195 protein-coding genes, 5 tRNA genes, 2 rRNA genes, 1 other RNA gene, 2 pseudogenes and 1 riboswitch (2 of these 206 cut by a window edge) are annotated in these 230,686 nt (G+C 51.8%); of the genes and pseudogenes, 103 read left to right on the forward strand and 102 right to left on the reverse strand.

Translation table 11 applies throughout. From position 1 onward, the window contains the following. From FCN51_RS22080 to FCN51_RS22105, 6 genes are all read left to right on the forward strand, one after another. Positions 1-1,586: ribosomal RNA gene (locus FCN51_RS22080) — 23S ribosomal RNA — on the forward strand; it begins 1,157 nt to the left of the window's first position. A gap of 108 nt (positions 1,587-1,694) precedes the next feature. Next, positions 1,695-1,810, forward strand: a 5S ribosomal RNA gene (gene rrf, locus FCN51_RS22085). 55 nt (positions 1,811-1,865) lie between these two features. After that, a tRNA-Met gene (locus tag FCN51_RS22090) sits at positions 1,866-1,942 on the forward strand. Positions 1,943-2,072: 130 nt separating this feature from the next. Beyond that, positions 2,073-4,733, forward strand: coding sequence for a Hint domain-containing protein (locus tag FCN51_RS22095; protein WP_160256877.1), 2,661 nt, complete (start codon positions 2,073-2,075; stop codon positions 4,731-4,733). Positions 4,734-4,806: 73 nt separating this feature from the next. Continuing rightward, positions 4,807-5,196 (forward strand): hypothetical protein, encoded by a 390-nt coding sequence (locus tag FCN51_RS22100; RefSeq protein ID WP_035362384.1) that lies wholly within the window; start codon positions 4,807-4,809, stop codon positions 5,194-5,196. Positions 5,197-5,220: 24 nt separating this feature from the next. Continuing rightward, the gene (locus FCN51_RS22105) at positions 5,221-7,596 is read left to right on the forward strand and encodes a TonB-dependent receptor family protein (protein ID WP_201762566.1); all 2,376 of its coding nucleotides are present in this window, start codon (positions 5,221-5,223) and stop codon (positions 7,594-7,596) included. 18 nt (positions 7,597-7,614) lie between these two features. Here FCN51_RS22105 and FCN51_RS22110 read toward each other — a convergent pair whose 3' ends face one another. Further along, on the reverse strand, positions 7,615-8,136 hold the full coding sequence (locus FCN51_RS22110) for an SCO family protein (RefSeq protein WP_236661230.1): 522 nt from the start codon (positions 8,134-8,136) through the stop codon (positions 7,615-7,617). 323 nt (positions 8,137-8,459) lie between these two features. Between FCN51_RS22110 and FCN51_RS22115 the strand changes: the two genes are divergently transcribed. Both FCN51_RS22115 and FCN51_RS22120 read left to right on the forward strand, forming a co-directional pair. Beyond that, entirely contained in the window at positions 8,460-9,929 is a 1,470-nt protein-coding gene (locus FCN51_RS22115) for an FAD-dependent monooxygenase (RefSeq protein WP_160256880.1), read from the forward strand. A 121-nt stretch (positions 9,930-10,050) separates the two neighbouring features. Beyond that, the gene (locus tag FCN51_RS22120) at positions 10,051-11,838 is read left to right on the forward strand and encodes a thiamine pyrophosphate-requiring protein (RefSeq protein WP_160256881.1); all 1,788 of its coding nucleotides are present in this window, start codon (positions 10,051-10,053) and stop codon (positions 11,836-11,838) included. A 48-nt stretch (positions 11,839-11,886) separates the two neighbouring features. Here the strand turns inward: FCN51_RS22120 and FCN51_RS22125 are convergent, their stop codons facing one another. From FCN51_RS22125 to glgX, 3 genes are all read right to left on the reverse strand, one after another. After that, positions 11,887-12,741, reverse strand: coding sequence for a glucose 1-dehydrogenase (locus FCN51_RS22125; RefSeq protein WP_160256882.1), 855 nt, complete (start codon positions 12,739-12,741; stop codon positions 11,887-11,889). A 119-nt stretch (positions 12,742-12,860) separates the two neighbouring features. After that, positions 12,861-13,163 (reverse strand): plasmid stabilization protein, encoded by a 303-nt coding sequence (locus FCN51_RS22130; protein WP_160256883.1) that lies wholly within the window; start codon positions 13,161-13,163, stop codon positions 12,861-12,863. 98 nt (positions 13,164-13,261) lie between these two features. Next, entirely contained in the window at positions 13,262-15,448 is a 2,187-nt protein-coding gene (glgX, locus tag FCN51_RS22135) for a glycogen debranching protein GlgX (protein WP_201762567.1), read from the reverse strand. A 162-nt stretch (positions 15,449-15,610) separates the two neighbouring features. Here glgX and glgA point away from each other — a divergent pair, with 162 nt between their 5' ends. The 5 genes from glgA (at position 15,611) to FCN51_RS22160 (ending at position 24,882) form a co-directional block, all read left to right on the forward strand. Next, positions 15,611-17,239 carry a glycogen synthase GlgA gene (gene glgA, locus FCN51_RS22140; RefSeq protein ID WP_160256885.1) on the forward strand — a complete coding sequence of 543 codons (1,629 nt, stop codon included), beginning with the start codon at positions 15,611-15,613 and terminating at the stop codon, positions 17,237-17,239. A 49-nt stretch (positions 17,240-17,288) separates the two neighbouring features. Next, the gene (gene glgB / locus FCN51_RS22145; RefSeq protein ID WP_160256886.1) at positions 17,289-19,517 is read left to right on the forward strand and encodes a 1,4-alpha-glucan branching protein GlgB; all 2,229 of its coding nucleotides are present in this window, start codon (positions 17,289-17,291) and stop codon (positions 19,515-19,517) included. A 32-nt stretch (positions 19,518-19,549) separates the two neighbouring features. Then, entirely contained in the window at positions 19,550-21,307 is a 1,758-nt protein-coding gene (treZ, locus tag FCN51_RS22150) for a malto-oligosyltrehalose trehalohydrolase (protein WP_160256887.1), read from the forward strand. Beyond that, complete coding sequence (gene treY / locus FCN51_RS22155; protein ID WP_310255647.1) at positions 21,304-23,931, forward strand: malto-oligosyltrehalose synthase; 2,628 nt, start codon at positions 21,304-21,306, stop codon at positions 23,929-23,931. The genes treZ and treY overlap by 4 nt, the downstream gene beginning before the upstream one ends. A 105-nt stretch (positions 23,932-24,036) precedes the next feature. After that, positions 24,037-24,882: an SDR family oxidoreductase gene (locus FCN51_RS22160; RefSeq protein WP_160256888.1), complete on the forward strand. Its 846-nt coding sequence runs from the start codon at positions 24,037-24,039 to the stop codon at positions 24,880-24,882. 56 nt (positions 24,883-24,938) lie between these two features. On the opposite strand, the gene FCN51_RS22165 is transcribed toward FCN51_RS22160, so the two are convergent. Next, positions 24,939-26,300 (reverse strand): amidase, encoded by a 1,362-nt coding sequence (locus FCN51_RS22165; protein ID WP_160256889.1) that lies wholly within the window; start codon positions 26,298-26,300, stop codon positions 24,939-24,941. A gap of 154 nt (positions 26,301-26,454) precedes the next feature. Continuing rightward, positions 26,455-27,396, reverse strand: coding sequence for a nitrogen assimilation transcriptional regulator NAC (gene nac / locus FCN51_RS22170; RefSeq protein WP_160256890.1), 942 nt, complete (start codon positions 27,394-27,396; stop codon positions 26,455-26,457). Positions 27,397-27,747: 351 nt separating this feature from the next. Here nac and FCN51_RS22175 point away from each other — a divergent pair, with 351 nt between their 5' ends. Next, complete coding sequence (locus FCN51_RS22175; RefSeq protein WP_160256891.1) at positions 27,748-28,950, forward strand: pyridoxal phosphate-dependent aminotransferase; 1,203 nt, start codon at positions 27,748-27,750, stop codon at positions 28,948-28,950. A 97-nt stretch (positions 28,951-29,047) separates the two neighbouring features. On the opposite strand, the gene FCN51_RS22180 is transcribed toward FCN51_RS22175, so the two are convergent. Genes FCN51_RS22180 through FCN51_RS22195 form a run of 4 tightly spaced genes read right to left on the reverse strand, consistent with a single transcriptional unit; the run spans position 29,048 to position 32,089 of the window. Beyond that, on the reverse strand, positions 29,048-29,455 hold the full coding sequence (locus FCN51_RS22180) for an acetyl-CoA carboxylase biotin carboxyl carrier protein (RefSeq protein ID WP_160257181.1): 408 nt from the start codon (positions 29,453-29,455) through the stop codon (positions 29,048-29,050). 25 nt (positions 29,456-29,480) lie between these two features. Beyond that, positions 29,481-30,878 carry an acetyl-CoA carboxylase biotin carboxylase subunit gene (gene accC, locus FCN51_RS22185; protein ID WP_160256892.1) on the reverse strand — a complete coding sequence of 466 codons (1,398 nt, stop codon included), beginning with the start codon at positions 30,876-30,878 and terminating at the stop codon, positions 29,481-29,483. Next, a complete protein-coding gene (locus FCN51_RS22190; protein WP_003625243.1) occupies positions 30,875-31,324 on the reverse strand; it encodes an acetyl-CoA carboxylase biotin carboxyl carrier protein in 450 nt (149 codons plus the stop codon). Before FCN51_RS22190 ends, accC begins: the two co-directional genes overlap by 4 nt. 12 nt (positions 31,325-31,336) lie before the next feature. Beyond that, complete coding sequence (locus tag FCN51_RS22195) at positions 31,337-32,089, reverse strand: SDR family oxidoreductase (protein WP_003625245.1); 753 nt, start codon at positions 32,087-32,089, stop codon at positions 31,337-31,339. Between the two features lie 336 nt (positions 32,090-32,425). Between FCN51_RS22195 and pxpB the strand changes: the two genes are divergently transcribed. From pxpB to FCN51_RS22245, 10 genes are all read left to right on the forward strand, one after another. Further along, positions 32,426-33,127: a 5-oxoprolinase subunit PxpB gene (pxpB, locus tag FCN51_RS22200; RefSeq protein WP_035362387.1), complete on the forward strand. Its 702-nt coding sequence runs from the start codon at positions 32,426-32,428 to the stop codon at positions 33,125-33,127. Next, complete coding sequence (locus tag FCN51_RS22205) at positions 33,124-34,125, forward strand: 5-oxoprolinase subunit C family protein (protein WP_160256893.1); 1,002 nt, start codon at positions 33,124-33,126, stop codon at positions 34,123-34,125. Before pxpB ends, FCN51_RS22205 begins: the two co-directional genes overlap by 4 nt. Continuing rightward, a complete protein-coding gene (locus FCN51_RS22210) occupies positions 34,122-34,883 on the forward strand; it encodes a LamB/YcsF family protein (protein ID WP_003630189.1) in 762 nt (253 codons plus the stop codon). Before FCN51_RS22205 ends, FCN51_RS22210 begins: the two co-directional genes overlap by 4 nt. Before the next feature lie 95 nt (positions 34,884-34,978). Beyond that, a complete protein-coding gene (locus FCN51_RS22215) occupies positions 34,979-35,992 on the forward strand; it encodes a DMT family transporter (RefSeq protein WP_173402424.1) in 1,014 nt (337 codons plus the stop codon). 130 nt (positions 35,993-36,122) lie between these two features. Further along, positions 36,123-37,343: an MFS transporter gene (locus FCN51_RS22220; protein WP_020944340.1), complete on the forward strand. Its 1,221-nt coding sequence runs from the start codon at positions 36,123-36,125 to the stop codon at positions 37,341-37,343. Positions 37,344-37,593: 250 nt separating this feature from the next. Continuing rightward, positions 37,594-40,065 carry a TonB-dependent receptor plug domain-containing protein gene (locus tag FCN51_RS22225; RefSeq protein WP_160256894.1) on the forward strand — a complete coding sequence of 824 codons (2,472 nt, stop codon included), beginning with the start codon at positions 37,594-37,596 and terminating at the stop codon, positions 40,063-40,065. A 104-nt stretch (positions 40,066-40,169) separates the two neighbouring features. Then, on the forward strand, positions 40,170-40,913 hold the full coding sequence (locus tag FCN51_RS22230) for an energy transducer TonB (RefSeq protein WP_160256895.1): 744 nt from the start codon (positions 40,170-40,172) through the stop codon (positions 40,911-40,913). A gap of 69 nt (positions 40,914-40,982) precedes the next feature. Then, entirely contained in the window at positions 40,983-41,996 is a 1,014-nt protein-coding gene (locus FCN51_RS22235) for a MotA/TolQ/ExbB proton channel family protein (protein ID WP_374727184.1), read from the forward strand. 33 nt (positions 41,997-42,029) lie between these two features. Then, the gene (locus tag FCN51_RS22240; protein ID WP_003627566.1) at positions 42,030-42,449 is read left to right on the forward strand and encodes an ExbD/TolR family protein; all 420 of its coding nucleotides are present in this window, start codon (positions 42,030-42,032) and stop codon (positions 42,447-42,449) included. Between the two features lie 54 nt (positions 42,450-42,503). After that, on the forward strand, positions 42,504-42,944 hold the full coding sequence (locus FCN51_RS22245; protein ID WP_012812288.1) for an ExbD/TolR family protein: 441 nt from the start codon (positions 42,504-42,506) through the stop codon (positions 42,942-42,944). Positions 42,945-43,018: 74 nt separating this feature from the next. Here FCN51_RS22245 and FCN51_RS22250 read toward each other — a convergent pair whose 3' ends face one another. Both FCN51_RS22250 and FCN51_RS22255 read right to left on the reverse strand, forming a co-directional pair. Beyond that, the gene (locus tag FCN51_RS22250; protein ID WP_162010038.1) at positions 43,019-43,180 is read right to left on the reverse strand and encodes a hypothetical protein; all 162 of its coding nucleotides are present in this window, start codon (positions 43,178-43,180) and stop codon (positions 43,019-43,021) included. Between the two features lie 175 nt (positions 43,181-43,355). After that, entirely contained in the window at positions 43,356-44,282 is a 927-nt protein-coding gene (locus FCN51_RS22255) for a LysR substrate-binding domain-containing protein (RefSeq protein ID WP_160256897.1), read from the reverse strand. Between the two features lie 120 nt (positions 44,283-44,402). On the opposite strand from FCN51_RS22255, the gene FCN51_RS22260 reads away from it, so the two are divergent. The 6 genes from FCN51_RS22260 to FCN51_RS22285 all read left to right on the forward strand — a co-directional run bounded on the left by FCN51_RS22260 (position 44,403) and on the right by FCN51_RS22285 (position 51,088). After that, entirely contained in the window at positions 44,403-45,272 is an 870-nt protein-coding gene (locus tag FCN51_RS22260) for a pirin family protein (protein WP_160256898.1), read from the forward strand. A gap of 61 nt (positions 45,273-45,333) precedes the next feature. After that, positions 45,334-45,906, forward strand: coding sequence for an NADPH-dependent FMN reductase (locus FCN51_RS22265; RefSeq protein WP_003625843.1), 573 nt, complete (start codon positions 45,334-45,336; stop codon positions 45,904-45,906). Between the two features lie 175 nt (positions 45,907-46,081). Beyond that, on the forward strand, positions 46,082-46,483 hold the full coding sequence (locus FCN51_RS22270) for a GlcG/HbpS family heme-binding protein (protein ID WP_041632539.1): 402 nt from the start codon (positions 46,082-46,084) through the stop codon (positions 46,481-46,483). Positions 46,484-46,508: 25 nt separating this feature from the next. Continuing rightward, complete coding sequence (locus FCN51_RS22275) at positions 46,509-47,744, forward strand: MFS transporter (protein WP_003625840.1); 1,236 nt, start codon at positions 46,509-46,511, stop codon at positions 47,742-47,744. 479 nt (positions 47,745-48,223) lie between these two features. Further along, positions 48,224-49,615 carry an NAD-dependent succinate-semialdehyde dehydrogenase gene (locus FCN51_RS22280; RefSeq protein WP_160256899.1) on the forward strand — a complete coding sequence of 464 codons (1,392 nt, stop codon included), beginning with the start codon at positions 48,224-48,226 and terminating at the stop codon, positions 49,613-49,615. 180 nt (positions 49,616-49,795) lie between these two features. Then, the gene (locus FCN51_RS22285) at positions 49,796-51,088 is read left to right on the forward strand and encodes an NAD(P)/FAD-dependent oxidoreductase (RefSeq protein ID WP_014457245.1); all 1,293 of its coding nucleotides are present in this window, start codon (positions 49,796-49,798) and stop codon (positions 51,086-51,088) included. Here the strand turns inward: FCN51_RS22285 and FCN51_RS22290 are convergent. Further along, a complete protein-coding gene (locus FCN51_RS22290) occupies positions 51,060-51,692 on the reverse strand; it encodes a TetR/AcrR family transcriptional regulator (protein ID WP_020944335.1) in 633 nt (210 codons plus the stop codon). The two genes, FCN51_RS22285 and FCN51_RS22290, sit on opposite strands and share 29 nt — an antisense overlap. A 258-nt stretch (positions 51,693-51,950) precedes the next feature. Here FCN51_RS22290 and FCN51_RS22295 point away from each other — a divergent pair, with 258 nt between their 5' ends. The 3 genes from FCN51_RS22295 (at position 51,951) to nadC (ending at position 54,779) form a co-directional block, all read left to right on the forward strand. Continuing rightward, on the forward strand, positions 51,951-52,835 hold the full coding sequence (locus tag FCN51_RS22295) for an NUDIX hydrolase (RefSeq protein WP_160256900.1): 885 nt from the start codon (positions 51,951-51,953) through the stop codon (positions 52,833-52,835). Positions 52,836-52,915: 80 nt separating this feature from the next. Continuing rightward, a complete protein-coding gene (nadA, locus tag FCN51_RS22300; RefSeq protein WP_160256901.1) occupies positions 52,916-53,896 on the forward strand; it encodes a quinolinate synthase NadA in 981 nt (326 codons plus the stop codon). A gap of 25 nt (positions 53,897-53,921) precedes the next feature. Next, positions 53,922-54,779 carry a carboxylating nicotinate-nucleotide diphosphorylase gene (gene nadC, locus FCN51_RS22305; protein WP_014457241.1) on the forward strand — a complete coding sequence of 286 codons (858 nt, stop codon included), beginning with the start codon at positions 53,922-53,924 and terminating at the stop codon, positions 54,777-54,779. A 47-nt stretch (positions 54,780-54,826) separates the two neighbouring features. Here nadC and FCN51_RS22310 read toward each other — a convergent pair whose 3' ends face one another. Together FCN51_RS22310 and FCN51_RS22315 are read right to left on the reverse strand one after the other, a co-directional pair. Beyond that, the gene (locus FCN51_RS22310) at positions 54,827-55,831 is read right to left on the reverse strand and encodes an alpha-E domain-containing protein (RefSeq protein WP_174714346.1); all 1,005 of its coding nucleotides are present in this window, start codon (positions 55,829-55,831) and stop codon (positions 54,827-54,829) included. Next, on the reverse strand, positions 55,831-57,309 hold the full coding sequence (locus FCN51_RS22315) for a circularly permuted type 2 ATP-grasp protein (protein ID WP_160256902.1): 1,479 nt from the start codon (positions 57,307-57,309) through the stop codon (positions 55,831-55,833). The genes FCN51_RS22310 and FCN51_RS22315 overlap by 1 nt, the downstream gene beginning before the upstream one ends. 247 nt (positions 57,310-57,556) lie before the next feature. Here FCN51_RS22315 and FCN51_RS22320 point away from each other — a divergent pair, with 247 nt between their 5' ends. Together FCN51_RS22320 and FCN51_RS22325 are read left to right on the forward strand one after the other, a co-directional pair. After that, a complete protein-coding gene (locus tag FCN51_RS22320) occupies positions 57,557-58,393 on the forward strand; it encodes a transglutaminase family protein (RefSeq protein WP_160256903.1) in 837 nt (278 codons plus the stop codon). After that, positions 58,390-59,466: a zinc-binding metallopeptidase family protein gene (locus FCN51_RS22325; protein WP_124295907.1), complete on the forward strand. Its 1,077-nt coding sequence runs from the start codon at positions 58,390-58,392 to the stop codon at positions 59,464-59,466. Before FCN51_RS22320 ends, FCN51_RS22325 begins: the two co-directional genes overlap by 4 nt. A 112-nt stretch (positions 59,467-59,578) precedes the next feature. Here FCN51_RS22325 and dld read toward each other — a convergent pair whose 3' ends face one another. Continuing rightward, entirely contained in the window at positions 59,579-61,294 is a 1,716-nt protein-coding gene (gene dld / locus FCN51_RS22330; RefSeq protein WP_003625810.1) for a D-lactate dehydrogenase, read from the reverse strand. A gap of 198 nt (positions 61,295-61,492) precedes the next feature. Here dld and FCN51_RS22335 point away from each other — a divergent pair, with 198 nt between their 5' ends. From FCN51_RS22335 to FCN51_RS22345, 3 genes are all read left to right on the forward strand, one after another. Then, complete coding sequence (locus FCN51_RS22335; protein WP_160256904.1) at positions 61,493-63,001, forward strand: aldehyde dehydrogenase family protein; 1,509 nt, start codon at positions 61,493-61,495, stop codon at positions 62,999-63,001. Positions 63,002-63,192: 191 nt separating this feature from the next. Next, a complete protein-coding gene (locus tag FCN51_RS22340) occupies positions 63,193-63,954 on the forward strand; it encodes a glucose 1-dehydrogenase (protein ID WP_020944327.1) in 762 nt (253 codons plus the stop codon). A 28-nt stretch (positions 63,955-63,982) separates the two neighbouring features. Continuing rightward, positions 63,983-64,201 carry a hypothetical protein gene (locus FCN51_RS22345; RefSeq protein ID WP_020944326.1) on the forward strand — a complete coding sequence of 73 codons (219 nt, stop codon included), beginning with the start codon at positions 63,983-63,985 and terminating at the stop codon, positions 64,199-64,201. Positions 64,202-64,271: 70 nt separating this feature from the next. Here FCN51_RS22345 and FCN51_RS22350 read toward each other — a convergent pair whose 3' ends face one another. The 9 genes from FCN51_RS22350 to FCN51_RS22390 all read right to left on the reverse strand — a co-directional run bounded on the left by FCN51_RS22350 (position 64,272) and on the right by FCN51_RS22390 (position 72,535). Continuing rightward, on the reverse strand, positions 64,272-64,742 hold the full coding sequence (locus FCN51_RS22350) for a c-type cytochrome (RefSeq protein ID WP_003625799.1): 471 nt from the start codon (positions 64,740-64,742) through the stop codon (positions 64,272-64,274). Positions 64,743-65,134: 392 nt separating this feature from the next. After that, positions 65,135-65,210: transfer RNA gene (locus tag FCN51_RS22355), tRNA-Phe, on the reverse strand. Positions 65,211-65,265: 55 nt separating this feature from the next. After that, positions 65,266-65,451 (reverse strand): DNA gyrase inhibitor YacG, encoded by a 186-nt coding sequence (locus FCN51_RS22360; RefSeq protein WP_003628614.1) that lies wholly within the window; start codon positions 65,449-65,451, stop codon positions 65,266-65,268. Further along, positions 65,448-66,533, reverse strand: coding sequence for a ribonuclease E/G (locus FCN51_RS22365; RefSeq protein WP_124306360.1), 1,086 nt, complete (start codon positions 66,531-66,533; stop codon positions 65,448-65,450). The genes FCN51_RS22360 and FCN51_RS22365 overlap by 4 nt, the downstream gene beginning before the upstream one ends. Next, the gene (locus FCN51_RS22370; RefSeq protein WP_160256905.1) at positions 66,530-67,162 is read right to left on the reverse strand and encodes a Maf family protein; all 633 of its coding nucleotides are present in this window, start codon (positions 67,160-67,162) and stop codon (positions 66,530-66,532) included. Before FCN51_RS22370 ends, FCN51_RS22365 begins: the two co-directional genes overlap by 4 nt. Positions 67,163-67,166: 4 nt before the next feature. Continuing rightward, positions 67,167-67,385: a translation initiation factor IF-1 gene (gene infA / locus FCN51_RS22375; RefSeq protein ID WP_003623225.1), complete on the reverse strand. Its 219-nt coding sequence runs from the start codon at positions 67,383-67,385 to the stop codon at positions 67,167-67,169. 74 nt (positions 67,386-67,459) lie between these two features. Next, positions 67,460-68,773, reverse strand: a complete 1,314-nt coding sequence (hisD, locus tag FCN51_RS22380) for a histidinol dehydrogenase (protein ID WP_160256906.1) — start codon at positions 68,771-68,773, stop codon at positions 67,460-67,462. A 14-nt stretch (positions 68,774-68,787) separates the two neighbouring features. Continuing rightward, on the reverse strand, positions 68,788-69,519 hold the full coding sequence (gene hisG / locus FCN51_RS22385) for an ATP phosphoribosyltransferase (protein WP_003623223.1): 732 nt from the start codon (positions 69,517-69,519) through the stop codon (positions 68,788-68,790). Between the two features lie 175 nt (positions 69,520-69,694). Next, the gene (locus tag FCN51_RS22390; protein WP_456304871.1) at positions 69,695-72,535 is read right to left on the reverse strand and encodes an Rne/Rng family ribonuclease; all 2,841 of its coding nucleotides are present in this window, start codon (positions 72,533-72,535) and stop codon (positions 69,695-69,697) included. A 493-nt stretch (positions 72,536-73,028) separates the two neighbouring features. On the opposite strand from FCN51_RS22390, the gene FCN51_RS22395 reads away from it, so the two are divergent. Next, positions 73,029-73,928, forward strand: coding sequence for an N-acetylmuramoyl-L-alanine amidase family protein (locus FCN51_RS22395; protein ID WP_160256908.1), 900 nt, complete (start codon positions 73,029-73,031; stop codon positions 73,926-73,928). On the opposite strand, the gene FCN51_RS22400 is transcribed toward FCN51_RS22395, so the two are convergent. Both FCN51_RS22400 and FCN51_RS22405 read right to left on the reverse strand, forming a co-directional pair. After that, entirely contained in the window at positions 73,892-74,830 is a 939-nt protein-coding gene (locus FCN51_RS22400) for a DMT family transporter (RefSeq protein ID WP_003623218.1), read from the reverse strand. The genes FCN51_RS22395 and FCN51_RS22400 overlap by 37 nt on opposite strands. Positions 74,831-74,970: 140 nt before the next feature. After that, a tRNA-Leu gene (locus tag FCN51_RS22405) sits at positions 74,971-75,057 on the reverse strand. A gap of 181 nt (positions 75,058-75,238) precedes the next feature. Here FCN51_RS22405 and FCN51_RS22410 point away from each other — a divergent pair. The 5 genes from FCN51_RS22410 (at position 75,239) to FCN51_RS22430 (ending at position 85,757) form a co-directional block, all read left to right on the forward strand. Next, on the forward strand, positions 75,239-76,192 hold the full coding sequence (locus FCN51_RS22410; RefSeq protein WP_003623217.1) for a complex I NDUFA9 subunit family protein: 954 nt from the start codon (positions 75,239-75,241) through the stop codon (positions 76,190-76,192). A 194-nt stretch (positions 76,193-76,386) separates the two neighbouring features. After that, positions 76,387-77,835, forward strand: a complete 1,449-nt coding sequence (locus tag FCN51_RS22415) for an NAD(P)-dependent oxidoreductase (protein WP_014457180.1) — start codon at positions 76,387-76,389, stop codon at positions 77,833-77,835. Further along, positions 77,835-82,391: a glutamate synthase large subunit gene (gene gltB, locus FCN51_RS22420; protein WP_160256909.1), complete on the forward strand. Its 4,557-nt coding sequence runs from the start codon at positions 77,835-77,837 to the stop codon at positions 82,389-82,391. Before FCN51_RS22415 ends, gltB begins: the two co-directional genes overlap by 1 nt. 61 nt (positions 82,392-82,452) lie before the next feature. Continuing rightward, positions 82,453-84,390 (forward strand): M3 family oligoendopeptidase, encoded by a 1,938-nt coding sequence (locus FCN51_RS22425; protein ID WP_160256910.1) that lies wholly within the window; start codon positions 82,453-82,455, stop codon positions 84,388-84,390. A gap of 2 nt (positions 84,391-84,392) precedes the next feature. After that, positions 84,393-85,757 (forward strand): ABC1 kinase family protein, encoded by a 1,365-nt coding sequence (locus tag FCN51_RS22430; RefSeq protein WP_160256911.1) that lies wholly within the window; start codon positions 84,393-84,395, stop codon positions 85,755-85,757. Between the two features lie 57 nt (positions 85,758-85,814). On the opposite strand, the gene FCN51_RS22435 is transcribed toward FCN51_RS22430, so the two are convergent. Further along, positions 85,815-86,420: a hypothetical protein gene (locus FCN51_RS22435; RefSeq protein ID WP_014457176.1), complete on the reverse strand. Its 606-nt coding sequence runs from the start codon at positions 86,418-86,420 to the stop codon at positions 85,815-85,817. 221 nt (positions 86,421-86,641) lie between these two features. On the opposite strand from FCN51_RS22435, the gene ispH reads away from it, so the two are divergent. From ispH to FCN51_RS22455, 4 genes are read left to right on the forward strand one after another with little or no spacing between them, the layout of a single operon-like run. After that, positions 86,642-87,643: a 4-hydroxy-3-methylbut-2-enyl diphosphate reductase gene (gene ispH / locus FCN51_RS22440; RefSeq protein ID WP_026019375.1), complete on the forward strand. Its 1,002-nt coding sequence runs from the start codon at positions 86,642-86,644 to the stop codon at positions 87,641-87,643. A 9-nt stretch (positions 87,644-87,652) separates the two neighbouring features. Beyond that, entirely contained in the window at positions 87,653-88,627 is a 975-nt protein-coding gene (locus FCN51_RS22445) for a homoserine kinase (protein WP_003623208.1), read from the forward strand. Next, on the forward strand, positions 88,611-89,105 hold the full coding sequence (rnhA, locus tag FCN51_RS22450) for a ribonuclease HI (protein WP_003628598.1): 495 nt from the start codon (positions 88,611-88,613) through the stop codon (positions 89,103-89,105). The genes FCN51_RS22445 and rnhA overlap by 17 nt, the downstream gene beginning before the upstream one ends. A 30-nt stretch (positions 89,106-89,135) precedes the next feature. Continuing rightward, positions 89,136-90,653, forward strand: coding sequence for a hypothetical protein (locus FCN51_RS22455; protein WP_160256912.1), 1,518 nt, complete (start codon positions 89,136-89,138; stop codon positions 90,651-90,653). A gap of 11 nt (positions 90,654-90,664) precedes the next feature. Here FCN51_RS22455 and FCN51_RS22460 read toward each other — a convergent pair whose 3' ends face one another. Genes FCN51_RS22460 through FCN51_RS22470 form a run of 3 tightly spaced genes read right to left on the reverse strand, consistent with a single transcriptional unit; the run spans position 90,665 to position 93,799 of the window. Then, on the reverse strand, positions 90,665-91,708 hold the full coding sequence (locus tag FCN51_RS22460) for an OmpA family protein (protein ID WP_160256913.1): 1,044 nt from the start codon (positions 91,706-91,708) through the stop codon (positions 90,665-90,667). Continuing rightward, positions 91,705-92,520 carry an NAD kinase gene (locus FCN51_RS22465; RefSeq protein WP_014457173.1) on the reverse strand — a complete coding sequence of 272 codons (816 nt, stop codon included), beginning with the start codon at positions 92,518-92,520 and terminating at the stop codon, positions 91,705-91,707. Before FCN51_RS22465 ends, FCN51_RS22460 begins: the two co-directional genes overlap by 4 nt. Before the next feature lie 49 nt (positions 92,521-92,569). Then, the gene (locus FCN51_RS22470; protein ID WP_003623198.1) at positions 92,570-93,799 is read right to left on the reverse strand and encodes a glycosyltransferase family 4 protein; all 1,230 of its coding nucleotides are present in this window, start codon (positions 93,797-93,799) and stop codon (positions 92,570-92,572) included. Between the two features lie 88 nt (positions 93,800-93,887). On the opposite strand from FCN51_RS22470, the gene FCN51_RS22475 reads away from it, so the two are divergent. From FCN51_RS22475 to infC, 4 genes are all read left to right on the forward strand, one after another. Continuing rightward, on the forward strand, positions 93,888-94,751 hold the full coding sequence (locus FCN51_RS22475; protein WP_160256914.1) for a tetratricopeptide repeat protein: 864 nt from the start codon (positions 93,888-93,890) through the stop codon (positions 94,749-94,751). Continuing rightward, positions 94,748-95,704: a glycosyltransferase family 9 protein gene (locus FCN51_RS22480; RefSeq protein WP_201762569.1), complete on the forward strand. Its 957-nt coding sequence runs from the start codon at positions 94,748-94,750 to the stop codon at positions 95,702-95,704. Before FCN51_RS22475 ends, FCN51_RS22480 begins: the two co-directional genes overlap by 4 nt. A gap of 45 nt (positions 95,705-95,749) precedes the next feature. Beyond that, on the forward strand, positions 95,750-97,681 hold the full coding sequence (thrS, locus tag FCN51_RS22485; protein ID WP_020424196.1) for a threonine--tRNA ligase: 1,932 nt from the start codon (positions 95,750-95,752) through the stop codon (positions 97,679-97,681). A gap of 156 nt (positions 97,682-97,837) precedes the next feature. Next, positions 97,838-98,374, forward strand: a complete 537-nt coding sequence (infC, locus tag FCN51_RS22490) for a translation initiation factor IF-3 (RefSeq protein ID WP_035351884.1) — start codon at positions 97,838-97,840, stop codon at positions 98,372-98,374. Between the two features lie 69 nt (positions 98,375-98,443). Here the strand turns inward: infC and FCN51_RS22495 are convergent, their stop codons facing one another. The 5 genes from FCN51_RS22495 to FCN51_RS22515 form a co-directional block, all read right to left on the reverse strand. After that, entirely contained in the window at positions 98,444-99,259 is an 816-nt protein-coding gene (locus FCN51_RS22495) for an SIMPL domain-containing protein (protein WP_003628590.1), read from the reverse strand. A gap of 76 nt (positions 99,260-99,335) precedes the next feature. Then, a complete protein-coding gene (locus FCN51_RS22500; RefSeq protein WP_160256915.1) occupies positions 99,336-100,268 on the reverse strand; it encodes a sensor histidine kinase in 933 nt (310 codons plus the stop codon). A gap of 55 nt (positions 100,269-100,323) precedes the next feature. Beyond that, positions 100,324-101,001 (reverse strand): response regulator transcription factor, encoded by a 678-nt coding sequence (locus tag FCN51_RS22505; protein ID WP_003623182.1) that lies wholly within the window; start codon positions 100,999-101,001, stop codon positions 100,324-100,326. Between the two features lie 75 nt (positions 101,002-101,076). Beyond that, positions 101,077-102,198: an AI-2E family transporter gene (locus FCN51_RS22510; RefSeq protein WP_160256916.1), complete on the reverse strand. Its 1,122-nt coding sequence runs from the start codon at positions 102,196-102,198 to the stop codon at positions 101,077-101,079. 183 nt (positions 102,199-102,381) lie between these two features. Beyond that, the gene (locus FCN51_RS22515) at positions 102,382-104,271 is read right to left on the reverse strand and encodes an ABC-F family ATP-binding cassette domain-containing protein (RefSeq protein WP_160256917.1); all 1,890 of its coding nucleotides are present in this window, start codon (positions 104,269-104,271) and stop codon (positions 102,382-102,384) included. 135 nt (positions 104,272-104,406) lie between these two features. Between FCN51_RS22515 and ndk the strand changes: the two genes are divergently transcribed. Together ndk and hpnR are read left to right on the forward strand one after the other, a co-directional pair. Then, positions 104,407-104,829: a nucleoside-diphosphate kinase gene (ndk, locus tag FCN51_RS22520; protein WP_035362113.1), complete on the forward strand. Its 423-nt coding sequence runs from the start codon at positions 104,407-104,409 to the stop codon at positions 104,827-104,829. 263 nt (positions 104,830-105,092) lie between these two features. After that, positions 105,093-106,652: a hopanoid C-3 methylase HpnR gene (gene hpnR, locus FCN51_RS22525; RefSeq protein WP_014457164.1), complete on the forward strand. Its 1,560-nt coding sequence runs from the start codon at positions 105,093-105,095 to the stop codon at positions 106,650-106,652. Between the two features lie 21 nt (positions 106,653-106,673). Here the strand turns inward: hpnR and FCN51_RS22530 are convergent, their stop codons facing one another. Then, complete coding sequence (locus FCN51_RS22530) at positions 106,674-107,336, reverse strand: hypothetical protein (protein WP_160256918.1); 663 nt, start codon at positions 107,334-107,336, stop codon at positions 106,674-106,676. Between the two features lie 132 nt (positions 107,337-107,468). Between FCN51_RS22530 and FCN51_RS22535 the strand changes: the two genes are divergently transcribed. Next, positions 107,469-107,681: a heavy-metal-associated domain-containing protein gene (locus FCN51_RS22535; RefSeq protein WP_003623174.1), complete on the forward strand. Its 213-nt coding sequence runs from the start codon at positions 107,469-107,471 to the stop codon at positions 107,679-107,681. A gap of 173 nt (positions 107,682-107,854) precedes the next feature. Then, entirely contained in the window at positions 107,855-108,154 is a 300-nt protein-coding gene (locus FCN51_RS22540) for a hypothetical protein (protein ID WP_003623170.1), read from the forward strand. Positions 108,155-108,169: 15 nt separating this feature from the next. Here the strand turns inward: FCN51_RS22540 and FCN51_RS22545 are convergent, their stop codons facing one another. Further along, on the reverse strand, positions 108,170-108,733 hold the full coding sequence (locus FCN51_RS22545) for an HNH endonuclease (protein ID WP_014457162.1): 564 nt from the start codon (positions 108,731-108,733) through the stop codon (positions 108,170-108,172). Positions 108,734-108,925: 192 nt separating this feature from the next. Between FCN51_RS22545 and gluQRS the strand changes: the two genes are divergently transcribed. Genes gluQRS through FCN51_RS22560 form a run of 3 tightly spaced genes read left to right on the forward strand, consistent with a single transcriptional unit; the run spans position 108,926 to position 112,413 of the window. Beyond that, positions 108,926-109,837 carry a tRNA glutamyl-Q(34) synthetase GluQRS gene (gene gluQRS, locus FCN51_RS22550; RefSeq protein ID WP_160256919.1) on the forward strand — a complete coding sequence of 304 codons (912 nt, stop codon included), beginning with the start codon at positions 108,926-108,928 and terminating at the stop codon, positions 109,835-109,837. 8 nt (positions 109,838-109,845) lie between these two features. Next, positions 109,846-111,204: a pyridoxal phosphate-dependent aminotransferase gene (locus FCN51_RS22555; protein WP_003623165.1), complete on the forward strand. Its 1,359-nt coding sequence runs from the start codon at positions 109,846-109,848 to the stop codon at positions 111,202-111,204. 3 nt (positions 111,205-111,207) lie between these two features. Continuing rightward, positions 111,208-112,413: a pyridoxal phosphate-dependent aminotransferase gene (locus tag FCN51_RS22560; RefSeq protein ID WP_160256920.1), complete on the forward strand. Its 1,206-nt coding sequence runs from the start codon at positions 111,208-111,210 to the stop codon at positions 112,411-112,413. Positions 112,414-112,461: 48 nt separating this feature from the next. Here the strand turns inward: FCN51_RS22560 and FCN51_RS22565 are convergent, their stop codons facing one another. Continuing rightward, entirely contained in the window at positions 112,462-113,496 is a 1,035-nt protein-coding gene (locus FCN51_RS22565) for an ABC transporter substrate-binding protein (protein ID WP_003623160.1), read from the reverse strand. 121 nt (positions 113,497-113,617) lie between these two features. Between FCN51_RS22565 and FCN51_RS22570 the strand changes: the two genes are divergently transcribed. Then, positions 113,618-113,693, forward strand: a tRNA-Asn gene (locus tag FCN51_RS22570). A gap of 111 nt (positions 113,694-113,804) precedes the next feature. On the opposite strand, the gene FCN51_RS22575 is transcribed toward FCN51_RS22570, so the two are convergent. After that, positions 113,805-114,161 (reverse strand): RidA family protein, encoded by a 357-nt coding sequence (locus tag FCN51_RS22575; RefSeq protein WP_003628562.1) that lies wholly within the window; start codon positions 114,159-114,161, stop codon positions 113,805-113,807. 49 nt (positions 114,162-114,210) lie between these two features. Beyond that, complete coding sequence (panC, locus tag FCN51_RS22580) at positions 114,211-115,050, reverse strand: pantoate--beta-alanine ligase (RefSeq protein WP_160256921.1); 840 nt, start codon at positions 115,048-115,050, stop codon at positions 114,211-114,213. A 188-nt stretch (positions 115,051-115,238) separates the two neighbouring features. Between panC and dnaE the strand changes: the two genes are divergently transcribed. The 9 genes from dnaE to parC all read left to right on the forward strand — a co-directional run bounded on the left by dnaE (position 115,239) and on the right by parC (position 127,851). After that, positions 115,239-118,658 (forward strand): DNA polymerase III subunit alpha, encoded by a 3,420-nt coding sequence (dnaE, locus tag FCN51_RS22585; RefSeq protein WP_160256922.1) that lies wholly within the window; start codon positions 115,239-115,241, stop codon positions 118,656-118,658. A 2-nt stretch (positions 118,659-118,660) separates the two neighbouring features. Next, positions 118,661-120,040, forward strand: a complete 1,380-nt coding sequence (locus FCN51_RS22590; protein WP_160256923.1) for an anthranilate synthase component I family protein — start codon at positions 118,661-118,663, stop codon at positions 120,038-120,040. 2 nt (positions 120,041-120,042) lie between these two features. Next, complete coding sequence (locus FCN51_RS22595; protein WP_160256924.1) at positions 120,043-120,843, forward strand: aminotransferase class IV; 801 nt, start codon at positions 120,043-120,045, stop codon at positions 120,841-120,843. Between the two features lie 52 nt (positions 120,844-120,895). Further along, positions 120,896-121,312, forward strand: coding sequence for a hypothetical protein (locus FCN51_RS22600; protein WP_014457153.1), 417 nt, complete (start codon positions 120,896-120,898; stop codon positions 121,310-121,312). Between the two features lie 309 nt (positions 121,313-121,621). Continuing rightward, positions 121,622-122,749 carry an aromatic ring-hydroxylating oxygenase subunit alpha gene (locus tag FCN51_RS22605; protein WP_160256925.1) on the forward strand — a complete coding sequence of 376 codons (1,128 nt, stop codon included), beginning with the start codon at positions 121,622-121,624 and terminating at the stop codon, positions 122,747-122,749. 166 nt (positions 122,750-122,915) lie between these two features. Continuing rightward, positions 122,916-123,722, forward strand: coding sequence for a 30S ribosomal protein S2 (gene rpsB / locus FCN51_RS22610; RefSeq protein ID WP_014457152.1), 807 nt, complete (start codon positions 122,916-122,918; stop codon positions 123,720-123,722). A gap of 134 nt (positions 123,723-123,856) precedes the next feature. After that, entirely contained in the window at positions 123,857-124,762 is a 906-nt protein-coding gene (tsf, locus tag FCN51_RS22615) for a translation elongation factor Ts (RefSeq protein WP_003623141.1), read from the forward strand. 15 nt (positions 124,763-124,777) lie between these two features. Next, positions 124,778-125,569 (forward strand): DNA repair protein RecO, encoded by a 792-nt coding sequence (gene recO, locus FCN51_RS22620; protein WP_160256926.1) that lies wholly within the window; start codon positions 124,778-124,780, stop codon positions 125,567-125,569. 77 nt (positions 125,570-125,646) lie between these two features. Beyond that, on the forward strand, positions 125,647-127,851 hold the full coding sequence (gene parC / locus FCN51_RS22625) for a DNA topoisomerase IV subunit A (protein WP_160256927.1): 2,205 nt from the start codon (positions 125,647-125,649) through the stop codon (positions 127,849-127,851). A gap of 10 nt (positions 127,852-127,861) precedes the next feature. Here parC and FCN51_RS22630 read toward each other — a convergent pair whose 3' ends face one another. The 3 genes from FCN51_RS22630 to FCN51_RS22640 all read right to left on the reverse strand — a co-directional run bounded on the left by FCN51_RS22630 (position 127,862) and on the right by FCN51_RS22640 (position 131,312). Further along, the gene (locus tag FCN51_RS22630) at positions 127,862-128,635 is read right to left on the reverse strand and encodes an arginyltransferase (RefSeq protein ID WP_160256928.1); all 774 of its coding nucleotides are present in this window, start codon (positions 128,633-128,635) and stop codon (positions 127,862-127,864) included. A gap of 74 nt (positions 128,636-128,709) precedes the next feature. Continuing rightward, entirely contained in the window at positions 128,710-129,714 is a 1,005-nt protein-coding gene (gene hemB / locus FCN51_RS22635; protein ID WP_003628543.1) for a porphobilinogen synthase, read from the reverse strand. Between the two features lie 116 nt (positions 129,715-129,830). Continuing rightward, positions 129,831-131,312: an amino acid permease gene (locus tag FCN51_RS22640; protein WP_160256929.1), complete on the reverse strand. Its 1,482-nt coding sequence runs from the start codon at positions 131,310-131,312 to the stop codon at positions 129,831-129,833. Between the two features lie 181 nt (positions 131,313-131,493). Between FCN51_RS22640 and glyA the strand changes: the two genes are divergently transcribed. Further along, entirely contained in the window at positions 131,494-132,786 is a 1,293-nt protein-coding gene (glyA, locus tag FCN51_RS22645; protein WP_003623132.1) for a serine hydroxymethyltransferase, read from the forward strand. A 39-nt stretch (positions 132,787-132,825) separates the two neighbouring features. On the opposite strand, the gene FCN51_RS22650 is transcribed toward glyA, so the two are convergent. After that, positions 132,826-133,884: a M14 family metallopeptidase gene (locus FCN51_RS22650; RefSeq protein ID WP_236661245.1), complete on the reverse strand. Its 1,059-nt coding sequence runs from the start codon at positions 133,882-133,884 to the stop codon at positions 132,826-132,828. A gap of 164 nt (positions 133,885-134,048) precedes the next feature. On the opposite strand from FCN51_RS22650, the gene FCN51_RS22655 reads away from it, so the two are divergent. After that, positions 134,049-135,257: a glycosyltransferase family 4 protein gene (locus FCN51_RS22655; RefSeq protein WP_160256931.1), complete on the forward strand. Its 1,209-nt coding sequence runs from the start codon at positions 134,049-134,051 to the stop codon at positions 135,255-135,257. A gap of 15 nt (positions 135,258-135,272) precedes the next feature. Further along, positions 135,273-136,382: a glycosyltransferase family 4 protein gene (locus FCN51_RS22660; protein ID WP_160256932.1), complete on the forward strand. Its 1,110-nt coding sequence runs from the start codon at positions 135,273-135,275 to the stop codon at positions 136,380-136,382. Here FCN51_RS22660 and FCN51_RS22665 read toward each other — a convergent pair. Further along, positions 136,333-137,535: a DEAD/DEAH box helicase gene (locus FCN51_RS22665; RefSeq protein WP_160256933.1), complete on the reverse strand. Its 1,203-nt coding sequence runs from the start codon at positions 137,533-137,535 to the stop codon at positions 136,333-136,335. The genes FCN51_RS22660 and FCN51_RS22665 overlap by 50 nt on opposite strands. A 129-nt stretch (positions 137,536-137,664) precedes the next feature. Between FCN51_RS22665 and FCN51_RS22670 the strand changes: the two genes are divergently transcribed. After that, a complete protein-coding gene (locus tag FCN51_RS22670; RefSeq protein WP_160256934.1) occupies positions 137,665-138,696 on the forward strand; it encodes a mitochondrial fission ELM1 family protein in 1,032 nt (343 codons plus the stop codon). Positions 138,697-138,720: 24 nt separating this feature from the next. On the opposite strand, the gene FCN51_RS22675 is transcribed toward FCN51_RS22670, so the two are convergent. After that, positions 138,721-138,915, reverse strand: coding sequence for a hypothetical protein (locus FCN51_RS22675; RefSeq protein ID WP_003623125.1), 195 nt, complete (start codon positions 138,913-138,915; stop codon positions 138,721-138,723). Positions 138,916-138,951: 36 nt separating this feature from the next. Further along, positions 138,952-139,842, reverse strand: a complete 891-nt coding sequence (gene serB, locus FCN51_RS22680) for a phosphoserine phosphatase SerB (protein ID WP_160257183.1) — start codon at positions 139,840-139,842, stop codon at positions 138,952-138,954. A 30-nt stretch (positions 139,843-139,872) separates the two neighbouring features. On the opposite strand from serB, the gene miaA reads away from it, so the two are divergent. From miaA to ilvC, 4 genes are all read left to right on the forward strand, one after another. Continuing rightward, positions 139,873-140,886, forward strand: coding sequence for a tRNA (adenosine(37)-N6)-dimethylallyltransferase MiaA (gene miaA, locus FCN51_RS22685; protein WP_160256935.1), 1,014 nt, complete (start codon positions 139,873-139,875; stop codon positions 140,884-140,886). Positions 140,887-140,900: 14 nt separating this feature from the next. After that, entirely contained in the window at positions 140,901-142,751 is a 1,851-nt protein-coding gene (ilvB, locus tag FCN51_RS22690) for a biosynthetic-type acetolactate synthase large subunit (RefSeq protein WP_201762572.1), read from the forward strand. A 67-nt stretch (positions 142,752-142,818) separates the two neighbouring features. After that, positions 142,819-143,337 (forward strand): acetolactate synthase small subunit, encoded by a 519-nt coding sequence (ilvN, locus tag FCN51_RS22695; RefSeq protein ID WP_003628530.1) that lies wholly within the window; start codon positions 142,819-142,821, stop codon positions 143,335-143,337. Positions 143,338-143,396: 59 nt separating this feature from the next. Further along, the gene (gene ilvC, locus FCN51_RS22700; protein ID WP_035362122.1) at positions 143,397-144,416 is read left to right on the forward strand and encodes a ketol-acid reductoisomerase; all 1,020 of its coding nucleotides are present in this window, start codon (positions 143,397-143,399) and stop codon (positions 144,414-144,416) included. Positions 144,417-144,499: 83 nt separating this feature from the next. Here the strand turns inward: ilvC and FCN51_RS22705 are convergent, their stop codons facing one another. Then, on the reverse strand, positions 144,500-145,495 hold the full coding sequence (locus tag FCN51_RS22705; RefSeq protein ID WP_160256937.1) for a copper resistance protein B: 996 nt from the start codon (positions 145,493-145,495) through the stop codon (positions 144,500-144,502). Further along, positions 145,492-147,237 carry a copper resistance system multicopper oxidase gene (locus tag FCN51_RS22710; RefSeq protein ID WP_160256938.1) on the reverse strand — a complete coding sequence of 582 codons (1,746 nt, stop codon included), beginning with the start codon at positions 147,235-147,237 and terminating at the stop codon, positions 145,492-145,494. The genes FCN51_RS22705 and FCN51_RS22710 overlap by 4 nt, the downstream gene beginning before the upstream one ends. Before the next feature lie 64 nt (positions 147,238-147,301). Between FCN51_RS22710 and FCN51_RS22715 the strand changes: the two genes are divergently transcribed. Both FCN51_RS22715 and FCN51_RS22720 read left to right on the forward strand, forming a co-directional pair. Then, positions 147,302-147,685, forward strand: a complete 384-nt coding sequence (locus FCN51_RS22715; RefSeq protein WP_003628524.1) for a hypothetical protein — start codon at positions 147,302-147,304, stop codon at positions 147,683-147,685. Positions 147,686-147,830: 145 nt separating this feature from the next. Then, entirely contained in the window at positions 147,831-150,203 is a 2,373-nt protein-coding gene (locus FCN51_RS22720) for a heavy metal translocating P-type ATPase (protein WP_160256939.1), read from the forward strand. A gap of 5 nt (positions 150,204-150,208) precedes the next feature. Here FCN51_RS22720 and FCN51_RS22725 read toward each other — a convergent pair whose 3' ends face one another. The 6 genes from FCN51_RS22725 to FCN51_RS22750 all read right to left on the reverse strand — a co-directional run bounded on the left by FCN51_RS22725 (position 150,209) and on the right by FCN51_RS22750 (position 156,698). Beyond that, a complete protein-coding gene (locus tag FCN51_RS22725) occupies positions 150,209-151,513 on the reverse strand; it encodes a lipoprotein pyruvate-formate lyase (RefSeq protein WP_160256940.1) in 1,305 nt (434 codons plus the stop codon). 34 nt (positions 151,514-151,547) lie between these two features. Next, positions 151,548-152,177 (reverse strand): isochorismatase family protein, encoded by a 630-nt coding sequence (locus FCN51_RS22730; protein ID WP_160256941.1) that lies wholly within the window; start codon positions 152,175-152,177, stop codon positions 151,548-151,550. Between the two features lie 12 nt (positions 152,178-152,189). Continuing rightward, a complete protein-coding gene (gltX, locus tag FCN51_RS22735; protein ID WP_160256942.1) occupies positions 152,190-153,518 on the reverse strand; it encodes a glutamate--tRNA ligase in 1,329 nt (442 codons plus the stop codon). Positions 153,519-153,574: 56 nt separating this feature from the next. Further along, on the reverse strand, positions 153,575-153,994 hold the full coding sequence (locus FCN51_RS22740; protein WP_003623102.1) for a hypothetical protein: 420 nt from the start codon (positions 153,992-153,994) through the stop codon (positions 153,575-153,577). After that, on the reverse strand, positions 153,991-155,238 hold the full coding sequence (locus FCN51_RS22745; protein WP_080986698.1) for a nicotinate phosphoribosyltransferase: 1,248 nt from the start codon (positions 155,236-155,238) through the stop codon (positions 153,991-153,993). The genes FCN51_RS22740 and FCN51_RS22745 overlap by 4 nt, the downstream gene beginning before the upstream one ends. An 80-nt stretch (positions 155,239-155,318) precedes the next feature. Continuing rightward, positions 155,319-156,698 (reverse strand): class II 3-deoxy-7-phosphoheptulonate synthase, encoded by a 1,380-nt coding sequence (locus tag FCN51_RS22750; RefSeq protein ID WP_014457128.1) that lies wholly within the window; start codon positions 156,696-156,698, stop codon positions 155,319-155,321. 291 nt (positions 156,699-156,989) lie between these two features. Here FCN51_RS22750 and FCN51_RS22755 point away from each other — a divergent pair, with 291 nt between their 5' ends. Further along, a complete protein-coding gene (locus FCN51_RS22755; RefSeq protein WP_003623098.1) occupies positions 156,990-157,394 on the forward strand; it encodes a hypothetical protein in 405 nt (134 codons plus the stop codon). On the opposite strand, the gene FCN51_RS22760 is transcribed toward FCN51_RS22755, so the two are convergent. Further along, complete coding sequence (locus FCN51_RS22760) at positions 157,391-157,990, reverse strand: IMPACT family protein (protein WP_160256943.1); 600 nt, start codon at positions 157,988-157,990, stop codon at positions 157,391-157,393. The genes FCN51_RS22755 and FCN51_RS22760 overlap by 4 nt on opposite strands. Before the next feature lie 172 nt (positions 157,991-158,162). On the opposite strand from FCN51_RS22760, the gene FCN51_RS22765 reads away from it, so the two are divergent. Beyond that, positions 158,163-158,621, forward strand: coding sequence for a hypothetical protein (locus FCN51_RS22765; protein ID WP_124306313.1), 459 nt, complete (start codon positions 158,163-158,165; stop codon positions 158,619-158,621). Positions 158,622-158,672: 51 nt separating this feature from the next. Here the strand turns inward: FCN51_RS22765 and FCN51_RS22770 are convergent, their stop codons facing one another. From FCN51_RS22770 to rnpB, 23 genes are all read right to left on the reverse strand, one after another. Then, positions 158,673-159,497 carry a pyruvate, water dikinase regulatory protein gene (locus FCN51_RS22770; protein WP_003623092.1) on the reverse strand — a complete coding sequence of 275 codons (825 nt, stop codon included), beginning with the start codon at positions 159,495-159,497 and terminating at the stop codon, positions 158,673-158,675. A 50-nt stretch (positions 159,498-159,547) separates the two neighbouring features. Next, positions 159,548-162,223 (reverse strand): pyruvate, phosphate dikinase, encoded by a 2,676-nt coding sequence (gene ppdK / locus FCN51_RS22775; protein ID WP_003623090.1) that lies wholly within the window; start codon positions 162,221-162,223, stop codon positions 159,548-159,550. A gap of 223 nt (positions 162,224-162,446) precedes the next feature. Then, positions 162,447-164,534, reverse strand: a complete 2,088-nt coding sequence (gene ligA / locus FCN51_RS22780; RefSeq protein ID WP_160256944.1) for an NAD-dependent DNA ligase LigA — start codon at positions 164,532-164,534, stop codon at positions 162,447-162,449. Then, complete coding sequence (recN, locus tag FCN51_RS22785) at positions 164,527-166,311, reverse strand: DNA repair protein RecN (protein WP_160256945.1); 1,785 nt, start codon at positions 166,309-166,311, stop codon at positions 164,527-164,529. The genes ligA and recN overlap by 8 nt, the downstream gene beginning before the upstream one ends. Positions 166,312-166,417: 106 nt before the next feature. Further along, entirely contained in the window at positions 166,418-167,455 is a 1,038-nt protein-coding gene (locus FCN51_RS22790) for an outer membrane protein assembly factor BamD (RefSeq protein ID WP_160256946.1), read from the reverse strand. 96 nt (positions 167,456-167,551) lie between these two features. Then, positions 167,552-168,532: a UDP-3-O-acyl-N-acetylglucosamine deacetylase gene (gene lpxC / locus FCN51_RS22795; protein ID WP_160256947.1), complete on the reverse strand. Its 981-nt coding sequence runs from the start codon at positions 168,530-168,532 to the stop codon at positions 167,552-167,554. A gap of 153 nt (positions 168,533-168,685) precedes the next feature. Next, on the reverse strand, positions 168,686-170,200 hold the full coding sequence (gene ftsZ, locus FCN51_RS22800) for a cell division protein FtsZ (RefSeq protein ID WP_003623079.1): 1,515 nt from the start codon (positions 170,198-170,200) through the stop codon (positions 168,686-168,688). An 86-nt stretch (positions 170,201-170,286) separates the two neighbouring features. Next, positions 170,287-171,723 carry a cell division protein FtsA gene (gene ftsA, locus FCN51_RS22805; protein ID WP_003623078.1) on the reverse strand — a complete coding sequence of 479 codons (1,437 nt, stop codon included), beginning with the start codon at positions 171,721-171,723 and terminating at the stop codon, positions 170,287-170,289. Beyond that, entirely contained in the window at positions 171,716-172,678 is a 963-nt protein-coding gene (locus FCN51_RS22810) for a cell division protein FtsQ/DivIB (protein ID WP_160256948.1), read from the reverse strand. The genes ftsA and FCN51_RS22810 overlap by 8 nt, the downstream gene beginning before the upstream one ends. Further along, positions 172,675-173,613: a D-alanine--D-alanine ligase gene (locus tag FCN51_RS22815; RefSeq protein WP_160256949.1), complete on the reverse strand. Its 939-nt coding sequence runs from the start codon at positions 173,611-173,613 to the stop codon at positions 172,675-172,677. The genes FCN51_RS22810 and FCN51_RS22815 overlap by 4 nt, the downstream gene beginning before the upstream one ends. After that, positions 173,610-174,554: a UDP-N-acetylmuramate dehydrogenase gene (murB, locus tag FCN51_RS22820; RefSeq protein ID WP_160256950.1), complete on the reverse strand. Its 945-nt coding sequence runs from the start codon at positions 174,552-174,554 to the stop codon at positions 173,610-173,612. The genes FCN51_RS22815 and murB overlap by 4 nt, the downstream gene beginning before the upstream one ends. Further along, on the reverse strand, positions 174,551-175,984 hold the full coding sequence (gene murC / locus FCN51_RS22825) for a UDP-N-acetylmuramate--L-alanine ligase (RefSeq protein ID WP_003623074.1): 1,434 nt from the start codon (positions 175,982-175,984) through the stop codon (positions 174,551-174,553). Before murC ends, murB begins: the two co-directional genes overlap by 4 nt. Next, a complete protein-coding gene (gene murG, locus FCN51_RS22830; protein WP_014457120.1) occupies positions 175,981-177,129 on the reverse strand; it encodes an undecaprenyldiphospho-muramoylpentapeptide beta-N-acetylglucosaminyltransferase in 1,149 nt (382 codons plus the stop codon). Before murG ends, murC begins: the two co-directional genes overlap by 4 nt. Then, a complete protein-coding gene (locus FCN51_RS22835; protein WP_003623071.1) occupies positions 177,126-178,289 on the reverse strand; it encodes an FtsW/RodA/SpoVE family cell cycle protein in 1,164 nt (387 codons plus the stop codon). Before FCN51_RS22835 ends, murG begins: the two co-directional genes overlap by 4 nt. A gap of 7 nt (positions 178,290-178,296) precedes the next feature. Beyond that, entirely contained in the window at positions 178,297-179,712 is a 1,416-nt protein-coding gene (murD, locus tag FCN51_RS22840; RefSeq protein WP_160256951.1) for a UDP-N-acetylmuramoyl-L-alanine--D-glutamate ligase, read from the reverse strand. Then, positions 179,709-180,803, reverse strand: a complete 1,095-nt coding sequence (mraY, locus tag FCN51_RS22845; protein ID WP_035362099.1) for a phospho-N-acetylmuramoyl-pentapeptide-transferase — start codon at positions 180,801-180,803, stop codon at positions 179,709-179,711. Before mraY ends, murD begins: the two co-directional genes overlap by 4 nt. Next, positions 180,803-182,188, reverse strand: coding sequence for a UDP-N-acetylmuramoyl-tripeptide--D-alanyl-D-alanine ligase (locus tag FCN51_RS22850; RefSeq protein ID WP_160256952.1), 1,386 nt, complete (start codon positions 182,186-182,188; stop codon positions 180,803-180,805). Before FCN51_RS22850 ends, mraY begins: the two co-directional genes overlap by 1 nt. Continuing rightward, positions 182,185-183,654 (reverse strand): UDP-N-acetylmuramoyl-L-alanyl-D-glutamate--2,6-diaminopimelate ligase, encoded by a 1,470-nt coding sequence (locus tag FCN51_RS22855; protein ID WP_160256953.1) that lies wholly within the window; start codon positions 183,652-183,654, stop codon positions 182,185-182,187. Before FCN51_RS22855 ends, FCN51_RS22850 begins: the two co-directional genes overlap by 4 nt. Further along, positions 183,651-185,669 (reverse strand): peptidoglycan D,D-transpeptidase FtsI family protein, encoded by a 2,019-nt coding sequence (locus FCN51_RS22860; RefSeq protein WP_003628485.1) that lies wholly within the window; start codon positions 185,667-185,669, stop codon positions 183,651-183,653. The genes FCN51_RS22855 and FCN51_RS22860 overlap by 4 nt, the downstream gene beginning before the upstream one ends. Before the next feature lie 32 nt (positions 185,670-185,701). Continuing rightward, complete coding sequence (gene ftsL / locus FCN51_RS22865; protein ID WP_160256954.1) at positions 185,702-186,691, reverse strand: cell division protein FtsL; 990 nt, start codon at positions 186,689-186,691, stop codon at positions 185,702-185,704. A 4-nt stretch (positions 186,692-186,695) separates the two neighbouring features. Beyond that, positions 186,696-187,703, reverse strand: a complete 1,008-nt coding sequence (gene rsmH / locus FCN51_RS22870) for a 16S rRNA (cytosine(1402)-N(4))-methyltransferase RsmH (protein ID WP_160256955.1) — start codon at positions 187,701-187,703, stop codon at positions 186,696-186,698. Beyond that, the gene (mraZ, locus tag FCN51_RS22875; protein WP_035365556.1) at positions 187,700-188,185 is read right to left on the reverse strand and encodes a division/cell wall cluster transcriptional repressor MraZ; all 486 of its coding nucleotides are present in this window, start codon (positions 188,183-188,185) and stop codon (positions 187,700-187,702) included. Before mraZ ends, rsmH begins: the two co-directional genes overlap by 4 nt. Positions 188,186-188,473: 288 nt before the next feature. After that, positions 188,474-188,901: RNase P RNA component class A (gene rnpB, locus FCN51_RS22880), an RNA gene on the reverse strand. A gap of 60 nt (positions 188,902-188,961) precedes the next feature. Here rnpB and FCN51_RS22885 point away from each other — a divergent pair. Next, complete coding sequence (locus tag FCN51_RS22885) at positions 188,962-190,020, forward strand: alpha/beta hydrolase (RefSeq protein ID WP_160256956.1); 1,059 nt, start codon at positions 188,962-188,964, stop codon at positions 190,018-190,020. A 16-nt stretch (positions 190,021-190,036) separates the two neighbouring features. Here the strand turns inward: FCN51_RS22885 and FCN51_RS22890 are convergent, their stop codons facing one another. Next, positions 190,037-190,483, reverse strand: a complete 447-nt coding sequence (locus FCN51_RS22890) for a hypothetical protein (RefSeq protein ID WP_003628480.1) — start codon at positions 190,481-190,483, stop codon at positions 190,037-190,039. Further along, positions 190,480-192,114 carry a glucose-6-phosphate dehydrogenase gene (gene zwf / locus FCN51_RS22895; protein WP_160256957.1) on the reverse strand — a complete coding sequence of 545 codons (1,635 nt, stop codon included), beginning with the start codon at positions 192,112-192,114 and terminating at the stop codon, positions 190,480-190,482. The genes FCN51_RS22890 and zwf overlap by 4 nt, the downstream gene beginning before the upstream one ends. A 95-nt stretch (positions 192,115-192,209) precedes the next feature. Here zwf and FCN51_RS22900 point away from each other — a divergent pair, with 95 nt between their 5' ends. Beyond that, positions 192,210-192,482: a DUF2312 domain-containing protein gene (locus FCN51_RS22900; RefSeq protein WP_003623048.1), complete on the forward strand. Its 273-nt coding sequence runs from the start codon at positions 192,210-192,212 to the stop codon at positions 192,480-192,482. A 23-nt stretch (positions 192,483-192,505) separates the two neighbouring features. Beyond that, positions 192,506-193,159 carry a hypothetical protein gene (locus FCN51_RS22905; protein WP_160256958.1) on the forward strand — a complete coding sequence of 218 codons (654 nt, stop codon included), beginning with the start codon at positions 192,506-192,508 and terminating at the stop codon, positions 193,157-193,159. Between the two features lie 3 nt (positions 193,160-193,162). Here the strand turns inward: FCN51_RS22905 and proB are convergent, their stop codons facing one another. The 4 genes from proB to rplU form a co-directional block, all read right to left on the reverse strand. Then, positions 193,163-194,290: a glutamate 5-kinase gene (gene proB / locus FCN51_RS22910; protein ID WP_160256959.1), complete on the reverse strand. Its 1,128-nt coding sequence runs from the start codon at positions 194,288-194,290 to the stop codon at positions 193,163-193,165. Between the two features lie 54 nt (positions 194,291-194,344). Continuing rightward, on the reverse strand, positions 194,345-195,364 hold the full coding sequence (obgE, locus tag FCN51_RS22915) for a GTPase ObgE (protein WP_050818284.1): 1,020 nt from the start codon (positions 195,362-195,364) through the stop codon (positions 194,345-194,347). 108 nt (positions 195,365-195,472) lie between these two features. Further along, a complete protein-coding gene (rpmA, locus tag FCN51_RS22920) occupies positions 195,473-195,742 on the reverse strand; it encodes a 50S ribosomal protein L27 (protein WP_003623041.1) in 270 nt (89 codons plus the stop codon). Between the two features lie 46 nt (positions 195,743-195,788). Continuing rightward, a complete protein-coding gene (gene rplU / locus FCN51_RS22925; RefSeq protein WP_003623027.1) occupies positions 195,789-196,103 on the reverse strand; it encodes a 50S ribosomal protein L21 in 315 nt (104 codons plus the stop codon). Positions 196,104-196,323: 220 nt separating this feature from the next. Between rplU and FCN51_RS22930 the strand changes: the two genes are divergently transcribed. Both FCN51_RS22930 and FCN51_RS22935 read left to right on the forward strand, forming a co-directional pair. Beyond that, positions 196,324-196,413 (forward strand) — tRNA-Ser (locus tag FCN51_RS22930). Positions 196,414-196,754: 341 nt separating this feature from the next. Further along, a complete protein-coding gene (locus FCN51_RS22935) occupies positions 196,755-197,093 on the forward strand; it encodes a helix-turn-helix domain-containing protein (RefSeq protein WP_201762573.1) in 339 nt (112 codons plus the stop codon). Between the two features lie 66 nt (positions 197,094-197,159). Here FCN51_RS22935 and FCN51_RS22940 read toward each other — a convergent pair whose 3' ends face one another. Further along, positions 197,160-197,783, reverse strand: coding sequence for a hypothetical protein (locus FCN51_RS22940; RefSeq protein WP_236661248.1), 624 nt, complete (start codon positions 197,781-197,783; stop codon positions 197,160-197,162). Between the two features lie 127 nt (positions 197,784-197,910). Here FCN51_RS22940 and FCN51_RS22945 point away from each other — a divergent pair, with 127 nt between their 5' ends. Continuing rightward, the gene (locus FCN51_RS22945; RefSeq protein ID WP_160256960.1) at positions 197,911-198,105 is read left to right on the forward strand and encodes a hypothetical protein; all 195 of its coding nucleotides are present in this window, start codon (positions 197,911-197,913) and stop codon (positions 198,103-198,105) included. Positions 198,106-198,316: 211 nt separating this feature from the next. On the opposite strand, the gene FCN51_RS22950 is transcribed toward FCN51_RS22945, so the two are convergent. Beyond that, the gene (locus FCN51_RS22950) at positions 198,317-199,654 is read right to left on the reverse strand and encodes a MobA/MobL family protein (protein WP_160256961.1); all 1,338 of its coding nucleotides are present in this window, start codon (positions 199,652-199,654) and stop codon (positions 198,317-198,319) included. A 210-nt stretch (positions 199,655-199,864) separates the two neighbouring features. Here FCN51_RS22950 and FCN51_RS22955 point away from each other — a divergent pair, with 210 nt between their 5' ends. The 5 genes and pseudogenes from FCN51_RS22955 (at position 199,865) to FCN51_RS22965 (ending at position 202,149) form a co-directional block, all read left to right on the forward strand. Continuing rightward, complete coding sequence (locus tag FCN51_RS22955; RefSeq protein WP_160256962.1) at positions 199,865-200,347, forward strand: conjugal transfer protein TraD; 483 nt, start codon at positions 199,865-199,867, stop codon at positions 200,345-200,347. Continuing rightward, positions 200,344-200,613, forward strand: a complete 270-nt coding sequence (locus FCN51_RS22960) for a hypothetical protein (protein WP_160256963.1) — start codon at positions 200,344-200,346, stop codon at positions 200,611-200,613. The genes FCN51_RS22955 and FCN51_RS22960 overlap by 4 nt, the downstream gene beginning before the upstream one ends. Positions 200,614-201,436: 823 nt before the next feature. Then, a pseudogene (locus FCN51_RS27135) lies at positions 201,437-201,502 on the forward strand (hypothetical protein); the annotation flags it as partial. Between the two features lie 55 nt (positions 201,503-201,557). Next, positions 201,558-201,670 (forward strand): annotated as a pseudogene (locus tag FCN51_RS27140) (IS5/IS1182 family transposase); the annotation flags it as partial. 110 nt (positions 201,671-201,780) lie between these two features. After that, the gene (locus tag FCN51_RS22965) at positions 201,781-202,149 is read left to right on the forward strand and encodes a hypothetical protein (RefSeq protein WP_160256965.1); all 369 of its coding nucleotides are present in this window, start codon (positions 201,781-201,783) and stop codon (positions 202,147-202,149) included. 12 nt (positions 202,150-202,161) lie between these two features. Here FCN51_RS22965 and FCN51_RS22970 read toward each other — a convergent pair whose 3' ends face one another. Beyond that, positions 202,162-202,578 carry a hypothetical protein gene (locus tag FCN51_RS22970; RefSeq protein ID WP_160256966.1) on the reverse strand — a complete coding sequence of 139 codons (417 nt, stop codon included), beginning with the start codon at positions 202,576-202,578 and terminating at the stop codon, positions 202,162-202,164. 19 nt (positions 202,579-202,597) lie between these two features. Here FCN51_RS22970 and FCN51_RS22975 point away from each other — a divergent pair, with 19 nt between their 5' ends. Then, positions 202,598-203,104: a hypothetical protein gene (locus FCN51_RS22975; RefSeq protein ID WP_160256967.1), complete on the forward strand. Its 507-nt coding sequence runs from the start codon at positions 202,598-202,600 to the stop codon at positions 203,102-203,104. Between the two features lie 10 nt (positions 203,105-203,114). Here the strand turns inward: FCN51_RS22975 and FCN51_RS22980 are convergent, their stop codons facing one another. After that, positions 203,115-203,456 (reverse strand): FAD-dependent monooxygenase, encoded by a 342-nt coding sequence (locus FCN51_RS22980; protein ID WP_236661251.1) that lies wholly within the window; start codon positions 203,454-203,456, stop codon positions 203,115-203,117. A gap of 67 nt (positions 203,457-203,523) precedes the next feature. Here FCN51_RS22980 and FCN51_RS22985 point away from each other — a divergent pair, with 67 nt between their 5' ends. From FCN51_RS22985 to FCN51_RS22995, 3 genes are all read left to right on the forward strand, one after another. Then, positions 203,524-203,733 carry a hypothetical protein gene (locus FCN51_RS22985; protein ID WP_236661254.1) on the forward strand — a complete coding sequence of 70 codons (210 nt, stop codon included), beginning with the start codon at positions 203,524-203,526 and terminating at the stop codon, positions 203,731-203,733. 22 nt (positions 203,734-203,755) lie between these two features. Next, on the forward strand, positions 203,756-203,977 hold the full coding sequence (locus FCN51_RS22990) for a MarR family winged helix-turn-helix transcriptional regulator (RefSeq protein ID WP_236661256.1): 222 nt from the start codon (positions 203,756-203,758) through the stop codon (positions 203,975-203,977). A gap of 232 nt (positions 203,978-204,209) precedes the next feature. Beyond that, on the forward strand, positions 204,210-205,847 hold the full coding sequence (locus FCN51_RS22995; RefSeq protein ID WP_160256968.1) for an AAA family ATPase: 1,638 nt from the start codon (positions 204,210-204,212) through the stop codon (positions 205,845-205,847). 94 nt (positions 205,848-205,941) lie between these two features. On the opposite strand, the gene FCN51_RS23000 is transcribed toward FCN51_RS22995, so the two are convergent. The 4 genes from FCN51_RS23000 to FCN51_RS23015 form a co-directional block, all read right to left on the reverse strand. Then, complete coding sequence (locus tag FCN51_RS23000) at positions 205,942-207,147, reverse strand: GIY-YIG nuclease family protein (RefSeq protein WP_160256969.1); 1,206 nt, start codon at positions 207,145-207,147, stop codon at positions 205,942-205,944. After that, positions 207,147-209,240 carry a DEAD/DEAH box helicase gene (locus tag FCN51_RS23005; protein ID WP_160256970.1) on the reverse strand — a complete coding sequence of 698 codons (2,094 nt, stop codon included), beginning with the start codon at positions 209,238-209,240 and terminating at the stop codon, positions 207,147-207,149. Before FCN51_RS23005 ends, FCN51_RS23000 begins: the two co-directional genes overlap by 1 nt. A gap of 3 nt (positions 209,241-209,243) precedes the next feature. Beyond that, a complete protein-coding gene (locus FCN51_RS23010; RefSeq protein WP_160256971.1) occupies positions 209,244-211,946 on the reverse strand; it encodes a class I SAM-dependent DNA methyltransferase in 2,703 nt (900 codons plus the stop codon). Positions 211,947-212,119: 173 nt separating this feature from the next. Beyond that, positions 212,120-213,322 carry a tyrosine-type recombinase/integrase gene (locus FCN51_RS23015; RefSeq protein WP_160256972.1) on the reverse strand — a complete coding sequence of 401 codons (1,203 nt, stop codon included), beginning with the start codon at positions 213,320-213,322 and terminating at the stop codon, positions 212,120-212,122. Between the two features lie 142 nt (positions 213,323-213,464). Between FCN51_RS23015 and FCN51_RS23020 the strand changes: the two genes are divergently transcribed. The 3 genes from FCN51_RS23020 to FCN51_RS23030 all read left to right on the forward strand — a co-directional run bounded on the left by FCN51_RS23020 (position 213,465) and on the right by FCN51_RS23030 (position 219,323). After that, entirely contained in the window at positions 213,465-213,689 is a 225-nt protein-coding gene (locus FCN51_RS23020) for a hypothetical protein (protein WP_160256973.1), read from the forward strand. Positions 213,690-214,105: 416 nt separating this feature from the next. Beyond that, on the forward strand, positions 214,106-218,014 hold the full coding sequence (locus tag FCN51_RS23025; protein WP_160256974.1) for a Hint domain-containing protein: 3,909 nt from the start codon (positions 214,106-214,108) through the stop codon (positions 218,012-218,014). A gap of 352 nt (positions 218,015-218,366) precedes the next feature. Beyond that, positions 218,367-219,323, forward strand: coding sequence for an alpha/beta hydrolase (locus tag FCN51_RS23030; protein WP_003624578.1), 957 nt, complete (start codon positions 218,367-218,369; stop codon positions 219,321-219,323). Between the two features lie 51 nt (positions 219,324-219,374). Here the strand turns inward: FCN51_RS23030 and FCN51_RS23035 are convergent, their stop codons facing one another. After that, positions 219,375-220,079 (reverse strand): hypothetical protein, encoded by a 705-nt coding sequence (locus FCN51_RS23035; protein ID WP_124297160.1) that lies wholly within the window; start codon positions 220,077-220,079, stop codon positions 219,375-219,377. 101 nt (positions 220,080-220,180) lie between these two features. Further along, positions 220,181-220,423 carry a hypothetical protein gene (locus FCN51_RS23040; protein ID WP_003624576.1) on the reverse strand — a complete coding sequence of 81 codons (243 nt, stop codon included), beginning with the start codon at positions 220,421-220,423 and terminating at the stop codon, positions 220,181-220,183. A gap of 225 nt (positions 220,424-220,648) precedes the next feature. Between FCN51_RS23040 and FCN51_RS23045 the strand changes: the two genes are divergently transcribed. Then, positions 220,649-222,007 carry an NCS2 family permease gene (locus FCN51_RS23045; RefSeq protein ID WP_035362344.1) on the forward strand — a complete coding sequence of 453 codons (1,359 nt, stop codon included), beginning with the start codon at positions 220,649-220,651 and terminating at the stop codon, positions 222,005-222,007. Positions 222,008-222,055: 48 nt separating this feature from the next. On the opposite strand, the gene FCN51_RS23050 is transcribed toward FCN51_RS23045, so the two are convergent. The 6 genes from FCN51_RS23050 to FCN51_RS23075 form a co-directional block, all read right to left on the reverse strand. Next, entirely contained in the window at positions 222,056-223,372 is a 1,317-nt protein-coding gene (locus tag FCN51_RS23050) for an outer membrane beta-barrel protein (RefSeq protein WP_160256975.1), read from the reverse strand. A gap of 128 nt (positions 223,373-223,500) precedes the next feature. Then, positions 223,501-224,088 (reverse strand): hypothetical protein, encoded by a 588-nt coding sequence (locus FCN51_RS23055; protein ID WP_014457092.1) that lies wholly within the window; start codon positions 224,086-224,088, stop codon positions 223,501-223,503. Between the two features lie 42 nt (positions 224,089-224,130). Then, positions 224,131-224,682, reverse strand: a complete 552-nt coding sequence (locus tag FCN51_RS23060) for a flavodoxin family protein (protein ID WP_003624572.1) — start codon at positions 224,680-224,682, stop codon at positions 224,131-224,133. A gap of 184 nt (positions 224,683-224,866) precedes the next feature. After that, positions 224,867-225,505, reverse strand: coding sequence for a ubiquinol-cytochrome c reductase iron-sulfur subunit (gene petA / locus FCN51_RS23065; RefSeq protein ID WP_003624571.1), 639 nt, complete (start codon positions 225,503-225,505; stop codon positions 224,867-224,869). 18 nt (positions 225,506-225,523) lie between these two features. Continuing rightward, a complete protein-coding gene (locus tag FCN51_RS23070; RefSeq protein WP_160256976.1) occupies positions 225,524-226,297 on the reverse strand; it encodes a cytochrome c1 in 774 nt (257 codons plus the stop codon). Then, the gene (locus FCN51_RS23075; protein ID WP_160256977.1) at positions 226,297-227,715 is read right to left on the reverse strand and encodes a cytochrome b; all 1,419 of its coding nucleotides are present in this window, start codon (positions 227,713-227,715) and stop codon (positions 226,297-226,299) included. Before FCN51_RS23075 ends, FCN51_RS23070 begins: the two co-directional genes overlap by 1 nt. Positions 227,716-227,945: 230 nt before the next feature. Further along, positions 227,946-228,092, forward strand: a riboswitch (FMN riboswitch). A gap of 99 nt (positions 228,093-228,191) precedes the next feature. Here FCN51_RS23075 and ribD point away from each other — a divergent pair. The 3 genes in view from ribD to ribB are tightly spaced (at most 14 nt apart) and all read left to right on the forward strand, a layout consistent with a single transcriptional unit that may run on beyond the window. Beyond that, positions 228,192-229,244, forward strand: coding sequence for a bifunctional diaminohydroxyphosphoribosylaminopyrimidine deaminase/5-amino-6-(5-phosphoribosylamino)uracil reductase RibD (gene ribD, locus FCN51_RS23080; RefSeq protein ID WP_160256978.1), 1,053 nt, complete (start codon positions 228,192-228,194; stop codon positions 229,242-229,244). Next, the gene (locus FCN51_RS23085; RefSeq protein WP_160256979.1) at positions 229,226-229,828 is read left to right on the forward strand and encodes a riboflavin synthase; all 603 of its coding nucleotides are present in this window, start codon (positions 229,226-229,228) and stop codon (positions 229,826-229,828) included. Before ribD ends, FCN51_RS23085 begins: the two co-directional genes overlap by 19 nt. 14 nt (positions 229,829-229,842) lie before the next feature. Continuing rightward, positions 229,843-230,686, forward strand: partial view of a 3,4-dihydroxy-2-butanone-4-phosphate synthase gene (gene ribB, locus FCN51_RS23090; RefSeq protein ID WP_038506681.1) — the 5' portion only. Its footprint extends 470 nt past the window's final position; 844 of the gene's 1,314 nt are visible here — the first part of the coding sequence; its start codon is at positions 229,843-229,845; the stop codon falls past the right edge of the window.

Genomic DNA, 230,686 nt, shown 5'->3' on the forward strand with positions numbered 1-230,686 from the left:
CTATGATATGCGCGGTAGCGGAGCGTTCCGTAAGTCAGTGAAGGAGACGGGGTGACCCTCTCTGGAGATATCGGAAGTGCGAATGCTGACATGAGTAGCGACAAACAGTGCGAGAAACACTGTCGCCGAAAGTCCAAGGGTTCCTGCGCAAGGTTAATCCACGCAGGGTTAGTCGGCCCCTAAGGCGAGGGCGAGAGCCGTAGTCGATGGGAAACAGGTGAATATTCCTGTACCTGCCAGAAGTGACGAATGCGATATGTTGTCAGGTCTTAACGGATTGATCTGGCTTTTGGAGCATTCCAGGAAATAGCTCTGGCGTATAGACCGTACCCGAAACCGACACAGGTGGACTGGTAGAGAATACCAAGGCGCTTGAGAGAACGATGCTGAAGGAACTAGGCAAATTGCTCGTGTAACTTCGGGATAAGCGAGACCCGTTGGTGGGCAACCATTGGCGGGTGGCACAGACCAGGGGGTAGCGACTGTTTATTAAAAACACAGGACTCTGCGAAGTCGAAAGACGACGTATAGGGTCTGACGCCTGCCCGGTGCCGGAAGGTTAAGAGGAGGTGTGAGAGCACTGAATTGAAGCCCCGGTAAACGGCGGCCGTAACTATAACGGTCCTAAGGTAGCGAAATTCCTTGTCGGGTAAGTTCCGACCTGCACGAATGGCGTAACGACTTCCCCGCTGTCTCCAGCATCGGCTCAGCGAAATTGAATTCCCCGTGAAGATGCGGGGTATCCGCGGTCAGACGGAAAGACCCTATGAACCTTTACTGCAGCTTTACAGTGGCATCAGAGACATTCTGTGTAGGATAGGTGGGAGGCTTTGAAGCAGGGGCGCCAGTTCCTGTGGAGCCATCCTTGAAATACCACCCTGAATTTTTCTGATGTCTAACCGTGGTCAGTTAGCCTGATCCGGGACCCTGTATGGTGGGCAGTTTGACTGGGGCGGTCGCCTCCCAAAGTGTAACGGAGGCGCGCGATGGTGGGCTCAGGCCGGTCGGAAACCGGCTGTTGAGTGCAATGGCATAAGCCCGCCTGACTGCGAGAGTGACAGCTCGAGCAGAGACGAAAGTCGGCCATAGTGATCCGGTGGTCCCGCGTGGAAGGGCCATCGCTCAACGGATAAAAGGTACTCTAGGGATAACAGGCTGATCTCCCCCAAGAGTCCACATCGACGGGGAGGTTTGGCACCTCGATGTCGGCTCATCACATCCTGGGGCTGGAGCAGGTCCCAAGGGTTCGGCTGTTCGCCGATTAAAGTGGTACGTGAGCTGGGTTTAGAACGTCGTGAGACAGTTCGGTCCCTATCTGCCGTGGATGTTGGAGACTTGAGAGGATTTGTCCCTAGTACGAGAGGACCGGGATGAACATACCTCTGGTGCACCGGTTGTCGCGCCAGCGGCACCGCCGGGTAGCTAAGTATGGAAGGGATAACCGCTGAAAGCATCTAAGCGGGAAACCCACCTCAAAACTAGGTCTCCCTGAGGGTCGTGGTAGACCACCACGTTAATAGGCCAGGTGTGAAAGCGCGGTAACGCGTGCAGCTAACTGGTCCTAATCACCCAATAGGCTCACTCTCTTACTGTCCCCTTAAAAGGACAGCCCGTGCACAGAAATCATCCATATATCGCCTACTTCTTCATAACCAACCGTCCTCCACACACCCCTTACAGGGTGGACTGGATGACCTGGTGGCCATGGCGGGGAGAGATCCACCCGATCCCATCCCGAACTCGGCCGTGAAAACCCCCAGCGCCTATGATACTGTGGCTTAAGCCACGGGAAAGTCGGTCGCCGCCAGGTCTTCCAATCCACCCTACCCAAATCTTACCCATACAAATTTCAACACACTTACAACCGCGGGGTGGAGCAGCCCGGTAGCTCGTCAGGCTCATAACCTGAAGGCCGCAGGTTCAAATCCTGCCCCCGCAACCAAGCACAGTTTCTAAAACCCCGCTCAACCAATCGGTTGGCGGGGTTTTTTGTGTGTATGATGGGGAATTTATAGATTTATATTATGAATGTTCAGTTAAACTAAGCATAGGTGTATTAACAATTTATAAAAATGTATCTCTCATGTCGGTCAGTTATAGACCTAATGTTGAGAATACAGCTTATGAGCAGTCAGATTGATCTGGATAGTGACCAGACTTATACGAATACGTCCTCAGTTACGTCATCCAAGACGGCATTAACCATAGAACTTGATGATGTTGATGCCATAACTGTTCAGAACAATGGAACACTTTCCTCAACAGGTAAGCGTGGGATTGATACATCTGGCATAGCCGCGTCAGGTACATCAGTTACTATTAACAATACGGGCACTATTTCCGGATCTGATGATGGTATCCGCATTGATGATGCACTGATTAATGGCACGTTATTGTTAGATAATAGTGGCACTATTGAATCTACAGATGATGGTCAGGCTGTAGATTTCAATTCTGTCAGTTCAGCATCTTCTATTACAATCATCAATGAGAGTAATGGCATTGTTAAGTCTACAGATGCAGATGCACTGCGTCCGGGGGCAAATGCATCTATTAAAAATGCAGGCACAATTTATGCAGATGGTGCCAATGGTGCGACAAAAAATGATGGGATCGATTTTCAGGATTACAGCGGAACAGTTGATAATTCGGGTTCTATTTCCGGCGCGCGTCACGGCATCACCAGTAGTACCGATGTTACGGTCATAAATGAAGCAGGGGGTACGATTACAGGCCGCGATGGGTCAGGTGTTGGATCAGACGGGAATGGAACTGTTACCAATTACGGAACTATCACCGGAGCCTATGATAATTCCGGTACAGGTGATGGAGACGGCGTTGACATAGATGGTTATGCAACCATTACCAACTATGGAACCATTCAAGGAACGGGCGCAGGCGGAAACGGAAGTGATGGCTACCCCAATACGAGTGAAGGGGTTTCAATTGGTGGTGGAGATATTGTTAACGAAAGCGGCGCTCTTATAAGCGGAGCTGCAAATGGTATTCTGGTTGATAACAGCAGCCAGGGAAATGCACCTTATGCAACGACTATTACCAACAATGGCACCATCCAAGGGCTAGATGGTTACGGTATTCATATCACCGATACGTTTGGAGATACGATTACAAATGCCGGCACAATTTCTGGAACAACAGATGCAATTCTGCTTGGTGATGGTGATGATACATTAAATATCCAGACAGGTTCGGTTATTTCGGGAACAGTCGATGGCGGAGCAGGTAATAATACTGTCAATCTGTCCGGCTCGGGTACATTCGATGGTGCCATTAATTTTCAGACAATGACGGTTTCCGGAAGTTGGATCCTTTCAGGAGATCAGTCCTATTCCACAATATCTCTGGCTGACAATGCAGCTCTGACACTTCAGGGGAGTGCGCCTTCCACGGAAACAATTACTTTTAGTGGAGGTGCAGCACTTATTTTAGGAAGTTCTTCATCTTTTAACGCAACACTTTCAAATTTTGCAGTCGGCAATACTTTAGATTTTTCTACAGTAACGTATGATACGGAAGCGACCGTTAGTGTATCGGACAATCAGGTTGTTATCAGAAGTAATGGCATTACTTATACACTGACGATTTCTCCAGCGGATACATCAGAGCAGTTCCAGCTAGCGAAAGATTCAGACGGCTCTCTTATGCTGGAAGCTGTTGTATGTTTCCTTCCAGGAGGCATGATTGCCACCCCCGATGGTGAACGTGCAGTGGAAACATTGCGCCCAGGTATGTCTATCCTGACTTTTGACAACGGTGAAATCACCCCCAAAGATATCGTGTGGGTGGGTTGCCAGCACGTTACGGTGCAGAGGGATTGTCCGCCTGATATTGCCGGTGTGCCCATCCGTATTTCCAAAGATGCCCTTGCGGCTGGTGTTCCGCATCATGACCTGTTGGTGACGCCCGAACATTGTCTTTATCTTGATGGATGCTTTGTGCCCGTTCGAATGCTCGTAAATGGCATGACAATTTCTTATGCGCACGAGATACGTTCCTATAAATGTTACCACATAGAAACGCGAGATCATGCCGTAATCCGTGCCAATGGTCTTTTCACAGAAAGCTATCTTGATACCGGAAATCGTCGCAACTTTAGCCCGTTAGCAGAGGGCACCGTGGTATCTGCTTTTAATGGGCCTGCGCGCAACTGGGATGAACATGCGGCCACAAAGCTTTTTACAGATCGTTCTTTTGTTGAACCGCTTTATTCTCAGATAGTCCAACGTGCTTCTGAAATGGAAGATATTACTGCCAAAGTAGACAAAGAATACGTGCAGGATCCAGCGCTTAGGCTTGTTCTGCCCAACGGTTCAAAAATGGTGCCACTGCGTATTATTGGCCAGCGTTATGTGTTTGCGTTGCCTGCCAATGTTGATGTTGTTCGGGTCATGTCTCGTTCAGCGCGCCCATGCGATACAATTGGTCCATATGTGGATGATAGACGTAACCTTGGGGTGTTGATTAGCCGCGTGACGGTTTGTGATGCACACCAAGGGGGTGACATTACCGCTCACCTTACAGATGATCTTCCGGGCTGGAATGCGCGGGAGGAAGGAACATGCCGTTGGACGCAAGGGAATGCAGTTTTGCCCTTAGGTGCATGTAAATCAAACCATCACACTGTTCTGGTTCTACATGTAGAAGCTGCGGGTCCATATCTGGTGGATAAAGAACCAATGAACATAGAGCCGCAAGTTGCCATGATAGTCTGATTGGTGCTGAGAGCTATCTCTGATGACGAAATCTGTTCTGGTTTGTCAGGATAAACTAAGGTAGTCATTATGGATGTCAGCGCGTGCTCACAGTTTGACTCATTTGGTGGTCTTCTGGCCACTGGTGCTGCTTGCTCTGGTTGCGCGTCTGACATTTGGTGGCGTTGTTTCACCAACGGCTCTAGTTGAGGATCCGCTTAAAGATCTCATAAAACTCAGTATTCTTTGCGAAGACCAAACACCCCTTTCTGATCCTGATGGATCGCATCACCACGCGACAGACCCGCAGGACGACAGTTTTCTTCTTTCCGAAGCTCTTGAGTTTTTCTTGCTCAGTGTTGCGTTCTGTATTTTTGCAGGGCTGCTTGCAGCAAGCATGTATCGAACATGGATGTTTGCTCCCATCCGTGGTCCACCAGCGCCAAAACGTACATCTCTCTGTCCGCAAGGTCCTCCCGTCTGACCTGAAGTTACAAGCGCCGCTCGCGTGTTTTTGCACGCGGGCTTTTCGTGTTGTTTATTCAGGTTCACAATCATGCTTTCTATTTATGGCACTCCTCTCCGGTTGTCCGGAGTGATGGCGGTCATGACTCTTTTATCCGCAGCCAACACGCATGCTGCCACAGCCCAGATGGCGCGTTCGCGCTACCAGACACACCGTGGTAAACTGGTATCTTCAGCTAAGCATCAGGCGAAAACGGAACACGTTACGGTAACAGGAAATAGTCGCGCATCTGCAATGGCACATCCGGCTGGGCAAACAACTTACAGTTCTGAGCGAAGTAGTTTTGGTAATCAGGTCGGACAAAGCGTGGCAGATATGGTTGTCACTATTCCCGGCGTTAGTTTCACTCAAGGGAATGGCCCACGGGATACGGTGGTTTCTGTCAGAGGTTCAGGGGATCGTCAGTCCTATGGGCTGAAGAATCTACAAGTGCTGGAAGATGGTTTCCCGATGACACAGCCTGACGGAACCGCCCGCGCTGATCTTATTGACCCACATGCTTATGAGGGTGTGGATGTGTTTGAAGGCCCAGCTTCAACTCTGTACGGCAATTACGCCATCAACGGTGCGATCAATTTTCGCACCCGAAAAGGTGCCGATATTCATGGTCTTGAGGTTGGTTCGGATTTCGGCAGCTTCGGGATGTTCAATAATTACGCAACGTTGGGGCTTGGCAATAAGCATTACGATCTAATGATTTTCGGGAGCGATGTGCGAGGGAATGGGTTTATTGCCAATAGCCGTTACAATACCTCAACAGAAAATGTGCGGCTGCGCGTTAATCTCACATCATCGGACAGGCTCATCCTGAAGTTTGTGAACAACGTTACGGATGCTTTTTTACCTGTGCGGCTTTCGCTCAACCAGTATCGGGCCAATCCGTATCAGCGCGGGTGTTATAATGCTGCAGATGCAGCAACAGGATGTGCAACTGTTAATCTGCTGGTGAATGGGCGCTACGGAACAAAGGAAGCCATAAGCCCGCAAGCTGCTGGTTTGGGCCGTTTTGACCGTCGGACGGTTGTTGGTTTGCGTTGGGAACATGATTTTAACGCACGCACAATCTGGCGGAATCAGTTTACGTACGATCAGCGCCATATTGATCAGCCAACCTCACCAGTAGCATATGTTGGCCCATACAATTCCTACAATGCCAGTTCCGATATAACAAACCATGCACGCCTTGCGGGTAAGTCACTGGAAACTTTTGGTGGGATCAGCTTCGATTATCTCGATTTTGGTTCTCAGATCTACAATATCATGCCACTTGGTGGAGCTACCCGTGGCGCGATGAATTCGGAATCATACGGTCATCAGTGGAATCTGGGTGCAAGGTTTCAGGAAGACTGGCATTTTGCACCCAACTGGCACGTGGTGGTGGGGCTTGGCGGAACATATTCCGATATTGGCGCTACTGAAACACTTTACAGCTATTCTGCCATGGGCCAGAATCAGCGTTACATTACAGCCAACCGGTTCTACTTCAATCTGGCTCCAGAAGGCGCGTTGATTTACACACCATCAAAGAAATGGACATTTCATACGCGTATCGGCACGGCTTATGGCACACCGTCCTCTTCCAATTTGTTTATTACGCCGCAGGGGCAATACGGCAACAACACACAATTAAAAAGCCAGACAAGTGTTGGGATAGACCTTGGTGCAGATTGGCATCCATCTTCCAACATAACTATGCAGGCAACAGGATTTTACGAATTCTACAATAATGAACTTGTAAGCCAATCTGCCGGTGTGAATACCGTGGGGGCCTACACATTTAATGCGCCAGCTTCCCAGCATAGGGGGATTGTTCTGGGGCTGGAGTGGAAACCGCTTCCTGCAATGCTACCGGGTGGGCGGATCAAGCTCAGTTATACGTATGATAATCAGGTTTATACAAATTACACCGAGGTCCTCTCAAATAGTGACCTTTCGCGCAGTTTCAGTCGTAAAGGAAAATATATTCCGGGTGTTATTCCCAATTTTCTCAATGCACGTTTTTTATACGATCAGCCAGATGGTGTTCTGGAAGGGTTAGGCGGATACGCCGAGGTAACGTGGCGAGATTCTTACTGGCTGGATAATGCCAACCGTCTGAAAGCTCCTGGTTATGCGTTGTTGAATCTGGAAGTGCATTATGATCCGCCAGCCCGGCTTGGGTGGGCGCATCGGTTGCACTGGTATTTTGAAGTGCAGAATGTCGCAAACCAAACCTATATTGCTGGGGCCACGAATGTCAGTGACAGCTTGCAGGCTAACGGACAACAGGCAACGGCCCGGACGCTTATGAACAGCACAGGCTCTATCTACGCAGGTTCACCCAGAGCGTATTTTGGTGGTATGCGTATCCGGTTTTGATGAGAGGCTGATCAAAACTCATGATGGATGATTTTTAGATGGTGGTAAAAGCTGTTTAAGCTCTACTGCAATTTGATGGGCGCTGGAATCAACCGGGATCATACCAGCCAGATGGTTCTGGCCGTCCATCAGGTACAGAAGCGAGCTATGATCCATAAGATAACCATTACCTGTTATTGCGCGACGCCGTGCTGAAACATGAAATGCGGTCATTATAGGCTGAAGTTGTGCTTCGGTGCCGGTTAGACCCACAATGCGTGAGGAAAAACGTTGGATGTATTCCTTTACAACGGCAGGAGTATCTCGCGCAGGGTCAACCGAGATGAAAATGGGCGTAATGTTCTTTCCTTGCGATCCCAGTTCATCCAACGCAGCCGATACGGTTGCAAGTGTAAGCGGGCAGACATCTACGCAATGCGTGTAACCAAAGTAGATAAGCGTATAACGGCCTTGAAAAGCTGCCTGTGAGACGATATGCCCATTTTCATCTGTCAGGGCATAAGGCCCCCCAATCTGGGTGTGGGACCGGGATGTCAGCACTACTCGTAGCCCAGTTGCCCCTATGAGTAGAGCAAAGAGAATACCCACTACAGGCAAAACTGTTTTCCAATTTTGTTTGTGTGGAGAACGGGATTTTCTCCTGTCAGATATGGTTGTGCGTGAGCTTTTCTGGGTCATGGGCATATTATAGCAAACAGCACATATGCTTGCAGCAATGCATTGTCGTTTCATTATATATGAACGGTTGGGTGTAAAGCAGTATGTATATTTTGGAATTGGAGAGGAACAGGTCTTATCCATTCAGCGTTAATAAGCAGGCGAGATTAAGTATACCGGAATAATTGTTTCTTCGGACAAAAAGTATGTCGAAGCCTGTTCTTGTTATTGGTGCAGGGCCTGTGGGGTTGACCATGGCCGTAGAACTGGCCCGATATGGAGTGCCAGTCAGAATTGTCGATAAATTGCCAACACGCACAATGCAATCCCGGGCGTTGGCTATATGGCCCCGCACTATGGAGTTGTTGCAGGCTGCTGGTTATGTGGAGGCTTTTATAGCCAATGGGCTGCATGCAAAAGCTCTTGGTATCTATTGGGGCAATAAGCCTCTTGCCCGTATTCCATTCAAGACAATTTCTTCTTGCTTCAAATATGTGTTGATGCTGCCTCAATCTGAAACTGAAAGATTGCTGGAAGAACACCTCAAAACTCTTGGTGGCACTGTAGAGCGTGAAACGGAACTAACAGACTTTGTTGATAAAAAGGATGGTGTTTTCTGCACTCTCACGCATAAGGAAGGTGAGAGTGAGACATTGGAAGCAGCATGGCTTATTGGTTGCGATGGTGCCCATTCTTTTGTGCGCAGTCAACTTGGTCTGGCATTTGAAGGAAACACTTTTCCCGTAAGTTTTGTGCTTGCTGATGTGCATGTATCGGGCCTTTCTATTCCATCCGATGAACCAGCTATTTTTTGGCATCATGATGGTGCAGTCATGCTCTTTCCAATATCTGAAGGCCGCTACCGTGTCATAGCTGATCTTGGTTTGGCTCCATTGCGTATGCCAAATCTGGAAGAAATGCAGGCGATTATAGACCAACGCGGCCCGGGCGGCGTTACTCTGTCCGATCCCGTATGGTTGTCAGATTTTGGTGTCAATGAACGTAAAGTTCGAGAGTATCGTAAGGGGCGTGTATTTTTGGCGGGAGATGCGGCCCATATCCATAGTCCTGCAGGTGGCCAAGGTATGAATATGGGCATGCAAGATGCCTTCAACCTTGCATGGAAGTTAGCACTTGTAGAACAGCAAAAAGTTAAACCCTTCCTGCTAGATAGTTACAGTATCGAGCGTAGCGCTGTTGCACGGCAGATATTTTCAGATTCCAGACGTATGACCAAAGTTGTTCTGCTTAAAAATCGTCAGTTGCAGAGAGTGCGTAACTTTATTGTAAAATCGATTTTCAGTATTTCAATGGCCCGTCATAAGATTGCCAACAGGCTCGCCGGGATCACGATCAGTTATCCAGATAGTCCACTTAATGCGGGTGTAACACGCGGGCGGTGTGGCCCACGGCCTGGGCAACGGTTGATTGTGAGGCATGACTCTCAGGACAGTCATGTTCCCCATTTTTCGCTTATGGCTAAAGATGATGTGAAAGCACAAAATATGATTTTACGTTATCCATACTTGTTAAAATCAGAAATATGCTCACCATCTCGTAAAAACGGTATCTGGCTTGTAAGGCCTGATGGTTACGTTGCAGCTACTGCACGTGACGGAGAATGGACAGTTATTGAAGAATTTTTATCTAACATAGTAGTAGAGCATGATTGTTAATATGAAATATAAATATGACCTTATTTTTATTGATTTTAAATTGTAAAGTTCTCTTACATTTAAAAGAAACTTTTCCAAATTCTGGGCGTTTATGAGCTTCATTCTAAAGGAGATTCCCCCAATGAATGTAAGCGAATTCTTATGGAAACGCCTTCAGGAGTGGGGGCTTAAGCGCGCCTATGGTTACCCGGGAGATGGGGTGGGCGGTATTGATGTAGCCCTTCAAAACGAAATTGACGCTGGGCATCTTGAATATGTTCAAGTACGCCATGAAGAAATGGCAGCATTTATGGCTACAGCTCATGCCAAGTTTACAGGGCAGGTGGGGCTTTGCTTTGCCACATCCGGGCCCGGTGCTATCCACCTTCTAAATGGTCTTTATGATGCCAAGCTAGATCATGTTGGCGTTGTGGCTATTATGGGCCAGCAGGCACGGGTGGCTCTTGGTTCAAATTACCAGCAGGAAGTTGATCTGCAATCACTCTGCAAAGATGTTGCGAGTGAATATGTTATAACGGTAACTGAACCATCGCAGATCAGGCACGCTGTTGATCGTGCAGTGCGTATTGCACGGGATAAACGCGCCCCTACGGTTATTATCGTTCCCAATGATTTGCAGTTACTACCCTATGCAGAACCGCCGATGGCACATAGTTTCACACATACAGGCATTGGCATAACAATAGGTAGTAAAGTTCCAGCAGAAGAAGGTTTGCGTGCTGCGGCCGAGGTTCTGAATGCAGGAAAAAAAGTGGCTATTCTTGCTGGAGCCGGTGCTCTGGATGCAACTGATGAAATTCTGGATGTTGCAGAAATACTTGGAGCAGGTATTGCCAAAGCCCTTTTGGGTAAAGCTGCAGTTCCTGATGAATTGCCGTATGTAACAGGTTCCATCGGCTTGTTAGGCACAAAACCATCTTGGGATTTAATGAAGGAATGCGATACCTTTTTGATGGTTGGCTCTGCCTTTCCTTATAGTGAGTTTCTGCCAAAACCGGGACAGGCACGAGGGGTGCAAATTGATATCAACAGTGCCAATCTTTCTCTCCGTTATCCTATGGATGTGAACCTTCAAGGTGATAGTGCAGCAACATTGCAGGCTCTTATTCCACTGCTGAGGCGTAATCATGATCGTTCATGGCGTAAGCAGATTGAGAAAGAGGTTGAGAAATGGTGGAAGGTTTTGGAAAAGCGCGCCATGGCCAGTGCGCAACCACTTAATCCTCAACGTGTGTTTTGGGAGCTTTCATCGCGTTTGCCGGAGAATGCTATTATTACCGCAGATTCCGGTTCTGTTGCGAATTGGTATGCGCGAGACCTTAAAATGCGACGAGGGATGAAAGCATCTCTTTCGGGTGGTTTGGCATCTTTGGGGGCGGGAACTCCATATGCAATGGCTGGCAAAATGGCTTTTCCAGAACGTACAGTTATTGCCTGTATGGGAGATGGTGCCATGCAGATGAATGGCCTGAATGTTATGATCACAATTTCCAAATACTGGAAGCAATGGTCTAATCCAAAATTGATTGTTCTTGTATTAAACAATCAGGATCTTAATCAGGTTACTTGGGAGGAGCGTATTCAACTGGGAAAAGGAAAGACGGAATCAACCCAATCCATTCCAGATTTTCCTTATCATAAGTATGCTGAGCTTCTAGGGCTTAAGGGGATTTATGTTGATGACCCAGAAAAAGTAGCTGCCGCATGGGAGGAAGCCTTAAGCGCAGATAGACCGGTTATTCTCGAAGCGCGCACGGATCCTAATGTGCCACCATTGCCACCTCATATTACTTTGCAGCAAGCCAAAGCGTTTCTTTCCTCGTTGCCAACAGAAGCTGAGCGTTCCAGCGTTGTGCGTAGGTCAGCGAAGCAAATACTGGCATCTCTGATGCCATCACGTAAATCATAACCTTTGCCGCCTTTGAAATGAGGCGGCTTTGGTAACTCTTGTTTCTGCTTAAAGCATTGGCCGGCCACCAGTTATAGGCAGAACAGCACCAGTTGTGTAACTTGCTTGATCTGAAGCAAACATTACGTAAGCAGAAGCAAGTTCTGCTGGCTGTGCTGGCCGGCCAATAGGTGTGTTTTTACCAAAATTGGCAACATCTTCTTGTGGCATTGTAGAAGGAATAAGGGGTGTCCAGACCGGCCCCGGCGCAACAGCATTTACACGTATATCTTTCTTACCCAGCATTTGCGCAAGGCCAGCTGTAAAGTTGGAAATGGCTGCCTTTGTAGCGGCATAGACAGGCAGGTGAGGGGAGGGTTGCACAGCATTGATTGAAGTTGTGTTGATAATAGAAGATCCACTACTTAAATATGGCAAGGCTGCCTGGCACAGGAAGAACATGCCGTAAAAATTTGTGCGGAATGTTGTATCCAGTTCTTCTTCATCAATTTCTGAAATATCTGTTACAGATTTTTGATGTGCAGCATTATTTACCAGAATATCAAGCTGCCCGAATGCATCAATTGTGCGCTTTATTATTTCGTTACAGTGTGATCGTTGCCGGATATCTCCCGGAAGCAAAATAGCACGGCGCCCGGCTTTTTCTATCCAATCGGCCGTGGTTTGGGCATCGTTATCTTCTGTATAATAAGCAATTGCGATATCTGCACCTTCACGCGCAAAAGCAATGGCAACTGCTCGGCCTATTCCGGAATCTGCACCTGTTATTAAAGCAACTTTTCCAGAAAGTTTTCCAGATCCTTGATAACTTTTTTCTCCATGATCTGGAATGGGATTCATCTTGTCCGTTTCACCAGGAACAGTCTGATGTTGAGATGGAATTTTTTCTTCATGTGCCATCATGTCATCTCCTAAGGAATGTCGCTTATTTTGTAGGGGGCAAAATTTACCGCTTTACATGGCAATGTCTTTTTCAGCGTATAGGCTTGCCATATATCTTTTAGATAGATCTGAAAGGCATGTTATTTTGCGTTTTTCTTGCGAGTTTCAGCGGCTTTTCGTGCTGAAGCAGAGCGTTCCTCTGCTGTCCGCTGTGCGGAAGCTTCTCCACCAGCTTTACCTCCTTTGCGTGAAGGTTCATGCGTGATGGCATGACCTCTTCCAGATCCATTTTTCTTGCCACCACCCGTTTCCTTATTGACAGTGGCCCACGCACGGCGTTCGGCTTCCTTTTCGTCTACGCCATGTTGTTCGTAGTTTTTTTCGATATGCTCAGCTTGTCGCTTTTGCTTGTCTGTGTAAGCAGATTTATCACCACGAGGCATAGTTTATGCTCCGTTTTTGATGGTTTCATCTCTGGTTTGTGTCTTGCGAGACAGAGATGGAGGTTTGATGACAACGCTGAAAAAAGAGAAAGGTTTTTCTAAGATCTAAGAAGCTCAAAAAGTAAAACTGATCTGTCTGTTACAGTAAAAACAATTTTTTGCTCAAAAATATCTTTTTCTATGTCATCACCAGCATTGGGGCGGTTGGTATCAAGAAGTAATTTCCAAACCCCACCGTCTGCTTCTGGTAAGGTAAATTCTACACTGTCTGTCCAGCTATTTAAAACCATGAATAAAGTTGCATCTTCCCCGCGTTGCCTAATGCCACTAGGTTGAGCGCGGCCATCCAGCATCAGCCCAAAACATTGTGCATGATCCCATTCTTCTTGCATCATTTCCATACCATTGGCACTGATCCAGGTAAGTTCTTTAATATCCAGTTCTTTATTGTAAGCTTCAGTCAGAAAACGACTACGCCGTAAAATGGGAAAACGCTTTCTAAGGCTGAGCATCCTTTGGGTGAAAGTTTTTAGGCTTTCGCCTTCTTCTTCAGTCTTCCAGTTTACCCATGAAATATCGTTATCTTGGCAATAGGCATTGTTGTTTCCGTTCTGTGTACGGCCAAACTCGTCTCCGGCCAGAAGCATGGGGGTACCTTGCGAGAACAGGAGGGTTGCCAGCATGTTGCAGCATTGTCGCCAGCGGAGAGCATTAATACTTTTATCATCTGTAGGGCCTTCAGTGCCATAATTGCAGGAACGGTTGTTGTCTGATCCATCCTTACCATCCTCACCGTTGGCATCATTGTGTTTATCGTTGTAGGAAACACAGTCTTTGAGCGTAAAGCCATCATGTGCTGTAATAAAGTTAACGCTTGCCCATGCTTGTCGGCCGCTATGGTTGAAAATATCCGGGCTGCCAAGAAGGCGTGGGGCTAAAGCAGCTGCACGCGCTTCTCCGCGCCAGAAATCCCGAACAGTATCTCGAAACTGGTCGTTCCACTCTGCCCAACTGGGAGGGAAATTTCCAACTTGATATCCACCTGGGCCAATATCCCACGGTTCGGCTATCAGCTTCAGATGCGCTAGGGTTGGATCTTGCCGGCAAACGCGTAAAAAACCGGCTTGGCGGTCAAACCCGTTTTTTTCTCGCGCCAAAATAGAGCCGAGGTCAAAGCGAAAACCATCTACTCCCATTTCTTCGGCCCAGTAACGCAGGCTGTCTGCCACAAACTGTATGACGTGTAGAGTATTAAGATTAAATGTATTTCCGGTGCCTGTATCGTTGATGTAATAGCGGAAATTATCTGGTATCAGCCGGTAGTAGGAGGCATTGTCCAAACCCTTGAAGGATAGCGTCGGCCCCAGTTCATTTCCTTCTGCTGTGTGATTGTAGACAACATCCATAATCACTTCCAGATTGGCCTCATGGTACCGAGCAACCATTTCCCTGAATTCGGCTGCCGGGTCCGTATGGTTGGCAGCGTAACGCGTATCTGGGGAAAAAAAGCCAATCGTATTGTAACCCCAATAGTTTGTAAGCCCTTTTTCTATAAGAGATTGAGGATTTACAAAACTTTGGATAGGTAATAGCTCGATAGAGGTGACCCCCAGAGATTTGATATAATCCAGCACAGAATGATGACAAAGCCCAGCATAGGTGCCACGCAGGTTATCGGGAACCAAAGGGTTGTTTTGCGTAAAACCCTTCACATGCGTTTCGTAAATAACAGTATCAGACCAACGTATTTTTAATGGTTTGTTTTTTCTTTCTGATGGTGGTGGGATAATACATTTGGGAATAAAAGGGGCGCTGTCCTGTTCATCAAAGCTTAAATCCAGATCAGGGTGACCAAGCTGGTAGCCAAACAGAGCAGGGTTCCATTCCAGATTGCCTAAGTGACCCCGAGCATATGGATCTAAAAGAAGTTTGTTGGGGTTGAAACGATGTCCAGCATCTGGCTCGTAAGGGCCATGCACGCGCAATCCATAAAGCTGCCCGGGATGTAAATCAGGTATCCAACCGTGAAACACTTGATCTGTGTATTCTGGAAGGCGGATACGGTCTGTTTCTGTTTTTCCATCCTGATCAAAAAGACAGATATCTACAGCGGTAGCGTTAGCTGAAAACACCGCAAAATTAACACCAGATCCATCATATGTTGCCCCAAATTCAACGGGGTTTCCTTCACGTAGGCGTTGACGAAGCGGAAAACTCATAGGCGGTGCCCTAACTTTATGCCGTAGGCCTATCCGATTTTCACCACATGGCGAAAATTGTGGCATGCATGGGGCTTTAACGCGCTGCTTCAATCAAAATTCAGTAACATAATCGTGTGCGGGAGACATTTTGAGAGGGGTGGCGTTCTGTATGTAAGGGTTACTGATAGCCGCGTCATGCCTGTCAGTGCGAAATATTCTATTCAAGGTATATAAAAGGGATGAGACATGACGCAGACATCTGTTTCAATGTTGCCAGCCAATTTAAACGTTCTTTCCGTAGCGTCAGAAATGTATCCACTTATAAAAACTGGCGGCTTAGGTGATGTTGTAGGGTCTTTACCCGGTGCTTTACGTCCATATGGAATAAAAACGCATACATTATTGCCAGGCTATCCTTCCGTTATGAAAGCTTTGGAAGAACGACGGATTATCAAGAATTTTGAAAATGTTCTTGGGTATTCAGTTACTCTTTGGGAAGGAGTAACAAAAGATCGTGCACTTTTTGTTGTTGATGTGCCAGCTTTGTATGATCGTGTGGGTAATCCATATGGCAGCCCAACAGGGCAGGACTGGCCAGATAATGGTATACGCTATGCTGTTTTAGCGCGCATTGGTGCATTTATTGCACAAGGATATCTGGAGCACTGGCAGCCAGCGGTGGTGCAAACTCATGATTGGCATTCCGCATTGGTGGCAGCTTATCTGCATTATGATGGTGTAAAAGCTGCACCTGTTTCCCATGTTATTCATAATTTAGCGTTTCAAGGTATTTTTCCTTGTAATAAATTGGAAGAATTCGGACTGCCAGCCCATGCATTTGCCTTGGAAGGTTTGGAATATCACGGGCAGATAAGCTTTTTAAAAGGCGCCTTGCTGTTTGCAAACCGCTTAACAGCAGTGTCTCCCACCTATGCAGAAGAAATTCAAACCCCAGAACATGGAATGGGGTTTGATGGCCTACTGCGTGCACGGTCTATGGTGTTGAATGGTATATTAAATGGCCTGGATCTTTCAGAATGGGATCCTATGACAGATTCAGCCGTGACTTTTCCATATACAGTTGGTGATAATGTGGGGCGTCGTGCCAATAAAAGAGTATTGCAGGCCGAGTTTGGTTTACCACAAAAGGCAGATACATTTCTGCTTGGGCTTGTCAGCCGCTTAACCACTCAAAAAGGTGTAGATATTCTGGCTGAAATTGTCCCACGTCTGTTTGAATGGAACATGCAGCTTATTGTTGTGGGAGTGGGTGATAGAGAAATTATGCGATCTCTTGCAGAATTGCAAAGTCGTTATCCGCATCAATTGGCATGTCACCTCAGTTATAGTGAAGTCCTCGGCCATAAAATGCATTCTGCGGTTGATGCTTCTCTTATTCCATCCCGGTTTGAACCATGTGGCCTTACTCAACTGCATGCGCTGCGTTATGGGTCTGTGCCTATTGCGGCACGTGTTGGTGGGTTATCAGATACCATTGTAGATGCAAATTCAGCCGCTATAGCCGAGGGTGTTGCAAACGGTATTCTGTTTTCTCCGACAAATAGTGAAACACTTTTGGCTGCTATAAGACGGGCATATGCTTTGTTTCAGCAAAAATCCGTTTGGGCACGATTGCAGCGTAACGGTGCATTGCACGATGTCTCATGGGAAGGGAAAGCTGCTGGATATGCTCAACTGTTTAGGGAACTGGCAGGCTATTTGCCATCACATCACAATACTCACGATGAAATTGCTCCACGCAGAGGCGATATTTTGCAGCGTCCGTTCCGTACATTACGCAGGATACAGCCTGCCCGCATGCCACTTGGTGGCCAAAAAAGCGAAAGCCTAAAGCGCACAGGCACATACGCTTAATTCAACAAGATATCATTATTCTGCAATTCTAAACCTGGTATGTCTTGCAATGCCTGCTCGTTCTGTATCTAAAAATCGTAAAACGGCTGATTTAGTGCTTCAAAAGCAAATTGAAGAGCTTGCATCAGGGCATAGCTCTAATCCTTTTGCAGTGTTGGGCCGTCATCCTGATGGGCGGGGTGACATTGTGCGTGTCTTTTTCCCAGATGCGTTTGAAGTCCGGGTAGTCATTACTTCAGCAGATGGATCTACGCTTGAGCGGCAGATGCAGCGTATTCATCCTCATGGCGTGTATAGCGTTACCATCCCCAAGCGCAGTCAAAGTTATTTTGTGCGCGTGAAATGGGCTGATAGTTGGCAAGATGTTGTTGACCCGTACAGCTTTGGCAAATTGTTGGGAGATCTGGACCTACATCTATTTTCAGAAGGGCGTCATCAGTCCCCAGATGCAATAATGGGAGCGCATTGTATCGAGATACATGGCGTAAAAGGTGTCCGTTTTACGGTTTGGGCGCCTAATGCTCGCAGGGTGTCTGTTATTGGGGATTTCAATATATGGGATGGCAGACGTCATCCCATGCGGTTGCGGCATGGAGCCGGAGTGTGGGAGTTGTTTGTTCCCGGCCTTATAGCTGGGGAACGTTATAAATATGAAATTCTTTCTGCTGAAGGAAAAGTTTTGCCGGCAAAGGCAGATCCTTATGCTCGATTTACAGAAAAACCTCCAGCCACGGCATCACGTGTTGCTGCGCCAATAATCCACGAATGGCATGATGCAGATTGGATGGCGCAACGGCATGAATTTCATAAAGTGAATGCGCCGTTATCTATTTATGAAATTCATGCCCCTTCTTGGAGATTGCCAGAAAGCGGCCAAGGGTTTGTGTCTTGGGGTGATTTGGCCGATGCACTTATCCCTTATATCCAGGAGCTTGGGTTTACACATATAGAGCTCCTTCCGATTACAGAGTATCCGTTTTCTGGATCATGGGGGTACCAACCCGTCAGTATGTATGCCCCAACGGCCCGGCATGGGGAGCCTCATGAGTTTGCTGCATTTGTAGATAGGTGCCATCATGCCGGTATTGGGGTGATTATGGATTGGGTGCCAGCTCATTTTCCTTCTGATCCGCACGGGCTTGCATGTTTTGATGGTACACATCTGTACGAACATGCAGACCCGCAGGAGGGATTTCATCAGGACTGGCACACGCTTATTTATAATTTTGGCCGGAATGAGGTGCGGGGTTTCCTGCTGGGAAGTGCCTTTTATTGGCTGAAGCACTTTCATATTGATGGTCTGCGGGTCGATGCCGTGGCGTCCATGTTGTATCGGGATTACAGCCGAAGGGAAGGGGAGTGGAAACCTAATATTTACGGTGGACGTGAAAATCTTGAAGCTGTCTCATTTTTTCATGAACTCTCTGCCCTCATGCGAGATATGTATGATGATGTGATGCTGATAGCCGAAGAGTCCACGGCATGGCCAGGTGTGACGATGCCTTCTGAAGCAGGCGGGTTAGGGTTTCGTTTTAAGTGGAATATGGGGTGGTTGCATGACACTTTGCGTTACATGCAGCGGAATCCACTTTGGCGCGGGTATCATGCAAATGATCTGAGCTTCGGCATGATCTATGCCTATTCTGAGTGTTTTATTCTACCACTTTCTCATGATGAAGTTGTGCATGGCAAAGGTTCTCTCTTGTCGCGCATGCCAGGCGATGAGTGGCAGAAACATGCTAATTTACGATGTCTCTACGCGCTTATGTGGGCATATTCAGGCAAGCAACTCCTTTTTATGGGAGGCGAGTTAGCGCAATGGGAAGAATGGAACCACGATGGCCAGATTGCCTGGCACAGGCTGGATGAGGCATCGGGCAAGGGGATGTATAATACGGTTGTAGCCCTCAATCGCCTCTATCGTTCTTATCCGGCTCTATATGCGGAAGATTACAATCCACATGGCTTTCAGTGGGTGATTGCGGACGATACGCAGAATTGTGTTTTTGCCTGGTTACGCTATGCGCCAGACGCGGCACCTGTTCTGGTTGTTTGTAATATGACACCTGTGCCCCGCCACAATTATCGGGTGGGTGTTCCACAGGGTGGATACTGGCACGAAATTCTCAATACCGATGCCGCATGTTTTGGTGGGTCTAATGTTGGCAATGCTGGTGGGCTGCATGCGCAGGATGTGCCTGCCCACGGGATGTGTTGTTCTTTAGATGCAACGCTCCCACCACTTGCTGTTTTGTATTTCAGTCCGGTTGTTCCCTAGGCACGTTATTCTTGCTTGAAAGGCTCCTGACCATGCGCACATTTCGATTTAGAAAAACTTTTGGTGCGGAGCTTCTGGAGAAAAGGCAAACAGCTTTTACGCTTTGGGCACCATCAAGTAAAAATGTCTTTCTGCATGTTGAAGGGATGCAAGATTTGCAAATGCATTCTGATGGACAGGGGCATTTTAGCATTACAGCTCCTTGTGGGGCTGGAGCGCGTTATCGTTTTTGGGTTTCTGATGAACAGTTTGTGCCGGACCCAGCAAGCCGCAGTCAGCCAGATGGCGTGTTAGGTGCAAGTGAGGTGATAGATCCAGAATATTATCAATGGCAGTGTCCAGAATGGCAGGGAAGGCCATGGCACGAGGCCATTATTTACGAACTTCATATAGGTTTGTTAGGTGGTTATGAGGGCATATGCCAACAGTTAGATGAACTGGCAGCCCTTGGCATTACAGCCATTGAGCTAATGCCCATAAACAGTTTTGGGGGCACGAGAAATTGGGGGTACGATGGGGTTCTACCATATGCGCCGGCAGTTTCTTACGGTCATCCAGATGAACTGAAGCATCTGATTGATGCCGCACATATGCGTGGGCTTATGGTTATTCTTGATGTGGTTTACAATCATTTTGGCCCTGAAGGGAATTTTCTACCAGTTTATGCAAATGATTTTTTCAACCACGATCAGCATTCAACGTGGGGAGTTGGGATAGATTTCAGTAGAGCTGAAGTGAGAGATTTTTTTATAGAAAATGTGCTCTATTGGATTATGGAGTATCGGTTTGATGGTGTGCGTATTGATGCAGCATCTGCCATTTCTGATCACACATGGTTCGGAGTGTTGCAAGAACGGGTTCAGGCCACTATTGAGCCTGGACGCCATGTGCATTTGATACTCGAAAACGAAAATAATGATGCAGGTTTACTGAGAAACGGTTTTACTGCCCAGTGGAATGATGACGGACATAATGCCTTACATGTGCTTCTGACAGGAGAGCATGAAGGATATTACAAAATGTTTTCTAAAAATCCGACACAGGATTTAGCTCGGGTTTTGGCGGAAGGTTTTGTTTATCAAGGGCAATTCAATTCTTATTCCGGCAAATGTCGAGGAATGCCGAGTGACGATCTGCCAGCAACGAAGTTTATTCTATTTTTACAAAATCATGATCAGATAGGTAATCGAGCCTTTGGGGAGCGACTATTGGTGCTAGCAAAGCCAGAGGCAGTGAAAGCTGCCTATGCTTTGCTGCTTTTAAGTCCCATGATTCCTATGATTTTTATGGGGGAGGAATGGGGATGTATCACGCCATTTTATTTTTTCTGTGATTTTCATGGTGAATTGGCAGAGCGTATCAAAGCAGGACGACGAAACGAGTTTTCTAAATTTTCAGCATTTCAAGATGAGAAGATACGTAAACGTATTCCAGACCCTAACGCACGCAGCACCTTTGAAGCGTCTAGGCCAGATAGGGGCATAAGAGATACAGATTTGGGTAAAGCATGGCTGGTTTTAACGCATCATTTGCTCACACTACGTAAGAAATGGATTATTCCTCATTTACATCACGCGCAAAGCGCAGGGGTAAAGGTGCTGGGACTAGGCGCCATATGTGCGCATTGGTATTTAGATAATAGAAAATTACTTACCATTTCAATAAATCTCTCTGATAAAAATACAAAAATTACAGAACCGCATGATCTAATTTATACTCTGCCAGATACAAGAGTGGCAGGAACATTACCTGCATTTAGCATTGTGGCGAGTATGGAAAACCTGCCATGAATACATCATTGCGTGCGACGTATCGTATCCAGTTTAACAAAGACTACACTTTGTATGATGCCGTCCTGCTTGTGCCGTATCTTTCAAGGCTTGGTATTAGCCATATTTATGCTTCTCCATTATTAGCATCAGTCCCAGGATCTATGCATGGATATGATACAATCAGTTGGGATTATATTGATCCAGACAGGGGCGGAGAGGTAGGTTTAAAAATTTTGGTAGATGCGCTGCGTAAGCATAATATGGGGCTTATTCTTGATATTGTACCAAACCATATGTCTACAAGCTATCAGAATTTATGGTGGCAAGATGTTTTGCTAAATGGACATAAAAGTAAATATGCAGGTTATTTTGATATCGATTGGTCTGTCTCTCAAACACAAGCGCAGCATCGTATTATTCTGCCGTTTCTTGAGAAACCATTGTGCGATATTTTAGACGAAAAGAAAATCCGTTTTTTATATCACAGTGGGAAAAAGTCTTTTGTAATTACGTATGAAGATAGAATTTTTCCAATCGCGTTAGAGAGTATGAACTGGGTTGTTGGTTTTTCCAGTTTTAAGGATGCAGAAAATTTGCCTTTGGATTTAAGGAAGCTGTTAATAGATTTTTTTTCTTCTGCAACTTCAGAGGGAAGGCAAAATCTTTTATTGCTTTTGCAAAAGCAACATTATCAGCTCGTTTGGTGGCGCAATGCTGGTGATTTGGTAAACTGGCGGCGTTTTTTTGATGTGACATCTTTAATTGCACTTCGCATGGAGCGATTAGAAGTTTTTGTTCGTACTCATACATATATATTTGATTTATACCAACGAGGTTTGATTGATGGTTTCCGAATTGACCATATTGATGGCTTGCTACAACCGGATAAGTATTGCCAGCATTTGAGAAAAGAATTGGAAAAATTAAAGCAAAAAAGACCAGAAAATCTAAGGAATGATCCTGTTATTTTTGTAGAAAAAATTTTAGGCAATAAGGAAACTCTTTCAGATAAATGGTTGGTTTCTGGCACTACAGGGTATGATTTTCTTGAGCAGACCTCCCTTCTTTTGCATAACCCAAAAGGAGAGGAAAAATTAGATGTCTTATGGGAACAATGCGGAGTTTTCCCCTATAAAAAAGTGCAGGAACTGGCACGGAACGAAAAACTGGATTCTTCATTTTATAAAATGTTCCGTGATCTTATTCTATCTTTCATAAATATTTTTCCACCGGAACAAGATGTAACAGAACATGCTATAGAAACGGTGTTGCGAAAAATTCTAGTCGCGTTTCCTGTATATCGTATTTACTTTTTGAATTCTGTAATAAGTAAACAGAGCCTTCCATATTTGCGGAAATCCTGTAATGAGGTACGTCAGGAATTATCTCTCTATCATATTCCATTATTGAATAAAATTGAGTGTATTTTAAGCCAAAAGATTGATCAGGCGTTGGGTAAAAAGTGGCCTGAAGATTTATTTGTATCTCTAACAGCTCCGTTAGCTGCCAAAGCAGGAGAAGATACAGCATTCTATCGTTATGCGCGTTTATTGTCTCGAAATGAAGTTGGCACAGATCCAGATCTTTTTTCAAAAAATATAGAAGCATTTCATCAAGCTAATATATCGCGTTTTTTGTCACATCCAGATGCACTGCTTTGCACAGCTACGCATGATCATAAACGTGGGGAGGACGGAAGGGCACGGCTTATGGTTTTAAGTGAACCTGAGGCGAAATGGCCTGAAACCGTAATGCATTGGTTTGAACAAAATGCTGACTTACATATATTAGACCATTCAAAAAAACATGTTTCCCAAGCAGATGAAATATTTATATATCAAACGCTCATTTCTGCATGGCCTTTAAATAAAAGTGATTTTTCGGATTTTCCTCAAAGATTAAGGTCTTATCTGACTAAAGCTTTGCGAGAATCTGGTTTATGTACCAGTTGGGATGCGCCTGATATTACATATGAAAAAACATGCCAACATTTCATGACGCAACTTCTACGTGTGCCATTTGTAAAAAATATCGCTACATTTATAAATGATATTTCTCCTGCTGCGGCCATGAATAGTCTAACGCAGGTTATTTTGCGTTGTATGGTTCCTGGCGTTCCTGATTTATATCAAGGGCGGGAGGACTGGGATTTTAGTCTTGTAGATCCTGATAATAGAAGGCCGGTAAATTATTTGAAATTGCAGGAAAATTTAGAACAAGAGATAGACTTATTAGCATTGGCTCATAGTTGGCGTGATGGAAAAATTAAGCAGGCTATAATATATAAACTTCTTGGATTAAGAAAAAATTATCCTCAAATTTTTACAAATGGTCAATATGAAGGGGTTTTAGTGGAAGGACCTTTATCAGATCATGTTGTGGCCTTCCAAAGGTTTACAAAAGATATAAAAATTCTTGTTATTGCAACACGATTTAATTTTTCTCTTAATATTAACGAATATTTACAAAGTTACCATGATGGCTGGAATGAAACCAAGATTTTTTTGCATGAAAATCTAAAAAATACCGAATGGAAAAGCATTTTATGGGGGAATACTTTTAAAAATAATACTGTTTCTAACCTCGCATATTTTTATGGATCGGTACCATTCGATGTTCTTATCTCACATCATGTTACATAATTTGTATGTAACATGATGTGTTCTTTTGCATGAATATTATATTGGGAACATATACGTTTGCCCACACGTTGTCTGGTCTACATCTGAATTGCGAAGAGGAAAACGGTGGTGACGACAATACTTATAACAGGCGCAGGCACAGGCTTTGGTCATGAAGTGGCACTCCGGCTGGCAGCAAAAGGTTTTAATGTTATTGCAGGCGTTGAAATTGCATCACAGGTTTATGCTTTGTCTGAGACCTCTAAAAAGCGTGGTGTAGATTTACAAATTGAAAAACTAGATGTGACCTGCGAGGGGGATCGTCTTAAGGCTGCACAGTGGGACGTTGATGTTCTACTGAATAATGCAGGAATTTCTGAAGGTGGTGCCGTTGCTGATATTCCTGCGGCAAATCTGCGGCGCCAATATGAAGTCAATATCATTGGTCCAGTCTTGCTTACACAGTTACTGTTGAGGAAAATGGTAGAGAAAAAGAAAGGCCGGATTGTCTTTATGTCATCTGTCGCAGGTTTAACGACGGATCCATTCTCTGGCGCTTATTCCTCTTCCAAACACGCTATTGAGGCGATTGCTTCTGCTCTTAGCCAGGAGGTCAAGGAATTCGGCATCGAAGTTGCTACCGTCAATCCCGGGCCATTCCTTACCGGCTTTAATGATCGTATGTTCGAAAGTTGGAAAAGTTGGGTGGATGATCCCACAAAACGTTTATTCGACTATGAAAATATTGCGTTTCCGCATGAACAGTATGATCCCGAACCTGTTTTTGAAACGACAATTGGTGTTCTAACAGGGGAGATTGAAAACTATCGTAACGTCGAGCCCAAGGAAATTATTGGCCAGCAGAAAGAACAGCTAGAGGCTGTATGGAGTCAGAAAGTTACCGAGGGCCTAGGAAAGCGGCCAGCCCTTGTGCAAAAAGCTTACGATATCAGACCGGGAACTCCGATCTGACACCGCTTTAGAAAGCTTTGAAAATTATTCATCCACTCAGCTAGTGGAGTTAGTGTTTAGTGAGCAAGAATACGTTCAAGTTGTGCGGCAATATGGAAGAGATTACAATCTTCAGCATGACGGCCCATAACCATTAACCCCACTGGCGCTTCGCCTGCGTGATGGCATGGCAGGCTAATGGCGCATAGATCAAGAAAATTGGCTATCGTGGTGTTGCGTAATAACAGCAGGTTAGTTGCTACGTAACGGGCATTATCATTCATATCGTTGATCTTTGGGGCAATAATAGGCACCGTTGGCAAAATGACAGCATCATAATGGTTCATGATATCGGCTGCCTGTCGGATTAATTTGGCTCTACTTTGCAGTAAGGCAATATAATCCACAGCGGTCTGCTCATAACCCCGTAGAATACGCTGCAATACAAAAGGATCGTAAACGCTACGGCGTGTTTCTAGAAGATGCTGGTGCCATGCAAGGGATTCAGCAGCGGGGAACCCTCCTTTGCTGTTGGCTTTCGGAATTTCTGTAAGGGGAGGGCAGGTAAAGGTTTCCAGTATAACGCCGTTTCTGGAAAATCTGCCTAAGCAATCTTCCCATGTATGAGCGACTGTCTCGTCCATATCTTCCATGACAGAAGTGCTAAGAATGCCTAATCGAAGAGTGTGTCCGTCTCGTCCGGTTGGAGCGTCTTGTATACGAATTGTTCCTGTTGCCATCAGGCTATCTGCCGCCCAACAGCACGCCACTGTGCGGCCGATGCTTCCAATGGAATCTAAGGTGGAAGAAAGGGGAGCAGTCCCTTGGGTGGAAATTCGGCGGGCAGTGGGCTTGAAACCGACAAGGCCAGTTAGTGCCGCTGGAATACGGCAGGAGCCACCGGTATCGCTTCCAATGCCTACAAAAGCCATGTTATCCGATACGGAAATGGCGGCTCCTGAAGAAGATCCGCCGGGAATGCGTTTTTCATCCCTATGCCACGGATTAGCCGGAGTGCCAAAATGCGGATTGATGCCAATGCCCGAAAAGGCAAATTCCGTCATGGTTGTTCTGCCAATACTAATCAGCCCGGCCTGCTTCAGGCGCGCAATAGCAGGGGCATCCATACTGGCAGGTGGGGCATCGGCTAGAACCATAGATCCTGCTCTGGTGGTGGAACCCACTTCATCAAACAGATCCTTAACGGAAATAGGAAGCCCTGCTACAGGAGAAGGTGCTTGCCCCTGACATCGTAATTTATCCATGGCATCAGCATGCCCGCGCGCAGCCGTGGCATGCACAGACATAAAAGTACGTGCGCCTTCCCCATGTGAGTCTGCAATGTGAGCCAGAGCATTTTCTACCAGTTCTCGGGCCGTTGTGCGGCCATCTGCAAGAGCTTGCGCTGCATGGAGCATGGAAGGGAAGGAAGAGGGCATTAGGGGAGTTTTCCGTGTTTATTGGCTGTTGATCCATGATAAGAATAGATTCAACTGTATCACGGTTGGCGTAGAGCCACAGCAAAAGACAGCTCACTCCCGTTTGATGCAAATATCTGGGCTAAATCGTTAATGGAATTCAGCGGTTAAGTATTTAAGTATCCATAATCTGTGTGCCAGGCCAATTTTGAGACATCACCATACTTTTGGCCAAGTCAATAAGGATGTTTCTAACGGCAACGCCAGCTTCTGTTTCAGGAATGCTTTCAGGCACACAGAGAGAAACATCTTCCTGAATGACAGGGCTACGGAGTTCATGCACGCGGGATTTGCCGGGAACAATAATTTTGCTGGCGACAGACCAAGGTAGGATAGTAAAGCCAATACCAGCAGCAACAGCATCCTGAAGTGTCAGAAGCGCTTCCACTTCCGCAACAATATGGGGCTTTATCTGTTTACGTGCAAAAGCTGTGTTGATGCGCTTCCGTACAAAATTGTAATCTGGGGGAAGCAAAAGGGGGACTTCTGTAAGTTCTGAAAGCTTGACGGGCGCGGACCCTCTTTCTGTAAAAGGAGACTCTTCTGGCGCGACCAGGAAAAAGTTTTCTTTCATTAAAGGTGTAAAATTCACCCCTTTAATGGGTCCGGCACCGTGAATAATGGCCATATCTAGCCGACCGGTCATGACCATTTCGCTGTAAATATCATCAAAGCTTTCTGTCAAATGAAGTATGATGCCAGGCAACTTGGCACGCACTTCTTTCAGAAGAGCTAAAGATAAAGTAGATCCAGAAGAATATGGAGAAAGACCAACAGAAACTTTCCCAACCAATGGTCCGGCACCACTGCTGATTTCTGTCATGGCACGATCAAGCTGTTTGATCATGGTTTGCGCGTGACGGTAAAGTTCCAGCCCTGCAGCCGTGGGCGTTACGCCCATTTTACTGCGGATAAGCAGTTTTTGTTTGAATGCAGTTTCAAGAGAGGCCAGTTGCTGGCTAAGGGCTGGCTGTGCAATGTTCAGAATATCGGCTGCTCGGGAAATGCTGCCGATATCAATAATTTTTACGAATGCCTGTAGTCGCCTGATGTCCAATTTGAGTCATCTCCATGCGCTGCATTTCAAATTATTGTTACTGAAATTTCGGGGATAGTCAATAAGCATTCGAAACGAATATCTTGGCATAAATTATGTCAGACGGGACCTATTTATTTTAAGTTGCATATAATAAGATATGATGCACGAGATAAGTATAAATAAAATAAAAAATATATTTTTGTTTACTTTATTTTATATTTATATTCTTTCCATAATATTCTTGTATGGGGCTAGAAGGTTTTCAAAGCTATCTCTTGAGGGCGGGTTTGGCGTACATTCATGCGATATTGATAATTGACTGAATATTCTCACGCGTCTGCGCAAGAATATCTTCGGAGTATGTGTGTAATGCCGGGTTTTGCCGATCGACTTAACGGAATTGCCATTTCTGCTTCAGCCGCAATGACGGATAAAGCAACGGCGTTGAAAGCGGAAGGTATTCGGGTCATCAGCCTTTCGTCGGGAGAGCCGGATTTTCCTACGCCTCCACATGTTGTGGAAGCTGCGGTTGAAGCAGCACGTGCGGGTGATACAAAATATCCGCCACAATCAGGAAAGCCTGCGCTTAAAAAAGCGGTGCAGAACAAATTCCTGCGCGAAAACAATCTGGATTACGCACTGGACGAGATTCTGGTTGCCAATGGAGGCAAGCAGATCATTTTTGATGCCATTATGGCAACTTGTAACACCGGTGATGAGGTTGTGCTGCCAACACCTTTCTGGATTAGCTATGCTGATCAGGCACGCCTTGCCGGGGCAAGTGTGGTGCAGGTTCCGTGTAAAGCAGAAAACGGTTTCCGGCTTCGTGCAGAAGATTTGGATGCAGCGATTACCGAACGCACCAAATGGGTTATTCTCAATTTCCCTAACAATCCATCTGGTGCCTGTTGTCCCCGTGCAGATATGGAAGCTATTGCAGCCGTACTGCTCAAGCACCCTCATGTTTGGATCATGACGGATGATATCTACGAACACCTTGTGTATGATGGTTTTGAATTCTGCACGATTGCTCAGGTTGAGCCACGGCTGAAGGATCGTGTTCTTACCGTTAACGGTGTTTCTAAAGCCTATGCCATGACAGGCTGGCGTGTTGGATATTGTGGTGGGCCCAAAAATCTGGTTGCCGCTATGAATAACATGCAAGGGCAGTCAACAAGCGGTATCAACACAATAGCTCAGGCTGCAGCCGTAGCTGCGCTAGAAGGTCCTCAGGACTTTCTAAAAGACCGTGCGCAGGAATATCAGGCACGACGTAATCTTGTAGTCGATCTGCTTAATGCCATTTCAAATGTTTATTGCCACAAACCACAGGGTGCTTTTTACGTATATGCAGATATTAGCGCATGTATGAACAAGGTTTCTGCTGGTGGTAAAACCATTGCCACGGATACAGATTTTGTTATGGGGCTGCTTGAAGAACAGCAGGTTGCAACAGTGCAGGGAACAGCTTACGGAATGAGCCCGTTTTTCCGTATTTCCTACGCAACAGATGTTGAAACATTGCGCGAAGGTTGTGAGCGTATTGCAAAGTTTGTTGAAGGCTTGAAGTAAGAGGTTTTTGCCTGCAAGGCTTTTGAGATAACCCCATTTCTTAACGAGATGGGGTTATTTTTTGTTCTCTTACTGGGGCTTTAGAAAAGAGTGAAAATCAAGCAGGCTGAAGCGTTAGAAGAGGCTGGCCGTATCCAATTAACTCACCTTCTTTAGCCAGAACGTCTGCAACTATACCATCATCGGATGCTGTAACTGGTACGGTAACGCCTTCTATCTCCAATATGGCAACAATTGCACCTGTGCAAACAGAGCTTCCAACAGGTGCTAATGCTTCCTTTGTAATAGGGTTATGTAGTAACAAATGGCCAAAGTAGGGGGCGATAACAGTTACACCATTTTCTGTCGGTGCGTTGAGCACTGATGGTTCCAAAGCATTGTATTGCTCAGAACTACCCGCAGGCGTTTCAGCCGTTTCAATGCAAATGCGTAAATGCGTGCCCTGTGCATTAGCAAGCTCCAGAGAGCTTAGCCCCGCTTCATTTAGCCATTGGCTAATCTGCACAATTTCTTCTGAATTGGGCAGGCTATCAAATGTTGGCAGAGACAGCGGCTTTGTCATCAGGATTTTTCCTTTTTTCCAACCAGTGTTCCAGATGGTGGATATCAACGCCACCTTTCAGAAAATCCGGATCACACAGCAATGCTTGGTGGAGTGGAATATTGGTTGCTATTGTTTCAACCTGCATTTCAGAAAGGGCAACCTTTAGCCGTTGCATGGCTTCTTGGCGTGTTGCTCCGCGCGCAATAACCTTGGCAATCAAGGAATCATAATATGGCTGCACCACACTGCCCGCCACAATATGCGTATCTATACGAATGCCAGCCCCACCGGGCAGATCCCACTGGCTGATCTGGCCGGGGGAAGGGGCAAAGGTAAAGGGATCTTCAGCGTTAATTCGGCACTCAATGGCATGACCGGATGTCTGAATAGCATTTTGTGTCAGAGTGAGCGGCTTGCCTTGCGCAATTTCAATTTGCGCACAAACAATATCAATGCCTGTGGTTTCTTCTGTAATAGGGTGCTCAACCTGTAGGCGCGTATTCATTTCAATAAACGCAAAGATGCCATCTTCATACAGGAACTCAAACGTACCTGCGCCGCGATACCCGATATTACGGCAAGCCTGAGTACAACGTGCACCAATTTCTGCAATCAGTTCAGGAGGAATACCCGGAGGAGGAGCTTCTTCCAGCACTTTCTGATGGCGGCGTTGTAAGGAGCAATCACGCGCACCCAACCACAAAGCGGTGCCATGTGTATCGCACAGAACCTGAATTTCAATATGTCTGGGCTTTTGCATAAAGCGTTCAAGATACAGAGTTGGGTTACCAAACGCCTGTTGTGCTTCCTTGCGTGTAAGAGCAACAGCTTTGATAAGCTCATCAGCAGACCAGACAACCCGCATGCCGCGGCCACCACCACCACCAGAGGCCTTTACAATAACCGGAAAGCCCACAGCATTGGCAAGGTCCAGAATAGCGTTTTCGTCTTCTGGTAATGGACCATCAGATCCGGGCACGCAGGGTACGCCAGAGGCTTGCATGGTCTGTTTGGCTGTAATTTTATCCCCCATCAGGCGGATAGACTCTGGCGTAGGACCAATAAAGGTTATGCCTGCTTTTTCAACGGCTTCTGCAAAATCAGCATTTTCTGAGAGAAACCCATATCCGGGATGAATGGCAGTGGCGCCAGTTACTTTTGCAGCCAGAATAATGCTGGCTGCATCCAGATAGCAGCGCGCGGCAGAAGCCGGGCCAATGCACAATGCAATATCGGCCTCCAGAACATGGCGGCTCTGGGCATCGGCTTCCGAATAAACGGCAACAGTCTCTAACCCCAGCTGCCGACAGGCACGCTGAATGCGCAGTGCAATTTCACCACGGTTGGCAATCAGAACGCGCCCAAAGCGCTGTGGCGCGCTCATGATAGACGTATCAGAGGCTGATGAGCCTCAACTTCACTGCCATCTGGCACTAAAATGGCTTCAACACGTCCGGCAATTTCGGTTTTGATGGGTGTAAAAACTTTCATGGCTTCAATCAGACCTACCTGCTGTCCGGCATGAAGAGTGTCCCCTACAGCCACAAAGGGCGGTGCATCGGGTGCAGGGGATAAATGCAGTGTTCCATACATGGGGGCAGTTATAAGCTGCTCTTTGGTAGAACTAACCTCTGCTTCCTCTGTAGGGGGCGGAGGTGTTGTGGCTGCTGCTGGCGCAGTAGCGGGGAGGGGGGAAGCAGGAGGCACGAAAGCCTGCGCCTGCTTTGCCCGCGTGATTTTAACAGTCTGGCCGCTTTCCGAAATCTCAAGCTCACGGAGCGGAGCACGGCCAAACAGGTCTATCAGCGCTTTAAGAGCTTGAGTGTCCATGGTTATCAGCTATCAGGCTTTGGTAGGTTTCTTTGCGAAGTTCAGGCCGCCTACAACCTGCATGGTTGGCAGTACTTCCATAAAGCTGACATTCATGCGCTGCGGCGCTGTAATGGCAAAAGCAATGGAATTGGCCAGGTCTTCTGGCAGCAGTGAATCATATTCATCAAAGAAGCGGCGCTGTGCTTCTTCCATATTGCCGATCAGGCGGCCAAACACTTCTGTTTGCACACGAGCTGGAGAAACCTCTGTAACACGAATGTTCTTGCCAAACAGATCACACCGCAACTGTTGAGAGAGAGAATGCACGCCAGCCTTGGTGGCATGATACACCGTATTGCCACCAGCAAAGGCATAATGCCCAGCAATGGAGGTGATGTTCACAATATGGCCGCGGTCACGTGCAATCATTCCGGGAAGGGCAAGGCGGGTGAGCTGCAGAACAGCGCGCAGGTTGATGTCCACCAGGCCATCAATGTCTTCTTCTGTGGTGTTGGTAATATTGCCGGTGCGGGACTGACCTGCATTGTTGATAAGAATATCAATTTCATGGTCTTTAAAAATCGCAGCCATGGCATCAAGGTCGGCAACACTTGCAGCGTGCACAATGCAGCCCGTTTCTTCAGCCAGCTTGTCTAGACGCGCCTTGTCACGCGCAACGGCATGTACTTCCAGCCCCAGTTCTCGCAGGCGGCGTACGGTTGCAGCGCCAATGCCAGATGAGGCGCCGGTAATAAGTGCTGTGCGGTAGGGCTGATTTGTCATGGCATAAGTTCCCGATAAAATATGGATTAATCTGCTTGTGATAAAAACAGAATTCACCAAGTCATTTCACTTTAGAGACGAAATAATGCATTGACCAAGATGAGTTCGATCTTGCGTCATAAGATTATCCAATGCGTTCAAGTTGTGAATTGGTCATAAGATTATTGTATATCACCACACAAAGATAATGTTAGCCGGGCTTTGCTCTCTCCCTTTATCGTTACGAATACAATACGTAACGCTGCAAACAGGATGTCTTTAGGTGGTAGCTTTCTTATTTCAGTGCTCGTGTTGTTTATCTTCCAAGCACATTTGGGATGATAAGGCCGCACATTCATGACAGATACTATCTCTATGCTGGAAAACAATTCATTTGGGCATTCAGCGGATACGCCAACTATTAGTATGATTGGCACGCGGGCTATGCTGTTTGAAGCACCCGGCGCATTCACTCTGGCTTGTCAGCGGCGTATCTGGGCGTTGATGGATGCCTGTGCAGATCGGGCAGATATTGAAGAAGTTATGCCGGGTGTAACTAACCTGATGCTGATTTTCTCAGTTCCGCCAGAAGACCCGGAAGCTGTGGCAGACTGGTTGCGCAAGGCATGGGCAACATTGCCAGAAAAGCATATCAAGGGCCGCTTGTTCGAAGTGGGCGTGCGCTATGGTGGGGAGTTGGGGAGCGATCTGCCACGTGTGGCAGAACATTGCGGTATGTCTGCGCAGGATGTGATTACCCTGCATCAGGCACCACTTTATACAGTATGTGCCTTGGGCAGCGTGCCCGGCTTTGGCTATCTGCATGGGTTGGACCCACGCCTTGCCACCCCACGCAAATCTGTGCCGTCTTTGAAAATGCTTGCTGGTACCGTCACTATTGGTGGGCCTCAAGCAGGTATATCTGCTTTAACAGGGCCGAACGGCTGGAATTCCATCGGCTTTACAGACCTTGTGATGTTTGATCCGGAGCGTGATCCGCCTGCGTTATTTGCTGTGGGGGATCAGATCCGCTTTTATGCCGAAAGTATTGAAGTGTGATTACAGTTCTAGAAACAGGTGTGCTCAACAGTGTGCAGGATGCTGGCCGGTTCGGCTATCGCCATCTGGGTGTTAGTACTGCTGGGGCAATGGATCCGCTAGCTCTGCGCTGTGGTAATGCATTGTTGGGAAATGCTCCAAATGTCGCTTGTATTGAGGTGCAGACATTTCCTTTCAAAGTTCGGTTCGACAAAGCAGTCAGTTTTGTTGTCACAGGTGGGGAAGGTGCTCTCACACTTGGCGAAAGAAAAATTCTGCCTTGGTTTGTTGTATCCGCCCAAGACGGAGATGTTTTGACAATTGATCATCCTGCCGTTGGGGCACGGATGTATCTTTGTGTATGTGGCGGCATTGATGTGCCGGAGGTTCTTGGGTCTCGTAGCACACAGTTGCGCGGTGGTTTTGGGGGATATCATGGTCGCCCTCTAGAGCAAGGTGATCAACTCGCAGGTGCCGGAGGGTGTGTGCCTGACGGCTTTGGGGCGCTTCCACCAACGCAGGCTCTGAAAGCAGTATGTGAGAAGGAAAAAACCGTAACATTACGGGTTATCCCGGCAACGGATTATCTTTTGTTTACGGAAGATTCTCGCAAGCATTTTTGGGATGCCTCATGGCAGATTACAGCGCAAAGTAACCGTTTGGGGTACCGCCTAAAAGGTGGTGCGCTGAAACTGCAGAACCCTGTAGAATTGCGTTCTTACGGTGTTATTCCGGGTCTTATTCAAGTTCCTCCTGCAGGAGAGCCTATTGTGCAGATGGCAGATGCCAATACTGCTGGTGGCTACCCACGCATTGCAACAGTGATTGATGCTGATTTATGGCGGCTTGGGCAGGCACGTATCGGAAGTTACATTCATTTCCAGCAATGCGATCAAGCTGAAGGCTTGCAGGCCATGCGAGAAGTTGATGGCTATCTGAACAATATTCAAAGTATTGCAGCACTTTACAAAAAATCGCTCATCAGAAGGGATGCCGGAAAAGCCGGTAAAAAATCATGAAGATTGATTTGAACGCTGATATTGGCGAAGGTTTTGGCCGGTGGACTGTTGCCAATGATGATGCCCTGATGAAGGTGATTTCATCTGCAAACATCGCGTGCGGTTTTCATGCGGGTGATCATCTGATTATGGACCGCGTTGTAAAAGCTGCCAAGGAACAAGGGGTGAGCATTGGGGCGCATCCCGGTTTGCCAGATCGCATGGGGTTTGGCCGGCGCAATATGGTGGTAAGCCCCGAAGAAATGGAAGCCATGTTGGCATACCAGATTGGTGCGCTGAAAGGCATTGCCGCCAGGCATAATATGCGTGTGGGCCATGTAAGTTACCATGCTGCTTTTGGGAACATGGCCAACGCCGATCAGGATTTGGCAGACCGCTTAGCCCGTGTGATTGCAAAAATTGATCCTGAACTGGTTATGCTGGCTATGGAGGGGCATCCTATCGATCTTGCCGCCAGAAAAGCAGGTTTGCGTGTGCGGTATCTTTTTCTGGCAGATCGGGCCTATCAATCAACCGGAGCACTGGTTCCGCGTGGGCAGGAAGGGGCTGTGATTCACGATCTGGATAAAGTTAAAGAGCGTGTAAAACAGTTTTTGGAAACAGGGAATGTAACTACTATTGATGGTAAAAATTTGCCCATCAAATCACGTTCCATACTTGTTCATAGTGATACGGCAGGTTCGGATAAATTGGCAGAAGCCATTGCCTCTCAGGTTCACGCTATGGGCGGGAAAATCGCTGCGGCTGATAGAGAATGAGCTTTCTGGGAATGTAAAGTTCTTATGAAAGATCATTCTCCCAATTCAGGGATAAGCGATACCGGCGCAATCAGTTGCCACGGCCATGCGAATGCATGTGTCGTGAGAAACACACGATAAGAAAAGGTTATGGTTTTGAACGCAAAAGGGCAGAAAAAAGCGGATATGTTTCTGTCCGGGGTAGAGTTGTAATGGCTATGCAGCATAATTTAGCACGTGGTGCTTATCTGTTGGCATTGGCAACATTGTTTACGGCTCTGCTCAATGCGCTTCAGAAGATTACAGGTTCAACACTTTCTGTTGTTGAAATTGTATTTTTTAGAAACCTCTTTTCAATGCCATTTGTTATTGTCATTGCCTTACGTGGTGGATTGGTTTTAAAAACGCACCACTTTGGTGGCCATGTTATTCGCTCTGTTGTAGGGCTTATCAGCATGATCATGACAGTTGTTGCTGTTACACATCTGCCGTTAGCTGAACAGCAAGTTCTTTCTTATACACAGCCTCTTTTCCTCATCTTACTGTCTATTCCGCTCATGCACGAACGGCCATCTGTCCAGAGGTGGGTTGCTGTTGGCGTCGGGTTTATTGGGGTTATTGTTGTTGCAACAGGCAAAGGCTTGCTAGGGGCAGGGCATAGCACGGTGCCTACATGGGCTTACGCTGTTGCGTTGGGGCAGGGTGCTGTTGGCGCATTAACAACCATGCAAATCCGGCAGCTTTCAGCAACAGAAAAAAGCACAACAATTGCAATGTGGCAGGCTATTTTAATGACAATAGCCACAGCAGCAGCGTTGCCTTTTGTCTGGCAGATGCCAACAAGGGCCGATGTGTTGTGTCTTATTGCGGTTGGTGCTTTTGCCGGAATTGCTCAGGTTTTGCAGACAGAGGCTTTTGCTTCTGCTCAGGTTTCAGCCATTGGGCCATTTGCATATTGCGGTCTGATTTGGGCGGCACTGATCGGCTGGCTAGGATTTCATGAAATTCCCGGTGTTGCCATGTTTGTGGGCGGTTTGCTGATTATTGGTTCAGGCCTGTGGATGCTGCGGCATGAGAGACCACAAAAGCAAAAAGTGGTTTTAGAAACAGAATCTTCGTCTGGCGCATAATCGGGAAGACTTTTTTCTTTTATCGACGGGTGAATTACGCCCATAATGTTTCGGTATCGTAAATAATATTGATGATCTGCGCGATGCAGGATGGCTCTTGGAGCCATGAGGTTGAAGGGTAGAAAAAGATATGAACAAGGCTGCAGGTTCATCAAGATACATCTTCTTCATTATGATTTTTCTGATGTATGTCATCAGTTATGGAGACCGTGCAGCTCTTTCCATTTCCCTTCCTGCATTAGGGCAGGAATTTTCATTGTCTTCTGTGCAGATGGGGTGGGTGTCTTCCAGCTTCCTCTGGTCTTATTTCTTACTGAACTTGCCCTCAACAATATTGCTGGATCTTGTCGGTGCACGTTTGGTTGGCAGTTTGGCTGTTTCCGTTTGGTCATGCGCTATGGTGCTTGGCGGACTAACACAAAATGTTACTCAGTTCATTTTATCACGCATGTTGTTGGGGGTAGGTGAAGCACCTACATTTGGTGTTGGGGCAACTATTGTTCGTAACTGGGCCAAGCCGCATGAGCGCGGAACGGTTATGACCATATTGCTGACAGGTATGCAGATTGGATTGGCTGGGGGCACAATTGCCGGAGCGTATCTGATTGCAAAAGTGGGGTGGCGGTTTGAATTTATGGCCTTGGGTGCCATTGGGCTTGTATGGGCACTTGCATGGTGGCTCCTTTACAGGAATCCGGCCAAAACTGCTGCACAACCACGTGTTCGACCTATTCGGTTTTCAGAAGTTTGCGCACTCTTTCGCTCTTCAACGTTTTGCGGCATTTTGGTTGTGCAATGTACCCAGAATTTTCTGAATTTTCTGTTGATGTCCTGGGTGCCATTTTACCTTATTCATGAATTACATGTTAACGTCATTGGGTCAGGAAGCGGCACTGCCGGGTGTTATGTTCTGGGGGCTGTTGGAGCTGTTATTTTAGGGCGTATTGCTGAACATATTGTGTTCCGTAACCATGCAGATCCTAGTCATCGCCGGTTTATCGTTGCGTTTTGTATTATAGGAAGCGCGATGATTGGTGTTCTCCCGTTCTTTCACCAGGAAACGCCTATTCTTATTGTTTTGTCCCTGTCTCTTTGTTGCCTGATTGCAGCAAACGGTGCCAACACAGCCATGTTGGCCGATATGTTGCAGGATGGTCAGAAAATAGGTTCTGTTACAGGGGTTACGCTTACTTTTAGTAATGCCCTCGGGCTAACAGCACCCATTCTGACAGGATATATTGTGTCATATACAGGAAATTTTAATATGGCTTGGTATAGCTGTTCGGTGGCGCTGGTTCTTGCCGGTCTGATTTCATTGCTGACAGTGCGTAAGCCCATTGTGATGGCATGAGCCTTTAAAAGAGAAATATAGATACTTTAGAGTGTTTATTTTATATATGAGGGAATCCCTGTAAAAGCTGCCAGTACAGTTTTTCAGGGATTTTTTATTATGTAAAATCCGACATTTATCATGCGGTACAAGCTCTGCCTTGAGTGCAGGGGAGATATATCAATATTAAATATGACGTCAAAACGTAACGGAACCGTATCATTATTTCATAAGATATTTTCTTAATCCTACCGGATTTGAGGGTGATGCGATGGCCAGGATCTCAAAGTTTGAATTGTCGCTTGTCGCGAGTGTGGCATTCGGTGCTCTCATTCCGGCAGAAAGTGGTTTTGCTGCAGATACAACATCTGCAACAGCAAACCCACAAAAGGTTCTTGTAAAAAAAACCAAAAGTACAAAAGCGGCTCCAACACGTCGCACCAAAAATCTTGCTGCACTCCGCGGTGGGGAGGAATCTGTAGAGGTTGGTGGGCATTCCAGTAACTCTGTATTTTCCCCTGTAACGCAGAAGCATAGTACCACGCAGGTTACGGTGGTGACGGGTGCTGAACTGTTAAAAACAGGTCAGACCAATGTATTGTCTGCTTTGGCACAGGCAAACCCGGCTATTACAACAGCAGCTTTGCCAGGCGGTGGTGCCAGTTCATTCGTGCAAACCATGCAGCTGCGCGGGCAGTCTCCCGATGATACGCTGATTTTGGTGAACGGCCATCGTCGCCATATCGGGGCAAACTTCAACTCCAACTCAGGCACAAACTGGGGAAGTGAGCCAGCTGATATTTCTCTTATTCCAATTTCAGCTATTGATCATATTGAAGTGGTTACAGAAGGAGCATCTGCTCTGTACGGTCAGGATGCCATTGCTGGTGCTGTAAACATTGTTCTCAAGCACAGCACACATGGTGGTAGCATCAATTTTAAAAATAGTGGTTATTACGCAGGTGATGGTCAGGCTCTGGATGGCTCTGCCAATTACGGTATGGCTCTGGGGCATAACGGTGGCTATCTGGATCTGGCCGCGCAGATTTCCCATCAATTGCCAACAACACGTGGTGGCGATTTTTATGGGACAATGTTTGATGATTCCAGAAATGAAACAGCAAACCGCAATGTTCAGCGTGGTCTAGGTATTCCCAAATCCACACTGGAAACTATTAGCGAAAATATGTCTGTGCCGTTGGCTGACAGCGGATTTAATTTTTACAGCACCTCCACGTTTTCTCACAGGCGTGCCAATGTGCCCGAAACTTACCGAGCCAACACGGCGTCTGATGAGTGGATCAATCCGGATCTGTATCCTGCTGGTAACCAGCCTTACATTGCAATGGATCAGCTGGATTTTGAAACGGATAACGGCATTAAGGCCCGCAAGTTTGGTTTTGCATGGGATGCTTACGTAACCTACGCACGTGATAAGCAGAATTACCGCACCACCAATTCTGAAAACGTTTCCATCCCCGGCAGCACGCAAACATCTTTTTATGATGGTGCTTCAGTTGCAACAGAGCTAACCGCAGGTCTGCGCGGTTCTCGTTCGTTCCGTCCGGATTGGGCACCGCGTCCTATCAATCTACGGTTTGGTGGTGAATATCGCCACGATACTTTTCAGATGGTTGAAGGTGAAATGGCCTCATGGAGCGGGATGGGCGCAACGGACCATCCGGGTAACGTTCCCATGGCGGCAACCTATCAGAACCGCGATGTGTATGAAGGTAACGTCAACCTTGATTTCTATGTGACCAAACAGTGGGAATGGACATTGGGTGGTCGTGTTGGCAGCTATAATAATATTGCTACTGTAGAAACAGGATCTGTTGGCACACGCTATAACTTTAACAAACGCTGGGCTATTCGTGCAAATGTGAATACCGGGTATCGCCCGCCTACCTTGGGTGCGATGAATTATTTCTATTCTGCGCCTTATCCTGGCTATACGGTAGATCAGATTCCTGCCGGCAGTCAGATTGCCAAATATCTTGGTACAGGCAGCATGAAAGGCGAATACTCCCGTAGCTACTCAATCGGTTTTGATTCAACGCCAGTTGATGATTTCCATGTAACAGGCAACCTGTATTACATTGCCATTAACGGCAGAATGGGCAGCACAAAAACCTATTCGGTGGATCAGAATGACTCTGTTCTTCTGGAAATGCTGAAAAATGCAAATCTGGAAAGCGCAACATCCCTCTCATATTATGCAAACCTGTATAATACACAGACATTTGGTGGGGATTTGAGTGCAGACTACACCCTGCACACAAAAAATCTTGGTCAGTTCCGCTTTGCTATGGGCATCAACTTCTCGGATAACGAAATTCGTTCTGCAAAGTCTGATCTGGTAAATGAATATACCAAGATGATGGTTTTGCATTCTGCGCCCAAAAACCGTGAGCAGATCAGCGTAAACTGGACGCGTGGAAAGTGGTCCTTTATGGCGCAGGAACTCCGGTATGGTTCCATTGTCTATATGGCTTCCCCAACGGGGGCGGGCAGTGTGCCTTTCCAGCAGAATCCGGGCTTTATTACCAATCTGGAAGTTGACTATAAAATTTTCCCGCGGTGGACAGTTGGTATTGGGGCTAACAACGTAGGAAATAAACATCCTACCCGTGTGCCAAGCTCCATTGCCAATACCCAGCAAGGTCTTGCCAAATATGCATCCTATTCTCCGTATGGGTTCAGCGGTGGGATGTATTATGTGAAAACCTCTTTGGATTTCTAAAGGGAAAGGAAGGTGTTCACACTTAAGCCTTTAGGGTCAAGGCTGACACATCTTGGGTTATTAAAACAAATAGCCCAAGTCAGTGCAAAAACAGCGAGAGCATAATGCAGAATATTTCAGAACATTCCGAAAAGCTGGAAAGTGACGCTGCTCAACAGACAGAGGGGAAGGAGCGTTATGTTCTTCGCGCTGGCGGTGCGGTTGGAGCTGGAGCGCTTATAGCGGTTCTTCTTTTGCATGGAGCTGGTGTGTGGGGGCTGATGTATGGGATGGGCACGAAGGCGAGCGTGCCTGTCGAGCATCCGCCGATCAAGGCTGAGATGCTGCCACCACCTCAGCCGCCACCGCCGCCACCTCCACCGCCGCCACCACCGCCGGTGATGGCCGAGCCGCCGCCGCCATATATTCCGCCACCCAAAATCAAGGTGCCACCGCCACCCAAGCCGCCCATCAAGCACGTGGCCAAGGCGCCGCCCAAACACCCGGCGCCCCCACAAACCAAAACGGCGAAGGCCCCACCAGCCAACACCGAGCCCGCAGCCAGCGCACCCCCATCCGATGCGCCGGACACCACGGCCGGCACCGCGCCGCTCAACCACGTGCAGCCGGTCTATCCGCCAGAAATGGAGGAAGACAACATTGAAGGCCGCGTGACAGTAGCCTGCGATGTGGAGCCTACGGGCATGACCAGCAACTGCCAGGTGCAGTCGGTCTCCGGTGGTCAGGCCTTTGCGCAGGCGGCGTTGGATTACGTGCACAAGGCCCGCTATCGCCCGGCCACACGCAATGGCGCACCGGTGAAGGAACTGCACAAGGTCTACGTCATTCGCTTTAGGCTGGATGACTGAGATCAGCTTACGAACATACTAACGGATTGCCCGGCCCATAACGGCCACACCCCGCCGGATCGGGCCCTGATGATGAGGATTATGAGGAAGATGACCAGACTGCCCCGTTCTTTTGTGTCAGGTCTTGCGGCTCCGGCTCTGGCGCTGCTGATGAGCACTGCAGCCCCAGTGGCAGCCCTTGCGCAGGATGCGGCCCCCGCAGCGCCAGCGGCCACGGCACCGGCTCCTGATGCGGCGCCATCTTCCGCACCGGCACCTGCCGCCACACCGGATGCAGCCCCTGCGGCTCCAGCACCCGCCGCCAGCGCTCCGGCCGAACAGGCCCCACCTGCGGCAGACACCAAGGAAGAAGCCAACCCCTACGGTCTGGGGGCCCTGTGGTCCAATGGGGATATCATTGCCCGCGGCGTGCTGCTGATCATGCTCACCATGTCTCTGGGCACATGGTATATCATGATCACCAAGTTCATTGAGCAGGCCCGCCTGTTTGCGGCCGCCAAGGAAGCCACCAAAAGCTTCTGGACCAAGCACAGCATTCAGGAAGGGGCTTCCGCTCTGACCTCCACATCCCCGTTCCGCTACATCGCCGATACCGGTATTGTGGCTGCCGAGCACCATGAAGGCACGATGCAGGAAAGCATCGACCTGCATAGCTGGACGGGCATGTCCATCCAGCGCGCGGTGAACAACATCCAGAACAGCCTGCAAAAGGGTCTGGCGTTTCTGGGCACCGTGGGCTCCACCTCTCCGTTCATCGGTCTGTTCGGCACGGTGTGGGGGATCTACCATGCGCTGACAGCCATCGGCATTGCCGGTCAGGCCTCCATCGACAAGGTGGCAGGTCCGGTGGGTGAATCCCTGATCATGACGGCCATTGGTCTGGCCACCGCTGTGCCGGCCGTTCTGGGCTACAACCTGCTGGTGCGCCGCAACAAGACCGCCATGGATCTGGTGCGCGACTTTGCCTCTGACCTGCAGTCCATCCTCATCGGGGGTGTGCGTCATGGCGCTGCGGTAGACCAGATTGTGGTGCGCCCGGACAACTCCCCCACCACGGCCACGGTGTCCAACCGCGTCGGATAATCAACGGGTCAGGTCAAGGCAAGGAGAACGCTTATGGGCATGCAGGTTGGCGATAGCGGCGGGGAAGACGACGTCGTCTCCGCCATCAACACCACACCGCTTGTGGATGTGATGCTGGTGCTGCTGATCATCTTTCTGATCACCATTCCGGTGGCGACACATACCGTGAAGGTGCAGCTGCCCAAGGACATGAACCAGCCCACCCAGACCAAGCTGAGCAATGTGGTTCTGGCAGTCACGGCGGATGGTCAGACCTTCTGGGATGAAACGCCGATCAAGGACCGGGCCGACCTTCTGGCCCGGCTGGAGAAGGCGGCGGTGCAAAAGCCGCAGCCGCAGATCCAGATCCGCGGGGATGTGACCACACGCTATGAGAGTGTGGGCCGTCTGGTGGCGACGTGTCAGGAAGCGGGCATCAGCCATATCGATTTCATTACGGAAAAGCCGAAATAGGCAGGGGCGGGTGGCGCAGCACGCCACCCCATCCTGTGGGGGAGAGCACAGGCCATGGGCATGAATGTTGGCTCGGAGAGCACAACGGAAGATGAAGGCATTGTCGACATCAACACCACGCCGCTGATTGACGTGATGCTGGTGTTGCTGATCATGCTGATCATCACCATCCCGTTGCAGACGCAGGCGGTCTCGATTGATCTGCCGCAGGGCAACCCGCCGCCCAGCACGGAAGAAACACCTGTGGTGACGCTGGTTGTGGATTTTGACAACTCGCTGACCTGGAATGGCCAGCCCATCAATGGCGAGGCCGATCTGCAGGCGCATCTGCGTGAGATCGCCAGCGGGCCAGAGGCCTCCCGCCCGGAGTTCCACCTCCAGCCCAACCGTCTGGCCGACTACAAGACCGTCATCCACGTCATGGCCGACGCACAGCGCCTCGGCGTCACAAAACTCGGAATCGTCGGACAGGAACAGTTCGCTGACGGTAAGTGAAAGAGAGGCTCTCTCTTTAGGAATATTTTCTTAAAGAGAGAGCCGCCTTGAGGGCAGGTTAAAGAAAAGCATATTTATTTTGTGGGTTTTTTAGTGGGCTTTTCAGGAGGCCCTTTATCTCCGGTAAAACCGGTTTGAGACGGTGGGTCACTGGCAGGAAAGCTTTCATCCAAAGCTTCATCAAGTTTTTCGTCTTGAGCCTGCTTTTTGCTGTCTTTGTTTTTCTTTTCGGCCATAACAAACCTCATACATATTACTGTGGAAGCCAGCCGCATCAAACCTTGCAGGACCTCTGAGTGTCTGCCTGATTGGTGTAGGGCGTTTAAATACAACGCCTCCCGCAAGTAAGGTTTCCGTTTTTGTAATTCCGAAAAATATTTTTGTGCTCTATTTTGAAGATATTCTTTTGTATCATGGTGATGTTTTAAAAACCTCTGTAGCCAAGTTGCGCTGTGCACGGCATTCTTGCGCCAGAAAATCCAGTAAAGCGCGAACAGCAGGAACAAGCCCACGGCGAGATGGAAACACCGCGTGAATAATACCCGCCTGCGGGTGCCAGCCGGGTAAAATGCGCACGAGGCGCCCTGCTTCAATATCCTGCCACACCATCATGGTGGGCATTTGCACAATACCAGCACCTACAAGGGCTGCTTCTCGCAGCACAGCCATATCGTCTGTTGCCAATCGTGGTTCATGAAAAATGGTTGCGGTTTGTCCTTCCTGATTTTCGAGCAACCAAGAGTGAGAACCCGGCGTGGTATGAAAATCCAGGCTGGGAAAAGCGTTTAAATCAGCCGGAGAAGCCAGTGGGTGAGGCACAAGGGTAGGTGCTGCAATCAAACACTGCGTACTGGTATCAAGCGTGCGCATTACAAGATCTGATGCAGCAATGGGCGGAAACCGCACGCGTATTGCAAGGTCCATGCCTTCTTTCAAGACATCTACACGTCGGTTAGTGCTTTCAAGCTGAAGCGTTACGGCTGGATAAAGCATGATAAAGCGGGCGAGTAAGGCACCAAACTGAAAGTTAAGTAACGCTACAGGGCAGCTTAGGCGTACAAGCCCACAAGGTTCAGTTTGCAGTTGAGCTACAGAGCGCTCAGCCGTGTCTGCTTCATCCAACATGGCAATACAGTGTTCGTAAAAGCGGTGTCCTGTTTCTGTAACGCTAAAGTGGCGTGATGAGCGTTGGATCAGGCGCGCATGCAAGCGTTCTTCCAAAAGGCGGATACGGCGGCTTAGGAGGGATTTTTGTAAGCCAGTTGCACGTGCAGCGGCAGAAAAACCACCATATTTTACAACCTGCACAAAATATCCAAAGTCGTTAAGGTCTCTCATCGTTCTGCCTATGCAACGCAATGTTTTATTTGGAAATCTTTATGCGACGATAAGAAGGGTGCATGTTTCGTGTCAACAAAAGGCGCATAGAGCGCTCTTGCTTCAGACAGGACAAAGGTCATGCAGAAGAAAATTCTCGGTCGTTATGGAAATGAGCGTGGGCACTGGGTTGGTGATGGTTTTCCGGTGCGCTCTCTATTTTCCTATACGGATTTTGGTGAGCATCTGAGCCCGTTTCTGCTGTTGGACTATGCTGGCCCGCATAAGTTTGAACCTACAGATAAACGGCGTGGTGTTGGCCAGCATCCGCACAAAGGGTTTGAAACTGTTACCATTGTTTATGATGGTGAAGTGGAACACCGTGATTCATCTGGCGGCGGCGGTATTATTGGCCCCGGAGATGTGCAGTGGATGACAGCAGGCAACGGTATCCAGCACGAGGAGTTTCATTCTCCAGCTTATGCAAAAGTTGGAGGGGATTTTCGGATGGTGCAGTTGTGGGTCAATTTGCCAGCCAAAGATAAAGCTGTGCCAGCTGGTTATCAAACCATTCAGGCTGCGGATATTCCAACCATTGCCTTTCCAGATAACAGAGGCAGCCTACGGGTTATTGCGGGAGACTATGAAGGGCAGCATGGCCCTGCACGTATTTTCTCCCCACTGAACGTGTGGGATGGAAAACTGGAAGAAGGGGCAGACATCACACTCTCTCTTCCTGCGGGACATAACGCGGCTATTGTTTCACTTGAAGGAAAGTTGATTGTGAATGGCGCGGAAGAAGTGGGAAGCGCGCAATTCGCACTTCTGGAGCGGGAGGGAACGCAGGTTACATTACAGGCTCCCAAAGCTTCCAGCTTTCTTGTTTTAACTGGTGCGCCGTTGCATGAGCCTATTGCGGGATATGGACCGTTTGTCATGAACACACGGGAGGAAATCCGTCAGGCGATTGAAGATTTTAACAGCGGACGTTTTGGCGCCATTTCGGCCTGATACGCCATGCCATCCATGACGGTCTAATTTTTCAATAATCAGTTCAAGGCAGGATAGAAGCATGACACAGGAAAAAGAACAGCTGTATTTTGTGACAATGTTGGGAAGCCTGCGCAAGGCATCTTATAACGGTATTGTAGCACGCACGTTACCTGCATTGGCGCCAGAGGACATAACTATTTCGGCACTCGGGTCCATCGCTGAGTTCCCTCATTATAATCAGGATGTGCAGGAGCAGGGTTTCCCTGCTTCTGTGCTGGCAATGGGGGAGCAGATTAGGAAAGCCGACGGCGTTATTATCGTAACACCAGAATATAATTATTCCGTACCAGGTGTGTTGAAAAATGCGCTCGATTGGCTTTCTCGCCTTACGCCGCAACCATTTGCGCGCAAGCCCGTCGCGCTTCAGACAGTTTCACCCGGCATGATTGGGGGAGCCCGTGCACAGTATCATATACGCCAGAGCATGGTGTTTATGGATGCTCTTGTGTTGAATAGGCCGGAAGTCATGATCGGTCAGGCGGCAGATAAGTTTGATACAGATAAGCTGGAACTGACAGACGAGCGAACGCGCGCTTTTCTTACACGTCAGATACAGGCATTGGCAGATCTTGCACGTAGAGAACAAAAATAGACTATCGGTGGATTTGTGAGGCCGAAAATAAAAAGCCAATAAGGGCCTCACACTTCATTTGTAACAAGAATATGTTCATTGCCGTTAAATAAATGTGTTTTATGTATAATTTCTCTTTCATTTAAGAGCGAGATGAGTAGTCTGCGCGCTTTTCTTCGTGCAGGAGTTCTGTTTCATGAAGCTTTCTTTGGCTTTATCCATGCTGGATGCCGCCTTGGCAGAGGCGCGCCGGATTGAAGTGAATGTATGTGTTTCCATTGTAGATGCCGCAGCATGGCCAATGGCTTTTGCCCGGATGGATGGGGCACCATTAGGTGTGGTTGATGTTAGCCAGAAAAAGGCGCGCACGGCGGCTCTGTTTCAGATGGACAGTGCGGATTTTGCCGCAAAAGGCCACCCGAATGGTGAGGCCTATACACTGGAAAATACAAACGGTGGTTTAACCAGCTTTGGTGGCGGGTTGGTAATTAAAGCCACTGATGGTTCCTTTTTAGGTGCCATAGGTGTTTCTGGCGCCAAAACGGAAGATGATATTGCCATTGCGCGTGTTGCAATGAAGCAGGCCGTAAATAACTGATCCTATCTTGTTTCTGAGTTTTTAAATGACAACTGCTCCTCAACCTCCTCCCGCAAGCTCCGCGTTCATTGAGCCCCCTCATGGGCGTGCTGCCGCTTTATTTATTCTCACTTTCGGCACTTTTGTTGTTGGAACTGGTGAATTTGCCATTATGGGCATGCTGCCAGAATTTGCTCGTTCCTTACATCTGTCTGCAGCAGATGCAGGATACGCTATTACAGCCTATGCTTTGGGTGTGGTGATTGGCGCGCCGCTTATTACAATTCTGGGTGCGCGGCTTTCGCGTAGAGAGCTTCTGCTTTCTTTGTTGGTGTTGTTTTGTTTCGGGAATTTCCTGAGCATTTGTATGCCCACACCAGAACTGGTTGAAGTGGCACGGTTTATTACTGGCCTGCCGCATGGGGCATTGTTTGGTATTTCTGCGCTTGTTGCGGCTTCCATGGTGGAGCGTTCACGCCGTGGGTGGGCTGTTGGGCGTGTTCTGTCCGGTATTGCCATTTCCACTCTGGTCGGTGCTCCTTTTTCTACATTCGCAGCGGATCATTTTGGATGGCGTGTGGCCTATCTGATTATAGGTATATTTGGCTGCATTACCTTTTTGGGAGTGTGGCGTTATATTCCGGCTGATCAACCCAACCGCAAGAATTCACCGCTTAAAGAAGTTTCTGCCATGGGTAACACGCAGGTTCTGCTTACGTTGCTTACAGCAGCTATTGGCTTTGGCGGCATGTTTGCCATTTATACTTATCTGACCAGTATCCTGCAGAATGTAACGCATGTGCCGGAATGGTCCGTTATGGTGTACATGGTTATCTGGGGCATGGGCATGTTGGTGGGGGCCAATTTGGGCGCATGGCTTGTTGATCGTAAGTTGGATCTGGCTGCAATTCTGGCGCTTGGTGGTAGTGCTATTGTTATGCTGGGCTTTTCTACGGTGCTGCATCAGCCTTTGCTTTTGGCGCTAGCAGTCTTTCTTATTCCAACCTTTGTAAATGGTTTGGGGCCTGCATTGCAGACACGTCTGATGGATTTTGCAGGGGATGCACAAACTCTGGCAGCTTCCCTTAACCATTCTGCATTTAACATTGCCAATGCGTTGGGGGCCGCATTGGGGAGCATGCTGCTGGCGCATCAGTTCGGATATTCTGCTCTGGGTGTTGGCGGGGCTGTTCTCTCCGCTGGTGGTTTGGTTGTGTATCTGCTGGCAATTCTGGTGTTGCGCCGCAGCGGGCAAAAAGAAATCAGACAGCCCATTTCCTGAATGAGAATGATTTATTTATGTAATATGTCATAGTTTATGAAACTATATTCTTAATTATGTATTGAGTTCTGCACGAACGCTTGAAGCTGGAAGGATAATATGCCTTCCAGCTTTTTTGTATTTGCTGAGGGCCAAGAGATTATGTGGGGTAGGGGCAGAGTACCTGCTTGAACCCATTTATACGATCCCACCATAAATGGGATAAGAGTTATAAGACGACTGGTCTAATTATAAATTGACTTCATCTATATCCGTTCATATACAGATAACCAGAACAGGCCATACAGATTCGGTAGGAATATTTCCAGTTTGTATATGGAATTTTACCATCAGGAATTTTTCTGCCCGATAGAAGTTGACCGGTCTATTTTTTGGATGAGGGAGACGATGCCACACATAAGAGCATTCTGCTCTGCCGGGTGCATGCCGCATTTGCGGGCTCGTTCTGCTTTTTCCATTTCACTGTTCACGAGGTAAAAATGGCGTACGCGACAACCAATCCCTATACAGGGGAAGTTCTTGCTAATTTTCCTGAAGCTACAGATCAGGAAGTTCAGACCGCACTGTCCGAAGCTCATGCCGCTTTTGAAAAATGGCGTGATACCTCCTTTGCTGAACGCGCTCGTATTATGAATGCCGCAGCTGCCATTCTGCGTCGTGATGTTGATAAGTATGCCCGTCTGGGCACGCTGGAAATGGGCAAGCTGTTTACAGAGTCCAAGGCAGAAGTTATTCTTTCTGCTGAAATTTTCGAATACTATGCAAAATATGCAGAAGAACTGCTGAAGCCGGAATCTCTGCCGGTTGCTGATCCGGCTGAAGGCAAGGCTGTTCTGGTGCACGAACCTCTGGGTATTGTGCTGGCAATTGAGCCATGGAACTTCCCGTTCTATCAGGTTGTTCGTATTATTGCGCCGCAGCTTTCCGCTGGTAACGCTGTTCTGCTCAAGCACGCTTCCAACCTGCCGCAGTGCGCTGCAGCATGTGAAGAGCTGATGAACGAAGCTGGCCTGCCAAAAGGTCTGTTCCGTAACCTTTATACAGCACGTCGCCACACAGAAGTTATCCTGAAAGATCCTCGCGTTTGCGGTGTGGCTCTGACAGGTTCTGAAGGCGCAGGCACCATTATTGCTGGTGTTGCTGGTAAAGCCCTGAAAAAGGCTACCATGGAACTGGGCGGCGCAGACGCCTTTATTGTTCTGGACGATGCCGACGTAGAAAAAGCAGCTAAATGGGCTGTTATTGGCCGCCATTGGAATGCTGGCCAGGTGTGTGTATCTGCCAAGCGTCTGATTGTTGTAGATGCAGTGTATGATCGCTTCCTGGAACTGTACAAGAAGGGTGTTTCCGAGCTGAAAGCTGGTGACCCGATGGATCCTTCCACAACGCTGGCACCTGTTTGCTCCAAAGGCGCTATGGATGATCTGCACCGCCAGGTTACAGAAGCCATCAAGCATGGTGCAAAGGTTGAAGTGATTGGGCCAGAAGTTCCTGGTAAAGGCGCTTTCTTCCGTCCGCTGCTGATGACCGGTCTGGACGGTAACAACGAAGCCCGTCATTGGGAATTCTTTGGTCCGGTAACGCAGCTGTACCGTGCAAAAGACGAAGACGATGCAATCCGTATCGCCAATGACTCCCCTTACGGCCTTGGTGGCGCTGTCTTTACCAAAGACGAAGCCCGTGGCGCACGTGTGGCTGCAAAAATCCGCACGGGTATGGTATTCATCAACCATCCGCTGGTGCCTAAGGCAGATCTGCCTTTCGGCGGTATCAAGAACTCCGGCTATGGTCGTGAACTGATTGGTCTTGGTATCAAAGAGTTCGTGAACCACAAGCTGATCAACACGGTCGATATCGACGCACCGTTCTGATCATACTGTTAGCAGGCACCTGTAAAGGTGCCTGCTTGCACAGAATACCTATAGTATAAGAAATATAAGTAATTAGAATTATATAGTTTAATAACAAAATAATTCTTTTTAGTAAAAATATTGCTCCCAAAACATAACGTTATCTCCCGCTTACTTCCTGAAAAGAGGCATGTAAACCTGATGTCGTCCAAGTCTGAAATTCTTATTGTCGGTGGCGGAGTGGCAGGACTTGCCCTTGCAACGCGTCTGGGTAAAACACTTGGCCGGCACGGAAAAGCACGTATCACGCTTATTGATAAAAGCTTTTCACATGTATGGAAGCCCATGCTGCATTGCTTTGCCGCAGGCACAGTGCAGAATGAAAATGACCGCATCAGTTTTATGGCGCAGGCCAGCAGCCACAATTTTGAATTCTGGCCCGGTGAAGTTGTTTCTATTGATAGAGAAAAGCGGGAAGTTGTTTTAAGCCCCTTACATGCATCAGACGGCAGCAAGGTTCTGGATAGCAGAACCATGACGTATGATGCCATTGTGCTGTCCATCGGAAGCCGCGCCAATGATTTTGGCACCCCCGGTGTGCTGGAAAACTGTCTGTTTATTGATAATCTTGTTGAAGCGAATGCTTTTAATGAAAAATTCAGAATGGAAATTCTGAAGTCATTTGCTGATAATTCCGAACTAGATATTGCTATTGTTGGCGGCGGGGCCACAGGTACCCAGCTTGCTGCGGAACTTCATAAGTCTCTTGAGATTGTTGACCCGGTCAGCTTGCATGCATTTGGCAAGGCACCGCCAAAACTGAGCATTACTTTGTTACAGTCTGGTGCGCGCATTCTTCCTGCCTTTCCGGAATCTGTTTCCATGGCAGCACAGCAGGAATTGGAGCGGATTGGCGTTAATGTGCGCACATCTGCCCGTGTTGCCGCGGCTGACCCCACAGGGTTTACGTTGAAAGATGGCACACATGTGCCTGCTACCCTGCGCGTATGGGCAGCGGGTGTGAAGGCGCCGGAGGTAACAAAAACTTATGGTGGTCTTTCTCTAAGCCGCTCTGGGCAGATCAACGTTAAACCTAACCTGTGTTCTGTTGATGATGATCGTATTTTTGCAATGGGAGATTGTTCCTACATTGTAGATGATCCGCTGCCCGCTACGGCACAGGTTGCCCGCCAGCAGGCCCATCATCTGGCACAGCATCTGCCTGCATGGCTGGAAAGCGGTAAGGAAGTGCCTTCCTGCATCTTCCATAACAAGGGTGCCATTGTTGCTTTGGGTAACTACAATGGCTGGGCCGCTCTGCCTGGTGGTCGCGTTATGGGTGGCGGTATGCTGCATGGGCTTTCAGCCCGCATAGGCCATATTATGCTGTATCGTCAGCATCAGATAGAACTGTTTGGCTGGATACGCGGCTTGGCTTCCATCTTTGCTGATATGGTGGAAACCGTTATTCGCCCTTCCGTGCGGCTGGATTGATCTGATCTGTGGTGCAACCCAAAAGGGTGAGCGAAGTTTGCCATGCCTCATCCATTGGATGGGATGAATGCGTAATCTTTGTCATCAAGGTTGCACCCAGCCAGAGCTGATAAAGTGAGGATGCAAGTTTATGGGCGGGTAGGGTGGATTGTACAGATCCATCTTCCTGCCCTGTTTTTATAACCTGAGAGAGATGGGTGATAACAGAAGCTGTGCCAGTTTCCATAATACGGCGCATGCGTTCTGATATATCAGAAACCTCTGCGGCCAGTTTAACAATCAGGCATTTATCCCCAACTTGCCCTTTGATATGTGAACAACGCCAGAAATCCAGATAAGAAAATAATTTCTGTGCACCATTTTTATCTGGTGTGGCAAAGAGTGCATGAATATTTATTAAATAATCGTGCATATAGGAGCGGAGCAGTTCCTCTCCAAAAGCCTCTTTAGATGCAAAATAATGGTAAAATGAGCCCTTGGGGATACCCGCAACTTCCAGAATTTGCGAAAGGCCCACGGCTGAAAACCCGCGTTCAGCAATAAGAGCACGTGCAGAATCTACTATTTTCTTTTTTGCGATATCGTGTTTTGTAGGCGTATTCATGAGCACGGAAATATCCTGATTTCTTTCAAAAAAGTTTTTATGTCTTTATCTAAACAGACACAAATATAAGCCTGACGATATCAGGGATGAATGATGTAGCTGTATAATACCATGAGACATGTTCATTTGGGAAACATTGTCGTGGAAACGTTTTTAGGAATATCTGTTTTGGAGAATGGAATCTTCACGCTCATATAAAAAATGAGTATGCAGATTTCACTTATGATATTGTAATTTTTGCTCCACTCTTGAGGCTTCATGAAACAGACAGCGTTTTGTAGGGCAGAGCTTGTAGCCGTTCTTTTGAATGTCAGAAAGGATACGCCCTGTGTGCTCACGCTGGAAAACGGTCAGGCCTTGCCTTCTGGTCCGTTGACCATGGGCGGCCACTCCTTGCAAAAGGAACTATGCCGATGGGTGGAGCAGCAAACAGGTGTGGTCTTGGGCCATACAGAACAGCTTTATACGTTTGCAGATACACAGGTGGCAGATAAAAGCCGCTTGGTACGTATTTCCTATATGGCGTTGATAAGTTCGCACTCAGATCAAACAATCGCAGAACGCTCAATCTATGATTATTTTCCGTGGGAAGACCGCAGAAATACAGAGGCACAGGCTCTGTTGCAGCGTATTGTTTTATGGCTGAAAAATTGGGCCGGAAAAAATGTGGTGCAGCAGCAGAGATGTGCCAGATTGTTCGGTCTGACCCCGCATCCATGGAACGATGAACTGGCTTTAGATCGTTATGAACTGTTGTGGGAAGCCGGTTTGGTGCATGAAGCCAAGCATTTTGAAGGGCAGATCCAATCAGGTTTGCCAATGCAGGCAGATTTCAGGCGCGTTTTGGCAACAGCCCTTTCACGCGTAAGGGCAAAAATTCGTTATACATCTGTCGTGTTTGATTTGTTGCCAGAGATGTTTACACTGTTACAGCTTCAGCAAGCGATGGAAGCATTAGCAGGCTGTTGGATGCACAAGCAAAATTTCAGGCGTCTGGTTTTACAACAAAAACTGGTGGAAGAAACCGGTGCTTTTGATACGCCTCAACAGGGGCGCCCCGCAAAGCTATATCGTTTTCGGCCGGAGGCAGGGCAGAATTGCTATCTGGCAGGCGCTAAATTGCCACTAACGCCATTGTTATAAAAAGTAAGTTAAAAGCGCTTGTTTTTCCCTTGCGGTACATATACTCAAATTGAGCATATGTACCGCAAGGGAGGGTATTCATGTTGGCATTCAATATTCCAGACAGGGATACTCTGTATCAGCCTGTAGCCAGCATTATGGCGAGAGATTTTTGGGAAGACCGGTATGCAGCCGATATTGAGGCGATTATACGCCTTAAAAAGCAGCATAATGCCGTTATTCTTGCGCATAACTATCAAACGCCAGAAATCTTCCATTGTGTGGCTGATATCCGGGGTGATAGCCTTGCTCTTGCACGCGCTGCGCAGAATATAGATGCCGACATTATTTTTATGGCTGGCGTGCATTTTATGGCAGAAACAGCCAAATTACTGAATACAGAAAAGAAAGTTCTTATTCCGGATGTTGCCGCAGGTTGTTCTTTGGCGGAAGGCATTACGGCTGAAAATGTAAGGTACCTTAAACAGGCATATCCGGGTGTGCCTGTTGTAACCTATGTAAACAGCACGGCCGCAGTTAAGGCAGAAAGCGATATCTGCTGCACTTCGGGCAATGCGCGCAAGGTGGTGGAAAGCCTGAACGTTCCACGTGTGATCATGATTCCAGATGAATTTCTGGCGCGTAATATTCAGGCAGAAACCGGAATTGAAATGATAACATGGCCTGCGCATTGTGAGGTGCATGAGCGTTTTACCCCGCAGGAAATTCGGCAGTATCGGCGTATGCATCCGGGGGTAAAAGTTGTGGCGCATCCTGAATGCCCGCCAGAAGTGGTGGAAGCGGCAGATTATTCAGGCTCCACAGCTCAGATGATTACCTATATTGCAGAAGAAAAACCGGAAAAAGTCCTTCTGGTTACTGAATGTTCCATGAGTGATAATTTGGCGGCAGAATACCCAAACACCACTTTCGTGCGTCCATGTAATCTGTGCCCGCATATGAAGCGCATTACATTGCCCGCTATCCGAAAGTCTTTGGAAAATCTGGAGGCTGAGGTTGTTATTCCTGAAGCCTTGCAAGAGCGTGCCCGTTTGGCGGTTGAGCGTATGCTGCGTGTTTAAAGGCTGGGATAGGAGTTTTCTATATATGTCTTACGCAAGCCATTTGCCTGCTTTGTTATGGAAACCTGTTATTCAAACAGCATTGTTTGAAGATCTGGGGCAGGGAGGAGATATTACCACACAAGCATTGGCAGCGCCGGGGCAGAAAATACGCGCAGTATTTCGCGCACGCCATCAGGGTGTTGTTGCGGGGCTTGAAGGGGCCCGGCAGGCTTTTGCGCTTTTAGATGAGCATGTGCAGTTTCGTACCTTCAAGCAGGATGGGGATAGGCTGGCCATTGGTGATGTGCTGGCTGAAGTAGAAGGTGATGCCCTAACTGTTCTGGCGGGAGAGCGGACAGCCTTGAATATTCTCTCTCATCTCAGCGGTATCGCCAGCCAAACGCGCCAGATGGTGGATGCTGTAGCAGGCACAAAAGTGGTTATTTGCTGCACACGCAAAACACTTCCGGGGTTAAGGGCTTTACAAAAATATGCCGTAAAGGCTGGCGGAGGTGGCAATCACCGTTTTCGGTTAGATGATGCTATTTTGATTAAAGATAACCATTTGGCTTTGTGTGGCGGTCAGGTGGATGTGGCTTTGCAAAAGGCACGTGAGCGGGCGGGCCACCTTATGAAAATTGAATTGGAAGTAGATACGCTGGAACAGTTGGAAGCCGCATTGGCCAGTGGTGGTGCCGATGCCTATCTGCTGGATAATATGGATACGGACACCCTGCGCAAAGCAGTAGACATGATTAACGGCTCTGCCATTGCCGAGGCATCAGGCGGGATTACGCATGAAACTGTGCGCGCTATTGCTGAAACCGGGGTGGACGTTATTTCTGCTGGCTGGCTAACGCATAGCGTAAAAGCTTTGGATATTGGGTTGGATTACGTCTAGTTTCGCAAAACATATCCAAAAGCTTTTATACTATATGTAAAACAACCTCATGCTTGCATCTGAAAATCTGCCTGAACAGCCACAGCAGAAACAGGTGGCCAGAACTCAGATGCAATTTGCCCCTGTAATTGAGAAAGCTGCTGTTGTATCCAGCTCATATAATCATGCAGACCACGGATAATAATATCTTCGGCAGTTTGTTCAGCAAGCGTAACACGTAGTTCTGCAACACATTCTTGCAATTGGCTGCAACGTGAACGCAAGCCGGGATAAGATGCTAAAAGTGCCAGTGTTTCATCCATCAGGCGTAAATTGGCTGCCAAGGACCGGGAGAAACCTTCATTTTTTAGTAAGAAGCCCACAATATTGGCAGGTGTAATTGTAACAGGCCGCAAACGGCGGAAGGCATGGTAAGCAGCTGCAGAGCGCAAAACGGCTGTCCATTGCGTAATGTCAATTTCAGAGCCAGGGGCTTCCCCTTGGGGCAGCAGCATATGGTAGCGAATGTCTACCAAGCGCGTAATTTGGTCACACCGTTCAAGCGTTTTGCCCAGTTTATAAAAAAGCCATGCCTGGTCACGGTAAAGCGTGCCTTCCGTGACGCCAAAATGGGCCTGACAATCCTGTTTGATATGTGTGCACAGACTTGAAAGGCTGTTTTGATAAATATCTTTTTCCTTCAAGTCCAAAACCCAGCGCGTGAACACATTTAACTGTGTCCACATTTCAATAGAAACGAGGGGACGAACCGCGCGCGCATTTTCACGTATAGCATGGGCAGTTGCGCAGATAGAGGCCGGGTTTGCCTGTTCTGTCAGATAAAAGCTGGCTACGGCATCTGCATCACCAGATGGATGTAGGGCAAGGAAAGTCTGCTCGTCCGAGTTAATTTGCACAATAGAATGCCATGCAATTTGGCCATTGGCATCGCGCACAAATGTTTCTGTCACTTCTAGAAGGCGGGCCAGATTTTCTGTGCGCTCCATATAGCGTGCCAGCCACATCATGCATTCGGCGTAGCGAGAGAGCAGGTGGCCCTGTGTTTCGTTCATCATGATGCCATCACCCATGTATCTTTAGAACCACCACCTTGAGATGAATTCACCACCAGAGACCCTTTGCGAAGTGCTACACGGGCCAAGCCTCCAGGCAGCACCCATACAGAGCGACCAGTTAGAGCAAAGGGGCGGAGGTCCACATGCCGTGCTTCCACGCCATCTGGGCAGAGGGTGGGGGTGACAGACAGATTGATAACGGGTTGGCTGATATAGTTGGAAGGATCCGCCAGTAATTTTTCCCTAAAATCTGCCAGTTCTTTCTGGCTGGCGTGCGGCCCAATTAACAGACCATATCCTCCTGATTCCCCAACAGGTTTTATAACCAGCTTGTTCATATTGGCTAACGTATAAGCAAGTCCGTCTGGTTCTGCGCAGATATGCGTTTCAACACTTTGCAGAATGGGGTCTTGCCCTAAATAGTACCGGATAATGCGCGGCATATAAGCGTATACGGCTTTATCATCGGCAACACCTGTGCCCAAGGCGTTGGCAAGGGTAACGTTGCCGCGTCGATACGCGTCTACCAATCCGGGAACGCCCAGAAGGCTGTTCGGGTTAAACGCGAGTGGGTCCAGGAAGTCATCATTCAGGCGACGATAAATGGCATGCACGGCCCGCGGTCCGTTAACCGTGCGCATAAACACCCGATGGTTTTCTACAAATAGATCTTTACCTTCCACAAGGGGCACGCCCATCTCGCGGGAAAGAAAAACATGCTCAAAGTAAGCAGAATTATAAATGCCAGGCGAAAGAAGAACGACTTGTGGATCAACCACACCTTCAGGCGCCACTTCGCATAGAGTCTGATGTAGGCGTAGGCCATATTCTTCAACCGAGCGAATGGGCAGACCAGATGCCAGATCCGGCATAAGGCGCAGCATCATATGTCGGTTTTCAATAACGTAGGATACGCCGGAGGGCGTGCGGGCATTATCTTCCAAAATCAGAAACTGGCCGTTATCGTCCCGTATCAGATCGGTGCCGTTGATATGCACATAAACGCCGCCCGGAACATCTACCCCCACCATGGCCTCACAGTAATTGGGGTTATTCAGCACCAGTTCGGCGGGAAGGATGCCATCTCGCAGGATGTTTCGATCATGATAAATATCATGCAAAAACAGATTGATGGCTTGAATACGCTGCTGCACACCCCGCTCTACGTGGTCCCACTCCTGCGCGGTAATAACACGGGGGATGGCATCAAACGGTAGAATACGGTCGATAGCTTCCTTATCTGAATACACCGTAAAGGTAATGCCCATACGGTAGAGCTGGGCTTCTGCGGCCTGCGTTCTGCGGCGTAGTTCCGGCAGACTGAGTGCGGCAAGTCGGTCTTTTACACATTGTAAGGTGGGGGGCGTTGGATCACGCCGATTCATCAACTCACAAAAAAAATCAGGGATGCGGTAATTATCCAGTAATCCTGAGAAAGTCGCCTGAGGGGGAGCATGCAGGGCTGTTGGTGTCATGGTTTCTCTCCCGTCAGGTTGGCGGCCAATGTGGCCTCAACTTGTTTCACTACCGAATTAACTGAACAGGTTTCCAGATGTTTGCCAAGTCTAAAAACGCGGCTACTTGAGCAAGTTTTTGATTGCGTTGGATATGTATTGCATGTGCGCGCCATGCTGCTATGGTTTTACGCTACAAGTGCGTGTTCTTGTTGAACGAGGCAACAATGCTTGCCATGAATAAGATAAAAGACAGGGTTAGGGTTTGATGAGTTCTCACGTTATGCTGACACATCGAACCTGTTATCGGTATGATAGGCCTGTCAGCATGGGGCCTCAAACTATTCGGCTGCGTCCTACGCTGCATTCGCGCACACCTGTGCTTTCATACAATTTGCACGTGCAACCAACTGAGTGCTTGGTGAACTGGGCACAGGATGCGCTGGGCAATCAGATTGCATACGTTGAATGTGCCGATCAGGTGACTCAGTTTGATATTGAAGTGGCACTTATGGTGGACCTGACACCGTATGATCCTCTTGCTGATACAGCTATAGGTCCGGAACCTTTGAATGAAGGAAATGGGCAAACGCCGCAGCGTATAAGTGAGAATATGCAATCACTCATCGGTGCGCATCAGGTTCTGGCAGCGCAAAACCCCTTGGACAAAATTAAGGCTCTTAACCAAGTTATTGCACAGCGGATTCAATACCAACGGCGTATGGAACCGGGTGTTTGGACGGCAGAGGAAACATTGCAGCACGCCAGCGGTTCTTGCCGAGATAGCGCATGGTTGCTGGTAAGTGCCGCGCGTCATCTTGGTTTTTCGGCTCGCTTTGTTTCCGGTTATCTTATTCAGGAAGAATGTGCGGAAGGTAAGATTACAACCCTGAATGGTGATTTACACGCGTGGGCGCAGGTTCTTATCCCGCAAAAGGGCTGGATTGGGTTTGATACCACATCTGGCTTTCTGGCAGGCGCAGGGCATATTCCGCTGGCAGTTGCAAATACACCGCAGGATGCAGCGCCTGTTTCTGGCGTGCTGGATTGTTGTGAAGCCGTATTTGATGTGTTCATGCAAGTGCAGCACTTACCCCGACAATGAAACGGTTTTCCTGCCAATCCTGCAACCATCTGGTGGGGTTTGAGGCAACGCAGTGTGGATATTGCGGTATTACCGTAGGGTATTTGCCCGAGCTTGCGGCCATGACGGCACTAGAGCCTCAGGCCGATGGCACATGGTTGCCTTTGGAAGAAAAGGCAGAAGGGAAAGCGCGGGCCTTTTGTATCAATCATGTTTATGGTGTGTGTAACTGGCTGACATTGGCCGCAGATAGTAATGCAACAGCCGGGTTTTGTGTTGCCTGCCAATTTAACCGCATGATCCCCAATTTAAATGTGCCAGAAAACAAAGACCGTTGGTACAAACTGGAAGTTGCAAAACACAGGATGTTTTACACAATCCTGCGTTTGAAGCTTCCGTTTAAAAACCGGCGGCAAGACCCGGAAAACGGTTTGGCATTTGATTTTCTGGATGATGCAGCAGATGGCTCTGTTGCCATCATGACAGGCCATAGCAATGGTATTATCACAATTGCTACCAAGGAAGCGGATGATGCTTACCGTGAAAAAATGCGCATCGAAATGGGAGAGTATTATCGTACTCTGCTAGGGCATTTTCGCCATGAAATTGGTCATTATTACTGGAACATTCTGGTAAGAGATGGTGGAAAATTGGAAGCCTGTCGTGCAGTTTTTGGTGATGACCGCGCAGATTATCAGGCTGCATTGCAAACCTATTATGCGCAATCTCCCCCGCAAAACTGGCGCGAGAATTTTGTAAGCTTTTATGCGACATCTCACCCATGGGAAGACTTTGCAGAAACATGGGCGCATTATTTCCATATCGTTTCTACACTGGAAACAGCTTTGGCTTACGATATGACTGTAAGCGCCACAGTGGGCGGAGATGCACTTCTTTCCCCGCATGGAGACCCTTACACAACCATGCCTTTTGAGGAAATTATCAACGCATGGGTTCCGCTAACTTATGCGGTCAATAATTTAAACCGTTCCATGGGGTTGCCAGATTTTTATCCGTTTACGTTAACGCAGGGTGTCGTGCACAAACTGCATTTTATTCATGATCTTATTCGAGGTGTTCAGAATAAATTATAAACCCTTGGGTTTTGTGGCGTTATACAGCACATAAAATAAAACCCGATGCAGCCAAAAATGCAGCATCGGGTTTTGAGTATTGTAATACGCTAAGCTAATAACAGTTTAGCGATTATACGCTTTCTGCAACCCAGCTTTTGCGTTTTGTTGCCTGGCCAATGCCGGGGTTCATGCAGTTGCAGGGGTCAAGCTGCTGATAGTGGTCCAGCATGTTTTGCGGAGCCTTATACAGGTGGCCCACATTATGCTCTGCCGGATAGCGTGCCCCACGGGCATCTAAACCGGGCAGCATTTCATGCTCTACAGCTATAGCATTATACCCCTTCTTCACCACGTAATCCTGATGCATGACATGGCAGAGGAAGTGGCCGTAATACAGTTTAACAATCAGCTTGTTTTCAATATCCTGCGGCAGTTTTTCAAACCATTCCCGATCATTCCGGCGGAGGGCAACGTCCAGCGCCACAATATCTTCTGCTTCCTTATGGTGCACAGCGCGGTATCTTACAGCCGCACCAGCGGCAGCAAAACGATGCAGGAAGGCAAGCTTGCCTTCTTCTGGCGTGCATTCAAAATAGTCACCAGTGGCACTGCCAAAATATGTCTGCAGATACTGGCGCATAGGCCCAGCCAGATCGTGCGAGACCTTGAGCATGAGATGGTGTTCAAACTTGTCCCGGTAATCCAGCATCCGCGTGGGGAGCTGACGTGGTAACAGGTAGCTGATGGCCTGCATGATCCGATCACTCAGGTGGTCGGGCAGGAAGCCAAGTTTTTTGGCAAAAATGTCAAACCGGGATTTCATGGCGAACATTTTTGGCAAAAACTTGGTGCCAAAATAACGGATAACCGCAAAAGTATCCTTGCCGTATTTTTCAGCAATATTAAACGCGTCACGGTGGATATATTCCCCGCAAATCGGCAGTTCATTAAATGCTGTCAGCACATGGCGGCGCAGGTTTTCCAGCTCATCCGTATTGTTGGTGCCGATATAGAAAACAGACGTATCTTTGTTGGCAGGAAAGGTATCAAGGCGCACAGCAAACACAACCAGCTTGCCCGCGCAGCCCGCGGCTTCATACCAGCGTGCCGGATCTGCATTGTAGCGGGCAGGGGTATCGGCATCAATTTCGCGCACGTGGTTGATGTAATTGCCATCGTGCCCTTTGCCTGCGTTCCAATCAATATCTGCTTCAGTAAAGGTGCCAGCTTCCAGCTTCTGCAGTATCGCTTCCGGGTCATTCCCCAGTTGGATACCCAGATGATTAACAAGTTGCAGTTTACCATCCGGCCCAACCTGACCAAACACAGCCATTTCTGTGTAAGCTGGACCACGCTGCACCAGTGCACCACCAGAGTTGTTGCTAACGCCACCAAGCACAGAGGCACCAATACAGGAGGAACCAATAACAGAATGCGGTTCCCGCCCAATGGCAGCCAGTTTGCTTTCCAGTTCGTAAAGCGTGGCACCCGGTAGGCACACAACTTGCTTGCCGTTACCAATCAGATGAGATTTATCCAGCCGTAGCGTGCTGATAAGCACGATATCACGGTCATAATTATTACCATCGGGGGTGGAGCCACCAGTCAGCCCCGTATTGGCGGCCTGCATGATAATAATTTTATCAGCATTTACGCAGGCCTGAGCAACGCGCCAAAGTTCGATAAGTGAGCCTGGCTGAACAACAGCAAGCACCTTACCCGCGCCAAAGCGAAAACCATGGGTAAAGCGATATGTGCTGTCTTCTCCGGTCAGGACATGGTGCTGGCCAGCTATATTCTTCAGCTGTTCAATCAGCTGCTTGTTGTTTTCTGCGGCGGTTGTCACGCATAAATCCTTTCTACGGCAGCCGGAGGTCGTGTTTCAGATACCGGCAAGAGTATAACGTAATGGTGTTTTCACGGTTACGCCTGATATTGCGCCGTGAATAACAAATGACAAGAAACATGGCATAGGAACGCAAGAAAGTCTCTGGCTACCCCCGTTTCTGGCAACGCATGCCTGTTATAACATGTTGGGGCGCGTTTGTCGTATTATCTTGAAATACCCAACGTATCTGGCGGTTATTGGGAGGGTGATAACGTGAATTGTTTGGAAAATTCTGAAAGATTTTTTATCAATGGGCAGTGGGTTTTCCCTTCTGCGCAAGATCAGCAAGACATTATCAACCCAGCAACAGAAGAACCTTGTGGTCGTCTTGCATTGGCACACGCGCAGGACGTGAATCGGGCTGTTGAGGCTGCTCATGCGGCATTTGAGGCATGGAGCACCATAACACGTGCTGAACGGCTGGAGGTTTTAGGCCGTATTCCTTCTATCTATCAGCGCAGAGCAGAAGAGATGTCGCAGGCGATTTCTCTGGAAATGGGGGCTCCCATCACCCTCGCGCGGGAAAGTCAGACCCCAGCAGGCTTGGCGCATATAGAAGAAACGTTGGATGCCTTGCGTCACTACCAGTTTGAGGAATGTGAGGATTATATTCTCATCACTCATGAACCCATAGGTGTTGCCGGGCTGATTACGCCGTGGAACTGGCCCATGAACCAGATAGCCTGCAAGGTTATGCCAGCCTTGGCTGCCGGATGCACTGTTGTGCTCAAACCCAGTGAAATTGCACCTTTATCTGCCATTATATTTACAGAAATCCTGCATGAAGCAGGCGTTCCCGCTGGTGTGTATAACATGGTGCAGGGTAACGGCCCTGTGGCCGGAGAAGCCTTGGCCAGCCATCCGTTGGTCAATGTGGTGTCTTTTACCGGATCAACACAGGCGGGTATTGCCGTGGCGCAGGCCGCAGCGCCTACTGTTAAACGTGTTTTGCAGGAACTGGGCGGCAAATCTGCCAACATTATTTTCCCTGATACGGATTTTGCAGATGCAGTAGAACGGGGTGCCCAAGAGTGTTTTGGAAATTCTGGCCAGTCCTGTGATGCACCAACCCGCATGTTGGTGCCGCATGAGCTGATGGAAAAGGCCATGGATATTGCAGCTAAAGTTGCGAATGGTCTGCGTGTGGGCAATCCGGCCGATAGCATGACGGAGCTTGGTCCCGTTGTAAGTGCCAGCCAGTTTAACCGTATTCAGGTATTGATTGAAAAAGGTACAGCCCAAGGAGCCATTCTGGCGGCTGGCGGGGCAGGGCGCCCAGACGGGCTTGCGCAAGGGTATTACGTGCGCCCCACCGTGTTTGGTCACGTTACATCGGATATGGTGATTGCGCAGGAAGAAATCTTCGGTCCGGTTTTGTCCATCATGGGGTATGCGGATGAAGATGATGCCATTCGGCTGGCAAATAGCACACCATATGGTTTGGCCGCATATGTGCAATCTGGCAGCATGGAGCGTGCTCGTCGGGTCGCACGTAAGCTCCGGGCTGGCACAGTTACCCTTAATGGTGCTGCGTGGACCGTAAAAGCTCCATTTGGTGGGTATGGCCTGTCTGGCAATGGCCGTGAATGCAGCCGTTTTGGAATTGCAGAGTTTTTGGAAACCAAAGCAATTGTTGGATACGGAGCAAACTCAAAAAAGCACTGAACAGTTCAGAAAGAAACTATCGTCGTCTCAAAACATTGTGTTCAGGGCAAATGTTTGTCCCAATCTTTTCATCATTTTGAGATGTCCAAAAATACACATTTGCAAGAATTGATGCAGGTCATGGTTGGGATATCTGATTCAGGCTGGGATCAGTGCGCAATGCAACAGAATGTATAGGTAAGGGAAGTATTATGGCACGTGTAGCAGGCAAGGTTGCCATTGTTTCTGGGGCCGCTAATGGCATTGGCAAGGCAACCGCACAGCTTTTGGCTAAGGAAGGCGCAAAAGTTGTTATTGGTGACTTAAAAGAAGAAGATGGGCAGAAAGCTGTTGCAGAAATTAAGGCAGCAGGTGGTGAAGCCGCATTTGTCAAACTGAATGTAACAGATGAGGCTGCATGGAAAGCCGCTATTGGGCAAACGCTTAAGCTTTATGGGCGGCTGGATATTGCAGTGAACAATGCAGGCATTGCGTATTCTGGCAGTGTAGAAAGCACATCTCTGGAAGATTGGCGGCGCGTTCAGTCTATCAATCTGGATGGCGTGTTTTTGGGCACACAGGTGGCTATTGAGGCCATGAAGAAGTCGGGCGGTGGATCCATTGTCAATCTGTCTTCCATTGAAGGACTGATTGGGGACCCAATGCTGGCCGCCTATAACGCCAGTAAAGGTGGGGTAAGGCTGTTTACAAAATCTGCGGCCCTACATTGTGCCAAATCTGGATACAAGATTCGGGTAAACTCAGTGCATCCCGGCTATATCTGGACACCTATGGTGGCCGGTTTAACAAAGGAAGATGCTGCTGCACGCCAAAAGCTGGTGGATCTGCACCCCATTGGCCACTTGGGTGAGCCCAACGATATTGCTTACGGTATTTTGTATCTTGCCTCTGATGAATCCAAGTTTGTTACAGGGAGCGAACTGGTCATTGATGGTGGGTACACCGCACAATAAGCAATCAGGTGTAAGGGAGTAAAATTTTATGTCCGGTAAAAAGCATTTCTCTCCAAGGCGGGAGAAAAAGCATGCGACACGTGAGGATTTGATCCTAGGCTTGCTCAATCAGTTTGGTTCTTCTGTAGAAACTGATCGGGAGAAATATCTGGATCTGGTGTCTGAAATTGCAGAAGCGGTAGATGGACGCCGAAAGAGAGGTAGCAACGTAGATACTGCCGAAGGTAATCCAGACGTTAGCGGCTAAATATTTCTAAAAATTAAAGAGAATTAAACAAGAGCCAGCCATTTATAGTAAGGGCTGGCTCTTGTTTTATTTATGGCAGAGGGTGAGCAGCGTTCAGCTTTTCACGCTCTTCCAGCACAACGCCCGGCTGCAGCGGTGTAGCGCGTTCCTTTTTAATATCATCCGCCGAGAAGGTGGGCGTAGAAGCCGCGCCACTCAGGGAAGAAACATAGGTCAGCAGAGCGGCAATTTCTTCGTCAGACATGGATGCCATGGAAGGCATGTACCCCATGTAGGAACCACCAGCGGCCTTCAGGCTGCCAGCAAGACCGTTCAGCAGTACGTGCGCCACGTAGGTTTTGCCTTCAGGAGAAGCCGCAATTTTGTCAATGCGTCCTTTCAGGGGTGGAAACTGCCCAGGAACGCCATCGCCGCTGCTCTGGTGGCACATGGCGCAGTGCGTTGCATAAAGCTGTGCGCCATCTGCCGCTGCATGCGCCGCACCGGAAAAGCCTACGCCTCCGGTAAGAGCTGCCAGCAGAGCGAGAACGGTCTTTTTCATAAAATACTCCTGAAAACTGTTCGATAATGAAATGACTATACACGGATAACCTATCTTCTCAACCTAAGGAGGTTGAAAGAATACGCTTTCTTTATTTCGAATAATCAGGGCGGAAGAAAGGCTTCACGGTTACAAATAAGGGATGAACTACAGGGAGAACTGCGCAAAAAGAGAGAACAGGGCGCATCAGGCAAAGCGTATTTTGCGTGAGCACGTCTGTTTTTCTGAGTAGAATTGAGAGATATTTTTTTAAGAAACAGCTCTTTGTTCCATAGGTCATAAGTATGGAAATAAAGAATCGCTCATAGTCGGATTTAAGATATACAGGTGTAAAAGCACAAAATAAAATCACATTAAATTTTTAAGGAGAGTAGCAGTTTACTGCCATTAAATGGTGCCCAAGGGCGGGATCGAACCACCGACACTGCGATTTTCAGTCGCATGCTCTACCAACTGAGCTACTTGGGCACCGCAGCCTCGCGGCGTGAGAGAGCATGTATCTCACTCTCTGCAGGAGATCAAGTCACCTTTCGTCATTTCTTTCAGCTTTTTCATCATTTTCAATCGGAGCAGGGGCGCCCGGAATACGATAGTCGCCAGAAAACCAGCGGCCCAGATCCACATCTGCGCAGCGTTTTGAGCAAAAAGGGCGAAATTCTGCTTGTGCAGGTTTGCCGCATACGGGGCATTTAGCGGGTTTAGAAGTCATGCGTCCTGAACCGTCCAGAAAAAATCAGGCAAAGCAGGGTCAGCCTTTAGGGCCAAAGGTTTGCCGCGGAGCTGCACACAGTCTGCTACAGCCTGTGGGTCCTGCTCTAGTGCCCGAATAAGGGGGATACTGCCGCGTAAGATGGTTGCTGTAGGGGCTTCTGCCAAGATGGTACGGAGTGCCTTAAGCGCATGCCCATGGGGAGAGTTTAGAAGCTCTGGAAGGGAAGGGTGAATACGCGGGCGTACAATTTCAATCAGCCCTAAAGCGCTTACACCAAGGCAGCGTGGGCGAAGTGGGTCTGCCTGTAAGGCCGCCTGCACAACATCCTGCAAGGCCTGACGCTTGCGCATGGCCATGCCTGCCGGGTCGATGACGATGGCGCCAGAAAGATTGCGCAGGCGAATTTGGTGCAAAAGCTCAGGCAGCGCATCACGGTTTGCTGCAAATTGTGCGGTCTGCTTGGGGCGGGAACCCGCAACAGGTGGGGCATCCATATCAATGGCAGTAAGAGCAGGAGTTGGGGTAATAGTCGCCTGCATATTGCCGGGCAGTTCTACCGTGCTGTCTTCCAGAGCATGACATGCTGCCGTAATTTCTGGCGGCGTGGGTGTAAACCCGGGTTCTCGTCTTGAGCGTAGGATGGGCGGCACAAGGGCTGCTGCCTGCGGAGTATCTACTACAATGGTCGCATTGGGCCATTGGCGCGCCAGCCGCTCCAATGGTGTTGGACCAGAAGTTACAAGGCCAATATCCTTACCTTGTGCAGAAGGCTCCAGCATGCGTACACGCACGCCCTTGCCACCTTGTGCTGCGCGAGAAACGCAAACCGTTATGCTTTGGCCTTCGGTAAGAGCGGATACAGCTTTCTGGTCAGACAGAAAGCCCTGTAAGCCCTGACCCAGATCAACAAAAGCTCCGCCCATAAAGGCAGCTTGCGCCGCTACGCGAGCAACATAGATATTACCAACAAGATCGGGAGCAGCTGGCCGCCAGAGTGCGTAATCCAGCAATGTATCATCTTGGGTGACCGCAAGACGCATTTCACCCGGAAAGGTGGCAACGCGCAAATACTGAATCACGCCAGCCAGTGTCCGGGTTGCCCGCGTAAAAGCTGGGCTGTTTCAAATAGTGGTAAACCGATAACAGCAGAGCTGCTGCCAGATAGAAAACGAATAAAGCCAGCGGCATGGCCTTGCAGGGCATATCCACCAGCTTTGCCTTCCCAATCACCTGCATCCAACAAGGCATTGATCTGATGGGGCGTAAGGCGGTTAAACGTAACTGCTGTTTCTACCAGTCGTTCCGCTGCTTTGCCTTGTGGCCAACTGGAGCTGGGCATAACAGCAACTGATGTGATGACCGTGTGCCGTCTGCCAGAAAGACGCTCCAGGCAGAATTGCGCTGTTTCGCGATTTTCGGCTTTGGGCAGAATACGCCGGCCCAACGTAACCACTGTATCCGCGGCAAGAATTAAGGCGGGTTCAGTTACGCAGGTAGCCACAGCACGTGCTTTTTCTAACGCCATACGGTGCGCATAAGCACGGGGGAGTTCGTGTTTTGCAGGTGTTTCGTCAATATCAGCCGGAACAATGCGGTCAGGCACTACGCCAATCTGGCGCAGCAGATCTACCCGCCGGGGCGAAGCAGATGCCAGTACAAGGAGAGGTGTCTCTCCTTTAACGGAGTTCTGCTGGCCGGAAACTGTCACGGCTTTATTTGAAGCGGAACGTAATGCGACCCTTGGAAAGGTCGTAAGGTGTCATTTCAACATTCACGCGGTCACCCGCCAGAACGCGAATACGGTTCTTACGCATTTTGCCGCTGGTGTGCGCCAGAATAACGTGTTCATTGTCCAGCTTTACGCGGAACATGGCATTAGGCAGCAGTTCAGTTACCGTGCCGCTAAATTCAATCATGTCTTCTTTAGACATTGCATCCTTCGTATGTTTCAGAGCCGTTAAAGGTCAATCTTGGTGAGCAGATATGGGTGAGCGGCAGCCTATGGTCAAGCATTAGGTGTTGAGGCTGCCAGCATATCCAGTCTGGCGGAAACGCTAAGCGCATGGGCTTCCAGCCCTTCGGCCTGCGCCAGTGCCACAGCAGCAGGCCCAATCTGGCGGAGGGCATCAGGCCCGCCGGATAAGAATGTCGTGCGCTTCATGAAGTCAAAAACAGACAGGCCAGAAGCAAAACGTGCTGTGCGCGAAGTTGGCAGCACATGGTTGGGGCCACCTACGTAATCCCCAATGGCTTCTGGGCAGAAACGGCCCAGAAAAGCAGCTCCGGCATGGCGCACATGGGCAAACAGACTTTCCGGGTCATCTACCATCAGTTCCAGATGTTCCGGGGCCAGACGGTTTGCCAGTTCCACGGCTTCCTGCATATCGCGGCAGATCAGCACTGCCCCGTTACGGGCCCAGCTTGCGCCAGCAATAGCTGCGCGGGAGAGCACGCGCAGTTCAGCTTCCACTGCTTCAATAACGGTGTCTGCAAACGCAGCATCTGGGGTGATAAGCGTAGCCTGCGCGCATTCATCATGCTCAGCCTGTGCCAGCAGATCCAGAGCAATCAGGCGCGGATTCGTATTCGAATCGGCAATCACCACCACATCAGATGGGCCAGCAATGCTGTCTATGCCCACGTAGCCAAAAACCTGACGCTTGGCTTCGGCTACGTAAGCGTTGCCCGGGCCAACAATACGGTCAACCGGGCGGATGGTTTGTGTGCCATAGGCCATGGCGCCCACAGCTTGTGCGCCACCAACACGGTAGATTTCTGTCACACCAGCTCGGTGTGCAGCAGCCAATACCAACGGGTTAATCACGCCATCAGGAGTCGGCACGCACATGGCCAAACGCTTTACTCCAGCAACCTTGGCCGGAATGGCATTCATCAGCACGGAAGAGGGATAGGCCGCTTTGCCACCGGGCACATACAGGCCAACAGCATCCAGCGGAATCCAGCGCAGGCCCAGTGTCATGCCCACATCATCTGTGTAACGGATATCAGCTGGCAGCTGGTTTTTATGGAAGGACTCGATACGCTGTGCCGCAACATCCAGTGCTTCCAGCAGTTCTGGGCTTACTTTTGCACGTGCCTGCTCAATTTCCTCTGCTGTAAAGGCAAGCTGTTCAGCTGTAAGGGGCAGGCGGTCAAAGCGTTCCGTAAAGGCGCAAAGTGCGGCATCACCCTCTTTGCGCACGGCAGCCAAAATATCTGCAACCGGTTTATGAACTTCCTGCCCTTGCTCCTCACGGTTGGAAAGAAGAGCGGTAAATTCGGTTTCAAAATTCGGTTCGCGCGTATCAAGCCGTTTCATGGAATGCGTTTGCCTTACACATTTTCCGCAACGGGCGAGGATGCTGCAAGCGCCGTGCGAAAGCGGGAGAGAATGCGGTCAATCTGTTCCGGACGGGTTTTAAGGGCCGTGCGGTTAACAATAACGCGGCTGGTCACCTGAGCGATGGTTTCCACTTCCTTCAAGCCATTGGCTTTCAGGGTAGAGCCCGTATCCACCAGATCTACAATCAAACGGGAAAGCCCAAGCATGGGGGCCAGTTCCATGGCGCCGTGCAAATGCACGATGGTGGCGTTAATGCCCCGCGCTGCAAAAAACCGGCGCGTGATAGCTGGGTATTTGGTGGCCACGCGCACTTCGGACCACCGCTTCCATTCCTGCGGATCATGCGGAAGGTGGGCAGGCTGCGCGACAGAAATGCGGCAAGCACCAATACCCAGATCAAGCGGGGCATAAATTTCGGGGTAATCGAATTCCATCAGCACATCAGCGCCGCAAACGCCAACCTGAGCACCACCGCTGGCAACAAAGGTGGCAACATCAAACGAGCGCACGCGCACCACATCAACCTGTGGGTCCTGTGTGGGAAAGCGCAGTTTGCGGCTATCTCCGCCCAGACATTCCGGGGCAGGGGCCATGCCTGTGCCAGACATGAGGGGTGACACGGCTTTGAGGATACGGCCTTTGGGGAGAGCTAGAACAATACGCCCGTTATCTTCCGTGCCGAAAGATGTTTCGGTCTGATGGGCAGGGCGGGGATGGTTCATGAAAACTCCGGCGGAGGCAAGGCGTGTCAAGTTAGGCCTGCACTCCTACCACAAGGCGCAGCAGAAGAAAAATATGTAGTGGCCACATCTGCCATCCGTTTGCTTCTGGCAGATATGGCCACCCACCAGATCTAAAGGAGAAAGCCCTTTAAATCTGGTAGAAACGTGGTGTGATTTACTTCTTCCACCAACCGGTACGTCTGCGCGTTGCCGGCGGGCTATCTTCAATCACGATAGGCTGAACAATAGCTTCTTCTTTATCAGAAGCCTCGGTTGCGGCTTCTTTAGGTGCAGGAGCAGCTACAGTTTCGCTTTCGCTGGCAGCTTCCGTAGCAGGTGCGGGTTCTGCCTTTTTACGTGTGGTGCGCCGACGTGTTGTTTTCTTCGGCTTTTCCTCGGCAGTTTCCGCTGTGGAAGTTTCTGCTGTTTCCGCAGTCTCATCCTTTGCCGCTGTTTTGCGGCGGGTTGTGCGACGGCGTACAGGCTTTTTAGGCGGTTCTGCTTCAGCAGAGGCAGCTTCATCTGCCGGTGCTGCTACAGGAGCTTCAGCCTGTTCGGCATTTTCTTCTGCTGCGGGTTCTACCTTCTTACGTGTGCGGCGGCGGCGTGGTTTAGGCGCTTCCTCCGTTTTTTCTGGTTCTTCAGTTGTGGCAGCAACAGGCTGAGGTGCAACCTCTTCCGTTTTCGCTACTTCAACAGGCACGCTTGCGGTTTCTTCCTGAACATCGGCTGCTTTGGGGGCCGGTGCTGTTTCGGCAACCTGTTGGCGCGCCGTGTTTTCCAGTAGCTCGAAAATATCTGGCGCACCGCCAAATGGGTTGGCCGGTGTTGGGCCTTCCCATGCTGGCATAGTGGGCCGTGGCGCAGGGCCTTCTTCAATATCTACGTGGATTTCTGTGCGCGTTTCAGCCGGTTTGCGCACGCGGGAGCGGCGGGTTCTACGCCGACCCGGCACCAGATTGGTTTCTGCATCTGCTTCTGCAACAGGTTCTACTGTGTTTTCAGAAGCTGCAATTGGTGTGGCTTCATCTGCTTCCGGCGTGATGGCATCAGACTGCGTCTGTGTTGCGGGAGCCTGATTGGTATCCTGATCACTCCGCCGACGGCGACGACGACGACGGCGACGGCGTGGCTCATCCGAATTATCGACCGTTTCCTGAATGGCAGTAGGTTCTGTCGCCGGAATTTCTGGAGCGGCCGCAATAACTTCATCAGCCACAATGTTTTCAACCGGCGGCAATGGCGGCTGAATCCGTGGTGGACGTGCATGCTGGCGGCGTTCGATCCGAACTTCCGGAGCAGGCAGTGTGTTGTCTGCAGCAAACAGCACTTCCATCTGGTGGCGCTGTTCAATCTGGGTCAGCCAGTCCCGCTTGTTGTTCAGGATATAGAAAGCAATATCCGCAGCAACATGCACGGTAATGGCGGAAGAACGGCGGCGTGCGCCTTCTTCTTCCACTGCGCGCAGAACATGCAGGGCGGAGCTTTCAATGCTGCGCATCATGCCTGTGCCATTACAGTGCGGGCAGGGCATGAAGGCAGCTTCTGCCACAGATGGCCGCAGCCGCTGGCGTGACATTTCCAGCAACCCGAAGTGGGAGATGGAGCCAATCTGGATACGTGCCCGATCATGCCGCAGGGCATCTTTCAGGCGGCGTTCGATCATGGAATTGTGACGGCGGGACTCCATATCAATGAAGTCGATCACAATCAGACCTGCCAGATCACGCAGGCGCAGTTGGCGGGCCACTTCATCTGCCGCTTCCTGATTGGTGCGGAAGGCTGTTTCCTCAATATTACGCTGGCTGGTGGCTTTGCCGGAGTTGACGTCAATGGCAACCAAGGCTTCTGTCTGGTTGATCACCAAGTAGCCACCGGAGCGCAGAGATACCACGGGGGAGAACATGGCATCCAGATGCCCTTCCACGTGGTAGTGTGTGAACAGGGGCTGGTTTTCCTTGTTCCACAACCGGACTTTTTCTGCGTGCTGAGGCATCAGCATCCGCATGAAGTCCCGCGCGGCCTTCCAGCCGTTTTCCCCATCCACCACAATTTCGCTGATCTCGCGGGTGTAAACATCGCGGATAGCGCGTTTTACCAAGCTTGCTTCTTCGTAAATTAGCGCAGGTGCAACGGATTGAAGTGTATGCTCGCGGATATCATCCCATAGATGGAGCAGGTATTCGCAGTCTCGCGTAATTTCCGGGCCGGGGCGCTGGGCACCTGCTGTGCGCACAATCATGGCCATGCCGCGGGGCAGGTTAAGATCGGAAACAATATCCCGCAGGCGGCGGCGATCTGCCACGGATGTAATCTTGCGTGAAACGCCACCACCGCGCAGGGCATTGGGCATAAGCACACAATAGCGGCCAGCCAGAGAAACATAGGTGGTCAGGGCTGCGCCCTTGTTGCCACGTTCTTCCTTAACCACCTGTACCAGCAGCACTTGGCGGCGGCGGATAACTTCCTGAATGCGATAGTTGCGCAGGAATCGGGCAATGCGTTTCTGAATAAGGGCTTCTTCACCCGTATCCGTTTCGCCGCCTACATAGTCAGGTGCATCCTGCTTATTGGCAGAACGTTCTTCCCGTTCAGACCCTTCATCTTCACTCTGAGCAGAGGGGTCAGAAGCTTCTGTGTCCTGCTCCGTGTCAGATGCCTGAGCTTCTGCATTGTCAGATGCATCATCTTCATCAGCGCCGTTTTCGGCGTTTTCCAGCAGAGCTTCTTCTTCAGCCTGTAGAGCAAGAAGCTTTTCGCGGTCAGAAACCGGGATCTGATAGTAATCAGGATGGATTTCGCTAAAAGCCAGAAAGCCGTGGCGGTTGCCGCCATATTCTACAAAGGCGGCCTGCAGGCTTGGCTCTACGCGAACAACGCGGGCAAGGTAGATGTTCCCTTTAAGCTGCTTTTTGGCAGCAGATTCAACATCGTAATCTTCAAGCCGATTTCCGTCCATCACAACAACGCGCGTTTCTTCCGCGTGTGTTGCGTCGATCAGCATACGCTTTGACATAAAAAGAAAAACTCCGGTGCGCCGGTGGCCAGCCTGTGTGGTGCTGCCGCGTAAATGGCATGGCACGACGGAGCAGGGGCTCTTCCGGCGGATATAAACAGGCGTGCGATAAAAATTGGAAGGCGTACAAAGTTTCCACAGCTGCCCCTGTATCAGCATCCATCAGGCATGGTACGGCCTGCGGTCTAGCTGTTTTCAGCAAAGGGGTGGGGCGGGCGATGGTCATGTATCCTTCAGTCAGTGTTTTCTGCCCCTGATCTTTATGCGTGCGGGCGCGGTATTTTATGTAACCGGCGGCCCCCGTTCACGGCATGGACGGAGCGGAAAAAGCGCATGACGGGCATTTCTACCCTTGTGCCACGCTGTGTGAACATGGCTCAAATAACTATAAATCGCAAGCCATTCGTAACAAACACTGTTTTAGGGTGCTGCTACACCTTTTTTCTGTCATTTTCAGTGCACACTTTGGCATAAAGTGGACAGGAGCACTTTAATGGCTTTTCAGGCAGACAAGATGGACGGCAAAACTGTTACTTCTACAGCGTTGCAGAAGGGTGTAACGCGCCGTTCCGGCCTGCTGTATTTGGGTGGTGGCGGACTTGTTGCTGCAAGTGTGCCTGTAAATGTTTGGGCTGCAAGTAAACAGGCAACGGCACATAAGCTGGCTGCTCCGGCCATTATCGGCAAAGCACGCCCTGCTGCGCCGCTTGTGATGCTAGACCCCGGGCATGGAGGTAAAGATCCGGGCGCCATTGGGTACACCGGTACATATGAAAAGCATGTAGCAGAAGCAGCCGCGCAAGAATTGAAGCGGCAATTGTTGGCAACAGGCCGTTACCGCGTAGCCATGACGCGTGCCGGAGACCATTTTGTGCCGCTGGATGGCCGGGTGGAGTTGGCGCAGCAGCACGGAGCATCGCTTTTCATTTCCATGCATGCAGATGCCTTGCACAGCCCGCAGGTGCGTGGCGCAAGTGTTTATACCCATTCGCACGGTGCATCAGACAGCCAGACAGCAGATTTGGCCAAGACTGAAAACAGCGCAGACCGATATGGTGGGCCAATGGTGCATAGTGCATCGCCAGAGGTGCAGCAGATTCTTGCTAGTCTGGTAACGGAGGAAACCCGTAAAGGGTCAGCCCATATGGCGCAGGCTGTGGTGTCCGCCTTCAATTCTCGGGTGTTGTTGTTGCCGCACCCACATAGGCATGCGGCTTTTGCGGTGTTGAAGTCTGCCCAAATTCCCTCGGTTCTGGTTGAAATGGGCTTTATGTCAAACCGGATGGATGAGGCCGCGTTGCGTCAGGCAGGCCACCGGGCCATGGTGGCCGGGGCCATGCGAGACGCCGTTAATCGTTATTTTGCGTCAGCCGGGGTAGGGTTGGCAGGCTGAAGCCGCGCCTGCTTACGGGCAAGGCGGCGCTGCTTAAGGATTAGCAGGTGCTTGCGGAACCAATCCAGCATGCCGGATAGTGTAACAACTGTTACGCCAATGATTGTCCATTTATCCAATGGTTCATGGAACAGCGTGTAACTGAACAGCACCGCCCAAACCATTTGGGTATATTGAGGCAACGCAACACGGCTGGCGGGGGTAAGGGTAGCCGCCAACATAATAAGTAACTGACCGAGAGCGGCCAGAAACCCATAGCCAAACAGATTCCCCCAATCTGCAACCGTATCGGGCCATGTAAAGTTGGGAAGGGCCAGAAGGCCATCTCCCAGTAGCGGTCCGGCCAGGCTGGAGCCAAGAACGCCCAGTTTTGTCGTGCCCGTACCGGCCACCCGGTAAGCAATAACGTTTACAGCACTGGCAATAGCGGCGGCTAATGCGCAAGCATGCCCAAAATGAAGTGGCCGCACACCGGGGCGAAGCACGATGAGAACGCCTGCAAACCCGATTGCCACAGCAACCCACCCCCAAGGTGACACTTTTTCCTTAAGAGCCACCACAGAAAGAATAGTGGCGATAAAGGGCATCAGGAACATGAGCGAGAGTGCTTCTGGCATGGACAGAAGCATGAAGGATTCTACGCTGGCGGCTGTGGCAATAAATGTTGCGACAGCCCGAATCCACCACATGCCCGGTTTTTGAATGGGCAGAATGTTCAGCCAGGATTGACCGCGTGTTTTAACAAACGGAACCAGTAGCAGCCCAAAAACCCCACCAGAAAAGGCAACCTCGAATGGGTTGAGCCTGCCGGTAAGCAGTTTGGAAAAAGCATCACTTATGGAGAAAGCTGCAAACCCCAATAAAGACAGCAGCAGGCCCTTGGTGGGCGGGCTAAGTTTCATGTGTTTTGCTCTGCCTAATGGCGCGTAAGTGAAAAGAATAAAGAGGTGTCATAAACAGCCCGAAGGCTGAATTGAACACTCAATTCTTTATATTTACCATTTAGGGAGAAGAAAATATCATATAAGCTATATATGATATTTGGTGCCCAGAAGAAGACTCGAACTTCCACGACCTTGCGGCCACAGGTACCTGAAACCTGCGCGTCTACCAATTCCGCCATCTGGGCTCAAATGGCAACCAGGAGTGTTCCCGGCTGGTGAAGAGGCGTTTACCCCGCTGTGATGGGGGCGTCAACAGGGAAAATGATTTTTCTGACAGATTTGTGTCATTTACCTCTCTGGCGTGGGCGGAGGGAATGGCTCACAGTGCACAAAATGCTTGGTAAACCGGGAAAACGAGGGTGACTTATGAGCGCGCGTAAAATTGCAACCGTATTGGGTGGTGGCGGGTTTGTAGGGCGTTATGTGGTGCAAAATTTGGCGCGTGCTGGGTATGAGGTGCGTGTGGCCAGCCGCCGGCCAGATTTAACGGCGCGTTTACGGGCGTTGGGGCGTGTGGGGCAGATTGCGCCTTTTTATGCATCTGTTCTGGATGATGCCTCCGTAGCCTGTGCCGTGCAGGGTGCGGATGTGGTGATCAACCTTGTGGCTGTTTTAACTTCTGTAAAGCAGCAAACGCTCCAGGCGGTAAATGTCGAAGGTGCAGGGCGCGTGGCCCGTATAGCTGCAGAAGCAAATGTGCCTGTGTTTGTGCAGATGTCCGCACTCGGAGCTTCGGAAACAGCTCTTTCAGAGTATGGTAAAAGTCGCGCCGCAGGTGAGAAAATTGTGCGCCAATATCGGCCGGATGCAGTGATTATACGGCCTTCGGTTATTTTCGGGCCGGAAGATCATTTCTTTAACATGTTTGCGGGTCTTGCGCGGTATTTGCCGTGTTTGCCGGTTTACAGCGCGCATGCGCGCTTACAGCCTGTGTATGTGGGAGATGTGGCGCAGGCAATATTCATGGTCGCACAGTCTTCTGCCTTCGCGGGAAAGGAATTTTTGTTAGGCGGTCCGCAGGAAATGACCATGCTGGATATTGCCCGTTTTGTGTTGCGCGTAACGCAGCGGCATAAGCCCGTTTTTATTGTGCCATCGGTAGTGGCAAAATTGCAGGCTATGATTTTAGAGCGGCTGCCGGGGCATTTTCTGACGCAGGATCAACTGCGGATGTTGGCATCTGATAATGTTGTGCCGACAGGAAGATCCGGGTTTGAGGCGTTGGGTATAGTGCCGCAAAGCGTGGAGGCTATTGTGCCGTCTTACTTGGCGCGGTTTAGGGGTGGTGAAGGCCAAAAAGACATATCCGTTCCTGTATAATGGGTTGGAGATAAAAAGGTCCGAAAAGTTACCTTTTTATCTGACCGATTGGATGAATTTAGGTTTCGATATGGTGAAAAATATAAAAAGGTAAGCATTGCTGTCTTTTTATATTTACAGAGAACAAGCACGTTAGCCCCAGCAAAGTTTAGGGGCGGAGTCTGTCTGGCGCGCCCTTTCTCCGGGGATGCCACATGACGACCAAGATGCTTCAATTTGTCTCTGTGCCGCAAAAGCAGCCAGACAAGCGCGCGGCTACAGCGCGGCGGACAGATTTTGATGAAATTTATAAAGACTTCGCAACACCAGAAGCCACCGAGCAGGCAAGCCGGTGTTCGCAGTGCGGTGTGCCGTTCTGTTCGGTGCACTGCCCGCTCGGCAACAATATTCCTGATTGGCTGATGCTGACAGCACAGGGGCGGTTGGAAGAAGCCTATGGCGTATCGTCCGCCACCAATACCTTCCCAGAAATCTGTGGTCGTATTTGCCCGCAGGATCGGCTGTGTGAGGGCAACTGCGTTATCGAACCGGGTTTCGAAAGCGTGACCATTGGTGCGGTAGAACGCTACATTACCGATACTGCGTTTGAAAAAGGCTGGGTTAAACCCGTTAGCCCGGTGCTGGAGCGCAGCCAGTCTGTTGCCATTATTGGTGCTGGCCCGGCTGGCTTGGCAGCGGCAGATCAGCTGCGTGCGCAAGGTTATAAAGTGCATGTGTATGATCGGTATGATCGGGTAGGCGGTCTGCTGGTTTACGGTATTCCCGGCTTTAAGCTGGAAAAACACATTGTGGCGCGCCGCCATAAGCTGCTGGAAGAAGGCGGCGTGGTCTTTCATCTAGGTCAAGGCATTGGGGATGGTGAGGGTGAACTGTCTTTTGCAGATTTGCGTAGCCGCCATGATGCTGTTCTGATTGCCACCGGTGTTTATAAATCGCGCGAAATTGGCGGCCCCGGTGTTGGGCTGGCAGGTATTGAAAAGGCGTTGGATTATCTAACAGCTTCTAACCGGCGTTCCTTGGGTGATACTTTGCCGCCAGAAGCGCAGGCATTGGATGCAGCAGGCAAAAATGTGGTGGTTCTGGGTGGTGGTGATACCGCAATGGACTGCGTACGCACGGCTATTCGCCAAGGCGCAAAATCCGTGAAATGTCTGTATCGGCGCGATAAAGCCAACATGCCTGGTTCTGCCCGTGAAGTAAAAAATGCGGAAGAAGAAGGCGTACAGTTTGAATGGCTGGCAGCGCCCGAAGCCTTTTTGGGTGAAGGCCATGTCTCTGGCGTGCGCGCCGTGCGGATGAAGCTGGGCCTGCCAGATGCCACAGGCCGCCAGTCGGTCGAACCGTTGGAAGGGTCTTCTTTCACGCTGGATGCAGATCTGGTTATCAAGGCTCTTGGGTTTGACCCGGAACCGCTGCCGCAACTGTGGGGGCAGAAGGATCTGGCCGTATCCCGTTGGGGTACGCTCAAGGTTGGTCAGAAAGATTTCATGACATCTCTGCCGGGCGTGTTTGCCGCAGGGGATATTGTGCGTGGGGCCAGTCTGGTTGTGTGGGCCATTCGTGATGGGCGCGATGCAGCGGCCTGTATGCACCAATGGATTCAGGAAAATGTAACGGCTACCGCCAAGGCGGAGCAGGGCTAATGGATATGGAACAGTTTCCCAACACCGTTTCCGCTGAAAGTGGCGAGGAATTTCTGAAAGCGTGGGATGCCAATGTGGCCGCGCTGGATGGGCTGTATGATCCCGCTGACGAGCGCGATTCCTGCGGTGTGGGCCTTGTGGCCGCACTGGATGGCAAGCGCCGGCGTGAGGTGGTTGAAGCTGGTATTGCCGCGCTGAAAGCCATCTGGCACCGCGGCGCAGTGGATGCCGATGGCAAGACGGGCGATGGTGCGGGTATTCATGTAGAAATTCCGCAGGAATTTTTTGCAGATGCCATTACCAGCACGGGTGATCGCCCGGATGAAAGCCGGATTGCGGTAGGGCAGGTGTTTCTGCCCAAAACCGATCTGGCTGCGCAGGAACAGTGCCGCCAGATTATCGAAACCCAGATTCTGGCGTTTGGCTACGGCATTTACGGCTGGCGTCAGGTGCCGATTGATACGTCCTGCATTGGTGAAAAAGCCAACGCAACGCGCCCGGAAATTGAGCAGATTCTTATCCGCAATCTTCCCAATAAAGGGGAAGAGGAGTTTGAGCGTGATCTGTATGTGATCCGCCGCCGGATAGAAAAAGCCGCCATTGCCGCGCAGGTTGATCTGTATATCTGCTCGCTGTCATGCCGGTCCGTTATCTATAAAGGCATGTTCCTTGCCGAGCATCTGACAGAGTTTTATCCGGATCTGCTGGATGAACGCTTTGTCAGCCGCTTTGCTATTTATCACCAGCGCTATTCCACCAACACCTTCCCCACATGGAAGCTGGCACAGCCATTCCGTCGCCTTGCGCATAATGGTGAAATCAACACCATTTCGGGCAACATCAACTGGATGAAAAGCCATGAAACACGGCTTTCTCACCCAGACCTTGATCCGTGGATGGCAGATATCAAGCCGCTGGTGCAGGCTGGTGGGTCCGATACCGCAACGCTGGATAACGTTTACGAACTGCTGACTTTTGCAGGGCGTGATGCTCCGTTTGCCAAAGCGCTGATGATCCCGGCAAGTGTGGGTGGCAATTCCTCCATGAAGCCCGCGCACCGTGACATGTTCACGTATTGCAACGCCGTCATGGAACCGTGGGATGGCCCCGCAGCACTGTGCGCCACAGATGGCCGCTGGGTTGTGGCCGGGCTGGATCGCTCTGGCCTGCGCCCGCTGCGTTATACGGTCACAACCGATAATCTGCTGATTGTCGGTTCTGAAACCGGCATGGTGCGCGTGCCTGAAAACGCCATTGTCAGCCGTGGCCGCCTTGGTCCGGGTGAGATGATCGGTGTCGATCTTCAGGAAGCCAAGTTGTACGGTAATACCGAACTGCTTGATCTGCTTGCTGCACGGCAGGATTTTTCAAGCTGGATCAAACGCACCCAGAAAATTGGCCATATCGTCCGTTCGGATGTGACAGAACCAGTTTATTACGAAGGTGAAGAACTGCGCCGCCGCCAGTTGGCTGTGGGCAGCACGCTGGAAGAACTGGAAGCCATTCTGCATCCAATGGTATCTACCGCCAGTGAAGCCATTGGCTCCATGGGTGATGATACGCCGCTGGCCGTGCTCTCTCCGCGGTATCGTGGGTTGGCGCACTATTTCCGGCAGATGTTCAGCCAGGTCACCAATCCGCCAATCGATTCCCTGCGTGAATCCCGCGTCATGAGCCTGACAACGCGGCTGGGCAATCTGGGTAATATTCTGGATCAGTCACCCGAACAGTGTGACATGCTCCAGTTGCCTAGCCCGGTGCTGACATCTGGTGAGTATGAAGGGCTGCGCAATTTCACGGGCACGTCTGGCTGCGTGATTGACTGCACATTCCCCGCCAAGGATGGGGAAGCTGGCCTGCGTGAAGCCATCGCCCGTATCCGGCGTGAGGCAGAAGAAGGCGTACGTGGTGGATGCACCCACGTGTTCCTGACAGATGAAGATCAGTCTGCCGAACGTGCATCCATCCCCATGATTTTGGCGACAGGTGCTGTGCATACGCATCTGGTGCGCACATCCTTGCGCACATTTACGTCTTTGAACGTACGCACAGCGACGGCGCTGGATGTGCATGCCATTGCGGTGACAATTGGCGTGGGTGCCACCACGGTTAACCCCTATCTGGCGCAGGAAAGCATTGCAGACCGGCATCGTCGTGGTCTGTTTGGGCAGATGAGCTTGCGTGAGTGCATGGAACGCTACCGTAAAGCGGTAGATAAAGGCCTGCTTAAGATCATGTCCAAGATGGGTATTTCCATCGTGGCATCTTATCGTGGCGGCTGTAATTTTGAGGCTGTGGGCCTTTCCCGCGCGCTTACGGCAGAATTCTTCCCGGGCATGCCTTCACGTATTTCCGGTATTGGGCTTTCCGGTATTGCGCGCAACGTGCTGCAACTGCACGAACGCGCATGGGCTGCAACAAACACGCTCACTTTGCCGGTAGGCGGCCTTTACAAGCTGCGCCGGAGTGGAGAGCAGCACGCGTTTGATGGTGGCCTTATTCATATGCTGCAAACTGCAGTGGCCACTGGCAGCTTCACCATCTACCAGCGTTATGCAGATGCCGTGCATGCTCAGCCACCTGTAGCCCTGCGTGATCTGCTGGACTTCCGTGATGGGCGCACGCCTATTCCGGTGGAAGAAGTGGAAAGCATTACGCAGCTGCGTAAACGCCTGATTTCGCCGGCAATTTCCTTGGGTGCACTCAGCCCGGAAGCGCATGAAACGCTTTCCATCGCCATGAATCGCATCGGTGCAAAGTCCGATTCTGGTGAGGGTGGGGAAGATCCGGCACGCGCCAAGCCACGCCCGAATGGGGATAACGCATCCTCCGCCATCAAGCAGGTGGCATCTGGCCGATTTGGTGTTACGGCGCAGTATCTGAACGATTGCCGTGAGCTGGAAATCAAGGTGGCACAGGGTGCTAAACCGGGTGAAGGTGGGCAGCTTCCGGGCTTTAAGGTTACGGAGCTGATTGCCAAGTTGCGCCATGCAACTCCGGGTGTGACGCTGATTTCTCCGCCGCCGCATCATGATATCTATTCGATCGAAGATCTGGCGCAGCTGATTTACGATCTGAAGCAGATTAACCCGGAAGCAACGGTTACCGTTAAACTGGTAGCACGTTCTGGTATTGGCACCATTGCAGCCGGTGTGGCCAAGGCAAAAGCTGATGCCATTCTGATTTCCGGCCACTGTGGTGGCACAGGCGCAAGCCCGCTCAGCTCCATTAAATATGCAGGCCTGCCGTGGGAACTTGGGCTGGCAGAAACACATCAGGTGCTTATGCTGAACCGCCTGCGCCACCGTGTGCGTTTGCGGGCCGATGGTGGCATCAAAACCGGGCGTGATGTGGTGATTGCTGCCATGCTTGGGGCTGAGGAATTTGGTATTGGCACAGCCAGCCTTGTGGCCATGGGCTGCATTATGGTGCGCCAGTGCCATTCCAATACCTGCCCGGTAGGCGTGTGTTCGCAGGACCCCAAAATGCGCGCCAAGTTTGAAGGCACGCCCGAAAAGGTCATCAACCTGTTCTCCTTCATTGCAGAGGATGTGCGGAATATTCTGGCTTCGCTGGGCTTCCGCTCTCTGGATGAAATTATCGGGCGCACAGACCTGCTACGGCAGGTTTCTCGTGGGGATGACTATCTAGATGATCTGGATCTGAACTCCCTGCTATCTCAGGCAGATCCGGGGCCGTTTGCCCGCTACTGCACGCTGGATGGCCGGAACGAAGTGCCGGATACGCTGGATGCGCAGATGATTGGCGATGCCAAGCCGCTGTTCGACCACGGTGAGAAAATGCAGCTGCACTACAATGTGCAGAACACCCAGCGCGCCATTGGCACGCGTATTTCCTCTCTGATCGTGCGTCAGTTTGGCATGAAAACACTGGCACCGGGGCATCTTACAGTGCGCCTGCGTGGTTCTGCCGGTCAGTCTCTGGGGGCGTTTGCCGTGCAGGGGCTCAAGCTGGAAGTTCTGGGCGATGCCAACGATTACGTGGGTAAGGGGCTTTCTGGCGCAACCATTACGGTGCGTCCTTCTCCGTCCTCCACGTTGGTATCCAACAAGAACGCCATTATTGGTAACACGGTTCTGTATGGGGCTACTGCGGGTGAACTGTATGCCGCAGGGCAGGCGGGTGAGCGCTTTGCCGTGCGTAACTCTGGCGCAACCGCAGTTGTAGAAGGCTGTGGTTCCAACGGGTGTGAATACATGACTGGCGGCACTGTAGTGGTGCTGGATGATGTGGGTGATAACTTTGGCGCAGGCTTTACCGGCGGCATGGCCTTTGTGCTGGATAAGGACAATGTGTTTGACAGCCGGGTAAACCCCGAATCCTTGCTATGGGTGCGTGTCACTGACCCCAAATGGGAGCAGATGCTGCGCGGGCTTGTTGAACGGCATGTGGAAGAAACAGGTTCTGCTTATGCCAGCATGTTGCTGCATAAATGGGATGAGGTTCTGCCGCACTTCTGGCACGTGGTTCCCAAAGATTACGCCCGTATTATCGGCTTTACGGTGCCGGAACAGCAGTTGGAAAAAACAGCCTGACTCATAGGGCTGATTGTAAGCTGACATAAGCAGATGGGCGGAGGGGCAACCTTCCGCCCATTTGTTTTTCATATCTGTTGTGCATGTGAACCGCGCTTGTGTTCACGGCCTCTCGCTTCCAGCAGAAATGCACTGTAAAGTGTTCAATATGGAACACACAGCGCATTCCCTCCGTTCACATTCGCTTCCGGTTTTTGCAACACAAGCCGGTACCGTTGCCAACACACCTGCAGGGCAGGGGGCGGCCTCTCTTCCGCGTTGGGATCTTTCGGCCCTTTACGCGGGGATGGATGATCCGAAGCTGCATGCTGATCTGGCTGAAGCAGAAAAAAAGGCACAGGATTTTGCCAAACAGTATCAGGGCAAAATCAGCAGCCTTTCCGGCAAGGAACTGGCAGACGCCATTGCAACCTTTGAAGTTATTGAGGAAATGCTGGGCAAGGCAGGCTCTTACGCCTCCTTGCTGTTTGCAGCCGATTCTTCAGATGCTTCCATTAGCCAGTTCAGCCAGTCGATCAATGAACGGCTGACGGCTATTTCAACCCATCTGCTGTTTTTCACGCTGGAACTGAACCGGCTGGAAGAAGCTGACCTTCAGGAAAAGCTGAAAGATCCCGCACTGGCGCATTGGCAGCCTTACCTGCGTGATATCCGCATGTATCGCCCGCATCAGCTTTCTGATGATGTGGAAAAGGTTTTGCTGGAAAAATCCGTCACCGGTGGGCAGGCATGGTGCCGCCTGTTTGATGAAACCATTGCAGCCCTGCGCGTCACACTGGATGGGCAGGAAATTACGGTAGGGGATGCACTCAACCGTTTGTCCGATACAAATCGGGCCAAGCGAGAGCAGGCAGGTAAAGCCGTAGGCGACGTGTTTGAAAAAAATGTCCGCCTGTTTGCGCTTATCACCAACACGCTGGCCAAGGATAAATCCATTTCGGATAACCTGCGGCATTTTGCGCGGCCAACCTCATCGCGCAATCTTTCCAACATGGTAGAAGATGAGGTGGTGGATGCACTTGTGTCTGCCGTGCGGGCTGATTATCCGCGTCTTTCCCACCGCTATTATGCTCTAAAAGCCAAGTGGATGGGGTTGGACAAACTGGAGCACTGGGACCGCAACGCCCCGCTGCCCGGCAATGATGACAAGCTGATTCCGTGGTCTGAAGCCAAGAACATTGTGCAAAAGGCGTATGATGGGTTTGACCCACGTATGGGCAAGGTCATCAACACTTTCCTGACGAACCCGTGGATTGATGTGCCGCCAGCACCGGGTAAATCTCCCGGCGCATTTGCGCATCCTACCGTGCCTTCAGCGCATCCTTACATTTTGCTGAACTATCATGGCCGTATCCGGGATGTCATGACACTGGCGCATGAGCTGGGCCATGGTGTGCATCAGGTTCTGGCGGCAAAGCAGGGCTACTTCATGTCCGACACGCCGCTGACATTGGCTGAAACGGCCAGTGTGTTCGGCGAGATGCTGACATTCCAGTCTCTTCTGGATGCAGAAAAAGATCCGCAGCGCCGTCGTCTGCTGCTGGCTGCCAAGGTTGAGGATATGCTCAACACCGTGGTGCGCCAGATTGCGTTTTATGAATTTGAAACCCGCGTGCACGATGCCCGTAAAAAGGGTGAGCTGCTGCCTGAACAGATTGGCGCTATCTGGCGCAGTGTGCAGACAGAAAGCCTCGGCCCGGCCTTTAACTTTACGCCGGAATACGATGTGTTCTGGGCTTATATTCCGCACTTCATCCATTCTCCGTTCTATGTATATGCCTATGCATTCGGAGATTGCTTGGTGAACGCGCTGTATCAGGTGTTTAGTGAAGGCGCGCCGGGTTTCCAGGATAAATACATTGCCATGCTGGAAGCAGGCGGCACCCTCCGCCACAAGGAACTGCTGGCCCCATTTGGGCTGGATGCATCTGATCCGGGTTTCTGGCGCAAGGGGCTGGATGTGATTTCCGGCTTTATTGACCAGTTGGAGCAGGGCTGATTATGGCGCGAGATATGGATAATACCGGCGTTTTTGGTGAACTGCGCCGTATGGTGCAAACAACCGGAACCGTTGGTGGCATTGCAGCCCGGCTGGCAGGCAACAAGATAGGTCTGCGTTCTGGTGGAGCTTCTCACGCAGAAGATCTTAAATCCATGCTGGGTGGGCTAAAAGGCCCGCTCATGAAGGCAGCGCAGCTTCTAGCCACTATTCCCGGTGCATTGCCCGATGAATATGCCGATGAACTGGCGCAGCTTCAGTCTAACGCGCCACCAATGGGGTGGAGCTTCGTGCGCCGCCGCATGACGGCGGAACTTGGCGCGGGATGGGAAAAGAATTTCCGCTCCTTCGGGCGGGAAGCCGCTGCGGCTGCCAGCCTTGGGCAGGTGCATCAGGCGGTGCTGGCCGATGGCCGACGCGTAGCCTGTAAGTTGCAGTATCCGGATATGAAGGCGGCTGTTGAGGCCGATCTGCGCCAGTTCCGTATGGCTATTGGGGTTTACCACAAGCTGGATAACGCCATCCGGCAGGATGATGTGGTGGAAGAGCTTTCTGAACGGCTGCGGGAAGAGCTGGATTACCGGCATGAGGCCGCCAATATGCGCCTCTATCACTCTGTGCTGGCAGATTGCCCGGAAGTTACGGTGCCTTTGCCTATAGATGAACTCTGCACGCAGCGGCTGCTGACGATGGAATGGGTGCAGGGGCAGAACCTCAATGCAGCCATCAAGGCCGGTCTGACAGAGGAACAGAAAAAACGTATTGCGCGCGCACTGTTCCGCGCTTGGTATGTGCCACTGTATCAGTATGGCGTGGTGCATGGTGACCCGCACATGGGCAACTTTACCATGCGGGAAGATGCAGGCCTGAACCTGCTGGATTTTGGGGCTATTCGTATTTTCCAGCCTTCGTTCATCAAGGGGAATATAGACCTCTATTACGCGCTCCGTAACAAGGATATGGACATGGCCGCTCATGCTTATGAAGCATGGGGATTCCGTGACCTGACGCGTGAGAAAGTAGCCGTTCTGAACGAATGGGCAGGACTGTTATATGCCCCGCTGATGGTGGATGAAGAACGCTACATTCAGGATGATAACAACCCGGCCCTTGGGCGGGAGATTCTTTCCAAGGTGCATGATGGGCTGCAAAAAGCCGGAGGTGTGCGTCTGCCGCGTGAATTTGTGCTGGTTGATCGTTCAGCCCTTGGGCTGGGGTCTGTATTCATGCGGCTAAAGGTTAAGATGAACTGGTATCAGCTGTTCCATGAAATCGTGCAGGATTTTGATGAGCAGGTTTTGGCACAGCGCCAGCAGGCAGCCGTTAAGGCTGCACATTTCCCACCAGAAACGCAGCCTGCTTCCTGATAAAAGGCATTTTGGCTGGGGGTGATAAAGCCCCCAGCTCAGTGCTACCGCTTAATATCAGTAAGCCTGATACGCTGCGCGTTTCAGATGGACCTGATTATATTCAAGCTGGTCTTTGGTCAGCTGGAAGCCAATTTCAAACCGATAATCTGAATCCACATTTTTGGGTGGAATAGGCAGATCTACCGTAATCACCTTTGTATCGTCTTCAAAGGTGGAGAGGTTGGCCGGGAAGGATACCGTGTGGTGGAACACATGCTTGTTCACAATCCTGTCTCCGTGCAGCACGGCAATAAACCACGGCAGGGTGAGTGTATTGGCTGTTGCTGCCGGGCCGCGTTCAATCACAAAACGCAGCACGATTCGGGTTTTCAGGTCCTTGGGGCCTGCGGCAAGGCAATCACCCTGTAATTGCAGGATACTGGCGCGGGCCACCATGTTTTTAAAGCCCGTCTGCTTACCTTGGTAGAGGTAGTAATCCGCCGCTTCAGAAGGAATATGTGTAATGGGGCAGGTGGGCGCAAAATCCATGGATTTGCTTTCACCATCACCGCAGCCGCCAAGGGTGGCCAGCAGCCCAAGTGCTGCCAGACCCGGGGCGGCAATACGGGGGAACAGGCTGCGCCATTGGTTGTGATTAGGGAACATGTATGGATCCGGCATTATCGGTTAAAACGGGTTGAACACAGCAGATAGCAGCCATCACACCCACATAGGTATGTTTTTCAAGGCTTTGATGCCGTAAAACGGGTTGCATCCCATGCGTCCTTTGCGTAGGCCACAACTTCCGTCACCTTTATGGGTTTCGGGCATAGCCTGTTTTCAATATGCTTCTTCATAGCCAGTTTTCTTCTATACAGTCCGCTGCAACTTTGGGGAACACCATGCCCGATCAAACTGATACCCTTACCCCGCCCCAGAGCGCAGATGCTCAGCACGGCAGATCTCTTAAGGTTCTGCTGGCAGGCCCACGTGGTTTCTGCGCAGGGGTGGACCGCGCCATCCGTGTGGTGGAAGAAGCCATCCGCCGTTACGGTGCGCCTGTTTATGTCCGCCACGAAATTGTCCATAACCGGACAGTGGTGGAAGAGCTGGAAGCACAAGGCGCCATCTTTGTTGAGGAACTGGATGAAGTTCCCGTAGATGGACACGTTGTTTTCTCTGCTCATGGCGTGCCCAAAACCGTGCCGGTTGAAGCAGAACGCCGTAACCTGTTGTATCTAGATGCCACATGCCCGCTGGTTTCCAAGGTGCATCGTGAAGCTGAGCGTCATTTTGCGGGTGGTGGGCCAGAAAGCCGCCATATCCTGATGATTGGCCATGCAGGCCACCCGGAAGTGGTTGGCACAATGGGCCAGCTACCCCCCGGCGCCATGACACTGATTAACGATGCAGAAGAAGCCCGCACGGTAGAGCCAGAAGACCCAACACGTCTGGCCTTTATCACCCAGACCACACTTTCTGTGGATGATACGGCAGAAATCGTAGATATTCTGCGTGCACGGTTCCCGCTGATTGAAGGGCCAAAGCGCGAAGATATCTGCTACGCTACCACAAACCGTCAGGAAGCCGTAAAAACCATCGCACCTGAATGCGATCTGGTTATTGTTATTGGCTCTCCCAATTCTTCCAACTCCCAGCGTCTGCGTGAAGTGGCGGAACGTTCCGGCACGCCGCGTGCGCTTTTGGTGCCGCGTCTGGATTCTCTGGATTGGTCCGTGCTGGAAGGCGTGAACACGCTGGGCATTACGGCTGGTGCTTCTGCGCCGGAAGCACTGGTGCAGGAAATGCTGGCAGAAATGGCCAAGCGTTACACGCTGTGCATTGAAGAGCGGATTGTGAAGGAAGAAAACGTAACGTTCCGCCTTCCCGCACCGCTAGGCTAAAGGTGCTGCATGGCCGTCTATACGGACGTTGGAAACGAGGCCCTGGAAGCGTTTTTGCAGGATTACGCCATAGGGTCTCTGGTTGCGTTTCGCGGTATTGCCGAAGGGGTGGAGAACAGTAATTTCCAACTGCGTACAACAGATGGAGATTACATTCTTACCCTGTACGAAAAACGGGTGAATGCGCAGGATCTGCCTTGGTTTTTAGGGCTTATGCAGCATCTGGCGCGTGAGGGGGTGACATGCCCCCAGCCCGTGGCTGATTCGCAAGGCCATGTGCTGAAAACACTGGCAGGCAGGCCCGCTGCCATTACCACATTCTTGCCCGGTGTGTGGCCGCGTGTGGTGAGGCTTGAGCATTGTCGCCCACTTGGGCGGGCATTGGCGCAGTTGCATGTGGCAGGGCGCTCTTACAAGCCGGAACGTCAGAACAGCTTGGGGCCAGATGCGTGGTTTGCGTTGCTGCAAAGCTGTGGCGCAGGCGCAGATAATGTGTGCGCAGGTTTGCGGGATGAACTGCAAAATGCCCTAGAGCATATTCTGCCATTTTGGCCGGGGCGGGGGAATAATCCGCTTCTGCCGCGCGGGCAGATTCATGCAGACATGTTTCCGGATAACGTTTTCTTTCTGGACCATGCCGTTTCAGGCGTGATTGATTTTTACTTCGCCTGCACGGATTTTCTGGCCTACGACATTGCCATCTGTTTGAACGCATGGTGCTTTCAGGCTGATGGGGCGTTTAACATCACTTTTGCCCGGCACATGATGCAAGGGTATGAGGAAATACGCCCGTTAGAGCCAGCAGAGCGTAAGCTTATGCCAGTTTTGGCCAGAGGTGCGGCCATGCGCTTTTTGCTCACCCGGCTGTATGACTGGATCAATACACCAGCAGATGCCTTGGTGACGCCCAAAGATCCGATGGATTACCTGAAGCGCCTGCGCTTCCACTTGGAAACGGACAGTGCTGATGCCTACGGATTCTGAAACCAGCAACGCAACAGAACAACCCGCTCTGGCAGTTGAAATCTGGACAGATGGCGGATGCCGCCCAAACCCCGGCCCGGGTGGCTGGGGCGTTCTGCTGCGCTGCAAAGGTGTGGAACGGGAGCTTTCTGGCGGTGAGCGTGAAACCACCAACAACCGTATGGAGCTCACAGCCGCCGCAGAAGCGCTGGAAGCCCTGACACGCCCCTGTGTGGTGAACCTGCATACAGATAGCGAATATGTACGCAATGGCATTACCCGGTGGCATACAGGCTGGGTAAGGCGAAATTGGCGTAATGCATCGGGTGATCCGGTTGCCAATATGGATTTGTGGCGCAGGCTGCTTGATGTAGCCAAACGGCATGAGGTTTCATGGCATTGGGTAAAAGGACACTCCGGTGTGCCAGAAAATGAACGGGTGGATCAACTGGCAACAGAAGCCCGGGAAAAAATAGAACAGTCTCTTTTAGAGAGCTAAAAACAAACCGGCTGAAAGGCCGGTTTTTTCATGGGGCATTGTGAGGGAAAAATCACTGTGGCTGAACGCAAAACATACCAAACCATAGCCGGGTATATGGTGGCGTTTGTGGCTTTAACGCTGCTGTATACCGCTTTGGGTATGACGCAGCCTTTTAATTCAGACAGTGTTTCTACCTTGCTGGCAGCGCAGGATATTCTGCACGGCAATGTTTTGCTGAAAGGGTGGGACCTTTCTACCCAATCCTTCTATTTTACTGAAATTCTGCCTTACGTTGTGATGTTTGGTCTGTTTGGCTGGCATGTATCTTTTTATTACATCGTGCCCGCCATGCTGTGGGCCATTGCTATGTTGCTGGCGTTTCGTATCGCGCGTTTGACAACGGGCAATACGGGGTGGCCGCTTCTTGTTCTGTTAGCGGCGCCGAGTGCCTTTGCCGTTCATCTGGTATTGTCTCCCTGTTACCATGTTGGCGCTTACGTGGGCATGTTGCTGTTCTGGCTGATGTGCTTACAGAAGCCTCAATGCCTACAACCCAAAAGTGCGTTCGGCATCTGCGCGCGTTGGAGTGGGACTGTTCTGTTTGTTGCGTTGCTGCTGAGCAGTGATGATCTGGTAAAGTACACCCTAGCTTTGCCGGTTATTCTGGCCGCTATCGGGTTCAGCCTTGAACAACGCACTCCAAAATATTTGGGGCTTGCCAGCAGCATGGTGGGGGCTTTGCTGCTGGAGCACGTTATTAAAACAGTGCTGGCCCATAATGGGGCCTTCCATGTGCCGGGGTTGTGGAGTTCGTCTTTTGGCTCGCAAAGTCGGGCCTCGTACAATCTGAGTGTCTTGTTTTCCGGCTTTTTACAGTATTTCGGCGCCGATTTTTTTGGAAAGCCGATTACGCTTTCAGGTTCTGGGCGCGAATTGTTCCATCTGGCTTGTGCTGGTGGCACGGTATGGAGCTGCTTTTATGTGCTGCGTAAGAACCGGCAATGGAATCTGTTTGATCTCTCATCTGTATTTGCCATTGTTATTATGTTGGCAGCCTTTGTTTTTGGCGAACTGACAATGGATGAGCAGTCATTCCGCTATCTGGTTTTTCCGTGCCTGCTGTCCGTTTTGCTGGTTATTCGGCATGTGCAGGTGCCACGTGGTTACGGTTTGCTGTTTGGTATGTGCTGCATTTTGTATGCGGCAACAGTTTTGCCGCATCCTGTTTTGGGATATGCAGCGGCAAACCAAAACTTTCCCGTAAATCGCACTCTGGAACAAATGGGGCTGAAGCAGGGTTTCGCACCATATTGGAGCGCTGCGCGCAACAGTGTGCCATTTCTGGCACGTCTTGCACCTGTTGAATTCATGCCCTCAGGCATCAAAGCATTTCATACTCTTAGCAAGCGGCAATGGTATGAAATGGGCGGCAATTTTATTGTGTGTGAAAGTGCAGATCAGGCCAAGCAGGCGCAAACACAGTTTGGGCCTGCACAAAGGGAAATACGCATAGGCAGCAATACGCTGCTGGTGTGGTCACATCCCTTTAAGGTGCCGCAGAACTGAAGAGCCCGTTCTCAGGGCTCAACGTCAGACTGATAAATATCAATATAATCCTGTGGCGTATTAGGCGCAGATTGTTTGGGTAGCCCAATAACGCGCACATAAATGCGGGTAGAGGGTGTACCGCCATTCATAAGCACGCTGCGCGCGGCCAACCCGCGAGCCAATGCCATACGTCGTGGCAATGATGGATCATCCACAGCGCCGGAACTATAGGCATCTATCAGGGCACGTATATGCGGCTTGTCAGATAAGCGCTGCCCAAATGCCAGAATGGCTTGGTGTGTTTCCGGGTTAAGCGTTGCTGCTTCTGGCGCAAAGGTAATGCGTACACCGCCTTCAATAGGCGTTACCGTGCCTTGGGCTTTCAGGTCCACAGTAGGCTGTGGTGGTACCGGAAAAGGATGAACTTCCACGTCTGATGGCGCAGGGGTCAACTGCGGCAGCGGAGGTGGTGCATTTGGTATTGTTGCTGGCGGCGGTGGTTTATGTGGCTGAACCGCAGGCGTTGCGCTTTTGCTTTCTTGCACTGGGGCAGGCGGAGCCTTAGCCACGGGTGCGGGTGCGGGTGCGGGTGCGGGTGCGGGTGAGGGTGCGGGTGCGGGTGCGGGTTTGGTTTCGGCCGGAGCGGTGGTTACCGGTTTGGTGGCAGGCGTATTTTTAGGTGCAGTTGCAGCCGGTTGCGTATTCTTTACGCTGGATGTTTCTTTTTTCTGCGCTGTGGTGGTTTGCGGCTTTTCCACCACCCGGCGGCGCGTTTCAGTGCGCGCGGGTGTTGTTGTCCGGCGCGGAGCCGTTTCATGCACAGGTGCCGCAGGTGTTTGGGGCGCGGCTACAGGCGCTGCACCACCCAAGCTATCGAGAGCCTGACTGTTGGTGACAATCTGAGCATGTGAAACCGCACTGGTGGCAAGTAGGCTTGCAGCACACAGAAGGACAAGGCGGCGAGAGAAAGGAAACATGTTCTGCATTAAATGGAAGACTAATCCAGAAAAAGAGGAAGAAGAACAGAGGCAACCTGCTTTTGGTGCCTGAAAGCGGCCACACTGCGGCATCATGCAGAAAACTGTTCCGCCGCAATACGTTCAGAAAGGGTTTGTCCGGGGTCAAACAGCAAGGTTACGGCCAATTCTCGGTCTTCCCACGCCTGTACAGAAACAACATCCCGAATTTCTATCGAATCGGCAACGGCTGCAACCGGGCGCTTGTCGTGTTCCAGAACACTAAAACCAACATGAGCTGAGGAAGGCAAAAGTGCCCCGCGCCAGCGGCGTGGTCGAAAGGGACAGATAGGGGTAAGCGGCAGCAAATTGCCAGAAAGCGGCACAATAGGCCCATGCGCAGAAAGGTTGTAGGCGGTGGAACCGGCTGGTGTGGCCAACAAGGCGCCATCACAAATCAGCTCGGGAATACGCACCAGCCTGTCCACATCAATGCGTAATTTGGCTGCCTGCCGTGTCTGGCGGAACAGATAAACATCGTTCAGCGCCAGTGCTTCATGCGCTTCACCATGTGCTGTTACGGCTTTCATGCGCAGGGGGTGAATAACTGCAGCTTGCGCATGAGCCAATCTGTAGGGAAGGTCTTCTTCATCCGTAGGGTTCATCAGAAACCCAACAGACCCACAGTTCATGCCATAGACTGGGGTGGTCAGCCCTGCTTCCAGAATAACGCGCAGGGTTTCCAGCATAAAACCATCACCGCCCAAGCAGATCACAACGTCTGCCTCGCCGGGGTGGCAGTTGCCATAACGGGTTACCAGCCGGTCAAGCTCATCTCGAGCAGTTTCTGTGGGGGCCGCCATAAAAGCCAGATGTTGTGGGGGCCGCATAAAGATTGAGGGCGGGTTTGTAAGAGAAGTAGCAGTCATGCCTGTGTCCTGCTTCCTTCCAGGTCAGGAAAATTAAAGTCTTCCTTCCTTATCCCGCAAATGTTGGTTCCTGAAAGAGGGCAGGATCATTTTTAATGCCAGCAAAGTGTTCTGCCAGCGTGGTGCCAAGCAGTTCATCATACACAGCCAGTGTGGCATGTTGCATGGCAAAAGTGCTGTAATGGCTCAGGACCATCTGGCGCGCAGCGTATCCTATCGCTTCCAGAATTTCTGGCGGTGCAGCTAACACGTCATAAATAGCCTGTGCCAGTTCACTGGCGTTTTCTGGTGTAAAGCTAAAACCCGTTTGGCCGTGAGCAACGGTTTCTACTGCCGCGCCATGATGCGCCACAATAACCGGACAGCACATTGCCTGAGCCTCCACCACCACGCGCCCAAAAGGTTCTGGGCGGAGGGAGGGCACAACCACCATATTGGCCAGCATCATGGCAGCAGGCATATCATCGCAATGGCCCGCAAAACGCACACGGTCAGTCAGGCCCAGTTGTGCGGCTTTGGTGCTCAGTTCCTGTGCGTATTTATCGTCTGGTGCGCAACCACCAGCAAACACGCAGTGCCAGTTTATATCCGGTAAAAGCTCCAGCAGTTGTGCCAGCGCATCCAGCACAAGGCTCTGGCCTTTCCATGCTGTCAGCCTGCCGGGCATGAGAATAACCGGTGCGTCAGCCGGAAGCGCCCACGCTTCTACCAAACGGTGCACACGCTGGCCGGACACTACTTGAGGTGAAAACTGCTCGGTATCTGCCCCGCGCGGAATGGTGCGTAGCCGATCTGGCCCTACATGGTATTCTTCTGCAAGGCGCTGGGCGATATGGTTGCTAATGGCAATAACGCGATCACCAGATGCCAAAACGGCATTGTAATGCCGCTTGCCGGGAAAGCTGTTGGCGTGCACGCCGTGCCATGTTGTTACAAAAGGTGTTTGCGTGCGCTTGCAGGCCATTTTGGCAACCCACGCAGGCGCGCGAGAGCGGGCATGAACAAGCTGCACGTTGTGCTGGCGAATGATATTGCTGAGGAAATGGCTGTTTTTGGCAATTTTTAAAGGGTTGCGGCTACCGCAATCGGGAAGGGCAATATGCTCTGCGCCACTATGCCGCAACAGAGGTTCCATACGCCCACCAGCGCTGATGACAAGTGCTTTGCCCCCAGCTTGTGTAATGGCCTGCGCCATTTCTATGGTGCCTCTTTCCACCCCGCCCTGCTCCAGAGCGGGCAGGATTTGCAGAATGGAGGCAGAGGCCAGAAAACTGCTCATGAACAGGGTGTTATCATAATTTGCACATTTTGTGCCATAAGATCAGTAGGGCAGAACTGTTCTTCCTTTTCAGGTTCCCGGCCTGTGCGTGAATGAACCTGTTTGGTATGGAGGCAGGATGAAGTTTTCTTTTGTGCCTACACGGCGGCATCTTCCCTGCGTGGTTGCAGGTACAGCGTTGCTTGTTTCCGCTCCTGTTATGGCGGCTACGGCACGCAGCCATGCTGCGGCTGCACCCGGGCCGCTCACTGGGCAGAAATGGTCGGTGGAAGCCTGTATGGCCATGGTGGGGGATGATCCTTTTGGCGCAAGAGATTACGCGCTGGACTGGGAGCGCCACGGCAACGGAGGGCAGGAGGCCAAGCATTGTCACGCTTTGGCATTGCTGGAAGCTGGGGATGAAGAAAGTGCTGCACAGGAACTGGATGAGCTTGCCCACCAACCCATAGAACATGCAGAGCGTGCGCCTTCCAGCTTTCGCGCCGGGTTAGAGGAAGATGCGGCAGATGCATGGCTTTCTGCCGGACAACCAGAAAAAGCCCTGAGCAGCGTAGATTACGGGCTGGCGTTTGAGGATGATACCCGCCTGCATCTGCTGCGTGCCCGTGCCTTGCTGGCGCAAGATCAGGCCGATGTTGTGGTGAAAGAACTTTCTGCGCTGGTGGCCAAAAAGCCAGATATCGGGGCCGAAGCCTATGTTCTGCTGGCATCGGCAGAGCGCCGCGTTGGGCAGCTTGATGCCGCTGCCACGCACGTAGCGCACGCTTTGGAAATAGAGCCGGAAAACCCCGCAGCCCTGCTGGAGCGTGGCATTGTGCGTGAACGTAAAGGGGATGCCACCGGTGCACAGGCAGATTGGCAGCGGGTGCTTGATTTGGCGCCAGATAGCCATGAGGCAGATCTGGCCCGGCAGGATCTTGCCGTTATGGCTGCAGATCCAGATACACCATGAAGACCCTAATGCATTCTGAAAAAGTTCAAGACGTTATACCTCAACGCATTCTTGTTATCCGTTTGGGGGCGTTGGGAGATTTCGTGCAAAGTTTTGGCCCGTTTCAGGCCATTCGGCAGGCATTTCCTGCTGCGCATATCACCTTGCTTACAACCGCGCCGTTTGTTGAGCTTGCCCGGCTTTCGCCTTGGTTTGATGAGGTGCTTACGGATACACGCCCGCGTTGGACAGATGTGCCGCAAATTCTCGCCTTGCGTAAGATGTTGCGTGGGTATGATCAGGTTTATGATTTGCAGACATCAGCCCGCACCGCGCGATATTTCGTGTTGGCCAGTCGTCCCGTTTCATGGTGTGGGCATGTGGGAGAAGGGCATCTTGCCCATTTAAACCCGTGGCGGGATGAAATGCACACCCGTGCCCGCCAGCGTGATCAGCTACGTATGGCAGGCATTAAGGATGTGCCGCAGCCAGATGTTTCGTGGTTGCGTGATAAAGGGCCAAAGCTGGATGAGCCCTATGTGTTGATAGTGCCGGGGGCAGCCGTGCATCGGCCCGCCAAACGCTGGCCTGCCAGGCGGTATGGTGAACTGGCAGCAGAAATTTTTCGCCGTGGTTTGCGCCCTGTATTGGTAGGGCATGAAACCGAGCAGCCCTTGGCGCAGGACATTCTGAAATATTGCCCCGAGGCGCTAAACTTAATGGGCAAAACCACTCTGCCGGAGCTTGCAGGACTGGCCGCACGGGCACAGTGCGCTGTGGGGAATGATACAGGCCCCATGCATCTGGCTGCCGTTATGGGCTGCCGCTGTGTTGTGCTATTTTCTGCCGATAGTAACCCTGCGCTTACAGCCCCGTTAGGGTGGCAGGCAGGGCAGGTGCGCGTGCTACGTGTGCGTGATCTTGCATTGCTTTGTGTGCAAAGGGTTGCAGCCGCGCTCTGGTGGCGTCATTAAGCATCTTCCATCAGTTTCTGATTTTCTTTTCTGGAGCCTTTGACCATGCCCGCCATTACCTTGCCTGACGGTTCTGTTCGTAGTTTTGACGGGCCGGTTACAGGCACGACGGTGGCGGAAGCTATCGGCCCCGGTCTTGCCAAAGCCGCACTGGCCATGGAAGTGGATGGAAAGCTGTGCGATATCCGCCAGACCATCAACAAAGATGCTGCCCTGCGGTTTATTACCCGCAAGGATCCGGAATCGCTGGAACTTATTCGGCACGATGCCGCTCATGTGCTGGCAGAAGCCGTGCAGGCGCTATACCCCGGCACTCAGGTTACAATCGGTCCGTCCATTGAAAACGGCTTCTATTACGATTTCTATCGTTCCGAACCGTTCTCCCCGGAAGATTTTGCGGCCATCGAAGCCAAGATGCGCGAAATTGTTGCCAAGGCTGAGCCTTTTGTGCGTGAAGTCTGGAAGCGCGATGATGCGATCCGCTTTTTTGAAGAGCGCGGTGAAAAGTTTAAAGCCGAGTTGATTCGCGATCTGCCGGAAGATGAAGAAATTTCCATCTATCGGCAGGGTGAATGGCTGGATCTGTGCCGTGGTCCACATCTGCGCACCACCAAGGATGTTGGCACTGCTTTCAAGCTGATGAAGGTGGCAGGCGCTTATTGGCGTGGGGATCATCGTAACCCCATGCTCACCCGTGTGTACGGCACGGCATGGCGCGATCAGAAGGAACTGGACGCGCATCTGCACCAGTTGGAAGAAGCAGAAAAGCGCGATCATCGTCGGATCGGCAAGGAAATGGGCTTGTTCCATTTTCAGGAAGAAGCCGTGGGGCAGGTGTTCTGGCACGCCAAAGGCTGGCGGCTTTATACCGCGTTGCAGGATTACATGCGCCGCGCCCAGACACGCCACGGTTATCAGGAAGTGCGCACTCCGCAACTTGTAGACCGCGCATTGTGGGAGGCTTCTGGCCACTGGGATAAATACCGCCACCACATGTTCATCGCCACGGTTGAGGACGAGAACAAAACGCTCGCACTCAAGCCCATGAACTGCCCGTGCCATGTGCAGATTTTTCGCCACGGCCTACGTTCTTATCGTGAACTACCGTTGCGTATGGCGGAATTTGGCGCCTGCCATCGGTATGAACCATCAGGCGCATTGCATGGCCTGATGCGTGTGCGCGGCTTTACGCAGGACGATGCACATATTTTCTGCACCGAAGATCAGATTGCAGATGAAACTGTGCGCTTCGTGAAAATGTTGCACGATGTGTATCAGGATCTGGGCTTTGAGCATGTGCGCGTAAAGTTTGCTGACCGCCCAGAGCAGCGTGCTGGCAGCGATGAAGTGTGGGACAAGGCTGAAAATGCCCTGAAAGAAGCCTGCACCGTGGCTGGGGTAGAATACGAACATAACCCCGGTGAAGGCGCATTCTACGGGCCCAAACTGGAGTTTGTGCTGCGTGATGCTATTGGGCGTGATTGGCAGTGCGGCACCTTGCAGGTTGATCTGGTTCTGCCAGAACGACTCGATGCCAGCTATATTGGTGAAGACTCCGGGCGGCATCGCCCCGTTATGCTGCATCGTGCCATTTTGGGTTCCTTCGAACGCTTCCTTGGCATTCTGATCGAACAGCACGCCGGGCGTTTCCCGCTTTGGCTAGCACCTGTGCAGGTGGTTGTGGCCTCCATCGTAAGTGATGCCGCACCTTATGCGGAGGAAGTGGCTGCTGCCCTGCGTGAAGCAGGGCTGGCTGTGGAAGCCGATGTGCGGAATGACAAGATCAACGCCAAGGTGCGTGAGCACAGTGTGGCCCGTGTTCCGGTTATTCTGGTGGTAGGCCGGCGTGAGGCAGAAGAACGCACTGTGGCCATGCGCCGCCTTGGCACGCAGGCGCAGGAGACTCTGAGCTTGGATGATGCTGTTGCCCGCCTGAAAAACGAGGCAACACCGCCGGATTTGCGCAAAAAAGGGTGAAGCAGAGTTTTATTGCCACAGCAGGGCAGCAATGAAGATGTTTTTGTGCTTGCCCTGCTTGATAAAGCGCGGATAATTGCGCACATACTAACGATAGGCAGAAGCGCCTGAAGGGGTGCCTTTGCAAGTTATTGAAATGTACTACAGGAGCCGACCATAGCCAGATCACCGTATCCCGCGCCGCCCAGCCGAGAAGGGCCGCGAGTGAATGAAGAAATCCGTGTGCCGCAGGTTCGCCTTATTGATGAAAATGGCGAAATGGCCGGTATCATGACCGTGCGCGATGCTTTGGCAAAAGCGTATAGTGTTGGGTTGGATCTTCTAGAAATAAGCCCGAATGCTGAGCCGCCTGTTGCCAAGATTCTTGATTACGGCAAGTTCAAATACGAACAGCAGAAAAAGCGTAACGAAGCCAAGAAGAAGCAGAAGGTCATTGAAATCAAGGAAGTCAAGGTTCGTCCGAATATCGACGAAAATGACTACCAGGTTAAAATGCGCGCTGTGAAAACCTTTATTGGTGAAGGTGACAAGGTAAAGGTTACGCTGCGTTTCCGTGGTCGTGAAATGGCGCATCAGGAACTGGGTATTAAGGTTCTGGAACGCATTCGTGGCGAAATGGATGAGGTTGCCAAGGTGGAGCAGATGCCGCGCCTTGAAAACCGCCAGATGATCATGGTTTTGGCCCCGCGCTAAACCGTGTTTTCAGTCTGATTTCCGGAAAAACCCCTGCTTTCTTATTAAGGAAGCAGGGGTTTTCTGTTTTTACGGGCCAAGCAGGATAGTTGCGTGCGCATTTGCGCGAACGTGCTGTGTTTGTGCTGTGCTGGACGGGGCTGCCGGGGCATCTGCGCTACGCGCCATAGACATCATCATAGGCATGGGGCGTATGATCGGGTTTTCGGATATTGCTACGTTTGAAAAACGTACAACATGCAAGCCCAGAGATGCCGCTACCGTATCTGCCTGTTTTTTTAGCTCGGCAACGGCGTTCTTTTCAGCATCCAGAAGCAGACTTTCCCGCTTGTCATCAGAAATAGACCAATCCAGACTTTCCAGAATAAGGCCATTTGCCTGCAACTGTCCGGCCAAAGGTAGCAGCGCGTTGCCGTTCTGAGCCTTTAGGCTCAATCTCTGGGTGGCTGTCCAGAAAGCAGGATCCTTGTCTGGGCGCGTTTCAGACACATCGTATCCCGTAACCGCCAACTGCACGGCATCGTTTTTGCCTGTCTGTTCAGTAATTTTCTGCACCAGTGCATTGACGGCCTGCTGAGCCGTTGCCGCATTTTTGTTGCGTGCTTCTGCGCGGAATATGGCGGTAAGCTGGTCTGGGGCGGCATCTGTTGTGCCGGAAGCAGAAAGTTCAAGCTTGGTAAAAGTGCTTGTGTCTTCCGCATGAGCTGTGGGCAGCATTGCCATGAATGCGCAGGAACTTGCGGAAAGCAGGAACAGCATGGAGCGAGAATAAAAACGCATCAGGGTATGTTTCCTTTTAATGTCAGATGTTTCCCTGTTGGCAAAGAGCAGCGCTTTTTTCTCAGGCTGTCCAGAACAGGTGAATGCTTGCTTGTGCGATAACAATCTATCAGTGGGGCAAGTTCAAGGCAGAAAGGCAATGTATCTGCCGCAAATGCATGATTGTCTCGAAAACGTTAGATTAACGGTGAATGTCCGTAATCTTACTGATTTTTGTGTAGGGTAAGGGCGTATCAATACGCACGCTTAAGCCCGGATTGTTGTTGGCCAGATGGAGTTGGCCGCCATGAAGATGCACAATGGCCTGCACAACAGAAAGCCCAAGGCCAGAGCCAGAAATATGGCGTGTCTGTTCTGCCCGAAAGAAACGTTTTGTGGCATTTGCCATGTCTTCTGCCGTCATGCCTATGCCATGGTCAGCTATGGTGAGTTCTATAGTGCCATCATTTTCTGAATGAGGCTGAGGCGGCATAAACCGAGCAGAGCAGGTAATGGTGCCTCCTGACGGAGAAAATTTAATGGCGTTGTCCAGCACATTGGCAATAGCCTGCTGGAACATGGCGCGATCACCATAAAATGGAAGTGTTGCGGGAAGGGTGGTCTCAATCGTTATTCCGCGATCTTCCGCAACCGCAGCGTAAAGCTCCAGAATATCCTGTAGGGCAGGCACCAGATCAAACCGAGTAAAGGCAGAGCGGCGACCACCGGCTTCTATCTGCGCAATACGCAACAGTGCGTCACAAATGCTGGTAACATGGTCAAGCTGCTCTACAGCGTGATTAATGGCTGTGCGTAGCTCAGCCTCGGTATGTGCATATAGGGCTGCATCTTCCAGTTGGGAGCGTGCGCGGGCAATTGGGGCCCGCAGATCATGCGCAATGGCGTTGGAAGTCTGTCTCACATTATCCATTTGCTGGCTGGCACCATCCAGCATGGTATTTATGGCGATAGCAACATCATCCCTTTCATCTCCGTTTCCGATGAGCGGAATGTGTTGGGAGAAATCACCGTGTGTAATGGCAGCCGTGCTTTTGTGAATGAGATGGATAATGCGTTGGAACATTTCACGGATCACCCAGCCAAAACTGTAAAGATTAGGTTTAAGCTGAGGCACACCGCTTTAAACCTCACGAAAGGTTTTTTATCCAGACCTCTGGCGGCAATTGCGTCTATTCCTGCAGCATATATCCTGCATTACGGATGGTATGCACCAGTGGATGATGGAAAGGTCTGTCTATTTTTTGGCGCAGGCGGGAAATATGCACGTCAATGACGTTTGTCTGGGGGTCAAAATGATAATCCCATACACCTTCCAGCAGCATGGTGCGGGTAACAACCTGACCGGCGTGGCGCATCAAAAATTCCAACAGGCGAAATTCACGCGGTTGCAACTCAATCTTCTGGCCAGCGCGTTTCACATTGCGCGATAGCAGATCTATTTCCAGATCCCCAATTGTAAGGCGCGTCTGGGGCTGGGCCTCGTTTCTGTTGCGCCGGACCAGTGCTTCCAAACGTGCCTGAAGTTCGGAAAATGAGAAGGGCTTTGTAACGTAATCATCCCCACCTGCTTTCAGTCCGGCCACTTTTTCATCCACATCGGCCAAGGCGGAAAGCAGCAGCACGGGGGTTGTATTGTTTTGATTTCGCAATGTTTGTAGGATATGAAGGCCCTCTACACCGCCCGGCAGCATGCGATCTAGAATGATGACGTCAAACTTTTCGCTGGTAGCAAGGGAGAGGCCATTTTTGCCGTCTTCAGCCTGCTCAACCAAATGCCCAGCTTCTGCAAGGCCTTTGGCAACAAAATTGCGAACTGTTTGATCGTCTTCAACAAGAAGAACGCGCATGATCCAGACCTTACATTATCCAGAGCGTATTACCAAAACCTTACGATAATTATACAATCATGTCACTGCCCGCGTTCAAATCTGGTCTTTTTCATCCAGCTTGGGGGTCAGGCCGTCTAGTGTTGCCATCAACACCGCCGTAAGTGGTGAGGCAAAAATCAGGCCCGGAAAGCCCAGGATGGCGCCAAAGAGTGTCTGTGACAAAACTGTAATGGCAGGGGGCATTTGCACGGCGTGGCGCTGAATAACTGGGGCCAGCACATTACCTTCTAAAAACTGGATCACGCTATAAAGCACAGCCACCATAATGGTTTCCCGCGTGCCCAGAGAAAGGGCTAGCAGCAACGCAGGAACGGCCCCCATAATGGCGCCAATATACGGGATAAAGTTACACAGCCCGGCAAGCACACCCAGCGCCAGCGCCAAAGGCACGCCAATAAACCAGAGGCCAAGGCCAGAAAGCGTACCAACCACCAGCATGTCTAATGATTGCCCGGCAACCCATGCCCAGAGTGTCTGCCCGGCCCTAAGCAGGAGATCACGCACTTTGGGACGTTTGGAAACAGGCACCAGCCGCAAAAAGCCATTGGCGTAAACTGCGGGAGACATTGCAAAATACAGCCCGGCAATCAGCACAACCAGCAATGTGCCAATAGCCCCAAAGGCGGACCCCAGAATGCCCGTCATGGACCCCGCAATGCGGGAACCAAGAGAAGCAAGGCTGCTGGTATCTCCCCCTCCAGCCTGATGACCGCCCAAAGATGCCGGGAGATAATTCAGGATCATCTGGCCCGTAGGGGTGCTTTGTAGGGTGCTGCGTAGTGCGGTTTCTTGCTGGCGCAAGGCATCTTGCAGGCGTAGGGCTTCGCTTATCATCGCCGGCCCGCTGTTCCAGACCAAAAACACAGCACTGCCAATTAACCCGCAGATAACGGCACTGAGCGCCCACCCATATGGCAGCCGAAGGTGGCGCACCAGAATTTTAGACAGCCCATGTAGCACCACAGCACACAGTACTGATGCAAACACCACCATCAGCACATCGCCCATCAACCAAACCACCAGCGCAATAACAGCGCCGCTGAAGGTCATGCGCAGGATTCTGGAAATGGATTGCAGCCAATCCGCAGAATGCGGCTTGCCTTCATACGGCCCGCCAGCAAGAGAATTGGCAGGAGAAGGGGTATCTGAAGGCATGCGCAAATGTCTTTCGGAATGCAATTTGAGGCCGGATTGTTGGGAAGGGTAAGCGAAGAGGCAGTGCTACTGCGTTTAAGATGTATTCTTATCCATGTGTCTTACGATCTGAGAAGAAAATTCTGAAAAGCCAGACACAAAAAACTGGCGCATTGGCAAAAATGCCTCACGCCAGTTTGGGGGTCAGGCTTCGTTGGTGGCTTCTTCCATTTCAGCTTCGGCTGCCAGCCAGCGTTCTTCCACTTCTTCCTGTTCTTTTTTAAGGGCAGCAAGGCGTGTGTTCAGGCGCGTGAGATCCTGCGTTTTCCCTTCGCTATACAGAGCGGGGTCTGCCAGACTGGCTTCAATTTTCTGCTGCTCCTGCGCCAGTTTGGCAAGGCGTGCTTCGGCGTCTTTTATAACCTTGCGCAAAGGGGCCAAGGCTTTGCGGGCTTCTGCGCGCTCACGCCTGTCATCCTTGCGGCTGGGCTGGGCCGCAGTATCTTGTTTTGGGCGGTTTGCTGCGCGGTTGTGCTCAATCAACCACGCGCGATATTCCGCCATATCGCCTTCAAACGGGGTGATCTTGCCATCGCCTACCAGCCACAGGCGGTCTGCCACCAGTTCCACCAGATGAGGATCATGGCTGATCAGAACCACAGCGCCTTCATAATCTGCCAGCGCACGAATAAGCGCATCGCGGGCATCCAGATCCAGATGGTTGGTGGGCTCGTCCAATAGCAGAAGTTGTGGGGCATCACGCGTTGCCAATGCCAGCAGCAGGCGTGCTTTTTCACCGCCTGAAAGGTCTTTCACCGCTGTTTCAGCGCGTTCTGCATCCAGCCCGAAACGTGCAAGCTGGGCACGCACTACCGGAGGCGTGGCTTTGGGCAGGGCACGCGCCATGTGGTCGATAGGTGTTTCGTTCAGGTGCAGTTCTTCGGCCTGATGCTGGGCAAAATACCCAATTTTGAGCCGGGGGTTCCGCTCTACCGTGCCAGATAGTGGTTCCAGCCTGCCAGCAAGAAGCTTGGCAAAGGTGGATTTACCGTTGCCGTTGGCGCCAAGTAGGGCAATGCGATCATCCATATCCAACCGGAGGGAAAGATTGCTGAGCACAGGCTTGCCATCATACCCCACGCTGGCACGGCTCATGCTCAGAATGGGAGGGGGAAGCTGCTCGGGTTCGGGGAAGGAGAAGTGCGCGGGCGTTTCTTCCACCACGGATTCGATAACGGGCAGTTTTTCCAAAGCCTTCAGGCGGGCCTGTGCCTGCTTGGCTTTGGTGGCCTTGGCTCGGAATCTATCCACAAAGGACTGCATATGCGCCCGCTGGGCTGCAATTTTTTCAACCTGCCGGGCCTGCTGTAAGGCTTGCTCTGTGCGAATGCGTACAAAATTTTCGTATCCACCCGGTGTTAGGCTGAGCTTGCCATGGTCCAGATGTGCAATGGCATCCACGCAGGAATCCAGCAGCCCCCTATCATGGCTGACAATCAGCGCAGCTCCAGCGAATCGACGTAGCCAATCTTCCAGCCAAAGGGTGGCTTCCAAGTCCAAATGGTTGGTGGGTTCATCCAGTAGCAGCAAATCTGGCTCAAGAAACAGGGCCGTTGCGAGGGAAACACGCATACGCCAGCCGCCGGAAAAATCTGAAACAGGGCGGGCCTGTGCATCTGCATTAAACCCCAATCCGGCTAAAACAGAGGCCGCGCGCGCTGGGGCGCTATCTGCACGTATGGCGCGCAGGCGCTCATGTATTTCCGTAATACGTACGGGGTCCGTCGCTGTTTCGGCTTCTGCCAGAAGGGCGCTGCGTTCGGTATCACCAGCCAGCACGGTATCCAGAAGCGATGCGCCATCTGCTGGGGCTTCCTGCTTTACGCGTGCCATACGGGCGCGGGCGGACAGGCGAATTTCACCGCCATCTGGTGCAATATCGCCCGCAATTGCTGCTAATAGGGTGGATTTTCCGGCCCCATTGCGCCCGATAAGGCCCACCTTGCGCCCGGGCTCTATAGACAGGTTAGCCTGGTCCAGAAGGGTGCGGCCTGCCATACGCAGGGTAAGATCGGATATGACAAGAAGGCTCAACGCAACTCTCGTTTCTTTATGAATCGTGCATTACATCCGGCATGGTACCTACCAGCCCGCGCCGATATGCTCTAGATGGTGCGCTACGGCTGCCACCCTTATGGTGCTGGTATGCCAGAAAACAGGAGAAACCCAATGGCTAAAGAACGTACGCTATCCATTATCAAGCCAGACGCAACCCGTCGCAACCTGACCGGCAAGATCAATGCCGTGTTTGAAGATGCAGGTCTGCGCATTGTCGCCCAGAAGCGCATTCAGCTTTCTCCGGCTCAGGCTGGTGCATTCTACGAAGTACACAAAGAACGCCCGTTCTATAACGATCTGGTGTCCTTCATGATCTCCGGCCCGGTTGTGGTGCAGGTTCTGGAAGGTGACAACGCAGTTGCCAAGAACCGTGAAGTGATGGGTGCAACAGACCCCAAAAAGGCAGAACCCAACACCATCCGCGCTCAGTTTGCTGAAAGCATTGAAGCAAACTCCGTGCACGGTTCTGACAGCGCAGAAAACGCAGCGAACGAAATCCGCTTCTTCTTTGCGGAAACCGAAATCCTGCCCTGATCCGTTTTTTTTTCGGATTTACTCTGGCTGGTACATTTGCTGCCAGCCAGAGCTATATAAATTATGTTGCTGTGGCCTTTTATTGGGCGCAGTATGCAAGAGGTAAGCACCTTTTGCATGGGAGGTGTGGCTGCAAAGATGGGGTCACGCCTAACATTTGCTCTATAAGCATTCCTCTAATATGTAAGCATCCAAAGAATTTTCCGGCTGCGTGTTGAGGAAACCTCCGCGCGCTGTTGGCTTGGCGAGCGAAAAGGAATGACATGAAAGTTCTGGCGGTTCACCCCAGCGCCCTGATGTACACGCGGGTCTTTCTCCGTCTGGAGCCTCTTGGTATGGAGCTGGTTGCTGGCGCAGCTCGTAGTGCCGGCCACGATGTGCAGATTATAGATCTTCAGGCTGAAACGCATGAAGATTACTGGAAAATGCTGGATGAGTTTCAGCCCGATGTGGTGTGCTACTCCGGCAACTATCTGGCAAACGTGCCAGAAATTCTGGATCTGTGCCGCGAAACCCGCTACCGCAACCCCAATATCTTCCAGTTTGTAGGTGGGCATTCCGTATCCTTTATTGCAAAGGATGTGCTGGAACTTTCTGAAGGTACCATCAACTGCATTCTTAAAGGTGAAGGCGACGCCACGGTTGGGCTACTGCTGGATGCCGTGCAGAATGGTAAAGACATTCTGGAAGTGCCCGGCGTTATCACCAAGGATGGTGAAGGCCCACCGCCTATCTTTGTAGAATCTCTGGATGAGGTGCGCCCGGCGCGTGATCTTCTGCGCCACCGCAACAAATACTTTATTGGCACGCTGGACCCGGCAGCCTCTATCGAATTTGCGCGTGGCTGCCCGTGGGATTGTACATTCTGTTCTGCCTGGACATTCTATGGCCGTTCCTACCGCACAGCCAGCCCGCAGGTGATTGCGGATGAGCTGGAGGAAATTAAGGAACCCGGCATCTTTATCGTGGATGACGTGGCCTTCGTGCATGAAGAGCACGGCATGGCCATTGCCAACGAAATCAAGAAGCGCGGCATTAAAAAGGAATACTACCTTGAAACGCGTGCAGACGTGCTGCTGCGCAACAAGGAAGTGTTTAAGGTCTGGAGTGAAATCGGGCTTTCCTACATCTTCATCGGCATGGAAGCTGTGGATGAAGAGGGCCTGAAGCAGTTCCGTAAGCGCGTTTCTCTGGATAAAAACTTTGAAGCGCTGGAATACGCACGTTCTCTGGGGCTGATTGTTGCCATTAACATCATTGCTGATCCTTCATGGGATCGGAAGCGCTTTGAAACAGTACGCCAGTGGTGCTTGGAAATTCCAGATATCGTGAATATTTCTGTCACCACGCCGTATCCGGGCACAGAAATCTGGCACAAGGAAGCACGCCGTCTGACAACGCGGGATTATCGTTTGTTCGATATTCAGCACGCAGTGCTGCCGACCACGTTGCCGCTGCCAGAGTTTTACGAAGAGCTGGTAAAAACCCAGCAGGTGCTCAACACCAAGCACATGGGTTGGGAAGCGCTGAAAGACACTGCAGGTATTGCGGCGCGTCTGCTACGCAATGGCCAGACCAACTTTGTAAAAATGCTCTGGAAGTTTAATTCGGTCTTTAACCCCAAACTTCAGCTGGCGGATCATCAGCGTCCTGCACGGTATCTGATGCCTGTACAGCCTGATGCCGTGACCAAGCTGAACAAGAAAGACCTGTACGTGCATGGCCCCGGTGGGCGTAAAACCCGCGCGCTGGATGATGCGACTGAAAAATTTGTAGATACAACCCGTATGGGTGAATGCGCAGAGGCTGACGCCGAAGCGTAAAAAGTAAACCAAGGTTTCCGTCTATGTTGGCAAGGCTGGTGGCGGAAACCTTAGTGTTTCTGTGGTGTAGGTTTCAATCACCACACAAAAGGCTTGCCCTGCTTGCGTGCGCAACACCGCCATATGGCGGAAGAGATAGGGTGGCAGGCTAATAGGCTGGTCAGAGCCAGCAGGTATTCCATTCTGCTCCCAGTGTTCAGAAAGAGGGAACCACAAGCTTTCCCGTTTGATAAGTTGGCGAGAAAAGTTAAGTGCAGCCACAACAAGCCCAAAGGGTTTATCTGTTGTGTTGAGCTGTGTAGCCATTTCCGGGGATAATCTTGCCGGAATATACCAGTTTTCGGCTTCTGAAAAAATCTTCCCATGTGCGGTAAGCTGCACCTTCCGGTAATGCACATCCTCTGTTTGAGCATCGGAAGCGCCTAAGAGCGTTCGCAACAGGAATGACGGGCAGGGCGCAGAGCTTTCCGTTTGGCGGTAGGCGTGCAGGTTGTTGTCTGGAGCCAGATTGTAAGTATTTATCCACTGTTCCAGCACACGTGTGGCGCTGGAGTTGGCAAGCAGCCTGTTTTCCAGTTTTTCTATAAGTGTTGCCAGCATCAGGCGATGGAGTGGTGTATCCCGCCACTCAGATATGGTGTTGTGCATCTTGCTGGGGCCAGAAGGCATGGAAAGGCTGCTCATGCACGCAACATAGCATGAGAATGCAGGATGGCAGACTGCCTATCTGCTTATTCCGTCTGGGCCAGAGCTGCGCTATAAGGCGCGCAACGTATGATGCGGCGTAAATATGTTATTTAAGGAAGGTACAGATAAATGACCCAAACCACAGCAAGTTTTATGGTGGATGGTATGTCCTGCGATGGCTGTGTGTCTGCTATTAAGCGCGCCCTTGCTGCTATTGATGGTGTGGAAGCTACAGATGTTAATCTGGCAACGCGTGAAGTGAAAGTAACGTATGATCCAACACGGGCTGGCGTTTCTTCCCTGCAGAATGCAATCCGTGGTGCTGGTTACGAAGTAAGCTAAAAGCAGCATTTTTCATTTAAGCCAGTTCTGCCATGCGGCTGGCAGACAGGGGGCGTGATGTTCCCTGTCTAGCTGAGGTAGGTAGAAACTGGCAGTATGCATGTTTCCGAATGACACATCAGCGCGGCCAGCAGCCGCTGCAAGATATGCTGAAGCAAGGTGGCTGATCCGTTATGCAGATGAAAAATACATTACGCCTTGGGTTTGTGGCGGTAGGCCTAGCCCTGCTGGGTGGCTGCTCTTCCGAGGTTGGGCGTCTGCCATTGGTTGATACGGATATTACCTGCCTGCGCAAGCAAATGGCCGGGCCGATGTATCTGAGCTTTCCACTTGCTGCCAATACATGCCAGCGGATGACCAATCATGGCTTTATGTTTGGTGAGAAAAACGCAAAGCCGATTCCGCTGAACCTGAAAGATGCTCCGGATCTTCAGAAACTGGCAGATGAATACGGTTATAGCTATACGCGCTGAAAAGCCGATGCCTGATCAGTTTTCCAGTTCAGTGTCCCAATACAGATAATCGCGCCAGCTCTCATGCAGATAGTTAGGCGGGAAGGCGCGCCCGTTTTCCTGCAACTGCCAGGATGAGGGGCGTTCTGGCCGATGCCGCGGCAACATGCCAATAACATGCGGAAGGTGCGAGCCTTTGCGCAGATTGCAGCATCCGCACGCAGTTACAATATTTTCCCAGCTTGTTTTGCCACCTTTGCAACGCGGGATAACGTGATCAAACGTGAGTTCCTGCGTGGGGTGGCGTTCACCACAATACTGGCAGGAAAAGTTATCGCGCAGGAAAACATTAAAACGGGTAAAGGCAGGTTTGCGGGCTGCGGGAATATAGTCTTTTAAGGCAATAACACTGGGCAGGCGGATGGTATGGTGCGGAGAGTGCACTTCTGTTTCGTATTCACTCAGCACAGAAACCCGATCCAGCCATACAGCCTTGATAGCATCCTGCCATGCCCATAGGGAAAGAGGGTAGTAGGAGAGCGGTCGGAAATCTGCATTCAAAACCAATGCAGGAAAATTGAGGGTACTACCGTCAGGCAAGACTTGTCTCCTCGCTTTATCGTCGAGGGCGCATCTTTGTGCGATCGTAAAACTCGGAACCGATTGCCTGCAAAAGGTGCGTCGTCGAGGTAATTACTGCATGCAGTATTGCAGAGGTTCTGGAGGGAGGCAACAAAACGGCTGTCTGTTTGATGCGTCTTTTTAGAGTTTAGTAATAGTTTCACGAAAAACATGAACAATTTATTACATAATAGTCAAATAAACCCTGCGGGGTGGGTCATACGCTTTGCACCTAGCCCCACGGGCTTTCTGCATCTGGGGCATGTGGCCTCGGCTTTGTATGGGTGGCAAAAGGCGCAGCCAGATGGAGAATGGTTTGTGCGGCTTGAGGATATTGATATCCAACGCTGCAAACCGGAATTTATTCCCGCCATTCTGGAAGATCTGGAATGGTTGGGGTTGCATTCTGCGCGGCCCGTTTTAAGGCAATCAGCCAATATGCCAGCGTATCAGGCTACGTTGGCAACATTGAATGCAATGGGGGTGCTTTATCCCTGTTTTTGCACGCGGTCTGATATTATGCGTGAAAGTGCTGCCATATTTTCAGCACCACATACGGCTCCAGATGGCAGTTTGTGTTACCCCGGAACGTGCCGTCATCTTTCAGATCAGGAACGGCAGGATCGTATCAGCCAAGGGGAACCCCACGTGCTGCGGCTGGATATGGGTAAAGCCTTGCAATGGGTGCATCAGCACACACATGGCGTACCGTTAACGTATCAGGATCAAGAGCACGGAACAGTTGTGTGTCATCCTGAATTGTTTGGCGATGTGGTTCTCGCGCGCAAGGATATTCCCGCATCCTACCATCTTTGCGTTACGCATGATGATGCCGCCCAAGGTGTTACGCTGGTAACGCGTGGGGAAGATTTGCGGCCCGCAACAGACCTGCACCGGGTATTGCAAACACTTATGGGGTGGAGCGTGCCAGAATACAGTTTTCACCCATTATTGTGCAATGCAGAAGGGCGCAGGTTGGCCAAGCGGGATGGCGCATTGGCTGTGCGCACTATGCGTGAAGCAGGTCTTTCGGCGGAAGATGTACGTTGCAAAGCGGGTTTCCCTCATATTTTTGAGAGATAAACCCTGAATTGCGTACAAAAAACGCGGCGTATGAGAAATCTCCGGTTCCGCCAGAGGCCGAACAGGATTACTGTGCCGCCCCAGAACCAAATGTCTGTTTCTGGGGCATGGGTGATGTCCTGGTTATTGGCATGAAAAACATAGTGTCGGAAAGTAAGAGAACCATGAGCATTGTTGCTGACCGCATGAACAGGATCAGCCCGAGCCAGACGATTGTCATTTCGACACGGGCCCGTGCACTCAAAGCCGAAGGCCGGAACATCATCAGCCTTTCTGCCGGTGAACCAGATTTTCGCACGCCCGAAAATATCTCGCGCGCAGCGGCCAAGGCAATTGAAAATGGCCAGACCCGCTATACCGATGTTGCTGGCACGCCAGAGCTGCGTAAGGCTGTTGCAGAGCGCTTTAAACTTGATAGTGGTCTGGATTACACGCCAGAGGAAGTTATTGTTTCCACTGGTGGCAAGCAGATTATCTACAATGCCATGATGTCTACCCTTAACCCGGGTGATGAGGCAATTATTCCAGCACCTTGCTGGGTTTCTTACCCCGATATTGTCACGCTGGCAGAAGGCACACCCGTTATTGTGCCCTGCAAACGTGAAAACGGTTTTCGGATTACGGCAGAACAGCTGGAAGCCGCTATTACACCGCGCACAAAATGGTTTTTCCTGAATTCACCCTGTAACCCAACAGGTGTTGCCTATTCAGCCGAAGATCTGCGCCCACTGTGTGATGTTCTGCTGCGTCATCCACATGTATGGATCTTTACAGACGATATCTACGCCAAGCTGGTTTACGATGGTTTCCGTCCTGCCACGTTTGTGGAAGTGGAACCGCTGCTGCGTAGCCGCACCGTTACCATGAATGGTGTTTCCAAAGCATATGCCATGACAGGCTGGCGTATTGGTTTTTCCGGCGCTCCGGTGGAACTGACAAAAGCCATGAACAAACTGCAGGGGCAGTCCACCTCCAACACCTGCTCCATCGCGCAGGCTGCGGCTGTGGAAGCACTTACCGGCCCACAGGATTTCATTCAGGAAATGGTTGCCACCTATCAGGGGCGGCGCGACATGGTTGTTTCCATGCTGAATGAAGCCGAAGGGATGGAATGCGATATGCCGCAGGGTGCGTTCTATGTGTTCCCGTCGGTGGAAAAGTGTTTGGGCAAAACATCTCCGGGCGGCAAAAAGCTGGAAACGGATGAGGATTTCGTAACAGCCCTGCTGGAAGAAGAAGGCGTTGCGGCCGTGCATGGTTCGGCCTTCATGTTCCCGGGTCATATCCGTATTTCCTATGCCACGGATACAGATAGCCTGCGTGAAGCCTGCACGCGCATTCAGCGCTTTTGCAAAGGGCTGCTGTAAAATATGGCGCGGTCTTTTGCGAACAGATTAAAAGGTTTGCCTGCACCTGCCACTATTGAAATGGCACGCCGTGCACGCGTACTTAAGGCGGAGGGCAAGCCCGTTATCTCCCTTGCTTTGGGTGAACCGGATTTTGCCACGCCGCCCGCCGTGGTGGAGGCAGCCCATCAGGCAGCTTTGGCCGGGCAGACCAAATACCCACCCGTAGATGGCACGCCTGCACTTAAGGCGGCCATTGCCCGCAAGTTCACGCGGGAAAACGGGCTGGATTACAAGCCGGAGGAGATTATGGTCTCCAACGGTGGCAAGCAGGTTATTTTTAACGCGTTCATGGCCACGCTGAATGCGGGGGATGAAGTGGTGGTGCCCACACCTTACTGGGTGAGCTATCCGCTTATTGCCCGTATGTTTGGTGCCACACCTGTTTATGTTTCCTGCCGGGAAGAAGACGGTTTTCGCCTGAAGGCAGATGAACTGGCAAAAGTGCTTACTCCCCGCACGCGTTGGGTGGTGTTGAACTTCCCCAATAACCCAACAGGTGGTGTATGCTCTGCGGACGATCTGCGCGCTATTGCGGAAGTGCTGCGGCAGTATCCAGATATCTGGATACTTTCAGATGAGATTTACGAACATCTGGTGTTTGATGGTGCAAAGTCAGTATCCATTGCAGCGGTTGCGCCTGATCTGAAAGATCGCACCATTACACTCAACGGTGTTTCCAAAGCGTATGCCATGACAGGCTGGCGCGTAGGCTTTGCGGGTGGTCCGGCAGATCTTATTGCCACCATGCGGGGTGTTCAGGGCAATGCCACGTCTGGCGTGTGTTCCATAGCGCAGGCTGCGGCTGCGGCTGCGCTGGATGGCCCGGCAGATCTGGTGCAGGAAATGGTGGCCACATATGGCCGCCGCCGCCGGATGGTGGTGGAAGCCTTACGCGCTATTCCGGGCTTTACCTGCGCAATGCCAGATGGTGCGTTTTACGCGTATCCAGGTGTTGCCGGGTGTCTTGGCCGCACGACAGCGTCTGGAAAGCGGCTGGAAACAGACCATGACTTTGCATTGGCTTTGCTGGAAGAGGCTTTTGTAGCCACTGTGCCGGGAAGCGCCTTTGGGCATTCACCTTATTTGCGCCTGTCCTGCGCAACGGCAGATGAAACATTGCAAGAGGCCTGCCAGCGTATTGCTCAGTTTGTAGAAGGCTTGCAGTAAGGCTTTCTAGTTAAAGCGCAGGCGTATCAGAAATGCGCCTGCGCTTTTTTATTCTTTCAAAACATTCCGTGCATAACGGCGCGCAAGTGCTGCGCTGTCTTCCGTTTCAGGCATGAGGCCAACCAGTTGCAGCTCATCGCAATACTGTGCCAGTTGCTCACGCAATGATTTGCCAATAACGGGCCGGATAGCAGGTTCGCTGTGCAGCATTGCGCGTATGCTGGCTGCGGAAAGATCCGAAATATCTGGCGCAATCAGGGTTGCAGCATCATCGCGGTGGGTGTCTGTCCAGCGTGCTGCATCACGCAGGGCCAGTACAAGGGCAATGGCGGCATCTGGGTCATCCTGTAACACAGAGCTGGAGGCACCAAGCACCATGCTTGTGCGCTCGGCATAATGGCCAGTGTTGCTGCCTGCCAGCTCGATAAACAGATCAGGGAATGATTGGAGCAGCCACCAGGCCTGATAATCATGCGCGACAACAGCATCAATTCTTTGGCTGCGCACGGCATCATCAATTTGTGGGAGGGGGAGATCCAGCCAATTGATGCGGTTCATGGCATCCAGCCCCTTGCGGCGCATCATAATGGCAAAAAACAGCTTATCAGCTGCGTTCTGGTCCATAACAGCTACAGTGCGGCCCATAAGCTGATCTAGCCGTGTAATGCGGCTGCTACGGCGTACCAACAGGCGGAAATTGCCTGGCTGCACCCCAATAAGCAATTGCGCATTTAGCCCAGAGTAAAGGTGCCTCAGCCACGTAAGGGCAGGGGCCACGGCGTAGGGAATGTCACCTCTGGCCAGTGCATTAATGGTGTCTTCGCCATTTATGGTGGCAAAGGGCAAATCTACATCCAAGCTATAATGCGCAAAAAAATCTTTTTGCGCGGCAACGGCCAATACAGGAGCCGAGCCAGAATTTGGCCAGCCTATCTTGATCTGCCGATAGGCACCATCCGGCTGCTTGTGCGGATGGTGTCTGCCGCGCGTGGCCAGAAAGGTTCCTCCACCAATAGCGGCAATACCGCCAATACCAGCTAGCAGGAGGTTACGACGTGTTTGGGAAGGACCTTGGGCGCTCATTTTTGTAGGTTTACTATGCCTTGCTCTGTCTGTCGCTTTATGAGTGATGGAGGAAATATGAAAAAAAATAAAAAAGGGGGTTTACGGCGCGATTTAGGTTAGCTATATGCTCCCTCGCTGGTCCCGAATAGCTCAGTTGGTAGAGCAAGCGACTGTTAATCGCTGGGTCGTAGGTTCGAGTCCTACTTCGGGAGCCAGCCTTATTCCCCTTTAAAATTTGTAAAATATAAAAATGCTTTAAAGCATTTGTTTTGGCGCATGCGCTTTGTAGCGAGCAGCTAGCAAAGTAGCCGCCCGCCAAAATGTAGTTATGGCTGCGGCAACGCGGCAATGCCGGTTAATTCCACTTTCCATGTGGGGTCAGCCAGTTTTGCTTCTACCGTTGCGCGGGCAGGTTTGTTGTTTGTATCCAGCCACGCATCCCACGCACGGTTCATGCCTGCCATATCATTCATGTCAGCCAAAAAGATCTGAACGGAAATAAGGCGGCTTTTGTCTGTGCCAGCTTCGGCCAATAAGGCATCTACCTGACGTAGAATATCCGCCATCTGGCCTTCTGCATCCAACGAGGAATCATCGGCAATCTGGCCAGCCAGATAAACAAGGCCATTATGAATAACGGCGCCTGTTAAGCGTTCTTCGGGGGCAAGGCGTTTGATGCTCATAGTTTTGGGTTCTTTGCTGTTAAGGATAACACTTTCTGGAAAGCAAAAGTTAGGCAAACGGCATATTATCAATAAGCCGGATGTCTCCTAAGCTGGCAGCCACAAACAAACGTGTATCTTTGCCGGCAATAGGTACGGGTGCCAGGTTTTCCGCATGGCGGAGTTCTAGATAATGAACGTGAAAGCCCGCTTGCTGCAATGCTTCACGGCATGTGGCCAAGCTGCTTTCTGCGCTTGTGCCATGCTTCATGGCTTCAAGGCATGCTTTCAGGGCTTGGGGCAGAAGTGCGGCTTGTTGGCGTTGTTCAGGCGTAAGCCTGCGGTTGCGGGATGAAAGAGCAAGCCCGTCTGCTTCTCGCAATGTAGGTACTGGCAAAATATCTACTGGCAAATCCAGATCCTGCACCATGCGTTTGATAAGGCAGAGTTGCTGGTAATCTTTTTCACCAAAAGCTGCGATATTGGCGCGCGTTTGTAAAAGTAGCTTTGTTACGACTGTAGCAACACCATCAAAATGGCCAGGTCTATCTCCCCCGCACAACATGTTATCCAGCCCAGAAACACTTATGCGGGTTGCAAAGCCAGGCGGGTACATCTGGCTTTCATCTGGCGCGTAAAGCACGTCCACTTTGCCAGTATTGCGCAACAAGGCGGCATCATCTTCCAGCCCGCGTGGGTAATGCTGGAAATCACTGCTATTGTTGAACTGGATGGGGTTTACAAAAATGGACACAATCCGACGAGAGGCTTTGCCGTCCAGCGCATTTATCAGTGAGAGATGGCCTGCATGAAGTGCGCCCATAGTGGGCACAAAGCCAATGGTCTGGCCTTCTTTCTGCCAAGCGGAGCTTAATGCTGCCAGTTCTGCCTTGGTTTTTATAATCTGCATGGTGAAGTCCTGAACGCCAGTAATTTTGTAAGCCGGAACAGAGTGCCAAGCTTTGTTGGGCTGCAATGTATCGTTGAATCTGCCTTACTTCCAGAAGCGACGAAAAGCACTTCCGTGAAAGAGGGGGAAATAAGAGGCAGAGTGCTTTGCTAAGAGTGAAAAGGCCCAAGTTTGTGCTATAAAGGCGCATGTCTTACGCTGATTTTATCCACCTTCGTGTTCACTCTGCCTATTCGCTTAGCCAGGGGGCCATTCGTGTGCCCGATATTGTGGGGCTGGCGAAGGAAATGCATATGCCTGCTGTGGGTATTGCAGATTCAGGCAATCTGTTCGGAGCGTTGGAATTTTCTCAGTATTGTACAAAAAGCGGTATTCAGCCCATTATTGGCAGCCAGATTGGCTTGCCTGCGCGGAATGACAAGCCCGGTGCTCCAGCCGAACCGGTCGTGCTTCTGGCGCAGAATGAAGCAGGCTTGGCCAATCTTCAGTTTCTTTCTTCCGCCGGGTTTCAGAACTCAGATCCAGCAGATCCTTTTGTCTCCCTAGACCTGCTGTGTGAAAAAGCAGAGGGGTTGCTGCTGCTGACCGGTGGCTCACGTGGCCCACTTTTCCAGATGCTGGCCGAAGGGCAAACGGAAGATGCCGAAAAATGGCTGGCCCGTGTGCATGAGGCATTTGGTGACAGGCTTATTGTAGAACTGCACCGTCATGGTCTGGCTATTGAAAAAGCCGTGGAACCGGGTGTGCTGACATTGGCTGACCGGTTTGGTCTGCCTTTGGTGGCCACCAATGAATGCTTTTTTCCTACGCCAGAAATGTACGAAGCGCAGGATGCCCTGTTGTGCATTGCCCAAGGGCGCACCATGGCAGAAAAAGATCGCTTCCGCGTTACGCCGGAACATTGGTTCAAGCCGCCGGAAATGATGCGCGCACTTTTTGCGGATCTGCCAGATGCATGTGACAACACGCTGGAAATTGCGCGCCGTTGCGCCATTAAGGTGGAAACCCGCAAACCACTTCTGCCTGTCTGCCCCAAGGTAAGAGAAGGCGCGACAGAAGATGAAACCCTGCGCGCTATGGCGTGGGAAGGGTTGGAACGCCGCATGTCCGGCATGAAGCTGGATGCGGAAACTATAGAAAAATACAAGGAACGTTTGCGTTTCGAGCTGGATATCATCTCCAAGATGGGGTTCCCCGGTTACTTCATGATCGTGGCGGACTTTATCCAGTGGGCCAAGGCGCATGGTATTCCGGTTGGGCCGGGCCGTGGGTCTGGTGCAGGATCTTTGGCCGCATGGGCGCTTACCATTACAGATATTGACCCCATTCCGTTCAATCTGCTGTTCGAACGTTTTCTAAACCCAGAACGCGTTTCCATGCCTGACTTTGATATCGATTTCTGTCAGGACCGGCGAGACGAAGTGATTGCCTATGTGCGGCGTGAATATGGGGCAGATCGCGTTGCGCAGATTATTACCTTCGGTAAGCTGCAAGCACGCGCTGCTGTGCGCGATGTTGGGCGTGTGTTGGGGTTGCCATACGGGATGGTTAACCGCGTGGCAGAGCTTATTCCCAATAATCCAGCCAAGCCGGTTACCCTGAAGGAAGCTATCGCAGGCGAGCCCAAGCTGCAGGAAATGCGTGATAATGATGAGGCCCTGCGCAGGTTGCTGGAAATTGCCCAACAGCTGGAAGGGCTTTTCCGTCATGCCAGTACACATGCGGCGGGGGTGGTTATTGGGGATAGGCCGCTTGTGCAGCTTGTGCCGCTGTACCGAGACCCCAAAAGTGACACGCTGGTTACCCAGTATAACATGAAGTTTGTTGAGCAAGCGGGCCTCGTCAAGTTCGACTTTCTTGGTTTAACAACACTTACCATCCTAAAACGCGGTGTCGATTTCATCCGCCGCATGGGCAAGGATGTAGACCTCAGTCACATTCCGCTGGATGACCCCAAAACGTATGAAATGCTGGGGCGGGGTGATACCGCTGGCGTGTTCCAGTTTGAAGGCGCGGGTATGCGCGATGTTCTTAAACAGATGCGCCCAACCCGAATAGAAGATTTGATTGCGGCTGTGGCGCTGTATCGCCCGGGCCCAATGGCCAACATTCCCGATTACTGCCGTAGAAAACACGGTGAGGCATGGGAACCCCCGCACGAGGAAATTCGCGATATTCTTGAAGAGACCTATGGCATCATGGTCTATCAGGAACAGGTTATGCAGATTGCCCAGAAAATGGCTGGTTACAGCCTAGGCGGCGCAGATTTGCTGCGCCGAGCCATGGGTAAAAAGATCCGTTCGGAAATGGATCATCAGCGCGAAATCTTTACAGAAGGCGCAACCAAACGCGGGATTGACCGTGATAAGGCCGTTGAGGTGTTTGACCTCATGGCTAAGTTTGCAGACTATGGTTTTAACAAATCGCATGCTGCTGCTTATGCTTTTGTGTCTTACCAAACAGCATGGATGAAGGCTAACCATCCGGTGGCCTTTCTGGCAGCCTGTATGTCTCTGGCACGGGAGCGCACGGAAAAACTTGCCGCTTTGCGGCAGGAAGCGGAGCGCATGCACATTGCTGTTCTGCCGCCGAATATCAATAAATCAGAAGCTGATTTCTCGGTCGAGGAACAGCCTGATGGCACATATGCAATCCGTTATGCGCTGGCTGCCATTAAAAAGGTTGGCTATGGCGCAATGGAAGCTCTGGTAGAAGCGAGGGGAGAAAAACCCTTTAAAAATTTGGCAGATTTTGCAATCCGTATTGACCCGAAGCACATCAACCGGATGCAGTTGGAAAATCTGGCAAAAGCCGGTGCGTTTGAATGTATTGATAAAAACCGGGCACGTGTTTTCAGGTCTGCAGATGTCATCTTGCGGCGTGCGCATAGCCAAGCGCAGGAGGCTGCTTCTGGCCAGATCGGGTTGTTTGGCGGACCGGGTGAAGTTGAACCTTTGCGGCTGGTGGAAGGACATGATTGGCCAGAATTTGAACGTCTGGCGATGGAAGCCGAAGCTATTGGCTTCCATATGACAGCTCACCCGCTGGATGCGTATGGTTCTGTGCTGCGGCGTCTGGGTGTTACACGTACATCGCAGTTGCTGACAGCGGCAGAACTGGGTGGTGGCCGTGTTAAAATTGCTGGCTGTGTGGTGGATAAAAAGGAACGTCCCACACGCACAGGCAATAAAATGGCATGGGTACGCCTGTCTGATGCTTCTGGCGGCTGCGAAGTAACTGTTTTTTCGGAAGTGCTAACACGTGTGCGCGATATTTTGGTGGCGGGCACGGCTATACTCGTAACGGCTGATTTAAAGCTGGAAGGGGAAGCACTGCGTCTTACCGCTACAGATATTGTGGATTTGGAAGCGGCTGCAGCGCAAGGGCAAAGCGAAATGCGGGTATGGCTGGAAAAGCCAGATGCCTTGCCAGATTTGCAAGCTATTCTGGAGCCGCAAAAGGGTGGGGCAGGGCGGATTGTTCTGCTGCCGGGGGTTGCTGATAGTTGTGATGTAGAGGTGCGGTTGCGTGGGCGCTATAAGGTGACACCTGTATTGGGGCAAAGGCTGCGCACACTTTCTGGTGTTTCACGGGTGGAACAGGTCTGACATTGGTTCAGATACAGGAATTACAATGGAAAGATCCTGATGCTGTTTTGTCGGTATGGGGGCAGCAGCCGTGGTGTGCTTTTCTGGATAGCGGCGGCAAGATAGATAATCGGAGCCGATGGCAGATTTTTTGCCATAAGCCATGCCATACAGTGGTGGCGTGGCCTCATGAAATAGAGGTTGATGGCATAACTAAACCGACAGTTTCGGTTTATGATATTTTTGAAATCCTTCGTAATTTTTATAATGAATTAAAAGAAAAGGCTGATGGAACGCGCTTGCAAGATATTCCATTCTGGGGTGGTCTTGTTGGGTTTGCCAGTTATCAAATAGGAATGATGCTGGAAGGCGTTTTATCTCGGCATAAAGATCAGCATACGCCCTTGCTGGCTGCAGGCGTGTATGATCATGCTTTTATCTGGGATCGCTTTGAAAAACGTGTTTTTCTTGCAGGAATTTCAAAATTCTTTGCGGATGATGTGAACATAGCGCAGTTGATAAGGGCGTGGAATATGCTCCCCGAGCATGTTCCACCATATAAAATACATACAACTATGCAGTTTGTGGCAGACCAAAGCCGTAAGGCTTATTGCCAGAATGTTGCACAAACGCGGGATTATATTGCCGCGGGAGATATTTTTCAGGCGAATATCACCTGTCGGCACACAGCAGAAGTGGATGCAAGTGTGCCGAGTGCTCAGGTCTACCGGGCATTGCGGCAGCAAATACCAGCGCCTTTTGGTGCGTATCTATCGTGTGGTCCAGATTTTGCATTGCTTTCATCTTCCCCAGAAAGGTTTTTTAGCGTGGATGCCAATGGTTGTGTCTCATCACGGCCTATCAAGGGCACGGCACCACGAGGGAAAACGCCGGAAGAAGACGCTTTTTGGCATAAAACACTTTTACACGATGAAAAAGAACGTGCCGAAAACCTGATGATAGTTGATCTTATGCGGCATGATATTGGGCGCATGGCGCAAATAGGCAGCGTGTATGTGCCAGATCTGTTGGTGGTGGAGCAGTTTCCACATGTGCATCATCTGGTTTCAGAAGTTCGCGGAAAGTTGCTGCCAAACAAAGATGTTTTTGATCTTTTAAAAGTCACGTTGCCGCCGGGGTCTGTAACAGGAGCCCCTAAATATCGGGCGATGCAGATTATAGATGAGCTGGAAGCCTCTGCCAGAGGTGCGTATTGTGGCACCGTATTCCGTATTGGGGGCGATGCCAGTATGGATAGTTCCGTCATTATCCGCAGTCTGGAACGATCCAAAAGTCACTTGAGCATTGGTGTTGGCGGTGGAGTAACCATTCTGTCTGATCCAGAAAAGGAATATGAAGAAATGCGCCTGAAGTTTGTGCCGTTTCAGAAGTTCTGGGGGTAGATATGAGTGTGATCTGGTTAAACGGAAAAATATACCCAGCAGACCAAGCCTTTATCAGCCCGCTGGATCGGGGCGTGACATTGGGAGACGGGTTATTTGAAACTCTGCGTATAAAAAACGGCACAATTCTACATTTTTCTTTGCATTATCAGCGTCTTTGTGAAGGTGGTCGAGTTCTGAGTATGCCTGTTCCAGAACAAGATGACACTTTGCGGGCTATCCGAGAATTTGTGATGCATGCGGGGTTGGAAAATGGCTCTGCCCGCTTGACTGTAACGCGCGGGGTAGCGCCGCGCGGTTTGCTGCCGCCAGAGCATTGCAAGCCAACGGTTTTTATAACAGGGGCTACAGGTGTTTTTAGAGAGCAGTCTGTGCGTGTATGTGTGAGTAAGTTGGTGCGGAGGGATGAGCTTTCACCGCTTTCTTATATTAAATCGCTCAGTTATTTGCCCGGTATTATGGCAAGGCAAGAGGCAGCTCAAATGTGCTGCGATGATGCTCTTTTGTTAAATATGCAAGGGCGCATAGCGGAAAGCACGATTAGCAATATTGTCGTGCAAACAGAGGAAGGATTGATAACGCCTCCTGTTACAGAAGGTGTTTTGCCGGGTATAGCCCGTAGGCTGCTGTTAGATGCAGGAATAATGCAGGAACGGCCTATTTGCTACGAAGAGATGATAGGTGCGCAGGGTGTGTATTTAACAAACAGTCTTTCTTTACGCACGGTTACGCATGTGGATGGAAAACGGATCTCATATTACCCAGAATCTTATGGAAAAGTAAGGGAAATTCTAGAGAAATAAAATTTGCAACCCTTCCAAATTGCTCGCGTTGGAAAATGGGATACCTTATTTTATGACAAAGGAGTGTCCCATGCAGAAAATCTTAACTTCCATGCTGCTTGGTGCGTCTTTAAGTGTAATGCCAGCATTGGCCATGGCACAGGATAATAATAACGGCGCACCACCTACGGCAGAGGGCGCGGCTTCCATGCAGGGGCAGCCTCCGTCAAAAGCAGCAGTGGGGCCGAATGGCGAGCATGTTGATCCATCTAAAAAGCTATGGAGCAACCCTCGTACGGTAGATGAACAGCCAGGCACACAACCACCTTCTAACGATGGCAAGCATCCGGCTCGTCCGGTTAAGGAATACCATCCTCACCATAGCCAGCACGACAAAAAAAATGGGGTTATGGAAAGCCCAAGTGAAACAATCCCCGGCAACAATCAGCCATCTTCTACGCATCTGCAGGAAAATCACGCACCGCAATAATGCAATGAAGACTAGATATCTTGTTAGGCATGTGGCTTGGCAGGATAGGACCGTTGCGGCCAGTGCACGGCTTGGTTGGCCGTTTGCATCTGGGCGCAGCGTGTAAAATCGGCTAGCCTTCCCACCCATGTGATGGCGCGGCAGGGCTGAGCAAAAAGCAGCTTCAATATCTTGAAGGCGTCATCTTGGCCCATGTTTGCTCTGGTGCTTCCGTAATGCGGAGCAGTAGAGCACGTGGGCATAGGCATGTTTTTAAGGTGATGTTGTTCCTGCTGCATCGGCCTTGTTGGATTCTGAAAGGGTGACGTCATGCTGGTGGAAGAGGCCAAGGGCAAACAGGCGGACGGTTCTAATACGCCGCATTACGATCTTCGGCAGATCGATTGTGATCCTAATTTCTGGTACCCTGTGGCGTGGTCGCATAAAGTGCGCCCCGGCAAAACATTTGCTGCGCGCTATGCAGGGCACCCTATTGCACTTATCCGCCCTGAATATGGGCCTGTCTATGCGCTGGAAGACCGTTGCGCACATCGGCAGGTGCCGCTGAGCAAGGGCGTTGTGGATGATAAGGGTTGTGTAAAGTGCTGCTACCACGGTTGGGCATTTGATCGCGCCGGCAAGTGCGTGACCGTGCCTTATCTGAACAAGGAAGGGGTAGGCCGCCCGGTTAAGTCTTACCCCTGCCGTGAAAAAAGCGGCTTGATCTTTATCTTCCCCGGTGATCCGGCTTTGGCTGATAAAGTGCCGGTGCCAGATGTGGCACAGGTGGGGAACCCGGAATATAAAACTCGCATGTTCAGCCCGCGCCTGAAGTGCCACTATACATTCATGCATGAAAACCTGATGGACATGAACCATCAGTTCCTGCATCGGCGGCAGATGGGTTCCATCACAGCCCGTTTCCTGGGGCAGGACAAAGGCGATGGCTTCCTGGAAGCACGCTACAGCTTTGCCCGTAAAGGTGGCAATCAACCGCTTGCGGAAGCTCTGATTTTTGGCAAGCACCATGATTTCGAAGGCCGCGAACAGCCGGTTGAAGAAGTTGTGTCCATTCGCACCACCTATCCGTATCAGACTCTGCAGATCCACGATAAGGACGGTGATCTGATTATGGATCTGTGGACATCCTATGTGCCGCTGGGTGAAACACAGCAGGTTACGCAGGCGTTTGGTCTGCTTTCTGTTAAAAAGCCCAAATGGAACTTCCTGCTCAATCTGGCATGGCCTGCGCTGGGTATTTTCACGCACCGCATCTTTGAAGAAGATCGTGAAATTGTGGAAATGGAACAGAACGCATGGCGTGAACTGGGCGGAGATCACAACGTTGAAGTGTTCCCTGTTGTAAAGTCACTTCGCGCTCTGCTGGCACGTAGCGGTGTGCCCAACAAATACGCTCATCCGTTAGAAACAGCCTCCCAGTCCGAAGACGCAGCTTAACAAAGAGCGTTTTTTATCTTGTCCGGGCGCAAAAAAACGGCCATAAGAGCCGCGCTCGGTCAAGGCCGGGAGCATAACGCACGCGAGGAAAACACCATCTGGTGCTCTGCCTGTCTGGCAGGGTAACCCCTCGCGGAGGAATAACCAGAAAGGTAGGAATACGCTTATGGCGATGCCTGATTTTACCCTTCGTCAGCTTCTGGAAGCTGGTGTTCACTTTGGTCACCACACCCGTCGCTGGAACCCGCGCATGGCGCCATACCTGTTCGGTGTGCGCAACCAGGTTCATATCATTGATCTGCAGCAGACCGTTGGCCTGCTTGATCGCGCTCTGCAGGCTATCCGCAACACTGTTGCTGGTGGTGGCCGCGTTCTGTTTGTCGGCACCAAGCGTGCTGCACAGGACCCGATTGCAGAAGCAGCTCGTCGCTGCGGTCAGTACTACGTTAACCACCGCTGGCTCGGCGGTATGCTGACAAACTGGAAGACCATTCAGGGTTCCATCAAGCGCCTGCGTGGCATTGAAGAAACACTGGACGGCGCAACAGCTGGTCTGACCAAGAAAGAAATTCTGGACATGACCCGCCAGCGCGACAAGCTGGAACGCTCCTTGGGCGGGATCAAGGAAATGGGTGGCCTGCCGGACATCCTGTTCGTGATCGACACCAACAAGGAAAAGCTGGCCATTGAAGAAGCCAACAAGCTGGGTATCCCGGTTGTGGCTATTCTGGACAGCAACTCCGATCCGCGTGGCGTAACCTTCCCGATCCCGGGTAACGATGATGCCATCCGCGCCATCGGCCTGTATTGTGATCTGGTTTCTTCCGCTGTTCTGGATGGTATTTCCGCAGAACTGGGCGCTTCTGGTGAAGACATCGGCGCTGCTGAAGAACTGCCTGTTGAGCCTGCTCTCGAAGCCGCTCCGGCAGCTGCTGCCCCCGCAGCAGAAGCTCCAGCACCGGCTGCAAGCTAACGGAATACACAAACAGCCCGGTTATCATGCCGGGCTGTTTTTTCCTGCATGAATGCCTGCATTGGCAGGCCATGGAATATTCCGGTTCGCGCCCCTAAGAGGGCGCGTTCGGGTTTTTCAAGGAGTATTGAATTATGGCGGCAATTACAGCTGCACTGGTCAAGGATCTGCGCGAAAAAACTGGCGCAGGCATGATGGACTGCAAAAAAGCACTGAACGAAGCCAACGGTGATATCGAAGCCGCTATTGATTGGCTGCGCACCAAGGGCCTCGCTGCTGCGGCAAAAAAATCTGGTCGTGTTGCTGCTGAAGGTCTGGTAGGCGTTGCTTCTGCAGACAAAGTGGCTGCAATGGTGGAAGTAAATGCTGAAACCGACTTTGTGGCTCGTAACGAATCCTTCCAGAACTTTGTGGAATCCGTTGCCAAAGTTGCGCTGAAGGTTGGTGAAGATCTGGAAGCTATTAAGGCTGCCACGCTTGAAACCGGTCGCACAGTTGCTGATGAGCTGACGCATCTGGTTGCAACCATTGGTGAAAACATGACCCTGCGTCGGGCACGTGTGTTCACTGTGCCTTCTGGCGTTGTTGCTACCTATGTGCACGGTGCCCTGCGCCCCGGTCTGGGTAAGATTGGCGTGCTGGCTGCTGTTGAAGCTCCGACCGCTGATGAAGCTATCGAACAGCTTGGCCGTCAGGTTGGCATGCATGTTGCCGCTACACGTCCTTCCGCTCTGGATGTTTCCAGCCTTGATCCGGCAGAAGTTGAACGTGAACGCGCAGTGCTGGTTGAACAGTCACGCGCTTCCGGTAAGCCAGAAGCTATCATCGAAAAGATGGTCGAAGGCCGTATCCGTAAGTTCTACGAAGAAGTTGTGCTTCTGGAACAGGTATGGGTGCATGATGGTGAAACCCGCGTGAAAGACGTGCTGAAGAAAGCTGGCGTTAAGCTGGTTGGCTTTGACCGCTTCCAGTTGGGGGAAGGCATCGAAAAAGAAGAAGATGACTTTGCAGCTGAAGTTGCCAAGGTTGCTGGCGTCTAAGGTCGGGTTTTCCGAATGACGGATAAGGGCGGGACTTCCTATCAAAAGGAGGCTCCCGCCCTTGTGCTTTTTGCGGGCGTGCAAGGTGAAACCAGTGCACGCGTGCATGTTCTTACAGAAGATTACGGTCCCCTAAGGGGCATTGCCTATGGCGGAGCTAGCAAAGCAGGCCGTGCCCTGTGGCAGCCGGGCAATGTTGTTAAAACAAGCCTCCATAAACGCAGTACCGCTGCACCATTACAAATTTCGGGTGAGTTACTTTACGCCTGTGCCGCACGGCTGCTGGATGCGCCATTAGCGTTAAGTATGGTGCAATCAGTTTGCGTATTGGCAGATGTAACGCTGCCAGAAGCTGACCCCTGTCCGTTCCTGTTTGCAGAAACAGTGCGTTTGCTTACCTTTTTGGGGTATGATCCTGTTATTGCAGAACGTGAAGGCATGCCTCACGTTGTGCGGTGGGAAATGGCCCTGCTGGCAACATTGGGCTTTGGGCTGGATCTCTCAGCTTGTGCCGTTACCGGCAGTACAGAAAATCTGCATTATGTTTCACCACGCACAGGCCGCGCAGTTAGCGAAGCAGGCGCGGGAGAATGGAAAGATCGGCTTTTGCCGCTCCCATCTTTTTTGCAAGATACAGAACAAACAGGTAATGCGGCAGATTGGTTGGCAGGTTTACGCTTAACAGGTCATTTTCTGGCGCGAGATGCCTTTGGCCAGCGCCATTTGCCGTTACCTGCAGCACGCCAACGGCTGTATGATAGGCTGGAAATGCGTGTTCTGGCAGACCAAACACCAATAACCGAGTAGCGCAAGACTGGCACAACCGATACGAGGGCTGTATGTCTTGTTTCTAATGGATCATGCAAGCTTTCCAGGGATGGCAGATGAGCGAAACCGCAGGACATATTGAGGAAACAAAACTGGCGGAGGCGCTGAGTGAGCGTTATCTGGCCTATGCGCTTTCCACCATCATGTCCCGCTCTTTGCCGGATGTGCGGGATGGGCTTAAGCCGGTGCATAGGCGCTTGGTTTATGCCATGCACCAGCTCCGGCTAGATCCGGCTTCCGGCTTCAAAAAATGCGCCCGTGTGGTGGGTGATGTTATCGGTAAGTTCCACCCGCATGGTGATGCTTCGGTTTATGAAGCACTGGTGCGGTTGGCGCAGGATTTTGCCGCACGTTATCCGCTAGTAGAAGGGCAGGGGAACTTTGGCTCCGTTGATGGCGATAACCCGGCTGCCATGCGGTACACAGAAGCCCGTTTAACAGAAGTTGCCGTTGCCCTGTTGGATGGTATTGAAGATGATGCCGTAGATTTCCGCCCGACCTATGATGGTGAGGAGCAGGAACCCGTTGTTCTGCCATCGGCTTTCCCTAACCTTCTTGCCAATGGTGCGGCAGGTATTGCTGTGGGCATGGCAACCAGCATTCCGCCCCATAATGCCGCAGAGGTATGTGCTGCTGCTGCCCTGCTGGTGCGTAAGCCCTCGGCCACCACGCAGGAGTTGCTAGAGCTTATGCCGGGGCCGGATTTCCCCACCGGTGGCCTGATTGTTGAAGATTCGGATGCCATTTTGCAGGCGTACGAAACCGGGCGCGGTAGCTTTAGAATGCGTGCGCGATGGGAGGTCGAACAGGGCCGTTTTGGCACGTGGCATATTGTGGTTACGCAAATTCCGTATCAGGTGCAAAAGTCTCGCCTGATCGAGCAGATTGCGGATTTGCTGGACCAGAAAAAACTGCCTCTGCTGGGAGATATCCGTGATGAAAGCACGGATGAAATCCGCTTGGTTCTGGAGCCCAAAACACGCGGCATAGAACCAGAAGTGCTGATGGAAACGCTGTTCCGTGCCACACCGCTGGAAAGTCGCTTTGGCCTGAACATGAATGTGCTGGGGGCGGATCGCTCCCCCGGCGTCATGGGGCTGAAACAGGTTATTCAGGCATGGCTGGACCATCGGCATGAGGTGCTGGAACGCCGCAGCCGCCATAGACTGACTGCGGTAGAGCGGCGGCTGGAAATTCTTTCAGGTTTTCTGGCTGTCTACCTGAATCTGGATGAGGTCATCCGTATTATCCGTGAAGAGGATGATGCCAAGGCCAGCCTGATAGCTACGTTCAAGCTGACAGATTTGCAGGCAGAATCCGTGCTCAATATGCGGTTGCGGAGTTTGCGTCGGCTTGAGGAAATGGAAATCCGCAAGGAACATGATGCACTTTCCGCCGAGAAAGCAGCATTGATGGCGTTGCTGGATAGCGAAAAACAGCGCTGGAAAACGATCGAGCGCGAACTCACCGGTATGATCAAAGCCTTCGGGAAAGGCCGTTTGGGTGAGCGCAGAAGCACTATTCTTTCTGCGCCCAAGCCAGTTGATATTTCCGTGGTGGAAGAAGTGGAGCGCGAACCGCTGACCATGATCCTTTCTCAAAAAGGATGGGTGCGTGCGGTTAAGGGCCACAATGTTGATCTGGACAATCAGAAGTTCAAGGAAGGGGATGCCCTCAAGCTGGCTATTCCTTGCCAGACAACGGATAGGCTGTGCTTCTTTGCAACGGATGGACGGGCTTATACTGTAAAAGGGGCAGATCTGCCGCGAGGCCGCGGGGATGGGCAGCCTATTCGCCTGTTGATTGACCTTTCCAACGATGAAGACCTTCTGGCCGTTTTCCCCATAGAAGATGGAAAACGCCGCTTGGTGGCTTCAAGCGCCGGGCGCGGCATGTTGGTGGAAGAAGAAGCCTTGGTTGCGGAAAAACGCTCTGGCCGACAGGTGCTGAACCTGAAGGAAGGCGAGTTTGCCCGCGTATGTGTGCCTGCGGAAGGGGACCACGTTGCCGTTGTAGGGGATAATCGGCGGTTCCTGATTTTCCCATTAGAGCAGTTGCCCGTTATGGCACGCGGTCTTGGTGTGGCCCTGCAAAAATACTCGGATGGTGGTTTGCGCCAAGCCGTGGTGTTTACCGCAGCAGATGGGCTGCACTGGCCGGGTACTGCACGCATACGTCAGTTTGCTGATCTGCAGGATTGGGTGAGCCGTCGTGCAGCCGTTGGCAAGGTTGCGCCACCTTGGGCTGCTAAAAAAGCTTAAGCGCCGCCATTTAAAACAGAGGGCCTTCCGGAAACGGATGGGCCCTTTCTGTTTGAGGAGGCTGGTTTAGATCCAGTTTTTGCCATGTGCCATTGCGCAGAATTTCTGCGGGCTGGAAGCGTTCTTTATAAGCCATTTTAGGGCTGCCCGGCACCCAATATCCCAGATACAGATATGGCAGCTCCATTTGCATGGCTAATTCTGCCAGAGAGAGAATGGCAAAACTGCCGAGTGAACGCTGCGGGCAATCAGGCTCATAAAAGCTGTAAACAGCAGAAAGCCCATCTTCCAGAACATCAATCAGGCTAGCTGCCATTAAGGTGGTGTCTGGTGCACGAAATTCGACAAGCCGCGTATCTACCGGCGTTTCTTCCACCATAATTCGGTAATCATGCATGGACATGCCCGCCATTTCACCATCTGAATGGCGGCTATCCAGATACCTGCGGAAGAGCGTGTATTGCTCGTCTGTAGCGGTGGGGGGTAGCAGGCTGCGAACAAGATCAGCGTTCCGCCGGACAGCGCGTTTTTGTGTGCGGTTAGGTGTCAGGCAGCTGACAGGTAAGCGAATGGGAATACAGGCAGAGCAGCCATCGCAAATAGGCGCATAAGCCAAGGTATGGCTCCGCCTGAAACCAGCATGGGAAAGGCGGCTGTGCAGGAAATTGGCATCTGGAGTAGCAAGGTCCACCAGTATCTTACGCTCAATACGGTTAGGCAGATACGGACAGGCACCGGGTGGAGCGGTATAGAAGAAGTGTGGCCTGTCTTGTGATGACGTCATGGGGAGAAATTATCCCGCAACAAAATTATGGGCCAGAAAACTCTGGCCCATATGCCGTGATATTGACCGGAAACCTATTGGCCGAAAGATGCCCGGATACGTTCTGCAGCTTCAATAGCAAAATACGTTAAAATGCCATTGGCGCCAGCGCGGCGGAAGGCCAGAAGGCTTTCCATAACGGCGCGTTCATGGTCCAGCCAGCCATTGCGGATGGCCGCCATCAGCATCGCATATTCACCAGATACCTGATAGGCAAAGGTGGGTACGTGGAATTCATCTTTCACACGGCGGATGATATCCAGATACGGCAGGCCGGGTTTGACCATAACCATGTCTGCGCCTTCAGCAATGTCCATTTCCACTTCGCGCAGGGCTTCATCGCTGTTGGCTGGGTCCATCTGATAGGTTTTTTTATCACCTTTCAGCATCCCGCCAGAACCCAGAGCATCACGAAACGGGCCATAAAAGGCGCTGGCATACTTGGCAGCGTAGGACATGATACGGGTGTTGATCAGCCCATTGCCGTCCAGATCACGCCGAATAGCTTCAATACGGCCATCCATCATGTCTGACGGGGCAATAATATCCACACCAGCGGCAGCCTGATTAACGGCCTGTTGGGAAAGAATGGTTACGGATGGATCATTCACCACGTAACCATTTTCAATCAGGCCATCGTGGCCGTGGCTGGTGTAGGGGTCTAGCGCCACGTCACCAATCAGCCCAACTTCCGGAAATTCCTTTTTAAGTAGGCGGGCGGCCCGGCACATCAGGTTGTCCGGGTTTGTGGCTTCCGTGCCTTTTTCATCCCGCGCTTCTGTGGGCGTGATGGGAAACAGGGCCAAAGCTGGAATACCCAGCTTTGCGGCGGGCTCAACATGTGCGGCCAGCTTGTCCAGCGTAACACGGTGTACGCCGGGCATGGAGGACACCTCGGTAACCGTATTGGTGCCTTCCATAAAAAAGATAGGCCAGATCAGATTGTTGATGCCCAACGTATTTTCAGCAACCAAACGGCGCGTGAAATCATCAATCCGGTTGCGCCGGGGGCGAGCCAGAGGAAAACGGCCAGCCATCATGGGCAGGATCTCCTTGCTGCTGCCTGCGGGCGTAGTGGGGTGCTAAAAAGAACCCCAACCACGGCGGGCGGGACAGACGGGTGAATGCTGGCCGGAAGTATGCGCGCCTGTGCGCTTTATGCAACCCTGTCTGGCGGAATGCTGGGTCGCGCTAATGCGCTGTGGTAACGGCCATAGGTGAGATAAATCACCATTCCTATAGCCAGCCACACAATCAGCCGGATCCATGTCAGCTCATCAAGTGAGGCCATGACAGTGCCACAGGTGAGAATACCCAGAATGGGAATAATGTCTCCACCGGGAACCCGAAAAGCACGCGGGTGATCAGGAGCTTTGCGGCGTAGGATCATCACGCCAGCACATACCAGAATAAACGCCAGAAGCGTGCCGATGGATGTCATGTGTCCTAGCTCAGAAATGGGCAGAAACGCGCTGAGCAGACAGATAATGACCATGAAAAAGACGTTGGACATCCAGGGTGTCTGATATTTTGGATGCGTGGCGCTGAACATGGGGGGCAGCAGGCCATCGCGGGACATGGCAAAAAACACGCGGCTCTGGCCCAGAAGCATGCCCATAAGAACCGACGTAAACCCGCAGATAATACCAATTTTAATGGCCAGTTGCAGCCATGTATAGGGCGTGCGGTTAATGGCTGTAGCCACCGGGGCGGCATCACCCAGCATGTCTTTGTAATTGACCAGACCGGTCATGACAAAAGAGAAGCAGACATAAGCCAGAGCACAAATCAGCAGGCTACCCAAAATGCCAATAGGCATATCACGCGCCGGGTTTTTGGTTTCCTGCGCTGTGGTGGAAACGGCATCAAAACCGATATAGGCAAAGAAGATGGTGCCCGCAGCGCGCATGATGCCAGACCAGCCATACTGCCCAAAGGTGCCCGTGTTTTGTGGAATAAAGGGGTGATAATTAGCCGGGTTAATGTAGTGGATGCCAAAGCCGATAAATGCTGCAATCACTAGCAGTTTGATAACCACCACAACGGCATTCACCATAGCGGACTGCGAGATCCCGCGGATCAGGATCCATGAAACTACGCAGGTAATAAAAACTGCGGGCAGGTTCATCAGCCCGGAGACCATGCTGCCATCTGGCATCTGCACGGTTTCAAAGGGTGAAGCCGTAAGCCGTGGCGGCAGCACTATGCCCCACGAATCCAATAATGACACCACATACCGAGACCAACTGACTGCAACAGTGGCCGCACCCACGGCGTATTCCAGTACCAGATCCCAGCCAATAATCCATGCCATCATTTCCCCTAGCGTGACATACGCATAGGTGTAGGCGCTGCCCGCAATAGGGATCATGCTGGCCAATTCACTGTAGCACAGCCCGGCAAAGCCACAGGCAATGGCCGCAATAAAAAAAGAAAGAACCACAGCAGGACCGGCATTTTCAGAAGCCGCAATGCCGGTGAGAGAAAACAGACCCGCCCCAATTGTGGCGCCAACTCCCAATGCCATAAGGCTTCCCGGCCCCAGAACACGCTTAAGCCCAGGTGCTGCCTGTAGCTTGTCCAGCGGCAAACATCGCGTAAATGCCGATGTTACAGAGGGGGCAGACTTCTGCTCCATATATTTTTCTCCTGTCCGGGCCGCACGGAAAGCGGTAAGAAGCCTCCAACGGTCTTTTTTTCTATAAACAGGCCAGCAGCACATCCTGGCAAGATGTGTTTCAAACGTAACGAATGAACACCGCCAGCCGCCCGGCAAATATGCTGGTGAACATATTGTCTGATTTTGAGGGAACACCTGAATGAGCCACACGGATCTGGATCGCTTTTTCCATGCGTCTCTAGCCCAGACTGATCCGGATGTTGCAGCCGCCATTGAAGGCGAGCTGAAGCGTCAGCAGGAAGGCATTGAACTGATAGCCAGTGAGAACATGGCGTCTGAAGCCGTGCTTCAGGCTCAGGGCAGCGTGCTAACCAACAAATACGCCGAAGGTTACCCCGGCCGCCGCTATTACGGTGGCTGTGTGGAAGTGGACAAGGTTGAAAATCTTGCCATCGACCGCGTGAAAACTCTGTTTGGTGCCGCATTTGCCAACGTGCAGCCGCATTCTGGCGCCAACGCCAACCAGGCCGCGTTTATGGCTATGGGCAAGCCGGGTGACACGGTGCTGGGCATGAGCCTTGCTGCCGGTGGCCACCTTACACACGGTGCAGCCCCCAACTATTCCGGCAAATGGTTCAATTCCGTGCAGTACGGCGTGCGTCAGCAAGACGGCATGCTGGACTATGAGGAAATGGAACGGCTGGCGCGTGAGCACAAACCTTCCATCATTGTGGCTGGTGGCTCTGCTTATCCGCGTATCATTGATTTTGCCCGCTTCCGCCGCATTGCGGATGAAGTTGGTGCCTTCCTGATGGTGGATATGGCGCATTTTGCTGGTCTGGTGGCTGCTGGCCTGTATCCAAACCCGCTGGAATACGCACATATTGTAACCTCCACCACGCATAAAACCCTGCGTGGCCCACGTGGCGGCCTGATCCTGACCAATGACGAAGCATTGGCCAAAAAGATCAACTCTGCTGTGTTCCCTGGTTTGCAGGGTGGCCCGCTGATGCACGTTATTGCCGGTAAGGCCGTGGCGTTTGGTGAAGCCCTTCGTCCGGAATTTAAGGAATACCAGAAAGCTGTGCAGAAAAACGCAGCCGTTCTGGCCGAAGTTCTGGTGGAACGTGGGTTCGATATCGTAACAGGCGGTACGGATTCACATCTGCTTCTGGTTGATCTGCGCCCCAAAAAGGTGACCGGCAAAGCTGCGGAACAGGCTCTGGAACGCGCTGGTATTACAGCCAACAAAAACGCCATTCCGTTTGACCCAGAAAAGCCAGCCATCACGTCCGGCGTGCGTCTGGGTAGCCCGGCGGCAACGGCTCGCGGCTTCCGTGAGGAAGAATTCCGCCAGATTGGTGAAATGATTGACGAAGTTCTGACAGCTTTGGCCGCTTCCGGCGGTGAAGGTAACAGCGAAGTTGAAAACGCTGTGCATGAACGCGTTAAAGCTCTGTGCGCTAAGTTCCCTATCTATAGCCGCGCATAATATTTAAGCCTTTTAGGCTGTCAGAACGGGCATGCAGGCTTAGGCTTGTGTGCCCGTTTTGTTGTTAAGGCGCTTTGCAAGCCTTACGGCTGTATGGCCCCGGCGGGGGCGCAAATTGGGCATGACCAAGATACAGTTATTGTAGGGCGTACGAATTTCATCCTGCCCATCAAAAGCAATAACAGTGCCCGCCTTGCGGATAACACTGCCACTCGCAAATGGCTGCACAAAAACAAAACGAGATGTCAGCGCTTGCACGCAGTCTGTCACAACAGCTTGCCTTACAGGTTCTGAAGATGTTGCTGATGTTAAGGCGGAGGGCAGGGTACCGGTTTGTGTCAGAAATATGCGGGTGCTCAGTAAAGCTTGCTGTGCGGCATCTTTCTGCCAGTGTTGCCCTGCCTCCAGCAGGCAGGCGCGTGTATATGAATGTGGCGTATTAAAGCGCGTATAATCAATAAGCCTTAATCCATCCCCATGCCCACCATCCTGAACCACAGCAGGAGGGTTGGTTTGTGCGCCGGATACACAATAAGCAAGATCTCGGCTGTTTTCCGTCATGCTACAGAGGAAAAGAGGTTGTGCCGGCCACAGCATGGTGTGGATATCCAAAAGAATATCTACTGTTTCCAGCACAGGCAGCACTTCACGCACACGTTCCATTTCAACCGATGTGTGCGCCGAAGTAATTAGCTCAGGCCGCCATAACCGGTTCATATCTTCTTCTACAAAGCGGGATAGTGTGGGGCGGGCAGGGTTAAAGGTTTTGTAAGCCGCCAGATTAAGAAAAATCAGGCTCAATCTTCCATGTAACGGGCGCAATGGTTGCATAAGAAGCTGTTGCAGAGCATAGGCTCCGGCATATTCGTTACCATGCATAAGGGCTGTAACGGCCACATGCGGGCCGGGGCGGCGGCTTTCAAAATGATGCACACCTTGAATACCGCAGTTTCCTGCAATCCATGGGCTGATATCTGGTGGTGGGTATTCAATACGCACAGCAGGTAAAGAGGGTGGAGATGGCGGCAGCAAGGCAGAAACAGCCCGAAACCGAAAAGCACTCTCAGGGCGTACATGCCGCTTGGATGCGCAACTCATAATCCCTTCTCCAGATACCGCGCTGGCAAGGGTATTTCGGCGTGTATGGGGGAATGAAGGAAGGAACAGCACCGCATGAGCAAAAGTATGCGGTGGGTTGTGCGGGCCTGCAATCCCTGCTTTGTCTCAACTTTCTTCTTATTTTTAGGTGACGGACAGTACGAGTGACATCTTCCCTTCATCCTCTCCATCACTTGTGGCGTCTGTTTCCTGTAGCTCAAAGGCGGCGTTTGTTGGCCAAGGCCACTGCTTTGCTTGCCCCCAAAGCAGCCATCCCTATGCCTGTTGCTGATGCAAATGTGATTATTGGAGGAGAACTCGGCCGGGGTTCCGGCTTGGGTGAAGGGGCCAGATTACTTTTGCGTGGTCTGCTTTCTCAAGGCGTAAGTGCAAAAGGGGTAGAGGCTGGTCTTCTACAATCGCAGGGGAAAGAGGGGCTGGATTCTGTTTTTGCAGATCCAAAAGCGGCTTTGGTGCTGCATGTAAATGCACCACAAACGCCAGCAGCTCTTTTGCGCCTGGGCCGCAAGCATGTACTGGGGCGGCGTATTGTAGGCTATTGGGTGTGGGAGCTACCGGTTATCTCGCCAGAGTGGCATGCTGGCGTGCCATGCGTGCATGAAATCTGGACACCTTCGCACTTTAGCGCACGCGCGCTGGAACCTCTCATGCCCGGCCGGGTCAAGGTTGTGCCTTATCCGTTGGCGTGTGTGCCTCCGCAGCCTTCTAAATTGGATCGGCAGGCTTTTGGATGGCCTGAGGATGCAGTGGTGGTGCTGGTCTCCTTTAGTCTTGCATCCAGTTTTGAGCGCAAGAACCCTTTGGCCGCTATAGCGGCGTTTCGGCAGGCGTTTGGAGAGAGAAAAGACCGTCTGTTGGTAATGAAAATATCTGGCTCGGATCATTATGCGGCAGATATGCAGCGCCTGAAGGATGCGGCAGGTGGCGCACAGAACATTCGCTTTGAAAGCCGTATGCTGCCAATGCCAGATGTGTACGCCATGACGCAGCAGGCAGATATTGTGCTTTCCCTGCACCGGAGCGAAGGGTTTGGGCTGGTGCCAGCAGAAGCCATGTTGCTGGAACGCCCTGTTATCGCCACAGACTGGTCTGCTACGTCAGAATTTCTAACATCAGACTGTGGTTGGCCAATTTCTTACAAACTTGTAACAGCCACAGATACGCGAGGCGTGTATCAGGTGCCTCAAGCTGTGTGGGCAGAGGCAGATATAGGGTGCGCAGTAGAAGCATTGCAAACCCTTGCAGATGATGCCAACAAGCGCCGCCAGCTTGGGCAGGCTGCTGGCAAGGCAGCATTGCGGGCCTTTGGGCCAACGCCTTTACTGAACGCCGTAGCTGCGTTGCAGAAGTAGATTAGGAAAAGTGGTTTGAGTGGCATACGGGTATTTGTCTGGCAGTGGGGGCGCAAGGGGGCCGGCCCGCGCATTGCTGCGGAACTTGCCAAAGCCCTAAATACGTTACCAAACACATCTGCAGTTCTTTCCCTCTCATCTGGGGCAGAAGTGCTACAGGCTGAGCCTGATCTTCATAACGATGTACCGGTGCGAACATATACAAGTCTTTCCAGCTTTTTTACGCGCTTGCTGCAAGCCCCGTATATGTTGCATGCATTAGGCCGTATGTTGCGCGCTGTGCAGCCAGATGTTGCCATATGCGCCATGCCGGGGCCGCTTGATCTGATTATGGTTGCGGCGTTGCGTAAAGCTGGCGTGCCCGTTGTGGTGCTGGTGCATGATGCGGCAGCACATCCTGGCGATGGTTTTGTTGGGCAGATGTTTTTGCAGCGTTTGCTGGTCTGGTCTGCTGATATTCCGGTTACATTAAGCCGTCATGTAGCTGCCCAGCTTGAGAAACAATGGTGTATGCGTGGGCGGCGTGCGCTGGTGGCTTTTCATCCACCATTTGCGTTTGTTGCGCCAGAGGGGCAGCCAAGTGCACCTTTTGCGCATAAAGGTCCAGTTCGACTGCTCTTTTTTGGCAGATTACTGTCTTACAAAGGGTTGGATCTGCTGGTTCAGGCTCTTACAGCCATGGGTGAGCATACCGATTATATCTGCCGTGTTGCAGGTAAAGGCCCACATAGTGCAGAGCTGGATCAACTGGCAGCTTTACCTAATGTGCAGATTGAAAACAGATGGGTGCCAGAAACAAAAGTCAGCCAGCTTCTAGCATGGGCAGATGCGCTGGTACTGCCTTACAGGGAGGCAACGCAAAGTGGTGTAGGGGCAGCAGCCCTTGCTGCCGGGCGTTGGGTGATTTCAACAGATGTAAGTGGTCTGGCAGAACAGTTTGCCGGGCAGCCTAATGTGGTGTTCTGCAAGCCAGAAGCCCAAAATATTGCGGCAACACTTACAGCATTTGTAAAAGATAAGCCTGCCGCCACACCGAATACACAAGGTAAGCGGGAGGCAGAGCAGGCATGGCAGATTATGGCCGAACAGATTTTGAACGGCGTGAGGCAGTTTGAGGCTGGCTAGGTGCGGGAAGGGCCTGCTCGGCACTGATGATCCGTAGTTTTACGTGTGCGCCAACTTCAATTTGCCGCAGGCTTTGGCGATCATCCATTGTGCAAAGCGTAAGAGCGGATCCTTTTTCTCCGCCACGGCCTGTGCGCCCGATACGATGCAAATAGGTTTCTGGCTGATCCGGCACATCGTAATTGATAACCTGCTTTACAGAAGGCACATCCAGCCCACGCGCCGCAACATCTGTAGCAACTAGAATAAAGAGTCGCCCGGATTCAAAGCTGGCAACTGTGCTGGTGCGTTTATCCTGCGCAATATCCCCATGCAAAGGGGCGGCGGCAAGTCGGGCTTTTTTAAGCAGAGCGGCAAGCTGATCTGCCTCTGCTTTTGTGCGCACAAACACAATGCTGCGCATTTTAGGCGCGCGGCTGAAAAATTCCTTAATAAAGCCCGGCTTCTGAGTGGGATCTAAAAACAACGCAGCCTGGCGGATAGGCCCGCGTTTTTGGGGAGCTTGTTCAATACTGATTTCAACCGGCTTATGCAGCAGGTTCAGGAGCGTGCTTTTCAGGCTTTCGGGTTGGGTAGCAGAAAGCACCAGTGTTTGCCGCATGGACGGCAGATAGGAGAGCAGTGTTTCTGTATCTTCCTGAAATTCGGGAGAAAACAGACGGTCTCCTTCGTCCAGAACCAGATATCCGCATTCTGAAAGATCGCAAATTCGGTTGGAAACAAAATCCAGCAGGCGTCCGGGTGTTGCAATCAGAATGCGGCGGCCTGTTGCTTGTGCAAGAAAATGCTCCTGCTCTGCGCGGTCCGATCCGCCAAATAGCGGCACGAGAGTAACCGGGGTTTGCTTCTGGCCTTTTTTGTTTTCGCCTAAACAGGTGCGAAAAACTTTTTCCACCTGCAAAACCAGCTCACGCGTGGGCACAAGCACCAGCACAAAGCGTGGCTTGCGAGATTTCAGCAGCTTCTGGCTAAGCGGCAAAGCATAGGCAGCCGTTTTGCCGGTGCCCGTGGGGGCGCGCACCAATACATCTCTGCCATCCAAAATGGCAGGAATAGTAGCCTGTTGCACTGGAGTAGGGGCAGCCATGCCCGCCTGCTGCGCATATGCGCATAATGCTGGATCTAGGCCCAGATCATGGAAACTGCCGGACATCGTGTTGCCTTTCTCCTTATCTGGAATGCGCAAACACGCCTTGCACGCTTTCCGTTCCAGCGGCAAGGAGAGAAAGACACGGGGGCGCTTTTCAGCACTCTCCCTTGCGCAACAGAGGAATAACGCATCATGGCGCGTGCAGATTACGCCGGAACCCCAGAGGGTTCAAATATATCGTCTTGCGGAACGCAGGCGGGCGTTGCTGCCTTTGTTGTGGGGGAAGATTTTGCTGGCATGCGCTCGCAAGCTCTGGGGCTTGTAGCGCGTGCGGGGTGGAATGGCACTTTTCACCCCATATGCCCCAGTAAACTGGCCCGTATTATGCTGCGTGGGCCGCGCTGGATTGGTAAGCCCTTTTTGCGAGGAAGCGATGGGGCAGAACTGGAAGAAAATCCTGCATTTGCACAGTCCTCTGTTGTAGTGAGCGTTGGCGGGAAAGGTGGAGAAGTTGGCGCTGGTTTGCGCGGCTCACACCGGCCTGTGGTGCAAATACAAAATCCTCGTAAAAATCTGTCTCGGTTTGATCTGATTGTTGCCTGCCGGCACGATGATATTGCGGGCCCAAATGTGTTGCTGGGCCGCACAGCGTTGCACGGGCTTACGCCCGAAGCCTTGGAACAGGCACGCGCGCAATGGAAGCCGCAATTTGCGGAACTGCCACGCCCACTTATTGCTGCCTTGGTTGGAGGCTCCAACGGTCGCTTCCATTTTGGAGAGGCGGAAGCCCATCGCCTTGGGCAGGTTTTGGTGGAAACACTCAAGGCGGAAGGGGGCAGTCTGGTTGTTACGCCCTCCCGGCGGACAAGCCCGGCAGCCATGCGGGTGCTGACAGATATTGTAGAAAAAGCGGGTGGCCATGTCTGGAATGGGGAAGGGGAAAACCCTTATGAAGGACTTATTGCTTGTGCAGATAATCTGATTGTCACGATAGACAGTGTATCAATGATATCCGAGGCGGTTGCAGGGTGTGCGCCAGTTACAATTTACCCACTACCGGGCCGTTCTCGCCGGATTAGCGATTTTATAGAAGAACTGGAACTAGCCGGGCGTGTGCATGTGCTGGAAGATGCAGAAACCCGCCTTCCGGCCCCGTGGTTGGCTTTGCCGTTGGATGATACGCCCTACATTATTGCGGAACTGCACAAACGGCTTGGTTTTTAACCACGCCATTTGTGCCACGCAATTTTAAATCCAGATAGATCCAAGCAGGATAAGCGTGCCCACAATAAGTGCGGCAACATGGCGCATAACGTGTTCTGGCGTATCTGGCGGCAGGTTAAGGTAAAAGACAAAGCAGTAAGCTACCAACCCACACCCAACAATCACGCAGATTGTACGGACGATGGGGTAAGTTGAAATATCACGCGGATCAAACTGCATAATCTTTTCCTTACGCCGTCATGCCAAATCTAATGTTTAGTCCCTGATAAATGCAGAAGCAGGATACCCTTGCGCAAACAGAGCTGTGCGCAGGGATGTATGGTTGATCTGGGCTGCAATTTCCTTGCGCACAACCGGTTTGGCATAAAATGCCATACCTAAACCAGCCTTGCGCAGCATGGGCAGATCATTCGCCCCATCACCAATAGCCAGCGTGGCTTCTGTGGGCAGGTTGTGCGTAGTTGTCAGCTTTTCCAGCAGGCTCAGCTTTGCATCTGGGCCTAGAATAGGTTGGCCGGTTGCGCCTGTCAGGCAATCTTCTGCATCAAAAAGGAGCGTGTTGGCATGGTTTTCATCAAACCCGCACAGTGCGGCCACCTTGGAGGTAAAATAGGTAAAACCACCAGAAACCAGCGCCGTGTAAGCACCGTGGGCATGCATGGTCTGCACCAGTTCACGCGCGCCAGAGTTGAGTTTGACGTCCTTCCACGCTTTTTCCAGCAGGGAGGCCGGAAGTCCCTTCAACAGGGCCACGCGTTCACGTAGGGATGTCGCAAAATCCAGCTCACCATTCATGGAGCGTGAGGTAATGGCGGCTATTTTTTCACCAATACCGGCATGGGTTGCCACATCATCCAATGTTTCATTGGCAACAATGGTGCTGTCCATATCGGAAACCAGCAGCTTTTTGCGGCGCGTGGCTGTATGTGTCAGCACAATATCTATGGGCAGGGTATTCAGCGCTTCCCGCACGGCAGCCAGTTTGCTGGCTGCATTTTCCGGGCAAGGAATATCAACAGCTTCCCCCGCTGAAAGCACAGTGGCTTCTGCATTGGTGGCAAGAATGTCGCGCACCAGTGCAATGGTGGCGCTATCAAGGGTGGTTGCCTCACGCTGGGCAACAAGGGTCAGAACAAGGCTCGTCATGGCAAAGGGGTGTGTGGCAGGAATGCAGGCATGAGGCAAGCAGAACACCATATGGGCAGACTTGCGGATGCTTCCGCCAACCTGCCCGCAGCACTTATTGTGGCCGGGCCAACCTGTTCCGGCAAATCCGCTCTGGCACTGGCATTGGCCCGCAGATTGAATGGCGAGATTATCAATGCCGATTCCATGCAGGTTTATAAGGACCTCCATATTTTAACGGCCCGCCCCAGCGCGGAGGACGAACAGCTTGCGCCACACCGGCTGTATGGTGCGCTGCCAGCGGAAGAAAAAGGCAGTGTGGCATGGTGGCGAGAGCAAGCTTTGGCGTGCATGCAGCAGGCATGGGTGCAAAACCGTTTGCCCATTTTATGCGGGGGCACCGGCATGTATTTGCACGCGCTTACCAATGGCTTGGCCATTATTCCGGATACTGGGGAAGAGGCGCGGCAGGAAGCCCGCCAAAGTGTGGTGCAGTATGGCGCACCTGCTTTGCATGCCCGACTGATGGAAGTGGACCCTGAAACAGCCAGCCGCCTGAGGCCCGTGGATTCCCAACGTGTTTCACGCGCGTGGGAAGTCTGGCGTGGCACAGGGCATGGGCTAACATGGTGGCACAAACAGCCCGGCTTGCCGCCTGCTACCTGTCGGTTTGTAGCTGTTCGCCTGAATCCTGAACGTGCGGAACTACGGGCACGCATTGCGGCAAGGTTTGAGAACATGCTGCGCAATGGTGCCGTGGCGGAGGTGCAGGCGTTGCTTGCCCGAAAGCTCGATACCAGCCTGCCAGCCATGCGTGCGCATGGTGTGCCAGAACTTTCTGCCATGCTGCGTGGAGAGATAACCGAGCAAGAAGCTACGCAACGCGCAGTGCAAGCTACAGGGCGCTATACAAAGCGGCAGGCAACGTGGTTTGCGCACCACAGTTTGGCAAAAAAGGGCTTGGAATGCACAGTTAATGCATCTTTTTCTGATTTTGCGCAATTTTCGGAAAGAAAATACGAAGAAATTGTATCTTTCGTTCTCTCTGGGATTGACGCTGCCTGATTCGAGGCCTAAAGATGCCGCCTGTCCCATTTCCGGGAAGAGAGGATGACATGACACTTCAAGCTGCTTCGGCACCATCAGACGCACGGAACACACCAGCTCTTTCTGGTGCGGAAGTCCTTATGCGCGCGCTGGCTGAGCAGGGTGTGGAAGTTATTTTCGGATACCCAGGCGGGGCGGTCCTGCCCATTTATGATGCTCTGTTTAAGCAAAACCAGATTCGCCACGTGCTGGTAAGGCACGAGCAGGCGGCTGTTCATGCCGCAGAGGCTTATGCGCGTTCTACCGGCAAGGTAGGGGTTGTGCTGGTCACCAGCGGTCCGGGTGCCACAAACGCCGTAACTGGCTTGCTGGACGCCATGATGGATTCCATCCCGCTGGTGTGTCTGTCTGGGCAGGTGCCAACAAGCTTGATTGGCTATGATGCGTTTCAGGAAGCAGATACCACCGGCATTACGCGGCCTGTTACCAAATACAATTATCTGGTGCGCAAGCCCGAAGATCTGGCGCCAACAGTGCACGAGGCCTTTGCTATTGCGCGTTCTGGTCGTCCCGGCCCGGTGCTGATTGATCTGCCTAAGAATATCACCGTGGGTGATGCGCCCTATATGGACGCTCAGGAAATTGCACCGCGTACGGAAAGAACGCAGACCAAGCCAGATAAGGATGCTGTGGCCCGTGCCGTAAAGGCCATGAAAAATGCCAAGCGCCCACTGTTTTACACAGGTGGCGGCATTATCAATTCTGGTCCGCAGGCCAGTGAGGCCCTGCGCAAGCTGGTGAAGATGACGGGCTTTCCCATCACTTCTACGCTGATGGGCCTTGGGGCTTATCCGGGCACCGATTCCCAGTTTCTGGGCATGTTGGGGATGCACGGCACCTACGAAGCCAATCTGGCCACGCATGATTGCGATGTGCTGATTGCACTGGGTAGCCGGTTTGATGACCGTGTGACCGGGCGTGTGGATGCGTTTTCTCCAACATCCTTCAAAATCCATGCGGATATTGATCCGGCACAGATCAACAAGATCATCCACGTAGATGAAGCCATTATTGGTGATGTGGGTGAAACCATCGCCATGATGATTGAGGAATGGGAAAAAGAACCCGCCTACACGCATCAGAACGAATTGGCTGAATGGTGGAGCCGGATTGATGCGTGGCGTGCGCTGGATTGCCTGCGCTTTACGCAGGATCAGGCACCAGATGCAGTTATCAAGCCCCAGCAGGCTATTCTCCGTATTTATGAACTGGCGCGTGAAACTGGGCGGGATACCTATGTTTCAACCGAAGTTGGGCAGCATCAGATGTGGGCTGCGCAGTTCTTCCAGTTTGATCATCCCAATCGCTGGCTCACATCTGGTGGTCTGGGCACCATGGGCTATGGCTTGCCAGCAGCCGTTGGCGCGCAGATTGCGCATCCCGATGCATTGGTGATGGATATTGCCGGTGAAGCTTCCACCCTGATGAACATTCAGGAACTGGGCACCATTGCGCAGTATCGCCTGCCGGTAAAAATCTTCATTATCAACAACCACTACATGGGCATGGTGCGCCAGTGGCAGGAACTGCTGCATGGTTCTCGGTATTCTGAAAGCTACAGCGATGCGCTGCCAGATTTTGTAAAGCTGGCAGAAAGCTTCCACGGCACGGGCATGCGGGTGACGCAGTTGAGCCAGTTGGATGATACCATCCGGCAGGCACTGGCGCATGATGGACCGGTGATTGTGGATATCTGCGTGGCGGAAGGTGAAAACTGCTTCCCCATGATTCCCTCTGGTGCTGCCCATAATGAAATGATTTTGGGGCCAGAGCAGGGAGAAAGCGGAGCCAAGATTACCAAAGAAGGGCAGATGCTGGTCTGAGACCGGTTGGGTTTTTCCCCCAAGAGGTTTCTTTCTTCTTCCAGTCTGATTTCAGGATACACTGACAATGCAGCAGGAAATTTCCGGTTCTGCCGTTATCTCTCTTTTGGTGGATAATGAAAGCGGTGCGCTGGCCCGTATTGTGGAGCTGTTTTCTGGCCGTGGATACAACATCCAGAGCCTGACAGTAGCCCCGGTTGATGAAAACCAGACCACATCCCGCGTGAATGTGGTGACAACCGGCACACCTTCCGCCATTCGCCAGATACGTGCCCAGATTGCGCGTGTGGTGCCCGTATCCCGTGTTGTGGACCTTACGGCAGAAGGCCCGTATGTGGCGCGGGAAATGGCGTTGGTAAAAGTGGTTTCCTCTGGCGAACCACGCACGGAGGCCCTGCGGATTGCACAGGCATTTCGTGCACGGGCGGTGGACACCACGGCAAGTTCTTTTGTGTTTGAACTGACTGGCTCTACAGAAAAGCTGGACAGTTTTATCGAGCTGATGCGTCCGCTTGGGCTGGCTGAGGTTTCGCGCACAGGCGTGGCCTCCATTTGCCGCGGACCGCAGACAATTCAGAGCATCTGAAGTATGAGAAAAGCCGGAAAAGCTATTCCGGCTTGCTAAAAGGAGCAAAAACCATGGCAATGCGCGTGTATTACGACCGTGACGCCGATGTGAATCTGATTAAATCCAAAAAGGTTGCCATTATTGGTTATGGTAGCCAGGGCCATGCCCACGCTAACAACCTGAAGGACAGCGGCGTGAAAGAGGTTGTAATCGGCCTGCGTGAAAGCTCCTCAGCAGTTGAAAAAGCCAAGGCTGCTGGCTTCACCGTCATGACCCCAGACCAGGCTGCCGCATGGGCAGACGTGGTTATGGTGCTGACGCCGGATGAAGGCCAGGGCGCTCTTTACAAAGAATCTCTGGAAAAGAACCTGAAGCAGGGTGCCGCTCTGGCATTTGCTCATGGTCTGTCCATCCACTTCCGCCTGATTGAAGCACGCCCTGATCTGGACGTGTTCCTGATTGCACCAAAAGGCCCTGGCCACACCGTGCGTTCAGAATATCAGCGTGGCGGCGGCGTGCCCTGCCTGGTTGCTATTGCACAGGATAAGTCTGGCAAGGCTCTGGACATTGCTCTGTCCTATGCTTCCGCCATTGGTGGTGGCCGCGCTGGCACGATCGAAACTTCCTTCAAGGAAGAAGTTGAAACCGATCTCTTTGGTGAACAGGCAGTTCTGTGCGGCGGTCTGGTTGAACTGATCCGCGCTGGCTTTGAAACGCTGGTTGAAGGTGGTTATGCACCGGAAATGGCATACTTCGAATGCCTGCACGAAATGAAGCTGATCGTGGATCTGATCTACGAAGGCGGCATTGCCAACATGAACTACTCCATCTCCAACACAGCTGAGTATGGTGAATACGTGTCTGGCCCGCGCGTGATTACGCCGGAAACCAAAAAAGCCATGAAGGGTATCCTGACGGACATCCAGAACGGTACGTTTGTGCGTAACTTCGTGCTGGAAAACCAGTCCGGCAACGTGTTCTTCAAAGCCACACGTGCACGTAACGATGCGCACCAGATTGAAGCCGTTGGTGAAAAACTGCGTGGCATGATGCCGTGGATTGCAAAATCCCGTCTGGTTGACAAAACCAAGAACTAATTCAGTTCTGGCGTTAGCCGTAGCAAAAAGCCCTGCCACCAAATGTGTGGCAGGGCTTTTTCTATTTAGGGGTTATCGTAAGGTTAAAACCATGAGCGAATACCAAAGGTAAAACGTAAATCCTCTGGTCCATTTTCTGCCATGCGTGTGTTATTTCTGGCTACGCTGGCGGTGCTGCCGTAATGCCCGGCATAGGTTACGGCAATATAAGGGGCAATCTGGCGTTTGAACTCATAACGCAGGCGTAAACCTGCATCTATGTCTGAAAAACCCCGGCTGACACCACGTTCCGGGTCTGCATGAGAATAGAAGTTCAGCTCGGCTTGCGGCTGTAAAATCAGGCGGTTGGTTATCAGGAAGTCGTAAGAGCCTTCCAGTTTGCCTGCTACACCTGTGTTGTTGAAATACGCCGTGGCGGAAACATCAAAAAAGTAAAGCGCCAATCCTTGCACGCCTACGGCACCCCATGCGCGCGTAGGGCCGCTATCCACATCTAACCGGATGCCAGCCTGCACATCAAAATAGGTGGAAATGGCTCGGTCATAAAAGAACTCATGATCACCATCTGAAAAACGACGGTGGCCATCTAGCACGCCTTCAGACTTCACCCAGAACTTGTTGTAATCCGTGCCAAACCACGCTTGGCCAGAATACCTAAACAGGCTGTTACCCGGCGTGTATCGGCCTTCAAACTGTTCCAAAAGAGCATGGAAATATGTGTTGTGGTCCATAACCGGATGGATGTGCTGCACGTAATGTACTTTAGGCACAGGTGGCGGCGTTGCAGGCCACTGGGCACTGGGCGTTACGGGTGGGTAGGCAGAAGTGGCCGCCGTAGTGCTTTTGTTGGGTACGATGGTGTGCCCGGAATGTTGGGCCGGATTTAAGCTTTGCTGGGGCTTAGGTTTTGGGGCTGGCATGTCCATGTCGCCCATATCCATATCATCCATGCCTTCCATACCTGCATGGTTCATAGAAGCCGCTTTGGCCTGCGGCGTAACCACAGATGCCATAAGCAGAGCGGACATGCCCAAAAGTAAAAAACGAGAAATATATTGGTGGTTCAAACATGTTTTCATGACACCACCACCGTGCGGAACATGCCCAAATCCATGTGGTAAAGCAGGTGGCAGTGAAAAGCCCATAAACCCGGTGTATCGGCAGAAACCAGATAGCTCAGCTTTCCGCCTGGTTGCACAATAATGGTGTGTTTTATCGGGTTGTACAGGCCGTTCCCGTTTTCCAGCTCACTCCACAAACCATGCAGATGGATGGGGTGCTCCATCATGGTGTCATTTATCAGGGTAAAGCGCACTCGTTCACCCAAACGCAACGGGATAGGTTCGGCTTCCGAGAACTTTTTGCCATCAAACCCCCAGATATAACGTTCCATGTTGCCGGTAAGGTGCAACATGATCTCGCGCGATGGCGGGCGTTGATCTGTGGCGGGGTGGGTGGCGCGCAGGTCTGCGTATGTCAGAACCCGTCGGCCGTTGTTTTGTAAGCCGTCACCGGGGTCTGCTAGACGATTGATCGGCATGGCGGCACGGTTCTGGTTTTCTACATTCAAAGGCGGGGCATGTGCTTTGGGGCCCGAGTGCATGGGCATATCGTGCATCTTCATGCCACCCATATCGTGTCCTCCGTGCATGGCCATACCCATATCCACCATGGTGCGTACGGGCCGTTCATCCATGGGGGGAACAGGTGCGCTCATGCCGGAATGAGGGGCAAGCGTGCCGCGGGCGTAGCCGGTTCTGTCCTCACTTTGGGCAAAAATGGTGTAGGCCTGATCGTTTTGCGGCTGCACAATGCAATCATACGTTTCAGCCACACCAATGCGGAATTCATCTACCCGCACGGGTTCAACATTATTTCCATCCGCCTGAATGATATCCATCTGGAGGCCGGGAATGCGGATATCGTAAAAGGTCATGGCGGAAGCGTTGATAAACCGCAGCCTGATGCGTTCACCGGGTTTAAAAATACCGGTCCAGTTCGCAGCCGGGGCGCAGCCGTTCATCAGATATGTGTAGATAATGCCGCTTACGTCTGAAATATCCGTGGCGGACATGTTCATGCCAGCCCACTGCATGCGGTCTTTTAGTGTCGGCCACACGCCGGATTTCTTGGCATCATGAAAGAACGAAACAGCCGTGCGTTGCCGGAAATTATAGTAGTCATCCTGAAACTTCAGTTTGTTGATGATGGTGTGCGGTGCCACATCAGACCAATCTGAAAGCAGGATGACGTAATCCCGGTCATAACTATTGGGGTCTGGCTCCTTGGGGTCAATCACAATGGCCCCATACAGCCCCATAGCTTCCTGCATGTTGGAGTGGCTGTGATACCAGTATGTGCCGCTCTGTTTTACAGGAAAGCGATAGGTAAAGCGTGCGCCGGGTTCAATTCCGGCAAAGCTTAGCCCCGGCACGCCATCCATATGTGCCGGGCAGCGGATGCCATGCCAGTGGATGGAGGTTGTTTCGTCCAATGTATTATGGATGTTCAGGCGTAAATCATCGCCTTCACGCCACCGCAGGATGGGGCCGGGTACACCGCCATTCATGGTGGGCACGCGCTGTGGTTTGTCCAGAATATTTACATTCGCCCAGCCGATTGTCAGATCAAAGGTGTTGCTGGCGTTTTGGGGCACAATTCCGGATGTGTGGGCAGAAGCAAAAACCTGTTTGGGTGGCTTAAGGGCATACAGGGCTGCCAATGCGCTGCCGCCAGTTATAAACTGCCGACGAGACACATTTCTCCCTTTCAAAACAGGGGGAATATGCATGGGTATTGTCCATTCTGCATCATGCTGCACGCATATAAGAACGCGCAGACCGACTGATTAAAGCGTACGAAAAATCAGGCGTTATGCAGTTTGGGTGGTCTTAGTAGGGGATCTGCTGTGTAATCTGGCAGAAAGAGAACATTCCTGCGCAACCGGTGCGCTGGCATTTGCCACGCGGCTTCATGCGCAGGCGTGTAAGGCAGAAGCGCAGAAAGCCCGGATGCAAAGCAGTCAGGTTGGCAACAATGCTGTTGATGATGGTGTGTATGGTTTTGCAGTGCACAATGGGCAGCATGTGCGGGTGCGGCATGATGTTCCATCGGCATGTTCATGGAGCCATGAGAATGGCACTCGGCAGATTGTACGCCTGTGTGCCAGTTCGTCATGGCGTGGGCAGATGCAAATACCTTACCCGGTAAAAGCGCATGCAGGCCCACCAGCACTGCTACAAAAAGCAGGCCGCTCAGAATTTTTCTGAAAGGCAGGATGCGATCCATCATCTCGCCACCATATCTGCAATGTGTATATGAGAGCAAGAAAATGTCCTGCAAAGCAGGAAGGCGTATCATAGTGGCGTTTTGGTGCGGTGCGTAGGCGTAGCAGTTACAGGCGGAGTAGGGTGAATGAGCCAGACAATCAGTTTCCCGGTAGAAGGGATGTCCTGCGCCGCATGCGCTACCCGGCTGGAAAAAGTGCTGAACAGGCTGGAGGGGGTGCAGGCCTCCGTTAATTTTGCAACGGCCAAGGCACAGGTTGATCTGGGGGCAGGTGCAAGCAACGTAACGGATATATTGGACGCCGTTACCAAAGCCGGGTTTGGGGCACAGACATCTAGCGTGGATCTGGCTCTGACAGGGCTTTCTTGCGCAGGCTGTGCCGGACGGGTGGAAAAGGTGCTGAACGCCCTGCCATCCGTGCATGCAAACGTTAATCTGGCGACCGAGCGTGCACACGTTACCTTTGTGCCCGGCATCGTCACCGCGCAGGCGTTGATAGCAGCGGTAGAAAAAGCCGGATATGGCGCGACTGTCTTCCAACAGAAAACAGCGGAAGAAGCCAAACATCAGCGGCAGAAGGAATGGCGCACGGCACTTACGGGCTTTGTGCTGGCTGCGGTTTTAAGCCTGCCATTTCTGCTGGAAATGGTGGGCATGATGGCAGGCGCACACCATGCGGTTATGTTGCCGCTATGGGTGCAGCTTGTTTTGGCTACTGTGGTGCAGTTTTGGTGTGGCCGCTCCTTTTATGCGGGGGCATGGCACGCATTACGTAGCGGTGCAGCCACCATGGATGTGCTGGTGGTTTTGGGCACCAGTATTGCCTATGGCTTCAGCGCGGTTGTGGTGCTGTTCGGGCTAGATCAGCCTGTTTATTTTGAGGCCAGCGCACTGGTCATTACGCTGGTATTGCTGGGCCGTTTGTTGGAGGCCCGTGCCAAAGCGCGCGCAGGGGCCGGTATGGAGAGCCTGCTGCGGCTTCAGCCCAGGACAGCGCATGTTGAACGCGCAGGGCAGATAACGGATGAACACGTAGAACAACTACAAGTGGGCAACGTGTTTCTGGTACGCCCCGGTGAGAGTATTCCGGTAGATGGCGTTGTGCTTTCTGGCGCATCGGATGTGAACGAGGCCATGCTGACGGGTGAGAGTGTGCCTGTTGCCAAGCAGGCCGGTGCTAACGTGTTTGCAGGCACCTTAAACCAGACAGGTGCCCTGCGTGCCAAAGTAACCGGCATTGGTAGCCAGACAGTTCTGGCAGGCATTGTGCATATGGTAGAGCAGGCACAGGGCAGCAAAGCCAGTGTGCAGCGGCTGGCAGATAAAGTGGCATCTGTTTTTGTGCCGGTTGTGCTGGCGCTGGCTGTGCTGACATTTGCTACAGGCTGGTTGCTAACAGGTGTGTGGGATCAAAGCCTTGTTAACGCTATTTCCGTGCTGGTCATTGCCTGCCCGTGCTCTCTGGGGTTGGCGACACCCACTGCCATTATGGTGGGCACGGGGTTGGGCGCACGTGCGGGTATCTTGTTCCGTAATGCAGATGCACTGGAACAGACACGTAAGCTCACAACGCTTGTGGTGGATAAAACAGGCACCTTAACCCAAGGGCAGCCTGCCGTTGTGGATGTTCAGGCGGCAGAGCATGTTTCTGCGCAAGATGCACTGGCCTTGGCATATGCGCTGGAAAGCCAATCTGAACATCCGTTAGCGCGTGCTGTTGTGAATTATGCACGTGTGCAGGATGTTACAGCGGCGGAGATATCTGGCTTTCAGGCTGTGCCGGGGCAGGGTGTTAGGGCGGAATATCAGGGGCACCCTATTGCGTTGGGTTCTCCTGCATATCTGGCCACTCTTGGCTGCACGATAGATCATGACCTCACCCAAAGCTGGCAGCAGCAGGGGCGTACAGTTGTGGGCGTAGCGCAGGGGCAAACGGTTCTGGCGTGGTTTGCGCTGGCCGATCAGATCCGCCCAGAAGCGCAAGAAGCAGTGGCCACCCTGCAGCAGCAGGGCTTGGATGTGGTAATGCTTACGGGGGATAACGCCCGTGTTGCGCAGGCCGTGGCCCAGAAGGTGGGCATAAAAACAGTTATTGCCGGCGTGCTGCCAGATGGCAAAGCGGCTGAAATTCGTAAACTGAAAGAGCAGGGCAAGTGCGTGGGTATGGTGGGCGATGGCATTAATGATGCCCCGGCTCTTGCCTCTGCCGATGTTGGTTTTGCCATAGGTGCAGGGGCAGATATTGCCCTGGAAACGGCTGACGTTGTGCTGATGCGCAGCAACCTGATGGCTTTGGTGGATGCACTTTCTCTCTCACGCGCCACGGTTTCCAAAATATGGCAGAACCTGTTTTTTGCTTTTATTTACAATATTCTTGGTTTGCCTTTGGCTGCCCTTGGTAAACTGGACCCGGTTCTGGCAGGGGCCGCCATGGCAATGAGTTCGGTTTCTGTAGTCAGCAATTCCCTGTTGCTGAACCGGTGGAAGCCCAAATCCTAAGAATATCAGGTGGGGAGGGAAGGATTGGTTTCCCCCAATAGGATGCTGTCTTCTTCTGGTAGCCATTCCCCTGTGTTTTCATCACGCCCTTGCAGGTAAAACTGACGGGGCGCGGTGTCTGAGGCAGATTGTGCGGCTTTTTGCAAAAACTTCTGCATGGGGGCAGATTGTTTGCGGTTTATCAGACAGTTCAGCTTGCTATCAGGAAAAGCTTCCAGCATATGCGCCGAGCAATCTTCTCCCGCAAAAATCATGAGCGGGGGCATCTGCCGTTTTGCGACAAAGTATTTGTGAATAATGGCTGTTTTGCCAGCATCGGCCGGGAAGGGGTAACGTGCGACTTCGGTAGAAAGTAGGATTTTTTTACGCTCGGCCAAACGTGCGCCAAAAACGTGCTCACGCGGGAGGTTGTATCCATATTCTGCCGATGTGGCGAAAAGTGCCGTAATATCCTCCATGCCGGAGGTGCAGATAACCGGGTCTATCCCGTGTTCTTGCAATATCTGGAACAGGTTGGCCATTTCTGGCGTAAGGCGCAGGGCCTGCACAACTTTGGCAGATACCGCGCCTGCCTTGCCGGGGCGTTCCGCCGGGCATTCCCAAGTTTGTGTGGTTATGGAAGCCCCAAGGCACCATTCGTTAGCGGCACGGCTCAGGGCGATAACATCTGCTGCTGTCTGTCCTGCTACCAGCCGTATCATCCAGCGTTGTGCCGCTTCTGGCCCATGCAGTGCGGCAACAGCTTGTTGGCAAAAGGCCATTCTAGCCCGAAAAGCTTGCAGAGTGATATCTTTTGCCAACACATCCCGCGGGAGCGGATGCGGCATGTGCCCATAACGGGCTGCCAGAGCACGGTAATCCTCTATCAGATCATCTACCAGCACCGGGAAGGAAACAGGTTGCCCGGCCATATTAACAAATGGGGCGGGCAAGGGATGCGCAAATGCATGCACGTGGATAAGGTGCCTGAATTCATCCGCACGCATCAGAAAACTGAAGTGTTCCAACATGTAAAGGAACAGCGTTTCCTGCACATCGCCTACAATAGCTGTGTTGTTCCAGTCCACCACCACGTAAGGCCGGTGCTGCGGATTATAGGTGGAGGAATATTGCCCATTGGCGTTGATAACGTTCTGAATGGCCTTATGCACATGCGGTGCCCATTTAAGGGTTTCCAGCATAGGCGGTTCGCGTTCCATCAGTTCGGGAATAGATGTTGCACGTGCAACAACGGGTGGCCCAGCCAGAGCAGAAATGCCCATACCAGCACAGCAAAGACCAAAACGACGGCGAGAAAGACTGTTACGCATAAAAACCTCTGGCTGGTTTGCGTAGGGTATGAATTCAGCGTGTTGGAGAAGGTATGTGTAATTGTAAACCAGAATACAGCAAAATGCCTTTTGCCTGACAGGCCGTCAAAGTGGGGGTAGGGTCAGCCTTTAGGCCTTGGGTGGCATCTGTAAGAAGCACGGTTGTATATCCGGCTTTTTGCGCATCTAGTGCTGTGGCCTGCACGCAGTATTCCAATGCCAAGCCACACACAAAAACACGCGTGATGCCATGCTGTTTTAAAACAGCATCAAGCAACTGGCCCGACAGTGTTTGGGCCCCGAAAGCAGAGTAGCTGTCCTGATCGGATTGTGCGCCTTTAAACAGGTGCAGGGTCTGTTCAGGCAGGTGTAAATCTTGGGGAAAGTCTGCGCCGTGTGTATTGGCTACACAATGCGGAGGCCACAGCCCGTTTTGATGTGTGGTTTTGAAAGAAACATGATCGGATGGGTGCCAGTCCTGCGAGGTCACGATCAACCCAAACGGTAAATGTACCAATCTGCTGATAACAGGCACAATGGCATGGCCTTTGGGCACAGGCAGGGCGCCATCTGGCAGAAAATCGTTCTGCACATCCACCACAATCAGCGCATCCGTTTTGCCCGGTATAAAGGCAGGAGGGAAAGGCGCGGATTGCAGTGGCATGTGTGTTACTCTTTATGCAGAAGGAAGCAGCCGGGCCAAGGCGCGGGAGCGGCCAATTAACGGCAGAAGGTCACGCAGTTCCGGACCTTGTTCTTCCCCTGTCAGAGCCAGGCGGAGGGGGTGAAACAGGGCTTTGCCAGAACGGCCCGTTTTTTCACGCACAGCGGTTGTCCATGCCTTCCATGTGGTTTCATCCCATGGTTCAGGCGGCAACAGGCTGGCAGCTTCTTTCAGGAACTCATCTTCACCTTCCTGCACGGGGGGAATGATGTCTCCATCCGTTACATTGTGCCACAGGCGTGCTTCTGAAAGCAGTTCGATATTCCCACGAATAGCCAGCCAGAATGCTTCGGTCGCGCCTTTAGGCAATCTGTCAGCCACATCTGCATAGGGTGTCTGGGCCAGCAGCTTATGGTTCATGGCCAGAAGCTGGCGGGTATCAAACCGTGCTGCAGAGCGGGAGATGTGGGAGATATCGTATATCTTGGCCTGTTCATCAAACGGAAGCAGCACCGGATCATCCGAAGAACCAAGGCGCGCAAGGTAGGAGATCAGTGCTGTTGCTTCTATGCCGTCCTGCCGGAATGTACGCAGGGAACATGCATCAAACCGTTTGGAAAGCTTGCCTCCGTTTTCATCAAGCAGCAGTGGCAGATGTGCAAAACGGAAATGGTCAGGATGTGCGCCAAGGGCTTGGGCAATATCAATCTGTACGCCCGTGTTGGTCACATGGTCTTCCCCACGGATAATGTGGGTAATGCCTGTTTCCAGATCATCCACAACAGAGGCCAGTGTGTACAGCACCGTGCCATCTGTGCGCACCAGAACGGGGTCTGAAACAGAAGGAAGCTTAACCTGGCAATCGCCCATTACCATATCGCGCCAACGCACGGTGGTGTTGGAGAGCTTAAAGCGCCAGTAAGGCACTTTACCATTTGCTTCTGCCTGTGCGCGCTGCTGGGGGGTCATTTTCAGCATGGCGCGGTCATAAACCGGGGCGCGGCGCTGGCGGATCTGTGTTTCGCGCTTGGCGGCCAGCTCCTGCTCACTTTCAAAGCAGGGGTAAAGGTGTCCAGAAGCCTTCAGCTTCTCAATAGCCGCAGCGTAGCGGTCCAGCCGTTCTGTCTGCCGGAAGGTTTCATCCCACTGAATGCCCATCCAGTGCAGATCTTTCTGGATAGCTTCCACCAGCTCCTCGCGGGAGCGGCCGATGTCCGTATCATCAATACGAAGTTGGAATTGGCCACCGTGGCGGCGGGCGTAAAGGGCATTGGCAAGTGCCTGACGGGCATTGCCAACATGCAGGAGGCCGGTAGGGCTGGGAGCAAAACGGAGTTTCATGACAGAAGCTTATGGCGCGAATGAACAGGAAAGGCCAGCCACAGCGTTATGCTGTGTTAGTGCTGGTGGCCACCATTATCGGCATCGTCTGGCGTGCCGTAAAGGTCTGTCAGGTCTTCATTATCTTCCACCAGTCGGCGCGGATCCAGCGCACGCCAGTCTCGTTCCATTGGTGTTGCGCGGTGGGCAGTAAAATCATCCAGCTCGTTGGCAGAATGCCAGCCATCTTCACCTGCATCCAGCACAACGGCATCTTCACCAAAGCTGAACCACGTTGTCAGCACATCTTTGGCGCTGGCACCGGGGGTGCGGCAGCGTTCTACACTGTCGCGCACATAGGCGCGGGCAAATGCGTTGGCGTGGGCCAGATCATGAAAAACGCCAACATCTTCCACAATGTTATCTTCCGCACCGCCAGAAAGATCCAGAATGCGAACTTTCCATGTTTTGTCTTCGGTATCGGTTTTTTCGGTCATGCCTGTTCGCCTTTGGTGGTTTTGCGGAAGGAGGGAAGAAGGAATTCCCGCCCGATTTTTACCCGTTCAACGCCGTTGTAGGAGACAATATCGGCTGTGGCGTAGGTTTCGTTCCACAGTTCAGGAATAAAGGAGCCTGTGCCAACAACATCAATAGGGGCGTGTGCATCTGCCATACAGGCGCATTTGGTCACGCCGAAGCCAGATGAGGCAATAATTTTAACGTGCGGAAAGCCTGCATGGTCCAGTTCTTCACGCATCTTCCAGATGGCTGCGGCAGACACACCTGTGCCAATCAGATAGCGCAGTTCTTTATCAGACCGATAACGGCGCAGTGCTTCAGGCGCATGACGGTTGACCACCGCATAGGATTCCTGCGGGTTCAGCCCCTGCATAAAGCGGCCGCCATGCGTATCCAGCCTGACAGCCAGCTTGCCTTCTGCCGCCAGTTTGGGGAAGCGATTGCAAACGGCCAGTGCGTCTGTAATTTCCTGCCCAAAGTAATCAACCAGCACCACAAGGTCGGTATGCGGGAATTCCGCATGGAACATTTCAGCCGCACGCACGGTAGAGCCTGCATAGCCAATTAAGGCATGAGGCATGGTGCCTGCGCCATGTGTGCCCCCAAAAAAGGGTGCTACGGCATCATTTGCCGTACCTACAAACCCGATAGCCCCGTTTTCCTGCGCTTCACGCCCCCCAACCGAGGCCGCATACGCCATAAGTTCCTGCATTTCATAGCCAGCGCAATGCCGGGCATCCATAGCCAAAAAGCGGGTATGGGGTAGGGAAAGTGCCATCTGGTAAGCGCGATGGGCCGCAACACATGGGCTACCGAGTTTTTGTAGCAGCAGTGTTTCCAGATCGGCCAAATGGGTAAAGGAGCCTGTTACGTAAACCAGCGGCTCACCAGCACCCACCCATTCACCTTCGGGGTGCACCACATCTACGGTGTAGGGTGCTTGGCGCTGGGCCATAACGTTTTTAAGCCATTCCAGCATCAGACCCGGAGCAGAGATAACCGGACGGCGGATAAAGAAGGCGTATGTAACCTCACAATCTCCAAACCGGCTTACAATCTGGCGGGTACGATTAAAGTAGGAATCTGTGCGCGCACGAATTTCCGCATCGGAAAGCGGTGCTGCTGTGCGGGCGGAACAGACGCCTGCTGAAGGTTTGGAGAAGGAATGCGTCATCCTGATCTGCTCTTTCTGCCATTGGGGCTGCAGGGATGATGGGAACAACGGGGGGCAAGGTAAACCCCACCCCCCGGTTCTGTGATCAGCCTGAATGTTCAGGCTGAGTTCATAAAAGCGTGTTTGCCTTAGCGTTCGCTTTTGAGTTCTTCCGCAATCAGGAATGCCAGTTCCAAGGACTGTTCGGCATTCAGGCGCGGGTCACAGAAGGTTTCGTAACGGTTGCCCAGATCTTCTTCTGTCAGGCAATGCGCACCACCTACGCATTCTGTTACGTTCTGGCCCGTCATTTCCAGATGCACGCCACCAGCAGGCACGTTTTCTGCTGCACAGACAGCGAAGAACCCTTTCACTTCCTTCACGATGGAATCGAAGGAACGGGTTTTAATCTTCTGCTGCGTGGATGTGGTGTTGCCGTGCATGGGGTCTGTCAGCCACGTTACAGTCTGCCCGGTTGCTTTTACGGCCCGCATAAGCGGGGGCAGTTTTTCTGTAATCTTATCCGCACCCATACGAGAGATAAGCGTAATACGCCCGGCTTCGTTTTTCGGGTTCAGAATTTCTGCCAGCTTTTTAATGTCTTCCACGCTGGTGGTGGGGCCAACCTTAATGCCGATAGGGTTACGCACACCACGAAGGAACTCCACATGCGCGCCATCGGGCTGGCGGGTCCGATCCCCAATCCACACAAAATGGGCGGAGCAATCGTACCATTCACCAGATGTCGAGTCGATGCGTGTCAGGGCCTGCTCATAAGGCAGGAGCAGTGCTTCGTGAGAAGTGTAGAACTCTGTTTCATCAATCTGCGGGGCAGATGCGGCGTTCAGCCCACAGGCCTGCATGAATGCCAGCGTTTCCCCAATGCGTTCCGCCATTACGCGGTAACGGTTGGAAAGGGGAGAACGCTCCACAAAGCCTAGATTCCAGCGGTGAACCTGATGCAGGTTGGCATACCCACCGTGCGAGAACGCACGCAGCAGATTCTGGATACCGGTGGACTGGAAGTAGCCGGTTTCCATCCGCGCAGGATCCGGAATGCGGGATTCAGGCGTGAAGTCTGAACCGTTGATAATGTCACCCCGGTAAGATGGCAGGGTTACGCCATTTACGGTTTCCGTATCGGAAGAGCGCGGCTTGGCGAACTGGCCAGCCATACGGCCAATTTTAACAACCGGCACCTTGGCGCCAAATGTCAGCACTACGGCCATCTGCAACAGTACGCGGAAGGTATCGCGCACGATGTTGGCTTTGAATTCACCAAAGCTTTCAGCACATGCGCCGCCCTGCAGCACAAAAGCCTGCCCGGTAGCGGCCTGCGCCAGATGGTTGCGCAGGGTGCGCACTTCCCCGGCAAACACCAGCGGCGGATAGGAACTCAGCCGGTCTTCAACCGTTTTAAGCGCGGCCTGATCCGGATAACTGGGAATCTGCTTTACGGGAAACGAACGCCAGCTATCCGGCATCCAGGTCGCAGACGTCGGGTTGGGCTGGGTGAGCGTTGCACTCATAACGCGGTTCCTGTCAGTTTAAGGGTGGTCAGGTCAAAGGTTGAATAAAGAGACATAAAGCACCTTGCACCCGCGTACGGATGCCAAGGGGAAGCCTTTATGTCTAAAACAGCGGCAATAGGCAAATTTCATCTTTATGCCAAACGCGCGCGCCTGCCGTTAATGTATGGCGGACATATGGCCGTTTGGTTTGGCATTTTGCCACGTTGGTGCAATATAGCACCAGCACAGCCCGGCTGGAACGGTTTTTCGGGCAGGGTAAATTTTCATTTTTTCGCGGGGTAACGCGCAATGGCGCAGCTGCGTAAACCGTTTGTAACGGTGCTTTCGGGCATATGTGTTGGTTTTGGCCTTATGGCTGGTATTTCTGCGGCTTATGCAGATCCGGCCCTAATGCCTGATGATAATGTTTCGTTTGCTGAAGGTTCTGGCAGCCTCGATTCCAATGGCCAGCAGAGCCAGTCTTCTGAAAAGAAGACAGTGCATGGGCATCGTAACCTGCCGCCAGGGTATCAGGATGCACCGTCCATGGATTTTCAACATGGTGCAGATCCAGATCATCTGGCCAAGGTGCACCGTGACTCGGTAACCGGCTCCGATATTTCCAAATACGGTTCTGCCTATCAAAGCAGCGGGCCGTTTGGTTCTGGGCAGGTTGGGGATTCTACCGGTAACGGATGGGTTATCCCGCGTTAATTTTCTTCCACCACGCGTATCTGGGCCTGACCATTCGTCAGGTCTGTGATGCGTTGGGTGATGTCTTCCTGCCATTCTGCGGGCAGTATAAGAACGAACTGGGCGCCCAGAGCATCAAAGTCCGGCGTATCAGTCTCAACACCCCACTCAGACAGGCGAGACTGTAACAGCCCGATAAGTGAAAACGGGCAATGAAAGCTTAGCTTGATACGGTCTATCAGCGGTTCTTTAGGGGCTTCGCGCAAACATTCTGCGGCAGTGCCTGCATAAGCACGCACAAGGCCGCCAGCCCCAAGCTTGATGCCGCCAAACCAGCGCGACACCACAATGGCAACCCGATCAAGCTTTTGTGCAACAACAACCTGTAAAATTGGCCGCCCGGCAGTGCCCGACGGCTCTCCAGCATCATGGCAGCGACAGTGTGGGCCAAATTGCCATGCCCAGCAATGATGTGTGGCATCTGGTCCCGCCGTAGCAATACGGCTGATAAAAGCTTCGGCCTCTTCTATGCTGTTTATGGGCGTAGCGCTGGCGAGAAAGCGGCTTTTTTTAATATCCCGTTCCAGAGTAAAGGGGCTGAGAAGCGTTTCGGTCATACGCTTAATGATACAGCCTGCCTAAAGCCCCGCAAACATGTATTCTGGCGGATATATACGCAGAATATCGCTGTTATGGCCTTATTAAGGATGTTTCTTTGGTAAAAGGGCATGACAGGATGGTGAAAAACGGGCTTGCTCTGTTGGGTGTAGGATCGTTTTGTTCCAATATATGGGAACAATGACCTTTCGCTGTGACCAGACCATGTATCTGTCAGCAGTGGAGCAGAAAAAGGAAAGCAGCAGCATGATGCCTGTGTTGCGTAAGAAGTGGTTGGTTATGGCAGGTATTTGCGCAGTTGCTCTGCCTGTTCTGAATATGCCTTCTGCCATGGCAGAAGAAGGACTGGGTGATGACGATGATGCAGAAACGCATCGCCCGGCAGACATGCACAAATTGGCAACCAAACCGCCACTGCCACGTGCTCATAAGGATTTTAGCAAATATCGCTACAAACCAGAGGGTGATAAAATACAGGAACAGCCAGATGCCAACCGGCTGTTGTTCTGGACTCAGGATGGTAAGCCAGATGGTTACGCGCAGCGGCGTGGAAGCAGCATTATTTATTATAATGCACAAGGGCAGGCGATACGCATCCAGCACCTGACCCCAGCGGAAATGACTGATTAAAACGGGCTTCCTTCTTCTTTCTGGGTCATATCAGAAAGAAGAAGGTGTTGTTTATCCGGCGGAAATCAGATCCAGAATAGCGGCGGATGTTTCTTCAATAGACCGGCGGGTGACATCAATAACCGGCCAGTTATGGCGGCGGCATAAGCGGCGTGCCCAGTGCAGTTCTTCCTGCACCTTTTCCAAATCAATATAGGCGTAATCTGCTACCGGATCGATCTTGGCCTTGGATGGTACCATCTGAGACAGACGGTTACGGCGAATTTCGATCAGGCGTTCTGGATCTATTGTCAGCCCAATAACGGGTTTGTCGGTGGTGAACAGATCTTGCGGCGGCTCAATGCCCATAACCAAGGGAACATTGGCAGCCTTTAGGCCTCGGTTTGCCAAATAAAAGCAGGTGGGTGTTTTGGAAACGCGCGAAACACCAACAAGAATAACATCAGCTTCATTCAGGCCTTTGGTTTCCTGCCCATCATCATGCGCCAGTACATAATGCATGGCCTCAATGCGCTGATAATAGTTTTCATCCATGATGTACTGGCCACCCGGATGAAGTGTCGCTTCCTCGCCTGTTTCTTCGGTCAGAAAGTGCAGGGCGTTGTCCAGCACATCCAACAGTCGCACCTGTAGGCTTGCACAGCCTGCTTCCATATCAGCCTGCAAGGTCGGGTCTGTCAGCGAAGACATAACTGGCCCACGGTCTAGCGCGATATGCCGCAAAACCCGGCGGAGCTGAAGCTGTGTGCGAATAAGGTTCCAGTGGCGCAGATGCACCTCTGTATTGGGAAACTGTGCAATACAGGCGCGGGCAACAGAATCCAGTGTCTGGCCCGTTGCTTCGGAGACAAGGTGGAGCGTGATTTTTTTTTGCATGATCTGGATTCAAAAATGGCCGCCTCGGTGAGAGGCGGCCACCTTTTTGTTCAGGCTTTTACGGCCTTGTTGTTTTTAGCAGCCAGTGCGGCCTGTGCTGCGGCCAATCTGGCAACGGGCACCCGGAAGGGGGAGCAGGAGACGTAATCCAGCCCAACTTCTTCAAAGAAAGAGATGGAAAGCGGATCGCCCCCGTGTTCACCACAGATACCCAGTTTGATGTCAGGCTTGGTTGCACGGCCTTTTTCAACACCCATACGCACCAGTGCGCCAACGCCTTCACGGTCGATCGAAACAAACGGGTCCTGCGGCAGCAGCCCTTTTTCCACGTATTCTGGCAAGAAGGAGCCAGCATCATCGCGGGAAAGGCCAAGGGTGGTCTGTGTCAGATCGTTTGTGCCGAAGGAGAAGAAGTCTGCGCTCTGTGCAATCTGGTCTGCCGTAATGGCTGCGCGTGGCAGCTCAATCATGGTGCCGATTTTGTAAGACAGCTCAGCTTTGCGTTCAGAAAGAACGTCAGCAATGGCGGTTTCACAGGTTTTACGCACCAGATCCAGCTCTGCTTTTGTGCCAATTAGCGGGATCATGATTTCTGGGGTAACAGGCTTGCCTGTTTCCTTGGCGATATCAAGAGCCGCTTCTGCAATGGCACGCACCTGCATGGCGTAGATTTCCGGGTATGTAATACCCAGACGGCAGCCACGGTGGCCCAGCATTGGGTTGGCTTCAGATAGCGCAGAGCGACGAGCACGCAGGGTTTCGACATCCTGCCCAAGTGCTTTGGCAACTTCTTCCAGCTCTGCTTCACCATGCGGCAGGAATTCGTGCAGCGGTGGATCAAGCAGACGGATGGTAACAGGCAGCCCCGCCATAATGCGGAACAGTTCTGTAAAGTCACTCCGCTGGAAGGGTAGAAGCGCGTTAATAGCTTTGGCACGTGTGGCTTTGTCATCCGCCATGATCATCTGGCGCACATGGCCAATCCGATCCGGGCCGAAGAACATGTGCTCTGTACGGCACAGGCCAATACCTTCTGCACCAAAGCGGCGGGCTGTTGCCGCATCTTCTGGCGTTTCAGCATTAGCGCGCACACCAAGGCGACGGATGGAATCTGCCCACCCCATAAGGGTTGCAAAGTCACCAGAGAGTGTTGGCGGAATGGTGGGAACACGGCCTTTGTAAACAGCGCCCGTGCCACCATCCAGTGTCAGCCAGTCACCCGCTTTGAGTGTGTGACCGTCCACTTTCATGGTCTGGGCTTTGTAATCCACGGCAATGCTGCCAGCACCGGCCACGCACACGCGGCCCATGCCACGGGCCACCACAGCGGCGTGGGATGTCATGCCGCCACGAGTTGTCAGCACACCGCGGGCAGCGTGCATGCCGTGTACGTCTTCCGGGGAGGTTTCAACACGCACCAGAATAACATCTTCACCCTTGGCAGCGCGGTCTTCCACATCTTCAGCTGAGAACGCGATCACGCCTGTTGCAGCCCCCGGAGAAGCGGGAAGGCCACGTGTAAGAAGCTGACGTTCTGCCTTGGGGTCCAGCACAGGGTGCAGGAGCTGATCAAGAGATGCAGGCGGCACGCGGTTAACGGCTTCTTCCTGCGTGATCAGGTTTTCCTTGGCCATATCAATGGCAATGCGCAGGGCGGCTGCGGCTGTGCGTTTGCCCGAACGAGTCTGGAGCAGGTACAGCTTGTTGGCCTGCACCGTAAACTCAATGTCCTGCATATCGCGGTAGTGGCGTTCCAGCAGATCGCGCACTTTCAGCAGTTCCTGATACGCGTTGGGCAGGGCCTTTTCCATAGGCACCTGGCCTTCAGCCGCACGAGATGCCGCCATGGGCTGCGGTGTGCGGATACCGGCCACAACGTCTTCACCCTGCGCGTTGATCAGGTATTCACCGTAGAAAATGTTTTCACCGGTGGAAGGATCACGCGTGAAGCAGACGCCGGTGGCGCAATCATCACCCATGTTGCCGAACACCATGGACTGCACGTTAACAGCCGTGCCCCAGCTTGCCGGAATATCGTGCAGCTTGCGGTAGGTGTTGGCGCGAGGGTTCATCCATGAACCAAACACGGCTCCGATGGCACCCCAAAGCTGTTCTTTCGGGCTTTCAGGAAAGGCGGTGCCGGTTTCCTGCAAAACAATCTGTTTGTAGCCTTTAACGACTTCCTGCCATTCTTCAGCGCTCAGAGACGTATCGTCTTCCTTGCCGATGGCACGCTTGATCTGCTCAAGCAGATCTTCAAAGCGGTGGTGGGCAACACCCAGCACAACAGAGCCGTACATCTGAATGAAGCGGCGGTAGCTATCCCATGCAAACCGGGCATCGCCTGATGATTTTACAAGTCCTTCAACTGTGCTGTCATTCAGCCCCAGGTTGAGAACTGTATCCATCATGCCGGGCATGGAAACACGTGCGCCAGAACGGACAGAAACAAGCAGGGGGGCATTGGCATCGCCAAAGCGCAGGCCCATGGCTTTTTCAACCAGACCCATGGCTTCTTCAAGCTGGGATTCCAGCTCAGCCGGGTATTTCCGTCCGTTTTCGTAGAACGCCGTGCAGACTTCAGTGGTAATGGTAAATCCGGGGGGGACGGGCAGGCCGATATTGGCCATTTCTGCCAGATTGGCTCCCTTACCGCCGAGGAGATTGCGCATCCCGGCGTTGCCTTCGCTCTGGCCTGCGCCGAAACTGTAGATCCACTTGGTCATGTGCCGTTCACTTCATTCCTGCATACAGTAAAGCCAAAAGCCCCGACCGAGGGGAGGAAAAGGAGATAACGGGGCGATAGGCTGGCCTGCGTGCTATTTTTATTCTTGGTTTTGGACGACTTTGGTAATCCATCCCTTCGTTGGGAGGTAGCATGGCGCAGTTTTGCTGGGCGAGCAATCTCTCTTTTGTATCAGGATACAAAAAAACGTGTGCAACGCCGTGTTATTCCTGCTCGGAGCAAAAAGCGTTCCATTCAGTCTCATCCATGGTCTGAAGTCCAAGCTCAACGGCCTTTTTGGCTTTTGAGCCAGCTTTTTCTCCCAGAACAACCAGATCTGTTTTTTTGGACACAGAATCCGAAACCTTGGCGCCCATGCGTTCTGCCGTTGCTTTGGCTTCTGGCCGTGTCATGGTGTGTAGGGTGCCGGTAAACACAATGGTTTTGCCAGCCAATGCACCTTCGGATGCCGCAGTTTCTTCCGTTATGGTTAAGTTTGCATGCAAATCCGCCAATGTTTGCAGGTTATGTTCTTCTGCAACAAAGGCTACCAGATCTTCCGCCGTGGTGGTGCCTATGCCGGTAATGGAGCCGAGTTCCAGCCGGGCATCAGATCCGATAATGGCGGCAGCCTGCATCTGGCTGAACCAGTTTTCATACGTGCCATAGTGGCGCGCCAGCAGGCGGGCATTGCTGGCACCAATCCGGCGGATACCCAGCGCATAAATAAAGCGAGAAAGGGAAATGGTGCGGCGGCTCTCTATAGCTTGCAGCAGTTTTTGAACCGATTGCTCGCCCCATCCATCGCGCTTTTCTATGTCTGCGGCGTGTTCATGCAGACGGAAAATGTCGCCGGGTGTTAAAATCAGGCCAATATCATGGAATTCACGAATGCTGCGGTCTCCCAAGCCTTCAATGTCAAACGCTTGGCGGGAAACAAAGTGGATAAGCCGTTCTACAACCTGAGCTGGACAGGTGAGCCCACCCGTGCAACGGCGCACAGCTTCCCCTTCTGGCCGTACAGCAGCGGCCCCACAAACAGGGCAATGATCAGGGAAGTGGTAAGGTGCCTGCCGGGGCGTGCCATCTGGGGAAGGGGCAACACCCAAAACTTGGGGGATAACATCCCCCGCACGCTGGATGAAAACCATATCACCGGGGCGGACATCCTTGCGGGCAATTTCATCTTCATTATGCAAGGTTGCGCGCATAACCAGCACGCCACCAACGTTTACCGGTTCCAGATGCGCAACAGGGGTAAGGGCACCTGTGCGGCCAACCTGAATTTCTATTTCCTTCAGGCGTGTGATGGCCTGTTCTGCCGGAAATTTCCACGCAATGGCCCAGCGGGGCGCACGTCCAGCAAAACCCAAGCGTTCCTGCAGGGCCAGATCATCAATTTTGTAAACGACGCCATCAATATCGTAGGCAAGTTCTGCCCTGCTTTGGCTGACCTCAGCAAAAAAAGCCTCGGCATCTTCCACGCCTTTAATCTGGCGGGAAAGCGGATTAACCGGGAAACCCCATGCTTTGAGTTGTTCCAGATATGCCCAATGGCTGCGGCTGATTTTTTCTGAGCAAAAGCCAAGCGCGTAAGCAAACAAAGAAAGCGGGCGTTGCGCTGTAATTTTGGGGTCTAACTGCCGCAGGGACCCTGCTGCTGCGTTGCGTGGGTTGGCAAACAACCGCTTATTTGCTGCTTCCTGCGCGGCGTTGAGTTCCAGAAAATGTTTTTTGGAAAGGAAAACCTCACCACGAATTTCGATCAGATCAGGGTAGGAGCCGGAAAGACGTAACGGCAAATCCTTTAGCGTGCGCAAATTGGCGGTAACGTCTTCCCCTTCTGTGCCATCTCCGCGGGTGGTGCCACGTACAAAACGGCCTTTTTCGTAGGTCAGGCTGATGGAAAGTCCATCAATCTTGGGTTCACCTACAAAAATCAGTTGTTCGGTTGCATCCTGGTCCAGCCCCAAAAAGCGGGTGGCGCGGCTGATAAATCCTTCAAAATCTTCCCGGTCAAACACGTTGTCCAGAGAGAGCATGGGCACAAGGTGGATATGCTTGCCAAAAGCTGTATCCGGTGCGGCACCTACGGCTTGGGCTGCGCTGTTTTCTGGTTCGGCCTCTGGGTGCTGGGCCACAATGGCATCATACCGCCGGCGCAGGGCATCATATTCTGCATCACTGATTTCTGGAGCATCGTTCCGATAATAGGCCGCATTGTGGTGGGCAATTTCGGCGGCAAGGCGTTCCAGTTCTTCCCGCGCTTGTTGTTGTGTCATGTCGGCGGGAAGAAGGGCAGTTTCAGGCATTATTCTCATATCCAAGCAGGCTGGCGGCAGCGGCACGGGCGGCATCGGTTACTGTATCACCTGCCAGCATACGCGCAATTTCCTCATTACGCTCTGTGTCTGTGAGCGGAGTGGCGTGCGTTACGGTCTGGCCATTGCGGGTAAGTTTGCCAATACGCAAATGCGCATCTGCGCTGGCTGCTACCTGCGGGCTATGGGTAACAGCCAGCACCTGCACATTTTGCGCAAGCCGATGCAGGCGTTCACCAATGGCGGCGGCTGTGGCACCGCCAACGCCTGCGTCAATTTCATCAAAAATCAGCGTGCCGATACCGGATTGGCCAGCCAGCACCAGTTTAAGTGCCAGCATAAGGCGGGAGAGTTCACCACCAGAAGCAACCTTCGCCAACGGCCCTGCTGGTTGGCCGGGGTTGGCCGCGATCAAAAAGATCACTTGTTCCATACCCTGTCGGCTCCACTGTTCAGCGGGAAGCTGTTTGATATCCACCAGAAAGCGCGCTTTTTCTAGCTTGATAGGCTTTAATTCCGCTGTAACAGCCTGTTCCATTTTACGGGCAGCCTTGGTGCGGGCTTCGTGCAAGGCTTCGGCTTTTTGAATATATGTTACGCGCGCTTCTTCAGTAGCGACTTTAAGGGATTCCAGCGCTACCGTACCGTTTTCCAGCGCTGTCAGGCGGCCAGAAAGACGGGTCAGCAAATCTGCCAGATCATCTACAGCAATGGAATGTTTGCGTGCCACGGTGCGTAGGGCAAACAGGCGCTCTTCTGTATCTTCCAACAGCCGAGGGTTGGCTTCTGTATCTGCTGCCAGGCGAGAGAGCAGGTTTTCGGCTTCGGCCAAGGCATTTTCGGCATTTTCCAGAGCTGTGAGGGCTTCTGTTGTGCGGGCTTCTAGAGGCTCTGTTTCTGCTGATGTTGCGGTAACAGCGGAAGCGTTTGTCGGCACAAGGCGCAGCAGGGCACGGGTTGCCCCGCGCAAGGCGGCGGCAGGGCCGGGAGAGCGTCTATCTTTGGGTGTGAGTTCAGAAAGGGCTGCGGCTACGGCTTCTCCGCGCCGTTCAGCTTGCTGTAAAGCGTGGCGCTGCTGGGCCAGTTCTTCTTCCTCACCCGGTTGTGGGGCAAGGGCCGTAAGTTCATCAACTGTATGGCGCAGCCATTCTTCTTCTCGTGCGGCTTCCTCTAATGCGCGATGCGCATTTGCCAGTTCTGAACGCAGGGTTTGCCAGCGGTCAAATGCACCGGCAACACTATTTACGAGAGAAGGTTTGACGCCATAAGCATCAAGCAGGCCACGATGTGTACTGGAATCGGCCAGCCCCATTTGCTCATGCTGGCCTTGAATTTCAATCAGGGTTGCGGCCACGCGCCGCAAAAGTGTTATGCCAACAGGCTGATCATTGATCCATGCGCGAGAGCGGCCTTCCTTGGAGATGACACGGCGGAGGACCAAAGGCTCTTGCATTTCTGCGGGAATGTCCTGCTCTTGCAGGATTCCGAATGCCTCGTGTGAAGCTGCAACATCAAAACTGGCAGTTACGCGCGCTTCTGGTGCGCCGGCACGCACTAGGCCGGCACTGGCGCGATCACCCATGGCAAGGCCCAAACTGTCTAGCAGAATGGATTTGCCCGCCCCGGTTTCCCCCGTAAGTGCAGTGAAGCCTGCATGGAGTGAGAGATCGAGCGTTTCAATCAGAACAACGTCCCTGATGGAAAGGCTTGTTAGCATAATGGCATCCGGTTTTCCGGGCTTGCGCCCAAATGACAGGAAAGACGGCAAAACACAAAAGCCAATAGCTTCCTGCTTGCCCCGCCCGCAGGGGGCGGCAAACGCACAATACTCATTTCAGGCACAAGCTGCCAGAAAAATGTTCTTTATATGTTCTTTATTTTACTGGTGAGCTTGCAGAATCAGCCGGAGCCGTAGGTTCAGCTTTTACGGGCGTCACAGGTGCCGCCTTGATAGGCATGGCCTGTGGCTGCGTGTTTTCATTCCGCGTATCTGTTGCCAGGGCATCTGGTTCCATAGCTGTGCCTTTTTTGGCGCCAGCCGTTCCGGGTTCTGCATCTTTTGGCATGTCAGATGCAGAAACAATTTTACCGGGAATAGGGAACTTATCTGTCAGCAAATGATAACGGTGGAGGTTATCATAAGCATAACGATACCATTTGCTGCCGGGGTAATTGTAACCCAGCACAATGGCAGATTTACGCGCCTGATCCGTTAGGCCCAGATCCAGATACACTTCCACCATGCGTTCCAAGGCTTCGGGCACGTGATTGGTGGTCTGGAAATCCTGCACCACACGTTGGTAACGGTTGATCGCACCTTCGTAGTTTTTTTCGCGCTGATAATAGCGGCCAACCAGCATTTCCTTACCGGCCAGATGGTCTCGGCAAAGGTCAATCTTCAGCTGCGCATCACGTGCGTATTTGGACTGCGGGAAGCGAGTAATCACTTCTTCCAGCGCATCCATGGATTCTGCGGTGCCTTGCTGATCACGCTGTACGTCTGCAATCTGCTCATAAAAGCACAATGCGCGCAGGTAATAGGCGTAAGCTGAATCCGAACTGGTGGGGTGCAGGCTGATAAAGCGGTTAAGCTGCTGCACGGCTTCTGGGTATTTCCCTTTCAGGTAATACGCGTAACCTTCCATAAGCTGGGCGTTCGCGATGTAACCAGAATAGGGATAATTCTGCTGAAGCGTTTCAAACTCTGAAGCCGCAAGGGCGTAGCGCCTGGTACGTAGGGCATCAATGCCGTTATTATAAAGCGTTTCAGGCGCAGCAATTTTGGGAGCCGGCGGAAGCTTCTTGTTTTCATTAAACAAGCCACAGCCTGCCAAGCTCGTCAGCAGGGCAACTGAAAGCACGCGGGGCAGAACGTGGCGAAGCAACTGTGGTTTAATGCAAATATCAGACATACCGGCTCTTCATTTAGAGACGGCATCTTATAGCATGCCCACTGCGCAAGAAAAGCAATGAAACAGCTATTGATTCGTTATTGCGCCAAAAAGGCATCAGGCAGCAGACGCTGCGGGCAGGGATGTGGTGATATCGCGCCACGCATTCTGATCTGCAAAAAGAGCGCGCAGAACCTGATTGTTCAATGCATGGCCAGACCTGTGGCCGCGGAACTCACCCAATAACACACCACCGGCAAGGTAGAGATCTCCCACCGCATCCATAACTTTATGGCGAATGAATTCATCCGGCTTGCGAAGGCCAGAGGGGTTTAGAATATGGTCATCATCCACCACAATGGCATTGTCGAGCGAACCACCACGTGCCAGCCCGGCACGATGAAGGGCTTCAATTTCTGCTTTAAGGGTGAAGGTGCGGCTATTTGCCAGCTCATGGCGGAAAGACCACGGCGTAAGCTCGGCGCTATAGCTTTGCTGGCCAATGGCTTTTGCCGGAAAATCAATACTCAGGGAAAGATGGAGGTGGTGGCCTGCTGTAGGGTGAAGCTCGGCCCATGAATCGTTGTGGCAAATGCGAATGGGTTTGCAGACTTCAATAAAACGGCGCGGCGCATCCTGTGCTTTCCGCCCGGCACAATCTAGCAGAAATACAAAATCGGCGGCGGAGCCATCAAAAACCGGAGTTTCTGGGCCGTCAATCAGAACAAGCACGTTATCTACGCCACAGCCGTTCAAGGCTGCCATAAGATGCTCAACCGTAGCCACGCGGTTTTCTGGGCGTTGGGCCTCACCCAAAACGGTACTCAGCCGTGTTTCCACAACATTATCGTAATGCGCAGCAATAGGGGCCGCGTTGGGCAGATCTGTGCGCTGGAACACAATGCCATACCCGGCAGGAGCAGGATGCAAGCTCATCCGAATGGATTGCCCCGTATGCAGCCCTGTGCCGGTGCATGAAATGGCATGGCGAAGGGTGTGCTGCAAAGCGGACGGAGTTTTCCTTACAGAACGCATAAAAGATGCTGGGCTTTCTACAATATCGGAATACAGGAGTGGCTCCCTTAGCAGACCGTCCATTATCTGTGCATCCTATGCTTGCGTAGATAGAAAGTTATGACAACGCTAAAGCCTGTTTCTGGTTGAAGCCAGTCAACGATTATTGCCATCTATTACATAAAAAATGCGCCGCCTTGTGAAAGGCGGCGCATCTATAGAGTAAAGTGTAAAAAATTAACGGCGCAGGAAGGTCGGAATTTCCAGACCGGAATCCCCTTCACCAGAACGCAGGCCAGATCCCTGATCAGCCTGGCTGATGGTGGGGCGTGACTGAGCGTTTGGTTCCTGCCGGGTTGCATCTGCTCCATTGCGGCGGAACGCACCGGTTACGCGGCCAAAAAGGCTACGGTGTGCTGGGGCTTCCTGCTGCTGAGGAGCAGCTGAAGGCTGGCGTGGTGTTTCTGTAAACAGACCAGCGCGAGGGGATACAGCCGGGCGCAACTGCTGAGGCTGGCTAGGTGCGGCAGCAGGAGCGGCCTGCACCGGCACCGTATGCGCAGGTGGTGCAGAAACATTATTGGCGCCAGCAGGCTGAAAAACCTGAGCATGCTGGGGTGCAGCCGTAGCCTGCGCGGACGGAGCAGCCTGCGTTGTTGTAGGCGGAACAGGGGCAGCAGCAGGAGCAGGTGCCGCGGCACCACCAACAGCAGCCTGTGGCTGTTCCGCCTGAGCTTCACCTTCAACCGCTACCAGATGGGGGCGATCTGCCGAATCGGAAGGCATATCAATGCCCGTGGCCACCACGGAGACACGGATACGACCGCTCATCTTTTCATCAATAACGGTCCCGAAGATCATGTTCGCATCTTCAGGCACTTCGCGGCAGACACGGTTAAACGCTTCTTCTGCTTCAAAGAAGGTCATGTCTTCGCCACCGGTTACGTTCACCAGCAGGCCCTTTGCGGTGGACATGCAGGTGTCTTCAAGCAGCGGGTTGGAAATAGCGGCTTCGGCAGCTTCTACGGCGCGGTTTTCCCCTTCGCCTTCACCTGTGCCCATCATGGCCTTGCCCATTTCAGCCATAACGCTGCGGATATCGGCAAAATCCAGATTAACGTAACCGCGGTCCATCATCAGGTCGGTTACGCCGCGCACGCCCATGTTGAGCACTTGGTCAGCCAGTTGATAGGCTTCGCGCAGGGTGGTGCGTTCGTTGGCAATACGGAAAAGGTTCTGGTTGGGAATAACAATCAGCGTATCAACATACTGCTGAAGTTCCTTGATCCCTTCATCTGCAACGCGCCCGCGGCGTTTGCCTTCGTAAGCGAAAGGCTTACTGACAACGCCGATGGTCAGAATATTCCGCTCACGCGCCATGCGGGCAATAACAGGGGCTGCCCCTGTGCCCGTGCCACCACCCATACCGGTGGTGATAAAAACCATGTGAGCGCCATCCAGATACCGAGCAATTTCATCTGCAGCTTCTTCTGCCGCAGCGCGGCCTACTTCTGGCTTTGCGCCAGCACCCAAGCCGTGGGTGAGGTGTGGGCCAAGCTGGATTCGGCTATCTGCCAGACTTTTTTCCAAGCTCTGGGCATCTGTGTTGGCAACAACAAAGTCAACACCCTGCAGGTTGGACGCAATCATGTTGTCAACTGCGTTCGTTCCCCCACCGCCAACACCAATGACTGTGATTTTTGGGGAAAAATCAGCATGTGTTTGGGGTGGAACGGTCAGGTTGAGTGTCATGTGTGTCTCCCGAACGGCTGCAGCTTACCGGTATATGCTTAGAGAAATAAGATTACGTTCAGATTACCAAGAATTTGTTAGCTAAATCAAACCCTCTCTCGAATAAAAGCGACGAGTTTTTGTAAAAAACCGGTAGGGGCTGCTTCCCGAAACTCTACGTCACCAAAAGGACGTTCTGCGCTGGCTGCCCAGCACAGCAACCCGGCAGCAGTTGCAAAGCCTGCGGCTGCGGCAGTATTTTCAGGTAAACCAATAATATGCTTGGGCCGACCAAGGCGCACAGAGCGCGTGAAACCAGCCCCAGATGGGCGGCCGGAACTTACTGGCATGCCAAGTATGCGTTCTGCCATGGGGCGAATGCCATCCAGCAAGGATGCACCGCCAGTTAACACAATGCGCCCACTGGCCGCAGTGCCAAGGCCCGCGCCATCCAGTTTTTCACGCACAAGTTCCAGCGTTTCTTCCACACGGGGCCGGATGATATGGCCGAGCTGCGCGCGAGAAACCTGCTCAAAATGCGGTACATCGTTGCCCAAAAGTTCAACGGTGAGAATTTCGTCTTCCACATCGGATGCCAGATCGGCACTGCCGTAAAAGGTTTTCAGGCGTTCGGCATTTTCCAAAGAGGTACTGAGGCCACGGGCAATATCACGCGTAACATGCAGCCCGCCCACACCAATCTGCGCCGTATGCAGGATTTGTCCTTCACCAAATACAGCCAGAGATGTGGTGCCACCCCCCATATCCACTACGGTGGTGCCGAGGTCTCGCTCATCGGCATCCAGCACGGAAAGGCCAGATGCGAGAGGGGAGGAAACCAAGGCTTCCATTTTCAGTTCCGCACGGCTGAGTACGGTTTCCAGATTCATCAGTGCTGTTGTGGCTGCATCTATAATGTGCAGGCGTGCCTTCAGCGTTTCGCACAGATGGCCCCGTGGGTCTGAAACACCTTCTGTGTCATCCACAGTAAAATCTATGGGCAGCGTATGAATAACTTCACGCCCCTGAACGGTGGCCTGAATACGGCCTTCCGTAACCACGCGCCGGATATCTGCTTCTGTAACCACACGTCCGCCAATGGGCCAGCGCACGTTAAACAGACGGCTGGCCGGATGCCCGCATGAAAGGTTCACAACCACCTTATCGATGGGGCGCTCTGCCATGGTTTCGGCTTGTCCAACGGTAGCGCGAATGGCGGCTTCCGCTTCCTGCAGTTCTGTAATGGCGCCATTACGCACACCGGCAGAACGCCGCCAGCCGTAACCAACCACACGCAAATTGCCGTTGGGCTCACCTTTGCCAATCAGGCAGGTGATTTTGGTAGAACCAATATCCAAAACCGCCGTGTAGCCGTTGCGCCATGTGTGTGGCCGCTTGTTTTTCTCGCTGGGCGGTAAGGGGAGGGAGCTTTCCCCGCCACTCATCAGCAAGGAAGAACCGGTTGCTGCTGTTGTGCGCTTTTTATGCAGCCGATCAGAAAGGCTGAATCCAGAGGAAGCGGGTGAACGCGTGGGGTCACTCATCTGGGTTTTCCTCCGGGTTATCTTTTTTTGCTTCTTTAGATGCAGGATGCACAGGATGCGAGACCGGTTTGGGCGTGTCAGCCTTGTGCGGAGCAGGGGCTGACGTATCTTGTGTGGTATTTCCTGCCTCCGATGGAGGGGGAGGTGCAGGCGGTTTTTCCTTGATGGTTAACCGGTCAGGCAAACGCATATCTATCAGTAGCACAGGCCGATCCAGAAGCCGCGTTGTGGTGTTGATTTTTGCCAGCCTGTGAATGGCCGGTGCTTCCTCGCCTTCTGGCAGTAGCACAGTCGCGCCATCGCGTAATGTCAGATTCCACCGCCTGTCACTTACACGTACAGCAGCCGTAACACGGGCTTTAACATCTGGTTCTTGTGCCAGAATATCAATCAGGCTGGCTGCCGATGTGTTTGCGCCATCACCGACCACCAATGGCAATTTGGTAAAGGCTTCTGCATCTTTACCTGTCATGCCTTGGTCTGGCACGCGGTTGCCTTGCTTGTCTATCAGCTCAAAATGCCCTTGATGCTGCCAGACAGCATAGGGCAGGCGTTCTGTAATATGAACGTCAATTTCGCCAGAGAGATGGCGCTCTATGGTAACGTGGTCAACAAATGGCAGAGTATCCAGCTTTTCCCGCGCATCGGAAACACTAAAGTCCAGCACAGGGTCTCCAACTTCCACACCCAATGCATCACGAATGCTTTGCTCACTGGTGAGCTGAGCACCGTCAATATGAATACTGGTGACGCGCAGGGTAGAGGTGCCCAGCAACTTATCCCGCAAAGGGGCCAGTTGTTCCTGCACCGCAGGGATTTTCAGGCTGACATATCCAGCACTACCGAGCCCGGCAAGAAACAGCAGGCCGGCGATAGGACGCAGCAGGCGTTTTTGCCGCCTGAGAAAAAGCCCGATGCGAGAGGGCCTGTCAGCAGGAGATGGGGGAACCCTCATTGCCGGCAGGTAGCCTGTTCAACCAACCACGCACAAAGTTCGGGGTAGCTGATACCACAATAGGCGGCCTGTTCGGGCAGCAAGGATGTGGACGTCATACCCGGCTGCGTGTTGACCTCCAGCAGAATAAGGTGTGGCTGATCCGGGTTGGTATCATCCAACCGGAAATCAGAGCGCGATGCGCCAGAACACCCCAATGCCTGATGCGCTTTTACGGCAACTTCCAGAGCAAGTTTGGCGCTGGCGGCATCAATTTGTGCAGGCAGAACATGGGCAGAGCCGCCGACCTGATATTTGGAATCATAGTCGTAAAAATCATGCCCGGTGCCGGTAGGGGTAATATCCGTAATGGTGAGCGCCCGATCACCCATAACACCTACGGTAATTTCACGGCCGGGAATAAAGGCTTCTACAAGTGCCTGCGGACCGTAAGTCCAGTTTTTAACAATATCAGCGCGCGTGTTGGATCCCGTACGCACAATGGAAACCCCAACGGATGAGCCTTCATTAAGCGGCTTCACCACATAAGGTGTGGGCAAGGGGTCTGCATGAGCAAGGGTGGCAATATCTACCACCATGCCTTCTGCTACCGGCAGCCCGGCTGTTTGAAAAATGGCGCGGGCAGCGGCTTTATCCATAGCAGTGGCAGAGGCCCGAATGCCCGAATGGGTGTAGGGAATACCCATCCAGTCCAGTATGCCCTGAATACAGCCATCCTCACCAAAACGACCATGCAGGGCGTTAAACACCACATCCGGTTTTTGGGTGTTTAACGCTTCAACTAACGTAGCCAGATCAGCTTGAGCATCCAGCGTGCAGACATCATACCCTTTGCTGCGCAGAGCCTCAGCCACGCCTTGACCGGATGAAAGGCTGACCACCCGTTCGGAGGACATGCCACCCATCAGCACGGTTACGCGTTTTGGTGCATTCATTGGGAAGATGCCTCCGTTTTACCTAGTCGCTTGATTTCCCAGTGCAGGGAAACGCCGGAGTTCTGGGCAACACGTGTGCGCACGTCTTCCCCCAAGCCTTCCAGATCAGCCGCTGTGGCATTGCCCAGATTGATGAGGAAGTTGCAGTGTTTTTCGCTCACCTGTGCATCTCCACGGCGCAGCCCACGGCACCCTGCGGCATCAATCAGCTCCCACGCTTTGCGGGAGGATGTTTCTGCATCCGGGTTACGGAAGGTGGAGCCCCCCGTGCGTGCGCGAACAGGCTGAGAAAGTTCACGCGCAGCGCGTACTTCTGCAATACGGTTGGCAACATCTTGCGGGTTTGCAGGTGTGCCACGCAAACGTGCGCGAATAACAAATGCGCCTTCCGGCAGGCCAGAGCGACGATAACCAAACCGCAGGGCAGCGTTATCCAGCCGGATAAGGCTGCCATCACGGGTAATAATTTCGGCCCAATCCAGAACATTGGCGATGTCTGACCCATAAGCGCCTGCGTTCATACGCACGGCACCGCCGATGGAGCCGGGAATGCCTGCCAGAAATTCCAGCCCAGAAAGCCCAGCCTGTGCCGCATGTTCGGCCACTGTGGCATCTAGGCACGCACTGCCTGCTATAATGCCGTCAGCTTCTACCGTAATGTCAGCAAAGCCACGGGCCATACGGACAACAACGCCTTCCAACCCACCATCACGGATGATGACATTAGAGCAAGCCCCCAAAGCCGTTATGGGCAGTTCGGGGGAGAGACGCCGCAGAACACCAGCCAGATCTTCGGCATCGGCAGGCTGAAACAGCCATTCCGCTGCTCCACCAACCCGAAACCATGTGCGTGGGCCAAGAGGTGCCTGTGGTGTCAGCCTTCCGCGCATATTGGCAAAGGCGTGCTTGACCATATCCTGCATGGAGGCCGGATTGTTCATGCCGCGTTGCCACCCTTATCTTCAGCCTGCAGGGCTGCAAGCTGTGCAGGTAGAGCCTGTGCCCAGTTGGTGATGGTACCTGCACCAAGGCACACAACGTAATCACCCGGTTTGGCAATGGCGTTGATCATTTCTGCCAGATGGTCTGGGCTGGAAAGCGGCACAACAGAGCGGTGGCCACGTTCACGCAGGCCTTCAATCAGCTTGTCACGGCTGGCATCGGGCAATGGGTCTTCACCCGCTGCGTAAACATCAGACACAATCACGGTATCTGCATCATTCATGCAGGCGCAGAAATCTGAGAACAGGATTTTCAGGCGCGAATAGCGGTGCGGCTGCATAACGGCAATAACGTGGTTGGCCCCAGCTTGCCGGGCTGCTTTGAGCACGGCTGCAATTTCAACAGGGTGATGGCCGTAATCATCAATTACCGTAATGCCACCGGCTTCCCCCGTGCGGGTAAAGCGGCGTTTGACACCACGGAAGCTGGCCAAACCGGAACGGATAACATCATCGCTGATGTCCATTTCCGTTGCCACAGCAATGGCGGCCAGAGCGTTCTGTACGTTATGAGAACCCAACATGGGCAGGCGGAAGGGGCCAGCCTTGCGGGTGCGGCGGCTTACGCGGTCTGTCAGCGTCACTTCAAACGTGGCGCCCAGTTTGTCGGTAATCAGTTTTTCTGCCCGCACATCGGCCTGCGGGGAGAACCCGTAGGTGACAATCCGGTGGTCAGACAGGCGCGGGATCATCTGCTGCACGGCTGGGTGATCAATACACAGCACGGCAAACCCGTAAAATGGCACGTTGGAAACAAACTGGTCGTAAGCAGCTTCCATAGCTTCGGGGGAGCCCCAGTGATCCAGATGTTCCGGGTCCATGTTGGTGACAACGGAAATCACGGAAGGCAGGCGCAGGAAGGAGCCATCGCTCTCATCTGCTTCAACCACCATCCAGTCTCCCTTACCCATGCGGGTATTGGTGCCGTAGGCTTCAATAATGCCGCCGTTAATCACGGTCGGGTCCAGCTTGGCAGCTTCCAGCACCGCAGCCACAAGGCTGGTGGTGGTGGTTTTGCCGTGCGTGCCGCCCACAGCAACAGACCAGCGCAGGCGCATGAGTTCCGCCAGCATTTCTGCCCGGCGCACAACCGGAATCAGCTTGGCGCGTGCGGCCACAACTTCCGGGTTGTCGCGCTTAACAGCCGTGGAAATAACCACTACCTGTGCATCACCCAGATTTTCGGCCTTATGGCCAATGGTTACGGGAATACCCGCAGCCCGCAGGCGTTTTACATTGGCATTTTCTGCAATATCCGACCCTTGAACAGAATAGCCCAACAGGCACAGCACCTCCGCAATGCCGGACATGCCAATGCCGCCAATGCCGACAAAATGGATGGTTCCGATGGAAAGGGGGAGGGCTCTCATGCGCGTGTCTCCGTCTCGCTGGAGGTCGTCGGATGGGCGGGTGCAGGGGAAGGAGTGAAGCATTCTTCTACTATATCGGCCAAGCGGAGGGCTGCATCCGGGCGGGCAAGCGTGGCAGCGGCTTGGGCTGCCTGTGCCAGTTCATCCGGCGCGGTGAAAAGATCATTCAGGCGGCTGGCAAGGGCCGCAGAGGTGAAGTCTGGCTGGCGGATCATCCAGCCTGCTCCAGCATTGGTAATGGCGCGGGCGTTTTCTGTCTGCTCATCGCTGGCGGCAATGGGCAAAGGCACCAGAATGGACGGACGGCCTGCCGTTGTAATTTCGGCCACGGAAGATCCGCCCGCACGGCCAATAACCAGATGGGCGGAAGCCAGAAGTTCGGGCACATCCTGCAGGAAGGATTCAACACGTGCCTGCACACCCATTTCGGCATAGGCTGTACGCACGGCATCCAGATCATCTTGCCGTGCCTGTTGCGTAATGCGAATACGCTGGCGCAAGCCCTCCGGCAGTTTGGCTATGGCCGCAGGCACAACCTGAGAGAAAATGCGCGCGCCCAGTGAACCACCCCATACCAGCAGATTGATATGGTCTGTTGGCGGCACCCATCCTTCACCCGCAAGGGCGGCAATGGCGGGGCGCACGGGCATGCCTGTAAACACGGTGCGTGCACCAATGGGCAGTTTGGCAACGGAGGGGAAAGACGTGGCAATAACGTCCGCAAAGCGGGAAAGCACTGCATTGGCCTTACCCAATACGGCATTGCCTTCATGAATAATCAGGGCAGGGTGCTTACGCCCAATAAGCCGCGCCCCCAGTAAGGGTGGCACAGATGGATACCCCCCAAACCCCACCACAACATCAGGTTTGATTTGTTGCAGAATGGAACGCGCTTTCCATGCGCTCGCCAATAGGGTCAGGCCTGCGCGAATGGCACGTATTGGCCCACGCCCAGCCACCCCAGCCCCGCTGAGAACATATTGCGGGCCACGGGCAAACACACCGCTTTCACGCTTGCCAGCACGCCCATCTGTCATGAGCACAAGGTGGTGGCCGCGTTCTGCCAATGTATCTGCCAGAGCTTCGGCCGGGAAGAAGTGTCCGCCAGTGCCGCCTGCGGCAATGACGATAGTACGTGAACTCATGCTGACCGCCATTGTCTGAGTGTGGTTACAAAACCATTGCCAGCGAGGGGCCGCCCCTGCTGTTGCCGTGTAAGAGCAAGCACCATGCCAATAGCCAATGCGACTGACATGGCAGAAGACCCACCATAGGAAATGAATGGCAGTGTCATGCCCTTGGTAGGGATAAGATGCAAGGAAGAAGCCATGTTCACAAACGCTTGCAGGCCAAAGCCTGTTACCAAGCCGGATGTAGCGATAACAACAAACGGATCATCCTCACGGATCAGCCGCAGCAGGGTGCGCACCACAATCACGCCAAATACGCAGATGATGAGCATGCACACCACCATTCCGTATTCTTCTCCCGCCACAGCAAATACAAAGTCTGCATGCGCATCTGGTAGCAGATCTTTCACGCGGCCTTCACCGGGGCCACGTCCCAGTAGGCCACCATTACCAAAGGCACGCAGGGCGGTATCAATCTGGTAATGATCTCCCACGCCGGGGTGCATAAAGCGTTCAACGCGCGAACGCACATGCGGGAAGATAAAGAACGCAGCAATACCGGCGGCAATCATGCAGCCAAAGCCAAATGCAACCAGAATGAGGTTGAGGCCATCTACAAAAAGCTGCACCAGAAACACGGCGGTAATAACCGTAAGCATGCCAATGTCTGGCTGAGATTTCAGCAGCAGTACAATCAACCCGTACAGGGCAAAGGCAATCAGCATACCGGGGAAGTAACGTGAAACGCGGCGCTGTGTGAGCAGCCAGCCCGTAACAACGGCAAAGCAGGGCTTTAAAAACTCGGATGGCTGGAGAGACATCATGGGCAGGGCAATCCAGCGCCGTGCCCCCTTAATTTCTATGCCATGCACAAGGGTAAGCGCTGTAGCCCCCAGCATCAGCACCCCGCCTATCATGGAAAGGCGCAGCACTGCCTTGCGGGAAAGCATGGAAATGCCCACCACAATCACACCCGCAATGCCTAGAAACAGCACTTGCTTGAAAATGAACATATTGCGCGATGCGCCAATACGCACAGCTACAGCAGGGCTGGCGGCCAACATAAGGATGTAGCCAAAACCAATAAGGATAAAGGTGCAGATCAGAGTTGTCCGGTCTACATTCCGCCACCAGCGGCCAAACGGGGAATCATCGGTGCGGGAAGAACCGGCCATCAGTCTCTCACTGCTCTGTCATGCCCGCATGCCGGGCGCAAACCTCATCCGCCAGTTCCTGAAAGCGCAGGCCACGTGCCTCAAACCCAGAAAACTGATCAAAACTGGCGCAGGCGGGTGAAAGCAGCACAACAGGCGTATGCGTACGGTGTGCTTCCGTATAAGCCGCAGGCACGGCGTTTTCCAGTGTTTCTGCCATTGTAAAAGGCACGTTGTGTTCTTTTAGTGTTTGGGCAAGCAGCGGCGCATCCCGCCCAATCAGGAATGTATGTGCAATATGCGGGAAATAGGGCGTGAGAGAGGCAATGCCGCCTTCTTTTGCCGTGCCGCCTGCAATCCATACCAGTTTTTCATAACACCCCAAGGCGCGAGAGGCTGCATCTGCATTTGTGGCTTTGCTGTCATCCACAAAATCCACCCCGTTGCAGGAAGCCACAAGCTTTTGCCGATGCGGAAGGCCGGGAAAGGAGGCCACAGCCTGTGCAATGGTTGCATCTGACACACCCAGAAAACGCGCTATGGCAATAGCGGCGGCGGCATTTTCTGCATTGTGGGTGCCGGGAAGGCTGGGCCCGGTTTGCGCTATGCGTGTGCTGTGGTGCCATATCGCACCCTCCTTACCGTAGTAAGAACAGGCAGGCTTGGTGCCGGAAATGGTTTCACATTTGGCAGGGCCATGTTCCAGTTCGGCAGCAATGGCGCGGCACCATGTATCATCTACGCCAATAACGGCCAGATCCTTGTCTGTCTGGCCGGTGAATACACGCTTTTTGGCTTGGGCGTAGCCATCCATGCCAGCATGCCGGTCCAGATGATCTGGTGTCAGGTTTAGCAAACATGCGGCATTAAAGTGCAGGGTATCCAGCCGTTCCAGCATGTAGGATGACATTTCCAGCACATATACACCGTTATCTGGCAGAAAAGGCAGGGCCAGAGCGGCAGGCCCAAGGTTGCCACCAGCTTCTACTGGCAGTTTGGCCTCTGCCAGAATATGGGCCAGCAGAGTGGTGGTGGTGGATTTGCCGTTGGTGCCTGTAATGCCAACAAAACGGGCCTTGCTGCCTGATTGACGCACAGCCCGATAAAGTAGTTCCGCATCGGAAAGAATGGGAATACCCGCAGCCTTGGCCATAAGGGCGATAGGGTGGGGTTTAGGTAAAACGTGCGGAATACCGGGCGAAAGAATAAGCGCTTCAAACCCGTTCAGGCTTTCAAACGGCTTGCATTCAATACGTGCCGCAACATCAGGTGCAAGGGTGAAAAGTGTGTCTGCTAGACCTTTGCGTCCGGCCTCACCATCATCCCATACCTGCACAGTGGCACCTGTGCTTGCCAGCATAAGCACCGCTGGCAGGCCATTTTTACCAAGGCCAAAAACAGCAAAGCGCTGTCCGGAAAACAGGGAGGGTGAAAAGCCGCTCATCTTAGTTTCAGCGTGGCCAGACCACACAGCCCCAGAACAATGGAGACAATCCAGAACCGGATGACAATCTTGGGTTCTGCCCACCCTTTTTTCTCAAAATGGTGGTGGAACGGGGCCATAAGGAACACACGCCGGCCAGTACGTTTGTACCAGAACACCTGAATAACCACAGAAAGTGTTTCTGCCACAAACAGGCCACCTACAATGCACAGCACCAGTTCGTGCTTGATGGCAACGGCCAGAGAACCCAGCGCCCCACCAAGGGAAAGAGAGCCCGTATCCCCCATGAATACAGAGGCCGGAGGGGCATTAAACCACAAAAATCCAAGGCCAGCGCCTACAAGGGCAGCGCAGAACACGGCCAGTTCCCCCGTGCCGGGTACAGCATGAATTTGTAGGTAATCAGCAAAAACGTGGTTGCCAACCAGATAGGAGAGAATGGCAAACACCAAAGAGGCCACAATAACTGGCCCGATAGCCAAGCCATCCAGCCCATCTGTAAAGTTGACTGCATTGCCAAAGCCGGTAATCACGATCATGGCGAATACGGGGTAAAGAATACCCAGTGGCAACAAAAGGTCTTTTACAAACGGAAAAGCCAGGTGGTTTGCCAGTTCTGGCGGCATGAGATATTGCAGCCACAACCCACAAATAAGCGAAATACCAAATTCACCACCAAGTCTGGCACGTTTGGAAAGGCCATCCGTGTTGCGGCGTGCCAGTTTGCGGTAATCATCTGCAAACCCAATGGCGCCAAAACCCAGAGTGGTGAGCATAACAGCCCACACAAACCCGTTTTCCAGATCTCCCCAAATCAGCATGGAGATCACCAGAGAAATCAAGATCAACACACCGCCCATTGTTGGTGTGCCGGTTTTTTCCAGAATATGGCGTTCGGGGCCAACGGCGCGAATAGGCTGGCCTTCCCGTTGGATACGGCGCAACGTTCTAATAAGCGGGCGACCCAGAAGCAGGCTGATGCCAAGGGCCGTCATGCACGCACAGCCCGCGCGGAACGTGATGTAACGCAGCAGGTTCAGGATGGTGATGTGTCCATCATGCGCAGCGTGAGAAATCAGCATATATAGCATCAGGCACACTCCACTGCGGGAAGTGCGTTGAGTGCTGCAATAACGTCCCGCATGCGGCTCCCTAAACTGCCTTTCACCAATACGGCGTCCCCCTTGCGCAAAGCCGCGCAGACATGAGGAGCAAGTAAGGTAGCACTTTCTGCCCATGCACCCTGCTTGGAGGGCGGAAGGGCATCAAAAAGGGTTTTCATGTAGGATCCGCAGCAAAAAACGAGGTCAGCAGCACTGGCAGCCGGGGCAGCAAGCGCCTGATGTTCGGAAATGGAAAATTCACCTAGCTCACGCATATCGCCCAGAACGGCAATACGGCGCGTGGCGGGGATATGGCGCAGAACATCCAATGCAGCCCGGATGGAAGCTGCCGAGGCATTATAGCTTTCATCCAGCAGTGTAATGGCCCCACCAGCAATTTGGGTGAGGGCACCACGGCCTTTACCGGGGCGAAAATCTGCCAGTGCATCCGCAGCTTTGGCAACATCTGCGTCAAGCGCGGCACAGACTGCCAGTGCCGCAACGGCATTGCGGGCCAGATGTGTGCCAGGGGCAAGAAGGTGGACGTTGAATGTTTTGCCCTGAATGGAAACATCAAAGTGTGAGCCGTCAGCATCAGTATGCAAATGGGTTAGATGCGCCGTGCTTTGAGGATTCACACCACAGGTCCACAAAACAGCCTGTGCTTTTTCTGCTTCAGCAGTAAAAAACTCCGTGCCGTGCGCATCATCCGGCACAATGGCAATTCTGCCCTTGGGCAGTGCGGTAATGATGGAAGCTTTTTCTTTTGCAATAGCATCCAAGCTGCCCATATGGCCCAGATGTGCTGAACCAATGGTGGTAATAACCGCCACATCTGGCTGTACCATATTGGCAAGCGGAAGAATTTCCCCCGGATGGTTCATGCCAATTTCACTAATACAGAAGGAAGCTTCTCGCGGTAGGCGCGCAAGTGTGAGTGGCACACCCCAATGGTTGTTGTAGGAGGCCTCTGCCGCATGTGTCAGGCCAGAAGGTGCCAAGCAAAGGCGCAGCATTTCCTTGGTAGTGGTTTTGCCAACGCTGCCGGTTACGGCAACAACTTTTCCCTTAAAACGTGCCCGTGCGGCCTGTGCCAGTTTTTGAAGGCCCTGCATGGTATCTGCCACCAGCAGAATACGCGGGTCTGTGAACCCTTCGGCTGAATGGGCCAAAACGGCCGCCGCACCTTTTTCAAGTGCTGTGGCAATATGCGCGTGTCCGTCACTGTTATCGCCTTTTAGGGCAATAAACAGGTCTCCGGGGGTAAGGGTGCGCGTATCAATGGAGATACCGGTAACGGAAACAGAGGTATGTCCTAAAAACGTTCCACCCGTTGCGGTTTCCAGTTCTTCCCGCGTCCACAACAGGCTCATGGATGGCCCGCCAGTGTGCGCAGCACGGCGGCATCATCAAACGGTAAAATGGTATTGCCTATAATCTGTCCCTGTTCGTGGCCTTTGCCGGCCACAACCAGTACATCGTCTGCTTTAAGCATGGAAAGAGCTTCTGCTATTGCTTGTTTTCTATCTGCAATTTCCAGCGCCTGCGGGGCACCGGCTTTTATCTCTGCACGAATGGAGGCTGGGTTTTCTGTGCGCGGGTTGTCATCTGTAATAATGGCAATATCCGCACCTTTAATGGCTTCCTGACCCATAAGAGGGCGTTTGCCACTATCACGATCACCCCCAGCACCCAGAACAACAACCAACTTGCCGCGTGCGTGGGGGCGCAAAGATGCCAAAAGCCGTGCCAGCGCATCTGGCGTGTGAGCGTAATCTACATACGCACAGGCCCCGTTGGGCAGAACGGTTGCACGTTCCAGCCGGCCCCGAACCCCTTTGAGGTGCGGCAGAAGGGGCAGAATATCTGCAATTTCAGCATCATCCTGCGCAGCAAGAGCTACAGCCAGCAATACGTTATCTGCCTGAAAGCGTCCCGGAATAGGGAGGAGAACCGTGCTGGTGTGGCCATTGTGCTCAATGGTTAGTTCCTGTCCGGCAGGAAGAGCGTTGTGGGCCTCAAGGCGTAATGTTGTACCCTGTTCTCCAACCAGCCTTAGCCGCAGGTTTCGGCGGGCGGCAATGGCACGGATGGCCTGGAGCGTTTGCGCATCCATATCGGCATTGGCTGCGGCAATAGTCTGTTCTGGCAGAAGAGTATCAAACAGCTTCAGTTTGGCAGTGCGATACGCTTCGATCGTCAGATGATAATCCAGATGATCTCGCGTCAGATTGGTAAAACCCGCAGCAGCAAGGCGCAAACCATCCAGCCGCCCTTGTTCCAACCCGTGTGATGAGGCTTCTAGCGCAACATGGTTAAACCCGGCTTGGGTAAGTGCAGCTAGCCCATTGGCAAGAGCAACCGGGTCTGGCGTTGTCAGCGCGGGGAAGGAGATGGACGTATCTTCCGCCCCGGTCAGGCCAAGTGTACCAATGGCAGCAGCTTTAAACCCCTGTAATGCCCATATCTGGCGAATAAAATCCGCAGTGCTGGTTTTGCCATTTGTGCCGGTAATGGCCGCCAGATGCTGTGGTTGAGGCCCTGCCAGAACAGTCGCCATAAGTGCCAGTGCGTGGCGCGGGTTGGGTGCCAGAATAAGCGGGCAGGTGGGCACACCTGTTGGCCACTGTGTATCTGTTGGAGCCAACACTGCAGCCGCACCATTTTGCACGGCCATTGCAATAAAGGCTCGGCCATCGGTTTTAACGCCCGGCAAAGCGGCAAAAATTGTGCCCGGTTTTACCTGCCGACTATCCGCTGTAATGGCAGAAATTTCAGGGTTTTCAGGCAGGACAGGCAGCCCAACCGCCGCAAGAAGGGTGGAGAGGGGAAGGCTCATTCGTCCATAACCTCCGCAGCTGCTTTCTTGCGTTCCGCCATAGCGCGTTTGAGGGCTTCTTTTTCTGCCTTGTGCTCTGCTTCTGCCTTACGCGGGTCTCCCGGATCATTCCCCGGCCCAAGTGGCCTTACACCACGCGGCACGGCAGGATGCAGGGGCAAAGCCATTTGTGCATCAATCTGCTCAGCATGCTCCGTATCCGGGAAAATCTGGAGCATGGGGCCAATGCGTGAAACAATTTTGGAAACAGTAGGCGCTGCGTTCCAGCCTGCAGTGGTCCAGCCGTGGGTTTGAGGTGTGGGTTTAGGGCTATCCAGCATGACATACACGGCATAATGCGGTGAGTTCATGGGGAAGATGCCCGTAAAAGCCGAGATGTTTACGTGCTTCAGGTAGCCACCATGTGGGCCAATCTTTTCTGCCGTGCCGGTTTTACCCCCCACAAAATACCCTGGAGATTCCGCCGTGCGCCCTGTGCCGTGGGTAACGTCCAACCGCAGCAGACGACGGAGTAGGCTGGATACTTTTTCAGAAAGAATACGTGGGCCAGCAGGCGTAACAGGGGCATCCGCTGCGCTACTTGGGGTGTCATCTTCCACGCTTTGTTCAAGTGCTGCGTTTTGAATGCCGCTGGCAAATTGCGGGCTTATGCCGGGCGCGCTGGCTGTAGCATTGGCCGGATCTTCCTTATCCAGCAGGGTAGGTGTTACCAGAATGCCGCCATTAACCGTGGCAGCAGTGCCGCGCACAATGGCCAATGGGGGCTCAGCCACACCATGCCCGAACCCGACTGTCATGACCGTGGCAATCCCCCACTGATGAGGCACCAAGGGGCGTGCAGCTTCTGGCAGTTCAACCGGAACGGGGGAGAAAAACCCCATGGACCGCAGCCATTCAGACTGTTTTTTGCCGCCAACATCCAGCGCAATATGTGCGGCTGCCGGGTTGGAAGAATAAGCCATCACTTCGGGCAACGTCAGCCACGGAGAGAAATGGTCACTCTTCATATCGCGGATGGTAAAGCGCCCGATATGCAAAGGCACGGATGAAAACCGGTCCCAAATATGGATGGTGCCTGTTTCCAGCCCCATAGCCGTTGTTTGCAGCTTAAAGGTGGAACCGGGTTCGTACAAACCGGTCACCGCACGGTTAAAGCGCTCATCATTGGTGGCGTGGGCAAAATTATTGGCATCAAAGTCAGGCAAGCTGACCATCGCAATAATTTCGCCTGTGCGCACATCCATTACAATGCCGCAGGCCCCAATCGCCTGAAAGGTCTGCATGGCATTTGCCACTTCTTCACGCACTGCAGACTGAACACGAATATCCAGAGACAGATGAAGAGGGCGCCGATCAGAAAGCAGGCGTTTATCGAAATACTTTTCAATCCCGGCCACGCCGTGATCATCAATATCAACAGTGCCCATAATCTGGGCGGCCATGCGGCCTAGCGGATAATGCCGCCGTTCACCCGGTTCAAAATAGATGCCCGGAATGCCAAGGTTATTGATGGCCAGTTCCTGCTGGGGGGAAATGTTGCGCGCAATGTAAACAAACTGTTTGGGGCGGGAAAGACGATCAGCGGTTTCCTGCTCATCCAGATCTTTCAGAATGGATTTAAGTTTGTGTGCAACATCCTTGGGGTCAATCAGCTCTTGCGGGTTGGCGTATACCTGCGCAACAGGCAGGGAAAGTGCCAGTGTCTGCCCATTGCGGTCCACAATGGAAGCACGATGCACCTGCGGTAGCGAGAAATCGCCAGCAAGGCTGCCCTTGGGGTCAATTTTAGGAATTTCGGGAACCTGCGGCGCAATCTGCCGCTTTTCCGGCGCCATGGGGCGAATGACTGTTGCAATACTCAGCTTGATGGCGACAACAGCAAAAATCAGGCAAAAACCGCCAGCAACACCCAAAAGCCTTACATGCATTTGGTCCCGATGTGCGCGGGCGCGCAGATCGTCCCCCGTAACACCTACTGTGCGCGTTGAGTCGGGGTCATTGGGGGAGACAGACATGTCAGGTCAGAAAGGCCTTTAACCACAAAAAATCAGTTGGCAACCGGAACCGGAGCCGGCAGCGCATCACCACCACGGCTGAGCAGAGAGCCGCTGCTATAGCCGGAAGTAGCGCGTGCTTCCATATAGCTGGAAGGCGCAGGAGATGCGCGATGAGGGCGCGTGGCATGCCAGCTTGCTGCCGCAACCGGAAGCGGGTGCCGAATTGGCGCTGCATCATCATCCGAAACTTGTGCGACATGCCGGATAGCCGGAGATGCAGGGCGCGTAAGGCTGTGGCGAACTGGTGCGGCAGGCGCATCATCATCCACGTTGGTGGAGGCAACAACCTGCGGGCGTGGTGCTTCAGCTGCCATATGGTGCACAGGGCGGGCAGGTGTTGCAGGGTCGGCAACCTGCGCAACACGTACCGGTGCAGCTACAGGTTCAGGCGCAGCATGAGGGTGATCATGATGTGCGACTGGTGCACGCAGAACAGATGCCGCATCGGCCACAGATGTTGCGCGTGGGTGCGGGGTGGGTTCCGCGGCAATATGCGGCACGTCTGCCACAACAGTCGGTGCAGCCACAGGGCGCACCGGATGGATGGCTGCTGGTGGCGTTACATGCGCAGGGCGTGCATCGGCCACAACAGCCGGGGCCGGTGTATGCGCAGGAGGTGCCATAACGGGTGGTGGCGCAACATTGGTTGATTTATCAGCAACCAGTGCCGGGGCTTGGGCGTCTTTCACAACGGCAGGAAGATGGTTTTCCAAATCAGCCATACGCACAAACTGCGTTGGGTTCATGGTCTGCAAACCAGATTCATGCCGCGCCACAAGCTGGGCAAGGCGTTCAGGCTGGTTTTCCAAAGCCCATTCTGTGCGCAGAATAGATGTTTGCGTGCGAACGTGCTCCGTTTCCTTCACGATCTGAGAAATCTGCTGATCGAGAAGGGTGGTCTGATGCTTCTTTGTGTAAAGGAAAAAGCCAGATGCAATCGCCAGAACCGCACAGCAGCATGTAAATGGACGGGGGATCATGGACTTAGCCCTTTTTTACGGAAGCAGGGGTTGATGCACGTTTCATGACAGCGCGCAGCCGTGCACTTCTGGCGCGAGGATTATGGCTACATTCAGTATCGCTAGGCCGTCGGGCTTTGTGCGTAAGGGCCACAAAGTCCGTTTCCGGCGCTGGTGTTCCGGCGGCACGGGGGTCATAGCGCGAAAAGCTTTTATCCTTGCCCGTGGCATGCTGGACCATACGCTTGGCGATACGGTCTTCCAGTGAATGGAAGGAAACAACAACAAGCCGCCCACCCGGTGCCAGCATATCCAGCGCCTGTTCAAGCCCGCGTTCAATTTCACCCAGCTCATCATTCACTGCGATACGCAGGCCCTGAAAGGCGCGTGTAGCGGAATCTATGCCGGAGCGATCTTTGGGGATAACAGAACGCACAAGATCAGCCAGTTGCGTTGTGGTCTGGAAAGGTGCTTCCGAACGGGCATTTACAACGGCGCGCGCAAGACGGCGCGCGTGGCGTTCTTCTCCATAAAAATGGAAAATATCTGCCAGCTCTGCTTCCGGCGCCTTGTTGACGATATCTGCTGCTGATGGCCCGGATTTTTCCATGCGCATATCCAGCGGACCTTCCATACGGAAGGAAAAACCACGGTCGGCTTCATCCAACTGGAAGGAGGAGACACCCAGATCTAGCACAATACCATCAAACGTGGAGATGCCTGCTGCACTTGCAAGCGCCTGCATATTGCCAAAGCTACCTTGCAGCAGATGAAGGCGAGATCCGCCATCTGCTGTAGGAAATGTACGGCTTAATACCTGCCCACGCGCAATGGCGTCGGGGTCGCGGTCAATACCCCATACGTTGCAATCAGCACTTTTCAGAATGGCGGAGCTGTAGCCACCGCCACCAAAGGTGCAATCCAGAATACGCTCACCATCTGCGGGATGAAGGTATTCCAGAACTTCTGCCAACATAACCGGAATGTGGCCCTGAGCTGTTTCAGGGGGCGAGAAGGAAGAAAGAGCGTTCATGCATTACGCCCTTTTGGCTCTGCACCATTTGCAGCCGGAATACTTACGCGGCGTGAACGCTGCCGCGCTTCTGCCCGGCGCTGCTGTGCGGCCTGAGGCTCCCAGATCTGAAAAATACGGCCAACACCCATAAAGGCAGCCGTTGGGCTTTCTGTCAGCCCGGCATGTTCACGCAAAAAATCAGGTAAAATAATACGGCCTTCGCGGTCGGGATCTATGGGGTAGGCATCGGCATAGAGGGCGGCGGCCAGATCATCATGTTCATCAGAAAACATGTCCAGCCGATCAAGCGGTTCGGTCAGGCGTGCAAAAGCAACGGCAGGCCATGCCTCAACACATGGCAGGGTATGGGAGGGGCGGAGAATCATCAGCGCGTCACCTTCCGTCTGCTGCGTTTTGAGCACTGAACGGAACCCGGCAGGAATCGAAATGCGCCCCTTGGCGTCGAATCGATTTTCATGCGTGCCGAGAAATACGCCCACGTACGTCAGAAGCCTTTGCAGAAACAGCCTTTCCGTTCGCAATTCAGCGGGGAACAGAACCGCCTTCACCACACTTGTGGTCTGGTATGGGATAGCATGGGATGTTATGGGACGCAAATTAAAATGACAGAAAAAACAGCAGAAAACCGCCATTATTTAAGTATTCATGCAGAAAAGATTTCTGACACGAATGTATTGATTTTGTGGCGGCAAACAAAAGATTGCCGTTTTCTGTTCTTTTTATGTTCTATTTTTGATGTGAAAACAGAGTGGATTGAGAAGAAAGAGAGTGTCAGGTGGTCTGTAAGCCGGGTTCTGTCCACCTCCGTAAGGAGGCTGGACGGTCATTCGTCTAGGGCATGTTTTGCAACATGCCTCTCGCAACCAACCCGAACAGCAGGGCGGAAGAACCCCCGAAACCACAAGGGTTTCTGCCGTTCCTATTCGGTTTTGCTCCCGGTGGGGTTTACCGTGCCTCCTCTGTTACCAGCGGAGCGGTGCGCTCTTACCGCACCGTTTCACCCTTACCTTCAGCCTGTCCCATAAAATCCCATAAGGATTTTACAAAGCCAGACCCGGAAGGCGGTCTGTTTTCTGTGGCACTTTCCCTAAGGTTACCCTCGCCGGCCGTTAGCCGGCACCGTTCTTCCGTGGAGCCCGGACTTTCCTCTCTCCTACCCGTTAAAGAGCAGGACAGCGACCGCCCAACCACCTGACGGAGCGCACCCTGCGTCGGGCTTGCGTTCAGGTCAAGCCGCAACTGATGTTATGAAGGCATGACGATGCAGAAAATTGCCGGTAATCAGGTAGCTATGTCTGATTTTTCTGATGTGCCTCAAAACTCTATGCCCGCACGGCCCAATCTTCCATCTCGGCTTTTGCTGCGCTGTATCAGATGGCAGGAGCAGCTTAAGCGGAAGCATGCGGGCGCAGATGAGTCTGAAACAGACAGGCCTCACAACGCAGCGCAGGAAATGGCTGCGTTTCTTGTGCGGTTGCGCAAGGCGATGGATACACCATCTTTTCCGCTACGCCTTTCATCTGTGCCGATAAGAAGGGTGGTTACTTTATCCATTCCCGGTGCTGCGGGGCCTATGCGGGCACGTCTTTTTATTCCCTATGGGCGGGTAAGGGGCGCTTTACTGTATTTGCATGGGGGCGGGTTTGTACATTGCGGGCTAAATTCCCATTACGGGATATGCTGCCGTTTGGCGCGAGCTTCTGGCGCGGCAGTATTATTGCCCGATTATCGCTTGGCTCCAGAACATCCATTTCCTGCTGCTATTGATGACAGTCAGGCAGCCCTGCAATGGCTGGCTGGTGCTTCTGCCCGGTATTGGGGTGGTAAGGTTGCTGTGGCAGGGGATAGCGCTGGCGGAAATTTGGCCGCTGTTCTGGCGCAAGATGGGCGTGCTGGGCTGGGGCCTCAACCTGTTATGCAGGTGCTGTATTATCCATCTTTGTATGGAGAGAAGCTTTTCCCATCTCATCGAACGTATGAAAAAGGCTATTTCCTCTCTCGCCGGTCAATGGAGTGGTATGGAGATCAGTATATTCAAAAACCTGAACACTGGCAGCACCCACGCTTTGCGCCAGGCTTAAATCCGGATCTGCAAGGTTTGCCACCAGCCGTTATTATTACGGCGGAATGTGACCCAATGCGTGATGAAGGCACAGCTTATGCGCAGGCGTTGGAAAAGGCAGGGGTTAAGGTGATATACTGCTGTTACCCCGGTGCTCTACATGCATTTCTGAACTTTTACGCCTTTATGCCGCATGGCAAGGCGGCCTTGCGGTTTGGCGGCAAGGCACTGAAGAAAGCCTTTGCCGGGTAAAAACCGGCGAGGCCGATTACGGAATGGGATGAAATACCCCCGGTGAGCCTTGATCCGAATACACAAGCCGGTTCAGCCTATCCACGCGCAAAGTGAACAGTTTAGGCAAATCATCTTTCGGGCCGGGGCAGGTGCCAGAATGCTTTTCCATAACATCAATGCGTGATGCTGTGGGGGCATCGTTTCCGTTTACCACAAACAGCAGGCAATCCGGCCGATCATGCGTCATGCCATTATGGGTGACCTTCAGGCGCAGGTGGCGTACCAAGGCTGTATCATCAAACCAGCTTGCGGGTTTGAATGTGTAGGAATCCACCAGCCGATCCAGCGTGCCGGTCTTGGCCAGCAGGATCATCATGAGGGAAAGAGGCAGAACGATTGCCAGCCGGCGCAGGATGTGTTGGCGCAGAGTGCGTTTTGCAAATGGCCCGCGACCAGTCATTTTGGGTGAGGATGTGTTCATGTCAGCATATCTTCGTGCCAAAGGGCACCATCACGCGCCAGCAGCGCACGGGTGGTTGCAGGGCCCCAACTTCCGGCAGGGTAGGGTTCTAGCGGTGTCAGGGCATAGCGCCAGGAATCCAGAATAGGTTCAACCCATTTCCATGATGCTTCAACTTCATCACGCCGGATGAAAAGGGCTGGGTCTCCCCGCACGGCATCCAGCAGCAAGCGCTCGTAGGAATCCTGATACTGCACGGCAAATTCGTTTTCGTAAGACATGTGCAGCGTCGCGTTGCGCACTCTAAACCCACCAGCACCGGGGTCTCGCGCCGCCAGCACAAGTGAGAGTTCTTCGTGCGGGGCAATGCGGATCACCAACCGGCCGGGAGAGGGCATGTTGGTGAAAATAGGCCAGACCTGCGGGCGGAACTGAATCACAATTTCTGTGGTTTTTGTAGCTAACCGTTTGCCTGTGCGCAGATAAAAAGGTGTGTTGCCCCAGCGTGCTGTACGAATTTTTGTACGAATGGCCACAAATGTTTCGGTATCACTCGGACGGCCCGTTTTCAGGTCTTCTACATAACCGGGAACATCTTCCCCTTTTACGCGGCCTGCGGTGTATTGCCCGCGGATAACGTTTTTGCGCACCATATCTGGTGTCATGGGGCGCAGGGCGTTGAGCACTTTCAGCTTTTCATTCCGCAAATCATCAGCGCGGAGGGAAGCTGGTGCATCCATGGCGACCATGCACAACACCTGCAAAAGGTGGTTCTGCACCATATCCCGTAACGCGCCGGATTTATCGTAATAGGAGCCGCGATCACCCACGCCTACTGTTTCTGCGGCGGTAATCTGCACATGGGCAATCGCTTCGGAAGACCACAACTGTTCCAGCGCGGGGTTGGCAAAGCGTAAGGCCAGAATGTTCTGCACACCTTCTTTGCCCAGATAGTGGTCAATCCGGTAGATGGCATCTTCAGAGAAGTAGCGGCCCACACCTTCATTGATTTCATTGGCAGATTGCAGGTCTGTGCCAATGGGTTTTTCAAGCACCACCCGCGTGTGCTGTGTGATCAGGTTATGCTGGGAAAGTCCTGCACAAATGGCGGAATACAGCGCAGGTGCCGTAGCAAAATAGAAAACCCTCGTGCGCTCTGCATCGGAGAGCGTAGCGCTGAGCTCCTGCCAGTGAGGACCGTCTTCCGTGGCATCAAGATACACATAGGTCAGAAGGCTCAGAAACTGGTTAAGTGTTTCTGTGTCTTTGGCAATGTCAGGGGCAAATTCGTGCAGGGTGGCGCTGCATAGGTTCCGAAATTGCTCGGTGGTGAGCTCAGATCTCGCCGTGCAGATAATTCGTGCTTCCTGATCAAATTCGCGGGCATGGAAGCGGCGCAAAAAAGCAGGCAGCAGTTTTCGGCGTGTCAGATCACCTGTCGCGCCAAAGATGACAAAGTCAAAAGGTTCCGTGCGGTTCACAAGAGCCATGGTGCAGGGTTCTCGCTGGTCAGCCGGAGGGGGATGCCCGCCGTAAAAAAGTCGTGGTTTGCGGGCAAAAGGCCCGGAACAGGAACAAGGTGCAGTGCTTATGGAAGGCCGCCCGCGTGTTTGCAAGGGGTTCTGATGTGCTGCATCATTGACCACATACACGTGGCGCGATAAGCCCGCGCTTCACTATCTGGCAATGTTAGCAGGTTCTGCCTGCGCAGTGTTGGGTGTTTGTATATAAATGAGGAGGCCGAACCATGGATGGCGAACGCATTTCCGGGGATGAAGATGCAGCTGTTGGCGGTATTGCCGCAGATCGGCTGAGAAGCATTATTGAGCGTGTTGAGCGCCTGGAAGAAGAGCGCAAGGCTCTGGCTGGAGATATCAAGGATATCTTTACAGAAGCAAAGTCTGCCGGGTTTGATGTAAAGGTTATCCGCCAGATCATCCGTCTGCGGAAGCAGGAACCGGCCGAAGTGGAAGAGCAGGAAACACTGCTGGATATCTACCGTCGCGCATTGGGTATGTAAAAGGCTAGTCGGGTCTATTTCCCATGATGTCTCTGTCTTTTCCTGATTGGATGCCTGTCTGGGGCCAGCTTCTGGTTCTGGCTTTTGGCGTGTTGTTCGGGCTTGCTTTTATGATGATGCCTTTTGCCGTGTTTGGGGTGAAAGGCCGGTTGGGCGAGATTTCTCTCCAGTTGGAAGAAATCCAGGCCGAACTGCGTGCGCAAGCCGTACGGGGTGCTCCTGCGTATCAGGAGCCTACCTTGTCTGTTGCAACGGAGCGAAACGGCAGAACATCATCCGGTGTGGTGGTGGAAGAGGTGCGTCCACCGGAGGTTGAAAAACCTCCGGTGGCACCTCGTGCAGTGCCCGTTTTTCCTGAACTGCGGACGCCTAAAGTTTCTGATGCGTATGAAGCGCGAGAGGAAGCCCCACCAGCACCGCCTCTTGCGCCAGACCCGGCAAAGCCGGTGGTGCGCCGCATGCCGTGGCATGAGCCAGAAGCCCCGCCAGCAGAAACTGGCGCAGAAATATTGCGTCGGCAGCGTGCGCCAGATGCTAATCAGCCACCGTATCGGCCTGATTTTTCACACGAAGCCCCGCGGGCTAACCCATCTGTTCAGATGCCGCGTATTGATGAGCATACTGGCCGCGCGGAACCTGTGCTGAACTGGCCCAGAAAAAATCCGGCAAACGATTAAGTTCTAGATCATGACGAGGTCATCACGATGGATGATCTCGTCCCGTCCGTGCCATCCCAAAATATCTGTAAGCTCGGTGGAGCGGTGGCCTGCAATGCGCCGGGCATCGTCTGCATCATAGGCGGCAAGCCCATGAGCCAGCACGATGCCATCCGTATTGATAATTTCTACCAGATCACCTTGAGAGAAATCACCTTTCACCCCAAGCACACCTGCTGGCAAAAGAGATTTGCCCTGCTGTAATGCGGTTACGGCACCATCATCCACCATAATTTCACCTGCTGGTGTCAGGCTGCCTGCAATCCACTGCTTGCGGGCTGTATGGGCGCAATCTTGCGGCAAGAACCATGAGCAGCGCCCACCTTCCAGCAAAGAGCGGAGCGGATGGGGCGTTTTGCCCAAGGCAATAGCCATGGCACAGCCCGAGCGTGTAGCAATGCCTGCAGCCAACAGCTTGGTACGCATACCCCCAGAAGAATAACCCGGCGGAGGTTCCCCCCCCATGGCTTCAATTTCCGGGGTAAGGGTTTCAATCACGGGCAGATGCTGTGCATCCGGGTTTGTGCGTGGGTCAGCCGTGTAGAGACCATCGATATCAGACAGCAGCACAAGCTGGTCCGAGTCAGTCATTTGTGCAACGCGGGCTGCCAATCTGTCATTATCGCCAAAACGAATTTCGGCTGTGGCAACGGTATCGTTCTCGTTAATTACGGGAACACACCCCATTTCCAGCAGGGTATTCAGCGTTGCGCGTGCATTCAGGTAGCGTTTGCGGTCTTCTGTATCTTCCGGGGTCAATAGAAGCTGGGCGGCAATAAGGCCGTGGGTCGAAAGGGCATTGCTCCATGCCTGCGCCAGACTGATCTGCCCTACAGCAGCAGCAGCCTGTTTTTCTGCCAAACGGAGCGCGCCACCAGCCAAACCCAATGTGTGCCGGGCAAGTGCAATAGCGCCAGAAGATACAACAGTAACAGCCGTGCCCTGTTTGCGCAGATACGCAATATCTGCCGCCACACTGGCCAGCCATTCCTGACGAGGAGCCTGTTTTTCTGGGTCCACCACCAGCGCGCTACCTATTTTAACAACAAGCCGTTTGGCATTGGTAAGGGAGGGGCTGGTGTATCCGGTCATGGATCAGTTCCGTAAAAGGAAAGGGGCTTGAGGGACCTGTGGGCAGTTCAGTGTTCAGGCGGGGTTTTTATCCGCGTTCTTGCGGTTTTCGGTTACCTGATTCTGAAGCATGCGCAAAAGCTCTGGCACACCCTGATGGGTTGCCGCAGAAATCAACACCACTGGTGCACCGCTGGCTTTTTCCAGCGCAGCGCGGCGGGATGATGCTTCCCGCGGGGTCATGGCATCCATTTTATTGAGTGCAATGATTTCTGGCTTTTCTGCCAGTCCGCCATCATATGCGGCAAGTTCATGCCGAATGGTGCGCCATGCATCTACAACGCTGCCAGCAGCACCATCAATAAGGTGTAGCAATACGGCGCAGCGTTCAACATGGCCTAAAAAGCGGTCTCCAAGCCCGGTGCCTTCATGCGCGCCTTCAATAAGGCCGGGAATATCCGCCACAACAAACTCTTCCGTCATGGAAAGGCGTACAACGCCAAGCTGAGGATGCAGTGTTGTAAAGGGATAATCTGCAATTTTGGGCTTTGCCGCGGAAACAACGGAAAGAAATGTAGATTTGCCAGCATTGGGCAGGCCAACAAGGCCGACATCAGCAATCAGCTTGAGGCGCAGCCAAACCCAGCGCTCTTCACCTGGCCAGCCTTTGTCAGACCGACGGGGAGCGCGGTTGGTGCTGCTTTTGAAATGTGCATTGCCGTAACCGCCATCGCCACCACGGCAAAGGGTGATGCGTTTACCGGCTTCGTCCAAATCTGCCAGCAGGGTTACGCGGTCATCATCCATAATCTGGGTGCCGATGGGCACCTTGATAATAACAGGAGAGGCTGCAGCCCCTGTGCGGTCAGACCCGGCACCGTTGCCACCTTTGCGCGCACGGAAATGCTGCGTGTAGCGAAAATCAATAAGGGTGTTCAGGTTGGGTACGGCTTCAAAAATAATATCGCCGCCACGCCCGCCATTCCCACCATCGGGGCCGCCGAATTCAATATACTTTTCCCGCCGGAAGGCTGTCACGCCATCTCCGCCATCTCCTGAGCGGACGTAGATTTTTGCCTGATCCAGAAACTTCATGACATACCTTACTCAAGTCCAGAACGCGAAAAAGGGCCGATCCTGAGGACCGGCCCCTGTTTCTGCTCCGGCCACACGGGAAAACGTGCGGTGGAAAAACCGAACTGCTTATTCAGCAGCGGCAGGCAGCGCATCCACAGAAACGTGTACGCGGCCTTCTGCACGGCGTTCGAAGCGAACGTTACCGTTAATCAGTGCAAACAGGGTGTGGTCTTTGCCAACACCAACGTTTACGCCAGCTTTCACCTTCGTGCCGCGCTGGCGCACGATGATGTTGCCAGCAATAACCTGCTCGCCACCAAATTTCTTGACGCCAAGGCGGCGTCCGGCGCTATCGCGCCCGTTACGGGATGAACCGCCAGCTTTTTTTTGTGCCATGACCTAAGTCCTCCGTGGTCTTAACCAACCTGAATCCCTAATGGGTTCAGGCTGCGTTGATTTCCTGAATGCGCAGAACGGTAACCGGCTGACGGTGACCATTTTTACGGCGGCTGTTCTGCCGACGGCGCTTCTTGAAGATGATGACCTTCTTGAGGCGGTCCTGAGCGATAACGGTTGCCGTTACCTTTGCGCCAGCCACGGTGGGGGCGCCAATCTGGGTGCTGCCTTCGCCGCCAACGGCCAGAACTTCATCAAATGTAACGGTTGCGCCGGCTTCAACTTCCAGCTTTTCAACCTTCAGCACCATGTTGGGCTCAACCCGGTACTGCTTGCCGCCGGTGCGGATAACTGCGTACATAAACTGTCTCTTCCGATCTCTGGATTCTCGCGGCACCATTCAGATACAGGCGAAAATTCTGGTCGCTTTTTCTTCTTTGGCTGCACAATGCGCGCAGCATGGTTCCATCTGTGTGGATTAGGGCGGCTTTTTAAGCGGTGAGGGTAGGGCACGTCAATAGAAATATGGGGTTCATACCCTTGCATGGGCTATAAAAGCGTGTCTATAAGCCCGCGATATAGGAGAGATGCCGGAGCGGTCGAACGGGGCGGTCTCGAAAACCGTTGTGCGCGCAAGCGTACCGAGGGTTCGAATCCCTCTCTCTCCGCCAGTAAATCAAAAAATAGCAAATAAATCAGTAGGTTATGGCGCAGCATCTAAATGCTCCCATCATCCGTCCCATCTTATGACATATGGTCTTCTGCGGCGTTGTGCGCCCTCCAGATAGGTCGGAACAATTTATGTTGGCAGAACGCCGCAGGTTCTGATAGAACGAAACAAGAATTCGCTGAGGAGCTTTTTCGTCTATCCCCCGACAGAACATCATATACGCCCTCTTAAGTAAGAACGCACTTCCTCCCCAAGACAGCTCCAATCACCCCCGCTCCTCGGCAAGGTGGTTCGACAAGACGGCCGGTGGTCGGCCGTCAGGCTTGCTGAGGAGTAAGTACGGTGCACGACATTCAGCTATCTGGCTCGATGGGGCGCTTTATCACCCGGATTGAGGCCGCAGAAATCTATCTGCGTTGTCACGTTGCGACGGTCGATCGATACGTCGCCGAGGGTGTTCTCCCGAAATACAAGTTTGGCCGAAAGACATTGTTTCTTCTGGAGGACGTCCTCAAACTGGTGATCCGCGCAGATGTCCCTGACACGGGCTCAAGTGGGTCTTCCCGTTTGCCGCGTCGTGGTCGGGCCAGTTCCCAAGCTCTGCCGGTGGTCTTGGAGACACTCGTTTTTGTTGTAATGGCTGTCGTATTACTGGTACGATTCATCATGCTTCATTATTGACCTGGATTAGGCAGGGGCGTGTCCTGATACACGCCCCCGTTGTTCGCCTTCACTCAGCCTTGGTAATTACAAGGTTTGGGCTCTGGCAAAAGCCTGCTCCAGACGTGTCGTCAGGACAGCAGGATCGCATACCTCATCAATGTGAAGGATCTCGACCGGAGCCGTCCCGACATAGCGAAGCAGCCGCTCCTCAATAGCATTGCGGAGTGTTTCGGCATTTGCTGAGACAGAGCGCCCGTCACGGGTAACAGTCCCCACGACTTCGACATAGAGTGTGGGTTTCCCTCGGACATAGAGCCCGAAGTCGGCCCGCGCCAGAACAGCACTTTCTCTGACGGACGGCTGAACCATCACGCTTATCGTTTGCGGACTGATGCGCTCGATCCGGCGATAAACTGCCAGTTCCACAAGGGATTCAATGCGATAACCTTTGATTCGGACATCCCTCTGCCAGGCAGGGAGTGTCGTATGGCGTTGGGTAACGGCCTGACGGAAGGCCTTCCATAAGGGTTTGTCGCGGTTGTAGCGGTCGACCAGAGCGCGACCGCCATCGCAGAATTCCAGCATCATCTGTGTTGGCGTGATGAGAAGCTCCTTTGACAGAGCGGCATAACGGTCCAGATCCTCCTCGCGGAAAAAATTGCGCGAGACCCAGTTCGGGAGGGTATTGTTAAAATGGTCGTTGATCATGACGATAATCCAAAAAGGGCACACGTCTCCCTCGGGTCCATAAGCCCGATGCAAAAACGCGCTGATTGTCAGGGAAGAAATAAAGTTGACGGCAGCCTGTTGCCGACCTGATGCGAAGTGCTCAGTCGTGCTGGACGGCATCACCGCTCAAGAGTGTGTCGGTGATGTGCCTGAACTTCCGACGAATGTGACGTGTCAGTACAACGGCTCCTTCAAGGACAGTGTTGTCGGCGTCATTGCCAGCGAGGCATTCGCTGAGCGCAAAATCCAGAAGACCATGCAATGCGACGATCTGCATGATGTCCGCTTCCTGGCGGGATGATAAAAATATGCGTTGAGACATGAAGATTCTCTCGTTCGATGTTGTAGAAACGAGGCTCATCTCCACACAATCCGATACATTTCAGAGGACGAAAAATCCTTTGGGGAATTGCGGGTATGAGACCTCAAAACGAGAAAAGACAAGAACTCTCGAAACACCGCTCAGGCCGTCATAAATAACGATCGGAATACAAGAATAAAACATCCCGAAATCAGAAATCCATATCCCATCCTTTGGCTTTTCCTGTGGCGGCTTGCTGTTCGAGTTCCTCCTGCGCTCTTGATATGGCGTCGCGCCCCTCCTGTGCGTTGTTGACGGCACGTCGGTCGGGTACAGGCTCAAGTCCATGATGAACGATAATTCTGAGTGTCTCTTCGGTTATGCTCCAGGAAACGCGCGAAAGGTTCCGGGCCAGTTTTTTGATCTCAACGTATCCTTCCACCACATGATTGTAGATCCTGGGATCCGGGATATGGACCGCATCCAGCAGAACTGCCGGGATGATGGCACCGGGGCGCTGCGGCATGTTGATGCGGAGTGTGGGAGATCCAGGGGATGCGCAGCCGTAATATCTGATCAGGCGCTCAAGTTCATCAGGGCGTCTCAGGCGGGCAGCGAACAATGCCTGAGCCCGTTCTCTTGCCTGAAGAAGAACCTCATCGTCACCGCGCGTCGCGTGGGCTGCTTGAGTCGCTCTCTGCCTGGCCAGTTCCACTGCCTTCTTGCGTCGGACCTTGTCCCGTATGCGACGGACCTCGTCCCGGTCATCCCGATGTGTTCTCGTCTGCAGCGGTGTCTCGCGGATCATGACCATGGCGTCCGCTTTCGCGATCGCATGTTGTGCTTCCTTTTTTAGGTTGAATGCGGCAACGCGTGCCCGCCCCCGGTGCTGGCGGGCGCGGACCAAAGCCTCAGGATTATGACGTCGGATCGGTTTCCGATCGATCCCTTGATCGCTTAGAGATCTCGGGTCGACCAGAGGCAGTCCCGCGGCCTCAAGTTCCCGATTGAGTTCGCAAGCCCATTGCGAGCGGATGCCGAAGACGATCTGTTCACGTTCCATGATTGGCCCCTTGCGCGTGTTTTTCCGGGCTCCTCCCGAGCCGGGGTGATTTGGTCGATACCGGGTGAAGAACTGGGCCTCCGGCCGGTTGAAGCTGTCGAGCGTTCGCGGGCTGACCAAGGCGTGGAAATGTCGGTTTTCTTCATAGTCACCGGCAACATCACAATGTTCGGCCAGCGTGTAGGGACGCCCCTGCGCCAGCGTCTGACCGAAGCGCTCCCGCAGTCGCGCAACGGCTTGCGGGCTCAGATTGCGTGGTACGGCGAGAATGAATGAGTCAGCGGCGTTGCCGGTTTCTCGTCGTTCCACTGCATCCCAGAACATTGTGGCTGACGATGCCCAGGCCGGAAGATTGCCGGACTCAACGGTAACGAGGTCGTCCCGATCTCGGTAAGCTCCTGTGCGGGTAATGTAATCTACGCGATCGCATAGTGCACTCGGACCCAAGTTTTTAAGCCGGAAATGGAAGTGCGCTTGGGGCTCCATGGGCTTCTTTCCGAAGATAAAAAGACACAGAATTCTGGCATGCCGAAGGCCGGGGTATGGGGGTTTCCCCCATCGCGCGACTTTATCAAATCCGAAGCCGTAGGCGGTAGGATTTTATAAAGTCACTAGCGTGCCTTTTCGGATTTAATTTCACCGATCACTGATAAAAGTAAGGGAGCACGAATCACTTTCCGCCCGAAGGATCGTTGGATGAATCAGAATAACTGGGGACATCCCAAAAATCAGGCGCTCATTGCCGAAATTCAGGGCACGGATATTACTGCGCTCAGAGGACGTCGCAAGAAAATCAAAGAAATTCTTGCGCTCACCGAATTAACACCGATCGACAAGGAAACACTGTTCGCCCTTCTTGAGGCTGAACGGCTTCGCGTTGATGCTCGTGAGGCTTCTGCCCGGGCAGCAAAAGTCGAAAAACGCTTTGAAGATCGGGTGCGGGCACAAAGGACACGGAGGCTCATTCTCTTGGGAGCCACCGTACGAGCGGCCGGCTTGCCTGAAACCAATAGAGAGTGTCTGCTTGCGGCATTGCTCATGGTAAAAAGGGAACTAGCTGGAAATGATCCTCAAAATCCATTCCCCACTCTGCCCCAGCCATATCTTGATTATGCGCGGGAGATCCTCTCCAAACAGAAGACGAAGCCTCAATTGCAGGCCAAGAAGCTGAAGCCATGAGATATTTCGCCTATTTGGAGGATGCTCAGGGTATTCTCCGCCAAGCGACGATCAAGTTCGACGGCACGCCCACTCCCTACCTTCTGTGCGCTCGAATTCGGGTTCTGATGCCAGAAGGCTATTTCTTTCTTCTCGTGGTTACTGACCGAGGCACTCCGGTGCTTGGTCCTCGTCAATTCGATAAGGTTCTTCGTACTGACGAGGGGATCGAAGCCCTCGCGAAGGAAATCGAAAAACGCTTGGTGTTTCGGCTAAATGATGACTGAAAGTATTGGCGAAGAGTCATATATATTTCCCTCCCACAGAGCTACGTCCAGTGTGTGCAAGGTTTTGGGCAGGGCCCTTGCCACCCTGCCTATGACAATGAGTATTTGCGAAATCAGGAAGGAACATTTGTCAAATTTCTTGGTATTCATTCGGCTCAATACACCGACTGACTCTGTTCAGGTAACTCGTGACTGCGAATTGGTGATGAGATGCACGGGTCTATTCGAGACGAAGACTGTTTGCGTATCTCGAACCGTATGTCAGTTGTGGTTCCGGCAGATTCAATGAAGGCATTACTTATAGGCGGTCTCTTGTTGCTGTCAGAGAAAAACGAAATGCAGATGATGAGTCCTATTCAGATTCCGTTCTAGTGGAGTGCACTATCCATTCTGGATGGCTCTTTAATCAAGGGGCTTCCAAGCGATAGCTTTTCCAAAACACGTATTTTTACACTTTGAGGGAAGCTCCGTATCATTTGGATGACTATCATGTGGCACGCAGTTGTGATATGCGCACGATAATACGAGATGATATGAGTAATAGTCTGTCTGCTTTCCTTGCTTATTAGAGCCGAGCATTGTTTGGTGAACCGCATTAGGTTGACTCTGGGACATCTCTGACTGTCATCTTCGAAGTGTTATTGTGTCGTAGCCGATGTCATTAGGCCACGTTTTGACCGATATGTCGTCAACGTGATGGCATTATCCAAACTCAGTGCAATATCTACCATTACACACCATGTTCACTCGATATCGAGAATTGAACTAACATACTGATCCAATTATCAGTTTGCGTGAAGCATCGGCATAATGCAAATTCGGGATGAGGATATATATTAGGAGGCAGACTCTCTGCAACTTTCGCAAGTTACAGAATGTCGTCATCGATCTAGCTTCCGATACCTCGATCTTCATCGGTGCTAATAACAGCGGCAAGGCCTTCAGTGAAGCAAACCTTTGCTTGGATGACCAGATGGTGGCGTCTGGTCCCGGATTACGAGCGCCGCATCGACGTATCATAGGCGCTAATCTCATGCACAGAAATGTTCACCCGTGATTTTCAAGACAAGCTCTAAGTTAACATTACAAAAATCTCACTTTTTAATTTTGCATATAATATTTTAGTGGTTTTGTTTTATTGGATAAAGTATAGTTCCATTTGCGGATATGACCAAAGACCAGAATACGATTGATAAGGAGGGGTTTATGCAAACAAATTATTTCGGCACTTTCCTTGATACCCTCAAAAAAAAAGAACTCGAACGTAATTCACGGGACGAGATATATGCTCGTAGAGACATGAACTCAAACTATGCTAACGATGTGTACATGGATATTCTCCGAATGATCGATAAAAATGGTGGGCAACTTTCAAAAGAAAAATTAGTAGAATTTCTTGTTTTTAATAAAAAATTTAATTTATCCCAAATAAATCATAGTTTTGATTTTTTGTCGAATGCAGCTTTGCTAAATGATGAGGGACGAGTATTGGTTCTTACTCCATTTGGTAAGAAATATTTGGATCAAAACATTTAAAATAATTTAATTTCAGGTATTTTTAATGTCTAGCTTTCTCTCGTTTTTGACATCTTGGTTGGTTGGTTCGATTTTATTTTGGGTGAGCCCCAAAAACTTTTTTTCAGAAGTTTTGCATGTTAATGGCTTAACTACTTTAGTCTGGATTGTATCTTTTTTAGTTTTATTTTTGTTTAGTTTCTTAATTAATAAAAATAAAGTTTTGAAGTTTCGTTTTTCTTTATTGCGTAATGGGGTGGTGTCTTTATTAGCGTTAGCTTTTTTTTCTATAATATTATATGCTGTTCTATATGAACCTAAACCAGAAAATATAATTTTTCTTTGGCAGAGCTGTTTTGTTGGTACTGTTTCTAGCTTAATCGCATATGGTGAATTGGCCACTCGGTATCGAGATGAACCTGTTGGAATTCTAGTATGCCCAGCTACCATGGCATATATATGCATAAATATGGCTTCAGGAATTTTTGCTCTTTATTTGGTAAAAGATTTAGCCCCTTTAGGAAGTACGTTAAAGCATAAACACTTATATGAAGCCCTATTGGCAGGATTTGGATCAGTATCATTTTTTAGAACGTCTTTGTTTACACTAAAGGTATCAGGTACAGACGTCGGAATAGGCCCTTCTCTTCTTCTGAAAAGTGTATTAGACTGTGCTGATCGGAGTCTAGACAGATGGCAAGCGGAAAGACGAGGTATAAAAATACAAAGACTCATGACCAATGTTTCTTTTGACCTTGCTAAAAAGGCCTTGCCTACAACATGTTTTACTTTGATGACGAATATTGATGATGATTTGCAAAAAAATGTTGGCGAGCACATTAATCAACTAGACGAAAAAGACCTTAATACCGAAGTTAAAAATAAAATATTAGGTGTTTATCTATATAAGTTGGTTGGGGATCAAGTGTTGGAAAAAGCACTTTTTCTTCTTGGAAATTCTATAAAAACAAAATAATTTATATTGATTATTTGATAACTAGGGCTCTATTAGAGCCTGAATTGCGAAAGCAGTTTGATTGATTTTCCGCAGACCTCTGCAGATATAGACGATCCTCAATATGGATTCCATCGGGACAATACTGGCGTAGTGACGAATAGGATCCGCCCGTCGCCACGCGGTCGATGAAGCCGAGATCCTCGAAGATCGCTATCGTCCGCGGCTGGATGTCTTTCCCGCGCGATCCGCTGAACGGCTGCGTGTTCTGCTCAATCAGTCGGAACGAAACCCCGCGTCGGGCGAGGTCAATCGCAAGTGTCGGGCCTGCGGCCTCCGCACCCGAGATCAGGACGTCTGTATCGAAGGACACTGGCAACTCCGCAAATCAATGTGTAATATTCACGTATATCAGAGCGGCGTCCAAGGTAACAAAAAGCATGAATAATACACATGATCCTAATATCCTGCGCGGACTGCATGCCGCGATCATCGATCTGGTCGATGAAATCAACCGGCTACATCGGGATGATCGACTGATCGAAGAAGCGGGCATTCCACTGGATCGCGCTCTGTTTCCGCTTCTGGCGCGCGTATGGCGTTACGGTCCTGTCGGTGTTGTTGAAACTCGCGGACCGTACAGGGCGTGATCATACGACGATCAGCCGACAAATGACCAGACTGGAAGAGCGGGGTCTTATCGAGCGCTACCCGTCTGCCGCGGACAAACGTGTTCGCGAAGCGACAGTGACTGGAAAAGGGCAGGAAATGGTCGATCTGCTGAATGCGGCCCGCCAGAGGCTGGCAAACCGCATTCTCATCGACTGGACGGATGCCGACCTCAATCAGTTACAGACACTTTTGCGACGTTTCACTGACGACTTGCTGCGATGATAAATCCAGAGAAAATCTGTCATCAGAATCAAACCGGTTGCTTCTCTCGTAAAAACTGCATGTGGTCTTCAAGAATGGAGCAAGCAGGCGACAAACACTTTCATAACAGACAGACTTATTCGCTGACACAAGTAGATTGACCAGTTGATTAGAAAGTGAACATTCTGAAAATCCAAAATATTAACTTCATGATTAATTATATGAGGTCTGCAATATGCGTGGCTTGTTAAATATGTCCGAAGAAATTTTAAATACAAATATACAGACCGCCAATGGATCACCGTTATCTTTGCCGGTTTCCAACACGAATCCTCTGTTTATTGTTGGTCCAAATGGCGCTGGAAAATCAGGATTATTGCACGATCTTTATATGAAAAATTCCGAAAAAGCAGTTCGTATTGTTGCCCATCGTCAGATGTTTCTTGCGTATGACGCGTCACCATTTTCGCCAGCAGAAAAAATTCAGAAGGAAGCAAATAGAAAAGGTTGGGATAAAATGCCAGATGCTCGTTGGAATGAAGTACTCCCAGCAGAGAGAGCCGGGCTAATCATTACGAATATAATTGATAAAGATAATGCTCTTGCTCGTGAGGTTCGTGATACCCTTGCTGCAGGTAATGAGCATTCTGCAAAACGATTAGCGGCAAGACTACCGCCACTTGGCGTCATCAATGAATTATTTGATAGTTCTGGAATCCCAATTGAATTATCTATTGACAATAATGGAGCAATTTCTGCCAAAAAGCGTGGAGGGGAAGCTTATAGCATAATGTCTCTTTCTGATGGGGAGCGGGCAGCACTAATTATAGCAGGAACTGTATTAACAGCAGAAAATAATTCTCTTGTTTTGATTGATGAGCCGGAACGGCATTTACATACATCAATAGTAACTCCTTTACTGTTACAGCTTTTTTCTCATCGTCCTGACTGCTCTTTTGTAATATCAACGCATGAGTTAAGTATGCCTGTCAGTTGTCCTAACTCAAAAATAGTATTGGTGCGTGATTCTTACACTCAGAATGGTATCGTAAACCGTTGGGATTTGGATATTCTTGAACCAGGAGCGGAAATTGACGATTCGACCAAAGAGGCGATAATTGGCTCACGTCGTAAGATGCTCTTTATCGAAGGGAATGAGAGTAGTTTAGACAAGTCACTTTATGAAATTTTATTCCCGGGGGTTTCTATTTTTCCCAGATCTACGTGTGGTGATGTGGAGCATGCCGTTGCAAGCATTCGTGACGCTAGTGAAATTACCTGGGTTCAGTCATATGGTATTGTAGATCAGGATCAGCTTTCAGAAACTAAGAAAAAAAGTTTAACTACAAAAGGAGTATTTGCCCTTTCAGTATATTCCGTTGAAGGTCTCTATTATAATTGGACTCTTGTGGAAATGATCGCAATGAGACAAGTGAGCGTTATCGGAGGGGATGTTACTCAGATGCTCGCCAAAGCACGTCATGATTTTCTGTCGGCAATATCTTCAAATGTTAACCGTCTTGCGGCTCGCATGACAGAACAAGTTGTTAAAGATCAAATTAGTTTAGGGATGCCTGATTGGAAAAAAATCCAAGCAGGGGAAAACGTAGATATTTCTGTGAACGCGCAAAATTATTATGCAGAAGAAAAACAAAATATTCAAAATTTGGTGGCGGCGAATGAAATCGATAAAATTATTATTCGTTATCCAATTCGCGAAACGCACGCACTGACGGCTATTGTTGGCGCGTTACAGTTTAAGAGTCGCCTTCATTACGAGGCTGCAGTTCGTAAACTGCTAGCTGAGGACGCTGCAGCAAAAAATCTACTTTTGAATCATTTTGGAACCCTTCCCGATGTTATCGGAACACGTTCTTCCATCGCTATGTAGATAGTATAACCTCAAACCGGACTTGCTGCTTTCTCCCCAATTTCGGTCATTGTTTGATCGGCTGGGAAGCAATAGATCGCGCGTAAGATATATGTCAATTTTCAACTATTTTTTGTGTCGCGATGTCGTAACGGAAAAGGTGGAGCTTTCCTTCCTCAATCAGTTTCACCGCTTGGCCGACGTGCTCAGGCAGCACATAAAACCATTCTTTCGGGGATATTTTTTTTCCGAGTCGGTCCACAATGAATAACTCTGCGGGGCGCGCAGATATAAAAAAGCGATGCAGTAGATACTCAACTCTATGGCGAGAGAGGTTCTTTAGACTATAGGTCGCCACGATTTCCACAGGAGCCAGCAGGAATGTTGGATCATTGCGGGCGTCGGCCACACGACGGGCAACATCTTGGCTAGTGACACCGATCTTGTGTAAAATCATACGCTTATCCCGGATCGCAGGATCCTCTGAGCGCGAACGGGCGACGTATATCGTACCAGACAGTTCGATTTGGTCATTCTCCCATTCTGGATCAACAGGACCAAGGCCCACTTTTTGAACTGTCCGTGCTGTCTTGTCTTCCGATAACGACTTCCGGAAGGATGACATTAAGGGATCACTTTCGGTCCCATTTGAGAAGATGATCCTTAAGCGATGATCACGTGAACCGCCTCGGGACGTCATCTCGGATTTCTCGGCAATCATAGCGAGCAAACCGTTCCGAATGAAAAAATCCCCTTCTATGGGCTCAATAACTGCCCATTTTCGTACAGCTCTTGCTTTTCTTTCTCCGGTCTCGAGGGCCTCTTGTACCATTTCAAAGCGTTCCCGAAACTTTTCAAAGTCTCGACAGGGTACGAACTCGGCCCGATGATCAGGTGTAACCCGTTCAGCCGAAGGTGTAGTGTGTTGGAAAGTGATTAACGAGGGATCAACATCCAGATCATCATCGTTAAAGATATCATCAAGGCTTTCTGGGATGGCTTCCTTGGGTACATCATCCTCCCACGAGTGGGGGGGGGTGATCGACTTTTCGTCAAGAAGACCTAGACGGTCCGCTGCCCTCATTTTCTCGGTGGGTGATGCTTTCACAGCTTGCCAGGTGATTGCGAGCTTCATCTCATCATGTCCAAGTGCATCCGGATCAGGCAAACGACTATTCTGCTCGACAAAACGAGTGACATCCAGCAGCACCATAATACCGCGATCTGTGGTGCTACCACTTCGGGCACTTCGTTGTTTCAGATCCAGAAGGCCGAATTCGTCATGTTCGGCGAAGATATCGTCCAAAGAGGGCCGGCCCATTAGCGAGCTGCCTCGCGCAGGCGTTTCGCCTTTTCGGCTTTCAGCCAGGCAAGCGCTTCTGCCATACGCTTTTCCAATGTGTTGGCAGAATTGACGTTGGGCTCACGCCCTTTTGTCGCACGAAACGCTTTAATGCGTGGCCACAAAGTCCGAGCCTCGTCTCCGCTCATATTAACACGCAACGCGACCATGGCTGACTGCACATGAGCGAGGATCTCGGCATTTAATGATTTGGACGCGACTTCGAAACGCTCTTGAAAGACATTGACGCGATCAATCAATTCGATATCGATATCGCGCACATTGATGAATTTCTTCACCATCGCCAGAAGGGTGTTTGGGGCGCTGTCCGGCTCACCCTCACTTGCATTGTTCGCTTCTTCTTTTGCGGACTTGGCTTCGGTTGGCGGAGCACCGAGCACGGATTGTGTCCCTGCAATGTCCTGTTCGGCTTGTTTGCGTGCTAATGTCAGTAAGTTCATATGTGTCGCTAGATGTTGGCGAACGGATTCAGTCTCTTCCGTATCTAATGTCTCGTAACGTCTTTCAATGATGTCCGTCAGCACCATCTGGGTTGCGACTTCTGGAGCTGTTTCCGGTGAAAGTACGCGGCGGTCCATTTCCTGATAGACGGTTGCCATCAGGTCGTTCATGTCCTTCTCACAAATCGCCCTCGCGCGGTCTGTAGGTGGCTCCATCAGTCCCTTGATCCCGATCGTGACATTGCCTTCCTCGTCCGTGCTCATCGGTGCGCGAACGTCTCCATCTTCCCGACGGTAGAATTTCAGGTTCGGGGCCAAGACCTGCTCCATTAGCAGCGAACCTGAGATCGCTTTCAGCATATCATTCACGGCATCGGTCACTACGCCGGTTTCAACACCCGGTTCAGCGACAAGGTTCGTGAATAAGGCTCGTGGTTTCCCTGGAGCATCACGCGTTGCACGGCCAATAATCTGTACGATCTCGGTAAGTGACGAGCGATAGCCGATGGTCAGGGCATGCTCACACCAAACCCAATCAAACCCTTCTTTCGCCATGCCGAGCGCGATGATGATATCAACCTTGGCCCGATCAGCTTCATCATCACGCTTACCATCCGGCCCTTTAATCTCATGCGACAGAGCAGCCTTTACGGCATCGCGGCCGGGGCCATCATCCACCAAATCTGCGATCTTCAGCAGGCGACCTTCTGGTGTACGCACAAGGTCAAAGCCCGTCTCAGGGTCTCGCCCTTCATGCTTACCCAAAAAGTCGAGTATCCGGCCAACTTCATTGAACTTGTCATCAAACGCTTCAGACGATCCACGATGTGGGATATGAATAATCGTCTTTTGATCAGGGTTTAGAACCCCCTCAAGGCCGTTAACGTAGTTTCCCTTGTAGAACTCGTAATTAATGCCGAGTGCCTTAAGGAAAGTGTAGCTCTCCAATTGCTCGTAATAGCTGTAGGTGATTTTGGTGAAGCGGTCTTCATCCTCTTCTCGCAGCACCGGATCTGAATCCCCGCGGAAGTAGCTTCCCGTCATCGCCATGATATGACATTCACCACGGGTGATTAGGTTTCGTAGAATAACGCCGAGACGGTTGTTGTCTGACGCCGAGACGTGATGGAACTCGTCTATCGCAATAAAGCACCGATCAAACGTACCAATGCCACTGGTCTCCATGACAGCGTCAACGCCGAACCGGAAAGTGGCATGGGTGCATATCAGAACCTTTGCATCGCTTTGCAAAAAGTCCTGAAATGCTTTCACTTTTTCTTTGCTCGCATCATCTCCCGTCAGGCAGAGGTTCCAGCGCGGCTCGACTTCCCAATTCGCCTCGAAGCCGTAGTTCATCAAGTCGGTGGAACGAAAAGAGCCACCGATTGAGGTTTCCGGTACGCAGACAATAGTTTTTTCCAGTCCCTGATGACGGAGCTTATCGAGAGCCACAAACATCAACGCACGGCTTTTGCCCGCAGCAGGGGGCGCTTTTAGCAGCAGGAACTGCGCGGCACGGGCTTGATAGGTGCGGGCCTGCATCGGGCGTTGTCCCAGCGCGTTTGTTTTTGAGGTGGACGTGCCGTAGGTAACGTTGAGCATTTCAACCATTGATCAGGCCTTTACTTTCTTTTTGGAAGCGGCTTCGAGTGTTTTGACCTTGGCGGCATAAAGCTTGAAGAGCTTTTCCAAACGTTCTGTATCGTTGCGGAAGGGACGGCCGATATACATATTCTCCAACAACTCATCGTTTTCACGGTGCACGGCGCGAAGATCGTCTGGCATCTTGTCTGGATCGTACAAATCCGCGATCGTTTTGGGATAATGGGAATAGCGGCATTTCAGGATACGGCGGGCTGAGGCCGAGAGGGTCTCCAACTGCTCGTCCGTGAATTTCGGCACTGGGAAGGTGTTCCAGCCGAGTGTATTAGAATAACGGAAATCGGACTTTAATTTACCGCAGACTGTGGCGATCCAGACGAGATGTAGACGCGAGGCGATGAGCGCAATGCACCATTCGGGAGCATCATAGAGAACCTGATTCAGGTTCGATGAAATGACGTCAGCGCCTACCCACTCCACGGGGAGGTAGGGACGACGCTCGGAGGTTACGCTGGGAACGAGGATGGCGTGGTTTTTGGCAACGCCTTGTATTTGAACAAACCTGTGTGGTTGATCAGCGAAATCTTGCGTAGACTTTGCGGGGCTATCGCGGCGGCTTGCAGAAACAGCATCCAATCTTTGGGCAATAAACGGAGACAATCTTGCGTGTTTTACATCTAAGTCATTGATCCACAGAACATATCTGTGCACTCCCTTAACGACTTCTTCTGCTCCCATATATTTTCTAACGTATTTACCAAATCCTTCGCTAACAAGTTTTGAGCTCTCATCCTCAGTAAGTATCAAAAATCCTCCGTCACGAGGCATATTCCCAAAGAGCATTTCCGGAAGATTAAAAAGGTTTTTCCTCTCAGACTTAACAAATATATTTGGTCCATCGATTAAGTATGCATTAATATTATCAGCGCGGGATTGATGATCACCGTCAAAAATCTTTTTAACGCTAGCGTTTTGATTGCGAATTCCAATTATAACGCACATGACTGCAGCATTGGACGTCGCATTATTTTTCCATTTGAATGTTTGATGTGCAAATCCAATTTCTATGCCGTTATTTAAAATGTGCGGCCATAACGTAGAAGCTGTCGCTCCTTGTGCTATGCTATTGGTTGAAACAAGTGCAGCTGTTGCGTTTCGGTTTCGAATATAATTCGCTGATTTTATATACCAAGCACTTACGAGGTCTAGCGCCTTATGGTTTTTTAGATGGCTATTGAAAACCTGCGCCATGCTTATCTTTTGCTGTTCGTCTAGTTGACGCCCTCCCAGAAATGGCGGATTTCCCGCGATAAATACCTCTTCGCCTTTAACCGGCGGCGGACACACTTCTTCCCATTCAAGCCGAAGGGCATTGTCTGTATGAATGTGGGCCGCATTCTTTAGTGGCAGAGCTGCAGGGCAGCGTCCAAAAACTGCCTTGAAACTCGCATTAGCCTGATATTCTGCAATAAACAGCGCCAATTTGGCTGTTTCAGCGGCAAAATCAGTGATTTCGATGCCGTAGAAATGGTCGATCCTGATACGCGAGAACATCTCGCTGGTGCCCATGGCGTTGCGGCCATCAAGTTCTTCCAAACGCTGCATGATACGTGTCTCGCGGGCCCGTAGTTCCCGATAAGATACGACAAGGAAGTTCCCGGATCCGCAAGCTGGGTCCAACACGCGTATGCGCGACATACGCTCTAGTGTTTGCTGAAGCGCACGGGTGCGGTCCCAGCCTTTATGGATCTCAGCATCAAGATCATTGAGGAAAAGTGGCCCAATTACCTTCATGATATTCGGCACTGAGGTGTAATGCATCCCTAGTTCAGCCCGCTGCTTTGGATCCGCAACGGACTGAATCATGGAACCGAAAATATCTGGGTTGATTTCACGCCAATTCAGCCTACAGGCTTCACAGAGATAACGGAACGCTGAGGTGTCAAACTGCGGTGCATCAATTGTGCCAGCAAACAGGCCGCCGTTTACGTATTCCAGTTCGCCGGTCCACGCAGGTAGGCCTGCGCGCTTGTGCTTTGGGAGATTCATCGCCTGGAAGGCTGCAATAATGACCTTATGCGCTTCTTCACCTTTGTCGCCTGCATAAGTGAAGATCAGACGGGAGAACTGGTGTTCTGGGAAGATGCCGACATCTTCGGAAAACATACAGAAAATCAACCGCATCAGGAGTTGGTTCATTTCATGACGGCGTTTGTCTGTTCCCCAATCGGGGTTTGCTCTGATCAACGCGTCATAAAGTTTGGCGAGTTTACCTGTGGCTTTTACATCGACTGGGTTTTCCTCAATTACGCGGTAGCGCTCTTTGCCCGCCGCGGGAAGGAAGAAGCCGAACTGGTTTCCTAAATCAGTGAAGGCGCAATGCAGTGTTTCGCCTGAGGCCGTATGCTCGGCCGCAATCATCTCACCATCTGTTGCGAGCAGGATGGCTGGTTTGGTAGTTTTCGTCTTCTTTGAAGCCCTCAGTTGGTCTAAAATAACATCAATTTGCCCTGTTGGAGCAGGCGCATAGTGAAACCTCTTGCCGAACAATACCCCGCTGGGGAGGTCAGACTTATTGGTAGAACCGTTGCGGAGTTTGGATATCGCTGCCTGAGCGGCATCGGTAGCTTGAGCAAACGCAAAAGGAAACTCGTTTTCGTCAAAGTCCGCATCAGCGATCTTGGCCAAAGCATCGTAGATTTCAGTCGGGTTCATGTAAGATCTTGGCGTCCAGTGTGGATCATTAAAGTCGAAAAATAAGTAATACTACTGCAACCATCGGACACATGTGACAAGTCAACTCTGCTAAATCAGGAAATAGCGGCAGACAGCCGCAATCGTGACCCGAAATTGGATGTCGGCGCTTCCCGCAAAGCAGTCTGTGCTTTCTACATGCTTCTGAGGCAAAATTTCTCCCATTGCCTCATCATTTCCTGTCGTTTGCTGAACAGATCGCCGCGCCGGTATGCGGCTTCGACCTTATTTCCAATGGCATGCGCAAGCGCCATTTCTGCTACTTCTCTAGAGAAATCTGTTTCCTCTGCTGCCCAGTCGCGAAAGCTGGAACGCAAGCCATGAATGGTCACGTCTTTCGTGCCAGCGGCACGATGGAGTGCCTTGGAGATAGCAACGTCACTGAGCGGTGATCCGATTTTGCCTCCGGGGAAAATCAGACCATTTGCGGAGGGTAGGGGACGCAGTATTTCCATTCGTCGGAGCACGTTTATGGCGCTGGTCGTCAATGGCACGCGATGTTCCCGTTTTGCTTTCATGCGTTCCGCTGGAACCACCCAGATTTGCTTTTCGAGGTCAATCTCAGACCACCGTGCGTGACGCACTTCACCAGAACGCGCAGCCGTCAAACAGAGAAAGCGGACGGCAAGAGCTGCAGAGCCGTCTTGTCGTCCAAGTTGTGCAAACACAGAAGGAAGATCGCGATAGGGAATAGCCGGATGGTGCACGACTTTCGCCACGGCTGTTGGTTTGGGAAGAATGTTGGCAAGATGACCGCGCCATCGCGCTGGGTTGTCGCCTTCGCGCCAGTGATGACTATGCGCATAGTCAAGAATACGTTCAATCCGTCCGCGAAGGCGGCTGGCTGTCTCTGTCGTGGTTTCCCAGATCGGACGCAGTACGGCTAAAACATCCTCAGTCTGGACCTGACCAATTGGCCGGTTTCCCATGAGGGGATAGACATGCCGACCGAGAGAACTACGCCACATAGGTGCGGAACGCGGATCTTTCCAGGCAGGTGTCTGTTCCGCAATATAGTGTTCAGCAACTTCCTTGAAGGTTCGCTCCTTGGTGGCACCATGCTTTCTTTTAGTCTGTTCCTCCAGGGGGTCTCTTCCCTCTAACAAAAGACGCCGAGCGTCGGCGGCCTTGCTACGCGCTTCGGAGAGAGGCACGTCACGGGCTGGACCAAGTCCCATCTCTCGGCGCTTGCCAGTCAGAGGGCTTTTATAACGAAAGGTCCAGGCACGCGTCTCGCCACGGATCGTAATCCATAGGTTTCCGCCATCGCCATAGACACCATCTTTCAGGCTGGCGATCTTGCGCACGGTCAACTGGTTCGGCGGAAGCTTGCTCATGGATTTACAGTCCCATCTTAAATCCCACCTTACATCATGCGGTTCGGTGCGTCTATCTGCGGCGTCGGGTGGTGTAGATATGGGTTAATAGATTGTTTCTAATTAAAAAATATGTCTTCAGGCATCGTAGGGCATCCTAGTGTTGGCGGACTCTCTCTCCGCCATCCTGCACATGTCATCACTTAAATTTATATCACAGCGCATTGCTGGGGCAAAAAGCGGCTGGTTTGCGCTGTGTCGCAGATTGCATTGGTTACGCATGCAGTTACAGCAATGCAGCGCTGCTTTTTCTCTTATTATTCGAGAATCTTCTATTTATATTACAAAAACAAATAAATTATTGCAGGAAGAGGCGCAGTCTTCCTGATTTCTGACTTTTTAATGCTTTTGTGTAGGCTCTATCTTAACGGATGGAGTCTATTTTTTTGCGATGTATGGTTTTCAAATTATACAAGATTCAAATAAGTACCATGCGTTGTTTATAAAATTCCAAATATAATTTATGTAATTCAAGTGAGATTTATGTGTGAAAACGCTTTGATCATAATAGATTTTTTATCACCATATTAGAGCATAAATACAAAATACATCTTTGAAATTATATGGTCACTCATATTCGATGAAGTGATCTGATTTGCTCAAAGTTCTCTGGCAAAAATTCCATAAATGTGATGAATGTTTTTTTAGAAATAACATAATGATCATGATCAGATTTGATCAAAAGTTTTAAAGATAATTAACGATCTCTGATTATGAAGAAGCGGATGCAAGGGAGTATTTATAGTGGCAGATAATAATGTTTCTTCAGGTGTCGTTGTTTCAAGCGGTGATTCAATTACAATTCTAAATACTGTTGTCGGTCTGACCGTTCAAAGTGGTGGTTCAGTTGCCAACCTTGGCAACGTATCGAGTGTGACGGATCAGGGGAGTGTGCAAAATCTCTCCACAATGCAAAGCGTCACTATTGAAGATGGTGGTACTTTAGAGAATGCCGGTGGCAGCCTAGACAGCGTAATCGTTCAAAGCGGCGGAAATTTAGAAAATACAGCAACAGTCACCAACCTCACGATAGAAAGTGATGGGCAGGCTGAAAACTATGGAGGCCCAGCACAGGGCGTAACTGTGCAGAATGGCGGCAGGTATGAAAATAATGGCGGCAACGTATCGGGTTTAACCGCAGATACGGGTGCTCAGGTTGATTTCATGGGAGGGACAGGAACCTCTGTTACAGTGGATTCCGGTGCCACTATCGGTGCGGTTCAATCTGCTACCCTTACATCTGTAACAATGACAGCGGGCGGAAGCCTGGAAGTTTCAAATAGTGCTTCTGCAACAGATGTTACGATCAGCGGCGATGTAGAAAACACTCTTGTTGTTGGCAGCAATGGGTACGTTTCTGGGGTAAATGTTTCTGGTGCCGTAGATAATAGCGCGCAGGGATCAGCCGGCGGTGAAGTTCATGATGTTATCATAAACTCAGGTGGCGTTGCTGATGATGTCACGGTCTATCATGATCATCTAGTGATAAACGGTGGCGGTTTGGCCTCTGGCGTGACCTTGAATGATGCAGGCATTACCGTGCAGAGCAACGGCGTTGTGTCGGCCATGACCGTGAATGCTCAAGGTATTTATGCCGCATATATTAATGGCGGCGTATCTTATGATGCGATCGTGAATAATGACGGCGCAATTGTAGAATATGACAATGGCTCTGCATACAACAACACAGTTAATACTGGGGGTGAAGACATTGTTCTGAATGGCCTGAGTGAAGCCGCAACCATTTCGTCTGGCGGTATTCAGGCTGCGGAAACAAAAGGTGTTACCTCTGGCACAATATTGAATGGTGGGAAGCTAGAGGCATCAGAGGGAGGTATTGCCTCTGGCACAACAGTGAATGCCGGTGGCCTTGAAGTTGTAGGGGCTGGTGGCACAGCCATTAACCAGACTGTAAATTCCCAAGGCACTGTTGTTGTTGATACGTCCGGGACCATAGGCGGTCAAACCATCCTGAGCGGTGGCAGCTTGAGTGGTGGCACAATCAGCGCTGGTGCAACGGTTTCTGTGCTGTCTGGCGGTTATGAAAGTGGTGTCACCATTGCAAGTGGTGGTAGTGCTGATATTCAGTCTGGCGGCAGTGGCTCTAACATTCTGATTGAGCGCTCTGGTGTAGAAAATGTGGCGCAGGGCGGTGTTGTCAGCAATTTCACCATTGATACGGGGCGGCAGAATAACGCAGGCAGTGCCGTAAGTGGCCTGATTGAGAATTTGGGTGAAGAGCGTGTTCAGTCTGGCGGTTATGATGCCGACATGACAGTTACTGGCCACGGGCATGAAGTTGTGAGTGCGGGTGGCACTGCCGTAAACACAGTTTTCAATGATACAGGCTTTGGTTTTATTGCAGGCACGCTGGATGATGCCACAGTAAATTCCGGCGGCTGGATAAATGTTTCATCGGGTGGCCTAACGTCTCACACCACAATTAACGGAAGCGGGAGCGAATACGTAAACGCTGGCGGTAGTGCTGTTGATCAGACGGTAAATGCCCATGGCACGCTAACAATTGCATCAGCCGGTATTATTGGCGGCACAACCGTGCTGAGCGGTGGCTCATTGAGCGGTGGCGTTTTAAGTTCTGGAGCAAAAGTTTCTGCACTGTCTGGGGGTTACGAAAGTGGCGTAACAATTACAGCAGGCGGATATTCCGAAGTTGATTCACAAGGCACAGCCACAAATATCAGCATTGTAGATAACGGTATCCAAACCGTGGCCTCTGGTGGTCTGGTCAGTGGTTTCGAAATCAACCACGCCCGCCAGTATGATTGGGGTAGTGCCGTTTCTGGCACAATCTCTAATCTGGCTGAAGAACGTGTGATGTCCGGCGGGCAAGACAGTGACATGATTGTCACCAGCCACGGGCATGAAGTTGTGAGTGCTGGTGGTATCGCCAATCACACAACGTATAATGCCAACGGCTTTGGCTATATCAGCGGTTCTGCTGTGAGTGCTGTTGTGAATTCTGGCGGCATCGAGTTCGTGCAGAGCGGCGGTGTTGCTACGTCTACAACAGTCAACAATGGCGGCCTTGAAGATGTTGACACAGGTGCAACAGCAAAAGGTGAAACCGTAGAAAGCGGTGGCACGCTCAACGTTTATTCTCAGGGTTCCTTGCAAAGTGCTAATGTGTCTGGCGGCACGGTAGATGTTAACTCTGGTGGGTCTGCAGCAGATGTAAACGTTGCCAGTGGTGGCAAGCTGAATGTGCAAAGCGGTGGTGTGCTGAGCGGTACAGAAGTTCTGCAAAATGGGGCCAAGGCCACCATATGGGCTGCAGCCGGTGGCGTTGTTGATTTGGAAGGTAGCACCAATACGGGGCTGACCTTGGATGGTATTGATACATCTTCTGCCACAACCGTTACGACAGAAGTAACCGGTTTTGACGGAAGTGCTGCCGGAAACTCGGACGGTATTGTGCTTTCTGGGGTTAAGGCAGCCGATATTACCTCCACCAGCTATTCAGCAGATGGCAACTACGTCACCTTGTCCTTTAACGAGGGCGGATCTGTTACGCTGCACATTGATGATGTCAGCACGTATGGGTACGAGCTTTCTTCTGATGCGGATGGTAATGCCGTTTATGAAGTGTGTTTCCTTGCAGGCTCCATGATCCGCACACCGTCCGGTGATGTTGCGGTTGAAACATTGCAACTGGGGGATGAAGTTCTCACATTTGCAGATGGCCAAAGCAGTGTTCGCAAAGTGACATGGGCAGGTAAGGCACATGCCAATGTGCGAGCTGGTCTGCCGGATGATGAGGCAGGTTACCCAGTACGTATCCTCAAGGATGCCATTACAGATGGCGTGCCTTACAAGGATATGCTGATTACATCTGAGCATTGCCTGTTCTTTGATGGCAAGTTTGTGCCTGTGCGCATGCTGGTGAACGGATCTTCCATCTTTTATGATAAATCCATCACTTCTTACGATTACTATCATGTGGAAACAGAAGAACATTCTGTGATCACGGCAGATGGTATGCTGACAGAAAGCTACTTGGATACCGGTAACCGCCGGGCGTTCCGTCAGGCTGGATCTGTCATGAGCATGGGCGGAAAAGTCAAAAGCTGGGAAGAAGACGCTGCAGTAGATCTGTGTGTGGATCGGGCTTTTGTGGAACCGTTGTTCCGCAAATTGGCAGACCGCTCAGCAGGTATTGCAGGGCATCTGGTGGCTGAAGCATCGCAGGTTCTTACCGATGAGCCTGATTTGCACTTGGTGACCGATAAAGGTGCCATTGTGCGTGCTGTGCGGCGTAACGGCCAGCGGTATAGCTTTATGCTGCGTGCAGGCACACGCTTTGTGCGTGTTGTTTCCCGGACCGCACGGCCTGCCGATGTCATTGGGCCTTTTGTGGATGACCGTCGGGTTATGGGTGTTGCTGTAGCGGATGTGCATCTTGCAGCAGCCGGAAAGCAGCATGACATCATCGCGCATCTCAAGCAGAACAAGCCCGAAGGCTGGCATGAAACGGATTGGGCAGATTGTGCATGGACAAATGGCAATGCCTTGTTGCCATTGGAAGACCATCTCATCGACCACGAAATGGGGCTGCTCTCCCTCACAATCCGTGCAGCAGGGCCTTACATTGCAAACACAGAGACACAAGCTGATAGCAAAAAGAATTTTGCTTAATTAGAGAAGGTACTTTCATGGTCAGTCTGGTGCTAATCAGGCTGGCCATGAATCTATCTGAGCAACAGGTTAGTGGGTATTTTAGAATGCCTGTTGTTGGGTGCATTTTATATTCATATAGAAAAAATAAAATATATTATGAATTTCAATCACTCTTAAATAGTATATATTTTAATAAATTAAACTTATAATGTGTATAAACATAATATATTATGTAAAAATCGCATATAAAATATCTGAGTATTGTATTTTTATATTGATACCAATCAATAAATTCTAAGTTGTGTAGGTATATACACTTGTCTTGCGGCGCGGTCTGTGATGCCAGCTGCAAAATAGGAGGCGAGTTACTATGCCAAAATCAGTAGTTAATCCCGAATTTCTTCCCATTCTTGAGAAAATGCCATCTTTTGATGGTCTTTCATCGCTTTCACTTCCAGAAGTGCGAGAGGTTTTTCTAACATCTGTACGCCTGATAGAAGGTCGGCCTCTGCCAGATGTTATCACGCGGGAAGAATATGTGCCGGGGTTGAATAACGCCCCAGATGTGCGCGTGGTCGTTTATACGCCGCGTGAAGTGCAGCCCAATGCGCCAGCTATGGTTTACATTCATGGTGGCGGTCTCGTTTCTGGTCACCCAGAAGTGGATGACCCTAAATGCCAAAAGCTGGCCAGTGATCTGGGATTTCAGATTTTTTCGGTCGATTATCGTCTGGCGCCAGAGGTCAAATACCCCGGTGCGATTGAAGACTGTTATGCCGTGCTGAAATGGGTGCATGAAAACGCCAGTAAGCTTGGTATTTCGCGCGATAAGGTTGTTGTTGCGGGCGAAAGTGCAGGTGGTGGTTTAAGTGCTGCACTGAGCCTGATGGCGCGTGACAAAAAAGAATACAAGCTGGCTTTCCAACTGCTTATCTACCCCATGTTGGATGATCGCACGGCAATCAACAGCGATCCGGGCGCCAATTTTGGCGAATTTGTCTGGACACGTTCTGCCAACAAATACGCATGGCAGGCTTATCTGGGTGATAAGGCTGGCGGCCCACAAACGCCGCCATATGCAGCTGCTGGCCGTGCAACAGATCTGGCAGGTTTGCCTCCCACCTTTATTGGTGTGGGATCAATGGATCTGTTTTTAAAAGAAGACCTTGATTACGCAACCCGCCTGATGGCTGCGGCCGTACCAACGGAAGTTATGGTGGTGCCGGGGGCGTATCATGTGTTTGATATGTATGTGCCAGATGCCGAACTTTCCCGCAGGTTTATGGATGCCTACTGTGCAGCTCTGAAACGCACATTGAATCTGTAATACCAATAGTGCCTGACAGGGTATTTAGCCTGTCAGGCTGTGGTGTTGGACTTAGCCACCACCTCTGCATGAAGCCATTTCTCTGGTAGAAACCGCTTCCGATGCAGCCTTGCGAAGTTGCAAGGCACAACTTTGCGCAGAAATAATCATTCTTTGCGCGCTGGCAGAAAAGGGTAGTCTGCCCCCACTTTTGCCTGCAGCAACAAGAGCGAGATCTTTATACGCATCTACAAAAATACTTTGTGCAACACTGCCAATATCTTCACAGCCGCCTAAATCTGTTGGCTGGAACATGTTTTTTGCGCGAAAACAAAGCAGCGCAACCTTTTTTCCGGCAGAATAAGACGAAGCTGCATTCACCCCATTATTGGAAAGATAGGCTTGCACATCATCTATGCCTGATGGGGATGAGGCGTAATCAACATAAAAATCTTCCCCTGTTTGAGAAACAGAAAGAGCCTGTCCGGTAATATAGATAGGCTTATCCATGGGAAAATCTTTTGCGGCAGTAGAGGAACTGGATTTCCATTGTGCCCAATAAGCTTGAGCCGTTACCACAGTTGGGCGCGGAAAAACTGGTGCCCAATTTATAAGGCTTTTGCCGCCGCTCAGAAATGTTTTGATATCATTGGTGAGTAAAATGGATGCGGCATCAACATAAGGGTAGGCATCATCAACAGTTTGCGGCGCAGAAGATGCCATAACTGGCGTTGCCCATATCAGCATGGCAACCAGAAGTAACTTTTTCAAATTCATCTCCCTTCTTTGTCCGCAATTATATCTTCGGAGAGAAGAAGAGGGAGCCCCGGTTTACATTTTGGTGGCAGGTGGTTTTGGGCCACCTGCCTGCGCAATTCTCAGGAATGTGCGGCAATAACGGTTTTTGCCAGAGATTCAATTTCAGAGGCTTCTACACCCTCTGGGTTGCGCTCTGCTTTTTTAGCCACTTCGCGTTCGGCTTCACCAGCCTTTACGCCGCCTTTAAGCACATAGTTTGCCAGTTCACGCACTTCTTCCTTGGTTGCCAGCTTGGGCTGCTTAAGGGCGCGTTCTGCGAGATGGAAAAGGGAGCTAGTTTCGTGCGGTGCTTTATCAGTCATAAAAAATATCCTTTTTGCCTTGATGCTTAAACCTAAGCATTTGTTCATTTTACGAAATGGGGATGCCCCCAGCATTCGGCTACAGGGGCAGGCCGGATGGCTGCTATGTGCTGCGCAGATTACATCCGTGAGTGCAGGAAAACTTTTATTTCGCTGGTGTTATTTTTGGTCGTACATCCGTAAGATAAAACAGAAACTGGCCCTAGCAGCACTGCCGAGGAATGGATGAGATATTTATGGTCAGGCATGCGTGCATGTCTGGATCGTGCTTTTGATATTTCTGGCCGCGGGTCCAGCATCCCCAAGGAAGTTGTGGCGGGTATCACCACCTTTGGGGCTATGGCCTATATTATGGCTGTTAATCCCAATATTCTGGCCTCTGCCGGGCTAGACCAGCATGCCATGGTTATCACCACAATAGCCTCTGCTGTTGTAGGGTCCTTCATTATGGCTGTGGGGGCCAATCTGCCTATAGCGCTGGCACCTGTTATGAGTAGCAACGTGGTGTTTGCCCAGATTGTTGTTGTGCGCATGGGGGTGCCACCGGCTCAGGCTTTTACCATGGTGTTGTTGGGTGGGCTGGCTTTTCTGTTTCTCTCCCTCACGCCGTGGCGACGCAGAATTGTTGAAACATTCCCGCTCTCAGTCAAACAGGGCATTCATTTTGCTATTGGGGCCTTTGTGGCTCATATCGGCATCGTAAATGGTGGCTTGGTAACCAAGGGCGGGGAGGGGTTGGTATTCGGGCAACTGTCCAACCCTGTTGTGCTGTTGGCGCTGGCCGGGGTTTTTCTGGCCATGATGTTAAAATGGGCGCGCGTGCCAGCCGCTATTTTGCTGTCTGTTATTGCAGTAACCATTGCCGGGCTGTGGGTTGCGCACCCAGATGGCAGCAAGGTGACGCAACTGCCTGCGCATTGGGTGGATTGGCCGTCCTACCCGTGGTTCATGTTATTCCCGTATGATTTTCACGGTCTGTTTGCCAATCTGTTTCTGGTTTTGCCCATAACCCTTTATTTCTTTTTGGGTGATTTTTTTGATGCCACCGGCACCATGATGGCCGTGATGCAGCGTTCTGGCCTGAAGGATAAGCAGGGGCAGCCTTTGCTGGCAAAGTCGGCTTTTGTGGCAGATGCAACGGCCAGTGTTATTGGGTCTGCTTTGGGCACATCCACTGTTTCAGCGTATCTGGAATCTTTGGTGGGGGTAGAAGAGGGGGGACGCACAGGGCTGACAACACTGGTGGTGGCCTGCCTGTTTGCGGTGTCCTCTATCTTGTGGCCGCTTATTATCTGCGTGCCTGCTGTGGCAACGGCACCGGCCCTTATTCTGGTAGGTTTGGGTATGCTTGGCAGCCTGACGGATCTGAAAGCTTTGGCTGTGCAGGAGCGGGTTATTCCGCTGTTTATGCTGCTTGTTACCGTGCTGACAGGTGATTTTATGGTCAGTCTGGCGTTTGGTTTGCTGCTGCATACAGCTTTTGTGCTGACAACCCGCAAATGGGCAGAACTTACCCTGATGCTATGTGGGTTAGATTGTGTGTTTATTTTGTATCTGGTGCTCTCATCCAGATTGGGCAGCTAAAAAGGTAAAGCAGGCTGCCACAGATATGGCAGCCTGTGTCTGGGTGCATCAGAATCCGATAACAGCATCGCCACCAAAGGTGAACATGCCGTTGTTTCGGCCACCATTGAAAGGCGTAGTGCCATTAAGGGAACGATCAAACCGTATTTCTGGCCGAAGCTGGAATACGCGCACATGGTGCCCCAAATCTGGATGATACACGACGTTTAAGGAGAGGTCCCCATACGTGGTGCCGTGGCCAGAGGGGCCAGCAACAGTTTCTCCACCCGTGCCAGCCAAGGCTTCCATATAGGAATTGTTGCCGCGGAAGGTGGCCACCATCATGTTGTTATTATCGCGGTAGATTTCCCCACGGTAATTGAAGGTGAATTCCTTGTTGATCTTATAGCTGAGGAAGCTGACAAAACTTTCTGCATCAGCACCAGCAAACTGCCCCCGCGCGCCAATACCGCGCACGCCTTCATCATGCAGATAGTTGAATTCTGCGGTCACAGAGAGCTTGTCATTTATCTCATAGGTGGCGTTGATATCGTTCCAGAAGCGTTGCGCATGGTCTGCTTCATAATGTCCGACTGCGCGCCAAGAGTTTTCTGGTCCAACACGGCTGAGCTCTACAATGCGTAGTTTGCCATGCGCGAGGTTATTGAGGTTAAAACCAAAATAGGCCGCAGGCATGTGGTTGTTATCGGAACTGCCAAAGGATGTCTGGTTGCCGGTATCAATCCCGAAAGTTACATCCACCATAGGCGTTACGTGCCAGTTAAACATGGCACCGATATGCTCAAACGGCACAGAATATTCAGATGTATAGGCAAGCGTATAAAAAGCGCGGGATGTTGGGTCCAACCCTTCAACGCCCATAGGGGCCTGCAGAATACCAACCTGCATATCCAGCCCACCTTTTGTCAGCCACGGCAGGTGCACATCTACATGCGCTTGGGCGGGAATAAGCTGGTAACGCGCCTTCCATTCCTGATCCGAAATACCCAGCACATGGTAGTATCTGGCATCGGAACCATACAGCCCCTCCAGCGTGAAGCCGATTTGGTATTCGTTCAGACTGGAGTCGATGGCTTTGGAAATGGTGAATTCAGCTTGGTTGAGCTGCACCTGGTTGGCATGATCAGCCAGGAAGTCCCCATAGTTATAGCCGGGATTGGGGCGTGCCGGATTGGCCATGATACCGCCTTCAATCTGCCCCGTAAGGGTAATGTCAGACAGCCAGCGGCCCAAGCTGGAACTACTTGTTTTCAGGCTTGTAAAAGGCAGAACCTGCGCATGTGCCGTTTTATGCAAAGCAGGAAGCAGCAACGAAGAAGCGGAAAGAAGCAGCAGAACTTTCTGTTTTTTTTGGAGCGTCGTCATGGAGGGTTATTCCCCTTCAGTGCGGCTGTTACATGGCCAGAGCGTTTGGCAGTCTAGGCAGAAACATTCCGATAAAGAAATAAAAAAGAAATGATGAATGCTATTCATCCACGGTGCCGAACTATCGGCTATAATTTTTGCCGCATTTGCTGGCGCAGGTCATTGCAGCGTTTTGTATAATGCGCGGCTTTAAACGCGGTAATAAAGTTAATGAAAAATGCTGCGGCCAAGGAAAGAAACGAAAGTAACGTAAGCAACTCGCCAGATGTTCTAATTGGATCATCGTAATGCAGGCCAGAATACCACAACAAACTTATGCTTACGATTGCACCAATAAAGCCAAAAACACCTGTTGTTTTAATCATGGAATCTTCCACGGTTTCAAACTCTGATGTCTCACGCCACAGGTCAAAAAGCTGGCGGTCTATTTCTCCCACCGCGCCTGCATGGGCTGCTTTATCTTCTGTTGTCACTTTGTGTGGGTTTTTGCGGTAGATTTCCAGCTCCTGCCGTGCCTTGGAAAACACACGGCGGCGTTCCTTGATGGCGGGGATGCTGATATCCACAAAGCTGAGAATAGCAACATTCAAGCCAGCGGAAAGCTGGATGATAGCCTGAAAATCCCCCCAAGAAACAGCCATTACGTCCCCGTTTGCGGTAGATACTGGGGGTGTTTTAGCGTTTGAGGGGCTGGCTGAAAAAGGTATAGCCAGCATGTCTGCTATTCGGCAGCAGGAAACATGCTGGCTAAGTGTCTGTTATTTAAAGCGAGAAGTTACGTCGGCAATACGTGCGCCGTAAGCCGTTGCTGTATCCAGATCCCCGCTGGGAATTTCATCTACGCTGGCATCAGATGGGCTTTGCACCAGCAGGCCAGCGGCTCCCCCCAGCACGTTGAGATCTGCTTTTGTAGCGGCTTTGGTGTTGGAGGGTAGCAGGTCAAGGCTGATCCAGATTCCACCGTGCTGCGCCGCCAGAACCTGAAGCCATGCCATGGTGCAACCTTTATCCCCTACCGGGCTGGCGCTGTTTGTAAAACCGGCAAACAGCTTGTTCTGCCACCCACGATTAAACCAGATGCGGGATGTGGCATCTGCAAACTTTTTAAACTGCCAACTGGCATTGCCCATATAGGTGGGGGTGCCAAACACAATGGTTTTGGCTTTGTCCAAAGCTTCCCAACCGCTTTCTGGCAGATCACCATTTTGATCAATTTCCAGCAGTGTAGCGTTGGCGCCTTTGGCAACGTATTCTGCGACCCGGCGGGTATGACCAAACCCAGAATGATAAACCACCACAATATCAGACATCTATTTTACACCCTTGCAATCAAGCTGGTTAGAAAAAGCAACCACAATACAGATTGGCGGTTTTCCATTCCCTCGATAAGGGTGAATTTTGACAATTCATCTCACACTCTCAGAGTGAGATGAGGGGGCCTGCTATGCGGATATAAAAAACGCCGCAGGGTGAGTGCGGCGTTTGTATAGAGGATTAAATCTGTTCGATTGTTGAGAAATCGAAGTTTTCCCCTTTGGGGTTTTCTCCCAGCCTGATGCTGGTAGGCGAGGGCATGGAATAAGGTGGCACAGGCAGATTGTAAGGGGCGGGCGCGCCTTTATAAACGCGGCCTGCCAGATCAAATTTTGATCCGTGGCACGGGCAGCCATAGCCACCACATGTATCGGCCGTGTTGCCGGTAGGTTGGTTAAGGCCCGGCACGCAGCCCAAATGCGTGCAAATACCCACGTAAACGCCATATTCCGGCACAAGGGAGCGATGCCAGTTGCGGGCATAAGCGGGCTGTTGGTTTGCTGTGGACTCTGCATCCCGTAGTTTTTCGGCCAGAGCATGGTCTTGTAGCAGAGCAATTTCTTCCGGCGTACGGCGCATGATAAACACTGGCTTGCCTTGCCATACAACCGTCATCTGCTGGCCGGGGGTGAGCTTGGAAATATCAACATCCACAGGCAGATGGGCGGATGCACTGTCCTGCGGCTTCAGGCTTTGCACAAACGGAACAGCACAGGCTGCCAAGCCTGTAACTGTGCCAGCCGTGGTTACAATTCCCAAAAAGTCACGGCGTCCGGGGGCTTGTTCTGTTGCTGCGGTTTCTTCGGTTTCGCGTGTCATGCTGTTCGTGCTTTCCGTTTATCCGTGCGATTTCAGGTTTTTCCAGATTTTCCGCTTCCATGCGATAGCCAGAACAAGCAGAACAGCCAGATAAGCCAGAACCCCTTTGCCAATATGGTGGCGCTCATTACGGTGTGGATCTGCGGCCCAGACCAGGAATGTGGTAATATCCTTGGCCTGCTGCTCCACAGTTGCCGGTGTGCCATCTGGGTATTGAATGGCACCGTTCATTAACGGAGGGGGCATGCCAATCATATGGCCTTCCGCCCAATCATTATAGAACTTGCCCGGCACAATAGGGGCATCCGCCGGTGGGGGCATGCGGTAACCTGTTAGAAAGGCGTAAAGCCAATCTGCTCCGCCGGGGTGCACAGCCGCCAAGCGAGATTGATCTGGCGGCGCAACCCCACCCATAACTGCAGCCGCTGCGGCATCATTGGGGAAGGGGGAGCGGAAGTGATCATCCGGCAAGCCGGACCGCATTGTGGGCATGCCGGAGATGCCAACCGGGCCAGCAATCTGCTTGCTATGGGCAAGGTCTGTAATCGCCTGGTCACTTAGCCCAATACCTTCCAGATCTCGATATGTCAGGCTGCGCATGCCGTGGCAACTGGCACACACATGATCATACACCAAAAAGCCGCGTTGCAGGCTGGCTTTATCATATGTGCCAGTGGCACCTTCAAAGCTCCATTTCTGATGCGGTGGAGCTTTATCCGGCGTGTTGGCCAGTGCGGGCGTTGCAAGGGTAAACGCTGCCAGCAAGGAGCCTGCAAAAACATGCTTACGCATCAGGCATCTCCCTGTGAGGCAGCAATGGAGGAAGGGAGAGGGCGCGTTTTTTCCGTGCGGGAAACAAGGGGAAGGAACACAAGGAAATACCCAAAATAATAAAGCCCGGCCAAACGGGCGGCAATTAGCCATCCACCTTGTGCGTGGTGCTTGCCTGCATCTGCCAGCACAATAAATGCACACACAACGCCTAAAAGCCCAATACGGCACAGGGGGCGAAAACGCATGGAGCGCACGGGGGAGCGATCAAGCCACGGCAAGGCAAACAGAACTAGCAGGGAGCCAGCGGCAGCTACAAGACCGCCAAATTTGGATGGCACGGATTGCAAAAGCCCATAAAACGGCAGGAAATACCATTCCGGTTCAATGTCTGCTGGTGTGTGCATGGGGTCTGCCGGGCTGTAGTTGTCTGGCTCAATCAGCATGTTGGGCCAAAAGAACATCAGGGCCGCAAACACCATGGCAAACAGAATAAGCCCAACTAGATCCTTGCTGACATAGTAAGGGTAGAAAGGCACCGTATCCTTGGGGGTGCGTGGTTCAACACCCGTGGGGTTGTTGGAGCCTGAAACGTGCACAGCAGCCACGTGCATGCCCACAACACCCACAATCAGAAATGCCAGAACAAAGTGCAGCACAAAAAAGCGATGGAGGAAGATGTCTCCCAGATGGTCGCTGCCTGTCATGATGTGTTCCAGCGTTGGGCCAATACCCGGTATGGCACCCACGGCTTTGGTAATTACATCTGCGCCCCAATAGGACATCTGGCCCCACGGCAGCAGATAGCCTGCAAAAGCGGTAGCCATAACCATTAGCATCAGCACAAGGCCGGTCAGCCACAGCAGTTCACGCGGGGCTTTGTAAGATCCGTAATAAAGCCCACGAAACAGATGCAGATACAAAGCCGCCAGAAACAGGTTTGCGCCTGTCATGTGCATGGCACGCAAAAGCCATCCGCCAGAAAGTTGGCGTTCTATGGCTTCAACAGAAAGAAAAGCCCCTGCATCTGTGGGGGTATAGTTCATGGCAAGAAAAATGCCACTGGCCAGCATCAGCCCTAGAACCAGTGTCAGAATAGCCCCAAAATTCCACCAGCCATTCAGATTGCGCGGCACACGGAAATCAACATATTCAGCCCGAAAGGCGGAAATGACCGGAAGGCGTCTGTTAATCCAGCCAGCCAGGCCAGAATAGGGTGGTGTGGAAGAAGCAGATGTTTGCTTCTGGTCGGGTATGCTCATGGTAAATCCATGTTGGCTGGCAGAAACAGGGGCAGACAGTGCTCCGTATTCCGCTGTGGCTGTAAGGAAAGGCAACGCATATCCAAAAGCGATATGCGGAATCCATGGCTCAGATGAGATATGAAGGGCATGCAGGTTAAAGTCGTTTCGTCTGCCTACATATGATGCAAAACGCACGTGCTTGGTGTTGTGCCATAAAAACCTGCCATAGATTGCTATCAGAAAGACCCGGATTAAGAAGCAATAAGGCCCTTTTACCTGATCCAGATAGATGCGGCGGCATCATAACTTTGCCGAAACATTTGGGCAAGGTGGGTGCAGTTTTTAACAAACTGTGAAGGCATTTGCTCTTGCATAAGGCAAAATGCAGGGCCATCATACTTGTTATCACTCGCATGTTGTGGGTGTGATGTTCTCAGGGCAGGGTGAAAATCCCTACCGGCGGTAAGCAGCGCACAGCGTTGTAAGCCCGCGAGCGCCCGCTTTTGGCGGGGTCAGCAGATCCGGTGCAATTCCGGGGCCGACGGTTACAGTCCGGATGGAAGAGAACAGAAAGACTGGTGCGTGATCGTGATTCGTCCAGAATTACGTGCGTGCAAGGCTATCTTATGCCCTGAGTCCGTCTGGTTTATGAGAACGCGGGCAGAAACAGGGTGAACAGCTTTTCACAGATTTCCCGACAGATCATGCCAGAACGCATTGGTGCGGCGTTTCATCTTGCCGTGGCTGAGGCGTGGAGCTTTGTAGGGCGTACAGCCCCCAACCCGCCGGTAGGGTGTGTGCTGCTGGATGCGCAAGGTGATGTGTTGGTTGTGGCCGCACATCATCAGGCAGGCAGTGCACATGCTGAAAGACTGGCCGTAGAGCAGGCGCGTGCTCTTGGGGTGGTGGAGCGGATTGATACCGCTGTTGTTACGCTGGAGCCCTGCAATCATACCGGTCGCACCCCCCCATGTACGGAAGCACTGCTTTCTACCCCTGTAAAAACCGTCTGGATCGGTTGTGCAGACCCTAACCCGCATGTGCAGGGTGGGGGCGCTGCCCGGCTGGAACATGAAGGTATTACGGTTAACCGTTTGTGGCAGTGCATGAATGCTGCGGCCACATATGCACGCTGCCGTGCGTTGTTGGCCCCATTTGCCATGCGCATGACACACGGGCGGCCTTGGGTAACCGTTAAACAGGCGCTGGATAGCAAAGGCTCCATGGTGCCCCCAAAAGGGCAAAAAACCTTTACAACCCCGGCATCCCTCCGGCTGGCGCATACTTTGCGGCGTGTCACAGATGGCATTGTGACAGCGACAGGCACCGTATTGGCTGATCGGCCCACGCTGACCGTAAGGCATGTTGAAGATCACCCTGAACGCCGCCGCCTGTTGGTGGTGTGTGGGCAGGAAAAACATGCACCGGCTGAGTGGCTCGCCAGCGTTTCCGCCGCGTTTGATGTGCGCTTCTGCCCCGATATTGCGCAACTGCCAGATATTCTGGCGCAAAGCGATGCGCTGTGGGTGCTGGTAGAAGCCGGGCCAACTCTGCTTGAGGCCCTTAAAACCCATAATTTGTGGGATGATTGGCTGACCATTCGTCAAGATGCTTCAGGGCAGGATCATCTTGCTGTTTCAACCCAACATGATGTCACACCTCTTTCCCTTTTTCCCGAGTGGGTGCGGTGTGCGCAGGAGCAGGTATGTTTTCCGGTATCATAGAATCTCTCGGCCATGTGGCTAAGGCGGAGCGCAGCCCCCAGTCTCTTATGCTGGAAGTGGAAACAGGGTTGCACGATGTGGCGGAGGGAGAAAGCATAGCCGTAAACGGTGTGTGCCTGACTGCTGTAGAGCCTTCAACAACAGGACTTGTCCGCTTTTTTGTGAGCAGCGAGACACTGGATTGCACCACATTGGGCGCGCTTGAGGCTGGGTGCCGGGTCAATCTGGAACGCGCCGTTACGCCCGCTACACGTCTTTCCGGTCATATTGTGCAAGGCCATGTGGATGCCGTGGCACGATTTACAGAATGTACCCAGTCTGGCGATGCGCGGCGCGTGGTGTTTGAAGTGCCAGCCCAGCTGCGGCGCTATATGGTGGGCAAAGGATCAGTGGCACTTGCGGGTATTAGCCTGACGCTGAATGAAGTGGGTGAGCCAAACGGCGAGACCTTTCCCATCGAACTGATGATTATTCCGCACACATGGGAGCACACCACGCTCGGCACGCTAAAAATTGGTGATGCCGTGAATGTGGAAGTGGATATCATTGCCAAATATGTGGAGGCACAATGCCGGACCAAGTAAACACAGCAGCCCCAGTGGCAGCTAAGGCATCGGCAAGGCTTTTGCAGGCGGTAGAAGCCGTGCGTGCTGGCCGTATGGTTATTATGGTGGATGATGAAGATCGCGAAAACGAAGGCGATCTGGTTATGGCCGCCGAGTTTATGACGCCAGAAGCCATGAACTTCATGATCACCCATGCCCGTGGCCTTGTGTGTCTGCCACTTACGCCTCAACAGGTGGATCGTCTTGGTCTGCCTATGATGGTGCGGCAAAGCGATAATACAGCTCAGTATGGCACGGCGTTTACGGTATCCATTGAGGCCAAGGAAGGCGTGAGCACCGGTATTTCTGCGCCAGATCGGTCGCATACCGTGCGTGTAGCGGCATCAGAAAACGCAACACCTGCGGATATTGCCACACCGGGCCATATCTTTCCGCTGCGGGCCGCTCCGGGTGGGGTGCTGGAACGTATTGGCCATACAGAGGGTTCGATAGATCTGCTGCGTCTGGCCGGGTTAAAGCCAGCCGCTGTGATCTGCGAAATTCTGAATGAAGATGGCACCATGGCGCGCCGTCCTCAGTTGGAAGTCTTTGCTCGCCAGCATGATCTGCCGATTGTTTCCATTGCAGAGTTGGTGACATGGATTAAAGCCCACGGCCTGTCATCCTTGGCAATGCAGGCCGCTGAAGCAAATCCGGAAGGTGCGCCAGAACCAGCCGTGCCAGATCTGGCGCAGGCATCCTTACCCAGTGCTTACGGTGGGGATGATCTGGTGATCCATGCGTATCAGGATGAAAACGGCGTAGAGCATGTGGCCTTGGTAAAAGGTGATGTGCGCCGCAAAGGTGCTGTGCCGCTGGTGCGGCTGCATTCTGAAT

The sequence above is a fragment of the Acetobacter pasteurianus genome (assembly GCF_009914215.2).
GTDB classification, from domain to species: domain Bacteria; phylum Pseudomonadota; class Alphaproteobacteria; order Acetobacterales; family Acetobacteraceae; genus Acetobacter; species Acetobacter pasteurianus.

Bases quoted from the DNA above. Each gene is read 5' to 3' on its own strand.
- FCN51_RS22095 (WP_160256877.1), top strand. From the start codon at position 2,073: ATGTATCTCTCATGTCGGTCAGTTATAGACCTAATGTTGAGAATACAG.
- FCN51_RS22100 (WP_035362384.1), top strand. From the start codon at position 4,807: ATGTCAGCGCGTGCTCACAGTTTGACTCATTTGGTGGTCTTCTGGCCA.
- FCN51_RS22115 (WP_160256880.1), top strand. From the start codon at position 8,460: ATGTCGAAGCCTGTTCTTGTTATTGGTGCAGGGCCTGTGGGGTTGACC.
- FCN51_RS22120 (WP_160256881.1), top strand. From the start codon at position 10,051: ATGAATGTAAGCGAATTCTTATGGAAACGCCTTCAGGAGTGGGGGCTT.
- FCN51_RS22125 (WP_160256882.1), bottom strand. From the start codon at position 12,741: ATGATGGCACATGAAGAAAAAATTCCATCTCAACATCAGACTGTTCCT.
- FCN51_RS22130 (WP_160256883.1), bottom strand. From the start codon at position 13,163: ATGCCTCGTGGTGATAAATCTGCTTACACAGACAAGCAAAAGCGACAA.
- glgX (WP_201762567.1), bottom strand. From the start codon at position 15,448: ATGCCACAATTTTCGCCATGTGGTGAAAATCGGATAGGCCTACGGCAT.
- glgA (WP_160256885.1), top strand. From the start codon at position 15,611: ATGACGCAGACATCTGTTTCAATGTTGCCAGCCAATTTAAACGTTCTT.
- glgB (WP_160256886.1), top strand. From the start codon at position 17,289: ATGCCTGCTCGTTCTGTATCTAAAAATCGTAAAACGGCTGATTTAGTG.
- treZ (WP_160256887.1), top strand. From the start codon at position 19,550: ATGCGCACATTTCGATTTAGAAAAACTTTTGGTGCGGAGCTTCTGGAG.
- treY (WP_310255647.1), top strand. From the start codon at position 21,304: ATGAATACATCATTGCGTGCGACGTATCGTATCCAGTTTAACAAAGAC.
- FCN51_RS22165 (WP_160256889.1), bottom strand. From the start codon at position 26,300: ATGCCCTCTTCCTTCCCTTCCATGCTCCATGCAGCGCAAGCTCTTGCA.
- FCN51_RS22175 (WP_160256891.1), top strand. From the start codon at position 27,748: ATGCCGGGTTTTGCCGATCGACTTAACGGAATTGCCATTTCTGCTTCA.
- accC (WP_160256892.1), bottom strand. From the start codon at position 30,878: ATGAGCGCGCCACAGCGCTTTGGGCGCGTTCTGATTGCCAACCGTGGT.
- FCN51_RS22190 (WP_003625243.1), bottom strand. From the start codon at position 31,324: ATGGACACTCAAGCTCTTAAAGCGCTGATAGACCTGTTTGGCCGTGCT.
- FCN51_RS22195 (WP_003625245.1), bottom strand. From the start codon at position 32,089: ATGACAAATCAGCCCTACCGCACAGCACTTATTACCGGCGCCTCATCT.
- pxpB (WP_035362387.1), top strand. From the start codon at position 32,426: ATGACAGATACTATCTCTATGCTGGAAAACAATTCATTTGGGCATTCA.
- FCN51_RS22210 (WP_003630189.1), top strand. From the start codon at position 34,122: ATGAAGATTGATTTGAACGCTGATATTGGCGAAGGTTTTGGCCGGTGG.
- FCN51_RS22215 (WP_173402424.1), top strand. From the start codon at position 34,979: ATGTGTCGTGAGAAACACACGATAAGAAAAGGTTATGGTTTTGAACGC.
- FCN51_RS22220 (WP_020944340.1), top strand. From the start codon at position 36,123: ATGAACAAGGCTGCAGGTTCATCAAGATACATCTTCTTCATTATGATT.
- FCN51_RS22225 (WP_160256894.1), top strand. From the start codon at position 37,594: ATGGCCAGGATCTCAAAGTTTGAATTGTCGCTTGTCGCGAGTGTGGCA.
- FCN51_RS22230 (WP_160256895.1), top strand. From the start codon at position 40,170: ATGCAGAATATTTCAGAACATTCCGAAAAGCTGGAAAGTGACGCTGCT.
- FCN51_RS22235 (WP_374727184.1), top strand. From the start codon at position 40,983: ATGATGAGGATTATGAGGAAGATGACCAGACTGCCCCGTTCTTTTGTG.
- FCN51_RS22240 (WP_003627566.1), top strand. From the start codon at position 42,030: ATGGGCATGCAGGTTGGCGATAGCGGCGGGGAAGACGACGTCGTCTCC.
- FCN51_RS22245 (WP_012812288.1), top strand. From the start codon at position 42,504: ATGGGCATGAATGTTGGCTCGGAGAGCACAACGGAAGATGAAGGCATT.
- FCN51_RS22250 (WP_162010038.1), bottom strand. From the start codon at position 43,180: ATGGCCGAAAAGAAAAACAAAGACAGCAAAAAGCAGGCTCAAGACGAA.
- FCN51_RS22255 (WP_160256897.1), bottom strand. From the start codon at position 44,282: ATGAGAGACCTTAACGACTTTGGATATTTTGTGCAGGTTGTAAAATAT.
- FCN51_RS22260 (WP_160256898.1), top strand. From the start codon at position 44,403: ATGCAGAAGAAAATTCTCGGTCGTTATGGAAATGAGCGTGGGCACTGG.
- FCN51_RS22265 (WP_003625843.1), top strand. From the start codon at position 45,334: ATGACACAGGAAAAAGAACAGCTGTATTTTGTGACAATGTTGGGAAGC.
- FCN51_RS22270 (WP_041632539.1), top strand. From the start codon at position 46,082: ATGAAGCTTTCTTTGGCTTTATCCATGCTGGATGCCGCCTTGGCAGAG.
- FCN51_RS22275 (WP_003625840.1), top strand. From the start codon at position 46,509: ATGACAACTGCTCCTCAACCTCCTCCCGCAAGCTCCGCGTTCATTGAG.
- FCN51_RS22280 (WP_160256899.1), top strand. From the start codon at position 48,224: ATGGCGTACGCGACAACCAATCCCTATACAGGGGAAGTTCTTGCTAAT.
- FCN51_RS22285 (WP_014457245.1), top strand. From the start codon at position 49,796: ATGTCGTCCAAGTCTGAAATTCTTATTGTCGGTGGCGGAGTGGCAGGA.
- FCN51_RS22290 (WP_020944335.1), bottom strand. From the start codon at position 51,692: ATGAATACGCCTACAAAACACGATATCGCAAAAAAGAAAATAGTAGAT.
- FCN51_RS22295 (WP_160256900.1), top strand. From the start codon at position 51,951: ATGAAACAGACAGCGTTTTGTAGGGCAGAGCTTGTAGCCGTTCTTTTG.
- nadA (WP_160256901.1), top strand. From the start codon at position 52,916: ATGTTGGCATTCAATATTCCAGACAGGGATACTCTGTATCAGCCTGTA.
- nadC (WP_014457241.1), top strand. From the start codon at position 53,922: ATGTCTTACGCAAGCCATTTGCCTGCTTTGTTATGGAAACCTGTTATT.
- FCN51_RS22310 (WP_174714346.1), bottom strand. From the start codon at position 55,831: ATGAACGAAACACAGGGCCACCTGCTCTCTCGCTACGCCGAATGCATG.
- FCN51_RS22315 (WP_160256902.1), bottom strand. From the start codon at position 57,309: ATGACACCAACAGCCCTGCATGCTCCCCCTCAGGCGACTTTCTCAGGA.
- FCN51_RS22320 (WP_160256903.1), top strand. From the start codon at position 57,557: ATGAGTTCTCACGTTATGCTGACACATCGAACCTGTTATCGGTATGAT.
- FCN51_RS22325 (WP_124295907.1), top strand. From the start codon at position 58,390: ATGAAACGGTTTTCCTGCCAATCCTGCAACCATCTGGTGGGGTTTGAG.
- FCN51_RS22340 (WP_020944327.1), top strand. From the start codon at position 63,193: ATGGCACGTGTAGCAGGCAAGGTTGCCATTGTTTCTGGGGCCGCTAAT.
- FCN51_RS22345 (WP_020944326.1), top strand. From the start codon at position 63,983: ATGTCCGGTAAAAAGCATTTCTCTCCAAGGCGGGAGAAAAAGCATGCG.
- FCN51_RS22350 (WP_003625799.1), bottom strand. From the start codon at position 64,742: ATGAAAAAGACCGTTCTCGCTCTGCTGGCAGCTCTTACCGGAGGCGTA.
- FCN51_RS22360 (WP_003628614.1), bottom strand. From the start codon at position 65,451: ATGACTTCTAAACCCGCTAAATGCCCCGTATGCGGCAAACCTGCACAA.
- infA (WP_003623225.1), bottom strand. From the start codon at position 67,385: ATGTCTAAAGAAGACATGATTGAATTTAGCGGCACGGTAACTGAACTG.
- hisD (WP_160256906.1), bottom strand. From the start codon at position 68,773: ATGAAACGGCTTGATACGCGCGAACCGAATTTTGAAACCGAATTTACC.
- hisG (WP_003623223.1), bottom strand. From the start codon at position 69,519: ATGAACCATCCCCGCCCTGCCCATCAGACCGAAACATCTTTCGGCACG.
- FCN51_RS22390 (WP_456304871.1), bottom strand. From the start codon at position 72,535: ATGTCAAAGCGTATGCTGATCGACGCAACACACGCGGAAGAAACGCGC.
- FCN51_RS22395 (WP_160256908.1), top strand. From the start codon at position 73,029: ATGGCTTTTCAGGCAGACAAGATGGACGGCAAAACTGTTACTTCTACA.
- FCN51_RS22400 (WP_003623218.1), bottom strand. From the start codon at position 74,830: ATGAAACTTAGCCCGCCCACCAAGGGCCTGCTGCTGTCTTTATTGGGG.
- FCN51_RS22410 (WP_003623217.1), top strand. From the start codon at position 75,239: ATGAGCGCGCGTAAAATTGCAACCGTATTGGGTGGTGGCGGGTTTGTA.
- FCN51_RS22415 (WP_014457180.1), top strand. From the start codon at position 76,387: ATGACGACCAAGATGCTTCAATTTGTCTCTGTGCCGCAAAAGCAGCCA.
- gltB (WP_160256909.1), top strand. From the start codon at position 77,835: ATGGATATGGAACAGTTTCCCAACACCGTTTCCGCTGAAAGTGGCGAG.
- FCN51_RS22430 (WP_160256911.1), top strand. From the start codon at position 84,393: ATGGCGCGAGATATGGATAATACCGGCGTTTTTGGTGAACTGCGCCGT.
- FCN51_RS22435 (WP_014457176.1), bottom strand. From the start codon at position 86,420: ATGCCGGATCCATACATGTTCCCTAATCACAACCAATGGCGCAGCCTG.
- ispH (WP_026019375.1), top strand. From the start codon at position 86,642: ATGCCCGATCAAACTGATACCCTTACCCCGCCCCAGAGCGCAGATGCT.
- FCN51_RS22445 (WP_003623208.1), top strand. From the start codon at position 87,653: ATGGCCGTCTATACGGACGTTGGAAACGAGGCCCTGGAAGCGTTTTTG.
- rnhA (WP_003628598.1), top strand. From the start codon at position 88,611: ATGCCTACGGATTCTGAAACCAGCAACGCAACAGAACAACCCGCTCTG.
- FCN51_RS22455 (WP_160256912.1), top strand. From the start codon at position 89,136: ATGGGGCATTGTGAGGGAAAAATCACTGTGGCTGAACGCAAAACATAC.
- FCN51_RS22460 (WP_160256913.1), bottom strand. From the start codon at position 91,708: ATGATGCCGCAGTGTGGCCGCTTTCAGGCACCAAAAGCAGGTTGCCTC.
- FCN51_RS22465 (WP_014457173.1), bottom strand. From the start codon at position 92,520: ATGACTGCTACTTCTCTTACAAACCCGCCCTCAATCTTTATGCGGCCC.
- FCN51_RS22470 (WP_003623198.1), bottom strand. From the start codon at position 93,799: ATGAGCAGTTTTCTGGCCTCTGCCTCCATTCTGCAAATCCTGCCCGCT.
- FCN51_RS22480 (WP_201762569.1), top strand. From the start codon at position 94,748: ATGAAGACCCTAATGCATTCTGAAAAAGTTCAAGACGTTATACCTCAA.
- thrS (WP_020424196.1), top strand. From the start codon at position 95,750: ATGCCCGCCATTACCTTGCCTGACGGTTCTGTTCGTAGTTTTGACGGG.
- FCN51_RS22505 (WP_003623182.1), bottom strand. From the start codon at position 101,001: ATGCGCGTTCTTCTTGTTGAAGACGATCAAACAGTTCGCAATTTTGTT.
- FCN51_RS22510 (WP_160256916.1), bottom strand. From the start codon at position 102,198: ATGCCTTCAGATACCCCTTCTCCTGCCAATTCTCTTGCTGGCGGGCCG.
- ndk (WP_035362113.1), top strand. From the start codon at position 104,407: ATGGCTAAAGAACGTACGCTATCCATTATCAAGCCAGACGCAACCCGT.
- hpnR (WP_014457164.1), top strand. From the start codon at position 105,093: ATGAAAGTTCTGGCGGTTCACCCCAGCGCCCTGATGTACACGCGGGTC.
- FCN51_RS22530 (WP_160256918.1), bottom strand. From the start codon at position 107,336: ATGAGCAGCCTTTCCATGCCTTCTGGCCCCAGCAAGATGCACAACACC.
- FCN51_RS22535 (WP_003623174.1), top strand. From the start codon at position 107,469: ATGACCCAAACCACAGCAAGTTTTATGGTGGATGGTATGTCCTGCGAT.
- FCN51_RS22540 (WP_003623170.1), top strand. From the start codon at position 107,855: ATGCAGATGAAAAATACATTACGCCTTGGGTTTGTGGCGGTAGGCCTA.
- gluQRS (WP_160256919.1), top strand. From the start codon at position 108,926: ATGAACAATTTATTACATAATAGTCAAATAAACCCTGCGGGGTGGGTC.
- FCN51_RS22560 (WP_160256920.1), top strand. From the start codon at position 111,208: ATGGCGCGGTCTTTTGCGAACAGATTAAAAGGTTTGCCTGCACCTGCC.
- FCN51_RS22565 (WP_003623160.1), bottom strand. From the start codon at position 113,496: ATGAGCGCCCAAGGTCCTTCCCAAACACGTCGTAACCTCCTGCTAGCT.
- FCN51_RS22575 (WP_003628562.1), bottom strand. From the start codon at position 114,161: ATGAGCATCAAACGCCTTGCCCCCGAAGAACGCTTAACAGGCGCCGTT.
- panC (WP_160256921.1), bottom strand. From the start codon at position 115,050: ATGCAGATTATAAAAACCAAGGCAGAACTGGCAGCATTAAGCTCCGCT.
- dnaE (WP_160256922.1), top strand. From the start codon at position 115,239: ATGTCTTACGCTGATTTTATCCACCTTCGTGTTCACTCTGCCTATTCG.
- FCN51_RS22595 (WP_160256924.1), top strand. From the start codon at position 120,043: ATGAGTGTGATCTGGTTAAACGGAAAAATATACCCAGCAGACCAAGCC.
- FCN51_RS22600 (WP_014457153.1), top strand. From the start codon at position 120,896: ATGACAAAGGAGTGTCCCATGCAGAAAATCTTAACTTCCATGCTGCTT.
- FCN51_RS22605 (WP_160256925.1), top strand. From the start codon at position 121,622: ATGCTGGTGGAAGAGGCCAAGGGCAAACAGGCGGACGGTTCTAATACG.
- rpsB (WP_014457152.1), top strand. From the start codon at position 122,916: ATGGCGATGCCTGATTTTACCCTTCGTCAGCTTCTGGAAGCTGGTGTT.
- tsf (WP_003623141.1), top strand. From the start codon at position 123,857: ATGGCGGCAATTACAGCTGCACTGGTCAAGGATCTGCGCGAAAAAACT.
- recO (WP_160256926.1), top strand. From the start codon at position 124,778: ATGACGGATAAGGGCGGGACTTCCTATCAAAAGGAGGCTCCCGCCCTT.
- parC (WP_160256927.1), top strand. From the start codon at position 125,647: ATGAGCGAAACCGCAGGACATATTGAGGAAACAAAACTGGCGGAGGCG.
- FCN51_RS22630 (WP_160256928.1), bottom strand. From the start codon at position 128,635: ATGACGTCATCACAAGACAGGCCACACTTCTTCTATACCGCTCCACCC.
- hemB (WP_003628543.1), bottom strand. From the start codon at position 129,714: ATGATGGCTGGCCGTTTTCCTCTGGCTCGCCCCCGGCGCAACCGGATT.
- FCN51_RS22640 (WP_160256929.1), bottom strand. From the start codon at position 131,312: ATGGAGCAGAAGTCTGCCCCCTCTGTAACATCGGCATTTACGCGATGT.
- glyA (WP_003623132.1), top strand. From the start codon at position 131,494: ATGAGCCACACGGATCTGGATCGCTTTTTCCATGCGTCTCTAGCCCAG.
- FCN51_RS22650 (WP_236661245.1), bottom strand. From the start codon at position 133,884: ATGAGTTGCGCATCCAAGCGGCATGTACGCCCTGAGAGTGCTTTTCGG.
- FCN51_RS22665 (WP_160256933.1), bottom strand. From the start codon at position 137,535: ATGTCCGGCAGTTTCCATGATCTGGGCCTAGATCCAGCATTATGCGCA.
- FCN51_RS22670 (WP_160256934.1), top strand. From the start codon at position 137,665: ATGGCGCGTGCAGATTACGCCGGAACCCCAGAGGGTTCAAATATATCG.
- FCN51_RS22675 (WP_003623125.1), bottom strand. From the start codon at position 138,915: ATGCAGTTTGATCCGCGTGATATTTCAACTTACCCCATCGTCCGTACA.
- serB (WP_160257183.1), bottom strand. From the start codon at position 139,842: ATGACGAGCCTTGTTCTGACCCTTGTTGCCCAGCGTGAGGCAACCACC.
- miaA (WP_160256935.1), top strand. From the start codon at position 139,873: ATGAGGCAAGCAGAACACCATATGGGCAGACTTGCGGATGCTTCCGCC.
- ilvB (WP_201762572.1), top strand. From the start codon at position 140,901: ATGCCGCCTGTCCCATTTCCGGGAAGAGAGGATGACATGACACTTCAA.
- ilvN (WP_003628530.1), top strand. From the start codon at position 142,819: ATGCAGCAGGAAATTTCCGGTTCTGCCGTTATCTCTCTTTTGGTGGAT.
- ilvC (WP_035362122.1), top strand. From the start codon at position 143,397: ATGCGCGTGTATTACGACCGTGACGCCGATGTGAATCTGATTAAATCC.
- FCN51_RS22705 (WP_160256937.1), bottom strand. From the start codon at position 145,495: ATGAAAACATGTTTGAACCACCAATATATTTCTCGTTTTTTACTTTTG.
- FCN51_RS22720 (WP_160256939.1), top strand. From the start codon at position 147,831: ATGAGCCAGACAATCAGTTTCCCGGTAGAAGGGATGTCCTGCGCCGCA.
- FCN51_RS22725 (WP_160256940.1), bottom strand. From the start codon at position 151,513: ATGCGTAACAGTCTTTCTCGCCGTCGTTTTGGTCTTTGCTGTGCTGGT.
- FCN51_RS22730 (WP_160256941.1), bottom strand. From the start codon at position 152,177: ATGCCACTGCAATCCGCGCCTTTCCCTCCTGCCTTTATACCGGGCAAA.
- gltX (WP_160256942.1), bottom strand. From the start codon at position 153,518: ATGAAACTCCGTTTTGCTCCCAGCCCTACCGGCCTCCTGCATGTTGGC.
- FCN51_RS22740 (WP_003623102.1), bottom strand. From the start codon at position 153,994: ATGACCGAAAAAACCGATACCGAAGACAAAACATGGAAAGTTCGCATT.
- FCN51_RS22750 (WP_014457128.1), bottom strand. From the start codon at position 156,698: ATGAGTGCAACGCTCACCCAGCCCAACCCGACGTCTGCGACCTGGATG.
- FCN51_RS22755 (WP_003623098.1), top strand. From the start codon at position 156,990: ATGGCGCAGCTGCGTAAACCGTTTGTAACGGTGCTTTCGGGCATATGT.
- FCN51_RS22760 (WP_160256943.1), bottom strand. From the start codon at position 157,990: ATGACCGAAACGCTTCTCAGCCCCTTTACTCTGGAACGGGATATTAAA.
- FCN51_RS22765 (WP_124306313.1), top strand. From the start codon at position 158,163: ATGGGAACAATGACCTTTCGCTGTGACCAGACCATGTATCTGTCAGCA.
- FCN51_RS22770 (WP_003623092.1), bottom strand. From the start codon at position 159,497: ATGCAAAAAAAAATCACGCTCCACCTTGTCTCCGAAGCAACGGGCCAG.
- ppdK (WP_003623090.1), bottom strand. From the start codon at position 162,223: ATGACCAAGTGGATCTACAGTTTCGGCGCAGGCCAGAGCGAAGGCAAC.
- ligA (WP_160256944.1), bottom strand. From the start codon at position 164,534: ATGCCTGAAACTGCCCTTCTTCCCGCCGACATGACACAACAACAAGCG.
- FCN51_RS22790 (WP_160256946.1), bottom strand. From the start codon at position 167,455: ATGTCTGATATTTGCATTAAACCACAGTTGCTTCGCCACGTTCTGCCC.
- lpxC (WP_160256947.1), bottom strand. From the start codon at position 168,532: ATGGACGGTCTGCTAAGGGAGCCACTCCTGTATTCCGATATTGTAGAA.
- ftsZ (WP_003623079.1), bottom strand. From the start codon at position 170,200: ATGACACTCAACCTGACCGTTCCACCCCAAACACATGCTGATTTTTCC.
- ftsA (WP_003623078.1), bottom strand. From the start codon at position 171,723: ATGAGTGACCCCACGCGTTCACCCGCTTCCTCTGGATTCAGCCTTTCT.
- FCN51_RS22810 (WP_160256948.1), bottom strand. From the start codon at position 172,678: ATGAGGGTTCCCCCATCTCCTGCTGACAGGCCCTCTCGCATCGGGCTT.
- FCN51_RS22815 (WP_160256949.1), bottom strand. From the start codon at position 173,613: ATGAATGCACCAAAACGCGTAACCGTGCTGATGGGTGGCATGTCCTCC.
- murB (WP_160256950.1), bottom strand. From the start codon at position 174,554: ATGAACAATCCGGCCTCCATGCAGGATATGGTCAAGCACGCCTTTGCC.
- murC (WP_003623074.1), bottom strand. From the start codon at position 175,984: ATGAGAGCCCTCCCCCTTTCCATCGGAACCATCCATTTTGTCGGCATT.
- murG (WP_014457120.1), bottom strand. From the start codon at position 177,129: ATGAGTTCACGTACTATCGTCATTGCCGCAGGCGGCACTGGCGGACAC.
- FCN51_RS22835 (WP_003623071.1), bottom strand. From the start codon at position 178,289: ATGGCCGGTTCTTCCCGCACCGATGATTCCCCGTTTGGCCGCTGGTGG.
- murD (WP_160256951.1), bottom strand. From the start codon at position 179,712: ATGAGCGGCTTTTCACCCTCCCTGTTTTCCGGACAGCGCTTTGCTGTT.
- mraY (WP_035362099.1), bottom strand. From the start codon at position 180,803: ATGCTATATATGCTGATTTCTCACGCTGCGCATGATGGACACATCACC.
- FCN51_RS22850 (WP_160256952.1), bottom strand. From the start codon at position 182,188: ATGAGCCTGTTGTGGACGCGGGAAGAACTGGAAACCGCAACGGGTGGA.
- FCN51_RS22855 (WP_160256953.1), bottom strand. From the start codon at position 183,654: ATGAGCCTTCCCCTCTCCACCCTTCTTGCGGCGGTTGGGCTGCCTGTC.
- FCN51_RS22860 (WP_003628485.1), bottom strand. From the start codon at position 185,669: ATGTCTGTCTCCCCCAATGACCCCGACTCAACGCGCACAGTAGGTGTT.
- ftsL (WP_160256954.1), bottom strand. From the start codon at position 186,691: ATGATCCCCCGTCCATTTACATGCTGCTGTGCGGTTCTGGCGATTGCA.
- rsmH (WP_160256955.1), bottom strand. From the start codon at position 187,703: ATGAACGCTCTTTCTTCCTTCTCGCCCCCTGAAACAGCTCAGGGCCAC.
- FCN51_RS22885 (WP_160256956.1), top strand. From the start codon at position 188,962: ATGACGATGCAGAAAATTGCCGGTAATCAGGTAGCTATGTCTGATTTT.
- FCN51_RS22890 (WP_003628480.1), bottom strand. From the start codon at position 190,483: ATGAACACATCCTCACCCAAAATGACTGGTCGCGGGCCATTTGCAAAA.
- FCN51_RS22900 (WP_003623048.1), top strand. From the start codon at position 192,210: ATGGATGGCGAACGCATTTCCGGGGATGAAGATGCAGCTGTTGGCGGT.
- FCN51_RS22905 (WP_160256958.1), top strand. From the start codon at position 192,506: ATGATGTCTCTGTCTTTTCCTGATTGGATGCCTGTCTGGGGCCAGCTT.
- proB (WP_160256959.1), bottom strand. From the start codon at position 194,290: ATGACCGGATACACCAGCCCCTCCCTTACCAATGCCAAACGGCTTGTT.
- obgE (WP_050818284.1), bottom strand. From the start codon at position 195,364: ATGAAGTTTCTGGATCAGGCAAAAATCTACGTCCGCTCAGGAGATGGC.
- rpmA (WP_003623041.1), bottom strand. From the start codon at position 195,742: ATGGCACAAAAAAAAGCTGGCGGTTCATCCCGTAACGGGCGCGATAGC.
- rplU (WP_003623027.1), bottom strand. From the start codon at position 196,103: ATGTACGCAGTTATCCGCACCGGCGGCAAGCAGTACCGGGTTGAGCCC.
- FCN51_RS22940 (WP_236661248.1), bottom strand. From the start codon at position 197,783: ATGATCAACGACCATTTTAACAATACCCTCCCGAACTGGGTCTCGCGC.
- FCN51_RS22950 (WP_160256961.1), bottom strand. From the start codon at position 199,654: ATGGAGCCCCAAGCGCACTTCCATTTCCGGCTTAAAAACTTGGGTCCG.
- FCN51_RS22955 (WP_160256962.1), top strand. From the start codon at position 199,865: ATGAATCAGAATAACTGGGGACATCCCAAAAATCAGGCGCTCATTGCC.
- FCN51_RS22960 (WP_160256963.1), top strand. From the start codon at position 200,344: ATGAGATATTTCGCCTATTTGGAGGATGCTCAGGGTATTCTCCGCCAA.
- FCN51_RS22965 (WP_160256965.1), top strand. From the start codon at position 201,781: ATGACCAAAGACCAGAATACGATTGATAAGGAGGGGTTTATGCAAACA.
- FCN51_RS22970 (WP_160256966.1), bottom strand. From the start codon at position 202,578: ATGGTAGCTGGGCATACTAGAATTCCAACAGGTTCATCTCGATACCGA.
- FCN51_RS22975 (WP_160256967.1), top strand. From the start codon at position 202,598: ATGGCTTCAGGAATTTTTGCTCTTTATTTGGTAAAAGATTTAGCCCCT.
- FCN51_RS22985 (WP_236661254.1), top strand. From the start codon at position 203,524: ATGAATAATACACATGATCCTAATATCCTGCGCGGACTGCATGCCGCG.
- FCN51_RS22990 (WP_236661256.1), top strand. From the start codon at position 203,756: ATGACCAGACTGGAAGAGCGGGGTCTTATCGAGCGCTACCCGTCTGCC.
- FCN51_RS22995 (WP_160256968.1), top strand. From the start codon at position 204,210: ATGTCCGAAGAAATTTTAAATACAAATATACAGACCGCCAATGGATCA.
- FCN51_RS23000 (WP_160256969.1), bottom strand. From the start codon at position 207,147: ATGGGCCGGCCCTCTTTGGACGATATCTTCGCCGAACATGACGAATTC.
- FCN51_RS23005 (WP_160256970.1), bottom strand. From the start codon at position 209,240: ATGGTTGAAATGCTCAACGTTACCTACGGCACGTCCACCTCAAAAACA.
- FCN51_RS23010 (WP_160256971.1), bottom strand. From the start codon at position 211,946: ATGAACCCGACTGAAATCTACGATGCTTTGGCCAAGATCGCTGATGCG.
- FCN51_RS23015 (WP_160256972.1), bottom strand. From the start codon at position 213,322: ATGAGCAAGCTTCCGCCGAACCAGTTGACCGTGCGCAAGATCGCCAGC.
- FCN51_RS23030 (WP_003624578.1), top strand. From the start codon at position 218,367: ATGCCAAAATCAGTAGTTAATCCCGAATTTCTTCCCATTCTTGAGAAA.
- FCN51_RS23035 (WP_124297160.1), bottom strand. From the start codon at position 220,079: ATGAATTTGAAAAAGTTACTTCTGGTTGCCATGCTGATATGGGCAACG.
- FCN51_RS23040 (WP_003624576.1), bottom strand. From the start codon at position 220,423: ATGACTGATAAAGCACCGCACGAAACTAGCTCCCTTTTCCATCTCGCA.
- FCN51_RS23045 (WP_035362344.1), top strand. From the start codon at position 220,649: ATGAGATATTTATGGTCAGGCATGCGTGCATGTCTGGATCGTGCTTTT.
- FCN51_RS23050 (WP_160256975.1), bottom strand. From the start codon at position 223,372: ATGACGACGCTCCAAAAAAAACAGAAAGTTCTGCTGCTTCTTTCCGCT.
- FCN51_RS23055 (WP_014457092.1), bottom strand. From the start codon at position 224,088: ATGCTGGCTATACCTTTTTCAGCCAGCCCCTCAAACGCTAAAACACCC.
- FCN51_RS23060 (WP_003624572.1), bottom strand. From the start codon at position 224,682: ATGTCTGATATTGTGGTGGTTTATCATTCTGGGTTTGGTCATACCCGC.
- petA (WP_003624571.1), bottom strand. From the start codon at position 225,505: ATGACACGCGAAACCGAAGAAACCGCAGCAACAGAACAAGCCCCCGGA.
- FCN51_RS23070 (WP_160256976.1), bottom strand. From the start codon at position 226,297: ATGCGTAAGCATGTTTTTGCAGGCTCCTTGCTGGCAGCGTTTACCCTT.
- FCN51_RS23085 (WP_160256979.1), top strand. From the start codon at position 229,226: ATGTTTTCCGGTATCATAGAATCTCTCGGCCATGTGGCTAAGGCGGAG.